Below are 214,132 nucleotides of genomic sequence, written 5' to 3'. Positions count from 1 at the left end.
AAAAAACCTCTTGATCTCAAGTTCACTTGAGAAAGTAGTTTGTAATCATGAACAATGAAAGGAATAAATTGTGTCAGAAAATCAAGCTACTTTAGAGCACGTAAATTTTACTGTTCCCGATGCGAATGAAACCGCTGCGATGCTGTGTAAATTGTTTGGCTGGAAAATCAGGTGGCAGGGGCCGGCGCTGAATGGCGGTTTGAGTATTCATGTCGGCGGTGACGACAATTATCTGGCTGTTTACTCGCCAGCCGAAGGCGCGGGTGTTGCGGACATCAATAAGATGCGGGCGGGTCACCTCAACCATGTCGGTATTGTCGTCATTGATCTGGCCGCTGTTGAAAAGAAAGTGAAGGCACTGGGATATGAGCCGTACAACCATGCTGATTACGAACCGGGCCAGCGTTTTTATTTCGATGATGAAAATGGCATCGAGTTCGAGGTTGTGAGCTATGATTAAAGCCATCGGTGAATGGCTGTATCTGCCTATGATCAAGTAAGAGGGGACCATCTATGGTGAGCGAACTTTGGCAGGAGATGTCATTGTTGCCAATTTGTCGCACTTTCACATTTGTATCCTTTTGTCATCATCTTGTGACTTGAGAAAGTAAAAAGAGGGGAGTATCAGACATGCACCGTAACGCGAGCCAAAAGGAGGGTTCTATGAATATCACTATCATCCATACGCCCACCTCATCTGGCGATTTTCCTCACGCAGCACATCGTCGCTGCGATCATGTGGTTTTTCTTTAACGCGCGGTTTTAGCTCTTCAATTTGATGTTTGACCGCCGGTTTGTTTCCAAACGGATTTACGGTCATGTCTATTGTTCAAGATTTAGTGTTTCTACACGTCCCTTCTGAGAAGAAGCTTCCTTCACCCCAGTTTTCGTTTGAAAGTGGTGGCTCAGGTCAATTTAAAACGTTCTTAGCTTTACTGATGCTGCTTACCGCGCTTGGTGTCAGTATCTATTACTCAATTCCCGAGCCGGAAGCGCGCAAGAGCTTTCAGGCAGATATGTTAAAGCGCACAGCCGAACCGGATTTGTGCTTGTTGGAAAGGCAGCATTTTTTTGAAAAAGTGGAAAAGGGCCTTGTGCCTACGCCTTTTCGACCATGCTTGTATTATTAAGGTGCCCAAATGAACACTCTATTTAACTGGTTTGAAAAGCGGGTCGATCCGTTTCCGAAAGATGCACCTCAGCAGCCGCCAAACCGTTTGCTGGCCTTTTGTTTGCATTACACGCAAGGGGTTTGGCCGTGGCTGATTCTCATCTCGATTTTGACAGCGGTTATCGCCGTCATGCAGGTCGTTATATTCGGCTTTCTCGGTGAAATTGTTGACTGGCTGGCCAGCGCCAACCGGGAGACATTTTTCCGCGATGAGTTCTGGCCGCTTTTCTGGATGGGCGCCATTGTCGTTGTTGTCATACCCGTGCTTGGCGCGCTCCATACAATGCTTATGCATCAAACGATTTTCGGTAATTTTCCGATGCGGATACGCTGGCGGGCACATCGTTATATGCTGGGCCAAAGCTTCGGCTTTTATCAGGATGAATTTGCAGGGCGTGTGGCAACTAAAGTCATGCAAACTGCATTGGGTGTGCGTGAGACTGTTGCAAAGATAATTGATGTCTTTGTGTATGTTGTTGTCTATTTTGGCGGCACGCTGGTGCTTGTCGGCAGTCTCGACCTTGCGATGATGTTGCCATTCATCGGATGGCTTTGTTTTTATGTCGTGCTGCTGGCTTATTTCCTGCCGAAAATGCGTCATATTTCAGAGCTGCAATCCAATGCGCGTTCTACAATGACGGGCCGCATCGTGGACAGCTACACAAACATTATGACGGTCAAGCTGTTTGCCCATAATAGTGGAGAGCAGGACTATGCCAAAGCGTCCATGAACGAATTTCTGGGCACGGTTCATCCGCAGATGCGATTGGCATCAAAGTTGAACATCAGTCTGGATCTTTCCAACTCACTGCTGCTTTTTGCGGTTGGTGCTGTCGGGCTGTTCTCTTGGCAGGCAGGCAATGCAACTGTCGGCGCAATTGCTGTTGGTGTCGGTCTGGTGATGCGGCTTGAAGGCCTCTCGCATTGGGTGATGTGGGAACTTGCAGGGCTGTTTGAGAATATCGGTATGGCAGAGGACGGCATGAAAATGCTGTCCAAACCTATCGACGTTAATGACAAACCTAACGCCAAAGCTCTGACTGTCACCGGTGGTGCGATTGAATTTGACAAGATCAAGTTCAACTACGGCAAGGATGGCGGCGTGATTGATGCACTGAGCCTTTCGGTTGCATCGGGTGAAAAGATCGGTCTTGTCGGCCGGTCAGGTGCCGGTAAATCAACGCTGATGAATGTGCTGCTGCGCCTCTATGACCTTGAAGGCGGCGCTGTGCGCATTGACGGTCAGAACATTGCTGATGTCAGTCAGGAAAGTCTGCGCAAGCAGATCGGTGTGGTGACGCAGGACACCTCACTTCTGCACCGTTCAATTCGTGACAACATTGCCTATGGCCGGCCTGATGCGACGGAAGATGAAATTATCGAGGCGGCAAAACGTGCCAATGCGCATGACTACATTCTCGATCTTGTCGATCTTCAGGGACGCACTGGCTATGATGCGCATGTGGGTGAACGCGGTGTGAAACTGTCCGGCGGTCAGCGCCAACGTATCGCGATTGCCCGTGTGTTTGTGAAAAACGCCCCGATTCTGGTGTTGGATGAAGCAACGTCAGCGCTCGATTCGGAAGTGGAATCAGCCATTCAGGAAAGTCTGAATGCATTGATGGAAGGCAAAACGGTGATTGCGATTGCCCACCGGCTTTCAACGATTGCCAGCCTTGACCGGCTTGTCGTTCTGGATGAAGGCGCTGTGATTGAAGAAGGTACGCATGATGAGCTTTCTGTTGCCGATGGTTTGTATGCGCAACTTTGGGCCCGTCAGTCAGGCGGCTTTCTTGGGCTGGACGAAAGCGTTGCAGCGGAGTAATCCGCGATAAGAATACTCGTCCCGGGTTTTCGGGGCGAGACTTTCAAATTTTGACAAGGTTATAATTTGCCCCGCCACACCAGAACCGAGCCGGACCCCAAATTCCACAATGCGGATCATCCGGTGTGGAACCGTTTCGAGCGCTTCATCGAGCCGTTCGAAGATACGGACCGGAAAGTTCTGCCGCAAACGGCATGGGGGTTTATCGGTTATTTTGCGGGTCAGGCAAAGGGACCGTTTGTTCTTTTGCTTATCGTAGGTGCTCTGGTTGGCGCTGTTGAAACCGCGCTTTACTGGGGCGTCGGTTATCTGATCGATATTCTGGATAATTCCTCGCCTGCACAATTGCTGGAGGATCACGGGTTTGAGCTGGCGGCGATGCTCGTTCTGGTATTGGTTGTCAGGGCGGCGGTGATGATTGTCGCGGCGATTATCGAGCAGCAGGTTATTGTACCGCGGTTTTATACCATGGTGCGCTGGCAGTCATTCCGGCGCGTGATCCAGCAGCCATACGCATTTTACCAAGATGATTTTGCCGGACGTATTGCGACTAAAATTTTGCAAGCGGGTCAGTCTGTCGGTGATTTTATTGTTACCACACTGCAAAGCCTCTGGTCCTTTATCACATTCATTCTTTTGACGACGGCGGTTTTGTCGACGCTTGATGCGCGTATGGGCCTTGTTGTTGCGGTCTGGTTTGCCGGATATGTGCTTATCGTGCGCTATCTGCTGCCCCGTCTGCGTGCGGCAGGCAAAAACAACGCCAATGAAAACGCTGTTCTTAACGGGCGTTTGGTTGATATTTTTACCAATATTCTGACGGTCAAACTGTTTGATACCGGTGACCGCGAACATTCAGATGTTAAAAATGCCATCGGTAACTATCTCGGGGCCGTGACACATTTAACCCGCGTTATCACTCTTGTGCGCATGGCGGTGGCGATACTCAACGGCTTCATGATGAGTGCTGTCGGCGTGATTGCCGTTACCGGCTGGATGAACGGTGCTATTACCACTGGCGCCATTGCTGCGACGATGGGGCTGGTATTCCGGCTCAACCAGATGTCGGGTTGGATGATGTTTAATATCAACGGTCTTATCCGCGCATATTCGACGGTTCAGGACGCTGTTGAAACCATTTCTGTCGAGCCGAAAATTACGGACAAACCCAATGCGTTGGTTTTGCCGCCGGTTAAAGGGCGCATCCGCTTTGAAGATGTGAACTTCAACTATGATAAATCCGGCACGACTTTGTTCCGCACGCTTGATCTTGAAATCAAGGCCGGTGAAAAAGTTGGCATCGTCGGGCCGTCAGGGGCCGGTAAATCAACGCTCATTTCGCTTTTGCTGCGGCTGTTCGAGCCTGAATCAGGGCGCATACTGATTGACGATCATGACATACAGGATGTCACGCAGGCCAGTTTGCGTTCGCAGTTCGGAGTTGTCAGTCAGGATCCGGCGCTGCTTCACCGCTCGCTCGCCGATAACATTGCTTATGGTCATGATGGTGCCACACGCGGACAAATCGAAGAGGCGGCGCACCGCGCTAAAGCCTATGAATTTATTCTGGATGCCCGCGATCCAAAAGGGCGAAAAGGCTTTAACGCCCATGTGGGAGAGCGCGGCATCAAGCTTTCCGGCGGTCAGCGGCAGCGAATCGCTATTGCGCGTGTCATGCTGAAAGATGCGCCCGTTCTGATTTTGGATGAAGCAACTTCTGCGCTTGATTCTGAAATCGAGGCCGTCATTCAGGAAAATTTGGGCAGGCTCATGCAGGGCAAAACTGTTTTGGCAATCGCGCACAGGCTGTCCACTATTTCACAAATGGACCGCCTTATCGTGCTTGATGCGGGGCAAATTGTCCAAAGGGGCACGCATGACGCGCTTTTAAGAGAAGAAGAGGGGCTATATGCCCGTCTTTGGGCGCGTCAATCCGGCGGATTGATTGCTGTTGATGAAACAGCAGGCTAAACCTTGTTAATAGTACTAAAAACTACCGCGACATAGTGCCATCATATGGGGGTCGGCTCTGGACAATCGCCCGATTTAGCCATAATGAAGCCACAAATTGACCCGCCACAAGTGTGTCTTGCGGAGGTCAGCGAATTTTTTTGCAGGAAAGGACGTCTGACGTGAGTGACACGACGACAACCGAACACGAAGAACTGCCAACACGGCGCGACTTTATTTATGTTGCAACCGGTATGTTGGGTGTAATAGGCGCGGCTTCTGTTGCTTGGCCATTTATTGACCAAATGAGACCGGATGCTGCCGTCTTGGCCGCCGGCCAGCCGATTGATGTCAACCTTGAAGCAGTTGAGCCGGGTCAGGCGATCACTGTTACGTGGCGTGGCAAGCCTTACTTTGTGCGTCGCCTTACCGAAGATGAAATCGCTGCTGCCGATGCACTTGGCGAAGGCGACATGAAAGAATTTGCACCTATCGACACGCGCCTTGGCGGTGAAGAAGTCAAAGACTGGGTTATTGTTTCTGCTAACTGTACACACCTTGGCTGTGTGCCGAAGGTTGTCGATACAAAGCCGGAAGGCTGGTACTGCCCATGTCACGGCTCTGTGTTTGATATGACCGGCCGCATCTTGCGCGGTCCTGCAGCGACAAACCTTCCACTTCCACCATATGTCTTCACGAGCGCGACGAACCTCGTGATCGGCACAGACCAGGCGTAGGAGCAAGAGCACATGAGCACTATAGAACATCATGGTACTTACCAGCCTACAACGGGCCTTGGAAAATGGATGGACGCGCGTCTGCCTTTGCCGCGCCTTATGTATGATTCATTCGTTGCCTATCCTGTTCCGCGCAATCTGAACTATGCCTACACATTTGGCGGTATGCTTTCGATTATGCTGGTTTTGCAGATTTTGACCGGCGTTGTGCTGGCTATGCATTATAACGGTTCAACGGCTGGCGCGTTTACATCGGTCGAGCATATCATGCGCGACGTGAATAATGGTTGGCTCTTGCGCTATATGCACGCTAACGGCGCATCATTCTTCTTTGCCGCTGTGTTTTTACACATTTTCCGCGGTATGTATTACGGCTCATATAAAGAGCCACGCGAATTGCTCTGGATTTTGGGCTGTATCATCTTCCTGCTGATGATGGCGACAGCATTTATGGGTTACGTTCTTCCTTGGGGACAGATGTCTTTCTGGGGTGCGACTGTGATCACCGGCTTCTTTACAGCTTTCCCTGTTGTGGGTGAGCCGATCCAGCAACTTCTTTTGGGTGGTTTTGCCGTTGATAACCCGACTTTGAACCGCTTCTTTTCACTGCATTATCTATTGCCATTCATGATTGCAGGTGTTGTGGTTCTCCACGTTTGGGCGCTTCACGTTACCGGTCAGACAAACCCGACAGGTGTTGAAATCAAGTCCAAGACTGACTCGGTTCCGTTCACACCGTTTGCGACCATCAAAGATGCGTTCGCACTGATCGTGTTCTTCCTGTTCTTTGCTTATTTCGTTTTCTACATGCCGAATTTCCTTGGCCATGCGGATAACTACATTGAAGCAAACTCACTGGTGACACCGGCTTACATTGTTCCTGAGTGGTACTTCCTGCCGTTCTATGCGATCTTGCGTGCGGTCACATTCGACATTGGTCCTTTGACATCCAAACTTCTCGGTGTTCTGGCGATGTTCGGCTCAATCGCGGTTTTGTTCGTGATGCCTTGGCTGGACACATCGAAAGTACGCTCTGCTGTTTACCGTCCTTGGTACAAAGTGTTCTTCTGGATTTTCGTGGTCAACGCAATCTTCTTGGGATGGCTTGGTGCGAAACCTGCGGAAGGCATCTATACTTTCCTTGCTCAGATTTCGACGCTCTACTACTTCGGTTTCTTCCTTGTGATTTTGCCGCTGCTCGGTCTTATTGAAACACCGCGCCGTGTGCCAAACTCGATTACAGAAGCTGTACTTGCGAAGTCATCGAAGAAAAATGGCGGTGTAACTCAAGTTTCCGGTGCCACTGCATCACCTGACAACAAAGCCTGAAGCAAAGAGAAACTGGAATAGAAATATGAAAACTATGTTTGCAAAAATCAGTGCTATCGTTGTGGCTGCAACGCTCGGCCTGTCAGTTGCGGCGACCGGTGCCTTTGCTGCCGAATACCCGATTAAGAAACCACGTGAACAGGATTGGTCATTTGCCGGCCCTTTCGGCACATATGACAAGGGCCAGCTACAGCGCGGCTTCAAAGTTTATCGTGAGGTTTGCGCGGCCTGTCATTCAATGAACCGCGTTGCTTTCCGTTCATTGGAAGATTTGGGCTATTCGGAAGGCCAGATCAAAACGATCGCTTCTGAATATGACATTACCGACGGTCCAAATGCGGACGGCGAAATGTTCACACGTCCGGGGACACCGGCAGACTATTTCACCGGTCCTTATCCGAACCGTGAAGCATCGATTGCCGCCAATGGCGGTGCTTACCCGCCGGACTTCTCGCTTTTGGCAAAAGCACGTGCGGTTGAGCGCGGTTTTCCGACATTCGTTTTTGACGTCTTTACGCAATATGCCGAAAACGGTCCGGATTACATCTACTCACTGCTGACAGGTTATCCTGAAGACGGTGAAGCACCGGAAGGTGTCGAGGTTCCTGAGGGCACACATTACAACCCTTACTTCATTGCCGGTAAATCTCTTGCGATGGCACCACCATTGTCAGAAGATATTATTTCCTATGACGACGGCACACCGGCAACTGTTGAGCAGATGTCTAAAGACGTTACTGCCTTTATGATGTGGGCAGCAGAGCCAAAGATGGAAGAGCGCAAGTCACTTGGTTTTAAAGTGATTATTTTCCTTCTTATCTTTGCAGTGTTCCTGTATCTGACAAAGAAGCAGATTTATGCCAAGCTAGAGCACTAAGCTTTTATAGACGGTATTATGAGGGCGCTGCGGCGCCCTTTTCTTTGTCATTGATTTGGCCCACAAAAGCGGGACTTGATTGGGAACTGTTATGAATTTGATTGAAATCCTCAAAGACTCCATTCGCGATATTCCTGATTACCCGAAGCCGGGCATCATGTTTCGTGACATCACAACAATGCTGGGTGATGCCAAAGCTTTTCGTCTGGCGGTCGACGCGCTTGTTCATCCCTATGTCGGTACAAAGATGGACCAGATCGCCGGTATCGAAGCCCGCGGCTTTATACTGGGCGGTGCTATGGCGCACCAATTGTCCGCCGGTTTCATTCCGATCCGCAAAAAGGGCAAGTTGCCTTACGATAAAGTGCAGATTGCCTATAGCCTTGAATATGGCGTTGACGAGATGGAAATGCACCGCGATGCGGTCAAACCCGGTCAGAAGGTCATTCTGGTCGATGATCTGATTGCAACAGGCGGTACTGCCGAAGCTGCGACAAAGCTTTTGCAGCAAATGGGCGCAGACGTGGTTGCGGCATGTTTCGTGATCGATTTGCCGGAACTTGGCGGGCGCAAGAAAATCGAGGCACTGGGTGTGCCGGTGCGGACATTGATTGAGTATGAAGGCCACTGAGCAGATCGCTTTGATTTCGCGTTCCCGCGCTTATTGGCGCCGAAAAAGGTATAATACGATCTGTCCAGAGGTGCAAAAATCTGTCAATAAATATTGATGATGTTCTCGCTCTCACAAATGGACTGGATTGCGTTTGGCTTTTTCGCTTTTGCCTGGCTGTTTTTTGAAGTTGTGAATGACCATTCATTCCTGCGCAATCACTCTCTGTCCATGCTTATGGCACGGAGGCGGCGCGAGTGGATGCTGGAAATGGCCAGCCGTGATTTGCGGATGATAGACACGCAAATTATGCAGAGTTTGCAAAATGGTGCGGCCTATTTCGGATCGGCGAGTATTCTGGCCATCGGCGGCTGTTTTGCGCTTTTAGGTGCCACCGATCAGGTATTGCAGATTTACCGTGATTTACCGGTCGGCAGTGAAATCTCGCGGCAGCTTTTTGAACTTAAAGTGTTCGGCCTGACAGTTATATTTGTTTATTCGTTTTTCAAATTTGGCTGGGCGCATAGACTTTTCAACTATTGCTCTATCCTGATTGGCAGCGTGCCGATGGTGGAACATGCGTCGCTTGACGTCAGGAAAAAGGCAGCGCTGGAAGCTGCTGAAATGAACATTATTGCCAGCCGTCATTTTACCGCCGGGCTGCGCGGCATCTTTTTCGCGCTGGCTTATCTTGGCTGGTTTATCAATCCATGGATGCTGTTTGGCTCCACATTGTTTGTGATTGCCGTTTTGACGCGCCGCAACTATTTTTCAGCCGCGCGGCGCGTTCTTAAAGACAGTGAGTAATAGCTGGCGCTGGCTATTAAACGTTGAACTTGAACAACATGACATCGCCATCGTGGACGACATATTCCTTACCTTCGTCGCGTGCCTTGCCTGCTTCCTTGGCGGCCGTTTCACCGCCCAGTGAGATATAATCGTCAAAGGCGATTGTTTGCGCACGGATAAAGCCTTTTTCGAAATCGGTATGGATTTCACCTGCTGCCTGCGGTGCTTTGGACCCTTTTTTCACTGTCCATGCACGGGCTTCTTTAGGGCCGGCAGTAAAGAAAGTAATCAGGTTCAAAAGGGTGTAGCCCTCACGAATAAGCCGGTCGAGACCGGGTTCTTCAAGGCCCATCGTTTCCATATATTCTTTGGCTTCTTCGTCGTCCAATTGTGCGATTTCCGCTTCGATGGCGGCAGAAATCAGCACGCTACGCGCACCTTGCTCGGCTGCCATTTTCTCAACGGCAGCACTATGCTCGTTGCCTTCAGCGGCGTGATCCTCAGCCACATTGCACACATAAAGAACCGGTTTTGAGGTCAATAGATTCAGTGATTTGAGGATTTTCAGATCTTCGGCTGCAATGCCGTCCAGCAGAAGGCGGACCGGCTTTGAATCTTGCAGCAATTTAAGCGCATCTTCCATCATCGGAAGCAGCAATTTGGCTTCCTTGTCGTTGCCGGTTGCGCGCTTGCGCATTTGCGTGATGCGGCGCTCCAGACTTTCAAGGTCGGAAAGCATAAGCTCGGTTTCCACTGTTTCAGCATCTGAAACAGGGTCGATCTTTCCTTCGACATGGGTGATGTCATCGTCTTCAAAGCAGCGCAGCACATGCACGATTGCATCGACTTCACGGATATTGGCAAGAAACTGGTTGCCCAAGCCTTCGCCTTGAGAGGCGCCGCGCACGAGACCGGCAATATCGACGAAATTGATGCGCGTTGGCACAATTTCTTTTGACGTTGCAATTTTTGCAATATCGAACAGACGCGCATCAGGGACTGCAACTTCACCGGTATTGGGTTCGATTGTGCAAAACGGGTAGTTGGCCGCCTGTGCTGCCGCTGTTTTGGTCAGTGCGTTGAAAAGCGTGGATTTGCCAACATTTGGCAATCCAACGATGCCGCATTTAAAGCCCATGATCGGACATCCTTCAATAAAATTTGTTGTGCAGGCTTTGCATGAAACGACCCTGCCACGTCAAGGATTTATGCGTTTAAACGGCGTTGCTTTGCCAAGACGGATTATTTGTACCCTGCCTCATTGGGAACTCAATGGTGTGCCATACGTTTAGGCCGCGAAGGGACTCGCGTGACCTATCACGCTCACTGCCTTTAAGTCTGCAAAAAAACGGGCTTAGGGCCGAATAAGAAAGTGTGAATTATGATTTTAAGAAAAACATTGATGGCCACAACGGCCCTTATGATCTCATTTCAACCCGCTATGGCCTCTATGGCCGCGCCGCAAAATCAGGAAGTGGCAATTAATGTCGCTCAAGGCGCTGAAGCCGCGCAAATTCTAAATGATGCGATTGCGCAGCTTAATGAAGCGACTGCGGCTCTTGCGGCTGCAAAAGAATCCGGCGAAGGCGTTGAAGCTGCACAGGCAGCCTTTGACGCCGCCCAAGCGCGTGTCGATCAAGCGCAAGCAGACTTTGACGCCGCCAAGGCCGCACAAACACCGGTCCCCGAGCCGGAAGTTGAAGCACCAGCGCCTGAAGCTGAGGCACCTCCAGCATCTCAATCACAGGAACCGGCCGCAGAAGAAGCTGCACCTGAGCCAGAGGCAGCTGTAGAACAAGAAACGGACGCTGAGGTAACTGTCGAAGAACAAGCGCCTGCTGAAGAACAAGCAGAAGAGCCAGCCGCTGAAGCTGATGCTGCGCAAGAACCTGCACCTGAAGCTGAAACACAAGAGCAAGAACAAGAAGCCGAAGTGGAAAGTGAAGCTGAGGTAGAGGCAGAAGCAGAAGCGGAAGTTGAGACTCAGGAAGAGGCACCTGCTGAAACTGAGGCTGAGACAGAAGAAGCTGCGCCTAGTGAACCTGCAATGGAAGAAGGTGAAGCAGAGCAGCAGCCTGCTGAAGAAGCGCCAGCAGAGCAAACGGACGAGCAGCCAGCAGCCACTGAGCAGACGCAAGAGGCTCAGCCAGCAGCTCCTTCAAGCGAAGAGCCACCAGCAAGCGAAGAACAATCAACAAGTGAAGAAAAGCCTGCTGCAGAGCAATCAACAGAAGCTGAAGCATCAGCGGAAGCCGAGGGCAAGGTTGAGGTAAAAGAACCTGCCGCCGAAGCCGAACCTGTCGAGCAAATCATTCAGGAGGCGAAAGAAGCGCCTGCAACCGTGCTGCCTGAAGATGTTTCCGAGCAAGAAAAGGCAGCGCTTGAGCAAGCCGAGCAGCAGCGCCGCGACGATGCCCGCAAGCGCCGTAACGAGTTAATCGGTGCAGCCGCTGTCGGCGTCGCAGTCGGTGCGCTTGTGCCGCTTCTTGGCGGTAAACTGGTTGAAGACCAAGGCGACCGCGTGATCATCGAGCGCAATGGCGAGTATTTCGTGCGCAAAGATGAAAACGCATTGCTGCGCCGCGATGGCGTTCGGGTTGACTATGAAGAACTCGATAATGGCTTGAGCCGCGAAACAATGACACGTCCGAATGGCGTTCAGATCATTACGACACGTGCGCCAAACGGTGATATTCTGCGCCGTGAGCGTGTTCGCCGTGACGGTAGTGTCGTTGTTCTGATTGACAGCCTTGACCGCCGCAATGTCGAATATGTCGACTATGAGAGTGAATTACCGCCTCTTAACGTGACGATCGACCAGGGGCTGTATGTTGTCGCCGCAGAGGATGCGAACCGTGAGCGTTTGCGTGAGACATTCTTCGCGCCGCCTGTCGATGAGGTTCGCCAGCGCTATACATTGCGCGAAGTTCGCTCATCCGAGCGCCTGCGCGATATTGTCCGCCGCGTTGATCTGGACAACATCCAGTTTGATACCGGCAGTGCGACTGTCCGTCAGAGTCAGGTTCCTCTGCTGGAAAAGGCCGCATTGGCAATCGCCGATGTTATCAATGAAGACCCGACAGCTGTGTTCCTGATTGAAGGCCACACAGATGCGGTTGGCGGTGAGGTGTATAACCTTGCGCTGTCTGACCGCCGCGCGGAAACCGTTGCCCGTATTCTGACAACAAATTACGGCCTGCCGCCGGAAAACTTTGTTGTTGAGGGCTATGGTGAGTCTGACTTGAAGATCGACTCTCAAGGTGATGAGCCACGCAACCGCCGTGTTGCAATCCGCAACATTACACCGTTGCTGACTGCTTCAAAATAAGCAGGAAATAACAGCAAGAAATTGGCCGGGCGCTTCTGCGTCCGGCTTTTTATTTTCCGTGCCGGTAATTATTTGCCCAGAAGCTTTTTAAGCATATCAGCCATAGGGCCGGTTGCGGGTGCTTCGGGCTTTTTAGTGCCGTTCCGCGCCTGTCGAATATGACTTTGCGGTTTGGGCGTCTGTTTTTCAGTCTTTGGCTTTTTCGGCTGGTTTGGTGCCGCGTCACCAACGGCCAATGCAATCTTGTTCATAAAGCCGGAATTATCACCCTTTACCAGTAATTCGATATTGTCGCCGATTGCTGCAAGCAATGGTTCAAGCCATTGCTGGTCTGCTTTGGCAAAATCGCCCAGCACATGGCCTGTGACACGGTCCTTGTGGCCCGGATGATCAATGCCGAGGCGCACGCGCTGGTAGTTGACGCCGCAATGCTGGTCCATGGAACGAATGCCATTATGCCCGCCAGCACCGCCGCCGCGCTTGATGCGCACTTTACCGGCTGCCAGATCCAGTTCGTCATAAAAGACAGTAATGTCTTGCTCTGTAAGCTTATAGAACCGCATGGCTTCGCCGATAGCCTGACCGGACTTGTTCATAAATGTCTGCGGCTTTATAAGAAGTATTTTTTCGGAACCGATACGCCCCTCGGATATTTCGGCTGAGAATTTTTTCTGCCAAGGGGAGAAAGAAGAATGGCGGCGGACTATTTCATCCACCGCCATAAAACCGATATTGTGGCGCTGGCCTGCGTGTTGACTGCCGGGATTTCCCAAACCTGCAATAATTTGCATCAGTCACACTCCTGTTCGTCAGGCGGCCAGTTGCCTTTGTGGTAGAGGATTACTCCTCGTCACCTTCTTCAGATTGCGACGTTGCAGGAACTTCATCTGCTTCCGGCGCATCTTCCTCTTCCGCATCGTCTTCAACACCGCCACCAGGCGCCTGAATTGTTGCGATAGTAAAGTCACGGTCGGTAATTGTCGGTGTAACACCTTCAGGCAATGTAACATCAGAAATGTTAAGCGTATCGCCGATGACAGACTTGCTGATATCCACTGTAAAGAATTCAGGGATAGCAGATGCCGGGCAATGTACTTCGACTTCGTGGCGAACAATGTTCAACACGCCGCCAGCTGTCAGACCTGGGCAGTCGTCTTCACCTTCGATGTGAACCGGGATGTTCACGGTCACTGTTGTTTTGCTTGAAATACGCAAAAGATCAACGTGCATCATGAAGTCTTTTACCGGATCAAGCTGATAGTCTTTCGGCAGCACTTTGTGCTTTTTGCCGTCAACTTCGATGTCGATAAGCTTTGTCAAAAAGCCGCCTGCATGAAGCATCAGTGTTACTTCCTTTGCAGGAAGAACAATAGAAATTGGGTCTTTGTTGTCGCCGTAAATGACGGCTGGAACTTTACCTTGACGGCGAATAGCCCGGGAGGACCCCTTACCAACCCGGTCGCGCGCCTCGGCTTTGAGTACGACTGTGTCGCTCATAGCTTTTCCTTTCGAGGACAATATGGAGTGGCTAAAACCTTCGTTTTCGCCGATATCGCAAGGATATCCACCGCGCTGCCTCCAAGGGTGTCTGCGCGGATGCGCGCTCATAACCGACAATGTCTGTGTTTGCAAGACTTTGCCGGTATTTCACCGGTATAAATACGCAGTATTCGGTCAGGCTTAGTCGAACAGGCTTGAGACAGACTGCTCGTGCGCTGTGCGTGCAATTGCTTCGCCGATCAAATCAGTAATCGAAACGACCCGCACTTTCTTTGCAGCGGTCACTTCGGCAGTTGGCTGAATTGAGTCGGTGATGACCAGTTCTTTGAGCTTTGACGATTCAATACGGTCCACCGCCGCACCGGACAAAACACCATGGGTAATATAGGCTGTCACGCTTTTCGCGCCGTCTTTCAGAAGTGCTTCGGCCGCATTGCACAATGTGCCGCCTGAATCGATGATGTCGTCAATCAGGAAACAATCCTTGCCGGAAACATCACCGATAACGTTCATCACTTCGGATTCGCCGGGACGATCACGACGCTTGTCGACGATTGCCAGCATTGTATCGTCAAGACGTTTGGCCAATGAACGGGCGCGCACAACGCCGCCGACATCGGGAGAAACGATCATAACATCGTTCAGATTCTTGTATTTGGCTTTGATATCGCGTGCCATAACCGGCACCGCATAAAGGTTATCGGTCGGGATATCGAAAAAGCCCTGAATCTGTCCGGCGTGCAAATCAAGTGTCAAAACACGGTCGGCGCCGGCTTCGGTAATCAGGTTGGCAACCAGCTTTGCAGAGATCGGTGTGCGGCCCTGTGCGCGGCGGTCCTGACGGGCGTAACCGAAATAGGGAAGGACGGCCGTTATGCGGCGTGCTGACGAACGACGGAACGCATCAATCAGGATGAGAAGTTCCATCAAATGGTCGTTTGCGGGGCGCGATGTGGACTGAAGAATAAAAATATCTTCGCCGCGGACATTTTCCTGAATCTCGACGAAAATCTCATCATCGGCAAAGCGGCGTACATTGGCACGCCCGACGCTGACGCCCAAATATTTTGCAACAGATTCGGCAAGCTGCCGGTTGGAATTTCCAGCAAATAATTTCATGCCTGATCGCCTCGCTAAGCGCTATTGTGTGTGGTTTTGGGGGCCTTTTAGCGTTCGCACGCAAAGATGCAACCCAAAGCCGTTAAAACAATCCCGAATCCGCAAAATAATTGTGATTCATTTATGACAAACAATCGCGCGCATCACGATGTTGATCGCCAGCTCGCATATTGCCTCAAAACACTGTCTGCTATCTGGTCCATTGTGGCTGTCGGCACCACCGACCACGGCTCAGTGCCTGTACCGCTGACTTTTTCCTGTCCCTGGATGCGGTGAACACGCTGGCCTTGCGGTGTAAACACATCCCATACATGGATGACTGTTGTTTGGCCGCTTTCGGAAAATGCTGAAAAATAGCCTCGGATCTCGTGGTCGATCGAATTGGAGGTTGATGCCTGCAATTTAATTGAATTGAGCGGGGCTGCAGTCGATAGGCGCTTTGAAAGCGCTGTAATCTTGGAAACAGGCGCGCCTACAATCGGGGCAAAATACACATTTCCAATTGCGGCATTGGCTTGAATGCCGGTTGGCTGAACGCCGCTATCTGTGGTTGGAATGGCGACTGACGGTGTTGATAATTGCGCTGATGTATCCACCCCAAGGCTGGAATCTGTTGAACTACATGCACCAAGCGTCAGCGCAACTATAACAGTTGCCAAGGCGCGAAACCCGATCGTCGTTTGTTTCTGTGTCATTTTTGACCTCATACCCGATATGACCATACCCGCGCAGGTTCTGGTGATGCAGGTTTACCGCATGGTGCGTTCAAATCAAGGCCGAGTTGTTTTTCTATCCGGCGCTGTGAACATTTTTAACGTCTAAATGAGCGCTATTGCGGACATTTGACGCCCGTAGTCAGGTTCATTTCTATGTGTTGTGCGCCTGTATGAAAAGAAGCGTTTTTCATCTTCATAGGTGCATTCGCCGGTTTTACCCGCCTTCACACCACTTGCCTGCAATCGGTCAATGATGAACTTTTGCATGTCGAACATGTAGTGGTCCGGTTTCTCCGAAGGGGAGAAATAGATACTGAAGGCTTCATCTTTCTCGGCGAAGCGCGCTTTGAACTCCGGTCCGACTTCATAGTTTTTTTGACTGATACAGGGACCAAGCACTGCACAGATATCCGCACGGTTAGCGCCCAGTTTTATCATCGCATCGATCGTATTTTCGGCGATACCTGTGAATGCGCCTTTCCAGCCTGCATGACAGGCACCGATAATTTTCGCATTGTTGTCAGCAAACAGGATCGGCCCGCAATCGGCGGTCAGTATGCCCAGCGCCATACCACGCTGGTTTGTCACCATGCCGTCGGCATCCGGACGGTTTGGTCCTATCGGTTCTTTCACTGTCACTACGTCGGCTGAGTGAACCTGAAAACATCCGGCCAAATGCGTATCGGCGACGCCTAAATCAGCGGCGATGCGGCTGCGGTTTTGTTTTACAAGCGCTGGATCATCCTTCGAGCCAAGGCCGGTGTTCAGGCTTTCATATATGCCGGACGATAGCCCACCTATACGGGTATAAAAGCCATGCCGGATCCCGCTTTCATCAAATGCCCTCAATGTTTCTGATTTGACAGATGGTAAGCTCATCAAAATATCCTTTTCGAGTGGCGGGAACATGATTGCATTTATTGGCTGTTACCTGTTGCCTCAGGCTGGCCAAAAGGGGCAGGGGGCGCAATGCCGCTTGATGTGATGCACATTGCTTTGAATAGATCACCCATCTGTCCGTTGCCGTTTCCTGCCAGACGGTTGACCGCAGCGCTTATGGCCTGCTGTGTGGCCTGATCTTTTCCTGCTCCAAGCGCGCCGGCGCGTTCAATCAAGCCGAGTTCAAGCAAAAAATCGGCTTGTGTTATGACTGGAAAAACAGTGCTGCCACCGGTTTTTGCCGCTATGTTGAGCGCCTCAAAATCGACATGGCTGGTCAAGTCAGCTTCGCCCGGATTAGCGAAAAAATTTTCCTGTTTGTGCGCGCGCACCGCTTGCAGCGTATCGCCAAGATCGGACTGTTTATGGCCGTAATCGATGAACAAAGCCGCACCTTTATGGGCCGCGATATGGCTGGCGATTTGCTGTGCCAGAGCTTCACGCGCCGAGGCATATTCAAACACCGTGCCTTCTTCAGCGCCGTTGGCGCTCAGTGGCAGCGTATTGGTATCTATAGTGCCGGTGCCAACGCCGAAAATCAGTTCGTTATCCTGCGCCGATATCACGCGTTCGACCCACTTGCCGCCGGTATTGACATATTGCCTTGTCGGCAGCGCATCAAACAATTCATTGGCGATGAGCAATGTTGGCAGCGAAGGCAAGCCGTCAATATCCGCAACCCATTGAACCTTGTCTGTATAATCTGAGAGCGCTGCCTTCTGGATATCGATGAGCCGGGGGCTTTTTTCGATAAGGTGTATCTTTGCAGCGTTCACAAATTCAGGAGAAGCTTTTTGCGCCGTGCGCAGAATGTCCTGCATCCATGTCGCGCGGCCCGGGCCAATTTCGCACAGGCAAAACGGATCAGGCTTGCCTGCCGCTTTCCATGCCTGAACCAGCCAAAGCGCCGTCAACTCGCCAAACATCTGACTGATATCGGGCGCGGTGATGAAGTCACCCTGTGCACCGAATGGATTTTTCCGGTTGTAATAGCCATGTTCGGGATGAAACAGGCATTCCGCCATATAGTCGGCGACACTCAACGGCCCTGACGTGCGGATACGCTTAAGGAGTTTTTGTTTAAGCGGGTTCATGATCGCTTTCTGGTGCCAGATATTCAACTTTACGAGCGGAGACGATCAGTGCGACGCCGATGATAACCATCGGTAATGAAAGCAGCATACCCATGGTGAACCAGTCGCCTAAAAGATAGCCGATATGTGCGTCCGGCTCTCTGAAAAACTCGACGATTGTGCGCGCAATGCCATACCCGCCAACGAAGATGCCCGTCGCAAGGCGCGGACGATGCAGCGCTTTAAAGCCATAAACCGCAATGAAAAGCACTGTGAGAAGCAGCACGCCCTCCAATGCTGCCTCATAGAGCTGGCTTGGATGGCGCGGCTCAGGGCCGCCGGTTGGAAAGACCATTGCCCATGGCACATCAGAAACACGTCCCCATAATTCGCCATTGATAAAATTGGCGATGCGCCCGAGACCGATGCCAATGGGCACAACTGTTGCGATGACATCAAACAGGCACCAGACAGGAATTTTACGGGTGCGCGCAAACAGGATCATCGCCAATGTGACGCCAAGAAAGCCGCCATGGAATGACATGCCGCCCTGCCAAATTTGGAATATGGTCACCGGATTGTCGATAAAACCGGCAAAGTCATAAAAGAAGACATAGCCGAGCCGACCACCAAGCACGGTGCCGATGGTTGCCCAGAGCATGAAATCATCCATGTCCGTTTCAGTGATCGGTGATTGTCCGTTCCACAAACGGTTATTGCGGACAATCGATCTGGCATACAGCCAACCCAGAACGATACCGACAATGTAGCTTAGCGAATACCAGCGGATTGCAATCGGACCTATCTGAAAAAGAACAGGGTCAAGATTGGGAAAGGTTAGTGCGAGTTGTGGCAGTGCGATAGGAAACATCAGGGCACTCATTGTTCAGGTTTAACTCAGATGACCTACTAAATCACCTATGACGCGTCATTATGGCGGTCTGCCTTGTCTTGCAAACTATTTGCCGCGACCATAGATAGTTTATAACACAAGGAAACAACACCATGACCAATGGACCCAATAGAATTTTTGATGATTTCGCCCGGTTGATGACGGATGCGGCAGGGGCTGCGCAAGGTATGAAGCGTGAGGCGGAAACCATTTTTCAGGCACAGGCCGACCGCTTTCTATCGTCGATGGATCTGGTCCAGCGCGAAGAGTTTGACGCGGTCAAAGAAATGGCGGTGAAAGCGCGCGACGTTAATGATGCGCTTGAGGCAAAAGTTGCTGATTTGGAAGCGCGGCTTGCAAAGCTTGAGTCCAAAAAGTGAACGCTTGAGCCTGCCGCTGAGTCAGGCTGCGGCAGTTCACAATTTTATTTAAATTTTTTTGGCCTGTGGATTCTTTTTAAAAAACGCAACGCGTTGAATCCCTTAGGGCCTGTTGCTGCGTCAACAATGCAGTGCAATCCACAGCTCATTTGCTTTTGTCACCTGTGATGGGGTTTTAACTGCGAGTCCTATCAATATGCTGAATCTATTGATTGATTCGCGATGAAGTAACGGCGGCAACTTAAAAACCGTCACGCTTTATCGATCACTGGAACCTTGATGAATGCAGGACCAAATGAGCCTTTTGGATTTCGAAGTTGAACGTGTTGCCCATCCGGTGGATGTGATCGAACACATTGCTTATGCGCGAGAGTGGAACTTCGAGCGCACCGGCGATGACGAGATCGCCATCGCTGTTGCGGGACACTGGACCAACTACCATGTGTCCTATGCGTGGATGCCGGATTTTGAATCACTGCATTTCGCATGTGCATTCGATATCACAGTCAGCAAAGCGCGCACGGTGGAGCTTTTAAAGCTGCTCTCGCTTATCAATGAACAATTGCTCATGGGACATTTTGACTTCTGGGAAAAAGAGGGCGCGATCATGTTCCGCCATTCGCTTCTTCTGGCTGGCGGCGCCGAGCCGACGCAGGGGCAGATTGAAGTGATGCTGACAAGCGCGCTTGAAAGCTGTGAGAGCTATTTCCAAGCCTTCCAAACCGTTGTCTGGTCTGGCGCATCAGCGCGCAACGCGCTTGATCATGCGATGTTTGAAACACAAGGCGAAGCCTGAGAAAGCCGGTTATGACTGAGCAGATTACCTTTGACGATTACATGAAGGTGGATATTCGCACCGGTACAATCATTGAGGCCGAACCTTTTCCAGAAGCGCGTAAACCCGCCATCAAAATGCGTATTGATTTTGGCGATGAGATCGGTGTGAAAAAATCATCGGCGCAGATTACTGTCCACTACACGCCTGAAGATCTTGTCGGTCGCCAGGTGATGGCTGTTGTCAATTTCCCGCCGCGTCAGATTGGCCCGCTTATGTCGGAAGTTTTGACGCTCGGCTTTGAAGACGAGCAGGGCGCGATTGTGCTGGCATCGACTGACAAGAATGTGCCTAACGGGCGACGGCTGATTTAGAGCATCCGCACTGGATATGCTCCTATCTCACGTGCATCCGTATCTTCCTTATACCGGAATATCGACAATCACCTGAAGCCCGCCAAGCGTGCTGTCTTCAAGTGTGATATTACCACCATGCCTGCGGGCAATATCGCGGGCAATGGCTAGTCCCAGTCCCGTGCCTGATTCATCAAGATTGCGTGCTTCATCCAGACGGTAGAACGGCTTGAACACTTCCTCGCGTTTATCCTTGGGAATGCCCGGGCCGTTATCATCGACAAAAAGCGTCAAGCGCCCTTTTGCATTACGGGCAACGATCTCGGTGCGGGTCGCATAGCGGAATGAGTTAGAAATAACGTTTTCCAGCAGCCGTCGAAAAGCAACGGGCCGCACAACGATGTCTTTGCGGCCAACAATATTTGCTTTCATTCGGTGCTTGCGAATTCTGGCTTCTTCTTCAAATGAAGCGATCATAACCGCCAGATCAACCTCGCCGGTTTCTTCCTCAACTTCACCTTTGGCAAAATCCATATAGCCTTCGAGCATGGACTGCATATCGGCGATGTCTTTTTCCAGCGCTTCCATTTCTTTCGAAGGTTCTTGCAATGCCAGTTGCAGTTTGAAGCGGGTGAGGATGGTGCGTAAATCGTGACTGACGCCGGTAAGCATCTCGGTGCGCTGTTCTATCTGCTTTTCAATTCGCTCACGCATTTTGATAAATGCCAGACCGGCGCGCCGCACTTCTATGGCGCCGCGCGGCCTGAAGTCCGCCGGCAGTGCACGGCCCTTGCCAAAATCGTCAGCCGCATCGGCAAGACGCTGTATGGGGCGGATCTGGTTACGCAAAAACAAAATCGCAATGAACAGGAGTACCAAGGAGGTGCCTACCATCCATAACAGGAAAATATGCGTATTGGACGCATAGGCCTGACTTCGTTTGGCAAATACGCGCAGTACCTTGTCTTCAAGCTGAATACGGATTTCAACCAAATTGGAATTGCCCACCGTATCAATCCAGAACGGTTTACCGATCTGGTTTGTTATTTCTTGGCTAAGAATACTATCAAGGATGGAAAAGAACGGCTTGGGGGCCGGGCCCGGTAAAGGGTCAGGGGGCAGAATAGCAATGTTAAGAGCCAGCTTCTCACGCGCCAGGGTGATGACGTTGAGATAATCTTCGTCCTGTGGATAGGTATCCAGAATTTCAATAATGGCTGCAATATCGCGCGTAACGGCGGTTGAAAGGCGCTGGGTTACCGTTTGCCAGTGCCTTTCCATGAACACAAAGGCGATAACCGATTGAAGCAGAACCATCGGTGCTATGATAATAATCAACGAACGGGCATATAGGCCGCGCGGCAGCGACAATGTCAGCCTTGATGACCATTGGCGCAAGCGTATCATGCTATAGCGGGTGAAACGTTTTAAGCGCACCATAAGGGGACGGCGTTTGCGCGGCGCGGTGGGTGGTGTCGCTATGTCGTTCATCGCGCCTTTTTGATCCAGTTCTTTGTTCGCTACTGTGCTTTACTCAATGCAAAGACGGTAGCCTATTCCACGCACAGTTTGAAGGTAGCGCGGGTTGGCCGGATCATCTTCGACCTTTCTGCGCAGGCGGTTGATCTGCACGTCGATCGTGCGTTCGCCAATTTCGGTTGCATCTTCAACCAGTTCGTGACGCGGGATCGTATCGCCGGGCGTGTTGGCAAAACGCACCATAATATTGCGCTCGCGGTCTGTCAGTTTGACCGGCTCTCCGTTCTTTTTTAATTCGCGTTTGCTGATGAAAAAAGAATAGGGGCCGAAAACGACCTGTTCAATCGCAGGCAATTCGGTTGCCGCGGTGCGGCGTACAATATTGGAAACCCGTAACAGAAGTTCGCGCGGATCAAACGGTTTTGATAAATAATCGTCGGCACCAGCCTCGAGACCTTCAATGCGCTCTTCTGTTTCCGAGCGTGCCGTCAGCATCAATATTGGCACATCACGCAGTTCTTCGCGCATGGCGCGGGCAAATGATACGCCATCTTCTCCCGGCATCATCACATCCAGAATAAGAAGATCGAATTCAAGTCCTACCATTTTTCGGCGCGCATCCGCCGCGCTTTCGGCTGCGGTAACGCGGTAATTATTGCGCGACAGGAATTCGGTGAGCAATTCGCGAATGCGGGTATCGTCGTCAACGACGAGAATATGGTGGGCTTCATCATGAATTGCATTGGTCATTGCTGTTTCTGCCATCAGATCATCTTTCTTTTGGAATAGCCCTATTCCAGTGTTTCTATTTGATGCTTTGCGTGCGGTCCTATCATGGACGACAGGAACCTTATAGCATCATCCTCCCCGTGACCCGAATTTGCCAATGCTTCGCATATGCGGCGAGACTGTGGCCTTCTTAAATCTTCGATCAGTATACTGCCAGTATTTGTTAAATAGAGTTCACGTTGTCTGCGGTCATTAGGCCCTTCACGCTGCTCTATATAGTTTCCGTCGACCAATTGCTTGAGGACACGCGCCAAGCTTTGTTTTGTGATGCCCAAAAGATCAAGCAGTTCGGCAACTGTTAGTCCCTGCTTGCGATCAACGAAATGTAGTACGCGGTGGTGCGCGCGGCCAAAGCCCAACGCGCTGAGTATTTCGTCCGGATCCGCTGTGAAATCGCGATAGGCGAAGAACAACAATTCTATTATCGTGTTGATTTTTGAGGTATCTCTGGCATCTTTATCTGAATTAGTCGGCATAATGACTCAACACTGTCTTTAATAATTTAAATTATGTCAGCCATATTGACATAATTTCGATGCGGTGTAACCGTCATTTCCAATGACTCACAAATATTGACGGGAAAAGACAAATGGCAAGTGTTCCATTCGATAAATTAGACGGCCACATCTGGATGAATGGCGAATATGTCAAATGGGCTGACGCCAATGTTCATGTCCTGACGCATGGTTTGCACTATGCCAGCTCGGTTTTTGAAGGTGAGCGCGCCTATGGCGGCAAAATCTTTAAGATGACCGAACATAACGAACGTCTGCACCGTTCTGCGGAAATTCTCGGATTTGAAATTCCTTATTCTGTTCAGGAAATCGATGATGCGTGTATGGGCCTCCTGCAAAAGCAGGGCTTGAAAGACGCTTATGTCCGGCCGGTCGCCTGGCGCGGCTCCGAGATGATGGGTATTTCGGCTCAATCGAACAAGATCAACCTTGCTATCGCGATTTGGGAATGGCCAAGCTATTTCTCTCCGGCAGAAAAACTGAAAGGCATCCGCCTTGATGTTGCTGAATATCGCCGTCCTGATCCGGCAACCGCGCCGAGCAAGTCCAAAGCTGCGGGCGTTTACATGATCTGTACGATCTCTAAACATGCTGCCGAAGCCAAAGGTTATGCGGATGCGATGATGCTTGACTGGCGCGGTCATGTTGCAGAGGCGACCGGCGCCAATATTTTCTTTATCAAAGACGGTGAAATTCACACACCAACGCCGGACTGCTTTCTTGACGGCATCACACGGCGCACGGTCATCGGCTTGGCAAAAGACCGCGGTATCAATGTCATCGAACGCACGATCATGCCGGAAGAGCTTGCGGGCTTTGAGCAGTGTTTCCTGACGGGAACGGCTGCCGAAATCACACCGGTTTCCGAGATCGGCGCGGACCGTTTTGTCCCCGGTGAAATAACAGAAACATTGATGAATGACTTTACTGCGCTGGTAAATCCTGCTGCTGCAAAAGCTGCCGAATAACATCATTATACTTGCCCATATTTGCAATAAGAACCGTTTCTACTGTGGGCAGGCTGTTGCTAGTCTCATTTTTCGTTGACAATTGTTGAACATAAAGGCGGTCTTCGGGCCGCCTTTTTTGTTGCGTGCAGTTTACCTGACGCCGAGAGCTGTTGCATAAGAATAAAAAATCAGGAGCAGAATATGAGCGGCCAATTGCAAGGCATTATCGTCCCCGTCACGTCCTTTCAGCAGAATTGTACCATTTTGTTTGACAGTGAAACCAAGCGCGGGGTGGTGATTGATCCGGGCGGCGATGTTGAAAAAATTCAGAGCGCGATCAAAGAGCAAGGCTTGCAAATCGATGCGATCTGGCTGACCCACGGCCATATCGATCATGCGGGCGGGGCGATGGATCTGAAAGACGCGCTGGGTGTCGAGATTATCGGACCGCATAAGGATGATGCGCCGCTTTTGGAAGCATTGGAAAAACAGGCGCAGATGTTCGGCGTGGCGACGGTTCGCAATGTGGTGCCGGACCGCTGGCTGGATGAAGGCGAAACTGTATCCTTTGAGGGCCATGAATTTGCCGTCTATCATTGTCCGGGCCACGCGCCGGGCCATGTGATTTTCTACAATGAAGCGGCGGCGTTCGCCCATGTCGGCGATGTTCTGTTTTCCGGATCGATCGGCCGTACCGATTTGCCGGGCGGCGACCACGAAGCGCTGATCAACTCGATCAAAACCAAAGTCCTGCCGCTTGGCGATGATGTCGGTTTTATCTGCGGCCACGGACCGGGCGGTAAGATCGGCGAAGAGCGGCGCAATAATCCTTTCCTGACATAGCAAAAAAAAGACCCGAGGCCTTCGCCCCGGGTCACCCTAGCACCCACACAGACGTGGTGGATAAGTTATTTTGCTACGCAGAAATGATCCTTACCGTCATAACCGCGATATGTGCCTGTTTTGGCGTTGAACGAACGGTAGCGGTCGTCGCAATATTCGTACCAGCCGGCTGTCCACGGCTCCAATGAGCGGTAGCCGTTGTCATATTGAACAACGCGCGGCTGTGATTTGCGCGGGGCAGGCGGATACACATTGCTGTTATTATAGCTTGGCGCGCGATATTGCGGCTGCGGACGCACATAGGTCGGCTGCTGGCTGCCGCGCACAACTTCGTTCAGGATGACGCCGCCAACGATACCCAGAATAACACCGGCTGCAACATCGCCATCGCGGTTGCGCTGTTTTTTGCGCACGACTTTGCGTTTGTAATGGCGGTCACGGTCGCGATAGAAGTCGCGGCAGTAACGGTCACGCGGTGCGCAGCGATAGCCGCTGTCGCCATGATAATGCGAATAGCCGCGGTCATGGGCGCTGGCAGGTGTCGCAACGGGCAAAATGCTTGTCGATGCAACGGCAAGCGCGGCGATGGATGTTTTTAAAGCTTTCATCTTCATTCTCCTTGGGCGATGGCAGCAACGCCTCTTTGATGATCCCACTTTATAAAACCCAGTCTGAACGCAATCTGAACGGATTGCGGCGGTCGTGTGTCGCATATTAAAAGTCGATATCGATAATCTTTTTGTAGTATTTCTTATCTAGGTTCCAGGTCACGCTTTCTTTTCTCTCTGATACGTCGATTTTGACGGAATTTGGTCGGCAAGCCGGGTACGCAGATGTTGCAACATCACGATAGCGTTCAAGGATCTTTCGGACTTCGGCTTTTTCGTTAGCAGTGAAACCGGCGCCATATTCTGATTTGCGCATTTGTCCGCCACGTTTGTAGTCTAGCAACAAGCTGGACCTTCCGGCGGTACCGCATCCTTCGAAATCCAACGGCTGCTTGAGAGCGGCATTGATATAGATGCCATTGATCAGGGTTCCATTATTTCGGATGTTTTCAAAGTTGTTGCAGTACGTACTCAGTACTGCGTGGCACACACCACCACCGGCTTTGGAATTATTGGGGGCTTCGAAAACGACATTTACTGGCGCTTCCATGCGGGTATTACAGCTCCAGCTTGTCGAGCGGCAAACTTTGTTATCATTTCGCTTTGTGCATTCTTCAGACGCGCGGCTAGTTGCTGCGCCTTGATCCGTAGAAAAGCCCCAGCCATAAACATTACTATCGGGGTCAGAGTGATAAGCGATGCAGGCGGGGCCAGAAAGCACAAGCTTTGTATCGCAATTATCGCCGCCATGTTGCTGGCATTCGTTGCTCGCTTTTGCCACCGCTTGCTCGCGCGTTTCATGATCGAAGGAGTAACCGAATGTACCGTCACTGTTTTGAACGGCAAGCGCAGCATATTTAATTGGCTTGTCCAAACCAAGATCAGCTAGCGCTGCGGCGATCCCTTTGCCTAGAAAAAGAAACGATTTGTCGGAAAGGCCGGAACGTCCCGGTTCCTGAACAGCATAAGCGACACCCATTATATTGCCGTCGTAACTTTGCAACGTCGCGATATCGGATGCGGTCAGACCCAGAACGATCGTTCCGCCGGTCCCGTCCGGATCAGGCGTAATGGTAGCCGGTGCTCTGAGCCGAACACGTTTCGACGAACTGGTTTTCGGACCGTCATAAATGAATACATAGGAATATTGTTCGGAAAGTCGCGCATTGCTGTTCAATTCAAATCGCAGAAAACCGCCGCCAGTTGCTTCATCCTTGATAACCGAGAGCACATCGTCATCGACTTTTGTACTTGCATGACGTCCGGAGACAGTTTTACCTTCAAAGCGCCCGTTATCGCTGCCGCTGCGCATGGTCCACGGTTCGGCGTTGGCTGCATAAGCCGCCGGAACAGCAAAATGACTGGCAGCAAGACAAGAAAGAACAAGCGACGCAAATGCAGCGCGGCGATTAGACGATTTCATATTTAATCCCTCAAACTATAGCCCCGATAAAAACTAACGCGGTGCTGTTTGCAGAGGCAAGGGCAGGGAGTTGATAAGCTGTGCCGTGTGGGCATGTTTTCTTTTCAATTTAATGGAAATGACACAAAGTCACGCCTGAACGCCTGCAAAAACGGGTAATTGCCTTCAGGTAACTGACTCACGGTCCAATCATGTCTGTTGCTTATCCCTCCCCCTTGAAAAGTGAGAGGGAGGGCACGCGCCTGAACCGCCAGCGCGTGACATTCGCGCAAGATGAAATCAATTTCATGGGTAGGGCGCTTTTTATGAGCGGGTGGGTAGCCGGGCCGCAAAGGGCCAACGCGCCGTGGTCCGGCGGGCAGTGCCGCGCGCCTTGCCTGATGACGCGCCAAGCGCCGCGCCTGTTTGGGCATGTCGGCCAATGCGTTTTGTAATGCTTTGATGCGTAGTACCAGCCGCGCATCGTCCGGTGTTTTGCGCGGATTTTTAAGCGCTGGCAGCGCGGCCGCTGTGGCCGTAAATGTCAGACGCGGCACGCCTTTGACGGGCAATTCGGATGCTCGTTTTTCGGCAAAACTCTTGCGGCGGTCAAACAGCGCGAAGCTTGCGGGCCTGTTTTTATGCTGTGGCAGACGGGAGAAATCCGGCACGGGGCGGTTTTGCAGCGATGGTTTGATGCCGCGCGCGGCAATCACAATCAGGCGGCGCAGGGCGGATTCAGCGGGGCGGACCACACGCAGAATTTCAAGCCGTACGGCGCGGGGCAGGGTTTTGGCATCGGGCGCCAGCCCCGCCAGCGCCGCAAAAGCGGCCAGAACGCGCTGCAGTGCCGCACAATTGATCGCGATTGCCTTTTGCCAGTCCATGCCCGTTCCCGTTGTTTCACTGGCGGGCATTATGCGGGCGGGTTCCGCGGAGTTGGATAAGTTTTTTGTTTTGCCTCCTCCCGTTTACGGGGGAGGCACGAGAAGCAAGCGCAGCGCGGCTGATCGGGTGGGGGCGGAATAAGGTTTGTTTGAGCAACCCCCACCCTCTATCCCTCCCCCTTGAAAAGTGGGAGGGAGGTCGCTGGCATCAGTCAGACGGGTGAGAAGTTTTATCGAATGAATAGGAGAAAAGATTTGCCTTTGATCAAATTTCTCATTTTAGTTTCTGGTTTCTAAGGCATCGAAGAATGCCGGATTTAGGCAGTATACGACGGTCTGCTCATTTTTAGATATCCAAGCATTCATCAATTTTGTATTGTAACTAAAATCATAGATATAGCGAGGCTCTGCATAAGGATTCTTTACTCCAAAGAAACCGAAATAGAGCAGGTATGACAATACCCTCTTGCACAAGTCATCGCTTTGATCTGCAAAATGTGCACTGAGGTGTGCTATTAAATTTTCGTAGGAAAAAAACTGGTTTTCCCCGATGAAATTATAAAGAATGCCCCTAGCTTGTGGCTCTATATCAGAGATTTCTTCGTCTGCTTCTTCAAGTACATCAATTGAATACGACTTAAGAGATTTCAAAACATCAGATTCAGTAATTTTGCTATTGCGTCTATTAACAGCGTAACTGCGCGCTGAATGTAAGATTTTGATAACATTTCTAGGACGCATAAGACTGCGGTGAATAATGTAATCGAAGCTATATTCTCCCTGAACTAAACGATCAAAATGAGTTTCCCAAGCGGCTTCAAATGGAATCTTTTCTCTATGGGTTATACGCTTTCTTATGAGTTCTTTCAGTAAGTCTTCATCAGACCAATCTAACTGTGCTTTGATCTCTTTGCCGAAGTCAGAACTGCTCTCAATCAAAATTTCATAAACATCATTTCTTACAAATACGATTGAATGGGCCTCTATGTCGTTTTTATTCAGGTCTCGTTTGATTTTTTTAGTAGCGTCTATGAGCGAACGAAGAATTACCGCATCCGTCTGATCAATACCTTGGATTGGCCATCCTTTATCGATATTATCAAACAATATCCAAAGTGAGTCTTTTTGCTTTAGATAGTTTATTACACTTTTTTTAAGTTCAGGGAGGTGATTACGGTGAATTATCTCCGTAATATTAGCTGTTTGAATTCGATTGCTATCACCTCGAAGTTTTAATTTTTTGATCGACTGTGATACTTCGTTGACTAAAGCATATAGTCTTTCAGAGAAGTCTCCTTCTTCTGCGAGCGCGGATTTTGATTTAATAGTGAGTAATTCGTCAAATTGGTCGCGAATTGAATGGTCAAATCGTGCCTTTTGCTCATCTTTCTCAATTAGTTTGTTGGCAATCTCTGTATAAAGTAGATACTCCCAAAAAGCTACTATAAGGTGCTCGACTGATGCGTCAGAAAGGATATCAAAAACATCTTCACGGAGTTTTTTGAGCTGATAGCCCTCTGGCTTTAAATCTAACACTATATTCCGCGTGTCTTTTCTTGTCTTATCTCTCAGCCTGATGAATAACGCAGTTTTTCCCATTCCCTTTCGACCTACAACTACATTGGCCTCGCCGCGAGAAACCCGCAGGAATTCATCGGTTACAAGATAATAATTTCCAAGCGTTGTCATCTCGTTTTCAGCCATTGGATCACCAAAAAAAAGGTCAGCTAATGGCGGATGCTCTTCATCACTAATAGGCGCATCTGTTTGCATCGCTGCAACTACTTGGTTTGCAAAATTTGCAACAAGCGGATTTATATCATCTAATTCCCTGAAAGTTGATACAACATCTCTTATGTCTAGGGGCGTTGTAGAAGTAAGCTCTGTAATGAGCAGTAACGGCTTATTCATTGAATAAGCTAAACCGGCAACAAAGGCTGCTCGGATATTGTGAATCATCGGATCCTTATAGTGGTCGGCTGCTATTGGGACCACCACACCGCAGGCTTTTGCGACATTTTCGATTGCAGAAAGCGCTGAAAGTCTAACATGTTCTGTCTGGTTGAAACTTCGATATCTAAGTCTTGCAGCTTTGATTCGTGACACAATTCGTGTTTGACAATCTACCTTTGTCGGAAGCTCCACCATATAGACAGGGTTGCTGGTGTCTTGTTTAAAATCTGTATAGAGCGGCTTAGTATCTTTTACGCTTTCAATTATAGCATTTAACTCGTGTGTGTTCTGATACGAAGAATAACCAAGGGTATCAAATAACCCAATATGTTTGAATTTTTCGCTGTCATTTGAGGTTCCCGAATTCAATACACATGCTATTCTCTTGTTCTTCCCCACTGCATATCCTGCTTCAAAGACTACGTTGAAGTTAAGCCTTGTTAAATCGCAAACTACAAATTCAGTGTTATCGATGTGGTCTAGAATGGGTTCGAGCAACGGTCGGCCAATTACATCATTTTCTGGCCAAATATGGAGGCTTCTTCCTGTAGAACTGCGTTCTTTATTAACGTTCTGGAATATATCGCCTACAGTGGATATAGAAGAAGCATAGGCACAGAATATTGTCATGATGAAATTCCAAGCGAAGAATCACTAAATGTTTTGTGAATACTACACAATATAAAGTCCGTAGTCTTCTACCGCCCCGGTCTTCCCGTCTTGCCCGGTCGGCGTTTGGCTTTGCGGGCATCGCTAGGGTCTTCATAAGAACCCGCGCCAATGCGGTGGCGTTTGATCGGCTTTGCCTCGTTTTCTGTATTGCTCGGCGTGGCCTCGCTCCGGCGGGAAGCCGCCGACGCATGGTCATGCTTTTGGGAGTCGGTGCCGTGAGCAGCACCGTCAGATGAGAAGCCCGCTTTTGCATCTTCCGTCCACGTCTTGCGCGGCTGAGACCACCCCTCCGGCGTGGCGGGTTTTTCCGTGCGGCCAACGGTCATTTCGTCGAGGGTGTTTTTTCTGAACCCACCGGATTGCCCGTCGTTCTCAGGAATGGGTCCTCGGGTCGAGCCCGAGGATGACGGTGCTTGATTGATGGGCGCAGCGCCCTTTGAAGGTTTAGGCGGCTGTCCGCGCGCAGCTCTCTTCCGGCTGTCTTTCGTATTTTCAATGCCCGTGTCACGGGCCAGCGGGTCGTCCATGACCGCCAGTTCGGTTTCCTTCAGGCAATTGATTTCATCGCGCAGGCGCGCGGCTTTTTCAAAGTCGAGATCGGCGGCGGCATCGCGCATGTCTTTCTCCAGCGCATCAAGATGCGCCTTGAGATTATTGCCGACCAGCGCGCCGGAATCTTTCGCCGCGCCCTTGTCGCCCTTGATTTCGGCCATCACATGATCGCGCTCGTAAACGCTGTCCAGAATGTCGGAAATATTGGCTTTGACCGATTGCGGCGTGATGCCATGCTCTTCATTATAGGCAAGCTGCTTTTCGCGGCGGCGGGTGGTTTCGTCAATCGCGCGCTGCATCGAGCCGGTGATCTGGTCCGCATAGAGGATGACCTTGCCGTCCACATTGCGCGCGGCGCGGCCGATGGTCTGCACCAGCGAGGTTTCGGAGCGCAAAAAGCCCTCTTTGTCGGCATCCAGAATGGCGACGAAGCCGCATTCGGGAATATCGAGGCCCTCACGCAACAGATTGATGCCGACCAGCACGTCAAACGCGCCAAGGCGCAGATCGCGGATGATCTCGATGCGCTCCAGCGTGTCGATGTCGGAGTGCATATAGCGCACGCGGATGCCTTGCTCATGCAGATATTCGGTCAGATCCTCGGCCATGCGCTTGGTCAGCACGGTGCAGAGCGTGCGGTAACCGGCCTCGGCCGTCGCGCGGATTTCGCCGACCACATCGTCCACCTGATCCTTCGCAGGGCGGATCTCCACGGGCGGGTCGATCAGGCCGGTCGGGCGGATGACCTGCTCGGCAAACACACCGCCGGATTGTTCCAGTTCCCACGCGGCGGGGGTGGCGGACACGGCGATGGTCTGCGGGCGCATCGCGTCCCATTCCTCAAAGCGCAACGGGCGGTTATCGAGACAGGACGGCAGGCGGAAGCCATATTCGGCGAGCGTGGCCTTGCGGCGGAAGTCGCCCTTATACATCGCGCCGATCTGCGGAATTGTCACGTGGCTCTCGTCGCAGAACACCAGCGCATTATCCGGGATATACTCGAAAAGCGTTGGCGGCGGCTCGCCCGGCGCGCGTCCGGTCAGATAGCGCGAATAGTTCTCAATGCCTTGACAGGAACCCGTCGCAGCGAGCATCTCAAGGTCGTATTGCGTGCGCTGTTCCAGACGTTGCGCTTCGAGCAGGCGGCCCGCGGCATTCAGTTCTTCCAAGCGGTGCTTGAGCTCGGCCTTGATCTTCTCCTGCGCCTGATTGAGCGTCGGGCGCGGTGTAACATAGTGCGAATTGGCGTAAATCTTGACGCTTTTCAGATCGCCGGTCTTTTTGCCCGTCAGCGGGTCGAACTCGGTGATCGCGTCGATCTCGTCGCCAAACATGGAGATGCGCCAGGCGGCATCTTCCAAGTGCGCGGGGAAAATCTCGATCGTATCGCCGCGCACACGGAACGAGCCGCGCACAAAGTTAATATCCTGCCGCTTATATTGCTGCGCCACCAGATCGGCGAGCAATTCGCGCTGGTTTATGCGGTCGCCGACCGACATCTGGAATGTCATCGCGGTATAGGTTTCCACCGAGCCGATACCGTAAATACACGACACCGACGCGACGATGATACAATCATCGCGTTCCAGCAGGGCGCGGGTCGCGGCATGGCGCATCCGGTCGATCTGCTCGTTGATTGAGCTTTCCTTCTCGATGAACGTGTCGGTGCGCGGCACATAGGCTTCCGGCTGATAATAGTCGTAATAAGAGACGAAATATTCGACCGCATTGTTGGGGAAGAAGTTCTTCATCTCGCCGTAAAGCTGCGCGGCGAGCGTCTTGTTGGGGGCAAGGATCAGCGCGGGACGCTGCGTTTCCTCGATGACTTTCGCCATGGTGAAGGTCTTGCCCGAACCGGTGACGCCGAGCAGCGTCTGCGTGCGGTCATCATCATTCAGACCGGACACAAGATCCTTGATCGCGGTCGGCTGATCACCTGCGGGCTTATAGTCCGTCACCATCTCGATTTTGATGCCGCCTTCGGATTTCTCCGGACGGGCAGGGCGGTGCGGCACCCATTGCTGGCCGTTCTTGAACAGCGGATTGCCGCTGTCGATCAGGTTTTTAAGCGCTTCCACGGTTGCTGTGACACCGGATGTTGATGCCAGTTGTCCGGCTTCCTCCAGCGAAACATCAAGACCGGCAACGGGGTTGAGGCCGGCTGCGGCGCGTTGTTTGGGATCATTGGTGCCGCCGATGGATGTGCCGCCACCGGTACGCTTGTCGCCAACGATATTCTTATCGTTCGCGGTGCGCTCACTCCGGCGGGAAGCCGCCGACGGGCGGTCGCCCTTTAAAGTATCACCCTTTTGTTTTTCTTTAGCGGCTTTTTGTTCAACCTTACGGCGGTGCTTGCCGGCTTTGGAGCGGATTTCGCGGGTTTCCTCGCGGCGCTGTTCGCGCGCGGCTTCTTCTTCCAACTGGTTTACCCAATCGGAAATGGACGAGCCGGAAATTTCCGCGCCGTTGAAATCAGCTTGCGGCATTTCGCCGAAGCCCTCAGCCTGTTCCGGCGCGTTTTTCATGAAAGAGTTTTCGCGCTCTTTCTCGGTCGTTGCGCGCGCATCTGCCGCTTCATCGATTTTCGACGGATTGCCGGTTTTTTTAGGAGGTCGCTTAGCCATAACCACAATATGGGAAAATGGTGCTGCTAAAGAAAGGGGGCATTTCAAATAATCGGCGTGTTACTGACAAGACGTTGTCAGGAGGAAGGGAACCGGCAACGCATTTATGCGTTATGCGTTTTTGAAGGGAGACATGACCATGTCATTTGTGAAAACGATTATCGTAACTTTGTTTGTTGTTTCGCTTGCTGGCTGCGCAAATACAATCAGAGGCGTTGGCGCGGACACGGCCAATGCGGTTGATGCAACCGTCGATGCAACCAATAACGTGGCGAATTCGGCAAACTAAGTTGTTGGATTTTGTATCGAAGAACCGGCGTGATGACCGCGGGTTTTTAGTGCTTAAACACATTTTCTCTGTGCCAATTTAGGTAGTGAGGGTGTGGTTGAAAGCGCGTATCCATAGGGACTTTTGCTTTCTTGTTGGCGTTTAGAAGGTGCGATACATCGTGATTGAGATGGCGTGATTCCATAATAGTGAAATCATCTGCTAGTGATAGTAAACCACGATCGAACATCCAGTGAACTGTACCTGAAAGAGCAATGCCGTTTCGAATGGAGTCATTTCCGCCATTTTTAACAGGGCGGATATGGGCGGCTTCTACTTCTGGGCACCCTAAGCCGTTGATCAATCTGAGGCTCGTGAAAGCACAAGTTCTATCGTACGCGATTCTAATATTTTGCTGAAATTTGCGATCGCGCCATTTTCGCCTTGTTAAACTCTCGACTATTACGCGCTCGAACGGCTCGTTAGAAAAACCTGCCTGCGGGTTATCGCTGAAACCAGAAGGAGTTTCTAGATCACCAACCTTTTCGGAGTCTGTTTCATCAATTCGATCTGGCCATTCGTCTTCTTGTGATAAACCTGCTGCTACAATTGCTGCGAATTCAGCCTCCTCAAGTTTCCTTACTGCCTGAACCTTCATTCCGTTGCTTATTGTTCCATCTTCTAGGACTAACCTTTTCTCAAAGCCCCCATTTTCCTTATATTCAACGGCGCGATCAAAATCGATGTAATCAATTAGGTCTGCATAGTAATGATTTTCGTGGTTTGGATCCGCGCGAATAGATCTGACTTTTGCGATACCCGTATAATAACGGCCCTTTTGCTTAAGCAGTGGACCGTAATAAACTATCCAGTCTCCAATGATTGGCTCTACGCGTGATAAGTAAATATGAGGAAAGTGATAGCGTTCACCAGTGTAGTCGTCATAACTGCTGTCAGGCTTATGATAGAAAACGGCTTTCATAACTCTTAGATGCTATGTTCAAATGAACTTTGTCTAGTCGGTTTATCAGAATTATTTAGTATTTTTGTTCAAGCTGATGATTCAAAGATGCTAAATCTCATGACCACTTATGGTTATGCATGTAATTACCCGCGTGCAGCCCCCATGGTTAGCAGTCTGTTAAAAGCTGACAGCAGGAAATAGCCTGTCAAATTTCACTTCCCACAACTGTCTGCGCGGTTCGAACTTCGATTTAATACGGAGGGGATAGATTGTGTTTCATAAGATGCTTCGTAGAAAGCAATTTGAGTGAAGTGAGTGAGTTCGGTTTTATGGTTAAGAGCATAAAACCTGTGAGTAAGAGGCTGGTGTTATTGCACTGTCCGCGCTGCTGAAGATGGCTGAAAACCATAGTCAGCGTGTGCGGAAAACATGATGAAGTGCATTTACATCAAATTTTATTGATTAATGAAACGGTTCGTGCGATTCTGCATGAGCCGCATTTGTCATTTTCTTAATTTTTTTCATGTAGAACGATTCTGGTGCGGCCTGCCGCGCTTTGAGTGAATTTGTCCTGGGTTGTTCTATGGTTTCGATAAAACAAACAAATCCTGTGCTAACGCCAGAAGGAACCAACTTCCTTCCGCTGATCGCCGAATGTCAGACGTCTTATGATGTGTTCCGGCTCTTGCGATCGATCTGCGTACAATATGATTTCTCACATTTCTCATCAATCAACATACCCACTGATGCGCAGGAAAATCTTTCCGAACTGTCTGTTGTCTCCAATTGGCCGCCGGAGCTCGTTAATGCTTATGACGCTTTGGGCCTGTTGAAGAAAAGTCCGATCATCGCACGACTGAAATCCAGCGTGGAGCCCATTGTTTGGGAGCTTGAAGCACTGAATTCCGTCCGTAGTGATGGCAATCAGGCTAATGCCGCGGTTGAACTGTTCAGGGATTTCGGCTTCGAAATGGGAGTTTATTTCTCCGTTCACACTGCGGCAGGGGAATTGGGTGCAGTGTCATTTTCAGGCAAACGTGAAGCGCCTTCTATGGACGAGTTGGTCACGCTCAATTTTCTTTCGCAGTCTATATTTGCCAAACTAAAGCAGTTTGAGATTAAAAAGACTTCATCCGATATGGCGTTGTCGCCGCGCGAAGAAGAATGTCTAATATGGACAGCGGCAGGCAAAACCAGCGCCGAAATTTCTACTATTCTTGACATCTCCGAGCACACAATTAACCACTACCTCGGTTCAATCTGTCAGAAACTCAACGCGCAGAATCGCGCACATGCGGTTAGTAAAGCTATGCGTATGGGGTTGCTTAAATAAGGAGGGCATCAGTGGCACTTACAATGCAAATTGGTGAAACAGAGAAGTCCTCACAGGACCTCAGTGAAATCGGCCTTGAAGGTATCTCGCTTCTTGATCCTTTAAGTAGTTTTGATCCCTATGGCGCCTGGCGTCTGGATATTGCGAGCGGTCTGACTTACTGGACCCACGATGTCTATCTGATCCATGGCATGTCACCGTCTGTCGGCCCTGTGGATTTGGTCTCTGCCATCAATGCCTATCATCCGGAAGACCGTGAACTGGTCATGCAATGCGTGGAAGAGGCGATTGCCAAGAAGTCCGGCTTCCGGTTTGTGTTGCGTTTACTGCCGAAAGATGGTCCTCAGGTTCTGGTGAAGTCGACGGGGCTATTCCGTACAACCGCCAATGGCGATGAACTTTACGGTACCTTTTCGCAGTTTCAGGCACCCGTGCGCAGCGTTGCTATTGAGTAATTGCGTCTTGCGGGGACAGCAGATTTCACGCTGAAACTGGAGATCGTTCCCGAATTTAAATCCGATATGCCGGCTATGGCGTAATATTGCCATGGGTGCATGATTCATTGCGCTTTATGCTCAGTTGTTCAATTGGTAAGACTTGGGTAAAGTCTGCAACATTGTTACGTTGGCACTGCTTACCAAATCACCGGAAGGAACTATGATTTGTCCGACGATATTGGAAATTTAATCTCTCAGTGTGCGTTGAATAACCGCGCTGCCTTTACGAAACTCTATAGTTTGACTTCTGCGAAACTTTTTGGCGTCGTGCTGCGTATTTTAAATAATAGGGCCGAAGCGGAAGATGCATTGCAAGAGATATATGTCAAAATCTGGAATAATGCTGACAAGTTTGCCGTCAATCAATACAGCCCGATGTCATGGCTTGTCGTGGTTGCTCGAAACCACGCAATCGATGTCATCAGAGCGCGCAAGCCGATTGCGGTTGATATTGATGATGCGTTTGATGTGTCTGACGACAGCAAAACGCCCGAACAGGAGGCGATCAACACCTCCGAAGGCAAGCGGATAGATAATTGCTTGCAGGAATTGGATGAGCAAAAGGCTCAGGCTGTGCGGGGCGCATATGTCGAAGGATATAGTTATGAAGAATTGGCAGAGCGTTTTAGCGTGCCGATTAATACGATGCGGACCTGGCTGCGCCGGAGTCTCATCAGCTTAAAGGAATGTTTGGAACAATGAGTTCGCAATTGACCATAGATAAGAAGGACGAGATGCTGGCCGCAGAGTATGCGCTTGGCACGCTTCCTCATGGCGAGCGCATTTCATTGGAAAAGCGTATCGTCGCCGAAGCCGGTTTGCGCAATCGTGTTGCGTGGTGGAACTCGCAATTTGTGACCTTGGTTGACGAAGTCGAGCCTGTTGAAGCGCCTGCCTCGGTATTGCGTAAGGTTGAAGAGCGTTTGTTCACCTCATCCAGCAGCAATGCAAGCATATGGAGCTCGCTTGGTTTCTGGCGGGGCCTGTCAATCGCATCGCTTGCGGGTCTTATCGTTGTCGGCGGACTTTATGCCAACAATGTTATCGCGCCGCAGCAACCTGCTTCTGGCAATGTATTTGTGGCACAAATGGCCGGTGAAGATTCGGATCTGCGCCTTGTTGCCTACTATGATGATGACGCAAAGAAACTACGCTTGAAACGGACGGCCGGTGAAGCGGCTCAAAACCGTGATTTCGAGCTGTGGATCATTGCCGGATCAGAAGACCCTGTGTCTATGGGCGTTTTGCCGACAGATGATATTTATGAAGTGGACGTGCCTGAAGAGCTGCAAGCGGCAATGTCTTCTGAGGCCGTATTAGCAATCACTGATGAGCCGGAGGGTGGTTCGCCGTCAGGCAAGCCGACAGGCGCTGTTCTGGCTGCCGGACCGGTCCAACAAATTTAATTGTAAAAAAGTGAAACTTATTGTCGTGTGCTCCCGTGATTAGACCATCACTCAAAAAGGGAGATTCTAATGACGAAATTTACAACACTGATTACTGCGACAATCGCATCCGCTACGATTGCTACAGGTGCATTTGCTGCTGCTCATGCTTCACTAGGCGTAAAAGCTGAAGACCAGGATGTGTCCGGCGGTACAGTCACAGCATCAGAAATCACAGCCGGTGAAAACGGCTGGCTTGTTGTTCACCGTACAGACGACACCATGAAGCCTGGTCCGGTTGTTGGTCATGCGCCTATTAAAGAAGGCATGAACATGGATGTGACCGCTATTTTAACAGAGGAAGTGGCATCCGGCGACAAACTGATGCTAATGGTTCACTCTGAACAAGGCGGCATGAAAACCGGTGTTTTTGAATATACACTCGGCGCTAAAGAAGACGGCCCGATCAAGGTTGACGACAAGTTGGTTATGACTGTTGTGAGCGCCAAATAACTGAATTTCATTCGTAAATTCAATATATTGAGGCCGCCGGAAACTTTCCGGCGGTTTTTTTGTGTTTTGCTGAAACTAATTGTGATGGCGCCGCGTAACTACTCCTGAACATGCATGAAGCATGATTTTGGAGGAGCTAGAAATGACATTCACAACAGTAAAAACAACCCTTGCGGCTCTCGTTGTCGCAGCATCCGCCTCAACTGCAATGGCGATGAACCCTGAAGTTGGCGGTGCGCCGATGTTCGAAGACAAGAACATTGTTGAAAATGCCGTAAACTCAAAAGATCACACAACATTGGTCGCAGCCGTAAAAGCTGCCGGACTTGTTGAAACTCTGCAATCCCCTGGTCCATTCACCGTGTTTGCACCTGTTAATGCCGGCTTTGAGGAATTGCCAGCAGGCACTGTCGACACACTTCTAAAGCCTGAAAACAAAGACACTTTGACAAAAGTTCTGACGGCACATGTTGTTTCCGGCAAACTGTCCGGCGCGGACTTGATGGCCAAAGCACAGGCAAATGGCGGCCGTTATAATATGGTTGCAGTGTCAGGCGATGCGCTGACTGCAGTAATCAAAGGCAGCAATCTTTACATCTTTGACGAAAGCGGCGGTGCTTCAAAAGTAACAATCGCTGACGTTAATCAATCAAATGGTGTGATCCACGTGGTTGATGACGTTCTGTTGCCGAAATAATAAAGGCGACTTTACACTGCTAAAAGGCCAATTTCGGTCCCGCTCTTCATCCCTTCTGAGCGAGGCCGAGGGGGCGTCCCTCTGTCAGAAATGGCAGAGGGATTTTTTATATAAGATATTGAAATAATTTGCTTATTTTGAAACTTATTGGGCGGGATTTCGTTACATAGGTGCTGGATGGAGGAGACGGATTTACCAATTTCCGACCAGCGTTTTTTAACAAGGAGATTATCCCATGAACATCAAGAAATTTCTTACAGCATCCGTAGTTACTGCAATGACAGCCGGCACAGCATTCGCGATGAACCCGGAAGTTGGCGGCGCGCCAATGTTCGAAGACAAAAACATCATTGAAAATGCTGTTAACTCAAAAGACCACACAACACTGGTTGCTGCTGTTAAAGCTGCCGATCTTGTTGAAACACTGTCCGGCGAAGGCCCGTTCACAGTGTTTGCCCCTACAAATGATGCATTTGCTGCGCTTCCAGAAGGTACGGTTGAGACTTTGCTCAAGCCTGAAAACAAAGACCAGCTTGCCAAAATTCTGACATGCCATGTGGTTGCTGCTGATGCGATGTCAAAAGATATTACGAAAATGGTTGATGATGACGGCGGTGCACACCCTGTCAAAACCGTTGGCGGATGTGAATTTACAGCCAAATACGAAGGCGACAAAATCATGATTGAAGACGGTAAAGGCAATGTTGCCACTGTCACAATCGCTGATGTTGATCAGTCAAACGGCGTTATTCATGTGATCGACAAAGTGCTTCTGCCTGCGGGCTAACTGCACTTTAAACATGCCGTCTGAAATGATTTCTCGCGGCATTGAAGAAAGCCCTCGGCCGTCAAGGCTGGGGGCTTTTTGGGTTTGAGCGAAACTTTAGGTCAGTCGCAAACGTTATAAAGATAGATAAATGAGGAGACCGATATGCAACGCAGAAGCTTTCTAAAATATAGCTCTATTTTTGGTGCCAATATTGCCTTGCTCGGCGCGGGAGTTGCTCCGACACGGGCTGCAAAAGGGCCTTATCCGCCAGAGGCTGGCGATATGACGTACGAAATCACCAAAACGCCGGAAGAATGGCGCGCAATACTATCAGACGCCGAATTTGCGGTGCTTCGTGAGGAAGATACAGAACGCGCATTCACGAGTCCGCTTAATGACGAGAAGCGTGACGGCACATTCCACTGCCGTGGCTGTGACTTACCTGTTTATGCGTCCGAGACGAAGTTTAAAAGCGGGACGGGGTGGCCGAGCTTTTATGACAATATTGACGATGCCGTGCGCACCAAGGAGGACAATACCTTCTTCTCTACACGCACCGAAGTGCATTGCCGCCGCTGTGGCGGTCATTTGGGGCACATTTTTGAGGATGGGCCGGAGCCGACAGGTTTGCGCCATTGTTTAAACGGTCTGGCGCTTACATTTAAGCCTGCCTGATTACCGTAAAAGCCTGATCCATCGGGCTAGGTTCAACAGGCTCATTAATGCACCGGCAACATAAGTCAGGGCAGCCGCTTTTAATACAGAGCGAGCGGCTGCCAGATCATTTTCCTGCAAATAACCGCCTTCCTTTAAAATTGGCAGCGCCTTGTTAAAGCTGGCATCATATTCGACCGGCAAGGTGAAGAAATGAACCAGAACCCGCACCGCCAAAAGCATGATGCCGAGCGCGATCATGGCATAAATTGCGGCAGGCGAACGCACTATGACAAAGAGTACCGGCGCAGCCAGAAAGAAAATCCCCGCAATTTTATCGGTGACCATCGCCACGCTGACAAGCATGTGCCGGGTTTTCAGCCCGCGTTCGTCGCGATGGTGTTGAATAGCATGACCCACTTCATGCGCCGCTACAGCGACCGCTGTCAGGCTTGGTTCATGAAAATTGTTTGCTGACAGGCGCACAACACGGTTTTCGGGATCGTAGTGGTCACCGCTATCGGTTTCTTCAACGCCTACACCTTCGATCTTGAATGTTTCAAGCAGATGGCGGGCCAGTTCACCGCCGGTGCCGGGGAAGTCGGGGCGCGGTTGGCTGTGTTTTTCCATTGTGTGCCTGACCCAGTATTGGGGCGCGTAAACCGCTGCTAACACAAGCAAAAAGCCGATTCCGGCAATCAAAACCATTGCACCACCTTAAATCTTAACGGGTTGTTATGGAACCAATATGGGGGTTCGCGCGCTTATATATCAAGAAAGCGGCGGTAGCCGTGAACAAATTCAGCAAGCTCAACGCAGAAGTGAGCGAACAAGAATTGGATAAGAGGATGTTTACAGACCTTAAAATCGCTAAAATCGCAAATCCTGCAACAGGCATGGTCGCACTGCTCAAGGCGGCATTGGTATCAAGCGTATTTGTCGCCGGATCCATCAGCCTTGCAAATGCGGACGATTTATCCAACGCTTATGCTGTGGAAGGCGAAAGTGCTTATTCTGAAAGCTTCGATGAAGCCATGATCGAAGAGCATCCGCTCAACGATGCTTGGATGGGCATGACTGTTAAAACAGCCGACAACCAAATTGCCGGTTATGTTTCTGATGCCGTTATGGCCCCGAATGGCGAGATTGAAACACTGTTTGTCACGCCGGGCGGTGAAGGTCGTCTGAACGAGGAAATTGTCATCGATGCCCGTAATGTCCAGCTTAATGACTGGAATGTCACGACAAGCTACACATTGCGCGCTCTAGCCAGCCTGCAGACACCGGATGAATATCTACAGACAGCTTCGCTGGTCGAATAAACCATATTTGACACCCGCAAGTATTGTAACGGCCGCATTGAATGCACTGACTGCTTGAATTAGCAAGCCAGCAGCATTTTAACGCGGCCGGACACTTCGTTCTGCATCTTTTCCTTATCAACACCGACACGGCCGCGGAACATGTAGCCTTGCCTAATATCAAACAACAATGATGCACGTTCTTTTGCGGGAAAATGCTTTGGCAGGTTTCCCTTGTCTATTTCAGCCTGAAAGCGTGCTTCTATTTTCTCTTCCGCGTGAACAACGGCTGCCTGAACGCGGCTATCAACACCGTCGACCTGCCCAATCGATGTTGCAACGCTGGATGCCAAAAAACATCCCTTGGCGCCGCTTTCGTGGTCAGTTGCAGAGTGAATAACCTCTAGAAGGAAGGCTTGAAGCGCTTCTTCAATGTTTTCTGCTTCTTCCAAAGCAACGAGCGGAGCGCAAGCATCAGCTTCGCAATAGTGATCAATCGCTTTTAAATAGAGTTCGCGCTTGTCTCCATAGGTCGCATAAAGGCTTGGTCCAGTTATGCCCATAGCCCCTGTTAAATCGCGCAGGGAAGCGCCTTCATACCCTTTTGCCCAAAAGACGGACATGGCTTTGATTAAAGCAGTGCCATAATCAAATTTTCTTGGGCGACCAATTTTTTTTGTATCGATCAATATATATCTCTTGACGGCTAGTGTTTTTCTTATTTATGTAACGATCCATACATAAAGCAGAAAGATTAAAATGACTAGTAGAAAACTTGCAGCCGGGGCGGTGTTTCCGGCTATCGAAATTCCTATGCTTAACGGCGGGCGCCGCGCGCTGCCGACACCATCTGGCAATTATGACTGGATGCTTGTGGTTGTTTATCGGGGCAAGCACTGTCCTTTGTGCACAAAATATCTTCAGGAACTAAACAGTGTTTTGCCCGCATTAAACGAACTGGGTGTTGATGTTGTTGCTGTCAGTGCAGACAGCGAAGATAGGGCCTCCGCTCAAATGCGTGAAGTCCGTCCGGCGTTTGACGTTGGCTATGGCCTTACAATTCCGCAAATTGAAGAAATGGGCCTGTATATTTCCGGCCCCCGCAATGGCGTTGACGTTGAAAAGCCATTTGCCGAGCCTGGACTATTCGTCATCGACCAGGATGGCATTGTGCAGATCATTGATATTTCGAATGTCCCTTTTTCGCGACCGGATCTTGAATGGATTGCGAAAGGAATTGGTTTCCGCCGTGGACCAATGAAAGAAGCCCCGATCAACGGCACTTACGTTTAATCTAACAGGGAAAGACTATGACAGATAAGACAGAAGCAGCATTGCGCGCGCGAATTGAAGAATTGATGCAGGCCGGCGTGAGCGCGAACATGGATAAGCTCGATGAAATTTACCACGATGATATTGTCGTTATGGACCTCAGTATTGACGGGCAATTAATGACACTGGAAAAGCTGGGCTTTATGGAACTGCTCCAAGAAACATTCAAAGACAAAAATCCGGAAGATCATTTGTGGGCCAAGATTCACAGCCTCACTGTGACGGGTGATCGCGGTCACGTTCTCATTTCCAGAAAGATACCTGTCGGCGGGCCAAAAAGAATGATTGATCTCAGCATAGATTTTGTATTCGAAGACGGTCGCTGGCAGGTCACACGTGAGGTCAATTTCAGCCGACCGGATCTTGAGGCTGCATAGCTGGCCTAATAATTATTACAAAGATTTTGTTGCAAAGGGGCCTTATGGCCCCTTTTTGGATTCATAAGATTTTATTTACCACGTTTGCTCACGGGCCGTTCACCAACAGACCATACAATTCCATTCGGGGACTCACATTAGGCAGATTGCCTAAAACCGAATGGATGAAGCAATTATGCCTTTGCCACGCAAAAAAAGTGTGACTTTCTTCACTTTGATTATCACGTCAGGAATTATCGCTGCCTGCGGGACCGGTGCAAGTTGGGTGGACGGTGTTCCAACACCAAGCTCCGGCATTGACCAGTCAACAAAGACCAGCTCAGTGTTTTCCTTTCCGCGTCTGGGGATTCCGGGTTTCGGCAACAGGCAGGATGCCGGTTTACCGGCTGAAGAACGGCAGTGCCGTGCCACGCTGAAGCGCATGGGTGTGACGTTTATTGATATTCCGGAAATTTACGACAGCCCGAGTTGCGGCATTAAATATCCTGTTGAGGTGAGCGGTCTTGCGCGCGGTGTTGCGCTGAAACCCGCCGCGAAACTGAACTGTCAGGCAGCGCTTTCGATGGCCCAGTGGCTTCAGCGTGATGCGGGACCAGCCGCGCGGGCGCGCTATCTTTCAGGCATTGCTGAGATCAGGCAGATGTCGTCTTACTCATGCCGGCAGATCGCCCGCACAGACAAATGGTCCGAACATTCCAAAGGCAATGCGGTGGATATCGGTGCGTTCAAGCTGAAAAACGGCCGTGTGATTAAAGTAGCCAAGCCTGCCTTTTTCGCATGGCGGGAGAAAAGCTTCCTGAAGTCTGTCCGCGGACAGGCGTGTCACCGTTTTGGTACGGTGCTTGGACCGGGAGACCGCGACCACCACGATCATTTCCACTTTGATATTCGCCAACGCAAAAAGGCCTATTGCAGTATGTAATTGTTGGGGCTGGCTGCGCCCCCGCGATTATTCTACATCCAGTAGGGGCGGGATTTTGGTTGGTTTGCCGTAGGCATCGATGGCGACCATCGTAAAGCGCGCGAAAGTAACCCGTTCGCTCCTGTCGGTCAGGTAGCGCTGGGCCCATGCTTCGATATAGAGCACCATTGAGGTATTGCCGATTTTTTCAATGTCGGAATAGATGGAAAGCGTGTCGCCAACTTTAACAGGGCTGGTAAAGGACATCTCATTGACGGCGGCTGTGACAATGCGGCCGCCCGCCCGTTCCGCACCGCGGATGCCGCAGGCCAAATCCATCTGAGCCATAACCCATCCACCGAAAATGTCACCGGCTGCATTGGTGTCGCCGGGCATGGCCAGTGTGCGTATCGTCAATTCGCCGCGTGGCTTATCGGTCTTGGTCGCTGGCATTGTGTTCCTCCGTTTTTTTACATCGTAGGTAACAGCTGTGCGAAGTCCAGACTTTTGTGGTGGTGTGACTTAATCAATCAACATGATGTCAGTTGCGGTTCCGTCATCATCCGTGTTGAGGATGACATTGGCGCCTTCGGCAAGTAAATCCAAGGGTATGTCCTGCGACACCTTGTATTCATTGCCATCGGCAAGCGTGATCATCATATTGTCGAGATCCACGCTCTCGACAGTGCCTTGAATTTCTGCTGAATAAGCAGCGTTGATGGTCGTTGCGCTAATAACAATTAATGCAAGAACAAGTTTTTTCATCGGTCATTTCCACTCGGTTGTGCCGGATACATAAAGCTTACCATTAAGCTCTGCCGGGCAGGATGATGTCAGGCTAGGGAAGGATGCCAGTGAGCTGCATTAAGCAATGTATTAATGGCCGAAAGACGGCAGGCAGCCATTGCTGCCCACCGCCGAATTTGTCGTTTTACATCTTTTCAACAGATGTCAGCACTGTTGTGCCGTCTTCATATGTCACCTTGATTGAATCACCGACAGCGAGCGCTGATACATCAACATCTGCTCCCACTGTCCACGCTGTACCATCTTCCAGCATAATTGTGCCTGTTGCCGGCTCGATGGCGGCTACGACGCCTTCGCCTTCACCGGCAAAGCCCGGCACTGTTGCGCCAAGTACGGATGCACTTACAAGAGCTGCGGATAGTAGTTTTTTCATCGTTGTGTTCCTTTTCAGTTGAACATTTAAAGTTGCGGCCCGTCTGAACTATTAGGGTTGGGGGTCGAGACATTCATCCGTTCCGCTCAGTGAAAATGGACTGCGCGTGGACGAATTTCAAATCACTAAATGTAAAAAAGAATAGCAAAAACAACGACATAATTCCGCCTTATTCGGCGGAAGATTGCCGCATTTACTGATTTCCCGCTGCGTTTTCGGGCAAGTGAAAAGGGCCTATGCAGCCACAATTCCAGCCTTGCCGGTTTTCGCGGCAAGTCTGAGCGATCACAAACTTTCTGCAGATTACGGAGTTGACCGGCTGTTACGAAATTTGAGGGCGGGCACGCAGCCGCAGCATGGGGATAATTTCAACGGCCAGCATGGCTGTGAAGATCAACAGGCATCCGATATAGCCGGAAAAGCCGATGCGCTCTCCCAAAATGATTGCGCCGAACAGCGCCGCAAACAATGCTTCTGATGACATGAAGATCGCGGCTTGAGGCGCGGTTGTATATTGCTGGGCTACCGCCTGCAGGGTAAAGGCGACCCCGCCGGACATCACACCGGCAAACAGGATTTCCGGCGCGGCAGCAACAACGCTTGCCCATGAGACATTTTCAAAGAAAGCTGCCAGCACCAGGCCGAGTACAGCGCAGGTGAAAAATTGTATTGTTGCCAAAGTGAAAGGCGCTTTCGCGTCGTCTTTCTGACTCAGAACACGTCCAAGAAAAAGAACATGGCAGGCCCATAAGACGGCACAAATAATGGTCCAGTAATCGCCGGTTGTCAGTCCGGTCAAACTGCCGCCGGACAGCAGGAAGATGCCCGTCAAAGTCAGTGCGGATGCAGGCCAGATGATCGCATGTGGCACCTGGCGTAATACAAGCAAACCAAGCACGGGGACCATAACGACATACACGCCGGTCAGGAAGCCGGAATTGGTGACGGAAGTTGTCAAAAGGCCAATTTGCTGCGTTCCCAAAGCACTGAACAGGATCGCACCCAAAATGATATAATTGACAAGATTCTTGCGCGTTAAAATCGGCCCGTTTTCAGGTGCTTTGCGCGCGCGGCGTTTCTGCTCCCAAATCGCAAAGGGAAGGACCGCAATTGCTGCCGCCAGAAAACGTATGCCGGTGAAAAATACCGGTTCAATAGCGTCCATCGCGGTTGATTGCGCCACAAATCCCATGCCCCAGACAGCACCGACAAGCAGTAATAAGAGATTGGCGTAGATACGGCGCATTTTGTGATAATCCTGTCCGAGTAAGCTTAATTGAGCGAATATAAAACTTGTTGGTCTTTTGCACGCTTGCCTCTTGTTCTCAAGCGCATTTCTGCCCACGATGGTAGTCAGGTTTACGGGACTTCAAGTCGCACTGGAAGTTTGACTATGACTTTCCCAAATAAACTGATGAGATCAACAGGTGCCATTCAGCATGACCCAAATGACAAGTCTAAACAGAAGTGCGACGCTAGCGCTGTGGGCGGTGACCTTTTGCGCAATGTTGCTTATCGGGTTGGGGCAAAACAGCGCCCATGCCAACCAGTTCAAGCGTGTGCGCGATGTCAATGTGTCATGTAACAATGCGTTGCTTTGCAATATCTATATTGCAAACCGCAGTGTGTCGCTTTCAAGCTTCGGTTTCCGGCGGTCCGCTGCGCCTGATGCGCAGGTGCAGATGGTTATCAGTGTGCGTCCTGCTTTGCGCGGCGGCAGCGATGTACGCTTTCTCGTTGACGGGCAAATGGTGCTGGAACTTGATGTGTCGATGCTCAGCTATCGTGCGGCAACCTATGAATATCTTTATAGCGATCAGGAAAATGTCACCAAACTGATGAAGGCTGTGCGCCAAGGCAAACAGATTCAAATCAGCTACACGACACGATCCGGGCGCACGACAGCACCGTTCTCGCTTTCCGGAATTACGGCCGGGTTTATCTTTGCTGATGAAGTGCAGGGCAGAATTGGTGCAGACAATGCTTTTATGGCTTTAAGTGCGAATGTGCCTACAGAAGCGGGGGCTGTTGCTGATGAGGCCAATGTCGCGAACTATAAAAGCTGGTCAGATGTACCCGCCGCGTTGTCTTCTTATTTCGGGAAGGAAACCGGACGTTGCAGCAATCAAACCAACGATAAAGTACGTGGAATTAATGGCGGCTTTTCAGCAAGCCTTGATGAGACTTCTGCCCTGATCGCACTGCCATGTGGTTATGCGGGCGCATATAATTTCCCTTATGCTTTTTGGTTGCAAAACGGTGATAATTTCACACCGTTGGCACTGCCGGTGATGACGGAAGAGGGCCCTAGTGTGAGCCAGCTTGCATGGAATATTGTCTGGGATGGTGAAGTGCGCGAGCTTTACGCCTTTTTCAAGGGGCGGGGTCTTGGAGATTGCGGATCAAGCAACCGTTGGAAGCTGACGGATGATGCCGGAACCTACCGGTTTGTGCTTGTCGAAGCGCTCGAAAAAGACGCCTGTGACGGCATTTATAAAGAAGATCTGTCTGATTACGAAAAGCTTTGGCCAATAAACTGATGAACGCTGATGTGGAGCGCCTGAGACGATCGCTTGAATTTCTGCGTGAAGCAGAACGCTTGAAGGATGTCTTGCGCAGCGGAGTCACAAGCCAAGGACGGCGTGAAAGCACCGCAGAACATACATGGCGTTTATGCCTGATGGTTATGGTGTTCAGTGATCTAGTTCCGGAAGTCGATCATCTCAAACTCCTGAAAATGTGCCTCATTCATGATCTGGGTGAAGCATATGCGGGTGATGTACCGGCAACTGAACAGTCACCTGGTTCCGACCGGCGCGATATTGAATATCGCGATGTGCAAAAACTGGGCGATATTCACGGTGGTGAGGTCGGTCAGGAGATTGTCGCGCTATGGCTGGAATATGATGCCGGCGAAACCAACGAAGCGCGTCTGGCCAAAGGTTTCGACAAGCTGGAAACCATTTTGCAGCACACGCAGGGCGATAATGCGTCTGATTTCGATTATGCGTTTAATCTGACATATGGCGTTGAGAGAACCGGCGGGCACGATTTGCTCAAGGCGATCCGCGCGATTATCGATACGGAAACGCAAGAACGAAGCGAAGGGCGGGCCGCCTGGCGCGATGCTTAATTCGGTAAATTGCCAATAATTGATTTTAGGCGTTTCAGATTTGCGCCTGCATCCGAATAGCCAATTTGCGCGCTGGCATAGGCTATCAGGCTGCTCGTGCCATCAGCATTATCAATGGCGAAAAACTGGTTCGTATCAGGAAAACGCATCAAGGAAGAGCGGGTTACATAGCGCGCATAAGCCGGGTCTGAACCGTCATCCACACGCTCGTAAAGCAAGCTGCTATTCTGAAATGCTTTGTCAATCATTGTGATAAGTTCTTCAGCATTGGCACTGTATGTCGGCAAGCTGTCATCGATTTTCGCGCCGGACTGACACGTCTCTGTACTGCACAATAGTGCATCATGCGGTTTTTTCGTGCGTTTAATATTGGCAAGGTCAATCTTACCCAAATCCGCATTGCCGAAAAAGAGTTGCCAGCTTTTTTCGCGGCCATAGCCGACAAAGGCGAGGGCAATCAAAAACAGAACCAGAGCGATAATAAGAAGTATTTTCATGCCGCCTATATAAGGAGTTTAGAAGCAATTCAAAGCCCCATATAAAAACGCCGGCTGTTACACCGGCGTTTTTTCCAAGCCCGCATTGGTGGGGGCGAAATGTCGGGCCAGGACACAGCCACAGGGTGTGGCTAGTATCGCGAATTCTCAGGTTCGCTCAAATCACGCACCAGATTTTTAGTCATGGCGACCAAGCCGGCGGCCATCACCAAAAGGCCGGTACCCATGGCACCAAACACCATAAGATTGCTACCGCTGAGGGAAAAATCCGGGGTCACATCAGGGGCAGCCAGCATTTTGGCGAGGTGCATTACGGAGGCGGTGCTGTCCAGCGCCTGAGCATGTGCGGAGGTTGTAAAGCCGATAAAGAGAACCAGATTTGCGACAACAAAGGTGGCTGCAACAATTGCGAGAGAGCGGAAATATCCCTGCTCAATTTCCTGTTCGTTTTTTAAAATACGCATGATCTGCCTCTGAAGCTCTTATCTCATTGGATAAAATTTGCATCAAATTGGGGCATCATGAGGCGCGTATTTGGGCAAAGTCGGGGTAAGTTTGTGGCTGTTATGTGGCGGGAAGCCAATTGAGGCTCACGTAATCTTTTTGTTCGCTAATCTTCTTTAACCATTTGTTAATAAATGGAAAACGATCCATATCGAATTTACCGATTTCACCCGCTGTATGGGTGTAAGCGTAAAGCGCAATATCGGCGACGGTGTAGCTGTCTCCGGCGATAAACGGTGTCTTTTCCAATTGGGCTTCCATTACGCCCAGTGCACGGTGACCGGAAACGAGCAGCGGATCAAGATGCTCAGGTGTACGCAAGTGCGCGCGGTTCTCATATTTAAATATGGCCTGCCGCGTTGCGATTGTGCCTTCGTGAAAATTCTGCTCAAAGAACAACCATTCATGCACTTTGGCGCAGGCGTATCGCTCCGTAGGCAGATAGGCGCTGTCATGCGCCAGATAAAGCAAAATTGCATTGGATTCAGCAATCAGGCGTCCGTCTTCTAGTTCCAGAAGCGGTACTTTTCCATTCGGATTTTTTGCGCGAAACCAATCACTTGTCGTAACACCGGAGCCGACTTCACAATCAATATGTTCAAAAGAGATGCCAAGCTGGTGAAGCAGCAGGCGCACCTTATAGGAATTGCCCGAAGATGGCATGGAATAGAGTTTTAGCACGTTCGCGCCTCCAGCATTGCGATCATCTGCTTTGATCCAAACTTTGGTGATCAGGCAATGGATTTTATTTGATGCGGGCTATCAGGAAAATTGAATTCAGCGCGCTGCCGGACGGCCAAACGAAGGCATCGGGAAGCCTTTGGTTCCCTGAAACCATTCACTGAAATCTGCCGGCGCGATACGCGGTATTGCCGCGGCAAAACCCTGCACCATCTGCGCACCGGCGCTTTCGGCCATCTCGATTTGCCAGCTTGCTTCCAGACCTTCGGCAACGACCTGAATACGCAGCTCTTTAAAACGCGCAATAAGCTCTTTGAGCTGCTTGTAACCGTCCGGGCTGTCCATCAGTGCTTTGACCATCGGGCCATCAAGTTTGACGATATCCGGCGTCAGATCTTCGATGCGCTCCATATTGGAAGATTGAGCGCCAAAATCATCCACTGCGATATGATATCCGCGCGCGCGCAGCGTATAGACAAAATAGCGCAGATCGTCTTTGTTCTTCGCCGCACTCTCGATGATCTCGCACACGCATGCATTCGGCATGATGTCGGATGCGCGCAATTCTGTGCCAAGATCATCAACCATTTTCTCAAATGTTGATTTCGAGGCAAGGGCGGCCGGATCAAAATTCAAAAACAACTGACGCGCCTGAACGGGCAGGGATGCGGCGTTGCGTACATGGAGCGTGCGCGAGATCGCTTCGACCAAGCTGATTTCGTCAGCGTCGAGCTGGTTGAAAAAAGCGCCTGGCAACATCAGCGTGTCGTCCTTTTGCGGGCGCAGCAAGCCTTCAAATGCGATGGGGCGTAATTTGCCGCCGATAAATCTGAAGATTGGCTGAAAGGCGGTTTTCAGCACGAAACCGCGATAATTGCCGACCCACGCGCCATCGTCTGCGCGCATGAGACAAGCAGATACTTCTTCTTTTTCGACCGGTTTGTTGACAGCTTCTTGCAAAATTTCCATCCGACTCGTTTGAATGACGAGTCATATTCTCCCAATCCTTTAAATTTATGGTTAACGATTGGTGAATTCGCTGGCTACAGAAAATTTCGATTTTTGCGGCAATTCGCGCTCGTTTACATGTACAAGGCGCATCGGCGCTTGCACCTTTCCCAGAATTGGCGCATAGCGACGGCGCCCGAATTGGAGGCAGCCTGCCTCCGGCTTTAAACTCTATGGAGACTAAAAATGGCATTCCTGGCTGACATTCTTTCCCGTGTAAAACCATCAGCGACAATCGCTGTCACGCAAAAGGCACGCGAATTGAAGGCCACGGGTAAGGACGTCATTTCACTTTCCGTCGGCGAGCCTGATTTTGATACGCCGCAAAATATCAAAGACGCAGCGATCGAGGCGATCAATCGCGGCGAAACAAAATATACGCCTGTATCCGGTATCGTGCCTTTGCGCGAGGCGATTGTTGCCAAGTTCAAGCGCGAAAACGATCTTGAATATACCGCCGCGCAAACCATTGTCGGCACCGGCGGCAAGCAGATCCTGTTCAATGCATTTATGGCAACGCTGAACCCTGGCGATGAGGTTATCATTCCTGCGCCTTATTGGGTTAGCTATCCGGAAATGGTGGCGATTTGCGGCGGAACAAGCGTTGTTGTCGAAACCAAAATGGAAGACAGTTTCAAACTGACGCCGGAGGCATTGGAAGCGGCAATCACGCCGAAAACCAAATGGCTGATGTTTAACTCTCCGTCCAACCCGTCCGGTGCGGCTTATACCTTCGATGAGCTTAAAGCGATCACCGATGTACTGCTGCGCCATCCGCATGTGTGGGTTTTGACAGACGATATTTACGAGCATCTTTGCTACGGCAATTTCAAATACCACTCTGTCGCTCAGGTGGAGCCGAAGCTACACGACCGTACACTCACCATGAATGGTGTCTCAAAAGCCTATTCAATGACCGGCTGGCGTATTGGTTATGCGGCAGGACCGCTTGAACTCATCAAAGCGATGGATATGATTCAGGGACAGCAGACTTCCGGTGCGTGTTCGATTGCGCAGTGGGCCGCTGTTGAAGCGCTTAATGGTCCGCAGGATTATATCGAGGAAGCGCGCGGCAAATTCGAAGAACGCCGCGACCTTGTTGTCTCCATGCTCAATCAGGCGTCCGGTCTTGAATGCCCGAAGCCGGAAGGTGCGTTTTATGTTTACCCGTCATGCAAGGCACTGATTGGCAAAACAGCACCGTCAGGCAAAGTCATTGAAACGGACGAAGATTTCGTAATGGAACTGCTTGCCGAAGAAGGCGTGGCGGCTGTTCATGGCTCGGCGTTTGGTCTTGGACCAAACTTCCGCGTTTCCTATGCGACATCAACCGAAACACTCGAAGTGGCTTGTGAACGCATCCAGCGCTTCTGCGCTGCTTGTAAATAAGTTTACTTGAAATAGTTGTATTGAACGGGGGCCGGTGATTACCGGCCCTTTTTTGTTGTGTTTGTTTATAGGCTTTGCATTGCTTAACAGGCCTTCTGACCTGTCCTGGCGTGAGCGAATTTCGCCATTAAGTTTTTTCGCGGTATATTGGCTGACCGGTTGGGATATCGGACTGCTCATACCGCTACATTATTCATGAATTTTCTTTTTAGGAGTCCGGCTTTAGCAATCTACAGGAGGAGCCTATGTCAAAAGCGCCAAAGAAACTTAAAAGCGATAAATCCAACGAGGGCACAATTCCATTCCTGCACTTAACAGGATTGGTGCCGACTTGGGTCGATTTAAAGATCATGACTGATAAAAAGGGCAAGCTCAAACGCACGAAAGTGACTTGGCCAAATGGTGACTGGATGTGGACCAATTATGATAAGGACGGAAAACCTGCAACCGGCACTGGAGGAGGAAAAGGCTGGGACATGGAGTGGGAGATCACTTACGATAAAAAAGGCCGTAAAAAATCTGCGAAAACCATTACCACAAGAGGCAGAAAGGTAACGGTTATGACACAAAAGTTCGATCCAAAAACGGGCGAAATGATAGACCAGCGCACTAAAGTCTATCTCGACGGTTTACACTAATTACATCAATGTGAAGGGAACGACCTGGCGCAATTTTCATCAGCTCAATCTCGTGCGTAAAGCCTGATAAATCACGGCGGTCGCGGTGTTTGCCAAATTAAGCGAGCGCACGACCGGATTGAGCATCGGCAAGTTAAAAACGCGGTCTTCCATGCCGTCCAATATGGCGGGCGGCAGACCCTTGGTTTCGCACCCGAATACCAGATAGCCGTCCTGATTATAGTCGGCATCATAGACGGTCTGGGCACCGTGCTCTTCGAAAAAGTAGAGGTTTTCGCGCGGTGGATTGCGCGTTTCTATAAAGTCATCCCAGCTTTCATATTGTGTAAGCTGGACATGTTTCCAGTAATCCATGCCGGCACGCCGGACGGCCTTCTCTTCGATCGAAAAGCCATAGGGCTTGATAAGGATGAGTTCTAAGTTCAACGCCACGCATGTGCGCCCGATGGCACCTGTATTGTAGGGAATTTCTGGGGTTACCAGAACGATTTTCAGACGCGGTTCAGACATTGCGTTTTTAGGCTTTCTCACAATTTGCGTGGCTTTGCGCATGTCGGGCTCTGTTAACGCGATGCGGAAAAGTTAGCAATGTTGGTTTTACGGACTTGAGACCGGCAGGCTCCATTGTGGGTGGATGCAAGAAGCGCAGCGCGTACTAGCTCTACGGCTCCGTAAAATAGCGCATCTTTTCGAATACCTGCACCGCAACTAAACGGTTGCGCGCGGTGCGAACAAAATAATGGCCGCCGCGATGAATGCCAATGCGACGCCAATCATATCCCATTCGTCAGGTGTCTGTCCTTCAACCCACCAAAGCCAGAACAGGGAAGCAGAGATGTAAACGCCGCCATAGGCCGCATAGGCGCGTCCGGCATAGCTGCTGGGGGCGAGTGTCAGGAGCCATGCAAAAGCAATAAGTGCGCCGATGCCGGGCACAATCCACCAAATGGATTTTCCCATTTTCAGCCATGCCCAGAAAGCAAAACAGCCCGCAATTTCAGCAATTGCTGCGGCCAGATAGATCGCTGAACTGCTTAAAAACTGTTTCATCAAAGGCGCGCCTGACTGCAAAACTGTCGTTCAGCTACTGTTGTCCGTGTCACCACAATCTCGAACAACCGCTTAACAATGAAGCTTGTTTTAAGTGCCGAATAGCACATTGATAGGCTCTCAACTTTCGCCATTATCCGCCACAGGCCTCGGCATTACTTCCCGCTAAATTTGTTCAGCCGTGCCAAGAGCGATGACGTATCCCAGCGGTTGCCTCCCATTTTTTGCACATCGGCATAATATTGGTCGATAAGGGCTGTGCCGGGCAGGGAGGCACCATTATTGTTTGCCTCTGCCAGACAGATCGCCAAATCTTTACGCATCCAGTCGACAGCAAAGCCGTGATTATATTCACCGTCCATCATGGTTTTATGGCGGTTTTCCATCTGCCATGAACCGGCTGCGCCTTTGGAAATGACATCAATAACAGCCTCAATATCCAGCCTTGCGTTTTGGGCAAAATGGATGCCTTCCGACAGGCCCTGAACCAGTCCGGCGATGCAGATCTGATTGACCATTTTGGTGAGCTGTCCGGCGCCGATGTCACCCATTCTGCCGATCATTTTCGCATAGCACTCAATGACCGGTTTTGCCGTGTTAAAAACCTCTTCATCACCGCCGATCATCACAGTCAGCACGCCGTTTTCAGCGCCAGCCTGACCGCCTGAAACAGGCGCGTCCAAAAAGCCGAATCCGGCCTCAGATGCTGCTTTGCCGAGTTCACGTGCCACATCGGCTGATGCTGTGGTGTTGTCGATAAAGACCGCGGCTTTTTTCATCGTGCCAAAAGCGCCGTCCGGCCCCGTTGTGACGGACCGCAGATCATCATCATTGCCCACACAGGAAAATACAAAGTCGCAGTCTTCTGCGGCTTTTGCCGGTGTGGATGCGGCTTTGCCGCCAAATTCACCAGCCCATTTTTCAGCTTTGGCTGCGGTGCGGTTATAGACGGTGACATCATGTCCGGCTTTGGCGATGTGGCCCGCCATTGGGTAGCCCATAACGCCCAGACCGATGAATGCAACTTTTGCCATTGGTAAAATCCTGATTTGTGACTGCTCTTTTCCCAAGGGATAGCAGCCTCACATCAGAAACAAAACCGCTCTATTTTTGAATTAGGGCCATGCATTCAATTTTTTTCGCTTCCATCAGCGAGCAGGCGTCAAAAGCATCCTGCATGCTGGAAAAACCGATAATGCGGGCACGGTAAACCATGCCACGGCTTGTCTCCAGCGGAACAGTATATTGGCGCAGCGCATTGGCCGTACTGGCAAGTGCGGGACGTGCAAGGGTGAGCCGTTCCATGGCGCGCTCTTGACTTGGCAATGCGCCGACCTGAATAGCATAGCGTGAAATGGGATCGTCGGCCGGTTCAGACGTGGCAGGCGGAGTATCAGCCATCGCTTTGGCTATCGCTTGCGGTTCGCTCGCCAAGGCAGGGGCGGCATCGGCAAGAGCGAGTTCCTGTATTTCATCGGCTTGTTTTTCCACAGATGCTGTAATGTCAGCCGGTTCGCGGGTGGCCTGATCCTTGGTCTCGACAGCAGCGATAACAAGGGCCGTGCTAATTTTATCGGCAATCTTTTGCGCGGCTTCCTGCTCGGCAGCTTTTGCTTTTGCCGCTGCAATCTGCTCTTTTTTGTCAGCGGCATTGCGCGCGATAAGCTGGTCTTTTGAAAGCTGATAGATCGGCTTGCGGCCTTCCAGGATATCCATCGCGATCTGGTCGCGCTCCTTGGCAGAGCGTCCGCCCATAACGACGACAATTTTGTCGCCTGATATCTCTTCAGAATAAGTCACAACATTAAAACCGGAGGCGTTGATAAAGCCTGTTTTGATGCCGGTCACGGTTTTGACTTTTCCAAGCAGATTATTGTGGGTTTCCCATGTGCGGTCTTTGTAAGAAACGCTCGGAATGGAAAAACGCGGGAAGTGCGTTGGAAAATCGCGCTTTAAAGCAATGCCCAATATTGCCTGATCGCGTGCGGTTGTGACCTGCTCTTTATCGGGCAGCCCTGATGCGTTTTTGTAAACCGTATCTTTCATGCCGAGTTCACGGGCCTTTGCAGTCATTTTGGCGGCAAAAGCTTCTTCACTTCCGGCGAGCATTTCTGCAATAGCGGCGGCGACATCATTGGCGGAGCGTACTACGAGCGCATCAATCGCCAGATCAACCGGAATAACTTCGCCCATGCTGTGGCCAAGGCGGGAAGGAGGGCGGTCGGCAGAATGACGTGATGCGACAACGCCTGTGTCCAGCTTGATTTTACCGCTCTCCAGCGCTTCAAACACCAGATAAAGCGTCATCATTTTGGTCAAAGATGCAGGGTGACGTATTGCCGAAGCGCTATCTTCGAACAGGGTTTGGTTTTTGCCGACATCTATCACCAGTGCGGAACGCGGCGGTTCATAGGCTGCAAAAGCAGCTATTGAAGCCATAAAATACGCAAGTGTTGGAATGATCAGTGCTAAAATAGCGCGGCGCGAAGTCAACATGGTGTCCTGTGGAGCTGGTATGAGTTTGATCGCATAAATCAAAGATCAGTCCACTAAAATGGTAAGCACGGCGTTAATATGGCAGACATGCCAATTGCAAAAAACAAGCCTGATTTTATCCGATAGCAGATAGTATCTATGATACCACTTGCAGTCGCCGTGCTTCGCTCCGGCCCGTCACGGTTGCAGGTTTGCGGTTCAGCTTTGCGACATTATTTTCTTTTGCTGCCTGGTCGTCCAGAATTTTGACAAGGTTCGAGTTCGGCATTGGCTTGCCGAACAGATAGCCCTGAACTTCCTGACAGCCTTGCTTTGACAGAAATTGCAAATGCTCTTCGGTTTCAACGCCCTCTGCAAGAATTGGAATGTCGAGACTGTCACCAAGGATCAATGTTGATTGGACAATCGCAGATGATTGCTTGTTCGTGTTGATTTCTTTGATGAATTCCCTGTCGATTTTGATTTTGTCGAATGGGAAATTCTGCAAGGTAAACAGCGATGAATAGCCGGTGCCGTAGTCGTCCATTGCCAGTTTCACGCCGAGTGCTTTGAGCTGCCTTATGCTGTGGAGTGCAAGGGCGGTATCTGCGATGATGCCGCTTTCGGTGATTTCGATTTCCAGACGGCTTGGTGACAGGCCGGTTTCAAGCAAAATTGCGTGAACCTTTTTAGGCAGATCACGATCAGTCAATTGACGTGGAGCGACATTAACGGCGACTTTAATCGGTACAGACCACTGCGACGCCTGTTTACATGCCTGTTTTAAAACCCAATCGCCAATTTCGCAGATAAATCCGTTCTCTTCTGCAATCGGAATAAAGATGGCCGGCGATACAATGCCACGGGTAGGGTGGTTCCATCGCAGCAAGGCCTCTACACCGGTTATGGCACGTGTATGCGTGTCATTTTGAAGCTGGTAGTAAACTTCGAGTTCACCGTTCTTGATTGACTGTGAAAGCTCAAGCGCGAGCGTGTTGCGCTCCTTATTGGCTTCGCCCATGCTTTTTTCGTAAGCTGAAATACCATTTTTTCCATTCGATTTGGAATGGTACATGGCAAGCTTTGCCTTCTCAATCAGCTGAGCTGATGTGTCGCCATGATGCGGGAAGAAAGAAAACCCAATGCTTGCACTGGTTGAAATATCCAGATCGCCTTTAAGGAGCGGTTTTGAAACAGCCTTGGAAATGCGCTTTGCAAACTCCTTGGCTTCACGCTCGGTGTAAATCGATGATTTAATGGCGATAAATTCGTCCGCGCCAAAGCGCGCCAATGTTTCATTGTTTCCAAGAACGTTGCTTATTCTTTCATTGATAGCACACAATAAATGATCGCCGGTTGTGTGGCCGTGAACTTCGTTGATTTCCTTGAAGTCATCCAGATCGACCGCCAAAACTGCTATGCCCGCGGTATCATCGGTTCCAACTGCTATGATCTTATCAAGAAACTGCTCGCAGCCACGGCGGTTCAAAGATCCGGTAAGCGGATCGTGAAGCGCCAAGTGTTCATAATGCTTTGAAGTGACCTCGGTTGTTTTCATATCAATGAGATTGGTAATGAAGCTGACTGCAAGCAACAGCGCCATAACTGTGAAGGCACCAATGCCTAAAAACTCTTTAGAGATGAGATTTGGCGTTTCCAATTGGATATTGGACGGCAGAATGGTCATGCCGGACATGCTGACAAAGTGCATCGAAGCAACCGCAAGCACGAAGCTAAGCGCGCCGCCATATTTACAAAAGCGGGTGATTGGACGGGCAATACGGTTGACTGTGATAGCACCAAAAAAACATCCCGTTATTAGCGAGATTATCACCGGAACGGTTGACCATTCTAGAGCGCCATGAACCTTCATTGCCATCATGCCGGTATAATGCATGGCGGAAATGCCAAGGCCGAGAACAATACCGCCAAATTCTATGACGTAAGATTGTTTGGTCACTGAAGCGATTAGAAATCCGAGTGTGGTTGCTGTAATCGCGATAATGAGGGACATGAAAGTCAGTACCGGTTCATAGCCAAGAATAAAATCGCTTTCATAGGCGATCATGGCAACAAAATGCGTGCTCCAGATCGTTCCGCCGCCAATCAGTCCTGCCAGTGCCAGCCATAAAATGCGAATGTCATTTTCAGTACGGCGTACGCGCGCAAACAAACGAAGTGTAACCACTGCACCACAAACCAAGGTGATGACCGATAATGCAAGAAAAACCGGATCGTGCATATATGCGATGCAGTTAAATAGAATGTTCATGATTGCCCCTATCATCCATCAGGGCACTCTCACTTGATGTGGTAAAGCGAAACCTAATAGGCGGGGCAGTATCTTGCGGGTTGAAAGAAATAGTGAGTTAAACTTACCGGCATGATGAATAAACACTTACCAAATTAGTGCTTTTGTTAGCTACGCTTTGAGAAACAGAAAGAATTTGTACACAAACCGCACGACACCAAGCTGTGAGCAGTGTAAATGTCGGGAGTATTATCCGCTTTAAAAATTATTGGCGGATTGCCAACACTGCTTTTAGTGCGCTGCTCATATGCTGGCGCAACGCCTCCTGAACGCCGGATTTATTGCCTGTTTTTAGCAGGCTGACGATCATGGCATGATCTTCATTTGATTTAACGAGGCGTTCTTTGGCACCGATTTGCGTTTTGCGGAAAGGGGCAAGCTTCAGCCGTATATCGTGAGCGAGAATTTTAATATCGTCGTTGTGAGCACCATCAAAAATTACGGAATGAAAGGCAGTGTTGCGCTCCTCATATTGATCAAATGAATCCTGGCTGACCAGAAGCTCCATTTGTTTATGGTGTCCTTCCAGTGAGGCAAGTTCGGCTTCGGTCATGCGTTCGGCGGCAAAACCGCCGCATATGGCCTCCATTTCAGCCATCGCTTCGAACATGGATTTTATCCGCTCCACGCTGACATCTGTGACCACGACACCGCGATAGGGTTGACGCTCTGCAAGCGAACGCGAACAGATTATCTGTAATGCTTCACGAATGGGGGTGCGTGATACGTTAAAGCGCTGTGTCAGAGATTTTTCATCGAGCTTAGTGCCAGGCGTCAAAAGGCCTGCGACGATTTCCGCTTCGAGTTTCTCGGCTACTGTCGCACTGTGTACATTTTTCGATTTAGTCTTCTGCATATTTCTGGCTTACTTTGAGTAAACCAATCTAGGTCCTGCCAAATCAGTTTGGCAAGGCGTGGGATTGAGAAAAGTGGCTTTGCATCACCGGAAACGATTTCATTTCAAGGTGTCGGTTTGTAGTGATTGTATTTTATGCCCTCTTAAACCGTTGCCTGCATCAAAGATATTTGTTGTAGTCAGAGACGAGCAAATGTGTAGGTGTTTCATCTTCTTCCACATTTGCAAACCGGCCAATTTTCATTTCAAAATCATTGTCCAGACGGTCATCGTTTACGGTTGAAACCTCTCCGATAAGAACGTCGTCCCCTTCGCCCCAAAATGCGTGCCAGACGCCGGGCATAAGCGTGACGCTCTCGCCGGGGGCAAGTTTAAGCAAGCCGCCGGCGGGAAGGGTTTTTAAGCGGCCGTCGACCGGTACAACCACATCAGAGGTGCGATCAATCGAGCCGTCTTCCGCGCCCGCAAACAATTCCAGCACAAGCGTGCCGCCGCCGCGATTGATGATGTCTTCCGCTTTCAAAAAATGGCGGTGCATGGGTGAGAGCTGATCTTTACGGCTGATCATGATCTTTTCAGCATAAAGCATACCGGAGCCGTTTTTGATGTCGTCCACCAAACCGTTTCTGACGGTGAAGAGAAACAGGCCCAGCTCATCATATTTGCCCTGGCCATAGTCTGTGATATCCCAGCCCATGCCCCGTTCTTTGATCATCGCATGGTCACTTGTCTTTAACTCTTCAGGGGACTGATAGGCAAAGGGCGGCAAAACATAGCCGAATGATCGGATGAAAGCGTCACCCTCTTTTAGAATGTCGTTGATTTGCGAGCGCTTCATTTCTAGGTCTCCGAAAGGCCGAACGAGCGGCATGAAATTTGGTATGATGTTGTCCAAACCTGACCGGCATTTAGATGAATGCCAAAATGGTTTGGGGCATTTTGATGAAGGGGAAAGTGATCATTGGCACGATCGTTTTTGTCGAAAAACGAGTGGGTGGGCTCTACGCCAAGACCGGTAAAACCGTTGCCGAGACCTTGGGTGCGCAGCCCCGGATTGGCGAGCCAGAACAGGCAGTGTGGCAGGTGATTTTGATTCCAGTTCAGGCTGACACTCGAATGTTCTGAAGGGTAGTGCACCGTCATGCTACCCTTTACATTCCAGATTTGCAGCAATTCACTGCGGGCTGATCCAATATTTTCCCAAAACGGTGAGTGCTGGCTGACCAATGCACCTTCGGGCAGCTGCCGTCGGTCATTTTCATCGATCGCCCAAGGTGCGCTCGCACCCCGATCAAAGTCCGGAAGACTGATTTGCATATCGTCGGCAATTTTGAAAATCGGATGTATCCCAACCGGCAAAGTACCGCTTTTGCGCGCAACGATTTCCAGCGTAAAATCCAGCGCACCGGATTGCGGGTTCAGTTTGACAGACCGTTTCAGGCTGCGAACAATATGGCTTTCAGGATAATCAATTTCAAAGGTTGCGGCGTTATCGCTCTGCTCGGTCAGGCGCCAGTCATGGTCCACGCAGTAGCCATGATGTGCAGTGTCGAGCATTGTTGTGCCAAATGGTACGCAAGGAAATTCGCCACCAAGTAGCTGCAAGTGCCGAGGCGCTTTTGTCTCTTGCGAGTTACGGTATTGATCAAGCCAGGGCGCTTCTGCGAACGGTTTGAATATCTGCCCGTCTTCCTGCTTTACTGCATAGTTGTGAACGCTCGCACCGCAGGCAAATATATCCACGCTTGCATGGCCGGTTGATAGCGTGATGCAGTCCGTATCGTACTGGTGTTGAAGAATTGCGGACATTGAACTTTACTGTTTTATCGAATGCGCTGTGTGGTTTCAGGATCAAAGAACACGGCTTTTGACATGTTAAATGCCAGGCTTGCATGCTCGCCCGCTACAATTTTCGCATCTGCGCGCAGCCGTGCAATTGCCTCTTTGCCACCCAGATTGACGACCGCAAAAGTGTCTGAACCGGCCGGTTCAACAACTTCGATCATGCAATCATGATGAGCTATCTGCTTAGACGTTCTGTCGGCGCCCTCGCGGTCCGTCAGCGCTTCGGGACGAATGCCGAACAGGACTTTCTTGCCAATATAATCTTTAAGCGATGCTATATTTTTAACCGGCAATTCAATCTTGCCGGCATCTGTTGACGCGATTTCAATAACAAGATTTTTGCCTTTGTCTGCAACCGTTGCTTCGATGAGGTTCATGGATGGTGAACCCATAAAGGTTGCGACGAATACGTTTTTGGGATCGTTATAGACTTCGTCAGGTGTGCCGAATTGCTGCAAAATGCCGTCTTTTAAAACAGCAATTTTAGTTGCCAATGTCAGCGCTTCGATCTGGTCATGGGTGACATAGACAATCGTTGTGCCCATTCGCGCGTGCAGGCGTTTGATTTCGGTACGCATATCGACGCGCAGCTTGGCATCAAGATTGGACAGAGGTTCGTCGAACAGAAAGACCTGCGGATCGCGCACCAGAGCGCGGCCCATGGCAACCCTTTGACGCTGGCCACCGGAAAGCTGGCTTGGTTTGCGGTCAAGCAGTTCGCCGATTTGCAGAATTGAAGACACATTGTCGATGGCCTTTTTCTGCTCTGCCTTATCAATGCCGCGAATATCCATGCCAAAGCTGATGTTTTGGGCAACAGTCATATTTGGATACAGGGCGTAGGATTGGAATACCATCGCAATATCGCGTTTGGACGGGTGCAATCCGGCAACTGAGTTTCCGCCGATCAGTATCTCGCCGGAGGTGATGTCCTCCAAACCGGCAATAGTGTTCAACAGCGTTGACTTGCCGCAGCCGGAAGGGCCGACGAGAACCAGAAAGCCACCATCTTCGATTTCAAGATCAATACCCTTTAGAACCTCAACGGAGCTGTAGGATTTATGTAGATTTTTGATTTTTAACGAGGCCACTATTTTATCCTTTGACAGCGCCGGCCATAAGACCGCGTACGAAATATTTTCCTGCAACGATGTAGACAAGAAGCGTGGGCAGGGCGGCTAGAATAGCGCCTGCGAAATGCACATTATATTCTTTCACACCGGTGGAAGAGTTGACGAGATTGTTGAGTGCAACGGTCATTGGTGTTGAACCAAAACCGGAAAATGATGCACCGAAGAGGAAGTCATTCCATTGGTTCGTAAACTGCCAGATCACAGTCACCACAATGATTGGAGCCGAACTTGGCAGCAAGATACGCCAGAAAATCTGGAAAAATGTTGCGCCGTCAATTTGCGCGGCTTTGACCAATTCTGTTGGAAAGGCCGCATAATAATTGCGGAAAAACAAAGTTGAAAAACCGATGCCGGCGGCAAAATGTATAAGAACCAACCCTTCGATTGTTCCGGCCAAACCCAAAAAGCCAAGTACTTTGGCACCCGGAATAAGAACGATTTGAAAGGGGATGAAGCATGAAAGAAGCATCATGCCGAAGACGAGTCCGTCACCTTTAAAACGCCATTTGGTGAGAACATATCCGTTAAGGGCACCAAAAATAGTGGACAGTGTAACCGCAGGTACAACGATCAGGATAGAGTTGATGAAATAGGGTTTAAGGCCGGTTGGCTCCACACCGATTTGAGCCGATGACCAAGCCGACGCCCATGGCGCGATTGTCCAGTCCTTAGGCAGAGCCATCAGGTCTCCGCCGCGAATTTCATCCAGCGGTTTGAATGAGTTTGCCACCATGACGTAAAGCGGAAGCAGGTAATAGAAGATGAAAACAAGCAGCACAGCATAGATGAGTGCACGTGTCATGCGGCTGCTGCTGACGGCATTGTCTTGAGAGATGGCGCGGGTCATTGGTTATCTCCGCTTTTAAGTTCGCTGTACAAATATGGAATGATAATCGAGAAAACCATGATCATCATGATGATGGCCGATGATGCACCCACGCCCATTTGATTGCGGGTAAATGTGTAGGAGTACATAAAGGTCGCGGGGACTTCTGTTGCGCGGCCAGGGCCGCCGCCGGTCAGCGCAATGACAAGGTCATAGGCTTTAATCGCAAGGTGTGCGAGCACGACGAATGCCGACAGAAAGACAGGGCGCATCATGGGAATGATAATTTTACGGTAAATACGGACCGGTGAGGCGCCGTCAATCTGGGCCGCTTTAATAATCTCATTATCAACGCCGCGCAGACCAGCCAGAAACATCGCCATCACGAAGCCTGATGATTGCCAGACGGCGGCGATCACAACGGTGTAAATCGCGTAATTTCGGTCTTTAATCCAGTCGAAATGAAAGCTTGTCCATCCCAGATTATGGAAGGTGTTTTCAATGCCGATGCCCGGATCGAGAAACCATTTCCAGGCTGTGCCGGTCACAATAAATGACAGCGCCATCGGGTAGAGATAAATCGGGCGTATGAAACCTTCGCCGCGGATTTTCTGATCCAGCAATATGGCCAAAAGCAATCCCAATGCCGAACATATGACGATGTATAACACGCCAAAGATCGCCAGATTGACGAGGGCGGTGTTCCAGTGGCGCAAGCTGAATAATTTTGTGTAGTTTTCAAAGCCAACCCAGCCGTAGGACGGCAACATTCTGGAATCCGTGAATGACAGATAGCCTGTGTACAATATGAAAGCGTACACAAACACAAGTATAACGAAAAAGCTTGGTGCCAGCACGAGGCGCGGCAACCATTGTTGCAAATGGTTCATGTTTCGATATCCAAAATTGGGAGGCTAACAGATATGGCAGTCTGAGAGCCTCCCGGGCAAGCCGCCGGGAGGCTAAGCGGCCAATGTTTCAGTTATTTGGCGCCTTCAACAGCAGCAACGAGTTCTTCGGCTGCCGTCTGACTGTCATATTCGCCATTGAAATGCGCTGTGACGACATCATAGATCGCATTTTTAACGCCGGCAGGGTTCGCATGGCCATGCGCCATAGAGCCGTAAAGTCCGCCGGATGCGTTGGCTTCGGCAAAGTCAGCCATCCCTTTTTTACCGCAATCATCAAAGTCTGTGTCCGGAACATCGGTACGTGCCGGTACAGAGCCTTTAACAACGTTAAATGCAGACTGGAATGCCGGGCTCATAACCGCTGATGCCATGGCCAGTTGGGCCTCAGATGCGCCGCCCTGATCGAACATGACAAACTGGTCCGAGTTGAATGTGACTTTGCCTTGTGTGCCCGGAAAGCGGATGCAAACAAAATCTTCGCCCGGGACCTGATCGGCTTTCAGAAACTCGCCCTTGGCCCAGTCACCCATCATCTGCATGCCGGCTTTGCCTTCGATCACCATTGCGGATGCAAGGTTCCAGTCACGGCCGGAGAAGTTATCGTCAACATAGGTGCGAAGCTTGGCCATGCGGTCAAACGCTTCGACCATTTGTTCGCCGCCCAAAGCTTCTCCATCCAGATCAATAAAGGCTGCTTTGTAAAGCTCGGGGCTGATGCCCAAAACAACTGCGTCGAAAATGGTTGCGTCCTGCCAAGCCTGTCCACCATGCGCCAATGGCGTAATGCCATTTTCCTTCATCGCGTCCAGAACAGCAATCAGCTCTTCCCATGTTTCAGGCTCTTTGCCGCCTGCGGCATCCAGCGCTTCTTTATTGATCCAAACCCAGTTGGTTGAATGGACATTCACAGGCGCGGCAATCCAGTGGCCGTCATGTTTGGAAAATTCCTGCAATGCAGCCGGTACAACGTCGCTCCAGCCTTCTTTTTCCGCAACAGAATCCAGATTGCCGAGATTGCCGGTCGTGCCTGCCCAGTCTTTAATGTCAAAGCCGAGCATCTGTGCGGCTGTCGGCGCGTTGCCGCCTGTCACACGTGCGCGCAAAACAGTCATCGCGTCATTGCCGCCGCCGCCTGCGATCGGCATGTCTTTCCAGCCAACATTCTGGCTGGCCAAGTCTTCCTTCAAAACGTTCAAGGCAGCAGCTTCACCGCCGGCTGTCCACCAGTGCAGAACTTCAACATCTTCGGCTGATGCGATGCTGACAGACGAGGCGATAATTGTCGCGGCTGATGCGCTGAGTGCTAAATTACGCATTTTCATAGAATTTTCCTCCAAAATTCGGAGGCTTTAATGCCTCCTGCCAAATTTATAACGTTATAAATTTGTGAGAGTCAACCGATGACTTTGACGCCTTTTTATCAAAAACACTTTAAAATTAGTCCCAACGGTAAAGCTGATTGATCAATTGCTGCTTTGTATCTATGTTAGACGTTCGTGTTAATACAACGTTATAAATAGGCGCGGTAATGAAGCTTGGCACCGGAACTGTTACAAAGCGACCCACTCTCAAGACAGTGGCGGAAAAAACAGGTCTGGCTGTGACGACTGTTTCCAAAGCGCTCAACGGTGCGCCGGAGATTGCAGCCAAAACAAGATTGCTAGTGGAAAATGCCGCGCGTGAAATCGGCTATGTGCCTGATCGTGCCGCTCAAAGATTGCGCACCGGAAAAACCAATGTCATCAGTCTTGTCCTAAGTCCGCATGACGAGATTTTGGGTTTCTCAAATTCTTTGACACTTGGCTTGAGCAGGGCATTGAGAGGCACGAATTATAATCTGCTTGTCACACCGAGCTTTGAAGAGAGCACTGAAATTAAAACCATCGAGAAGATCGTGCGCAACAAAATGGCGGACGGCATTATATTTTCACGCACGGAGCCGTTTGACGAGCGTGTCCGGTTTTTGATCGAAAACGGTTTTCCATTCGTGTGTCATGGCCGTACCGAATTATCGTCCAAACATTCGTTTGTTGATTATGACAATGAAGAATTTGCGCGTCTTGCTGTTTCGCAACTCGCCGCAAAAGGTCGAAAGCGCCTTTTTGCCGTTATGCCGGACCGCAAATTCACCTTCTATGGGCATCTGAAATATGGCTTCACATCAGCAGCGGCTGATGTTGGTGTTTCATATGCAGTGCCGGAGGAGGTCAATCTCGACAGCGCGCCGGACGAAATTTATGCCTGTATCGCAAAGCATATTGAAGAAGGCAGAAGCCCTGACGGCTATGTTTGTGCCGGTGAGGTTGCTGCCATGACGATTATGGCGTGTCTAAGCGATCATAATATGATGGTCGGACGCGATGTTGATATTGTTGCCAAACAAACATCGCGGGTCTTTGACCATATTCGTCCGCGCGTGGATACGATTATTGAAAATATTGCCGAGGCCGGAGCTTTGATGGGTGAAATGCTGCTAGACGATATCAGCAATCCAAACGCTATCCGTGAAGGGTTTGTTCAGCGTCCAGAAAAGGAGTTTCCTGATTTAAATCCGGCCGGTTAGAATTGTGTTGTCGCCGGCTTTTCAAATTAGCCTTTCTTCGCGTTTGACACCTTCCATTTTGCAACCGTGCCGGTGCCTATTTTTTTCAACAGATGGATGAGCTCAGCGACATTGTTTTCTGATAAGTCTGAAAGGTGAGGGCGTGTTGCCGCAGCAATCAAAGCCGGGGCTTTATTGCATGCTTCAATGCCCAATGGTGTCGGTCTCACACTGTGTCCGCGGCCATCTTCATCATTGGGCTGTCTGGTCACAAACCCTTTCTTCTCCAGTTGCGTGATAAGCCTTGATGCGGTGGTACGTTCCAGGCCGACAAATTCGGCAATCTTGCTTGGAGATTCGACGCCATCAAAGCGAATGCAGGCCAGAACTGTCCATGACAGACGGTTCAGTTCTATCTCTATCAATGCTTCATCGACAGCGGTTTGCATGATCAGCGCAGCGCGGCTTAAGCAGTATCCCAAATTGTCCTGAGCACTATAAGTTGTTACTTCTTCATTGAAGGGCATACGAACCTCGAAAAGCGTGTCTTGTGAACATAAATCGTTACACCATTGCTGTCTGAATACAAGAATTTACTTGAAAATATGGATTTCGCGTGCACTATGAGAAAATATATATGTGCATTATGCACGTATATTGAGCCAGAAAGCTGGCGGAATCTTGGGAGGGATTTATGAGGATCATTCGTATTGCGGCGCTCTTCTGCGCTATGGTTACAGGCGCTTCGGCTTTTGCGGGAGAGTTGAAAATGGCGCATTTTATGCCGCCAACACATCCCATGGATCGACATGTTATGACACCGATGGCCGAAGCGTTCAATGAGGCTGTGGGCGGTTCGTCCGAAATTAAAATTTATCCTGCCGGTGAGCTAGGGCCGGGCCCGAAAGCCCAATATAAACGCGTTGCAACCGGTGTGGCAGAGCTTGCATTTATTTTGCCGGATTTTACACCCGATCTGTTTCCAGTTTTGACCGGCTATGAGAAACCCGGCCTTTTTTCCGACGGTGTGACGGCGACCGAAGCGATGTGGGATAATGAAGATGCCATCAAGGCCGAGGTCAGCCGCGCTGTACCGCTTGCTTTTTGGGCCAACAACACAACAATCCTTATCACCCGCGACAAGATCGTGCGTAATCCTGCGGATATGGCCGGCCTGAAAATCCGTATTGCCAGCGATAATATGGCGCAAATTATCACAGCATGGGGCGGGGTTCCTGTAAGCATGTCACCGGCTGATGCCTATCAGGCGATCAGCACCGGCGTGGTGGACGGCGTTTACATCGACCCGACTGCATTTACAGCCTACAAGCTCTATGAGGTCACGAAATATGCGACCGTCAATATTCCCGGTTCGATTTCCAGCTTTCTGCTCGCGATGAACCAAGACGCATATGACGGTTTGAGCGAAGAAGAGCAGGCAGCGCTTCATGCAGCATCCGGCAAGGAACTGAGCGTAAAAGGTGCGGCAGCTTTTGCCGAAGCAGGCAAGAAAGCGCTGGTGAGCGCTGAGGAAAACGGCGTTGAGATGATTACGCTCACCGCCGAGGAAGTTGATGTTTTTACAGAACTTTCTCCCTTCAAGGCTAACTGAGAAAGCATAATGGGCAAAAGGGCAGCTCTCATGCCCTTTTGGCCCGTTGTCAGGAAACGATTATGATGTCTCGAATTTTGGGCGGTGCATTGTTGTGCATTGGCGGGGCTGGCCTGCTCGGCTTGATGGTTGTTTCGGTTGGCGATGCGATCATGCGCACATTTGGCGCGCCGTTTATCGGTGCTCATGAAATCAGCCAGACATTTCTGGCCATATGTGTGGCGATAGCCGTGCCGGTTAGCATCTATCGCGGCAAGGCGGTGAGTATTGACGGGGTCGTCGGATTCTTACCGCCCGCCGCCGCGCGTATCTTGACCATTTGCGGCGAACTTCTCGCGGCAGGTTTTTGCGCGTTGCTTGCCTTTAATATGGTTCAGGCCGGTTTTGATGCACGCGACTTTGCCGAACAGACCGCACTTTTGAGAATTCCCTATTTTTATATGTATCAGGATTTAAGTGCCGGTTTCGCGCTGAGCGCTCTGGCTTTTATTGCCCGCGCTTGGATTTCCTATAAGGCGGAGAGCGCGCTATGAGCCCGGAAATTATTGGCGTCATCGGGTTTGGTGCGCTGCTGCTGCTTATTTTTCTGCGTGTGCCTGTGGGCATTGCCATGTTGAGTGTCGGATTTGTCGGCACCGCCAGTTTGAATTCACCGGCAACGGCATTGAATTTTATGACGGGTCAGACCTTCTCCATCAGCACGCTTTATTCGCTCTCTGTTCTGCCGCTGTTTATTCTCATGGGTAATATCGCTTCGAAAGCAGGGTTGAGCCGCGATCTATATGATGCGGCCTATGCGCTTGTCGGGCATTTAAAAGGCGGTCTTGCCAGTGCAACGATTGTCGGCTGCGCCGGATTTGCAGCGCTGTCAGGCTCGTCAATCGCTTCAGCGGTAACAATGGGGCAGGTGGCCTATCCTGAAATGCGCCGCCGCGCCTATAGTGACCGGCTATCGACCGGTGTTATTGCCGCCGGCGGTACATTGGGCATTTTGCTGCCGCCATCCACCGGCTTTGTTCTTTATGCCATTTTGACCGAGCAGAGTATCGGGCGGCTGTTTATGGCGGGCATATTGCCGGGCTTGCTGTTGACAGCTCTGTTTGTCGTGACAGTGACTTTAATCGTGCTGTTTAACCCTGCGGCGGGCGGCGATATGGCTGAAGAGGACACCAGAAGCAGGCGTGCCGCGCTTGCCGGTGCGCTGCCGGTGTTGAGCATCATTATCATAACGATCGGCGGCATTTACTTAGGCATTTTCACACCGGTTGAGGCGGCCGGTGTCGGCGCGACACTGGCGCTTGTTATGGCTCTTTTACGCCGCCAGCTTCAATGGACAGGGTTTGTTGATGCCGTCAAAGGTACGCTGGAAACAACGGGACTATGCTTTCTGATTCTGATTGGCGCGATGGTTTTTTCGCCCTTTGTCTCCCTGTCGGGACTGCCGAAATTACTGTCAGAAACAATTCTGGGCTACAGCACATCGCCTTATATCGTGCTGGGCTTGATACTGGTGCTGTATTTGTTTTTAGGCATGGTCATTGAAGGGCTATCGCTGATGGTCATCACCCTGCCGATCGTGTTTCCAGTGGTTATCGGGCTTGGTTTCGATCCGATCTGGTTTGGCGTGATTATGGTTCTGGTTCTGGAAATGGGGCTGATTAGCCCGCCTGTCGGCGTCAATTGTTTCGTCGTCAAAAGCGTTGCGCCCGATGTGCCATTGTCTGAAATTTTTAGAGGGATCATGCCGTTCTGGCTGGCAATGATCCTATGCATCCTGCTGCTTGTGGCTGTGCCGGGCATCGCGCTGATGCTGCCCAATGCAATGTTCTAGTTCAAAGATTGTGACGCAATGACAAGGTTCTTTTCCAGCAAGACTCGTCCCGTGCATATGGGGCCTTATCCGGTGGAACTATTGGAACGTATGCCAAAGGCGGATCTAAGTTCGGTTCCGGCGATGGAAGCCTTGCGATTTGAAAATGAAAGCGCGCCGTACTCTATCATCAATGCCATGCGTGAACATCAGGCCATGCTTGATGTTATCCGTAGCGGGCTGATCAATGGAGCGGTCGCGCAAGCGCCGACCGATCCGCAGGAGCGGGCAGAGCACCTCAAATCATTTGGTTATTTTGCCGATGCGGCATTGGTCGGAACATGCCTTCTACCGGATGAGGCGATACTCAATAAACCGATCATCAATCCGGATATTGACCGGCTTGCCGAAGATTTAAAGACGGTTCAAATCAAATCATTGGCGGCCGGTATCGATATGATTATGGCCGATCTTAAAGAGTCCATGGAGGCTGAAAAACCAAGTATAGAACCGCATAGTCATGCACTTGTGTTTCTTTATGAAAATCCGCGCGATATTGAGCCTGATGAACCGGGGACCGCATGGATTGAAGGGGCCTATGCCCATCGCGCGGGTCTGTTGGCATCGGAAACCTCTGTGGTTCTTGCCAATTATTTGCGCCTGTTAGGCTATGATGCGCGGGCGCACACGGTCAGTAGCTCGGATGTTGATCTGAACAAACTTGCGGTGGCTGCGGGTTTGGCGACCGTTGAAGACGGCAAGCTGCACCATCCTTATATTGGTTCCCGTTTTGGCTTGTCGGCGGTGACAACAACATTCGAGATCGCGCCTGACCAGCCGTTACTGCCGTTAAATCAGCAGCCCCGATCAGCCTTTGGTCCTGCGTGGCGGTTTGGCACAAAGTCAGCCAAGAATGCGGGCAATGCGGTGCCTTATGCCAAGCGTCGTTTTGTTGACGGCGCGCATCCGTTTGAAAAACTTAAACGCGTCGAGACACCGACCACCTATATTGACGAGCTCAATGTTGCGCGTGTTCCCAAACGCACCGACATGTTCGCGCGTGCCCAGTTTGGCGATATGGGCAAAAAACTGCAACAGACATCCAAGGGCGGGCACTATGTGCGAAAAGCTGCGCCGTCCATGGCACAGCGCCGCGCGCTGGGTGCCTTTGTTTTGTTGCAGGAAGGCATAGCGGCGCCAGAAAAGAAGCATTACACACCGCAGGAAGCTGCCGATCTGGTTAAGGCGACCAGCTATTTTCTGGGCGTGGATGCGGTCGGCATTTCGCGTTGTCCCACATGGGCGTGGTACAGCCATGATGCCCGCGGCGACGAGATTGTGCCGACACATGATCAGGCCATCAGCATGGTCATTGATCAGGGCTATGAAACAATGGACGGTTCGTCCGGTGATGACTGGATTGCGGTGGCGCAATCGATGCGGGCCTATTTGCGGTTTTCCCTGCTTGGCGGGGTGATGGCCAAGCAAATTGCAAGCCTTGGCTATTCTGCCAAAGCACATACGGTGATGGACGGTGAAGTGTTGCAGCCGCCCTTGCTTCTGCTTTCAGGGCTCGGTGAAGTCAGCCGCATAGGTGAGGTCATTTTAAATCCGTATCTGGGGCCGAGGCTCAAGTCAGGTGTTGTGACAACCGACTTGCCTCTGGCGCATGACAAGCCGATTGATTTCGGGCTGCAAACATTTTGTGAAAGCTGCAACAAATGCGCGCGCGAATGTCCTTCCGGCGCAATCACCGCTGGTCCCAAATTAATGTTCAACGGCTATGAAATATGGAAGTCGGACAGCCAGAAATGCACCACTTACCGCGTTACGACACCGGGCGGAGCGATGTGCGGACGTTGTATGAAAACCTGCCCTTGGAATTTGGAAGGGGTGTTTAAAGAAAAGCCATTCCGCTGGGCTGCGATGAATATGCCGAAGCTGGCACCGGCTCTGGCCAAACTTGACGATTTTGCGGGAAATGGCGGGTTAAATCCGGTTAAAAAATGGTGGTGGGATCTGGAAATTGCAGAAGATGGCGGGTACCGGCCAACTGTGGAGCCGGTCAACAAACGCGATCTGCAAAAAGATCTGAAATTACGTTTCGAAGAACAGACTTTGGCGGTTTATCCTGCGCCGCTTGCGCCGCATCCCTATCCTTATCCATTCCCCATGGACCGCGAGGCAGGGATTGAAGCCTATCAGGCGATGATCACCGCCGAAGAATATAAATCACGGTTGGCGCGCGGTGATGAAAGCGCCATTCACCGATACACCGCAGAAGGTGACAGTCCGGTGATACAGGTTCAAATCACCAAAGCGGAAATGATTGCCGATGCTGTGATGAAATATGAGTTCAGTGCTGTCGATGGCAGTGATTTGCTTGAATGGACAGCGGGCGCGCATCTTGATCTGGTGGTGGCACCGGAATTTTTGCGCCAATACTCGATGTGCGGTGATCCTGCGGACCGTTCAAAATACCAGATCGCTGTTTTGCGCGAAGATTTGGGGCGCGGCGGATCCAAGCTGATGCACCGTATTTTCAATGTCGGACGCAAGCTGTTTGTCTCGCGCCCCATCAACCATTTTGCTCTTGATCCAACTGCAACCAAATCAGTTTTGATGGGCGGCGGCATCGGTATCACGCCGATGATTGCCATGGCGCATGAATTACATGCACAGGGGCGTGATTTTGTTTTGCATTATTCCGGCCGCAGTAGAGCCAGTATGGGGTTCCTTGATGAACTTCCGCGCTTTGGCTGGGCGGATAAAGTACATCTGCATATTACCGATGAGGGAACACGCGCTGACATTAACAAATTATTGTCCGGCTATCAGCCGGGCTGGCATGTTTATACCTGCGGTGCAGAGCGGTATATGTCGTCTGTTCTTGAGGCAGCGCAGAGGGCCGGTTATCCCGACAAAGCGCGGCATCTGGAATATTTCTCTGTGCCGGAACTGCCGGACTATGAAAATTTCGATTTCACGATCAAGCTTGTAAAATCAGGGAGGAGCTTTCTGGTTCCTGCTGATCAAACGGCGGCTGATGTGCTCAATGACAATGGTATTGCCGTCGATGTGAAATGCTCGGACGGGATATGCGGTGTTTGTAAATGCGGGCTGGTTTCTGGCGATGTTGAGCATCGGGATTTCGTTTTGTCGAAGTCACAGCGCGAAACGGGCATCATTTTATGTCAGTCACGTGCGGCAAAGAAAGACGGTGTTATTGAGATCGATCTTTAAAGAGTTGTGCGCGCCCCGATCTCCTTGTGCAAGCATAGCTATTAAAGTCCGTCTGATTCCAACGGGCTAGAACACTGCAACATTTCCAGCCTTTGCACGTTGTCATTGGACCGAATCCAAATTTAGTGAAGGAGACTTTAATGCCTGCAAAATCCAAGTCACAACAAAAAGCCGCGGGTGCGGCGCTTTCTGCAAAACGCGGCGAAACAAAAGTCAGCGAATTGCAGGGGGCTTCGAAAGAAATGTACGATTCCATGAGTGAGGACGAGTTGGAAGACATTGCTTCAACGGATCATGATGACCTGCCTGAAACGGTAGAAGACGAGGAGAAGTGAGATGGAAACGCCTCAACGACAGCCCGGTCTGGAGCATGAAATGTCACCGGAGCCGGAATACATGCCGCGCTTTCCGGGGGCTGGCCGCTTGAAAGATAAAGTTGCTTTAATCACCGGCGGCGATTCCGGTATTGGGCGCGCCACCGCCATCCTTTATGCGCGCGAAGGTGCCTCCATAGCTATCGTATACCGTGATGAAACCGAAGACGCTGAAAAAACGGCTGCTTTGGTTGAAGAGGAAGGTGGCCGCTGCCTATTGATTAAAGGCGATGTGGCGGACAAGGATTTTTGCGAAAAGGCCGTCAGCCAATCAGTCGAAAAGCTTGGCAAGCTTGATGTTGTGGTGGCCAATGCCGCCGAGCAGCACGCCGTTGAAGAGTTTGAAAATATATCCGAAGAACAGTTAAAACGAACCTTCCAAACCAATATTTTTGGCTATTTTTTCATCTTGCAGGCAGCGATGCCGTATCTGAATTCAGACGCTGCAATTGTGTGTACCACATCGGTCACCGCTTATAGAGGTCAAGATTTGTTACTCGATTATTCATCGACAAAAGGAGCGATCTTGGCTCTCGTCCGTGCGTTGGCATCAAAATTGGCTGATAAAAATATAAGGGTGAACGGTGTCGCGCCGGGTCCGATTTGGACGCCGCTTATCCCAGCCTCTTTTCCGGCCGATAAGGTTGAGCGCTTTGGCAAAGATTCGCCACTAGGTCGCCCCGGCCAACCCAATGAGGTCGCGCCTTGCTTTCTGTTCTTAGCCTGTCAGGATTCAAGCTATATGACAGGTCAGGTTCTTCATCCAAATGGCGGCGAACCCATTTCGGGATAGTTGCCAAAAGGCAATGGTGAAAATCTAGTATTTCGGGAGCCGTTCAGCGATGCGTAGCGACAATGCCGCCAGCCAAGAGGGCAGCCTTAGCAAGATTGTAGATAAGATCCGCTCAGGCTGCAAAGGAACTGATGCCAAAGTGCAGGTGTCGGATTTGCTTTCGACAATTGGCGACAAGAGCATGTTGCCTGCCATTCTAGTGCCTGCCTTAATCGTCGCAACTCCGCTTTCGGGCGTCCCTGGTGTGTCGGTTGTTGGAGGCTTGTTGATTGCTCTTTTTTCTTTCGAACTGGTCTTTAACTTCCGGCGCGTTTATCTGCCCGCCAAACTGCGTTCGCAATCTATCGACGTAAACAAACTCGATAGCGCGATGAAGAAAATTGCGCCGGTGATTAAGTGGATCGATAGGCATTCCCGATCGCGCTTGCGATTTCTATTTCGTCGCCCCTTAATTTGGGTGCCGCAATTATTGTGCTTGTTTACCGGTCTTATGATGCCGTTTCTGGAGTTTATCCCATTTTCTTCCTCAATTGCGGCGATTGGTGTCGCGCTGCTTGTCATGTCCATGTTGACCGAGGACGGGATGTTTTTTCTGCTAGCAATGCTGCCTTATGCTCTGGCAATTTACCTCATACTTGGATTGTAACGTGCCGAGCGCTGAGGGCGAACAAGATAATACAGGTTCGCCTTTTCCAATTGTGATGACCAAAATAATTTCAGCAACTTTTTGCCTGCCAGCGCATTGATTTTACAACAGCGAAGGAGATGAAAATGACAAAACCCGACCGCTCTAATACAAATATCAAAGAAGCTGATTTGGCCCAAGATAAAATGGGCGACAATGACCTTCAGGCAAATGATCAGCGCAACGTACGCAATCAACGTCAAGCCGTGCCGGATGTGAAGAAAGAAACGGACGGCGTTGTTGAAAGCTTTGAAAAGCTGGACAAAGATGTGCGCGCTGAGCGCGACTTGGGAAAAAAGAAATAAAACAAAAGCCGTAGCTCTTCAGCTACGGCTTTTTTCAATATTTATGGCCACTGGTATTCAGCCTGCAAGCGCTTTGGCGCCCATCCACAAACCCATGACAATCATCATCAAGTTTTCGGTTAAGGAAACAAAGCCGAGTGGGACGTTTGACCCGCCGCCGACACACGCACATTTCAATTCGCGTTTGTCTATATAGACAGCCTTAAAGACTGATACAGCGCCAATTGTGCCGATGAAAAGTGCGATGGGCGCCGATATGAAGGACAGGATACCGCCGACCATCAAAATGCCTGCCAAGGCCTCGCCAAACGGGTAGATTCTACCGTAAGGCACCCATTTTCGGGCGAGTAAGTCATAGTTGAGAAACATAGTCGAAAAGCGTTCTACATCCTGTAGCTTCTGAACGGCGAGAAAGCACATTGATATGGCGATGAACCATTCGAAGACTCGGATATGGGCCAGTGTGCCTAAAACACCAATCCCCATTGCAACAGCCATAAGCGCGGCAACAGAAAATATGGCGATGACCGGTATGTAGCTCGTCTCTCCCTTTTCGGGAACGTGATAGCCGAAGTGCTTTTTCAATGCTTCAAAGCCACCTATGCGCTCGCCATTGATAAAAGTTTGCGGGGTGGTTTTAACCTGATGCTCCTCTTTAAAAGCATCAGTCTGCTCACGTGTTGTCAGGTGATGGTCCTCAACCTCATAGCCTTTACGCTCCAACAAATCTTTTGATTTCAATCCATAGGGACAGAGATGGTCTTCCATCACCATGCGATATAATTTTGCTGATTTAGTCATGTTCATTTTCCATCAATTTCAGGTGTGGCGGGCGGACCACCATTGAGGTCGACAATCAAAGCCTTCATCTCTTCAATTTCTTTCTTCTGTGCCTCAATAATGTCGTCGGCAAGTTTTCGCACGCGCGGATCAGAAATGTTAGCGCGGGTACTGGTGAGAATTGCGATAGAATGGTGCGGGATCATCGCTTTCATCCATGCGACATCATCAATGGTGTCCTGGCTGCGGACCAAATAAAGCGAAGTTGCAAATAATACTGCCGCGCCGGCAAAAATAGCGATATTGGCTTTCCGGTTGCTATACATGCCAAGCATAAAAGCGAGCATGATAATGGCCATCACCGCACCCATATACAGAGCCATATAAAGGCGTGTTTCACTGAAAAACACGTGATCCAGTGCCCATGTATTAAGATACATAAGGCCGAACATCACGATTGTGGATGTCACAATCATGGCAAAGAATCTTGAATATTTCATACTACTCTCCCTTCTTGTTACCTTTTAAACGGTAACAACCTTCCAGCGCTGGAAGGTTCCGGATTAATTTGCATCAGCTCTGCTTGAGGTTGCTCATATCATCGTGAGAGACGTCTTCGCCTTTGCTTTTCATGTAAACAAGGGTGCCTGCCCAAAGGACAATGCCGGCGGCGAGCAGCGCCCCGGCAATCAGATATTCAATGCTGTCTCGTCCGGTCCAGGGGCCGACAAAAAACGCACAGCTTATCGCACCAATATAGGGAAGGAAGGCCGGACTGGTGAAGTGATCGTGGTCGACCTTATCCTTGCGCAGAACAAGAACAGCGACATTGACGATGGCAAATACAGCCAGCAAGAGCAGGGCGGTTGTGCCGCCCAATGCAGGCACAGCGCCCACAAAAGTAATCAGGCAGGCTGCGAGAATAGTTGTAAATATAATCGCGACATAGGGCGTTCTGCGGTTGGGCAGAATTTTACCCAGAATAGACGGAAGTACATTTTCTTCGCTCATACCGTAAAGCAGGCGGCTTGCCATCAGCATATTGATCAGGGCCGAGTTGGCGACAGCGCACATGGTAATCAGACCAAATACACTTACCGGAAACCAAGGCGCACCCGCTTCAACAACTTTCAGCAGCGGCGTGGAGCCTTCGCTAATCTCATCGATAGGCACAAGGGCAACAGCAGTGATCGACACCAGCAAATAGATGATGCCGGTAATAGTCAGACCAGCCAAAAGGACCTTCGGAAATATGCGTGAAGGGTTCTTGGATTCTTCGGCCATATTGACCGAGTCCTCAAAACCAACCATTGCAAAAAACGCCAGCGTTGTAGCTCCGATGACTGGCCACCACAGACCTTCGCCGTCAGTTGTTTTAAACTCAAACGCTTTTGCAAAATCGCCTTGGCCACCGGAAAGTGCATAAGCGCCAATGCAAATTATAATGACGAGTCCGGAAAGTTCGATACACGTTAAAACCACGTTCATTTTAACGCTTTCTGCAACACCTCTGATATTGATGGCAGCGACAAGCGTAATAAATGCCAGCCCGATAAGCGTTATAAGAAAAGGTGCATTGCCGGCGGTAAAGCTCTCCACAAAATTTTCAGCAAATGCGCGTGAGGCAGTGGAGGCCGATGTGATGCCTGAAGACATGACTGCAAATGCAACGATGAATGTCAAAAAGTGGATACCAAATGCCTTATGCGTATAGAGCGCGGCGCCTGCTGCTTTGGGATATTTTGTTACCAGTTCGAGATAGCTGCATGCTGTTACAGAGGCCAGAAGGAACGCGATCAGGAAAGGCAGCCAAGCTATACCGCCCACTTTGCCTGCAACTTCACCGGTAAGAGCATAAATGCCCGTGCCCAGAACATCGCCAACAATAAACAATAGCAATAGCCAAGGCCCCATGACCCGTTTCAGTTTCTTCTTTTCGGTAGGAGATCCGTCGCCGGAGGCAGTTTGAGCAGATGCATCGGCCATAAATATCTCCTTATGATCTGATGCGGGTGGGCTGTTTCATGACAAAACGTCGCACCTTGTTTTTCGTTCCCTGACAACATCGCTTTATGGCGAATAGCGGAACCTTACGGGGCAAGCAGAGTTTGTTTTCCAACTTCAACAGGTGAAATGAAATGCTCGAGCAACTGAAAAGCGAATTCGAATTTATTAGCGATCCGTCCATCGTCATCATTGCAATACGTTTGGCGGGAGCAGCTCTTCTTTGCGGCCTTATCGGCTATGAACGTGAAATTCATAAGAATACTGCTGGATTGCGCACCAACATGCTGGTTGGTGCCGCCTCTGCCTGCTTTGCGATTATTACCTTGACGATGCTCAATTCACCGCTGGCAGGTGAAGATGTGCAAGCCGACCCTATCCGTCTGGTGGAAGCTGTGACAAACGGTGTTGCGTTTCTGGCTGCCGGTATCGTCGTCTTCACACAGGGCAAAGTGAAGGGACTGACGACCGGCGCAAGCATGTGGATCAGTGCTGCCATTGGACTGGCGGTGGGGCTAGGCTATTGGCCGATTGCGCTGGCAACAACCTTACTTGGCGTCCTCATTCTTGCCGTCCTTAGACGTGTGCAGTTTGCCATGGGCATGAAAGAAAAGGACGAATGATGTTCGGTTTGGAAGGCATCATCAGTGTTAATTATCGGATGTCGGATTAAGGCTCGAATAATAGGCTGCCAGTGCGGATATGTCGTCGGGATTTAAACCGTCAACAGATTGATGCATTAGATTTTGACGTTGTGTGCCACCGCGCTTTTCCTCTTTGAAAAGCTTTAGTTGCTGTTCAATATAAGTTCGGCTTTGTCCGGCAAGTTGTGGATAATATGGCGATTTCTTTGCTGCTTTCGGCCCGTGACAGGATGAGCAGGCGGGAACGCCGCTTTTAATCTCACCCCGGCTGGCAAGCTCTTTACCGCGGTCAACATTTTCGCCCGTTTTCGCTGTGGTTTGTTGTGCATCCATACTGCTGATGAAATCAGCGAAGTCGTCAATCTGTTGGTCGGTAAGCTGTGATGCCGCTTCCTGCATAATTCCGCTTTGTCGCGCGCCATTGCGGTAGGCTTTAAGGCTTGCTTCGACATACTCCCTTGAAAGTATATCCAGACGTGGAATGTGTTTGTTGGCGAAGGCCAGTCCGTCTGCTGCATGACATGTGGCGCATTTTTGTTCAAAATCGAATGGCGCGGATGTAGGCGTTGGTGCCTGACTGATCGGCTTTGTACCAGCATCGGTGTTCTCTTTGACAGATTGCAGGAACGCGACCACAGCCCAAACATCATCATCGCGCTTATCGGATGGCCAAGCAGGCATACCGCTCATTTTAACACCGTTCTTGACAATCCAGAACAAATGGTTCGGCTCCCAGTCCTTGACCGCGTCATCCATGCGCGGCGGCACCGGTAACATTGAAAGAGCGGTTTGCGAACGGGTTTCGGTTGGACGGGCATGGCAAAACGCACATGCTCTTTCATAGTGCTCGCGGCCGAGCGTAATCAGGCCGGTATCGCTCAAATCCGGTACTTGGGATGGATCGGGCGCGCGCAGTCGAACAGCATTGCGGTAAGTGGTGTGTAAAACCCACGAGACACCCGGCAAATGGTCCTGCCGGGCAGAAACATTATACAAGCCCAAGCTGACAACTGCCACGGCTATGACGGAACCAATAGCTGCCCATATGAGCGTTGCTTTAACAAACCACCTCATTGGCCAGCCCCTTCATTACCGGTGAGACGGAGCGCTTTCGACAATATGAAGAGACCGGCAATAAGATAAACGGGCGTTCCGATACCAAGCATAATCATGCCGCCTAATTGTTGATCTTCCACACCGCCCAGACGGCAAAGCTCTGCCTGATATAAAAGGCGCGGACTGAGGATGAGCAAAGCGCCAAGCAGGGTCATGTGCATGGTTGTTAGAAACAGCCCGCCAGCCCCTGCCAGCGCGTCACCTGAACGCAGCACCGAATGCCACAACAACACGCCAGCCACAAAGAATGATAATTGTTCCAGCAAGGCTACCGACCAGAAAGCGCGTGCCAGATCGTGCAATTGCGGTACATGCCAGCCCCAAACCACAATGAATTCAATCAATGAGGCTATGAGCGGCGACACAGCAAAAAGGTTTCGACTGCTATTGCTGAGACCAAATACAACCATGGGGCAAATGATTGTAATCAGCAGCATATGCCTTAGCATATGTTCGGAAAAATAACCCCCAGTCAGTTCTGCCAGCGGCAACACCCATATGGTGCTGAGTAAAAGCACGCCAACTGTTATGCTTAGCCATCTACTCATTGGCAGGTCTCCAGAAAGAGAATCGGCAGACTGACATAAATGACACCGATGAAAGAGATGACCGACAATAAGAAGGAAGCATGTCCTAAAAATTCGTGGCGGTGCTCTTCTTTGGCCAGATCATGTTCGTAATCATAATCGTCAAGAAAGTCCCACTGAACCCATGACCGCCAGCCAATGTAAGAAACCGCGCACAGTGCGAGAACGCTGATGATACCCAGTCCAACTCTCATATTGGTAATCACAGCCGGATTGGATGACCATTTTGCGCAGACAAAGGCTGCCGCGCCGTAGCAAACGACAAAATGGATCGCCCAGATAGAACAAGCAAATGTAATCAGCCAAAGACTGTCTGCCTCTTCAGCAAAGGTGCGTACTTCCTCATTTTCCCTGTTTTTAGCCATTAGAGTAACCTCGGCAATAATCCGATGACCAAGCTGGCAACGACAACGGTAATTATGATGAAATGCCAGTACAATGTGACATTGCAAAGGTCCGCATCATGTTCGGGAGTTAACTTGCCGAATGTCGCTCCGGCGATACAATAACCCAGCATGATCAAGCCGACGGCGGTGTGGACAACTGTCCAGACCATGATTGCCCATATGATTGCCGGATAAACATGGCTTGTCGGCTCAAGCCCGCTATTGACGACTGACAGACAAAACAGTGCAGTGCCTGCAATAGTAAAGAGCGCAGAAACAAGCAGCAAATTGCGCGCTGTTTTTGTACTTCCCCGCCGGTTTAATGCACGCGCGCCAACCAGCGTTGCCCAGGTTACCGCAAATGAAAGAACGCCAAGGACCAGATAGCTGGCAAGGACGAAGTCGCTTCCTGACGGCACAAAGTTTTCCTTAGCGGTCCAGTAAAAGAAAAAGCCGAATATCAAGCTGGCGAAAGCTGTTGAATCGCCGAGCATGGTTATCCATACGCCCCACCAACCGGCAGAGGCCGGACCTGATGCGTAAATCGGCAGATTGAGGCCAAGTCCGGCATCTTTTGTTTTCTGTTCCGGTATCGGCGCTGTGGATGTCCATAGCCAGTATAGAACACAGGCGATTGCCAAGATGCCAGAGACGATGGCTGGCGGATACCAATGAAATGTAGGAAAGATAAACGCACCGCCGGTGAATATGGCAGCGCAGATTGTAATCCAAGCAGGACCGGTAACCCGCATAACCTGAATGGGTTTTGCGTCCAGTACAGTTGTTATCAGCGTTTCGCGTTTGCCTTCCGGTGCATCGGCCAGATAATACCGGCCTGCATCCATCCGCTCGACAATTTTTTCTTGGTCCCAAAGTGGATACCGGCTGGTAATGTAAGGGATTGATCGTGAGCCCCAAGCTTCATCGGGAATGTTATGAGACCATTCCAATGTTCCCGCATTATAGGGGTTGCGCGGCGTATAGGGCTGCTTACCTTTCGGGCGCAGCAAATCATAGGTGAAAACAAGAAATCCGACGGCAACGATGAAAGCGCCTACGGTTGAAATCATGTTCAGCCAATCCCAGCCGAGAGTGGACGGATAGGTGTAAACGCGGCGTGGCATACCCATCAGTCCTGTCAGATGCATCGGCAGGAAGGCGATGTGAAAACCGGTGAACAACAGCCAGAATGCAATCTTTCCAAGACGTACGGACATCTGCTTCTTGGTAAAGAAGGGATAGAAATAATAGATGCCGGCAATCAGCGGAAAGACCATCCCGCCGAATAATGTGTAATGTAGATGCGCGACGACAAAATAGGTGTCATGTACCTGCCAGTCGAAAGGCGCAAGCGCAAGCATGACGCCCGTCAGGCCACCTGCTGTGAATATTGCGAGTGCGCCAGCGATATAAAGCATCGGCAAGTTCAGCTTGACGCGGCCAACCATAAGCGTCGCCACAAAGGCAAACAGCTGAATGCCGGTCGGTATTACCACCGCTTCGGATGCCGCTGTGAAAAAGCCGAGCGATATTGAGGGCAGGCCGGTCGTAAACATGTGATGCACCCAAAGGCCGAACGATAGAAAGCCGGTTCCGACAGCGGACAGGACAATCCATGAGTAGCCCACAATCGGGCGCTGGGCGACCGTTGGTACAACCATGGCGGCGATAGCAATGGATGGCAGAAAGACAATATAGACCTCCGGATGGCCGAATATCCAGAATAGATGTTGCCAGAGCATCGGATCCCCACCGCGCTCGGGGTCAAAGAACGGCCAGTCAAAGCTGCGCTCGAGTTCAAACAGGAAGTCACCGGCAATCAGCGGTGGGAAGGCAAACAATATCATACCGCCCACAACCAGAACGTACCATCCATAAAGCGGCATCAAATTGATACGCATGCCCGGCGGACGGCATTTTAAAACACCAACGATGAGTTCAACCGCAGCAGCTATCGACGCCACCTCAATGAAGGAAAGGCCAAGCAGCCATATATCCGAGCCGACACCCTCTGCTTTTGTGGCCAGCGGCGGATACATGAACCAGCCTGAATTGGGCGCCACTCCAAACAGGATCGACCCCATGACAAAAATTCCGCCGATCAGAAAGCACCAATAACCGTAAGCGGAAAGGCGGGGGAAGGGCATATCGCGCGCGCCAAGAAGCGCAGGTAAAACCAGAATTGATATCGCCTCGAACATGGGAACGGCAAAAAGAAACATCATTGCCGAGCCGTGCATGGTAAAAAACTGGTTGAATGTATCGGCAGACAGAAAGTCATTTTCCGGCACAGCGAGCTGTACGCGCATCAAGAGTGCGAGTACGCCTGCACACATCATAAAGAAAAAGGCTGTAAGCGAATACCAGACACCGACTTCCGAGTTGTTGACGGCTGACCAATAGCGCCAACCTTTGGGGGTCTCCCATGCCTTTCTTAGCCGGTCTGCCGTCTTTTCCTGAGTGCGCTTGTCGATTTTTTCTTCCAGCATCTGCTCTGTTGGCGGATATGTAGCGACGCCGGAACTGCTGGATTCTCTGTTTTGTGTTGACTGGGTCACTTGAGAGCCTCCAGATATTGCCCGAGCGCCTCAATCTGGCGGTCTGATAAATGTGCGAAGGACGGCATTTTTACGCCCGGCTTGATTGCGCCTGTATGGCGCGTCCAATTGGAGAATGCCTCAGCGGTAGGCGGTAAAATACCCGCACCTAGAGATTTGCGGCTGCCAACATGGGTCAGGTCCGGCCCGAGATTACCCTGCGCTTCAGTGCCGCGAATGGTGTGGCATGCACCGCAGCCTTCCGAAACAAAGAGCTGTTCGCCTTGCCGGGGGACAGCTTCTGTGGGCTGGACCGCATCTTGGCGTTCGCGCTCCAGCCATTGTTCGAATTCATCTTGTTCCAGAACAACCGTTTGAAAGGCCATGAGTGCGTGGGATTCGCCGCAAAATTCCGCGCACTGCCCGCGAAAGATACCTGTCTTTTCCGGCTCTACAGCCATGCGGGTTTCACGTCCCGGAAACATATCCATTTTACCGGCAAGGGCAGGGACCCAGAATGAGTGGATCACCTTATTGGCACCAAGTTTAATTTCTGTGCGGTGGTCGACGGGAAGGCGGATTTCGTTTGCAGAGACTATAGGCGCTGAACCATCACCTAAATCATATTCCACCCGCCACCACCACTGTTCGCCCGTAACGCGCACAACCACGCCATCGCCCGCAGCTCTTTGATCCGGCATGATCGACAATGCATAAGCAATCAGTCCAGCCAGAAGAATAAAGGGGAAAACAATGCCGCCGCCGATAACCAGCGCTTCTGCAGCGCGTCTTGAAAGTTCACGCGGCTCAATGCGCGTTACATAGAAGAAAAGACCGTTCATCAAAAGCCAGAGCACAATTGCTCCAACAAGTAAAACCCAAAACAGATGAGCAAGAACCGAAGCGTCCTTGCCCGCTGTATCCAGAACGGACTGCACACCGCTGCAACTGCTTAAAAGCAAACAGCTTAAACTGATGAGCGCAACGTTTTTCATTTAGCTATCAATTGTCGGGAAGCGCATAGGCAGTAATAAAATCACCAATTTTGGTTTCCATAAAGTGATGCCCTCCAGGCGCAATAACCAGATATTGTTTCCCGCCGGCTTCATAGGTCATTGGCGTGGTCTGGCCACCCGCCGGTAATACAACTTCCCAAAGCACCTCGCCGGTTTCAATATCAATGGCCCGCAGCAGGTCATCGGTTGTTGCAGCAACAAAAGCGATGCCGCCAGCGGTGATGAGCGGGCCGCCATTGTTCGGTGTGCCGATGCGTAGAGGTAACATGGACGGAATGCCGAACGGTCCGTTGTTTCGCGCTGTGCCCAATGGTTGGTCCCAAAGGGTTTTGCCTGTTTTCAGATCAATCGCGCGAATGCCACCATAAGGGGGCTGTTTACAAAGTAGACCGGTTGGCAAACGCCAACCTGCGTTGACATCAATTGCATAAGGTGAACCGGCTTGTGCGCCTGCCTCACCACCGCCGCCCTGACCGCCTTCATTGATTGCCTTGATACCACGCGCATCTGCTTCCTCGCGCGGGATAAGGCGGTTGTAGTTTGGCATATCGTTGTAATTGGCAATAATGATGCCGCGTTCAACATCCACCGCAATGCCGCCCCAGTCTGAACCGCCATTGTAGCCGGGATATTGTATCCATCTTTTTTCAGTGGTTGGTGGCGTATATTCACCAGCATAAGCGGCGCGGCGGAACTGGATACGGCACCACAATTGATCAATCGGGCTCATGCCCCACATGTCCTTTTCTGTCAGAGGCGGTTTATTTAAAGCCGCATAGGTCGAATAGGGTTGGGTGGGCGAAAGGTTCTCCGGTTCAACGCCGCCCGTTGGTACTTCGCGCTCTTCGACGGGAAAGATCGGTTCGCCGGTTTCACGGTTCAAGACATAAATCTGGCCCTGTTTGCTTGGAATGATAATCGCTGGCACCGGTCCATCATCCGCAGGGAACTCGACCAATGTCGGCTGTGAACCTAAATCGTAATCCCATACGTCGTAGTGGACAGTTTGAAACTTCCAAGCGACATCGCCGGTAGTTACATCAATGGCAACCAATGCTGTTGAAAACTCGTTTTCGGCGTCGGAGCGATTGGCGCCATAATAGTCTACAGAGGAGTTGCCCATTGGCAGGTAGACAAGCCCGAGTTCTTCGTCACCTGCCGCAAGCGTCCACATATTTGGAGTGCCACGCGTGTAAACCGCGTCGCCTTCCGGCGCATCTTTCTGGTCGGGATTACCCATATCCCACGCCCACGCGAGTTCGCCCGTCACAGCATCATAACCGCGGATCACACCTGACGGCGCGTCTTCGGCCTGACCATCTTTTACCTGCGCCCCTGTGACGGCAATACCGCGCACAATCGTCGGCGGCCCTGAGACTGCATACCAACCAGGGACTGTGTCACCGATACCAACATTAAGATCGACCATGCCGGCATTGCCGAACTGTGTGCACAATTGCCCTGTCTTTGCATCGACAGCGATCATTCTTGCGTCCAGTGTGGTCTCGATAATGCGTTCGGCGCATAAATCTTCCGGATTTAGGTCCGGCGCTTGGTAATAGGCGACACCACGGCAAGTGGCACCATAAGGAATAGCATCATCGGAAACGACAGGATCATAGCGCCATTCTTCTTTGCCGGTGCGGGCGTCAAGCGCGATCATGATATTCTTGGCTGTACATGTGAAAAGGCTGTCGCCAACTTTTAGCGGCGTGTTTTCAGGAGAATATTTGCCTTCTGCCTTTTCACTGGGCATGTCACCGGTTCGAATTTCCCAAACCTTTTCAAGCTGACCGACATTTTCCTTGGTGATCTCGCTAAGCGGTGAGTAACGCCGCCCTGCATAGGTGCCGCCGTAAGCCGGCCAGTTCTGTCCCACTTCGAGTTGCGGTTCGGGCTGCGGTCCCGCCAGTTCCGTGTCGGGCTCGGCTTGTTGAAGTGCAGACGGTTGATCCTGCTCGGATTGAGCTTCAGTCTCCGAAGGTGCGCTTTGTGCATGCGCATGATTGCTGCTCATCAGAGCGACGGCAATCAATGGAGCCGCTAAAATAAATGCGACAGTCCGACCATGTTTGGTGATCGAAACTTTGTTTGTCGATAAAGCGGGGATGACGAACAATACAAGGATCAGAATAACGGTCGGGGCAACTGTTCTGGGAACAAGAGGCCAGAGATCCAACCCGACTTCCCATAATGCCCACATAATTGTGCCAACCCACGTCAACAAATACAGGCCGACACCAAGCAGGTTACGCTTGATCAACAACAAGCCGCTTAGCAGTAAGCCAATCGCGGCAATTGCGTAGTACCATGAGCCGCCGAGCGTGATGAGCCAGACGCCGCCCACACCTAGAATCAAACCGATGAGTGCATTAAGAGCGCCGATGCAAACGCTGTAATATTGACCGAAAGACAAGTGCTGATTCTTGCTATCGTGAGCGTGTTGTTCCGATAATTGCATCGCGATCTCCCCAATAATGTCTTTATTTTCAACTCAATAAAGTTGATATGGTTCCATATTTTCTCAATACTTCTTGCTGATCGCGAAATAGTGTGTATGTCGTGCGTATCAACTAAGTGCAACAGACTGAACAACAACCGTTTTTCCGGTTGCTTTGAGGGATGACAATGAAACGATTCTCAATATCTGTCTGGCTTACAGCGCTGTTGATTTTGCTGTTTCTGCCGTTGTTTATCTTTTTTCTGTTTTTGATCGGACAGTTGAAAATTTCTGAAGATGAAGCGATGGAGCGGCGCACTTTACGCACCGCAGCGACTGTTTCCCAGGGCGTGCATTCAATTATCGAAAATATGTCGTTGACGCTCAATCTGGTTTCGTCCGCGCAGGAACTGGTTGTCGGTGATCTTGAGGCGTTTCATTCCAAGACGCAGTTTGCGCTTAAGGAAAGTCCCAATTTCATCATTGTTGTTGAAGAAAACGGGCAACAATTACTGAATACGCGTGTGCCCTATGGCACAAAATTGGGCGCAACGTCCGATCTTAAAAGTTTGAATGCCGCTTTGTCAAAAGCCGAAATACATGTTTCCGGCGCATTCAAAGGCAAGACGAGCGGGCGTTGGGTTTTCAATGTTATCAAATCATTGCCGCCCACTTACGCATCGGCGGCACGCGCAGTCATTACAACGCGCAATGCCGAAGAACTTGAGACGGTTTTTCATTCATTAATGTTGCCGGATGAATGGGTTGCATCTGTCGTCGATGGAGCTGGAAATGTTGTGGTTTCTTCTGACCGCCTTAAACAGGCGTCAGGCGATAAAATTGAAGATGTCGCATTCGCGAACCCTGACGAAAATTTCACCTCGATACAGCAAAGCAAATTCATGCGTGATGATGGAATGGTTACCGCCATTGCCAAGGTGAGTGGTACGGACTGGACGGTGCTGGTTCAGGGGCCTGCAAGCACAGCCCAGGATTCGGTATATGAAACATGGCAGATCGTGATTATCGGCAGCGTTGTGCTTGCTCTGGTTTCCGTCTTTGTCTTTTACCTCTTCTCGATATATTTGCGAAAATCAATTCGCGATATTGCGCGCATGGCAAAGCATCTTGCTACCGGAGAAATTGTATCACCGGTAAGTTCGCGCATTACTGAAATTGACCTCGTCGCAAAAGCTATCTCTGATGCCTCTTTTGACCGTAGCCAGCGCGAAGACAAAATCACCATGGTTATGCGGGAGTTGGCTCACCGCACGAAGAATTTGATTGCGGTTGTCATCTCGATGGTGCGCCAGACGTCGCGACGCACCAGTTCGAGAGAAGCCATGACAAAATCATTGATCGACCGTGTTATGGGGCTTGGTTTTTCGATTGACTTGCTCACCGACACACAATGGGGCGGCGTGTCGCTTGATGAATTGCTGACCAAGCAATTATCCAATTTCGGTACGATCGGCCAAAACATTATCACCAGAGGGCCGGGAGTAAAATTGCGGGCGGAAGCTGTTCAACATCTTGGTATGGCGATCCACGAGCTTGCCACCAACGCAGCAAAACACGGCAGCCTTGCGGTCACAAAAGGTGTGGTCAATGTGACGTGGGAAATAAATGGCATGGGCGATGAGAAAACTTTCAAATTCGTTTGGCAAGAAGTTGGCGGAAAGAAAGTCCGCGCGCCGGAAGAAACCGGTTTCGGTCTGCAAATTTTAGAACGCTACGCAGCTTCCACACTAAGTGGCAAAAGCACGCTCGATTTTGCGTCATCGGGTCTTGTATGGACATTGGAAGCGCCTGCGAAAGAAGTGGAAGATGACAAAGCTGCCGGCTAATCGCTGTTTGCCTCTGAATAGGTCCGCGCTTTGATCATCTTGTAGAAAAGTGCAATTTTGTTTCCATGCATGCAACCGTTTTGTGCCTGACCGAGTTTGTGTTTCGGGAGTTTTTCAATAAGAAACAGTTATATGTTCGATAAAATGTTGCGTCTATCGCACTACCCAATTATAAAATGGGCATAGCTGGAAGGGATCATAATTGATGATTTGGGCAATCGGCGGCATTGCCGTTTTCTGTATCATGGCCAGTGTCTTGCCATTTCTGCCAATACCGCATGGCATGATCAGAGCTTTTGATTTCCCGAGGTTGCAGGTCGCCATTTTATCGTTTCTGGCGCTGTTGGCTGCTTTGGCAATGTTAGAGCTGGACATCTATTCAACGATAGTGATTTTGCTTCTGGTCGTTTCACTCGGCTTGCAACTCACGAAAATTGTCCGTTTCAGCCGCTTGGGCAAACGCATCGTGCCTCAATACAAGGGCGGCGGCGAGAATATTTCAAAGATCAAATTGCTTGTTTCGAATGTGAAAATGGGAAACCGCGATTATGACAAACTCATCAATCTGATTGAAGAAAAAGACCCCGACATTGCTTTGCTCATCGAGGTCGACGCCAAATGGTGCGAGGCCTTGGGTCCGACGATCGAGAAATTCGAGCATCGACTTTTATGTCCGAAGGAAACCAGCTACGGGCTTTTGCTGCTTTCAAAATACCCAATGGTCAACAAGCAGATCAACTATCTTTTGAAAAGCGAAGTGCCGTCTTTTGACATTCTGTTCCAGCACGACAGCGGCGAGACTTTCCGCCTGATTGCCTTGCATCCCGAACCGCCCGTGCCCAGCAAGTATACTGTCGGTCGCGATGGCGAGTTATCCTTGGTGGCTAAAAATGTGCGCGACTATGACAAACCCATTATTGTCGCCGGTGATTTGAACGATGTGGCCTGGTCACGCACGACGCGGCGCTTCATGCGTGTGTCACGGCTGTTGGATCCGCGTGAAGGGCGCGGCATGTATAACAGTTTTGATGCGCGTTACTTTTTCATCCGCTGGCCGCTGGACCATATTTTCCATTCAAACCATTTCGAGATTTCACAGATTAAGCGCCTTCCTTCCGTAGGTTCAGACCATTTTCCAATGTTCTACGAGGTCGTGTTGATTCATTCCAATGATGCGCAAAGCGAAATTGACGAGGCTGACAGACAAGACCTTCAAGAGGCTGAAGAAGTCGTCCAGCAAGCTGAAAAAGACGATGATAAAGCTGTTGGCACTGATTGGGAGAAATAAAGTGCAAAATTGCTTCGCAATAACCGGAGAGTAGAGCGCGGGAAGAAGCAAATAGATTTGGAACTTTGACGGCGTGGACTGCGTTGATGACTTGGAGGTTCAAAGTCATGAATGATTTTCGCGCAAAATATATCACCAAGCCGATTCACAAATGGGCAAAAAAAGCCTTGCCCGCTTTGTCTCAGACCGAAAGCGAAGCGCTTACGGCGGGCGAAGTTTGGTGGGAAGCTGAATTGTTTTCTGGTAATCCGGATTGGTCAAAATTACTAGATGTTAAAGCGCCTAAATTAAGCGAGGAAGAGCAGGCCTTTTTCGATGGCCCGTGCCAAGAACTTTGCGGCATGATTGATGACTGGAAAATCAATCAGATAGACGGTGATCTGCCGGAGGAAGTCTGGCAATTTATGCGCGAAAACAAATTCTTTGGCATGATCATTCCCAAATCCTATGGCGGATTGGGTTTCTCGGCATTCGCCCATTCTGAAATAGTGCGCTTTATCTCCACCCGCTCTGTCGCCGTTGCGGTGACAGTCATGGTGCCGAACTCACTTGGACCGGGCGAATTGCTGCATCTATTCGGTACGGACGAGCAAAAAGACTATTGGCTTCCGCTTCTTGCCGATGGACGCGAATTGCCTGCCTTTGGCCTGACAAGTGCTGAAGCCGGCTCGGACGCCTCGGCCATGGTTGACGAAGGTGTGATCTGCAAAGGGCAGTGGGAAGGCGAAGAAGTGCTCGGCATTCGTCTTAATTGGAAAAAGCGTTACATTACGCTTTCGCCGGTTTGTACCGTACTTGGCCTTGCCTTCAAACTCCGCGATCCGGACGCTCTGCTTGGCAGCGAGAAAGATTTGGGTATCACCTGCGCTCTGGTTCCAACCGACCTTGACGGCGTTGATACCGGAAGTCGCCATTTGCCGTCGTCGACCATGTTTATGAATGGTCCGACCACCGGCGAAGATGTGTTTATCCCGATTGATTATATTATTGGCGGTCCTGAATATGCAGGAAAAGGCTGGATGATGCTAATGAGCGCGCTTGCGGCAGGTCGCGGCATTTCGCTTCCGTCTATGGGATGTGCGGCTATCGCTTACAGCGCGCACACGACAGGAGCTTATGCGCGTATCCGCGAGCAGTTCAATCTTCCGATTGGTAAATTCGGCGGCGTGCAGGCGCGTATGGGCAGGCTTGCGGCTGATGCCTATGCGATGGATGCCGCACGCCATCTGACCTGTGCCGGACTTGATGAGGGCCGCGCATTATCCGTCATTTCAGCGATTATGAAAGCGCACGCAACGTTCAAAATGCGTGAAGCGATCAATGACGCCATGGATGTCCATTCCGGCAAGGCTGTTATTGACGGACCATCAAACTATCTTCTGCCGCTTTACCGCGCGGTGCCGATTGGTATCACGGTGGAGGGCGCCAATATTGTTACGCGCAGTTTGATCATCTTCGGGCAGGGGTCCATTCGCGCGCACCCGCATATGCTTGATAACATCATGGCATTACAGGAAGAAGATCAGGACAAATCGCTCGAGAAATTCGATAAATCGTTCTGGGCGCATGTCGGCCACACAAGCATGACCGTGTTCCGCGCCTGGAGCCGCGCTTTGACAGGCGGCAGGTTTGCGCCTGCACCGGATGCGGGAAAAGCCACACACATATATAGGCAGTTGGCCCGATGGTCTGCCGCATACGCACTGACAGCTGATTTTGCATTTCTAACCCTTGGCGGCGAACTGAAGCGCAAGGAAATGATTTCCGGCCGGATGGGCGATATCCTATCAGAAATGTATATTTTGTCAGCCGCACTCAAAAGATGGGAAGATGAAGGACGCCAGGATGCGGACTTTCCGGTTCTCGAATATGCGGCCGCGGCAGGGTTGAAGCGTATTCAATCATCTTTGGACGAAGTCATCGACAATCTTCCGGCGCGATGGGCCGCATGGGTCTTGAGATTTTTCACATTGCCGGGCGCAAAAGTTTCAGGGCCTGACGATCGACTCACAGCAACATGCAGTGATTTGATTTTTGAACCTTCTGAAACGCGCAGCCGCATAACAGGTAATTTGTATCCGGGAGCCAGCGGCGATGCTCTGGATGTGCTTAATCAATGTTACGCCAAAGTCATCGAGATGGCACCGGTGATGAAGCGCTTGCGCGAAGAGAAGAAGACGCCAGAAGAAGCGCTTGAAGCCGGACTGTTGGACGATGCGGAATGGGCAAATCTCAATGAGATGAAAGCGCTTGTCGATAAGGTTATTGCTGTCGACGATTATTCGCCTGACGAATTTGCGGCCTTATTCGGCAATGAAGATAATAAAGATCACCAGAGCCTAAACAAGCAGGCGAAAGTAGCGACAGAATGATAAAACTTCCAAAACAACGTGTGTATCTCGTTGATGGCGCACGGACACCTTTTTTAAAAGCACGCAGCGGACCGGGACCATTCACCCCCGTGGACCTTTCCGTGCAGTGCGGACGTCCACTGCTTGCACGGCAAAAATTTGACCGCAAGGCGCTTGATCTGGTTATTCTTGGCTGTGTCAACGTGATTGCGGATGAAATGAACCCCGCGCGTGTCGCCGCGCTGCGCCTTGGGCTTGGCGAGCAGATGGTGGCATTTACGATGCAGATCAATTGCGGTTCGGGAATGCAAAGCATTGATACCGCTTATCGCTATATCCGTGATGGATCGCACCAAATGATTTTGGCGGGCGGTGCTGAAGCACTCAGTCATTCGCCGCTCGTGCTGCGTAATTCCGCTGTAGAATGGTTCGGTAAAATGAACGCTGCTAAAGGACCACTCGATCAGGCGCGCGCGATGGCCGGTATCAAGCCGGAATTCTTCAAACCGGTTATCGGCCTTGAACGCGGCCTGACAGATCCGATTACGGAATTGAACATGGGTCAGACGGCCGAAGTGCTTGCACATCGCTTCAACATTGATCGTGAAATGGCGGATACTTACGCCATGCAAAGTCACCACCGGCTTGCCAGTGCGCAAAAGGACGGCACTCTGGATGATGAGGTACTGCCTGCCTTTGACCGTGACGGCACGGTTTATGATCATGATGATGGTGTGCGCCCCGACAGCGATATGGAAGGGTTGGCAAAACTAAAGCCGGTGTTTGAAAAGCCCTACGGTAAGGTAACAGCCGGAAATTCGAGCCAGATCACGGACGGTGCAAGCTGGGTCATACTGGCATCGCAGCAGGCGGTCGACGAGCATGGTTTGGAGCCAATTGCCGAGATCAAAGATAGCGAATGGGCGGCGTTGGACCCGTCCATTATGGGGCTAGGCCCTGTCATGTCTGCCTCGCCCATCGTGCAGAGACATGGGCTAACGCTTGACGATATTAATCTTTGGGAATTGAACGAGGCTTTTGCCGCGCAATTGTTGGCCTGCCTAGCGGCGTGGGAAGATGATGATTTCTGCCGCGAATTACTGGGAATGGACAAAGCTTTCGGCCGCATAGACCGTGAGCGGCTAAATGTTGATGGCGGTGCGATTTCGCTGGGTCACCCCGTTGGCACCAGCGGCAACAGAATTGTGTTGCATCTGGCCAATGCCATGAAAAAGCGTGGCGCAAAACGCGGTATTGCAACAGAATGTATCGGCGGCGGCCTTGGCGGTGCAATGCTATTGGAGGCGGTATAATGACGGGCAATGTCCTGACATTTTTAGGTGAAACGAAACTGGAATTGGGTGCGGCTGGAGAGCGTACGGGCAACTGGCGCACGGGCCGTGATGAAGCCGGAATATTATGGCTGGTGCTCGACAAGGCCGACACCAATACCAATACGATTTCAGAAGATGTTATCCGTGAACTGGATGAGCATATAAGGTCCGCGGAAACCGATCTGCCCAAAGCGCTGGTCATCCGCTCGGCTAAAAAGTCGGGTTTTGCAGCAGGGGCGGATATTACGAGTTTTGAAGCCATGTCTGACAGCGGCGCAGCCGAACTGCTCAAGCAGGGCCATGACGTACTGGATCGGATTGAGGCATTGAAATGCCCGACAATCTGCGTTGTCCATGGTGCCGCGCTGGGTGCAGGTTTCGAACTGGCGCTTGCCTGTGATTACCGCGTTGCGGTTGACGGTGCCACTTTCGCATTTCCTGAGGTTCAATTGGGGCTGCATCCGGGACTTGGCGGTACTTTCCGTTTGCCATCGCTCATTGATCCCACCGAGGCATTGACCATGATGCTGACTGGAAAAACGGCCTATACCAAGCGCGCCAAGAAGCTGGGAATAGCCGAACTTGTGGTCGAAGAGCGCCATGTAGCCAAAGCCGTCCGCGATATTGCCGATGGCAATGTTGAAAAAAACAAGCCGGGACTAAAAGCCCGTGCGCTTGAATTTGATCAGGCGCGCAGTCTGGTGGCGCGCAAGATGCGCAGCGAAACTGAAAAAAAGGCATCCAAAGAACATTATCCGGCGCCTTATGCGCTCATTGATCTTTGGGAAGAACATGGCAGCGACGAAAAGGAAATGCAGGCGGCGGAAATCCGCTCCTTTGCAGATTTGCTGAAGACAGACACATCCAAGAATTTAAGGCGTGTCTTTTTCCTGCGCCAATCTTTGAAGGATGCTGCGCGCGGTGATGACGACATTTCGCATGTTCATATTATCGGCGCAGGCGCGATGGGCGTTGAAATTGCGACTGTCTGCGCGATCAAAGGCAAACAAGTCACAATAAGCGATCTGGAAACAGAGGCGCTGGGCAAAGCGGTCAAACTGGCTGACAATATCTGCAAAGATAAACATTTAAGCGGTATCGAAAGCCGTGACGCGCTGGACCGGCTTATGCCGGACCCGCATGGATATGGTATTGCGCACGCTGATTTGATTATTGAAGCCGCTTCTGAAGAAGTGGACGTAAAGAAAAAGATTTATGCCGGCCTGAAAGGCAAAATGAAAAAAGATGCAATTTTGGCATCCAACACATCAAGTATTTCTGTTGATTTGCTTGCCGGTCATGCGCCGCTGAAGACGACATTTGCAGGTCTTCATTTTTTCAATCCGGTGTCGAAAATCGATCTGGTTGAAGTCATCAAAGGGAAGTCAACAAACGCAAAAACGGTAAACCGTCTTGCTGCATTTTGCGGCGCGATCGGCAAATTACCGGCGCAGCTGCGCGATTATCCGGGGTTCCTTGTTAACCGTGTGCTGACGCCGTATCTTATGGAAGCAATGGTGCTGATGGAAGAAGGGGTTTCAAAGGAAGCAATCGACACCGCCGCGCTTCGTTTCGGAATGCCGATGGGGCCTGTCACACTCGCGGATCAGGTTGGCCTTGATATCGGCTTGCACGTAGCGGAATCGCTTTCAGATAATCTTGATAAAACAATGCCGAAAATCTCCGATGCTTTACGCCGTAAGGTTGAAAACGGAGAACTGGGCAAAAAATCCGGCAAAGGATTTTATGACTGGTCTGACGGGACACCGCACCCGAAATATGATGATGAAATACCAAAAGATGTAACCGACCGCTTGATTTTGCCCATGCTTGATGCCTGTGTTGAACTGCTGCGCAAGGGCATTGCTGAAAGCGAAAATCAGGTGGATGGCGCGATGATTTTTGCAACCGGATGGGCGCCGTTCCGTGGCGGCCCTATGCATTATGCCCATAGTCGCGGCATATCTGAGATTGTTGCAAAATTAAAAGAGCTTGAAGTCGCTCACGGTCCGCGTTTTGCACCAGATGATGGTTGGAGTACGGTTGGCTGATCGGACATATATTTATACGGACCCTGACGCCCTGGCCGGGGCGTTGTTTAAGCGTTTGGACGGCCATATACGCCTTGCATTGCCTCTGGGTTTGGGAAAACCCGTAACGCTGGTAAATGCTTTAACAAGGCTTGCTGCTGCCGATCCAAATCTCAAACTGTCGATATTCACCGCGCTCACGCTGCAAAAGCCAAAGGCGGGGTCGGATATAGAAAAGCGCTTTCTTGAACCAGCAACGGACCGCCTGTTTGGCCGGTACCCTTCTTTGCATTACGCCGATATGATTGCCGAGAAGCGCTTGCCGGACAACATCGAGGTCTCGGAGTTTTTCTTTCAGGCCGGTTCCTGGCTTGGGAACAGTTACGCCCAACGTCACTACATTTCTGCCAATTACACCCATGCGCGTGATGTGCTGATTGCGCAAAAGCCCAATTTGCTTGTCCAGCTTGTGCCCCGTGAAGAGGGGAAAATCAGCCTTTCCTGCAATACCGATATTTCTGCGGATCTGTTCGATTTTCGCCATCAGGGCAAGATGGATTTTATTGCGGTAGGCGAATTATGTGACGCCTTGCCGTTTATGGGTGGGGCTGCGATGCTGCCTGAAAATGAATTTGAGATGATGCTGGAGCCCAAAGAGCAGATCGATTTGTTCTCCGCAGTGCGGCGGCCTGTCTCAGCGGCGCAATATGCGATAGGGCTGCATGTAACGCGTTTGATCGCCGATGGCGGCACCTTGCAGATTGGTATTGGCGGCATTGGCGATGCGGTTGCCCACACGCTCATGCTGCGCGACAAATCGGCTCTCGATGATGTTTGGCAAACGTCGCCTTTTGCTTTGAGCGGCGATGAGACCGCACCTTTTAAAACCGGACTTTATGCTATCAGCGAAATGCTGGTTGGCGGGCTGCTGGCTTTGTTTGAAAACGGTATAATCCGCCGTGAGGTTGACGGTGTTTGCATCCATGCGGGCTTTTTTGTCGAAGCGCGCGATATGTATGAGCGTTTGCGCGCGCTTGACCCTGCCAAACGCGCGAAGATTGCGATGATGCCGGTCAGCTTTACCAATGCGCTCTATGGTCAAGAAGAGAAAAAACGCACTGCCCGTGTCCGCGCACGGTTTGTGAATAGCGCAATGAAAGTGAGCCTCTTAGGCGATGCGATGTCCGATGCGGCTGAAACCGGCGCGGTCGTCAGCGGCATTGGCGGGCAATTTAACTTTTTTGAACAGGCATTTGCGCTTGAAGATGGCCGTGCCATTCTGACTTTGCCTGCAACACGCATGAGCGATGGCAAAACCACCTCCAATATTGTGTGGCAATTGCCTGTCACATCCGTACCGCGTCACATGCGCGATATTGTAATCACGGAATACGGGACAGCCGATTTGCGCGGGCAGACTGATGAAGATGTCATCAAACGGATGATCGCGATCGCAGATAGCCGGTTTCAAAATGACCTTGTGAAAGAGGCGAAAAAGGCGGGTAAGCTTTCTGGAAATTATCAGGTGCCTGAGGCGCACAGGAACAATACACCGCAGGCACTTGAAAAGTGGCTTACGCCTTATCGCGATGAATTGTTGCCGGACTTTCCGCTGGGGACTGATTTTAACGAGATTGAGCGCGTCTTGCTGCCCGCGTTAAAGCGGCTTTCGCAGGCATCCTCTAGCAAGATGGAACTGGCATCACTGATATGGGCGTCCGTTTTTGCTGCTGCCCACCCGCGTGAAGAAGAAGCAATGGAAAGAATGGGTTATGAGCCCAAGGCGCAATTGCTTGAAAGTGGGCAGGCGCGGGCGCTGCGCGGTGCATTGCGCCAAGTTGCCAAGAATAAATTTCAATCGTGAACTGTCACGACTTACTTCGCATTTGCTTGGATAGTCTGATTTTCACTAAATCTATTACCGCAGGAGTGTTTCAATTATGGCCTTAAATGAAATCCAGTCAAAGCAATGCGATGATAACACAACCGATTTCTCGGATTTGAAGGCGGTTATTTTCAACACCAGTTTAAAACGCGAAGAAGAAAAATCGCATACACGATTGCTGCTTTCTGTGGCCGGTGAAATCATGTCGCGTAATGGCGTTGAGGTTGATCATATTCACGCCGCTTCGCATCAGATCGCCTATGGTGTCTATCCGGATATGACCGAACACGGTTGGGACCGCGATGACTGGCCGACGCTTTGGGAGAAGGTCTCGGCCGCTGATATTTTGATTATCGGCACACCGATTTGGCTTGGTGAAGAAAGCTCGCTCTGCCGTGTGCTGATCGAGCGGCTCTACGGGATGTCCGGCATGTTGAACGATAAAGGGCAAAGCATATTTTACGGTAAGACGGGCGGTGCGGTTATTACCGGCAATGAGGACGGGATTAAACATTGCGCGATGACCATTTTATATGCGCTCGGCCATCTTGGTTATATGATACCGCCGCAGGCTGACTGCGGCTGGATCGGTGAGGCGGGGCCGGGGCCATCCTATGGCGATGATGTTGAAGGCGAACCGGCAGGGTTTGACAATGATTTTACCCAGCGCAATGCGACGATAATGACATGGAACCTCATGCATACGGCCCGGATGCTCAAAGATGCCGGCGGCTTGCCTAATCATGGCAATGACCGCAATGCGTGGAAAGCAGGCTGCCGGTTTGACTATGAAAATCCTGAACACCGGCAGTAAAGGCGGACGTAATAAGCTTCTGCTCCAAATGGCGATGTGATTTCTTGAAGCGTTTAGAGAAATGGTGCTGCGGAAGAGATTTGAACTCTCGACCTCTCCCTTACCAAGGGAGTGCTCTACCCCTGAGCTACCGCAGCACGGCAGGCGATATCATCGCGGGTGCGGGGCTAATGCCACAAGGCAAACCCTGTTGCAAGATGGTTTTGAACTCTCTTGCACATAGTTGAGCGGCTTTGCAAAGAAAGGCTTTTATTTGGCCCTCGAATACCATATTTGAGACCAGTTATGAGTGACCAAAAGAAAAAAGAAGAAAAAGCCAAACGGCTGGCAGAACAATTGCGTGCCAATCTAGCGCGGCGCAAGAGTCAGGCACGCGCGCGGCGTGCCGGTGAGGGTGATGCGCGCCGCGACGGCATCAAAGCAGCAAAAGCAGAGGATAAAAAGTAATTCCAAGTGTCACGAAGACTTGATTAAGTTTATCGTGCTTTGCTTGTAATGACATTATTGATCTTTGCTTTGCCTTGAACCAACCTATTTGTTGGTCTAAAGCCACGCGCTAGGACAAATAGATGTGGTTTATGGTGACCACTGCAATTTTGGGGCCGCATTTCTTGCGGAAATAAATTATGGACAGCATTCGAGTTGTTGGCGGCAATAAGCTGAACGGAATTATTCCGATTTCCGGCGCTAAGAACGCAGCGTTACCGCTGATGATCGCATCCTTGTTGACGGATGATACACTGACACTGGAAAATGTGCCGGACCTTGCTGATGTTCAGCAGTTGATCCGCATTTTGAGCAATCATGGCGTTGATTATGCCGTGACAGGTCGTCGCCGCGCTGAAGGGCAAAATTATGCCCGTACGGTGCATTTTACAGCGCGTGATATTGTCGATGTTAAAGCGCCTTATGAACTTGTGTCCAAAATGCGTGCGAGCTTTTGGGTTTTGGGTCCATTGCTTGCCCGCACGGGCGAGGCGATTGTATCGCTTCCCGGCGGCTGCGCCATCGGCACACGGCCCGTCGATCTGTTCCTCGAATCGCTCAAAGCTCTTGGCGCGGAGATCGACGTTGAAAACGGTTATGCCCATGCGACCGCCAAGAACGGTCTTGTCGGCACACATTACAAGTTCCCGAAAGTGTCGGTTGGTGCCACCCATGTCATGTTGATGGCCGCCTCACTGGCCAAGGGTGAGACAATCATCGAAAATGCGGCATGTGAGCCGGAAGTCGTCAATCTGGCTGATTGTTTGAATGCCATGGGCGCTAAAATCAGCGGTCAGGGCACAACAACGATCACTGTTCAGGGGGTGACATCGCTTTCGGGTGCGCGTCACCGTGTTATTTCCGACCGGATTGAAACAGGCACCTATGCCATGGCGGTTGGCATGACGGGCGGCGATGTTCTGCTTGCCGGTGCTGATGGATCATTGCTTGAAGCGGCGCTTGAAACATTGCGCCACAGCGGCATGGAAATCACGCAGGAAGATGCCGGTCTGCGCGTGCGCCGAAACGGCAATGGTTTGCTGCCGGTCGATGTGAAGACGGAGGTTTTCCCGGGTTTTCCAACCGATTTGCAAGCGCAATTTATGGGCTTGATGACAAAAGCGGACGGCGTTTCACATATTACGGAAACGATTTTTGAAAACCGCTTCATGCATGTCGCCGAGCTGGCGCGTCTTGGCGCGAATATTTCCCTTTCCGGCCAGACGGCAACCGTAACCGGTGTGCCAGTGCTGAAAGGCGCACAAGTTATGGCGACAGATCTTCGCGCGTCATCAACCATGATTATTGCGGGCCTTGCCGCCGAAGGTGTGACCGAAGTCAGCCGTGTTTATCACCTTGATCGCGGTTTTGAACGTCTGGAAGAAAAATTGCAGGCTTGCGGCGCCGAAGTTGAACGTATGTCGCACTAAGACAGGCTTGCAGATTATGCGGAAATATGACTGTATGTTGCAATGCAGCATTTGCCGTATTAGGGCATAGTTTGAAATAATTATATAAAGGCTCGGGGATGGCCGATCTAAAACTCATAGCTATGGATGGTGCGGACCTCGCGGTCATTTCCGCACATGTGCAGGACGCTGTCTGCAAGCCCGCTATGTTCGATTATTCACCGGCAAAGCGCCAGTTTTCATTGGTATTAAACCGCTTTTCTTGGGATGCCGCGCATAGTGAGCGTAAAGGTACCTACCAGCGCCATGGCTCTGTGCTAACCTTTGCCGGTGTCAATGCTGTACGCACCCGCGACATACAGCGCGGCAGCGACAAGCAGGTTTTGTCTTTGCTTAGCGTGCAGTTTGCTGCTGATAATCCACCGGCTGGCATTATCGAGATTGTTTTCTCGGACGGACCTGTTCTTCAGCTTGATGTTGAATGTATCGAAGTTCGCTTAAATGATCTTGGCTCTGCGTGGGAAACGAAATTCAAGCCGCGTCATCCTTTGGCATAAATTTTAAACCGGAGTGCCGTGTGCCTATTTTTCTGAACGCCAGTAATGCCGAATTCGAGACCCGCTTTAAATCCTTTTTGGGGATGAAGCGTGAGGTTTCTGCTGATGTTGACGCAACCGTGAGCGAAATCATTGATGATGTGCGCGAAAATGGTGATGCGGCACTTAAAAAATATACGCTGAAATTTGACAAGCTGGACTATGATGAAACGCCTATGCGTGTGCCGCAGCAAGAACTTGCGGAGGCGCTTAAAGGCGTTGATGACGAGACAATTGAAGCGCTGACACTGGCGCGTGATCGCATCCGCTCGCACCATGAGCGGCAATTGCCGAAAGACGATCTTTATACAGATCCAATCGGGGTGGAGCTGGGCTCCCGCTGGACAGCGGTTGAGGCCGTGGGACTTTATGTTCCAGGTGGTACGGCATCCTATCCAAGCTCTGTTTTAATGAATGCTGTGCCTGCTGTCGTGGCAGGGGTTGAACGCATTGTCATGGTTGTGCCCTCACTCGGCGGCGCGCTGAACCCGCTGGTTCTTGCGGCAGCGCATTTGGCTGGTGTAACGGAAGTTTATCGGGTGGGCGGCGCGCAAGCTGTGGCTGCGCTTGCCTATGGCACTGAAACAATCGAACCTGTGGCCAAAGTCGTTGGTCCGGGAAATGCCTATGTCGCGGCGGCCAAGCGGCAAGTTTTCGGAACAATCGGCATCGATATGATTGCCGGTCCGTCAGAGGTTCTCGTTGTTGCCGATAAGGATAATGACCCTGATTGGGTGGCGGCCGATCTTTTGGCGCAGGCCGAACATGACAGCGGTGCGCAATCTATTTTGATTACTGATAATGCCGCTTTTGGCGAGGCTGTTAGTGCCGCTGTCGAACGGCAGCTAAAAGCGCTTGACCGTAGTGAAATCGCCACTGCCAGCTGGCAGGACTTTGGCGCCATTATCAATGTGGACGATATTTATTCAGATCAGACATTGAAGCTCATCAACCGGATTGCGGCAGAGCATCTTGAACTTGCCTGTGAAAATGCCGATACATTGGCGGCAAAAGTGCGCAATGCGGGCGCGATTTTTATCGGGCGTCACACACCGGAAGTGATCGGTGATTATGTGGGCGGTTCAAACCATGTTTTGCCTACGGCACGCTCAGCGCGGTTCTCGTCCGGCCTTGGTGTTCTTGATTTCATGAAGCGCACGTCATTGCTGAAGCTTGGGCCGGATCAATTGCGTGAACTTGGTCCTGCTGCTATTCGCTTGGCTGAGGCCGAGGGGCTGGACGCGCACGGACGTTCGGTTTCCATAAGATTGAATCTCTAGAAAGCGCGGGCAATATGTCTTCGGGTGAAATAGAATTTGGTACCAATGATCGTCTGACCGACTTAACGTTCGGCCAGTCTATTGGCCGTTCTACGCCTGATGTCGAGCATGAACGGGCCGTTGCGATTTTCGATGTGCTTGAGAAAAACAATTTCCGGCCGGTTGGCGATGATGTTGTCGAAGGGCCTTACAAGCTGAAACTGTCTGTCATCGACAACAAGCTGGTGCTTGATATTACGCTGGACAAGGATGACAGTGAAGTTGCAACGCATATTTTGTCGCTTGGGCCGTTCCGCCGTATTGTCCGCGATTACTTCATGATTTGCGAAAGTTATTATGAAGCGATCAAGACCGCCTCAACAGCGCAGATCGAGACTATTGATATGGCGCGGCGCGGGGTCCATAATGAGGGTTCTGAAACCCTGATGCAGCGTTTGAATGGCAAAGTGGCTGTTGATTTTGATACAGCGCGGCGTTTATTTACGCTTGTATGCGTTCTGCATTGGAAAGGCTAACGGGGAACCGATTGGCCTTATTGATCATTTTATCTGTTCAAAACGTGTTTCATGTTATAGATGAACGTGAAACACGGACAAATACGTCCAAACTGAAATATTTAAAGGGTGCTGACTAAAGCATGGCAAAAGAAGAACTTTTGGAATTTCCCGGCGTTGTGTCGGAATTATTGCCGAACGCGACATTTCGCGTGAAGCTTGAAAATGATCATGAGATCATTGCGCATACTGCCGGCAAGATGCGTAAAAACCGTATTCGTGTACTCACAGGCGATAAGGTGCTTGTTGAGATGACTCCGTATGATCTGACCAAAGGTCGTATCACTTATCGCTTCAAATAATTTTTCGGGCGAACACACTGAATGAGTGTTTTTCAAAAACTTGTCCTTGCCTCAGGTTCGCCCCGCCGCGTCGAATTGCTGGCGCAGGCCGGTATTGAGCCGGACAGATTGCTTCCCGCTAATGTTGATGAAATGCCGCAACGCGCTGAACATCCGCGTTCGCTGGCGCGCCGTCTGGCCTATGATAAGGCGCACCGTTCGCTTGAAATTATGCGCGAAGACGGTGAAACACTCGAAAACACTTACATTCTGGCCGCTGATACGGTGGTGTCGGTCAGCCGCAATATTTTACCAAAAGCAGAACTGCTGGACGAAGCCTCGCAATCATTGCGGATGCTCTCCGGCCGCGCGCACAAGGTTCATACCGGCATTTGCCTGATAACGCCGAAAGGCAAGTCGCGCTCCAATGTTGTTGAGACGAAAGTGCGCTTCAAGCGTATTCCGCGCGATGAAATGGACGCCTATCTTGCGTCGGGCGAATGGCGCGGCAAGGCTGGCGGTTATGCGATTCAGGGTTTGGCGGGCACATTTGTGGTCAAACTGGTCGGCTCTTACAGCAATGTTGTTGGTTTGCCGCTTTATCAGACAACCAAGCTGCTGAAAGATGAAGGGTTCGACGTGCATTTTAACTGGCTAAGCGGAGCAAACTGATGTCTTCGAAAGTCGAACCGCTGCGTCCAACAGTCAAATGTCCGGAATGTTCGCGTGACAGTGCGCGCGCAACCTATCCGTTTTGCTCTGCCCGTTGCAAAGATGTTGATTTGAACCGTTGGCTTTCCGGTTCTTACGTCATTCCCGGTCCGCAATTATCGGATGAAGATGATTATGAGGCCGTGGATTTTAATCCCGACCTGAAAGATTAATCGCCTACGACTTGATAACGCCATCTCAACGCTTTTCCTGTAGCGTTCCGCAAAACAGGAGTTTTCAATGCGGTTTGCCATTATCGGCACGGGGTTCGTTGCTGATTATTACATGAAAACGCTCGCGCATATGGATGTGCTTGAGCTTGCCGGTGTTTTCGACATTGATCAGGCCCGGCTTTCGCAGTTCTGTGATTATTATTCGGTCAAACCCTATGCGTCGCTGGATGCGGTTTTGCAAGACGAAACTGTTGAATTGATTGCAGTGCTGACAACACCGGAGACGCATTACGATATCGTCTCAGCCGCGCTGGCTGCGGGCAAGCATGTTTATTGCGAAAAACCGCTGGCAATGAATCTTGATGATGCGCGCAAATTAGTTGCGCAGGCTCAGTCAGCGGGGCTGGTTCTAGCGGGCGCGCCAGCCAACGCATATTCAGACGCATTTAAAGCAACCAGTAAGGCGCTTCAGGAAAATAAAATCGGCAAACCCAAGCTTGTCTATGCGGAAATGGAAGACGGAGCGGTTTTCCGTGAAAAATGGCAGGAATGGCGCAGCTGGAGCGGTGCGCCATGGCCCGGCAAACATGAGTTCGAGATCGGTTGCACGCTGGAACATGCAGGTTACAGCCTGTCCTGGCTGATTAGCTTGTTCGGGTCAATCAAACGTATCACAGGCATGTCCGCGACCTTGTTTATGGATAAGGGCGTTGAGATTGCCGCCGCCGACATGGCGCCCGATTTTTCGACGGCAGTTCTGGAGTTTGAAAATGGCGTCATTGCGCGGCTGACATGCGGGCTTTGTGCGCCGAAAGACCGCTCTTTGACCATTATGGGTGAGGACGGCACCTTGACCGTTGCCGATTTGTGGGACCATTCATCGGCAATATTTGTGGAGCGTAAGGATCAACCGCTTTCCTTTATATTCAGGCTTTTCAGGCGGCTTGAAGCGCTGCGTGGCCGCTTTATGGCGGCAAAACCTCACGCGGGTTCCCGATTGAAATATAAGGCGGGCAAAGATGATCACCTGCCTGCCTATCCGTCACGCATTGATTTTGCGGCAGGTATTGATGCGGTCAGGCTTGCTGCGCGAGGCGAGGGGAAGTCACCGGACCAACTGGCCCGCGAGGCGCTTCATATTACCGAAGCTGCCTTGGTACTGAATCGCATTGCCGATCATAATGGCCGCTACGAGATGGTTTCATCGCTTTCACAATAAGTGCCGGTACCAAGTCCGGCTTGCGTCCGCTTGGCACTGCGTTTACAGACCCTTTGTGTCAGTTGGCCGGGCGGCCGCGCCGTATCAATGCCGAAAGGCGTGCGGTGAGGAAAGTCCGGGCTCCACAGAGAACGGTGCCGGATAACGTCCGGCGAGGGTGACCTTAGGGAAAGTGCCACAGAAAGCAAACCGCCTTCAAAGATGTTCGCATCAGGAGGGTAAGGGTGAAAGGGTGCGGTAAGAGCGCACCGCATGGCTGGTAACAGTCATGGCAGGGTAAACCCCACCGGGAGCAAGACCGAATAGGGATGGCGTCAACTTCGGTTGCGCGGCTCTTCGCGAGTCATCCGGGTAGGTTGCACGAGGCGTATAGCAATATGCGTCCCAGATGAATGGTCGCCACGTGCTGATTTCAGCGCCATACAGAACCCGGCTTACAGGCCAACTGACACACTTACCGCAGACAGGTCCGCAAAATTGCGGACCGGCCAGACGTTTAGTGCAGTGGATTTAATGTAGCGCTGCGGTTCTTGTTTTGCCGCGGATCGTCAGCCAGTTATTGGCGTTATTGGAAGCCTGCATACTCAAAAAGCGGTAACGCACCTTGCTCACCGGCTGGACGCGGTTGCTCAAATTATCAAGCATATAGTCGCCCTGATTGGTGCGCACGACCAACACAATATGCGCTTGGCCGTTCGGCAGGCGAACCTTTGTCAGAGGCAATTGCGAGCCTTTAAAGCCGGCCGCCATCATTCTTGAACGTTTCAGGAGTGCGTAATCCTCACAATCGCCCTGACTTTTCGGGATTTCCCAATATTCATTGACGCCGCGACTGTTGATATCAAGCACCGGTTTGATCTGTTTGTTGACCGCAGTATTGATGCGGCGGACTTTGGCCCAACGGCTTTCGGACATTTTTGCGGGCGCAACGGCGCTTTGAGAGCCGCAATGACGGCCGCCGCGTTTGCAATATTCATAATGACCGAAAGGTGTTTTTGATACGCCGCCTGTTTTAAGCCATGTCTTGCCTGATGCAGGCACAGATGCAGCTATGACCGCAACAATTGCTGCTGCCGCAATACGCATTTCAAATTTCAACTTTTGAACCCCCACGTTAGTCCCCACCAACGACATTACAAAGCGTAACAGAAATGTGAGCGGATGCAATATTGTCATAATGGCTAAGATATCCGGCGATTTTCGCCTCATGGTTAACCAATAATAAATGGATTTCGCGCAATTCTAGTGATTCGTTTGGACGTCGATTGGAGTGCCTAAAACACGCTATTCCCGTTGACGCCCATGATCGCCCATGTTACCCCAAGAGGCAGCTTGATTTGCCCGGTTTTCAGTCATGTGCTTCTCAGTTTTTGGTACGGAACGCGCCAGTCGCGAGCCAGCCGCAAAGCGGTTTTTTGCCCGAGCTGAACGCAGTGCCGCAAGGGTTTAGGCTGTTTGTTGCAGGCGTTGCCAGTTTTTGGAAATTTCTCAATTGGTGCCGGCTGTGTGGGGAAGGTTGTTTGCCTGCGTTTCTAACGGACGCTTTGCGGGCGGCAAGTGTGGCAAGTGGAACTGATGGAGCGATTTCTTTCAAATGCGGTCAACCGGATCGATGCCAAGGGACGCGTTTCCGTTCCGGCGCAATTTCGCTCCGTGCTGCAATTGAAGGGTTTGAGCGATCTTTACGCTCTGCAATCCATCGATATGCCCGCAATCGATGCGGGCGGTATGGACCTGCTGGAAAAATACGAAGAAAAAATAGCGCTGGACGATCCGTTTTTGCGCTCGTCAGACGATATGTCGATCTTTTGCCATGGCGATGGCGCATTTTTCAAAGTGGATGGGTCGGGGCGTCTGCAAGTGACGGATTTCATACGCGAGCATACGGGCATCAAGGACCAGATCGCATTTGTGGGACGCGGACAGTTTTTCCAGATGTGGGATCCAGAGCAGTTTGCCGATCATCGCGCACAGGTGCGCGCACGGTTGCTGGAAAAACGCAATCAGGATGCGGGGAAACAAGCATCATGACCGGTAAAACCGATAATCCGTCAAGCGCGGAAGCGCCCCATATTCCTGTTATGTTGCCAGAAGTGCTGGAAGCGCTTGAACCCAATGATGGCAAACATATAATCGATGGCACTTTTGGTGCGGGCGGTTATTCAAAAGCGATTATGGATTGCGGTGCGCGTGTCACCGGTTTTGACCAGGACCCGAATGCGATTGCCGATGCACAGGCTCTGCTATCGGAGCGCGGAGAACAATTGTCTCTTATTCAAGCGCCGTTTTCTTCCATGGACACGCATTTCGAGCCCGGATCCGTTGATGGCGTTGTTCTGGATATCGGTGTTTCATCCATGCAGTTCGATCAGGCCGAGCGCGGCTTTTCGTTCCGCTTTGACGGACCGCTTGATATGCGCATGGCGCAATCAGGTATCAGTGCGGCTGATGTCGTCAATACGTTTGCGGTCAACGACCTTATCCGCATTATTGGTATTTTAGGCGAGGAGCGTCAGGCCAGCCGGATCGCAAAGTCGATTGTTGATGTACGCAAAGACACACCATTTGAAACGACATTGCAACTAGCCAAGCATATTGAAAAAGTGATGCCGCGAAAACACGGCGACAAAATCCACCCTGCAACGCGGACATTTCAGGGTTTGCGCATATTCGTCAATGATGAACTCAATGAGCTGGCGCATGCGCTTTATGCTGCTGAAAAGGTCTTGGCGGTCGGGGGCAAGCTCGTCGTCGTCACATTCCACTCACTCGAAGACAGAATTGTGAAACGCTATTTTCAGGACCGGACCGGCAATGCTGGCGGTTCGCGCTTTTTGCCTGCGTCAGCGCCTTCGCAATCGCTTTACGCGATTGAGGGCAAAGCCATGGTGAGTGCAAGCGAGGGTGAAGCCAGCGTTAACCCGCGTGCGCGGTCGGCAAAATTGCGCCATGGCACGCGCACAGGTGGCCAGCGCGACGATCTCGATTTTTCGATTTTCAAACTTCCTAATCTGCCTTGGCCGCGTTTCAAAGACGCCGGTTCAAATAATTCATTGCGACGGAGACGCTGAAATGATGCGCTGGATAAATCTCTTGTTTCTGGGGCTGGTGATTGCGGCTGCAACATGGACCTATCAGGTTAAACATGAAGCCGAGGAGAAGCTTGCTGAAATTCGCGAGTTGGAGAAAAAGATCGCTCTTGAGCGCGAGACGATCGACCTTTTGAAAGCCGACTGGGCATTTTTGAGCCATCCGTCACGCCTTGAGCGGCTTGTGAAGCGCTACGAGCAGGAACTGGGATTGCGGGTGACAGATTCGAACCAGCTTATTCTTGCTGACGAGTTGCCGGGCGTACCTGTTTTTACACCGGGTGACGGTATCGGAGACATTATCGCAGGCGAAGCGATTGATGATTTGCAAACCGGTTCTATTGAAGAGGGGCAAGGCAATTAAGATGCGATTTCCCTTTATCAAACCGCGATTAAAGTCTGTTGAACAGCACCGAAAACCGGCAATTTCTGCTGCGTCGAGCAGAAACCGCGTCATTATCGCCATGGGCTGCTTTATCGCGGTTTATAGCGTTATTGGCGGGCGGCTTGTTCAATATGGCCTAACCGACATTGATCAAGGGCGCAGTTATGGGTCGGTTGACCGCAATATGGCCGCGCGGCCAGATTTGGTTGACCGCAATGGTGTCATTATGGCGTCCGATATTCGTGTCGCGTCGCTTTATGGAGAGCCGCGCCGCATTATTGATCCGGATGAAGCCGTTGAGGCGCTATCGACCGTTTTACCGGATGTGGACTATAAGGAATGGCATCGAAAGCTGTCATCGGGCGCCGGTTTTGTTTGGCTGCGCCGGGAAATTACACCCAAGCAGCAGGCACAGGTTCTGGCGCTGGGTATTCCCGGCATCGGCTTTCGAAACGAAACCCGCAGATTCTATCCTGGCGGGCCGAATACCGCTCACATTCTCGGCCTTGTTGATATTGATAATGCCGGTATTTCCGGCATTGAAAAATATATCGACAATCAGGGCGTCGGCACATTGCAGGAATTGGGGCTTGATGTCTCTGCCGAACTGCCGCCGGTAAAATTGTCCATCGATGCGGGTGTTCAGCACATTGTGCGTGACGAACTGGTGCGTGCGATGGAAAAATACAGAGCCATTGCCGCCGGTGCCGTGATTTTAAATGCGAATACCGGTGAAGTTGTCGCCATGTCTTCGGTCCCTGATTATGATCCGAACAATCCGTTTAACGCCAATGACAAGGACCGGCTGAACCGTATGGCGGCCGGTACCTATGAAATGGGATCGACGTTCAAAGCGTTTACAACCGCCATGGCGCTCGACAGCGGCAAAGTCACGTTAAACAGCCGTTTCGACGCAAGTAAACCGATCAAGATCGCGCGATTTACGATCAATGATTTCCACGGCAAAAAGCGCGTGCTGACTGTACCGGAAGTGTTCATCTATTCTTCCAACATCGGCACAGCGAAAATGGCTGATGTTGTTGGGATTGACGGGCATCGCGCGTTTTTGAAAAAGCTTGGCCTTCTGGACATGCTGAAAACCGAATTGCCGGAAACCGCACGGCCGCTTGAGCCTAAAGAGTGGAAGAAGCTGAACTCTATCACGATCTCTTTCGGTCACGGTGTCACGACAACACCGCTGCAGACAGCGATGGCGGCTGCCGCACTTGTTAATGGCGGCAAGCTGATCAATCCGACCTTCCTGCCGCGCACGAAAGAGCAGGCCGATGCAATCAGCGAGCAGGTGATTTCGGCCAAAACAAGTGCCGAAATGCGCTATCTTTTCCGCTTGAATGTGGAGCAGGGATCGGGCCGCAATGCTGAGGTTGAAGGTTTTTATATGGGCGGCAAAACAGGAACGGCTGAAAAGGTTGTCAATGGACGATATTCCAATGATGTGCGCTTCAATGCCTTTCTGGCGGCATTTCCGATCGATGACCCTGAATATGTGATTTTAACGATTATTGATGAGCCGAAACCCGAAGAAGGCAATTATAGTGCGACAGCCGGTTTGAACGCTGCGCCGATGGTTGAGGCGATTATTCGCCGGTCAGCTTCTTTGCTTGGTATACAGCCAAAATTTTATACGGACCGAGAGGCCTTACAAGTGTCGTATTAAGCAGCGTATAAGCCGAACAGATTTCACTGATTCCGAGACAAAGATGTTCTTAACCCAATTATCTCCTATCCTTAATAATGCACTGGAACTGAAGTCAGGTGCCGTATTGCCTGAAATTGAAGCCAATGGCGTGAGTGCGGATTCACGCGAGATTTCAGCCGGTGAAATTTTTGTTGCTTTATCCGGTGTAAAAACAAACGGCGCGCAATTTGCTTTGGACGCAGTTGAAAAAGGGGCGCTGATTGTTGTGTGCGGCCCGAATGATGATTTGGGTGATATTGGTGTGCCGGTTCTGCATGTTCCGGACCCGCACCGCACTCTGGCGCTTCTGGCGGCAGCTTTTTACGGTCCGCAACCTGAAACTGTGGTTGCTGTTACAGGAACAGCGGGCAAGACTTCTGTGGCGGCATTTGTGCGACAGATTTATACATTTGCAGGTGTGCAAGCGGCCAGTATCGGGACAACAGGCATTGAACGGCCGAGCGGCGTTATTGAAGGTTCGCTGACGACGCCTGATCCCGTTGTTCTACACATAGAAATGCGTAACCTGGCTGCTGAGGGTGTAACCCATGTTGCTATGGAAGCTTCCAGCCACGGGCTGACACAGCGCCGCCTTGACGGTGTGAAACTGGCTGCTGCCGCCTTTACCAATCTTGGCCGTGACCATATGGATTATCATCCAACGGTTGATGATTATCTGGCCGCGAAGATGCGTCTGTTCGATACGCTGATGGCGCCAAAGTCTCCGGCTGTTATTTTTGCTGATGATGCCTATTCGGAAAAAGCAGTCAATGCCGCAGCGAAAGCCGGTTTGTCTGTCATGACTGTGGGCCGCAAGGGTGATTACATTACGCTCAAGCGCGTTGAGCATGAACGGCACCGCCAAATCGCTGAAGTTGCGCATGATGGCAAAATCTATCGTATTGAGTTGCCGCTTGCCGGAGATTTTCAGATCGCCAATGCATTGGTCGCCGCCGGACTGTGTATCGCAACCGGCGTTGACGCTGCCACCGCATTTAAGGCGCTGGAAGAATTAAAAGGCGCACCGGGCCGGTTGGAACATGTCGACACCACCAATAATGGTGCTTTGGTTTATGTGGACTATGCGCATAAACCCGAAGCGTTGGAGCAGGTTTTACTCTCTGTTCGTCCTTTCACAACAGGCAAGGTTGCCGTTGTTTTCGGGTGTGGCGGGGACCGCGACACAGGCAAGCGTCCGATTATGGGTGAAATCGCAACACGGCTGGCCGATGTTGTTTATGTGACCGATGATAATCCGCGAACTGAAGATGCTGCGCTCATACGCAAAGCTATTATGGATGTGAGCGAAGGCGCGATGGAGATCGGCGACCGCCGTGAAGCAATCCGTACAGCCATTTCAAACCTTGGCAAAGGCGATACACTTGTTATTGCAGGCAAGGGACACGAAACAGGCCAGACGATCAATGGCGTGAAGCATCCGTTTTCTGATCATGAAGAAGCGCGTATTGCCATTGAGGAAGTTGGTCCGGTTGGTGACATGCCATTGTGGACCGGCAAAGCAATGGTCGATGCCATGAACGCACGTCCGGTGCATGGCGTTCCTGAGGAAATTACAGGCATCTCAATTGATACGCGCACATTGCAAAAAGGTGAGGCCTTTTTTGCTATCAAAGGCGACCGTGTTGACGGGCATGATTATGCCACTGCTGCAGCGGCAGCCGGTGCAGCCGTATTGGTGGTTGACGAGAAAAAACTGCCCGCGCTTGGCCGGATCCAAACGCCGCTCATGGTTGTTGACGATGTTCTTTATGCGATGGAGCTTTTGGGCAGAGCCGCGCGGGCGCGTTCAAAAGCCAAAATCATCGCGGTGACCGGTTCTGCCGGTAAAACCACGACAAAGGACGCGCTTGCCCATGCGCTTGAAGGTTGCGGAAAAGTCCATGCCTCGGCAGCGTCATTTAACAATCATTGGGGCGTACCGCTGACTTTGGCCCGTATGCCGCAGGAAACCGATTTTGGTGTTTTTGAAATCGGGATGAACCATGCCGGTGAAATAACGCCGCTTTCAAAAATGGTGCAGCCACATATTGCCATTGTCACGCTGGTTGCGGCAGCGCATATGGGACATTTTAAAACCCTTGATGAAATTGCCCACGCCAAGGGCGAAATCTTTAGCGGCCTTGTGCGTGGCGGTACGGCTGTCATCAATCGGGATGACAAGCGCTTTAAACTGTTGAGCGAAATCGCAGAGCAGTCCGGCGTGAAAAATATTGTCGGATACGGTTCAAACCGGCGCAGCGATGTTGTGCTTAAAAATGCGGAATATCTGGAAGATTGCTCGACCGCGATTGCCAAGGTTTTCGGGCAGGAAGTTGCTTTCAAAGTTAGCGTGCCGGGCAAACATGTGGTTCAGAACATGCTGGCCGTGCTCGCCACCGCTCATTTGATTGATGCGGATATGAGCAAAGTCAGCCATTCTCTGGCACGTCTGACCGCATCAAGCGGGCGTGGCCGCCATTATGAATTGAAGGTTGGTGACGGGACGTTCACGCTGATTGACGAGAGCTACAATGCCAACCCTGCCTCTATGGAGGCGGCGCTTGAAACATTGGCGTCGATGAACCCGAAAGGGCGCGGCCGCCGCATCGCTGTTCTGGGTGACATGCTCGAAATGGGCAAATTCTCGCAGAAGCTCCATGCGGCCCTTGCCGATCCGCTAACAAGGCTGGGCATTAAAGATGTCTATCTTGCCGGTTCAGAAATGAACGCGCTTGAAGCGGCTCTTGGCGATGAATTCAACACGCGCTATTTCGATGATGCCGATATGCTGGCCGAAGAGTTTGCCACCGTTCCGTCTGCCGGAGATGTGATCATGATTAAGTCGTCCAACGGCATCAGGTTTTCAAAAATTGTTAAATCGCTTTTGAAAGCGTATAGCGCTGCGTAACATGAGGGTAACGCTGCGTCGCAGCGGTTTAGGGGAATTCAATAATGCTATACTGGTTGACGCAATTTGCTGATCAGTTTCAAGTTCTTAACTTGTTTCGATACATCACCTTCCGCACCGGTGGCGCACTGATTACGTCCGCCTTTATTGTGTTTCTGTTTGGCCCGCGCATTATCGCGGCGCTTAAATTGCGGCAGGGCAAAGGTCAGCCTATTCGCGCTGACGGACCGCAAACCCATTTGAAAAAAGCAGGCACGCCGACAATGGGCGGCCTGATGATACTTGTCGGCATCATTGTGGCGACATTGCTTTGGGGCAATCTCAGCAACACTTATGTGCAAGTTGTCATGATGGTGATGATCGGTTTCGGCGCAATCGGCTTTTATGATGATTATCTCAAAGTGACCAAACAGTCCGACAAAGGATTTTCCGGCAAAATGCGCCTCGGCCTTGAGTTTATCATAGCCGGTATTGCTGCCTATGTGATTATGCGTGCCGGCGGCGAGCCGTTTTCTTCAAGTCTCGCATTTCCGTTTTTCAAAGACTTCCTGATTAATCTGGGAATCTTTTTCATTCCTGTGGCTGCATTCGTTATTGTTGGTGCGGGTAATGCGGTGAATTTGACCGATGGCCTTGATGGCTTGGCGATTGTGCCAATCATGATCGCGGCGGGTGCATTCGGTATTATTGCCTATTTGTGCGGTAACGCGATTTTTGCCGATTATCTTCAAATTCATTTTGTGCCGGGCACAGGTGATCTGGCCGTTGTCATGGGTGCCCTGATGGGCGCGGGGCTTGGCTTTTTATGGTTCAATGCACCACCGGCAGCGATTTTTATGGGGGATACCGGTTCGCTGGCCTTTGGCGGATTGATCGGCACTGTTGCTGTTGCCACCAAGCACGAGATCGTCATGGCTATTATTGGCGGTCTGTTCGTCATGGAAGCGCTCAGCGTTATCATTCAGGTCGGCTATTTTAAGATAACCGGCAAGCGCGTGTTCTTGATGGCACCTATTCACCACCATTTTGAAAAGAAGGGCTGGACGGAAAGCCAAGTTGTTATCCGTTTCTGGATCATAGCGCTCATTCTGGCGCTGATCGGTCTTTCCACACTCAAACTGCGTTAGGTCACCACGATGATCAAACTTACAGTCATGGCCGCTAAAAAAGTCGCTCTTTTTGGTTTGGGCGGCTCTGGCATCATGACTGCCGAGGCTCTTGTTGCCGGCGGCGCGGAAATTTATGCTTGGGATGATAATCCGGATAGTGTGGCGCGCGCACGGGCCAAAGGCATTAATTGTGTCGATTTGCATGAGTTGAACTGGGGGAAGATAGACAGTTTTGTACTCTCGCCCGGTGTGCCGCTCACCCATCCCAAGCCGCATTGGTCGGTTGATCTGGCGCGCGGCGCTGATGTGGAAATCATAGGCGATGTCGAGCTGTTTTGCCGTCAGCGCCGAGAAGCGCAGACCACCGCGAAATTCATCGCCATTACAGGTACGAACGGCAAATCAACAACAACAGCACTGGTTGCCCATTTGTTTAGACAATCAGGACGCGATGTTCAGATGGGCGGCAATATCGGTGTTCCCGTTCTTGCACTGGAAGAGCCGCAAGACGGCCGTGTCTATGTGATTGAATGTTCATCCTACCAGATTGATCTGGCACCATCTCTTGACCCCGATGTCGGCATATTGCTCAATTTATCGCCGGACCATTTGGACCGTCACGGCTCAATGGAAAATTATGCCGCGATTAAAGAACAGCTTGTTGCCAAATCGGTGCAGGCTGTCATTGGCGTTGGCGATCAATGGTCGGCTGCGATTGCCGCACGTATTGAAAACGCGATGCTTGTTGATGTCGAACAATATGGTGCCATGCTTGATCTGAGCGATGCGCCATCACTGCGCGGCGCGCATAATATGCAGAACGCATTGGCCGCGACCGCAGCGGGGCGAATTCTGGGCCTTGAGCCGGAAGAGATGATGGCGGCGCTCAAATCCTTTCCGGGACTTGCGCACCGCATGCAAATTATTGCCGAACGCGGAAAAACCAAGTTCGTCAATGACAGTAAAGCGACCAATGCCGATGCGGCGGAAAAATCGCTTTCAAGTTTTGTTTCTATTCACTGGATCGCGGGCGGACTTGCAAAAGAAGGCGGTATTGAACCGCTGCGTCCTTTGTTCGGCAATATTGTAAAAGCATATCTCATCGGTGAAGCGGCCCCTGCGTTTGCGGCGACACTGGGCGAAGATGTGGCTTATGAGATTTCCGCAACGCTTGACGTGGCCGTAAAACATGCGGCAGCGGATGCGGCGCAAAGTTCGCACCATGAACCTGTGGTACTCTTGGCACCGGCGGCAGCAAGTTTTGACCAGTTTTCAAATTTTGAAAAACGTGGCGAAGCTTTTGTCGCAGCGGTTGAAAAACTGCCACTTGAAGGCAAAGTGGAAGGGGAAAGCTAATGTATGGACGCAGTGACCGTAGTGCAGGCGCAGAATGGTGGCGGACCGTTGACAGGTGGTTGCTGGTCGCATTTCTAGCACTTATCGGCTTTGGCATGGTTCTGTCCTTTGCCGCCAGCCCGAACGTGGCCGAGCGTATCGGCCTTGACAGCTTCCACTTTGTTAAACGTCATGCTGTGTTTTTGCTGCCTACGATTGCTGTCATGATCGCCGTCTCTTTTCTTGATGAGCGACAGGTCAGGCGGCTTGCACTGGTCGTGCTTGCAGGATCGATTGTATTTATGGTTATGGCGCTGTTTTTCGGCGTTGAAATTAAAGGTTCACGGCGCTGGGTCAGCATTCTCGGTTTTCAGCTTCAGCCCTCGGAATTCATGAAACCTGCCTTTGTGGTTATTTGCGCATGGATGTTTGCGGAACGCCAGCGGCGACCGGACATTCCGGGCAATCTGTTTGCGGGAATTTTGTTCATCGCCATTGTCGGGCTTTTGGTGGCGCAGCCGGATCTGGGACAGACGATTTTGCTGGCCGGTACATGGGGCGCAATGTTCTTTATGGCCGGCATGTCATGGTTATGGATTGCTGTGCTTGGCGGCATCGGCGCAGTGGGTCTTGTGTTTGCCTATTACGCGCTGCCGCATGTGGCAGGCCGTATTGACCGCTTCCTGACCGGCGAAGGCGATACCTTTCAGGTGGATATGGGCCGCGAGGCGATTGTGCGTGGCGGCTGGTTTGGGCAGGGGCCAGGCGAGGGCACCGTAAAGCGTGTTCTGCCGGACAGCCACACAGACTTTATTTTCTCTGTTCTTGGCGAAGAATATGGCATCATCCTGTGCATGGTTTTGGTGGCGGTTTTCGCCTTTATCGTGTTGCACGGTTTAAAACGCTCTTTTGGCGAAACAGACCATTTCCGGCGCTTTGCCGTTTCCGGCCTTGTTATCCTGATCGGGTTTCAATCGATGATCAATATTTCGGTTAATCTGCAACTAATGCCGGCAAAAGGCATGACATTGCCATTTGTTTCCTATGGCGGCTCGTCGATGATCGCTGTTGCGCTGACAGCCGGATTTCTGCTGGCTCTGACACGAAAACGCCCAGAATCGCGCGCAGGGAAAGTGCGCTTCCATTCGTCTATGGAAGGCGGTTTGGAAGCAGCGGAGTAAGCGATGACAAAAGGTGTAATTCTTCTTTCGGCAGGTGGTACTGGTGGCCATTTGTTTCCTGCCGAAGCCCTTGCTCATGAACTGAATAAACGCGGATGGACAATTCATCTGGCAACAGACAAACGTGCGCAGCAATATACGGCCAATTTTCCCGCTTTACAGACACATGTGATTGATGCGGCATCGCCATCGGGCGTCAACCCGATCAAGATCGTCAAGGCGGTGCTGACCCTGATGAAAGGGATGGTCACGTCAAAACGGTTGATCGGAGACTTGAAACCCAGAGCCGTTATTGGCTTTGGCGGTTATCCGACAGTGCCGCCGCTTATAGCTGCCAGCGGCAAAATGCCAACGATGATCCACGAGCAAAACGCTGTTGCAGGCCGCGCCAACAAAATGCTGGCCAAGCGTGTCACTCTGATTGCGGGCGGGTTCCTGAAGGCAAAAGGTGAATTTGCCGACAAGATTGTTGAAACGGGTAATCCGGTCCGCCCGGCGGTGAAAGAGGCGAGCGAAAAAGCCTATGCTCCTATCGGCAAAACCGGTCCTATAAATCTTGTGATTTTTGGCGGTAGCCAAGGCGCCCAGTTCTTTTCCAAAACAATTCCCGCCGCATTGGCCAAGATGCCAGAGAGCTTGCGCAAGCGGATCCATTTGACACAGCAGGCACGGCCGGAAGACGAAGATGAAGCACGCGCCGCCTATGCGACGCTTGGTGTGAAAGCCGATGTCTCGCCGTTCTTTTCCGATTTGCCGCGCCGTATCAGCGATGCACATCTGGTTATGGCGCGTTCGGGCGCATCAACGGTGTCAGAAATCGCAGCGATCGGCCGTCCTGCGATTTTTGTCCCTTATCCGCATGCGCTCGATCATGATCAGGCAGCCAATGCCGCAGCGCTGGAAGCGGTTGGCGGTGCCAAGGTGATGCGGCAGGGAGATCTTGATGCCGATATCATTGCACGCGAATTCGAACAATTGATTCAATCTCCTGATGTGCTCGCCAAAATGGCGGCGGCCGCAAAAGCGGCTGGCAAACCACGGGCCGACATCTTGCTTGCAGACCTGACAGAGGCTATTGCGTCAGGAAAGACAGTTGCAGAGCTTAAAACGACGCAACCGTAAATATTCAACGCCTCAAAATTTCGGAACGACATAATATGAAAATGCCGCAAAATATCGGACTGGTCCATTTTGTTGGAATTGGCGGGATTGGTATGAGCGGCATTGCCGAAGTGCTGCATAATCTTGGCCATAAGGTTCAGGGTTCTGATCAGGCAGATGGCCCGAATGTTCAGCGTTTGCGCGAAAAAGGCATTGAAGTCTTTGTCGGCCACTCCTCAGCCAATATCGGCGACGCGCAGGTTGTGGTCGTGTCGACCGCGATTAAAAAAGATAATCCGGAGCTGATCGCCGCGCGTGAAAAATTGCTGCCTATCGTTCGCCGTGCGGAAATGCTGGCGGAAATTATGCGGTTTCGAAATGCGATCGCGATTGGCGGAACGCACGGCAAGACCACAACCACCTCAATGGTGGCAACCCTTTTGGATGCGGGCGATCTTGACCCGACTGTGATCAATGGCGGCATTATCAACGCTTACGGTACCAATGCCCGCATGGGCGAGGGCGAGTGGATGGTTGTCGAAGCTGATGAAAGCGATGGCACATTTTTGAAACTGCCAGCGGATGTGGCCGTAATCACCAATATCGATCCGGAGCATCTTGATCATTACGGCTCATTTGACAATGTACGCAAAGCGTTCCTTCAGTTTGTAGAGAATGTCCCGTTTTACGGCTTTGGCGTCTGCTGCATTGATCACCCTGAAGTGCAATCACTGGTCTCGAAAATTTCGGACCGGCGCGTTATCACTTACGGTACAAACCCGCAGGCCGATGTACGCTATACGCATAAGGGCATGGACGGTGCGACCTCCATTTTCGATGTTGAAATCCGCAACCGCAAAGGCGGTGAAACCGTGTCGCTGACCGGTTTGCGCCTGCCAATGCCAGGAGCGCACAATGTGTCGAATGCAACGGCTGCGATTGCTGTTGCGCACGAGCTTGGCATGTCTGCGGAAAACATCACCAAAGGGCTCTCTGCCTTCGGCGGTGTAAAGCGCCGCTTTACCCATACCGGCGACTGGAACGGCGTTTCTGTTTTTGACGATTACGCGCATCATCCGGTTGAAATCAAAGCGGTGCTGCAAGCGGCACGCGCGGCGGCCGGTGACAAACGTGTCATCGCCGTCATGCAGCCGCACCGCTATACGCGTTTGCATGATTTGTTTGATGATTTTGCCGCCTGTTTTAACGATGCCGATATCGCGCTTGTTGCTCCTGTTTACGAAGCAGGGGAGGACCCGATCGAAGGGGCGAGCCACACTAGCTTGGTCAGCCGCATGAAATCGGGCGGACACCGTGACGCGCGGGCTATTTCAGGGCCTGCCGATGTGGCTTCAATTGTCCGTTCGGAAGCATCTGAAGGCGACTATGTTTTGTATTTGGGTGCAGGTTCTATCACCCAGTGGGCTTATGCACTGCCACGTGAACTGGCGGGTGGTGAGGCCTGATGTCTATCAATAGTGAAGCTTTACTGGAACGGTTGCGTCCTCTTGTGCCTGATTTGCGCGGAAGGCTAACGCCCGATGCACCCATGAGTGCTGTAACCTGGTTTCGTACTGGCGGACGCGCGGAAGTTCTCTATCAGCCTGCCGATGAAGACGATCTGGCGATGTTTATGGCCGCCCTGCCGGATGATGTGCCGGTTCTTGTTGTTGGTGTCGGGTCCAATTTGCTGGTACGCGACGGTGGCTTGAAAGGCGTTGTTATACGCTTGTCCGCGCGCGGGTTCGGCAATATCGAGACTGTCGGTGACACACAGATCAAATGCGGGACTGCGGTGCCGGATAAAATGCTTGCCAGTGCGGCGCGTGATGCCGGCTTAGGCGGTTTTCACTTCTACCATGGTATTCCAGGCGCAATTGGCGGCGCGCTACGCATGAATGCAGGTGCCAATGGCACAGAAACACGCGAACGCGTTGTTGAGGTTTATGCCGTTGATCGCAATGGTAAAAAACACACGCTTTCAAATGCTGATATGGGCTATTCCTACCGCCACTCGGAAGCTGCCAAAGAATTGATTTTTACCGGCGCGCTGTTTGAAGGTTACAGCGAAGATAAAGCCATCATCCAGAAACAGATGGATGAGGTTCAGCATCACCGTGAAACGGTTCAGCCAGTAAAGGAAAAAACCGGCGGCTCTACTTTCAAAAATCCGGAAGGTCATTCAGCGTGGAAGCTGGTTGACGAAGCGGGTTGCCGCGGCTTGATGGTGGGCCAAGCGCAAATGTCGCCGATGCATTGTAATTTCATGATCAATACGGGCGGCGCAACCAGCCATAATCTTGAGTCGCTTGGCGAAACCGTGCGTACGCGCGTGCTTGATAATGCCGGTATTCGCCTTGAGTGGGAAATCAAAAGGCTTGGTGAATTTGCAAGTGATCAGGAGCCGGTGCAGGAATTCCTCGGCCGTATGCTTTAAAGCATTCTGTTTCATTCAAATCTCTTAAATTTAACCGTCAGTTTTTTTGTCTGATGCGGTGAAAATACCTATTGGCCTTTGTTTGAATCGGGGCTAATGGGTCCGGATGACAGATATTGTGCAAACTGATGAAAAATTAGTCAGGCCGGGTTTGAATACGTGGTCCGAGCACATGCGCGCGACGTTCAAGCTTGGTATTCCGCTTGTCGGCTCACAGCTTGGTTTGATGCTGATGAATACCACCGACACTGTCATGCTCGGCTGGTACGGTGTTGAGGAGCTGGCTGCCAGCGTGCTGGCGACGCAATTATTCTTTGTCATCATGATCTTTGGTGCGGGCATCGGTCAGGCCGTTATGCCAATGGCTGCGCAAGCCGAGGGCGAGGGTGACAAGCGCACCGTGCGCCGCGTTGTTCGCATGGGTTTCTGGGTTGCAATTGTTTATTCCAGCCTCGTTCTACCGATCTTCTTCTTCGGGGAAGAAATATTGCTTATGCTGGGGCAAAAACCGCTGCTTGCTCTGCTGGCAAGTCAATATCTGGCTATTGCCGCTATTGCGATGTTCCCGACCCTGATGAGCTTTGCTTTGCGTTCGTTTTTGTCTGCCATTGAGCGGGCGGAAATTATTTTCTGGTCAACATTGCTGGCCGCGCTTGCCAATGTCGTCATCAATTACATGCTTATTTTCGGCAATTGGGGTGCGCCGGAACTGGGTGTGCGCGGCGCTGCCTATGCGACTTTGCTTGTGAACATCATTATGTTTCTGGCGATGGCGCTTTATGCCGCCTACCAAAAAGATTCACGGAAATATGAGGTGTTTGTCCGCTTTTGGCGTCCAGACTGGCAGGCATTTTTCGATGTCCTGAAAATCGGAATTCCGATTGCGATCACAATCCTTGCGGAAGTCGGCATGTTCATCTTCGCGTCCATCATCGTGGGGTGGTTGGGGGTCGTGCCATTGGCCGCGCACGGTATTGCGCTGCAACTGGCTTCGATTGCCTTCATGATACCGCTTGGCATGAGCCAGGTCGCAACGATTAGAATTTCAAACGCTTACGGGCGCAGTGACCCCGATAATCTTCACCGGGCGGCCAATGCTGTTATGGCGATTGCTATTTTGGTGGCCGTTGCCAGCGCCAGCTTGTTTTTCATCATGCCCGACCAGTTGATCAGCCTGTTTCTGGATGAGGGCAAGGAAGATGTTGCCGCGGTGGCAGCCTATGCGGTGCCGCTGCTATTCGTGGCTGCGGTTTTCCAATTATTTGACAGCGCGCAGGCTGTGGCCGTTGCGCAATTGCGCGGTCTTAAAGATACGCGAATTCCGATGGCATTCGCCGTTTTCTCATATTGGTGTGTCGGACTTTCGACATCCTATTATCTGGGGATCGTCGCAGATTGGGGCGGTGTTGGTGTTTGGACCGGCCTTGCGCTGGGGCTGGCTTTTGCATCGGTTTTGCTTAATGCGCGCTTCCAGCTTATTCGCCCGCGCAACTAGGCTCTTTTTTTTCGTAATCATGCAAAGTGTGCGGCTTGGGTCATGAAAACCCGTGCCGCTGCAATCAATTTTCGTGACAAATAGCCTTCTCGTTTGATGATTTTCAGCAAAGTACTTTTGCAGTTTTTCCGATTTTTACTTGTCAGCGAATCGCCACTCTGATTCATATAGGTTGTTCCGTTTTGGTTTGAGTCGGGCGGGTGTTTGCTGCCATGATTTGCGGTGCGCGTTTTGCGCCGTGATCGGACTCTCGCTTTATCTGGCGGACATTGATGAAACGAGGGGAAGCGCTTTGGTCAGTCGAGATAAGCATGTTGCGGTGTTAATGGGTGGTTTTTCATCGGAAAGACCAGTCAGTCTGAGTTCCGGAAAAGCCTGTGCCGATGAGCTTGAGCGCTTTGGATATCGGGTGACACGCATTGATGTGACACATGATGTTGCCAATCAGCTTGCCGAGGTAAAGCCGGATGTTGCTTTCAACGCGCTGCATGGCCCTTACGGCGAAGATGGCACCATTCAAGGCGTACTGGAATTTATGCAAATTCCTTATACGCATTCCGGTGTGCTGGCGACTGCCGTTGCTATGGATAAAGAGCTTTCCAAGCGATTGGCGAAAACGCACGGTATTGCCGTTGCCGAGTCGAAGGTTATGGACCGCTTCGATATTACGTCGGCGCATCCCATGAAGCCTCCCTATGTGGTGAAGCCTGTGGCGGAAGGGTCGAGCTTCGGCGTTGTCATCGTGAAGGAAGGGCAAAGCCATCCGCCGCAAGTCATTACCTCCGATGAGTGGAAATATGGCGACCGTGTCATGGTCGAGCGGTATATTCATGGCCGTGAACTGACTTGTGCCGTCATGGGCGATGTGGCGCTCGGCGTAACCGAGATCATTCCGCAAGGCCAAGAGTTCTACGATTTTGATTCAAAATATGCCGCCGGTGGATCAAATCACGAATGCCCTGCAAAAATTTCACCTTTTGTTTACCAAAAGATTACGAATATGGCGTTAAAAGCTCACAAGGCATTTGGTTGTCGCGGCGTGACCCGTTCCGACTTCCGGTATGATGATCGGTTCTCAGAGGAAGGTGAAGTGATCTGGTTGGAAATCAATACGCAACCCGGCATGACCGCAACATCCCTAGTGCCCGAGCTTGCAGCTTATGCCGGACATAGTTTCGGCGAGCTTTTACATTGGATGGTGGAGGACGCTTCTTGTTTGCGTTGAAGTCAAAATTGCCAGAGTTTGATCGGATTGTGCTTCCGGGCACAAGTTTCGCAAACCTGCGCGTTTTGCCGCGTTTGCTGCGCTGGCCAGTCCGTTTCATGAAACGGCTGATGGACGGACACATCATTTTTCCAAAACACACCGAAGGTTTCGGTATTGCCGCCATTCTGGGCGGAGCAATTATTTATGGTTCTGTTATTGGCGGACAATTCGGTTCTGTTGTTGATACAGTTACCGCGAAAGCCGGTTTCGCCGTTGCGGAAATCGAGATTTCCGGCAACACGCACACGACAGCTAATGACGTGTTTGCAGCATTGCGTCTGGGTGATCAGCGTTCTCTGGTTTCTATCGATGCGGGTGCCTCGCGTGCCGCTTTGAAACAGTTGCCATGGGTTGGCGGCGCAAGAATCGCGAAAGTTTACCCTGATAAGCTTCAGATAGAAATTGAAGAGCGTGATGCTTTTGCTGTCTGGCAGCAGGGTGAAGCACTGACCGTTGTTCAAGAGGATGGTTCGGTTATCGGCGGCTATGCAGCGGATGCACGTTTGTCGGCTTTGCCATTCCTTGTTGGAAAAGGCGCAGCAGAAGGCGGTAAGGCTTTTGTGGAAACAGTAGCAAAATTTGACGATCTGGCAGGACGTGTCCGTGCTTTTATCCGCATTGGTACACGCCGCTGGAACTTGCGTCTTGATAATGGCATGACCATACGCTTGCCGGATGAAGGGCTGGAAGATGCGCTTGTTCGTCTGACAGAGCTACAGGCCGAGCTTGGCGTACTTGACCGTGATCTTGCGGCGATTGACCTTCGCCTGAAGGATCGCACTATTTTTGCGTTGACTGAAAATGCGCAGGCAAGCCGCGAAGAGTTTGTCAAAGCGCGCGCAGAAGCTGCGAAAAAAGCGCGTAAAGAGCGCGGGAGCCGTATCTGATGGCCAAGATCCGCAGCTCAATCGTTACTGTTCTTGATATCGGTTCCACCAAGACCGTTTGTGTGATTGCAAAATTGATGCCGGTTGATGGCGGACGCTATCTGCATGGCCGCACCCATGCGCCAGAAGTTATCGGCATTGGTCATACAAAATCGATTGGTATGAAATCCGGTATGATCGTCGATCTGGACGGTGTTGAGCGCACCGTGCGCCACGCGGTTGAAGCTGCCGAACGCATGGCCGGTCTGACCGTCGAATCAATTATCACAAATATCAGTGCCGGCCGTATGGCCAGTACAAAATGTTCCGCATCAATCACGCTGGATGACCGGCCGATTGCTGCAAAGGATATTCAGAAAGTTTTAAAAGCCGCCGTGGCGCGGGCCGCACGTATTGATCGTCAGGTGGTTCATCTTATGCCTGTTGATCATGTGCTTGACGGCGAGCGCGGTATTCTTGATCCGCGCGGCATGATCGGCGAAGAGCTTTCACTTAATATGCACCTGCTGAGTGTTGATGCCGCGCCAATGCGCAATATGGAACTGGCAATCAACCGTTCGCATCTGAGCGTCGAGCAAATGGTTGCAACACCTTATGCGTCAGGTCTTTCAACGCTTGTTGATGACGAATTGGAGCTTGGTTGCGCCTGTATTGATATGGGCGGCGGCACGACTTCTATCTCGGTGTTTTCAGAGCGCAGATTTATTCATGCCGACTGTATTCCTGTGGGCGGTCACCATGTGACCATGGATATCGCGCGTGGATTTTCTTGCGGTATTGAAACGGCCGAACGCATGAAAGTGATGCAGGGCTCGGTAATGGCAGCGACGGTTGATGACCGCGAAATGATTTCCGTTCCGGGTCTGGGTGAAGACGGACTGGATAATCCGCATCAGGTGCCGCGTAGCTTGCTCAACCGGATTATTGCGGCCCGCGTGGAAGAAACGCTGGAAATGCTGCGTGAGCGTCTGAACAAATCTGGACATTCCAGTGTTATTGGCAAACGCGTTGTTCTAACCGGCGGCGCTGCGCAGATGACGGGTCTGCCGGATCTGGCAAGGCGGGTGCTTGGCCGTAACATCCGTATTGGCCGTCCGCTTGGCATTAAAGGTTTGCCGACATCGGCCAAAACGCCTGCTTTTGCTGCAACTGTGGGTCTGATGATCTACCCGCAGACAGCACATAACGACCAGAGTTTGACGAATTTTCGCGGCGCGGTGCGCCATCAACGCAACGGAACCGAGGGTCCATTGGGTCGCATGACACAATGGATCAAAGATAGTTTTTGATTTCACACGAGAGTGTGACCACCGGCAGCAAGGCAATGCTACCGAAACCAAATGGGGAATGAGCCATGACCATCAATTTACAAAAGCCTGACATCACAGAGCTTAAGCCACGTATCACTGTGTTCGGTGTCGGCGGCGGCGGCGGAAACGCGGTCAATAACATGATCGCCGGTGGTCTTGATGGCGTTGATTTTGTTGTTGCAAACACAGACGCGCAAGCATTGTCGATGAACAAGGCTGAACGTATTATTCAGCTTGGTACTGTTGTGACCGAAGGTCTTGGTGCCGGATCAATGCCTGATATTGGCCGCGCTGCTGCCGAAGAGTGCATTGACGAGATCAATGATCATCTCAACGGAACCCATATGTGCTTCGTGACTGCCGGTATGGGCGGCGGAACCGGTACCGGTGCAGCGCCTGTGGTGGCACGTGCGGCCCGTGAACGCGGTATACTGACTGTGGGTGTGGTCACAAAACCATTCCATTTTGAAGGTCAGCGCCGCATGAAAACTGCCGATGCGGGTATTGAAGAGCTTCAGGCAAGTGTTGATACGCTTATCGTTATTCCAAACCAGAACCTTTTCCGCATTGCCAATGACAAAACAACATTTGCCGATGCGTTCGGTATGGCCGACCAAGTTCTTTACTCCGGTGTTGCCTGCATCACTGATCTGATGGTCAAGGAAGGTCTTATCAACCTCGACTTTGCTGATGTGCGCTCTGTGATGCGCGATATGGGCAAAGCAATGATGGGTACAGGCGAAGCATCCGGCGAAGGCCGTGCAATGACAGCTGCTGAAGCGGCTATTGCCAACCCGCTGCTTGACGAAACATCCATGAAAGGCGCACGCGGCCTGTTGATCTCGATCACTGGCGGCCGTGACATGACCTTGTTTGAAGTTGACGAGGCAGCAACACGTATCCGCGAAGAAGTTGATCAGGACGCCAACATCATTCTTGGTGCAACCTTTGATGAAACGCTTGAAGGCATCATCCGTGTCTCTGTGGTTGCAACGGGCATTGAGGCGATGGAGGCAGCTGGAACGGTGGATAACCGTACACCCAGCCGCGCTGTAACAGGCGCTGCTTCAACGCAGCAAGCGCCGCGCCCTCAGCCAAGTGCACCGCTACAGGCAAAACCTGCCACTGTTGAAGCTGCAAAGCCTGCGCTTGATCCGGTTGCTGAAGCACAAAAGGAAATGGAAGCGCTTTCGAATGCGCGCAAAGCTGAAGAAGCCAAGCGTGAAGAGAATTTCGTGCCGCAGAGCCGTCTGTTCTCAAACGCAACACCGCAAGCCAAGCCTGCACCGAGTGCTGCGCCTTCTGAGCCGGTTCGTGAAGCCACAGCAGAAGCCAAGCCGCAACCGGTACCGCAGCAACAGCCATCTGTTGTGCCTATGCCAGCCGCCGCTTCCCAGCCTGCGCCAGCGCCGGCAGAGCCAAGAATGCCGCAAGTGGAAGATTTTCCGCCAATGGTACAGGCTGAACTGGAAACGAAAGCCAGCCGTGCCGGTGAGCGTGTTGCAGAAGATGATGACCGCGGACCGCTTGGTCTGCTCAAGCGTCTGACAACCGGTTTGTCGCGCCGTGAAGAGCATGATGTACCGGCGGAGCCGCGTCTTCGCCCGATGAATACAGGCAACAACGAGCAGCGTTCTTCCGAAACACGCCGTCCGCTGAGTCAGGAAGCATCTATGTATGCTCCATCAAGAGGGCAGCATGACAGCCAGGGCAGAACACAGCCTTCTGCTGTTAATCAGGATGATGACCAGTTGGAAATTCCGGCATTTCTGCGCCGCCAAGCCAATTAGGTTTTGTAACATAATGTAATCTCAGGTAACGGGCTTCGCATGCGGGGCCCGTTACAACTTTATTAACGCTATGATTTTATTGTGCTTTATCGATAATGCACATGTTTTGCCGATGGTAACAATTGGTAAGAAAGCGTGATTTGGAAAGCGAGCCGACTCGCGGATATGTTGTGCGCGGGGTATGAGCGCGTAGTGTCCTTTGCGGTAGGTAGGGTTCCGCATTGAGCGCCTAGTAAGGAAGTGTCTATGGGGACCGATTTGAGGGCTTATCAAACCTCTCTTAGCGAAATTGTGAATCTTTCAGGTATTGGTGTTCACAGCGGTGATAGTGTCTCTATCTCTATGCTGCCCGCCGATCCGAACACCGGCATTATATTCCGACGTATTATGCCTGACGGTACGATGCACGATTTTCCAGCTGTCGTCAGTCAGGTCGGCGCCACCGACCTTTGTACAATGCTTGGCGACCCTTCAAAAGTTCATGTATCGACAATTGAACATATGATGGCTGCATTTTCAGCTATCGGGCTCGATAATGTAATCGTTGAAGTTGATAGCCATGAAGTGCCGATCATGGACGGTAGTTCACGCATCTTCATTGATGCGATTGATGAAGCCGGCCTGACGCATTTTGCTGCCAAGCGCCGCTACATCCGCGTTAAGAAAACAGTACGCGCCGAAATCGGTGGTTCATGGGCTGAATTCAGTCCTTACGAAGGCACACGGTTCGAGGTTGTGATCGACTTTGAAAGCGCCGCTATCGGGCGTCAGGAATTCAAGTCAGAAGTTGATGGCGATGTGTTCCGTAACGAGCTTTCCAGTGCCCGCACCTTCGGCTTTATGAAGGATGTCGAGCGCTTGTGGGCTTCCGGTCATGCACTTGGTTCTTCGCTTGATAACTCGGTTGTTATTGGCGATGATAATGCGGTTATCAACCGCGAAGGGTTGCGTTTTGCCGATGAGTTTGTGCGTCACAAAACACTGGACGCTGTGGGCGATCTGGCATTGGCCGGTGCGCAGTTTATCGGTACTTTCCGCTCTTATCGCGGTGGTCATCGTTTAAATGCAACCGTTCTGAAAGAGTTGTTGGCTGACCGTACCGCTTTTGAGATCGTTGAAACGCCAGAGCCGCGTGAACGCGCTTATGCACGTGAGTTTGTGGCAATTGCCGCTCAAGCCTATGCACCATGGGATGTGTAGAAGTCGCGTTTGGCTTTAAAAATACTGACAAAGCTTGATCAAGTCACAAAATTGCGGCATTTGGTGTGCATCGCTGCGCGGGAGTTTATTCTGCGCAGTATTGTGGTATTGTCAGGACATTATTTGTCCTGCGTTTTAAGAAGCCGGTAGTTGATATGACATCTGAAATTCGTTCATCGCGTTTGAAATACCGCGCATTTGCAATTGGCCGCGGTTTGCTTGTGGCCGGACTGGCTATCGGTGTTGTTTCGGGCTGTGCCAAAGACAATGACGACATTGATCTGAATGCGTATGTCGATACAATTGAACCGGCTGATGAGCTTTATAATCAGGGCCTTGCCAATATGAACCAGGGCCGGTTGCGCGAAGCATCCAAGAAGTTTGATGCGCTTGACCGTCAGCACCCTTATTCAGAGTTTGCGCGCAAGGCCAATGTTCTCGCTGCCTACACGCAATACAAGCAGGGTAATTTTGACGAAGCGATTTCATCTGCACGCCGGTTTGTGAACCTTTATCCGACGCATGAAGATGCGGCCTATGCGCAGTATATCATCGGTATTTCCTATTTCAGCCAAATGCCGGTTGTGACCCGCGACCAGCGCGATACGCGCCTTGCAATCCAAAACTTCAACGAGCTTCTGGAGCGCTATCCCGATTCTATTTATGTGGAAGACGCTAAAAGCAAAATCCGCATCGGTACTGACCAGTTGGCCGGTAAAGAAATGCAGATCGGGCGTTACTATCTGGAACGCCGCGAATATGCCGCTTCCTTGTCACGGTTCAGAAATGTGGTCGAAGAATATTCGAACACACGCCACATTGAAGAAGCGCTGGCGCGTTTGACAGAGACCTATATGGCAATGGGCCTGGTGAATGAAGCGCAAACGGCGACTGCTATTTTGGGCAATAACTTCCCGGACAGCGAGTGGTACGCAAGTTCTTACAAGCTTTTGCAGTCCGGCGGCTTGGAACCACGACAAAATTCAGGTTCATGGTTGTCACGCGCGTTTCGTCGTTCTTAATAGGTGATCAGACACACACGTCCGATTCGCTGTTTCAGGAACCTTTAAAAAATGCTGGCTGAGCTTTCGATCCGCGACATTGTTCTGATCGAAGCGCTAACAATACGCTTTGATGACGGACTTTCTGTACTGACCGGCGAGACCGGTGCGGGAAAATCTATCCTGCTCGATTCACTGGCGTTGGCGCTGGGTGCGCGCGGTGATGCAGGTTTGGTGCGTCAGGGTGTCAATCAGGGCCAAGTGACAGCCATATTCGAGCTTCCTGCCGTACATCCGCTGCGCACAGAAATTCAGGAAGCGGGCATACAGATTGATACCGGTGAACCGCTCATTTTTCGCCGTGTACAATCAAGTGATGGCCGCACCCGTGCCTTCATTAATGATCAATCAGTCAGCGCCGGACTGCTGCAAAAAATCGGTAAGCATCTGGTCGAAATTCACGGTCAGCATGATGATCGCGCACTGGTTGAAACAGATACGCACCGCGATCTCCTCGATGCGTTTGGGCAGCTATCCGTTGAGGCAGCACATGTTGCAACGCTTTACCGTGACTGGCGCGGCGCAGCTAAAGCGCTTTTAACGCATAAAGCGCGGGTGGCTGAGGCTGCCAAAGAAGCTGATTATCTTAAAGCTTCATCTGAAGAGCTTGAAGCGCTGGCACCGGAAGAGGGTGAGGAAACCGAGCTTGCCGAAAAGCGTCAGGGCATGATGCAGGCGGAAAAAATTGCAGCCGATTTAAACGACGCGCATGAAATACTGTCCGGTCCAAAGTCACCGGTGCCGGATATCGCAAGCCTGCTGCGCCGTCTTGAGCGCAAAACAGAAGAAGCGCCAGGCCTGCTTGAAGAAGCCAATGAAAATTTAGGCAGAGCGCTTGATCATTTGGCCGAAGCACAAACGCTTATCGAGAAAGCAATCAATATCTCCGATTTTGACAACCGTGTGCTTGAGCAGACGGAAGAACGTTTGTTTGCGCTGCGTGCCGCATCACGTAAGTTCAACGTTCCGGTTGAAAATCTTGCCGAGCTTGCCGTTCAAATGGCCGATCAGCTGGCCGAGCTAGATGCGGGCGAAGCACGTTTGATGGAACTTGAAAAAGCCGAAGCCGAGGCATTGGCGGTCTATGACCGCGCGGCATTGCAATTATCTGAATCCCGCAAAGCTGCCGCCGATCAATTGGTGGCAGCGGTAATGGCAGAATTGCCCGCTTTGAAGCTTGAAAAAGCGGCGTTCATTATCAATCAGACATCGGATGCCGATAACCGTTCTGAAACCGGCATTGATACAATCGAATTCTGGGTTCAGACCAACCCGGGAACACGGCCGGGGCCGATGATGAAGGTTGCATCGGGCGGCGAGCTTTCACGCTTTCTACTTGCGCTCAAAGTTGCGCTTGCAGACAGGGGCTCGGCGCCAACATTGGTCTTTGATGAAATTGATACAGGTGTAGGCGGTGCGGTGGCAGATGCAATCGGTTCGCGTTTGTCGCGCCTTTCGTCCAAGGTGCAAGTACTGTCTGTCACCCATGCGCCGCAGGTCGCCGCGCGGGCAGGGCATCATTTTTTAATCTCTAAAAAGACAAAAGATGCGGACAAGCTGGCGACATCGATCGTTGAAATTGATATGGATAAGCGGCGCGAAGAACTTGCGCGTATGCTTTCAGGTGCAACGGTCACTGATGAAGCGCGCGCAGCAGCAGCACAGCTCTTGAATGCAGGTTGAAGCCCATGCCGGATAAATTGCGCCTGATAAAGGTTTCTGACCTTACAGAAGCAGAAGCAAAGGCCGAACTTGCGGCAATTGCCGCTGAAATGGCCGAGTATGATCTGGCCTATCACACGCAAGATGCGCCGCTCGTTTCTGACGCGGAATATGATGCCCTGAAGCTGCGCAATGAGGAGATCGAGGCTCGGTTTCCTGAACTGAAAAGGACTGATAGCCCTTCTGAAAAAGTGGGCGCGACCGTTTCTGAAAAATTTGAAAAAGTGCGCCATGTGGTGCCGATGCTCTCGCTGGACAATGCGTTCTCTGACAGTGATGTCGCGGATTTTGCCAAGCGGATAAAGCGCTTTTTGAAATTGTCTGAGGCCGCACCTCTGCGCCTGACTGCCGAGCCGAAAATAGACGGGTTGTCGCTCTCGCTGCGCTATGAAAACCGCAAACTTGTCTATGCGGCTACGCGCGGCGACGGCTCGGTCGGCGAGAATGTTACGGCCAATGCGCGCACGATTTCAGACATACCGGAAACCTTGCCGGATGCTGCGCCGGATGTTTTTGAAGTGCGCGGCGAGGTCTATATGACCAAGGCGGATTTTGTTGCCTTGAACGAAAAGCAGGCAGCGGCGGGTAAACAAACCTATGTAAATCCGCGTAATACTGCCGCCGGTTCGCTGCGTCAGCTTGATGCATCCATCACCAAGGAGCGACCGCTCAAGTTTTTCGCCTATGCGTGGGGCGATGTGAGCGACATGCCTTCAGATACGCAAAGCGGCATGGTGGGAAAGCTTGAAAGCTATGGTTTTTCAATCAATCCGCTGATAACCGTCTTTGACGATATTGATGCGCTTATCGCACACTACCATAAGATTGAACTGGGCCGCGCCGAGCTTGATTATGATATTGACGGGGTCGTTTACAAAGTTGACGACCTTGCCTTGCAGCAACGTCTTGGCTTTGTGTCACGTTCGCCGCGCTGGGCGATAGCGCATAAATTTCCGGCTGAGAAAGCGGTCACGATACTCAATGCGATTGATATTCAGGTCGGCCGCACGGGCGCGCATACGCCGGTGGCACGGCTCGATCCTGTAACGGTTGGCGGCGTGGTTGTTACCAATGCAACGCTGCACAATGCCGAGGAAATAGAGCGCCTTGGCATTATGATCGGTGACACGGTAACGGTTCAGCGCGCGGGCGATGTGATACCGCAGATATTGGGGTATGTGCCGGAGAAGCGTTCCAATAGTGTGGAGCCGTTCGTGTTCCCGACCCACTGTTTATGCCCGCTGAAAACTGAGCTTGTTCAAGAGGATAAAGCATCGGGCGAGGCGGGCGTTATCCGCCGCTGTACAGGCGAGTTTGCCTGTCCGTTCCAGCGCAAAGAGCATTTGAAACTGTTTGTCGGGCGCAAAGCGTTTGACATTGATGGGCTTGGCGACAAACAGATTGAGTATTTTTATGAATTGCCGGACGATGATCCGCTGACAATCCGCACGCCTGCCGATATTTTCAAATTGCAGGAAAATGACCAAAAAGACACCCTGCGCAAGCTGAAGAACCGTGAAGGTTTCGGCGAGACCTCGGCGGGCAAACTCTTTGCTGCTATTGAGGACAAACGCACCATTCCGCTTGACCGTCTGATCTTTGGACTTGGTATCCGCCATGTCGGGCAGACGACGGCCAAAACACTGGCGAAGGGGTATGAAAGCTGGAGCGCTTTTGAAAAGGCGGCGCTATCCATTGCCGATGGTGATATGTCGGCGCGGTCAGAAATGGAAGCGCTTGATGATATCGGGCCAGCGGTGCTTGAGGCCGTTGCACGATTCTTTGGCGAGCAAAAAAATCTGGATATGGTCGATGCGCTTGTCGATCAGTTGAATGTTCAAGATGCCGAGAAGCCTAAAGCAGATAGCATTTATGCCGGAAAAACCATCGTGTTTACAGGCTCTCTGGAGCGGATGAGCCGCGATGAGGCAAAAGCGATGGCAGAACGGCTTGGCGCGAAAGCATCAGGCTCAGTGTCATCCAAGACAGACCTTCTGGTTGCGGGGCCGGGCGCTGGCTCCAAGCTGAAAAAGGCGCAGGAGCTTGGTATTGAAGTTATCGACGAAGATGAATGGTTCAAGCGTGTTGGCGACACTTAAACCTTTTTGCGCTTGCGGGTGAACGTCATTTTATGAGCGGCAAGATCCTGCGGCTCGGCAGTCCATGCATAGGCCAATAGCACCGGCTCTGTGGACGATGTGCGAATCGTGTGGGTTGCGCCTGCCGCATTGAAAATCATCGACGGTGAGCGGAATACACCGATATCATTTTGAGAGCAGGCACCGGAAAGGACGATATAGCTTTCGGTTATGCCGTCATGCTTATGGGTTGGATAAACACTGCCGGGCGCGAACAAAACAAAGCCCAATGCGAGATCGTCAGCTTTCACAAAGCCGGATGGCCCCAAAATATCAGCATAACCGTATTTCTTTGCCAGTGTTGGCGAAATTTTATCGTAGCCGAATTGCCAAAATAGGCGGTCTGCTATTTTCTTGGTGGCACGCACAAAGCTTTCTGATGAATCCTGAAAGCCATTGTCCAAGGCACGCGCTAAATGCGCTGTGACTGGCACTGAGGCAGGTGCAATTGTTTCGACTAGGGGATTGTCTTTCATGCTGCGACTGATGCGGTCGCGCACACGGCGCATATGTGTGCGGATAGCGGCGCTGCCGCCATAAGGGGCAAGCCGATAGGCGCGGTCAAATTCTCGTAGTAGATAGAGAAGATCAATATCATCAAACAGATTCATCTATCCGGCCGCCTCTCTCGTCTATTTCATTTCAGTGAAACTGGCCGAGCCATTGCGGCCGGTTCACTACATTTGATTGTCATGATCACAAAAATTCAAGTGAAATCTCCTGACGGCTGGACTAGAGTTTTGTGATTGGAGAGAAACATTGCAATTCACTAAACTCGAGTTCAAGTCCGGTGCTGTCATGGCTATTCCCATGGTATTGGCGGCAGCGCCTTTCGGTGCGCTTTTTGGCGCGTTGGCCGTTAAAAACGGCATGTCTGTTTTCGAAAGCTTTTTAACAAGCGCGGTGATTTTTGCCGGTGCCAGCCAGATGGTGGGTATTGAACTTTTCGGTGCCAATGTCGCGCCGTGGTTGATCGTTTTGTCTATTTTTGCCGTGAACTTTCGCCACATTCTCTATTCGGCGGTGACCGGCCGCTACATGACGCATATGACTTTTGCCGAACGCTATACGGCGTTTTTCTTTCTCGTCGATCCGCTATATGCGATGATGGAAGAAAAGCACGATAGCGGCAGGCAAATCAGCTTCGCCTGGATGATGGGCGCGGGGGTAAGCTTTTGGGTTGTTTGGCAAATCGCAACACTTATCGGCGCAATTTTCGGCAATTTGATTGGTAATCCGGAAGCGGTCGGCATTGATTTCCTTTTGCCAATTTATTTCCTGTCGATTGTGATGGGCTTTCGTAAACGCAATAACTGGGCTGTGATTGTTATAACAAGCGGCGCGGCAGCGATCATAGCCTATCACTACATCGGTACCCCTTGGCATGTTACAATCGGTGCTTTGGCAGGCATATTTGTCGCTGCGATCATAGGATTGCCTAAAGACGCAAAACTGGTGGCAGAATAATGTCTACGACTATCTGGATCATACTTGCCGGCGCTCTTGCGACCTATCTAACCCGTATTGGCGGACATGTCGTTTTATCGCGGTTTGAAAAGATACACCCGCGTGTCGACGCTGGTTTGCGGGCTGTTCCTGCTGCCGTGTTGACGGCAATTGTTGCGCCCTACGCAGCGTTTTTTGGCGTGGCAGAAACGCTCACATTGGCGATTGTTGCCGTTCTTGCCCTGTTTTTGCCGGCCCTGCCGGTGTTTGCACTCGGCTGGGCCTGCATTTTAGGGCTTCGCTATTTGATTGGCTAAATTTAAACGCGCTTGATACGGCGCGTTGCCTTTTCCAGCCAATGAAGCGTGTTTTCATCCTCGATCAGTTTTGAAAGCTCGGTCCGCACCTTGCTGTGATAGCTGTTGACCCAGCGCTTTTCAGCGACTGTGAGCATGGAGATATCAATCAGGCGGCGGTCAATCGGACATAGCGTCAACGTTGTGAAACTTAGCATTTCGATATCGCCGCCTTCAGGCACTTTGGGCGGGTTGACGACAAGTGTGTTCTCGATGCGAATACCGTGGCTGCCTTCTTTGTAATAGCCCGGTTCGTTGGACACGATCATACCCGGCTCAAATTCAACCATAGCGCGGCGGTGGATGCCCTGTGGTCCTTCATGCACACCAAGATAGGATCCCACGCCATGACCGGTGCCATGTGCATAGTCAAAGCCTTCTGCCCACAATGCCTGACGCGCGAAGCCGTCAATATCGATGCCGCGTGTGCCGACCGGAAACTTGGCTTCTGAAATCGCAATCATGCCTTTCAGAACAAGAGTAAAATGACGGCGCTTGTCGTCTGCCGGTTCGCCAATTGGAATAACGCGCGTGATGTCAGTCGTGCCGTCCTCATACTGTCCGCCGGAATCAACCAACACCAAATCACCATCGCTTACCTGACGATTGCTCTCGGTATTTACGCGGTAATGGGGCAGGGCCGCATGCGGTCCCGCTGCGGAAATCGTATCGAATGAAATCTCTTTCAGCGGAACACCTAGCCGCTTACCGGTGTCGATACGGATTTGCTCCAGCTTTTGCGCAATTTTTATTTCGTTGAGATCTTCTGCCTTCTGGCTGTCCATCCAGCATAAAAACGCGACCATCGCCGCGCCATCGCGCTTTTGCGCTTCCATGGCACCTTTGCGCTCAATGCGGTTCTTGCAAGCCCGTGGCAGGCGGCAGGGATCATCCCCCTTAATAATTGTCGCGCCTGAGAATTCCAGCGTTTCAGCGATTTTTGCCGCAACGAGTGACGGATCAAGCAGAACGTTCAGTTCCGCGTCGCCCAATGATGCCAGCGCTGCTTCAAGCTCTTCCATCGGCGCCAAGCGGGCAAGCTGGGTAAGATAAGCCTCCTCAGTCGTATCGAGCTTGCTCTCATCTAAAAACAGCATCGGTTCGCCCTGTTTTTGAATAATTGCAAAGCTCAAGACGAGAGGCATATGCGACAGGTCTTCGCCCCTGATGTTAAATGCCCAGCAAATAGATGTGGGATCTGTCAGGACTGTGACGTCCGCACCTGCTTCACGAACGCTCTTGGCTACTTCATTCAGCTTTTGTTTTGACTGAACACCGGCATATTGCATGTCATGGATTGTAACCTTGCCTTTTGGTGGCTCCGGCTGATCGGACCAGATTGCATCGAGCGGATTTTCATCCAGTTTAACAAGTGTCGCGCCTGTTTCTTTGGCAGCTTCTTCAAACGCGGCAATGCCTGACATTGTGTGAAGCCAAGGGTCGATGCCGATGCGCATATCTTTTTCGGCCCATTCTTTCAAATTGAGTGAGGGGCCTGCTTTGGGCAGGTCGTGGCGATGAAAAATGTTTTCATCGGTTTGCTCACGCAATTGCACCGTATAACGGCCATCAGAAAAAACATGGGCGCTGTCGGCCAAAATTACTGCTGCGCCCGCAGAACCGGTAAAGCCGGTGATCCAGGCGAGGCGCTCTGCACGTTTTGGAAGATATTCGTTTTGATGCTCATCGCTGTGGGGCACAATAAATGCGTCAATGCCAAGCTCTGACATGCGTTCGCGCAAAGCTGTAACACGTGCAGGGCTTTCGGATTTTTCGGAAGTGACGTCAAAAGATTGGAACATGAGGGTATCCGTTTTGTTTTTCAGCAAGCTATCTGAGCCGTATACTGCCTTCAAGGTGAAGGTTGATGTTGCGCTGCAATAAATTCTTTCGCACATGCAAAAATGCATAGCCGTATTGCTGAATTATGCGTGGTAGAATGGACCTTCATAGCCCATATTATTGTTATCGCAACAATGCGGAAACAATTATTTGGAGAATAGTCATGGCAAACCGCAAAGGTTTCTTCGAGGCAATGATGGATGCACGTTCACGCCAGGCCAAGGCATATGTAAACGGCGCACTTTTGATGCTCGACGACAAAACACTTAAAGCACACGGTTACGACCGTAATGAATTGTCCAAGAACAAATCATCATACTACCCGTTCTAAGAAACGGATTTAGTGATCAAAAAAGCGGCCTCTGGCCGCTTTTTTATTGTGATTTATAGATTTCCCTGACGCAGGTGAAGCGTTACCCAGCCCTCACGCTCAATCGTGCGGCGATGCGTCAGTCCCATATTGCGGAAAGCGGCAAGGACCATCCTGCGCTGATGGGTCAGAATACCAGACAGAATAAGATCGCCGCCATAGGCAAGATGTTTTTCAATGTCGAGTGCCATCGCCATAAGCGGCCAAGGCAATATATTGGCCACGATCAGATCAAAAGGCGCTTTATGTTTAAACGCCAAATGATTGAAACCGATTGAGGTTTCGCATTGGATCTGCGCAGTTTGACCGTTAAGGGCAACATTTTCCCGCGCGACCTTTACAGCAATCGGATCAATGTCGGTAGCAAGCACTTTTGCCGATGTAAGTTTTGCGATAGCGATTGCGAGTACGGCGCTGCCGGCGCCCAGATCAAGCGCGTTAAACGGTTCGCGTTTGTTGATAATATTTTCAAGCATGATGAGGCAGCCGCTGGTTGTGCCATGATGACCGGTACCAAAAGCCTGTCCGGCATCGATTTCAATAGCAATATCGCTTGACCGAACAGCGTCGCGGTCATGGGCTCCATGAATGAGAAAACGGCCCGCGCGAACGGGTTTCAAACCCTCCAGTGATTTTGCCACCCAATCAATATCCGGCAGGTCTTCGCGGCTGACCGGCGCGCCAAAGCCGTCGGAACCCAGACTTTGTTTGATGCGGGCGATGACGTCTGCGATTAGTTCCTCGTCAGTGTCGACATAAAGCGATACCATGTGAATATCGGCATCTTCATCAATTTCGGTAATCGCAATGGCATAGCCGTCATCTTCGAAAACATTTTCGAGCAACGAGAATATGCGTTCTGCCTCGGCTTTTCCGGCTTGCAGACTAATCAGGCTTTGGGACATGTGTGTTTCTTTATTCCGGCAATTTGGGATCGGGTAGTTTCTTTTCCGTTTGTACCTTTACCGCTTCTTTTTCCGGTTTGGCCATCGCAAAACTCAAAATCACATCTTTTGGCTGTGGTTGATGGTCATCAATCGCTTTGCCGGGAATCAGTTTTCCATCGGGTTTGCGCCACAGAACGATATGTGTGCCGTCGGGACGGGAGTTTTGGAATTTTTCAAATGTGAATTCATCGGTGATGCGCGTGGACTGGAATGTCCAGCCCTCATGCGTTTTTTGCTCAAGCTCGCTATAGCTGATGCCCGGTGACATTAGCTGCCTGCCGCCCAGCGTGAAGCTTAAAGCTTTGCGTTCGGATTTTTCTTTATACGCGCCGATTTGGAAAACGTGGCTGCGTCCCATCTCCGGACCGAAATCTGTACATACCAGCGCATTGTAAGCGTCATTATCCGTCACTGCGATCAGTGTGGAGAATTTGTTGAGCGCAAGATGATGATGGGAATGTTCCGACAGAACATCACCGAAGTGAACGGGGATATCATTGAGGCGCGCTTCGGAAAGATGGTTCCAGTTTGCATCGGCAATGGTCACCGGAATTTCCATCGCTTGAAGGCGTCTGGCAAGCGAAGTTGACCATTTTGACCCGCCGACGAGCAGGACGCCCGGTTTATTTGTGGTTTTCAAACCCAATATGCGGGAAAGCGGAGAGAGTGAAAAGCCATGCAGTAATATGGAGCCGACCACGACGGCAAAGGTCAGTGCAATCATGCGCTGGCCATCGTCGACACCTGCACCGACAAGCGAGGCGCCGAATAGACCAGCTATGGCGACGGCAACAATGCCGCGCGGCGCAATCCAGCCAACCAAAAGGCGCTCCTGCCATGTAAGACCCGCGCCGATGGTTGCGACCGTTACGGCTACAGGCCTGATGACGAATAAAAGCAAGAGCACAAAGCCTAGTGCGTGCCAGTCCAGTGACTGTATGGTTTCCCAGTCAAGTGCTGCGGTAAGCAAAATGAAAACGCCTGAGACCAGAAGCACCGTCACTGTCTCTTTAAAGCGGCGCATTTCTGTCAATGAAGCAATGCGCGTATTGGCCAGTGTGATGCCCATGACAGTGACTGTTAAAAGGCCGGATTCTTCTAAGATCATGTTTGACACGGCAAACAGTAACAGCACTGTTGTAAACAGTACCGGCGCTTTCAAATAATCAGGAATGTGACCTTTGATAAATGCGCGTGAAAGCAGGTAGCCAGCCGCGTAGCCGATGACGATTGCAAAGGCGAATGCTGATATAACATTGAGGAAAATCTCGCCGGGGCCATGACCATTGGCGCTTTGGGTGGCCAGAAAGACCTCAAATGCAATGACTGCAAAAAGCGCGCCGATCGGATCATTGACGATTGCTTCCCAGCGCAGCATAGCGGCGGGGCGCTGCTTTAGTTGCGCCGATCTTAATAGCGGCATGATAACCGTCGGGCCGGTTACAACCAATATTGCGCCTAAAACGATAGCGGCGGGCCAAACCAGACCACCGACATAGTGCGCCGCCAAAAGCGCACCGAGCCAGGTCAAAGGCCCGGCAATCAGGATCATCCGGCGCACGCCTTTGGATGTCTCTGAAATTTCTTTGAAATTGAGTGTCAGGCCGCCTTCAAACAGAATGATTGCCACGGCCAATCCGACAACGGGTTTATAAATCTCGCCAAAGTCAGTGCTGGGTTCCAGAAAGCCGGTCAGCGGGCCGGCAATAAAACCGGCCAAAAGCAGGAGTACAATCGCGGGCAATTTTAAACGCCATGCCAGCCATTGTGCACCGATGCCAGCAACGCCTATGGCTGCCAGTTTGAGTGCGACATCTTCCATTTCAACTCACTTTTTTGGTTCGACTAATGCACTCATATGAGCCAGTCGATCAAAAATGCAAGCACTTAGCTTCCCGCAAGGTTACGAAGCTTTTCAATCGCCGTCTCGGAATTTTCTCCCCAGGCGATGGTGGAGCGGAAATCACCATTGGAATCAAGCAGGAAAACAGAGGCTGTGTGATCCATTGTGTAGTCGCCGTCTTCGAGTTCCTGACGTTTATAATAAATGCCGTAGCCTGACGCCATGGCGCGTACTTTGTCAGGGTCGCCGGTAATGGCCGTTACCCGATCTGTAACGCTGGACACATAATCATTCAATAATTCCGGCGTGTCACGTTCAGGATCAACGGTGATGAAAAATGCTTCAATCTCTTCGCCATCTTCACCTAGCGCTTCGAGCCAGCCGTTCATTTCATAAAGCGTTGTCGGGCAGATTTCCGGACAGTTTGTAAATCCGAAAAACAATGCTGATGGGTGTCCTTGAAACGCTTCTTGCGTGATTTTTTCACCCTTGCCGTCGACCAGTTCAAAAGGAACGCCGTAAGCTTCAGCGCTGTTTTGCGTTTGCTGCCATTGATAAAATACAACACCCAGCGATGCGATAAGAACGACGATGAGAACCGAAAAGAGAATACGCATGGTAAATGTCCCGTCATTGAATGGTGGGTGCTGTATAGTTTGAAATAGGCAGACTGCCTATGCGCGGATTAGCGCAGCTTGTGATCTTAAAAACACCACGCCAGTCCGGATTGTATGAGTGAAGCCATCATCTGTTTTCCGGACCCGAGCCAGCCTGCGAAAGCGAGTAAGGCAACAATAATTATCAGACTGCCTGCGGCGGTCATCTGGTTTTTTGTCGTCCGGTTTTGTGGCTCTTTGTTTCGCATCATTCGAGTATAAAGCCATATTGGTCTTTGCGCCATATATGTTTTGCCGTGCGGCTCTCTGATAATTTTCAAATTGGGAACTATATATGGCTTTGACCGTTTGAATTTCCATGGAGAACAAAATGTTACGCACGCTTACCGCCACCGCCCTTATTGCAATGATGGGGGTATCAACGAGCCTTGCCGAAGAGGTGGGTGAAGTTGGTGTCGACTGGCTTGGTAATGACATTGTCATTGAGGCGGTCAGCGATCCGGATGTCGAGGGCGTAACATGCCATATCAGCTATTTTGACCGTGGTTTGATCGACCGTTTGCAAAAAGGCAATTGGTTTGAAGACCCGTCGAACTCTTCCATCGCGTGCCGTCAGACCGGCCCGATCAAGATCGGCAAGATCGAACTGGATGAAGACGGCGAAGAGGTGTTTAAACAGCGCCGCTCCATCATTTGGAAGCAACTCGTGGTCAAACGCATTTACGACCGGACAAACGACACCCTGATTTACTTGTCACATTCGCGGCAAGTGCAGGACGGTTCCGCAAAGATGAGCATGTCGACCGTGCCGCTGTTTGGTGCCGAGGTTGAATGGGCGGAAGGCAAGCCGGAGGAATAGGCTTAAACCTTCTCAACAAATCCGTCCAACACCTTCTTTTCCCCCGCTTTATCAAAAGAGACGGTGAGTTTGTTGCCATCAATCTGGACAATATTGCCGTTGCCGAATTTGATATGAAATACGCGGTCGCCAACGGTAAAGTCAGATGGCTTGTCGGCGACAGATTTGGCCACAAGTTCGCCTTCGATCATGGTGCCTTTAATCGATCCGCGACCAGCGCCGCGACGGCTGTCTGTTTCGCCATAGCCGATGCGCTCGACATTGGCGCCGGAGCGTGAACCCCAATTGTTGCGGGTTGCATCGGTTTTATTGGCCTGCGCGCGTGCCCAGCCGGGTGTCGAATAGGTGTTCTGAAACGGTTCGGCTTTGTCAAAACGGGACTGGCCATAGCCACCATTGCCGCCGCCATAACCGGAAGGCGGGTCGGCAACATCAACGTGGGTTGTCGGCAATTCGTCCAAAAAGCGCGACGGGATTGTTGATTGCCACAGACCATGGATACGGCGGTTGGACACGAACCAGATATGACAGTTTATTTTGGCGCGGGTCAGTCCGACATAGGCGAGGCGGCGCTCTTCTTCCAAACCATTGCGCCCGCCTTCATCCAGCGAACGCTGGTGCGGGAAGAGACCTTCCTCAAAACCGGGTAAAAATACTGTCTTGAACTCCAGACCTTTTGCCGCGTGCAGCGTCATGATCGAGACTTTATCATCGTCCGGATTTTGCTCGACATCCATAACCAGAGACACATGTTCCAGAAATGAGCGAAGGCTTTCGAATTCACTCATCGAAGTGATGAGTTCTTTCAAGTTCTCCAACCGGCCGGGCGCTTCGGCGCTGCGGTCTGCCTGCCACATGCCGGTATAGCCGCTTTCTTCCAGAATGGTTTCGGCAAGCTCGGTATGTTCGGTATTTTCAAGCGCATTGGCCCAGCGTTCGAAATTAAGAACGACTTCGCGCAGGGCGGCGCGGGGTTTTGGCTTTAATTCCGTCGATTCAATCAGTTCAGCAGAAGCCGCCAGCATTGGAATGTCCTTGCGCCGCGCATAATCATGGATGAGCCGCACGGAAGCATCGCCAAGGCCGCGCTTTGGCACATTGATAATGCGCTCGAAGGCCAGATCATCGGCCGGTTGGCAAACCACACGGAAAAACGCCATCGCATCGCGAATTTCCAAGCGTTCGTAGAAGCGCGGGCCGCCGATCACACGGTAATTGATGCCGCTTTTAATAAAGCGTTCCTCGAACTCCCGCATCTGGAACGAGGCGCGCACCAAAATGGCCATTTCGTTGAGGTCGTTCTGGTCGCTGTACAGGCGTTCAATGACTTCGCCTATCGCGCGGGCTTCTTCTTCTGAATCCCAAGCGGCATGGACCTGCACCTTCGGATCATCAATGTCTGCCTCATCGGTGAACAGTGTTTTGCCGAGCCGGTCCTCATTGTGGCTGATCAGATGGGCCGCAGCGCCCAGAATATGCGCTGTTGAGCGGTAATTGCGCTCCAGCTTGATCACAGCCGCGCCGGGAAAATCTTTCTCAAAGCGCAGAATATTATCCACTTCCGCGCCGCGCCAGCCGTAAATGGATTGATCATCATCACCCACGCAGCAGATATTGGCGGGTCTGCCTTTTGGCCGCTGTGATAACAGCCGCAGCCACATATATTGCGCTATGTTGGTATCCTGATACTCGTCAACCAATATGTACTTAAATTTGGCGTGGTACTCGGCGAGCACATCAGGATGGTTTTTCAATATGCGGATCGGGTGGCAAAGCAGGTCGCCAAAGTCGGCGGCGTTTAGCGTGCGCAGACGGTCCTGATAGGCGGTAAAGAGCTCTCGGCCCTTGCCGTTAGCAAAAGCGCGCGCATCGCCTTCGGGAATATCGCCCGGACCCCAGCCTTTATTTTTCCAGCTATCCATCAAATGCGCAAAGGTACGCGCCGGCCAGCGCTTGTCGTCAATGCCTTCGGCCTGAATAAGCTGTTTGATCAGACGTATCTGGTCGTCGGTATCAAGGATTGTGAAATCCGATTTCAGGCCCACAAGCTCGGCATGTTTGCGCAGAATTTTCACGCCAATGGAGTGAAATGTGCCAAGCCACGGCATGCCTTCGACGGCTCCGCCAACCAGAACGCCGATACGCTCTTTCATTTCGCGGGCAGCCTTATTGGTAAAGGTAACGGCAAGCACCTGGCTTGGCCATGCCAATCCCTGACCTAAAATATGCGCGATGCGGGTTGTCAAAACGCGGGTTTTACCGGTTCCCGCACCGGCCAGCACCAATACGGGGCCTTCAACGGTTTCCACCGCGCGGCTCTGTTCAGGGTTTAAACCTTCCAGATAGCGCGGGGCGCTACGCGCTGCCATAGCGCGCGCGGCAATGCCGGACCCGCCTGCGTGTTTGGGGGCAGGTGAGGTGTTATTTCGAGATGGTGCTGGACCATCATCGAATGGTATGTCATCGAACGGGTTGCTCATTTGTTCGCAATGTAATGATTCGGCGGGCAATTGCGAGTTTTTTAGTGGAAAATAGAAAGCAATGTTAACGGTTTGGTAGCATGTTTTACGTTATTCTTACCAGATGATGACAGTATTTAATAAAATTTTTGTCGGATACGCTCTAATCTTGGCTGGTATCACAGTTGCAGGCGCTGCAACGCTGTCCAGCGATACGAAGATTATCAACGCAGCTTTCACTCAGCCCAGTTCGCTAGATTTTATCGTCACCGGTGGTGCCAAAAGCGATACGCAAAAAGGTGTTTTGCGCCATTTGGATGCGTGTGATGCAGATTGCCAGGCCGAGCGCCTTGGCCTCACATTCGATAAGTAATTATCCTGACTAGCGGTGTTCTTCGACGCTGGCGTCAATCAATGCCTTATTGAAGTATCGCAGCGCGTTAACCTGCAATGCCCAAGCAATAATCTTAGTCTCGTCGCGTTCGTCGACAACGGGCAGGCGCTGGTGTCCGCCTGCATCAAAGGTCCGCAATGCGTAATCGATTGAGTCTGTTGGCTTGAGCGTGGGCGTGTCTTTTTCCGTATCGATCCTTTCCGGCTCCAGGCCGGGTTCGACAACATCCATAAAATCCATCACCTTTTTGGTACGCATGATTGAGCGGTGCGGCCCCAAATGATCGAACAGGCCGCGCATTTCCAATTGCCAGTGGAAATAGGAGTGTCCGTGTACGGCCTGATTAACGCCGTGTGCAATTGCAACACACAACAAGAGCGCGATCGAAAGACCGTAGCCACCGGTCAACTCGAACACGATCATCGTGGTGGAAATCGGCGCGCCAAGCACCGCTCCGGCCACAGCGCCCATGCCTAAAATGGCGTAAAGCCCGCCGCTGGATGCAAGGTCAGGAAAAATATTTCCCGCTATCAGGCCAAACGCACCGCCGGTCGCCGCGCCAAGAAACAAGGCAGGCGAAAAAATACCGCCGCCAAAGCGCGAGGCAAGAGTGATGGCGGTTGCCAGTGTTTTTGCGATGATAAGCGTAAACAGAAGCCAGAGCGGTAATTGGTTCCACAGCATTTTGTCGGTCACTTCATAACCAACACCCAGAATGTGAGGGAGGAAGAGGGCCATGATGCCGATGGCGATACCGCCAACAATCGGGCGCATCCAGATACGCATTTTAATACCGCGCGCGACATAATCCGCTGAAAACAGCGTGAACTGGAAAAGGACGGCGACAATGGCGCAGACCATACCGAGCAAAGCAAATGCAGGAAACTCCCAATAGGAGGTGATTTGATAGACCGGAATGAGGAATGTGGTCGCTTCGTCAAACCACAGCCGTGATAAAACCGTGCCAACGGTTGAGGCAATAACAATCGGCACAAAGGAGCGCATGGCGTAATGCTGGAGAATAACTTCATGGGCGAAAAGAACACCGGCAATCGGCGCATTAAACGAGGCTGAAATCGCGCTGGCCACACCGGCCGCGAGCAATGTTTTGGAACACCATTCGGGCAATCTACGCCTATGCGTAATGAAACCGGCAAGTGTTGCGCCTAAATGGACAACCGGCCCTTCGCGTCCGGCACTGGCGCCGGAACCGAGTGAAATTGCGCTGATGACAGCCGACCAGATGCCCTGTCCGAGCGAAAGATTGCGCCCGGATGTTGTTCGCGCCTCAATGACGTCGGAAACATTGCCGGTCCGGCGTGCGTTGAGAAATTGCAGTAGCTGGCCGACGATGATGCCGCCAATAACAGGTGCGATAAACAGCCAGATGCGGGATACGTTTTGAGCCGCTGTCAGCGTATCTTCGCTCCGGTTGCCCAGCCAAGGCAGTTGGACAAGTCCTATCAATTCACGAAAGAGAATGGCGGCAACACCAACCGCCGCGCCGATGATCAGGGACAATATCCAAATGGTCAGCGCTTTCGAGTGTTTAAACGTATCAAGATTTGGCTTGATCCAGTTTATCAGCGCTGTAGGAAGCCTTTTTAAGACGGACCAATTCATGATGGTTTGTCGGCTCTCGAACGGATGCCGATTGACTGACCGGCCTTTTCGGGGCGCGGCAGCTTTAAATGGCTTTCGCTTATGGTCTCGATATTATGCAAGATATCAGGCGGGAAGGGCGTCACTTTCGGGCCGGTTGCATCGATATGCAGTGTGACTGTTTCACAGGTTGCGGCGACCGTACCATCTTTGAACCGAAGCTCCTGCCATGTGTGAAGGCGCTTTTCATCATAATTTAATATCTGGCATATCGCGGTCAGATCAGCGCCTTTATGTACTTCGCGAAGGTAATCAATCTTGGTTTGGCCCGTATAGGTCGTCATTTTGCGGGCTTTGACATATTCCTCAGTTATGCCCAACGCATAATGGAAATCGTCAAATGCCTTTTCAAACATGACAAGGTAATAGGCCATGTTGAGATGTCCGTTATAATCTATCCAGCTGTTCTCAATATCGACCGCTTTGGATGTAAAAGGTGCGGAGCTGTGAACATCATCGGACATTATGCTTTAGTTCGCCTTTTGGTGGTGGACACATGCGCGTTGTAACGGCACATTACGAAACATAAGACAACCGGCAAGTCAAATTGCCGACAAATTGAAATTCTTGAAATATATCAATGAATTTTGTCCGTGGAGGAACGTCGTTGGCGCTCAAAGATATCGCGAAAATGAAACGCAATGATGCCGGAATTTCCACAGCTCTCGGAATTCTGAAGCAAACATTCGGCGAAGCATTTCAGACCGGTGAAGCTTTACGTGAGCAGCACGCGCACACAACAACTTATATTCCGGCACAATTGCCGGACGGGGTGCTGTTTGCCAAGTCGTCAGATGATGTGCAGGCGGCAGTGGAAATCTGCGCCGAGCACAAGGTGCCGATTATCCCGTTTGGTACGGGAACGTCGCTAGAAGGCGGGGTCAATGCGCCGGCTGGCGGTATTTCGATCGATGTGAGCCAGATGAACAGGATTATTTCGGTCAATGACAGTGATTTGGACTGTGTTGTCGAACCGGGTGTGACACGTGAAGATCTGAACACCTATTTGCGCGATTCCGGCCTATTCTTTCCCATCGATCCGGGCGCCAATGCCAGTCTCGGCGGTATGACAGCAACACGTGCATCCGGCACCAATGCCGTGCGCTACGGTACGATGAAGGACAATGTGCTGTCTGTTGAGGCGGTGCTGCCAAACGGGCGCAAAATCACCACCGCACAACGGGCGCGCAAAAGCTCGGCGGGCTATGATCTCACGCGCTTGATGGTCGGCTCGGAAGGTACACTTGGAATTATCACCCAAATCACGTTGAAATTGCAAGGCATTCCGCAGGCTATAACAGGCGGTGTATGTCCGTTCCCAACGCTTGATGCGGCAGTTGAGGCGGTCATTTATACGATACAAATGGGACTGCCGGTTGCGCGCATTGAACTGGTCAATGCTTTGCAAATGAAAGCGATGATTGAATATTCAGGGCTTAATTTCGAGCCAACGCCTTGTCTGTTCCTTGAGTTTCACGGCACGGATAACGGCGTTGCTGAACAGGCCGATTTGTTTAACGAAATTGCCACCGAGCTTGGCGGCGGGCCATTTAAGTGGTCGGCTGTTCAGGAAGAGCGTACGAAATTATGGAAGGCGCGTCATGATGCCTATTGGGCATCTCTGGGCCTGCGCCCCGGCGCAAAAGGAATTTCAACCGATGTTTGCGTACCGATTTCCCGTCTGGCCGACTGTATCAGGGAAACTGAAGCTGACATTGAGGAATTCGGATTGATTGCGCCGATTGTCGGCCATGCAGGCGATGGCAATTTTCATGTTCTGCTTCTGATTGATGAGGAAAAGCCGGAAGAAATCACCATGGCGGAAAGCTTTGTCGAACGGTTGAACAACCGTGCATTGGCGATGGGTGGAACATGCACCGGCGAGCACGGTATCGGGCAGGGGAAAATGAAGTTTCTGGAGATGGAACTGGGCGGGGCTGTTGATGTAATGCGGGCGATCAAGCGTTCGATTGATCCTGATAACATTATGAATCCGGGAAAAATATTTACACTATGATTTATAAAGATTTTTCTCTGTCCTTAAATCGTCAACTTAGTCGGTCACGTTTAGGGAAAATCAGGGGCTAATTTGCGTTTATTTGTTCTCATTGGCGGTATGATCGTACTGGTGCTGCTTGCGGCACTGGTTGGGCCTTATTTTGTCGATTGGGGCGGTTATCGTGACCGTTTCGAGGCCGAAGCATCGCGTATTCTGGGTCAGGAAGTGCGTGTTGAAGGCAGCGCCTCGGCCCGTCTCGTCCCGTTTCCCTCCGTGACGTTTTCCGATGTGCGTGTCGGGCCCAAAAACGCGCCCAATATAACGGTCGAGCAGTTTTCCATGGATGTGGAGCTTGCACCGTTTCTGCGCGGCGAAATTCTTATTTTTGATATGAATTTCGTATCACCGGTTGTTCGCCTTGATCTGGATGAAGAAGGTATTCCGCAATGGGATTTTCCTCTTGAAGCACCGGTCGATCCTGCCCAAGTCACTTTAGAGCAGGCCAGTTTCAGTGACGGAACAATTGTGCTGCGCGATCAAAAGACCGGGCGCCAGTGGGACTTTCTCTCACTGAATGGCACCGCAGCGGCTCAGAGCCTGTTTGGGCCGTGGCGGGTGGAAACGAATGGGTTCGTGCGCGGCGAGGCTTTTGAAGCAAAAATTTCAACCGGCAATCTGAACCGTGAAGGCTTTTCAACGCGTATCCAAGCGCTACTGCCTGAAAGTGATTTTGAAATGATCAGTGAGGGGCGCATTGCCGCGCCATCCGCTGAACGGACAAGCTGGTATTCGGGAACTTTCTCGATAAAGCCTACAGAACAGCTTGCGCAGAATTATTTGATTGAGGGCCTTTTTGAAGCCGATGCGCGCACGCTGAAAGTTGAGCAGTTCCGCGGTGATTTCGGTGCGCTTGATGACCCTTACACAATCAATGGTTCGGCGGAAATTCTCGGCGGTCAAACGCCAACGTTCAATTTCCAGGCAAAAGGCAATCAGGTCAGCTTGAATGAGAATGTGGATGGCGAAGGCGAGCCTGTTTCGCTGTCAGCCCGTCTGTCGGAAATTCAAACTATTCTTGCCGCGCTGCCGATACCGCCCATGTCAGGCACCATTGATTTGGATTTGCCGACAATTGTTGCGGGCAATACCACCGTTCGGGATCTCAAATTGCAGGCAAAACCGATACGCGATGCTGATGGGCGTGTTTGGGATATAAATCATATTGAGGCGAAGCTGCCGGGGCGTACAGTACTGGAAGGGGCCGGAACATTGATGCTCGGTAAGGGCGAGACAGCCGCCGCCGATACATCCTTTAAGGGCAATCTGGTCGTCGCCTCACGCCAACCTTCAGGCCTGGCTGCATGGCTTACCAATGATATAGATGACACAATCCGGCTGATGGCCAATGCAGGATTTTCCGCTCAAGTCGAGCTGACAGCAGAAGAGCAGATTTTTAGCGATCTCGAACTTGTGCTTGGTGATGCACAGCTTAGTGGCCGGATTGAGCGAAAGGAAAACGCATCATCGCTGCCATATATTTCGGTTGATCTTGCGGGCGAAAATGCACGCTACGAAACTTTGGACGCATTATCACGTGTATTGTTCGGCGCAGGCAGCGGCACCTCTATTTCAGGGCATGATATTGATGCGACATTTGATCTGACGACGCCGCGCATTAAAAATATCGAAATGGGCGGGCTGGAAGCAGCTTTGCGGGTGCGCGGTGAACGTGTCGAGATCGACAAGCTATCCGTGCGTGATATTTTTGGCGCATCCATTTCCGCAACCGGTACAATGTCGGCAATTGAAGACAAAGCCGGTTACAATGCCAGTTTTGACGCCAGCCTTATTGCCGCGCAGGGCGCACCTTTTGTACGCGGATTTGCAGAAATTTATCCCGATATCGCATTACTGGACAGATTGGAAAGTGTTGCCGCGCGCGATGCGGGCGCGTTGCAGGATACCCGCCTCAATCTGGTTGGCACTGTTATGCTGCCTGCCGGTGAAGACGCAGAAGCCTCGGTCAGTCTATCAGGTGAAACCGGTGGCTCTGACCTTTCCTTGACGACGACTGTCGCTGGTCAATTGCTTGATCCGGCTCAAGCGGAACTCTCTGTTAGCGGAACGGTCACAAACGCCGAGGCAGCCGTCTTGTTGTCTCAAGCCGGTTTCGACGTTTTGCCGCTACGCCTGTTGGGCGACGGGCAACTCACGGTCAATGCCATGGGCAATATGACAGAAGGCTTGAGCACGCGGGTCAGTCTTCAAACGCCTGACAGTTTTGGCAGTGCGGAAGGTGTTCTAAAGCGCAGTCTTACGGAGTCGGAATATATCGGTTCGGCGCGGATTCAAACCGAAGATGCTGAGCCGTGGATGGATATTTTCGGTTATATTTTCCCCGCTACCGGCCTTGGTACACCGCTTGCCGGTGAAGCACGCATTGCCGTGCAAGATGGTTCGCTTGCCCTTTCGGACCTCTCCGGCCAGGTCGCTGACAATGGCTTTGAGGGCAACTTGACTGTGGCGACCGACCGTTCGAACCGAATTTTTGAAGGCACGTTGAAGCTTGCTCAACTCGACCTTGGATTTCTGGCTGGTATATTGACCGGACGCTATGATTTGTCTGACGAAACAAGTCTGTTCAGCAAGCCGCTTTATACCGAAAACGAATTTGATCTGCGTGTGGAAGCTGAAACACTTTCAACTTTGGAAAATAGCGCTTCAAATGCCCAATTGCGTGTGATTTACCGCGATAACGCGTTGTCTTTGCAAAGCATCCAAGCGTCGATATTTGGCGGTGAAATTGCCGGTTCTCTTGATGCGCAAAATGATGATGGTGCCCTGCTGCTCAACAGCAATCTTCGAATGAAAAATGTCGATCTGAAAAATTTTGCAACTGCGCCTCTTGCCGGTGTTGAGGCCAACGGAGATGTGACACTTTCGCTGACGGGGTCGGGCAATAGCACAAAGGCGGTTGTCAACTCGCTTGCAGGTTCCGGTGTTGTGGCAACAGATAGTCTGAAACTGACAGGGCTTAACGGTAATGCGCTGCCACCAATTCTAAAAGCAGCGGACGAGATCGGCTACGAGATTACGGATGCGCAAATAAAAAATATTGCGAACATGCATATTCCGGTGGGCGAAGTTTCCCTGCCGCCGCTTGAATTGCCGGTGTCTGTCAATAATGGACGCCTGACAATCGACAATATAGCTATCCAGCTTGAGCAGGCGGCATTGAGCGGTTTCATGTCATTGTCGCTCAATGACCAAACAATGGCAGGTGAGGCACGTGTGACCTATGATGCCGGTGACGAAATTATCGCCGGTTCCCAACCGGAGTTGACCGTATCGATGCAACAAGCCGGTGCTGGCGACCCCATTGCCATTGAACGGGATTATGCATTGCTGACCTCGTTTTTGAGGCAACGTGCGCTGGAACGCGAACAGGCACGTGTTGAGGCTTTGCAGGCGCGGCTATTGGAGAAGCAACGGCTTCGCCGTCAGGTGCGCTATCTTAAATATCTGCAACGTGAGAATTTTATACGCGGTGAAGAAGAGAGGCTGCGAGGATTTGCTGCAGAGCGGCGCGCGGCGATTATCAAACGTCAAGAAGAACAGCAACGCATTTTGGAAGCCCAGCGCATTATGGAAGAGCAAAAACGTCTTGCTGAAGAACAGGCCGAGCAAGAGCGCATTGAGGAAGAGCGCAGACAGGCTGAAGAGCAAAGGCTGGCCGAAGAAGCAGCGCGCGCTCTTGAAGAACAAGAAGTAGATGAAGCCGATACGGATGACGATACACCGGCCAATGACCCCTTTGGCTCAATTATCGGCCCATCGAATCCATTTCAGAACCTTCAATTTGATTCCAACTGATATCGCTTAGGTTGATGATTACAGGGCTTGGAAATGGCCTTTTTTGGCGGCATTCAGCACATACAATCTAAGCGCTGAAGACAGATTACTGTCACGCGGGCGCTCATTGTCTATTTTGGTGACAAGCGCCGCAATGGAAAGGCCGTCTTGCTTGGCCAGATGGCACAAATCATCAAAGAAAATATCTTCAAGCGAAAAGCTGGTTCGATGACCGGAGATGGAAATTGATCGCTTGCGCGCCAGCATTATTTCTTCTTGCGGAACGAATCGAGTGAAACGACATCCGCAGAACCGTCACCGTCCTCATTTGAAGATTGGTCATCTTCGTCCGGCGTTTCCTTGTTCTCTGCTTTGTCGCTTGCTGAATCATCCTGCAGGACTGACGTTGCCGCGCCGATTGTCGCCACGTCGCCGCTCGTCTCTTCCTGATCCTCTGACTGTTCGACATCAAATTCGAGTTCGAAATTGACCGAAGGATCATAGAATCCGCGAATAGCAGCGTAAGGAATATAGAGTTTTTCAGGGATGTCGGAAAATGAAAGCCCGATACCAAAGCCTGTTTCGTTGACTTCAAGTTCCCAATATTGGTGTTGAAGAACAATCGTCATCTGCTCAGGATATTGTTCCTTGATGCGGTTTGACACTTTAACGCCTTGAGCGCCTGTCAAAAACGTAATGAAGAAGTGATGATTGCCCGGAAGGCCGGTTTTGTCGACTTCAGACAGCACTTTGCGAATAACGCCGCGCAGGGCATTTTGTACCAGAATGTCATATCGCAGAATGTCTTCTGTCATCTTTTACGTACTTTCCTCTTCATTGCTATAAATGCAGATGTGCGCCGAACACGGGTTAAGGTCAAGAGGCAGGTAAGACACTTGCTCATATAAATATCTGGAAATGTGCAGAAATTAAAGTGCAGGCTTCTGTTGCCAGGTGCCTGCGAACCCCGCCTAACAGTGCGAACCGTTAGGAGTTAATGTGAAGCTGTCGCACCGCATTAAGCAGCGAGACGTGCTTCCGCGTAGTTGTCGTTTGCAACTATACAAATGACCCGATAACGGCGGTATCATGCCGAGTGAAAGTACGCTCTTTACGCCCTCGTCGATCCTATTTCGCCCCCATCATCAAAAGTTCCCGTGCTTTGAACACGATGCGAACCGTTGGTGGTGGAGGCGCCGGGTACCGCCCCCGGGTCCGAATGGTTTATTTCAACGCCAATTTATCACCATAGCTGGCAAGCCAGCAAAGCTTATATAGGTGCTATCTTTATGAAATTAAAGCCCCAAATTAGGCCGTGCGCTTGACTTTACGTAGCTGTTAAAGAACATTTGCCGGTAACGTTAGTTAATGCCGGACGATTCAGTCCAAAACCGGTCCATTCAAGAGGGGAAATCTATGAGTGACTATCTAGGTGATGTGCAACGTTATGATTCGGGCGCAAGTGAGGAAGTTGTAGACAAGATTGTTAAACATCTGGGAATCGCGTTGCGCAGCCGTGATGCTTCTCTGGTTTCATGTTCTGACCAATCAGAACTTGACCGCGTTGTTGAAAAATGGTGCGGCAAAAAGCTTGGTATGGATGAAGCGGCTGGCGGTGAACTTGTTTCTAAGGTTTGCGAAGAAATGGCCGGTGACCGCAATAAAGCGCGCGTGACGTTCTATTATCTTGTGGCAAAACACGCAGGCAAGCTCGGCGATCTTTAATGGTTGTCAAATTGCACTAGATCAAGCCCCCGTTAATCGGGGGCTTTTTTGTGCGTATCTTTATTTGGGCGACAGTCATTTGTGGATTTTTATTCAGGAATCGTAGAAGGCTCTTTGCATGCAACAATATCTCGATCTTATGTCTCGTGTGATGGAAAACGGTGCTGATAAAGGCGATCGTACCGGCACGGGTACGCGCTCCGTTTTCGGCCACCAAATGCGTTTTGATTTGAGTGAGGGTTTTCCGCTCGTCACGACGAAAAAGCTTCATTTGCGCTCCATCATAATCGAGCTGCTATGGTTTTTGCGCGGTGATACCAATATCGGGTGGCTCAAAGACAATGGCGTGTCAATTTGGGATGAGTGGGCCGATGAAAACGGCGATCTCGGCCCTGTTTACGGCTACCAGTGGCGTTCATGGCCGGCGCCTGACGGCACAAGTATCGACCAGATCGAGAAACTGGTTGAAGGCATTAAAAACAATCCGAATTCACGCCGCCATATTGTGAGCGCCTGGAATCCGGTTTTGGTTGATGAAATGGCGCTGCCGCCATGCCACTGCCTGTTCCAGTTCTATGTCGCGGACGGAAAATTATCCTGCCAGCTTTACCAGCGTTCTGCGGATATCTTCTTAGGCGTTCCGTTTAATATCGCATCCTATGCACTGCTTACGCACATGATCGCGCAGGTTTGTGACTTAGAGGTGGGTGATTTTGTGCATACGCTTGGCGATGCGCATTTATATTCCAACCATTTCGAGCAGGTTAAAACACAGCTTGGGCGCGCGCCAAAAGCGTTGCCACAGTTGAAAATCAATCCCGATGTGAAGACGCTGACCGATTTCAAGTTCGAGGATTTTGAAATTATTGATTATGACCCGCATCCGCATATTAAAGCGCCGGTGGCAGTGTGAAAAACATAGAGCCGCATATCGAGATTGTTGTTGCTGTTTCGCAAAACGGTGTGATTGGCCGTGAGGGCGATATGCCTTGGCGTCTTTCAACCGACCTTAAACGCTTCAAGGCACTGACAATCGGTAAGCCGGTTGTGATGGGACGTAAAACGTTCGAAAGTATCGGTAAAGCACTGCCAAACCGGCTGAATATTGTGATTACGCGCGATACTGACTGGCAGGTCGACGGTGTGATGCGTGTCGGCTCGATCGGCGCAGCGCTGGATCTGGCGCTCGCACATCTTGAAAGTGCCGAGCCTGATCCGGATGATCCGGACGCACCTATGCCCGATGAAATATGTGTTATCGGCGGCGGGCAGATTTATGCGCAAGCCATTGATATGGCGCATACACTCTATGTGACGCACGTGTTGGCTGAGATTGACGGCGATACGTATTTTCCGGAAATTGACAAAGATGTTTGGCAGGAAGTCTCACACGAAAATGTGCCCAAAGGCGAAAAGGACAGTGTCGAAACACGTTTCGCTATCTATGAGCGCAAAAGCGAGACTCAGCTATAAAGACAGGCTTGATGCATTAATTTTTAACTGATGCGTCAAATTTGCTCTTCAAAGGCAACGAAAAACGCGCCGAATGCGTTGAAACTGGTTAAGCTGCGTCCTAATATGTATGCTATGGCTCTGCATCTGCGGAGCTTTGTTTATTCGTTTGAGAGGATTTTGATGCCCTGGAGCAATCAGAACGGTAATGGCGGCGGAGGCCCTTGGGGCGGCGGCGGTAATAATAATGGTGGAAACGGCGATAATGGCGGCCCATGGGGCAATGGCCCAAAACGCCCGAATAATGGAGGTGGCGGTAACCAACCGCCCGATCTTGAAGACATCATCAGGCAAGGACAGGACCGTTTAAGGAAAGCTATTCCGGGCGGCGGTGGCCGTGGTTCGAACGGTGTATTTATCGTGTTGCTGGTTTTGGGCGCTCTTGTGCTTTACGGCATGCAGGCATTTTATCAGGTTGATACCGATGAACGCGCAGTCGAACTCTTGTTCGGTAAGCCGAAAGAAGAATTGTCACAGCCGGGCCTACATTTCCACTTCTGGCCGGTCGAGAGCGTTGAAAAAGTCAAAATCGTTGAAAAACAGGTGGCAATTGGTGCCGGCACAAGCCGCACCGGTTCAACCGGCCTGATGCTTTCGGGTGACCAGAACATTGTGGATGTGCAGTTTGCGGTTCTATACTCCGTGATCAACCCGCAGGATTATCTGTTTAATGTATCGCGTCCGGATGACGTTGTCCGTCAGGTTTCGGAAAGCGCGATGCGCGAAATCGTTGGACGCCGTCCGGCGCAGGACGTGTTCCGTGATAACCGTGCTGCGATTGCTGAAGACGTGCGCAATTCAATGCAGGCGACTTTGGACAGCTATGGTGCCGGTATTCAGGTCAACACTGTCTCTATCGAGGACGCTGCTCCGCCACGCGAAGTGGCTGATGCCTTTGAAGAAGTTCAGCGTGCCGAGCAGGACGAAGACCGCTTCCGCGAAGAGGCCAACCAGTATTCAAACCAGCAGCTAGGTGCTGCCCGTGGTGAAGCTGCGCAAATCCGCGAAGAAGCGTCTGCGTATGCAACACGCGTTGTACAGGAAGCAGAAGGTGAGGCGGCCCGCTTTATCTCGATCTATGACCAGTACAGGCTGGCTCCTGAAGTAACGCGTAAACGTCTCTTCCTTGAAACCATGGAAGGCGTACTGCGTGATTCAAACAAAATTATCCTCGACAAAGATGGTGGCGGCGTTGTCCCGTATCTGCCATTGCCAGAGGTTCAAAACCGCCGCAATGACGGAGGAAACAACTAATGAACAGCAATAAATTACCTATTATTGGCGCACTTCTCATTGCGGTTCTCATCGCGATCTATGCGTCCGTGTTCGTTGTTAACGAACGTCAGCAGGCTGTTGTTTTGCGGTTTGGTGAAATTCAGCGTGTTCACACAGAGCCGGGCCTTTATTTCAAGGCACCGTTTGCTTTTGCCGGTTTCGACACAGTTCAGCTGATTGACGACCGTCTGCTGCGTCTTGATTTGGCAGATACCCCGCCGGTCCAGGTTTCCGGTGGCCGCTTTTATGAAGTGAATGCGTTTCTGACATATAAAATCACAGACGCACGCCGTTTCCGCTCTGTTGTTTCCGGTGATCTTGCTGCGGCTGAAGCGCGTTTGAGAACACGTTTTGATGCGGCACTTCGCCGGGTCTACGGTTTGCGTGGTTTTGAGGCTGCGCTATCAGAAGAACGTACCCAGATGATGAGCGAAGTACGCAGCTTGCTTACAGCAGACGCAACCTCGCTGGGCCTTGATATCAAGGACGTGCGCATTGTGCGTACCGATTTGACGTCAGAAGTTTCCCAGCAGACTTATGACCGAATGAAAGCGGAACGTCTTGCCGAAGCGGAACGTCTGCGTGCGCGCGGTCGCGAAAACGCGCAGGCAATTCGTGCGATTGCAGATCGTCAGGTTGTTGAAACGGTTTCAGAAGCCAAGCGCGAATCTGAAATCATTCGCGGTGAAGGCGATGCCGAGCGTAACCGTGTGTTTGCCGATGCGTTCAACCGTGACCCTGAGTTCTTTGAATTCTATCGCTCAATGGCAGCCTATGCTTCATCATTGCAGCAGTCAGGCACAACACTTGTGCTTTCGCCTGATTCAGAATTCTTCCGCTATTTTGAAAATGCGGGTGGTACAGCTCCTGCAGCCTCCAATTCTGGTACAGCGCCTTCCAGCGCTCCTAACCAAGCGCCTAGCGCAAGCAATTGATGCTTAGCACTCTGATTACCGCCGTAGGGCTTGTTCTCGTTATTGAGGGCTTGCTCTACGGCGTTTTTCCATCTTTGGCCAAGAAGCTTGGCGAGTTTCTCATTGCAACACCACGAAACGATATTCAGATCGCGGGTATTGCGCTGGCTCTTGTCGGGCTCGTGATCGTGTGGTTTGCGCGCGGGTAATCGAAGGCTCGGCTCATGAACTTTTTAGAAATGACACGGGCATGTTTTTTCACTTTGTCGTTATCTGCCCTTTGCGGGAACGAAGTTCGGCCTTATTTCTTTTAAACAATAGTATTCAATCAGGGCACCGGCCAAAAGGTCAAAGCTTCTATGGAGGATTATATGAGAATTTCTGAGCTTGGTGCGCAACTGCGCAACGGTATTACACGCACGGGCATAGCGGCCTTGTCGGTTGCGACGATTGCCGCCACCGCGCCTGCACTTGTACCGCAGGCATCTTTTGTCACGCCAGCTTATGCTCAAAACGGACCGGTATCGTTAGCAGATTTGTCTGAGCGTTTGATCGATTCTGTGGTGAATATTTCAACTTCGCAAACAGTTGAATCCTCTCCCGGCGACCGCAATGTACCGCGGCCTCAATTGCCGGACGGCTCTCCGTTTCAGGAATTTTTTGACGAGTTTTTCAATAACCAGCCAAACCGTGGTCCTTCCGGCCCGCGTAAAGTCCAGTCTCTTGGATCAGGTTTTGTGCTTGATGCCGAAGAAGGCATCATCATCACGAACAATCACGTGATTGCCGACGCTGATGAGGTCGTTGCAAACTTCAACGACGGTTCGCGCGTTGACGCGGAAATTATTGGCCGTGATCCGAAAACGGATATTGCCGTGCTTAAGGTTGATCCTAAAGCGCATCCTTTAAAGGCGGTGTCGTTCGGTGATTCCGATGCGATGCGTGTTGGCGACTGGGTGCTGGCAATCGGTAACCCGTTTGGCCTTGGCGGTACGGTGACAACCGGTATCGTTTCGGCGATTGGCCGCGACATTCAATCCGGCCCGTATGATAATTTCATCCAGACAGATGCGGCGATTAACCGGGGTAATTCAGGCGGACCGTTGTTTAATATGGACGGCGAAGTGATTGGTATTAATACGGCGATCATTTCACCTTCTGGCGGTTCAATCGGTATCGGTTTTTCAATTCCGTCAGAGCTGGCAATGAATGTTATCGATCAGTTACGTGAATTTGGTGAAACCCGCCGCGGCTGGCTCGGTGTTCGTATCCAGCCGGTCACAGATGATATTGCTGAAAGCCTTGCTATGGACGAAGCAAAAGGCGCGCTTGTTGCCGGGGTTATCGAAGGTGGCCCGGTTGACGATGGAACAATCCAGCCCGGCGATGTGATTGTCGCATTCGACGGTAAGGAAATCGATGAAATGCGTGATCTGCCACGCATTGTCGCTGAATCGCCTGTTGGTAAAGCTGTCGATGTTGACGTTATCCGCAAAGGCAAAAAAGAAACGCTGAAAGTAACGCTTGGCCGTCTTGAAGATGGTGAGAAGCTTGCTTCGGCTGGAGGTGACAGCGACGAGTCAGAAAGCGCCGAAGAAAGCAGTTCTGTTGAATTGTTCGGCATGACACTCAGTGCGCTGGACGATGCGGCGCGTGAGACCTTTGAAATTGGCGATGATGTCACTGGCGGCGTGGTTATCACCAATGTGGAAGACGGGTCTGCTGCTGCGAGCAAAGGCGTGAGCGCCGGTCAGGTGATTGTTGAAATTGCGCAGGAAGCGGTAAAATCTCCAGAGGATATTTCCGCTGCGATTGATAATCTGAAAGATGAAGATCGTAAAAATGCGCTTTTGATGATTGCCGACAAAGACGGTAATTTGCGCTTTGTGACAATCCGCATTGATGGCTAAGGCCTATTAAATCATAACTTAAAGAAACGGCGGTTTAACCCGCCGTTTTTTGTTTGAGCCACTCATCGCGCGTAATGACATAAGTGTCGTGGCGAAGAAGATCATCCCGATCGGCCGGAATATTGGGATGATCGAAGCTAAGGCCCTTTTTCAACCTCATGCCGATACGCTCCATAACCGCAAAGGATTTCGCGTTTGTTTGAACGGCAAAAGCCATAATTTCCTTTAGACCTAACACTTCAAAACCATAGTCCAGAAAAGCACTGGCTGATTCTGTCGCATAACCCTGATGCCAGAATTCCGGCAAAAAGCGCCAGCCGATTTCTGTGCCCGGACCGTTGGGAAAATCGCCGCGAACAGGGGCGATACCGGCCATGCCGATGACCTGTCCGGTACTTTTCAAAGCTACCGCAGTCCACCCATAACCGTGCTCAGTGATCATATTGGCAATGACACCCAACATCTGGTCTGCTTCTTCACGGGTGCGCCGATGCGGGAAAAACTCCATGATTTGGGCATCATTACTTAACCGATGAAATACATCACCGTCTTTGGTTTTATCCCAATGGCGTAGAATTAGGCGCGCGGTTGTAACTTTATCGCCCGGTTTCATCGACCGATCTCGTCTGCATGATAGCCTTGCACATAAAGCAGTGCACTTAGATCGCCATGATCAATGCGAATATCTGCTGCCGCAGCAACTGCCGGTTTCGCATGAAGGGCAACACCGGTTCCTGCCAGATCCAGCATGCCTAAGTCGTTCGCGCCGTCACCAACAGCGATGGCATCTTCCGGTGTTAATCCCAAACGGTTTGCAATGTCATTGAGCGCATCAACCTTGGCTTGCTTGCCAAGGATTGGTTCGCCAACGGTACCTGTCAGTTTCCCGTCGGCATGGAGCAGCGTGTTGGCCCGGTTTTCCTGAAAGCCGATCATCTGCGCGATGCGGCTGGTAAATTCTGTGAACCCGCCTGATACGAGCGCACAATAAGCGCCTTGTTTGCGCATCGTGCGAACAAGTTCAACGCCGCCGGGCATTAGTTCAATACGGGTTGCGATAACCTGATCGATCACGCTAACCGGTAGGTCTTTTAGCAATGCGACGCGCTCTTTCAGCGCGGCGTTGAATTCTATTTCGCCATTCATCGCGCGGGCTGTGATTTCGGAGACCTGCTCTTTGATACCTGCTTCTGCGGCAAGCTCATCGATGCACTCCTGCCGGATCATCGTTGAATCCATGTCGGCAATGAGGATATTCTTCTTCCGGTTTTTACCGGCCGGCTGGACGACGATATCAATCGGTTTCTCACCGATGATTTCTAGAGCCGTTCTCCGGATAACGGATTTTTCTGCGCCATCGCATGTTAAATCGAGAACTTCACCATCCTTGAGCCAATTGAAGTTTTCGCAATTGAGCGCCGCCGAACAGCGCAAGGCAATCTCCTGCGTGATCAATTTGCTGTTTTGGGGCGCGATGAGCGTGACGAAGAATGACATTTACAATTGCCTTTAAGCTTGCGGGTAGGCTGGTCCTATGCCAACTCAATTAGCATCGCAATAGGATCAGCGTTGAACGAGGTTAGGGTGAACGCCGACAGCAACAAAAAAACCACGATGCCATGGCGCAACGCGACCCTGCTGGCAGGGCCGACAGCGAGCGGCAAGTCCTCGCTTGCGCTTGATATAGCCCAAAAGAAAAACGGTGTGATTATCAATACCGATTCCATGCAGGTCTATGCATTGCTGCGTGTGTTGACGGCGAGACCGGCTGTTGAGGACGAAAAAATCGTGCCGCATTATTTGTACGGGCACATCCATCCTTCCGAGCCTTATTCGACCGGCAATTGGCTGCGGGATGTTGAGGCTTTATTGGCAGCGCTGACATCTGACCGACATGTCATATTTGTTGGTGGAACAGGACTTTATTTTCGTGCGCTTCTGGGCGGATTGTCGCCCATGCCGGAAGTTTCCGATGATGTGCGTCAATATTGGCGCGAGCGTCTTAACAATGAGGGAGCGGTCAGCTTGCATCAGGTTCTGACCGAAAAGGATGCTGCGGTTGCTAAAACGCTGAACCCATCAGACGGGCAACGTATTGCCCGTGCTTTGGAGGTTATTGATGCTACAGGCAAATCTATCGGCTGGTGGCAGAACCAGAAGGGCTTTCCTCTCGTTGATCCGGGCCAAGCCGAGCGCCTTGTTATCGCACCTGGCCGCAACATTCTAAAACAGAGAATTGCAACCCGTTTCGATCAGATGATTGATGAAGGCGCTCTTGCAGAGGTTGAGGCTCTGAATTCCCTTGGACTGAGCGATAGCATGCCCGCGATGAAAGCGATCGGGGTTCAGCAACTCAGCGATTATATAAAGGGCGAAAAGACACTTGATGAGGCAATCGAGCTTTCGAAGATTGCAACGCGGCAATATGCCAAACGCCAAATGACATGGTTTCGAAACCAGCTTGATGATACTTGGCAGCGTTTGGAGTAGTTGCCAGTAAAAGTGCTAAATATATTGCATGTGTACTAGTTGCTTAATATTCTTGCAAGAATACTCGTCTATCTTAGCTGTGCAAGTAGGTAGAGTTAAGTATGCGTCTTCACAGAGCTGAGATTTTCTTTCTAGGTTACGCCGCCTTGACGGCGGCGGCTACCTATTTGATTTTCTTGCTGAAACGCTATTTAGATGGCCGGATTGATGACGGTTATGCGGATATAAATGCTTTATCCGACTTCAACACATTATTGCTCGGTACACTGGGGATCATGATTTGCGGTTTATTGATCGCAATGCTCGGTATTTACCCTGCGCTTCGATCCGCATTGAAGGAACACGGCCGTTTGTCAGAGGTTACGCAAGATCTTACCAAAAAGAGCGCGACCTATCAGCATGCGGCTCTGACTGATCCTCTAACCGGACTTCACAACCGCCGCTATTTTGACGATGCTTTAGAACAATATCAGCAGGAATTCAGTGCTATCGGTCATCCGCTGGGCGTGATTCTGCTTGATCTTGATCACTTCAAAAGCATCAACGACACCTATGGTCACGATATCGGTGATGATGTTTTAAAAACGATTGCGAAATGCCTTCTCGATTATACACGTTTTCACGATGTGGTTGCGCGTGTGGGTGGAGAAGAATTTGCTATATTGGCACCGAATTTGGATTCAACGGCGCTTAACAAGCTTTCCAACCGCATACGCAATGCCATATCTGAAATCACTCTTAAGTCAGATGAAAACTGTTTCCGTGTGACTTGCTCTATGGGCATTACGATCTGGGACGGAAAAGAAACTCCGGCCGCATTTATCAAACGTGCTGATAAGAATCTTTATGCCGCAAAAAGCGGTGGACGCAACCGCGTCGTATCCTGAGTTTTTCCCACGCAAAAATATTCCATATATCAATGACGTATCTATGGCTTCCTAAAGCGGCTGATAATGCTGTTTGCGCTTCTTTGTGGTTCTTCTGAACTTTGAGCCGCGGGCGATGATTCTTTTTGGCGGATCGGGCTGCTGCTGGCACCCGATGAGGGTGACGGGCGACGAAGCGGGGTCGTTTCAGAAAAAAGGCTTTGTCTGACAGTGTCGAACCGGTCGGACGTCGGCTGCTGCGGAATTGAAGCCGGTTGCTCATCCACATAAGTGCCACCCAGAGGAGCGATGTCGGTCATAGAATCGCTTGCGGATCCGCCGCCAGGGAAGCGGATTTTGTGCAGGACGGTCCCGATATCGATAGGAATTTCCACATTATCGTCCCTGCTGCCTGCTTCTTCCATAAGATGGTTTGCGGGAAGCTCGTGCTGAGGAATATTGACAAAGCGCATACGCATCGGCGTATTCACACCCTGGCCAAACATGATTGCTTCGCGGTTTGCCAGTGAAGGCAGGAAGTTCAAATAGGAACGCGACGCGCCGGAAATTGCCTTGCGCACGATGCTCTGGTCAATATCGTTGCCAAGGCGCATAGCCACAAATGTGTTGCACTGGGAAAGGATCGTTTCATCCAGTTCGCCGGGGCGCTGTGTCACAACGCCAAGGCTAACGCCGTATTTACGACCTTCCTTTGCAATTCGTGCAATCGCCTGACGTGTCGGGGCAAAACCGTCTGCCTTATTAGCCGGAATATAGCGGTGAGCCTCTTCACAAAGCACCAGTGTCTTGATTTTTGAATTACTCCAGACCGCAAGATCAAACGCAAGGCGGCAGAGAACGGAGACCACGGCGTTGACGACTTCTGACGGGATACCGTTCAACTGGAAAACCGTGATCGGTTTGCCGTTGGCCGGCACGCGGAATATGGTCGACAATACGCCATCCAAATTGTCCTCAATCGTTGTTTTGGAGAACATGAAGCGGAAATTGGGATCGCTGGTCAATGCATTGATGCGGGCGAGCAATGACTTCAAATGGCTGCGCTGTTCGCCATTGCCCAGTTTGCCCAAAGCATCGTCTATCAACCGCACAAGATCGGACATCCGGTAGGGAAGCGGCGTATCTGCTGTGATACCCGTGCCGTCTTTTTGAGCGCGGCGAATGGTTGTTCGCTCGTCACCTTTAAAGAGCTGCTTGGCGCGCGGTATCATGTCACGCAGAATATCGACTTCAGCGGGAATATGATCGTTGCCGCGGAACAAGACCTCGACAAATTCTTCCAACCTGAACGCCCAGAATGGCAGATCCAGATTGGAGTCCGATACGACAATGGATTTGTCCGGAAATGCTGAGGAAAATTCGTTGTGCGGGTCAAGAATGAGGATCCGCATGTCGGGGCGTGCCTCAATAATCTTGCGCATAAGAAGCGTTACGGTTGACGACTTGCCAACGCCGGTCGTGCCTACCACGGCAAAATGGCGCGATATCATCGCGTCAATCGCAATCAAGGCGGGGATGTCGGAATTCTGCGAAAGAGTGCCGATCTTTACCGCCGATGCGTCGCTATTTTCAAAAACAGCCGAAAGGTCGGCACTGCGAATCCGGTGCGCAATCGCGCCTAGGTGCGGGTAGGCGGAAATACCGCCGTTGAAGCGCGGCTTGCCGGCAGCATCATTGGTGATTTCGCCAACCAGCTCCACATGAATTTTCATGTGGTTATCGCCTTCGGTGTCCCAAACGTCATTATCAGATTCGATTTTGTGCAGCATGCCGATGGTCCGCACACCATCGCCGACAGAGATAGAAATGAGCATGCCGACAGACCAGTAATCTTCACTGGCTGTTTCATTTTTGCGCATGCTTGCTGATATGACGGCATGCATACCGTCACATTCGATAACATGTCCCTCGGTCCGGTTCCTGATTATCGAACCGTCAGGTGCTCTGTTAACGCGGCTCTGGTCTCTGGAACCGACCGCCTTATAACCTAATTGATCGTAGCTATTCATGTATTCTGCCCCGCATGGGGTCGTTTTAGCATGTTTATCGTTAACGAGACGCTATCATCGTGACAAATCTAATTATGACATTGCATATTTCGTGGACAATTTCGGGCTTGACTGGACGTCATCGCGTGATAACTTTCGATTTATGACCAATATTATTCTAATCGTGGTGGGACGGCGCATGGGCAAGATGGTGTAACCATCTGGCGAAAGCTCCCATGCGCGGTAAACAACAGGCTCCTAAAGGGAGCCTTTTTTATTGCCTTTTGATGGTCAAATGCTCAAAAGGATTTCAGAGAACCAAATTTAGACGGAAAAAAGAAGATGAACGCTAAGAAACGCGACTTTGATGGCTCAGAGATGACAGGTGCCGCGATGGTTCTGCAGGCACTGCGTGATAACGGCGTAGAGCATATTTTTGGATATCCGGGCGGGGCGGTGCTGCCGATTTATGACGAGATATTCCAACAGGATGATATTGAGCATGTGCTTGTAAGGCACGAGCAGGGTGCCGGACATGCGGCTGAAGGCTATGCCCGTTCCACCGGCAAGGCCGGTGTTGTGCTGGTTACTTCCGGTCCAGGCGCAACCAATACGGTTACAGCGCTTCAGGACGCGCTGATGGATTCCATTCCGCTTGTCTGCATAACAGGGCAGGTGCCCACGTCGCTCATTGGTTCTGACGCGTTTCAGGAGTGCGACACCGTTGGCATTACACGGCCTTGCACAAAACATAACTGGCTTGTGAAATCGGTTGAAGAATTGCCGCGCGTTCTGCACGAAGCATTCCGTATTGCAACCACCGGACGTCCGGGGCCTGTTGTTGTTGATGTTCCAAAAGACGTTCAGTTTGCTCTTGGTACATATTGCGGGCCGCAAGTTGCTGAAGCGCGCATAAGCTACAAACCGAAAATGGAGGCCGATTCCGCACGCATCAAAAAAGCTGTTGCGTTGATGGCCAAAGCCAAGAAACCTATTATTTATTCAGGTGGCGGCGTTATCAATTCTGGCGATAAAGCCAGCAAGTTGCTGCGTGAACTCGTCAAGGAAACCGATTTTCCAATCACATCGACGCTTATGGGGTTGGGCGCCTATCCGGCATCTGGAAAGCGCTGGCTTGGCATGTTGGGCATGCACGGCACCTATGAAGCGAACATGGCGATGCATGACTGTGATGTCATGATCAATATAGGTGCGCGCTTTGATGACCGTATTACGGGCCGTATTGATGCGTTTTCGCCGAACTCAAAGAAAATCCATGTCGATATCGACCCAAGCTCAATCAACAAAATCGTGCATGTTGATATTGGTGTTATTGGCGATGTGGCACACGTTCTTGAGCAGATGCTGGCGCATTGGAAGAAAGAAAAGAAAAAAGAACAAGCCAAGGAACTCAAAGACTGGCATGCGCAAATTGTCACTTGGAAGGCACGTAACTCGCTGGCTTATCACAGCACGTCAGAAGTGATTATGCCGCAACATGCCATTGAGCGCCTTTATGAAGCGTCGCTGCGCTCAGGCAAGGAAACATTTGTGACAACCGAAGTTGGCCAGCACCAGATGTGGGCGGCTCAGTATTTCGGGTTTGAAGAACCTAACCACTGGATGACATCAGGCGGTCTGGGTACGATGGGTTATGGTTTTCCTGCTGCTGTTGGCGTTCAGGTTGCGCACCGCGATGCGCTTGTCATTGATATTGCCGGCGATGCGTCTATTCAAATGATGATGCAGGAGATGTCGACTGCTGTTCAATACAATCTGCCGGTGAAAATCTTTATCCTGAACAATCAATATATGGGCATGGTCCGCCAGTGGCAGCAATTGCTGCATGGAAACCGTTTGTCGAGCTCCTATTCGGAAGCGGTGCCGGACTTTGTCAAACTGGCCGAGGCTTACGGGGCAACGGGCATGTATTGCGATGACCCTGCCAAGCTTGATGACGCGCTTGATGAAATGATCAATACGGAAGGACCGGTTATTTTTGATTGCCGCGTTGCCAATCTGGCGAATTGTTTCCCAATGATCCCATCTGGTAAGGCGCATAATGAAATGTTGCTGCCGGATGAAGCCAGCGATGATGCGATTGCGACTGCAATTGATAACAAAGGCAAGGCTCTGGTTTGATTATGAAGCGTCAGAATACAGGCTTTTACGAGTATCGGTGCGGCACATGTCAGGCTGACATCGCACTAATGGCAAATTTCAATAAGGAGCTTTCGCTATGAACGAAGCTGTTGCATCACCGGCTTCTGCCTATTTTATCGTTAAAGATAACGGGACTCCGGAAAACCATACTTTATCAGTTCTGGTCGATAACGAGCCGGGTGTTCTGGCGCGTGTTATCGGCCTGTTTTCTGGGCGCGGTTATAACATCGAAAGTTTGACTGTTACCGAGACAGAGCATGAAAAGCATCTGTCCCGTATCACGATTGTCACCAATGGTACCCATTCGGTTCTGGAACAAATCCGACATCAGCTGGAGCGGATTGTGCCGGTGCATTCCGTCACAGATCTGACCGTTGTGGCGCATGCAAAAGGCTATGAAAAACCGCTGGAGCGTGAACTTGCCATGTTGAAAGTTGTTGCGACAGGCGAGAAACGACTTGAAGCGCTGCGTTTGGCCGATGCGTTCAAAGCGCAGGTGATTGATGCGAACGTCACCCATTTCATTTTTGAGGTGACGGGCAGAACTTCAAAAATCGAACAGTTTATCGCGATCATGGCCCCGCTCGGACTGGTTGAAGTGTGCCGTACCGGCGTGGCAGCCATGGCACGCGGTCCGGAAATTGAATGACCAACACCGGTGAACTGCCTGATCTTGAGAAAGGCAATATTCATCTGACAGGATATATTGATGTTCCCGCCGAGCGCTTAGACGCCGTGCTTTGCGCAATGAATGCCCATATTAATCTGACGCACGCGGAACCAGGCTGTGTTTATTTCGTTATCAAGCGGGATAAATCGAATCGGTGCCGTTTGAATGTGGAAGAGGTTTTCACTGATCGCGCTGCATTTGAATATCATCAACGTCGGGGAGCCGCATCTCACTGGGCAGATGTAACTAAAGGTATTGAACGTCATTTCGAGATCAGGGAAATCTGATTAGTGAGTGGTAGCAACAATGAAATTTTCTCTTCTCTTGAATGACCATAGCGGCACAGTTCGAGATATTGGCGCCGATGTCATTGAGGACAAATTTGTCAATTCATTTAAAGTTGCCGGTCACGAAGCCACAATCCACCATTTCAGTTCCGGTGATTTGATTGAAGCACTAAAAAGCTGCGCTTCTTCAGGATGCGACGGTATTGTTATGTGCGGGGGAGACGGTTCGGTATCAGCGGCCGCTTCTGTTCTTGCCGAAACTGATGTCGCGCTTGGTGTTTTGCCGGGCGGTACGATGAATCTTTACGCCCGCTCGCTGGGTATGCCGCTTGATGTTATCGAGGCAATAGAGGCATTGGCAACGGCAAAAATCCACAAAGCGGATGTCGGCTGTGCGGATGGACGCATTTTTGTGCATCAATTTGCGACAGGATTTCAGACCCGCGCGGTTCGGTTGCGCGAGAAAATGAAGTTCGGTTCCAAGTTCTCCAAAATACTGGCCAGTACAAAGGCGATTTTAAGCGTCACCACCAATCCGCCGGTTTACAAGCTGGAAATGAGTCTCGATGACGGTGAATTTCAGCCGGTAAAATCGTCATTGTTTGGCGTTACAAACAATGTCTTTGGTGTCGGTCATTTGCCCTATGCTGATGAAATTGATGGCGGCAAGCTGGGCATCTATTTTTCTAAGCCGCTTTCCCGATCAGGGGCGTTGAAGATTATTCGTGATTCTATTCTTGGCACATTGCATGACAATGAATTTGTATCGACGGGAGAGGCCGAGCGTGTCGTGCTGCGTTTTCCCAAGCTTAAGAAATCTGATCAGGCTGTGATCGACGGGGAACTGATCAAACTGAAAAAGCAGGTCGAGATCAAAATCATGAAGAAAGCTCTGCGCGTCATGGTGCCGGGTAAAAGTTGATTAAGCCCACCTGACGCATCATTTTCATATTTGCCTTGCGCGGCGAATCCCGTAAGCGTCTTTCATGCAGTTTTCACCTCAACAAGAAGATGCGCTCAAAGCGGTTGCCGACTGGCTCAAACGTGGCGACAGCCAGTTGTTCAGGCTGTTTGGCTATGCCGGTACCGGCAAAACAACTTTGGCACGACATTTTGCCGAAGGCGTTGACGGTGATGTTCAGTTTGCGGCCTTCACAGGAAAAGCTGCACAGGTGATGCGCGGCAAAGGCGCATCGAATGCCAAAACCATCCATTCGCTGATATACCGTCCGCGCGGTGAAGAAGAGCGCGAAGATGTTGTGACCGGAAAAATGGGCATGGCACCGGCCTTTGCACTCAACCGATCATCAGACATTGCCAAAGCCAAGCTCGTTATCGTTGATGAATGTTCAATGGTTGATGAAGACCTTGGCCGGGACCTTTTAAGCTTCGGCACACCGGTTCTGGTTCTGGGTGATCCTGGGCAGTTGCCGCCCATTTCCGGCGGCGGTTTTTTCACTGATGCGGAACCCGATTTTTTGCTGACCGAAATTCACAGACAAGCGGCGGAAAATCCAATTATCAAACTGGCAATGGATGTGCGCAGCGGCACTGAAATTATGTATGGTGATTACGGGCCATCGGCAAAAATCATCTCCAAGTCACAGGTCGATACCGATGAGGTTTTGGCCGCAGATCAGGTGTTGTTAGGTATCAATAAAACGCGGCGGCGCTATAATCAGCGACTGCGCGAACTTAAAGGATTTTCCGCGCAATATCCGCAGGCCGGCGACAAGCTTGTCTGTCTTCGCAATGATCCGAATAAAGGGCTTTTGAACGGATCGCTGTGGAAGGTGATGACATCCTCCAAGGAAACGACCAAGCCCGGCATCAACCTTCTGGTTTCACCTGATGACGGTGATCATGATCGCGGTGCCGCAAAAATCAAATTGTTGAAATCGGCGTTCGACAATCCGGACGAAGATGTGGCTTGGCAACTCAAAAAACGCTTTGACGATTTTGATTATGGCTATGCGCTGACGGTGCATAAGGCGCAGGGTTCGCAGTGGGACAATGTGGTGCTGTTTGACGAGAGCTATGCGTTTCGTGACATGCGTTCGCGCTGGCTTTACACCGCCATTACACGTGCGGCTGAAAAGATCACAATTGTCAAATAGTCCGGTGCGTATTTAACCATCTCTGCTTTTATACCTTTCGCTCGTTCAGTATTAACATTACGATTGTTGAAAAGAACGCTGCAGTGTTGAATGATTGCGGCAAATGTTCGGGCGAGGGATGTACGTTATGGCGAGCGAACGCTTTGTTGAGCCGAAAAGGCTGAAGGAACTTCAGCAGTTAAAGCCTTGGAAAACGGTAGCTGTGATTGCTTTTGATTGGGTCATCATAGGTCTTTCGATTGCAGCGTCACAAGCAGTCGGTACATGGTGGGCATGGCTTATCGCTACATTTGTGATTGCGGGAAGAATGCACGCACTGGCCTCAATTGTGCATGAAGTCGCGCACTACCGCTTGCATAGAAACAAGGTTCTCAATGATTGGATCGGCGATATATTTGTCGCTTGGCCGCTCTTGCTGACAATCAATTCCTACCGGCAAAACCATCTGATGCATCATCAGCATGCCAATACCGAGCTTGACCCGGATTATATGGTCAAATTCAACCAGGGCCGATTTATCTTCCCGCGCAAATTCTTCGGGTTCCTTAGCTCTCTGGCGGGATATCTCGTTGGCTATCATGGCTATCAGGACATGCGGACCGGATTGAACCGGTTAAACCGTAAACTGAGCCATTCGAAGACATATATCGCTCTACGCATATCGTTTTACGTAATTGTTTTGAGCAGTATAATTTTTGCAGGCTATGCGTATGAGTTTCTCATTTACTGGCTTATCCCTTACCCGACCATATTCTTTGGAATCATGTATATCCGCAGTGTTGCGGAACACTTTGCCATTGAGAATATTGATGAAAAGCTTGAGGGCACGCGCACGGTGATTCCGCATTTCTGGGAACGCGCTTTCTTTGGTCCGCACAATGTTTCCTATCATTTGGAACATCATATCTATGCAGGGGTGCCGTTCTATAATTTGCCCGCTTTGCACAAAGAGATGATGAAGCATCCGCAATTCGCTGCCAAGGCCCATATCACTTATGGCTACACAACCGGTCTTATACGCGAAATTCTTTCACATGCCGGCCGGCAAAATATGTCGATGGTGCCTGCTGCAACCAAGCATTTATATTCATCAGGAAATGCTGCCAAATAGGTCAGCTTTAGGTATTGCTTATTCTGGTCCGATGCCGATCGTTCAGTCTCATCATTGTGGTCGGGATGGACGCTTGCGCTGGTTTTATGCTTCTACCTGTACGACAGTTAGATCGACAGCGTAAAATGATACAGTGACAATTATTTGGTGGAAGCTGCAGGGGCGCTCTCATATGCTTTGGCCAATGAAGTGGAGTGCCTGTGATGCCCGTTAAGCTGTCGGTCAATGTGAATGCCGTTGCCATGTTGCGCAACCGCCGCGATTTGCCTTGGCCGAATCTCGTGGATCTGTCACGGCAGGCGCTGGAAGCCGGTGCCCATGGCATCACTGTCCATCCGCGTCCCGATCAACGTCACATCCGGTTTTCTGATCTTGCGCCGCTGCGCGCTTTGATTGACGACGAGTTTCCCGATGCAGAATTTAACATTGAGGGATATCCGACTGACGAATTTCTTGAACTGGTTATAAAACATGAACCGGAACAAGTAACGCTTGTGCCGGATGATCCGTCACAGGCCACGTCCGATCATGGGTGGGATTTCACCGGCAAAGGCAACTATCTTTATGACCGTGTCTGGCGCCTGAAAGATCGCGGATTCCGCGTCTCATTGTTCTGTGATCCCGATGCCGGTGAGGACATGATTGCCCGCGCCAAAGAAACTGGTGCTGACAGGGTGGAGCTATATACTGGCCCCTATGGTGCATGTTTTGACGATAATAAAGAAGCCGCCCATCAGGTGAATATGCTGGGCACAACGGCAGATTTTGCCAAGAGTGCAGGGCTTGGCGTTAATGCCGGTCATGATCTGACCGTCGCCAATTTACCGGCGCTTGTTGAGCGCGTTCCCCATCTGGCGGAAGTATCTATCGGGCATGGTCTGACAGCTGATGCACTTGAGCATGGCTATAAGGTTGCAGTAAAACGGTTCCTTGCCGCCTGCGGCCACTAAACTCGCTTATGAAATCACAAAATAATTGACTGACTGCAATTTTCCCGCTTGACATGGTACCGAACGGTACGGTACTAAGTTGCTCATGAACACACATGCTGATCCATATATTGAAACTGACTTCACAGACCGGCAGGGTGCGGTGCTGGAAGCTGCACTTGGACTGTTGGTTGAGGGCGGCGAAAAGGCAATTACGACCGCCGGAATTGCCCGTGCTGCCAACTGTTCCAAAGAGAGCCTTTACAAATGGTTTGGTGACCGTGACGGCATTCTCGCCGCCATGATAACGTATCAGGCTTCGAAGGTTCGCGTGTCCGCGCGTCTTGGCGGCCCATCGCAGTCGCCGGAGGCTTTTCGTGCCGAGCTTGAAGTTTTTGCCAATGACCTTCTGACTGTTCTGTCAGGCGAGACATCGCTGGCACTTAACCGTCTGGCTATCGGGCAGGGCAGCCGCGAAGGCTCGGTGCTCGGTAATCTTTTGATCGAACGCGGACGCAAAACAGTGCGGGAACGCGCATTGGTGCTTTTGCAATCAGGGCAACTGGCAGGGGTATTGCGCTTTAATGACCGCGCCGCTGCATTTGATACACTTTACAGCCTCGTTGTCGGTGATTTTCATGTGCGTATGCTGCTGGGTGAAAGCGTTCCGGCCTTGCGCGATGAGCTGGCCCGCAAAGAACATGTCGAGCAGGCAATCGACCGATTCCATCTGTTATATTCAAAAGACCAGATGAACTAATATTCAAACAATAACTTACTAACTGGAGACGACAATGCGCGTATATTACGACCGTGATGCAGACTTGAATTTGATTAAAGGCAAAAACGTACTGATTATCGGTTATGGTTCACAGGGTCGCGCCCATGCCATGAACCTGAAAGATTCCGGCGCGGAAAATGTACGCATTGCACTGCGTGAAGGCTCAACAACGGCGCTTAAAGCTGAAGCAGACGGTTTCACAGTGATGAATGTTGCTGACGGTGCCGCATGGGCTGACCTAATGATGATGGCAACGCCTGACGAATTGCAGGCTGGCATCTACAAAGAACATGTGGAAGCCAACATCAAAGACGGCGCGGCGATTGCATTTGCCCATGGTTTGAACGTTCACTTCGGTCTTATCGAGCCGTCAAAAAACATTGACGTTGTGATGATTGCGCCCAAAGGGCCTGGCCACACGGTCCGCGGTGAATACCAAAAAGGTGGCGGCGTTCCATGTCTGATCGCGATCCATCAGGATTCATCCGGCAACGCGCATGATCTCGCATTGTCTTATGCATGCGGTGTTGGCGGTGGCCGTTCAGGTATTATCGAAACAACATTTCAGGAAGAGTGTGAAACAGACCTCTTCGGTGAACAGGCTGTTCTTTGCGGCGGTTTGGTCGAGCTTATCCGTGCTGGCTATGAAGTTCTTACAGAAGCCGGTTATGCACCGGAAATGGCTTATTTCGAGTGTCTGCATGAAGTGAAGCTGATCGTTGACCTGATCTATGAAGGCGGTATCGCCAACATGAACTACTCAATCTCCAACACTGCCGAATGGGGTGAGTATGTAACAGGTCCGCGCATCATCACAGAAGAAACAAAAGCTGAAATGAAGCGCGTGCTACACGACATTCAGACCGGTAAATTTACATCCGAGTGGATGCAGGAATGGCATTCAGGTGCAGCCAAGTTTAAAGGCACACGCCGCATGAACGATTCTCACCCGATTGAAGAAACAGGCGAAAAGCTTCGCGCTATGATGCCTTGGATCAAATCCAACGCACTTGTGGACAAAGAAAAGAACTAAAAATCCTCCCGGATTTAAACCTGAAAGCCGCGATCATAGCATCGCGGCTTTTTTGTTGGCTGCGGGTATGAATTATCGCTTTCCATGATCGGGGTTCATGTTAAACGCGACGCATGATCCATCTGATTACCGACTGCAAGCTGACTGTCTCGCGCGAGCCGCTTCCCTATGAAGAGGCACATAAATCGCTCATTGATGTTTTTTGGGAGCAGGCATATGCGCTCAATCCCCGCTTATGGAACGGCACTTTCTATATGTTTTCTGATGTGCGCATTGAGAACGGCTGTTTGTATGCACAGGCACACCGGACCGATTTTGCGACATTTCTTTATTGGCGCGAGAACGGTAGCGATGGCGCGACACGACATATGACGGCGACAACATTTCCGGCGCTTAATGATGGTTCGTTGCTGGCTGTTCGTATGTCGCAACATACGGCAAATGCCGGACGAGTTTATTTTCCCGCCGGTTCCTTTGATCAGGATGACGTAATCGAAAACCAGCTTGATCCAATCGGTTCCATGAAACGGGAAATGAGCGAGGAAACCGGAATTTCAGTCGATGATAGATGGTTTGAAGGACCGCTTTTAGCGGTAGAACAAGACAACTCGATTTTCATTACGCGGAAAACCAATATTCCCTATGGGTTTGATGAGGTTGAGAAAATCTGGCAGCGGCATCAAAAGAACGGCGGTGATGATGAAATATGCGGCCTTGTGCAGATTGAAACGACAAGGCACATTCCGGATGTAATGCCGCGCTATGCTGTGGAGTTATGTGCCTATCATTTTGGACATGAAGTATTATGACAAGAAATAACGCCATCAAACGCCATTATGCCATTTATGATGTGTTCACGCATGAGGTGTTGAGCGGCAATCCTTTGGCTGTTGTTTTTGACAGTGAGGGACTAAGCCAAAGCGCAATGCAGGCCATCGCTGCCGAATTCAATCTGTCTGAAACGGTGTTCATCGGTAAGGCGGAAAACAAAGCGCATACCGCCAAGCTTAAAATCTTTATGCCGCGCGGTGAGCTGCCATTTGCCGGTCACCCGACTGTGGGGGCGACTGTTGCCATTTGTGAGGCGCAAAACACCGATGTCTCGCGCATTTTGATGCTTGAAGAAAATGTTGGCGTTATACGCAGTGCCTATTCCAAAAAAGATGTCGGCTATGGTGAGTTTGACTTGCCTCAGCTGCCCGCCCGCGAGGTACCGGCACTTGAAAAAGAAATGGTGGCGGCAGCACTCAGTATCAGCGAAAATGATATCGGGTTTGAAAATCATCTTATCAGCCAGTTCAATGCTGGTGTGCCATATCTGTGCGTGCCGGTAAAAAACTTAAGCGTGATGGAGCGGCTGGTCTTTGATGAGACGCGCTGGCTTTCTTATTTCCCCGCGCTTAGACCGCTTCAAGTGCTATGTCCCTATGTCTATTGCCGCGAAACGATCAATCATGATGCCTCTTTGCATACACGTCTGTTTGCGCCGCATCACGGTATTCCGGAAGATCCGGCAACGGGCTCGGCAGCCGCAGCGCTTGCCGGTGCGCTGTTTTATTTTGACGGACCGGGAGATGGCGCGCACGATTATCTAATCGAGCAAGGAATTGAAATGGGTCGTCCGTCCTTTATCCGACTTGAGGTCGATTGTCATAACGGGGTTATGAATTCGGCGCGAATTGGCGGACATGCAATAAAAATCGCAGAAGGTACATTGTTGGTATGAGTGCAGCGCACCAGATTATTCGCGGAAGATTGTTATCCTTTTCCGATGAGCCGATGGGGCCGGATGAGCTTGATAAGTATGAATATATCGAGGATGGCGCGCTCGTTTGCGAGGCCGGAAAAATAATCTGGACAGGGGCTTGGAATGATCTTCCCGAGAAATTTTCAAACGAAGATTTTACCGATCACAGACCTCATTTGATCGTTCCAGGCTTTATTGACTGCCATATACACTTTCCTCAACTTCAAGTCGTCGGCTCTTATGCAGGTTCTCTGCTTGAATGGCTCAACACATACACATTTGTTGAAGAGCAGCGATATAGTGATGTAGCGCTTGCCGAAGCAATGGCTTCAAGATTTTTAGACCAGCTTGCAGCGCATGGTACGACAACTGCAGTGGCCTTCGGCTCGGTGCATAAAACATCATGCGATGCGCTTCTAGTGGAAGCGGAAAAGCGTGATATGCGGATGATCGCCGGTAAGGTGATGATGGACCGCAACGCGCCTGAAGCGCTGCTTGATACAGCGCAATCAGGCTATGACGATACTAAGGCGCTGCTTGAATACTGGACAGGCAAGGAGCGCTGCGAAGTGGCGATTACGCCGCGTTTTGCTTTGACTTCTACCGAAGCGCAGATGGAAGCTTCAGGCACTTTGGTGCGTGAGTATCCGAACGCTTTGATGCAAACGCATTTGTCAGAAAATCATGATGAAATCTCTACGGTGATGGCGCTCTACCCGAAATGTAAAGATTACACCGATGTTTATGACACATACGGGCTGCTGACTGATAAAGCGCTGTTTGGCCATACAATCCATGTCAGTGAGCGTGAAGCGGCGCGGCTAGCCGAGACAGGCGCGGTGGCGGTGTTCTGTCCGACATCGAATTTGTTTCTCGGAAGCGGTTCTTATGACCACGCACGTTTAAGTGCGGCCGGTATGCGGCACGCTATCGCGACAGATATTGGCGGGGGAACGTCTTGGTCCATGCTGCGCACGCTCGATGAAGGGTATAAAATTCAAAATTGCCTAGGCTACCGCTATCATCCGCTGCGCTCGTTCTATCAAGCGACATTGGGTAATGCGCGGGCCATCAACCATGCGGATAAAATCGGCACGCTGGACGTTGGAACCGAGGCTGATTTTATTGTGCTCAATGTCAATGCAACCCCGGCAATGGCGCTGCGCGCTGAAAGAATTGAAAACCTGTCCGAAGAGCTTTTTGTTTTGCAAACGATGGGCGATGATCGGGCTGTGGAAGCGACCTATATCGCGGGCAACAAAACAAAATAAGGTCAATTATTGTGTTAAGTATGCTTCCATCGCACAGACTTGCCATATGTTTCGGCTAATCTATGCGCCGTGAGAGTTGTGCTTTGGAGCATTCATGCATCTTTTTCGACACCTAATTTCAGCAGTTTTACTTGTTTTTCTGGCAACAATTGCGACCGCCCAAGAGGTGGGAGAAGAGCAAGTTCAAGCGGTCGAGGCAATCACCCAAAAAATTGAACAGTTTGCCAAAGAGGTTGAGGCTGCACGTGACTCAGATCAGCGCTTGGTGGAGCTTAGTGTCGAGATTGACGCGCTTGAGAAACAGCTGATCGAGCGTGGCGTTGAGCTGTCTCCGCGTTTGCCTCAGGTTAAATTGCGGCTTGATCAGCTTGGTCCTGCGCCGGCTGAAGGTGAGGGACGCGAACCAAAGAGTATCGAGGACGAGCGGCAACAACTTGTCGAAGAACGTGGCCGAATAAACCAGCTTTTGGGCATGCTGGAAGAGCAGTCCATTCGGGCAAACCAGTTAACCGATGAAATTTCCGAAGCACGCCGACAATTGTTCACGGATGCGCTGTCACGGCGCTATAACATTATCGAAGCTTTTAGTTCTGATCTTTTCAAAGATGTTGAGGACCGTGTTAATTCGCTTAGCAATCGCGTTAATTCATGGTGGAACTTTACCTGGCGCTTTAAATTCAGGAATGCCCTTTTAGGAATTGGCGGCGTCCTGGCGCTCACGCTTGTAGCCCTGCTGGGATCAAGAAAAATATTCTCCGGATGGGTTTACCGTGATCCTGCGGTGCCTGACCCTTCTTATCTTACGCGCCTTACGACAGCGTCCTGGTACACAATTTTACCAACCGCCCTCGCGTGGCTGTTTCTACTCTTGACTTTCCTTGTCATGAGTTTGCTGGGCGTCCTGCGTGACGATATTGGGTTGATTTTAGGCACAATTTTTGTTTGCGCCGCTATTATCATTTTGGTTTGGCGGCTGACGGAAGCTATTTTTGCGCCGAAATTAAAACAGTGGCGCCTCATTGATATAGCCGATCATGCAGCAGGTCCGTTGAAAAGCTTTGTCGTGCTTATGGTTTTAGTTTCGACAGCCGATGTACTTGTCACCCAAATCAATTCTATCATTGGTACATCAGTACCCGTGACGATTGTAAAAAGCCTGTTTACATCTATTGCCGTTGGCCTGCTGTTGATTTCAATCGCATTCCTTAAGCCATTTGACCAACAAGTCGATGAGGGAACGACCGTCAAAGCGCCTTGGCCACGCACCATAAAACTGTCGCTTTGTCTGGTTGGTGCGTGGCTTATTGTGTCTGCTCTTGTCGGATATATCGGTTTTGCCCGTTTTGCCGCACAGCAGATCGTCGTTACGGGTGCGGTTGTTGCTACCATGTATCTCGGCCTTCGCACTGCGCGCGCGATTTCAGAAGAAAGTGCGTTCGTAGAAACTGCACTCGGCAAGAGGTTTTTGAGCAGTTCTCACTTTACCGAAGCAGGCATTGACCAGTTGGGGTTAGTCTTCGGGTTTGCCGTGACAGCTTTGGTTTTGGCGACCGGTTTGCCGCTTCTTGCACTTCTGTGGGGCTTTCAGTGGCTGGATATCGAGCAATTCGTTGTCGGGCTTTTCACAGAGATTCAGGTTGGTTCGATATCCTTATCGATCAGCAGCATATTGATCGGTGTCTTACTGTTTTCGGTAGGGTTGTTTTTAACGCGCTATTTCAAGTCGTGGCTTGACGGCAAAATCCTATCGCGAAGCCGCATGGATGCCGGTGCACGAAGCTCAATTGTGACAGCTGTGGGTTATGTCGGGGTTGCTATTGCCGGCCTGTTCGGCGTTATGGCTGCCGGCATTGAGTTAAGCCAGCTGGCATTGATCGCGGGTGCGTTGTCACTCGGTATTGGTTTCGGTTTACAGAATATCGTCAGCAATTTTGTTTCGGGCCTCATTTTGCTTGCAGAACGCCCGTTCAAAGCAGGGGATATTGTTGAGGCTGGCGGTTTTACCGGCGTTGTGAAAAACGTGAAAGTTCGGGCAACCGAAATCGAGACCTTCGATAAAAAGACGCTGGTTTTACCGAACTCGGAAATGATCAACTCTGCTGTTATCAACTGGATGCATAAAACAGCACTTGGCCGTGTGAGCGTTGGTGTCGGCGTTTCCTATGATAGCGATGCGCAAGCGGTACATGACCTTTTAATTGAAATAGCCAATGACCACCCGCGTGTACTGGCGAACCCGGAACCTTTTGTTGATTTTCACAATTTCGGCGATTCCGCACTGGAATTCGATTTACGCGCCTATATCGCGGATGTTGGCTTTTCTATCGGTGTCATGACGGAGTTGCGGATTGCTATCCATCAGCGCTTTAAAGAGCGGGGGATTGAAATTCCGTTCCCGCAACGCGATGTAAACTTACGTGTCATCGATGGAAATGTCAGTCAGGTTTTAAAGAACGGTGAGCAGAAAGCGCCGGCGGTGATAAAGACGGGCAAAACGCCTAATTTGGACGATTAATATCGAATATATAGCAATTTCGGCTTTGTTCAGGCAACATTCAGGTTAGCCTGTTATATTGCCCATAAAGAAAGGCTTCTATTGTTAGGAGCATGAAAGGGAGACGAAATATGTCGTCGAAAATGATGAAGATTGCTTTGATTGCGGGTGTCGCGACAAGTCTGACTGCCTTTGCGGCTTCTGCTGCAAGCATCGAAAACAAAGATTCCGAGCCTCATACACTGTTTGTAACCGAGGACGGTGTGAAAAATGAGATTATTATTGGTGCAAATGAGATTGTAACAATCTGCCAAAACGGTTGTTTTATCACAATGCCAAATGGTGACCGTGCGGCGCTGTCCGGCGGCGAGAGTGTCAAAATTGTCGACAGTGCGGCTGTTATTAACTGACACCGATATTTGACCCTAAGTAACCGGCGGTTAACGATACTGCCGGTTTTTGCTTAATTTTCGAGCATTTTCTACTCTGCTTCACTCATCCTTACCAATTGTCTGCCATGTTCGCCCCATCTTGATGATGAGACACTGGGCTAGACGACTAAGATGGATGCAAAAACCGACAATCAATCAATTCCACTCGCTATCGATCTGGACGGCACGCTAATTGCCGCAGATTTGTTGTGGGAGTGCTTGTTTATACTCATTCGCCGCAATGCATTCTTCCTGTTTATGGTTCCCTATTGGGTCGCCATTGGCGGTAAAGTCCGCCTCAAGCAGGAAGTGTTTTCGCGCGTTGATGTTGATCCTAAAGAGCTACCGTATCGCGAAGAAGTGCTTAACTACATTCGCGCGGAAAAAAGCCAAGGGCGCAAGATTGTTCTTGCTACAGCAAGCGCGCAGCATATTGCCGAAAAAATTGCCGAAGAGCTTGGTTTGTTTGATGTCGTCATCGGTTCGACGTCAAAGGTCAACTTGAAGTCGAAGGACAAAACAGCACGCCTCGTCAAAGAGTATGGTGATGGCGGTTTTGATTATATGGGTAATAGCCGCGATGATTTGGCAGTGTTTGACGCTGCGCGCAAATCAATTGTTGTTGCACCTGACAAACATGCGCGCCGCTGGGGAGCAACCAACAGCGCGGAAACATTGGTGGACAGCGGACCGGTCAAGCTTAAAGAATATCTTAAAATGCTGCGGGTTCACCAGTGGGCAAAGAATGTTCTTATTGCGGTTGCGCCAATTCTGGATCACCGGATATTTGATTTAACGATGCTATTATATGTCGTTGGCGCATTCTTTGCGTTTTCGTTCTTGGCTTCGTCTGTTTATATTTTCAATGATCTGTTTGATCTGGCGATCGATAGAACGCACGCTACGAAGCGCAAAAGACCTCTTGCATCCGGACGGATTGATCCTGCGACGGGGATAAAGATAGCGCTCTGTCTGATTGGCCTGTCAATCTTCATCACGGCAATGCTGCCTGCGATGTTTGCGATCGTTCTTGCTGTCTATTTCATTGCGACAACGGCCTATTCGCTAAAGGTGAAACGCTGGCTGCTGCTTGATGTGCTGACGCTTGCCGGCCTTTACACCATTCGTGTGGTTGCCGGTGCCGCTGTCACTTACACGCCTGCATCCTTCTGGTTGCTTGCATTCTCAATCTTCTTCTTCCTGTCTCTGGCTTTGGTCAAACGCTATGTGGAACTTGATCAGGCAAGCATTAAGGAAAAAGAGCGCCTTTCGGGCCGTGGTTACCGGCCGGAAGACAAGTCGATCATTGCTCAAAGCGGCATAGCGTCGGCTTTCGCATCGATCCTCGTTCTGGCGCTTTATATTCAGTCAGATGCGATCTTCGAACTTTATGAATATCCGTTCCTGATCTGGCCTTTATGCCCGCTGGTTCTCTACATCATTATGCGCGTATGGATTTTGGCCAACCGCCGCGAGTTTTATGACGATCCGGTTGTATTCATTATTTCGGACTGGCGCAGCCAGATTATGATCGGGCTTGGCGCATGTCTGATGCTCTTTGCCGGACTGATCAAAACAGGCGGGTTACCTTTTGGATAAGCAGTTCGACAGTTTTGGCAGACTGGATAACCGCAACCGCCACCATGTAAGCAGTGCTGTGGCTGTGCGCGATATTCAAAATGCATCATCTGACCGGTATTTGCCTTTTGGCAACGGGCGATCCTACGGTGACAGCTGCCACAATAATAAAGGCGTTCTCGCTGACATGCGCGGCCAGAACAACATCATTTCCTTTGACAGGAAAACCGGGCTGTTAACAGCGGAGCCGGGCGTGTTCCTGCACGAAATTATTGACTATTGCGCGCCTTCCGGCTGGTTTTTACCGGTGACACCGGGCACGCGATTTGTCACGCTTGGCGGCGCGGTCGCCAATGATGTGCATGGAAAAAACCACCATGTGCGTGGTACTTTTGGCAGCCATGTCGAAGCCCTTACCCTTGTGCGCTCTGACGGCGTTCACCGGCTGACACCGGATGATTTGACGGGCCTGTTTCAGGCGACGATTGGTGGCATGGGGCTCACCGGCATGATTGCGCGTGTCACATTACGCATGATGAAAGTGTCATCACTGGACGTGACGGAAAAGCTGACGCCGTTTCAAACATTGGATGAGTATTTTGCGCAGGCCGAACAAGCTGATGCCGATAATGAATATGCGGTGGCATGGCTGGACCAGCTTTCCGGCGAGCGCGGGATTTTGATGACAGCCAATCATGCCGACAATGGCAATTTTGACACCGGCTCTCATACGGCGAAATTGAAGGTGCCGTTTAACCTGCCTTTCAATGCGCTCAATCATTTAAGTTTGAAGGCATTCAACACTGCTTTTTATCTGGCGAAGAAGCGCAAGAGCGGTCAGGTTTTGACCTCCAACTATCAAGGCTTTTTCTACCCGCTGGATGCGGTTGAAAACTGGAACCGGTTATATGGCCCGCGCGGATTATTCCAGCATCAAAGCGCTATTCCGGCGGACCGCGCTATCGATACAATTCGCCTTATGCTCTATGCCAGTCAACGCGCAGGGCAGGCATCGTTTCTGACAGTGCTCAAAAGGTTCGGTGCGATCAAATCTCCGGGGCTGCTGAGTTTTCCTCAGCCCGGTTACACGTTGACACTTGATTTTCCCAATCGCGGCGAAAAAACGCTGGCGCTGCTTGCCGAACTTGATCGGTTGACCGTTCAGGCGGGCGGACGTGTGAACCCTTATAAAGATGCACGCATGAGCGCAGAAACCTTTGCGGCCTCTTTTCCTAACTGGGAAAGGTTGGAAGCACACCGTGATCCAAAGATTATGTCTGATTTCTGGCGGCGAACAGCACAAAAATTGCCCAAAAACGGGATTGCAAACAATTCTAACGATTTAATTCAACCGTCTGAAACCCCTTCTGTTTAACATCTGACTTAGGGGAATAGGGAAGACAAATGAAATACATTATTTTCATATTATTTACGGTTGCGACAAACGCTGCCGCCCAGTTGATGCTCAAGCAGGGTATGACCACGCTTTCGCCTTCTGTTCTGGCGCAGGAAAACATCATTTTGAAACTCCTGATGGTGGTATTTTCACCTTGGGTTTTCTTTGGGTTGGCAACATTTGTGATCTCAATGGCCAGCCATATGTTTGTGCTGTCCAAGGTCGATTTGTCTTTTGCTTATCCGTTTTTGTCTCTGGCTTATGTGCTGGTGGCAGTGCTTGCCTGGCAATTATTTGGCGAAGAACTTGGCGCCTACAAGATTGCCGGCATTATATTTATCTGTATCGGCACGGTGCTCATTGCGCAGTCGGGATCGCCGGTGCAGGACCCAACAATTTCTCAAACGACAACTGAAGAGTATCACTCATGAAACACGTCATTTTTGGCGGCGACGGCTTTGTCGGTCGCTATCTAGCAAAAGACCTTGTTGAGCGCGGCGAAAAAGTTCTTGTTGCCGATATCAATAAGACCGACCTTGCACATTATAAAAAAGCTGAATTTGTGCATTGCGATGTAACGAACTCCGCGTCTGTTTCGGATGTAAAGATTGCCAAAGGTGACATGGTTTATAACATGTCCGCGATGATGCTTTCACCGATTCAAAAGCGGATTGACCGTTATCCGTTTTTCTATCCGGTCAACACATTCGGTGCTGCCAATATTATGGCGCATACCTATGCGTCCGGCGGGCGTAAACTGGTGCAGTACACAACGGATATGGTGTACGGCAAAACAGTTCAAACGCCTCAGGATGAAAAGCACCCGATTGAGCCGATTGGCCATTATGGCGCATCCAAAGCCGCGACAGAAAAAATTGCCGATAGCTGGCGCGAGAAGGGCATGAATATCACGATCATTCGCCCGCGTTTGATCATTGGCCCTGGACGTCTTGGTATTTTGGGCAAGTTGTTCAAGCTGATTGATATGGGGCTGCCTGTTCCGATGATTGGTTCGGGTAAAAACCCGTATCAGTTTATCTCGGTGTTTGACTGTGCTGACGCTGCGCGTCTGGCTTGGGAGCATGGCGTGCCTAACAAAGCCTATAATATCGGTTCGGATAATCCGCCGCCGGTGAAAGAGCTTCTGGGCGATTTGATCAAGTCCGCCGGTTCAAAATCTATTTTGATCCCGACACCTGGCTTTGCGGTTAAATGGACACTGGCAACGCTTGATTGGCTGAACGTCCCGCTTATGGACCCTGAACAATATATGATCGCGGATGAATATTGTGTGCGTGATACAAGTGCGATCAAGGCCGACTTTGGCTGGACGCCGAAATATCGTGACGAAGACATGCTCAAGGATGCTTACGCGGAATACCGCAGAGCCGTTGATGCAGGTGTTAATGTGGGTAACTCAACCGTTGTTGCTGCGGAATAGGAACGAAAATGCTTGATTTTTTAAAGTCTAAAAAGCCGGTAGAGGCACGTAAAACTGTTGCGGCGCCATCTGTTGTTACACCTGTGCTGGGTCCGGTCTCCAAACCGGATTTGCTTTCGGTGGAAGATGCCAAGGCTATGAGCGTTGAAAAGATGACTGATCTTTTCAAGACGCATTACAATCCGGGTCAATTGCATTTCATGAAGCTTCTGGGCTTTCATAAAATCAAGATCGAGCGCGCTGAAGGCATGTTCTACTATGATCAGAACGGCCGTGCGATATTGGACTTTTTTGGTGGTTTCGGTTCGCTCGCCATGGGCCACAATAATCCGCGCATTATTGCAGCGCGCAAGAAGTTTCAGGACGAACAACGTCATGAAATCGCAATGGCTTTCATGAGCCAATATGCAACTGCGCTGGCACATAATATCGCGGCGGTGTCGCCTGGCGATCTTGATATGGTATTCCTTGGATCATCCGGTTCCGAAGCTATGGAAGCGGCACTGAAAGTGTGTGAACGCGCTGCCGGACCGGACCGCTCGATGGTTCTCTTTGCGGAAAACTCTTTCCACGGCAAAACCAAAGGCGTTTTGTCCTATACGGACGGCCCGCTTTATAAGGGCGAGTTCAAGCTGCTGGAAAATGGTGTCAAAGTACCGTTTGGCGACATTGATGCGATTGAAGCGGCATTTAAAGCGCACCCTGAAATCGGAACCGTGTGCCTGGAGACAATTCAGGGCGGCGGCGGCATCAACACGGCACCTGCCGAATTCTGGCAGAAGCTTCGCGCATTATGCGACAAATATGACGTGCTTTGGCTTGCCGATGAAGTGCAGTGCGGTGTTGGCCGAACAGGGCGCTTCTATGCCTTTGAACATTATGGTGTTGTGCCGGATGTAACAGCAATCGCGAAATCGCTTGGTGGCGGCAAATGCGCGATGGCGGCTATGATTGCACGCACTGAAATCTACATGAAAGCTTACGGTACGCCGAAAACCGCACTCATCCATGCGGCGGCGACATTCGGCGGGATTGGCGAAGGCTGTATCACCGCGATGGAAACCATCAATGCGCTTTATGAGGATAACCTTATCAACAATGCGGCTGAAACCGGCGCATATCTTAAATCCGAGCTTGAGCGCTTGCAGGCAAAATATCCCGACATCATCAAAGATGTGCGCGGGCAGGGACTTATGGTTGGTCTTGAATTCCAGGATTTTAGCCAGACATTGCCTGCGGTGATGCGTCCGGCGGTTGCAATGCTCGATGACAAGCTGAAAGGATCGCTATCCGGATTTATGGGCGCATTGTTACTGCGTGATCATGATGTGTTGGTCGCCTTTACCGAGTACAACCGCAATGTGGTGCGTCTGTTACCACCGCTTGTGTGTACGAAAGAGAATGTCGATCAGCTTATTGGCGCGATGGACAAAATGATGAGCAAGGGCGTTGTGATGATCGTCAAAGACTTCATAGCCGCGCAAGTCATCGAAAAGAAAGCCAAAGGCAATAAAGCTGCCTAAGGCTTTTCAAACAGCACTACCAGTCGGCTTGTAGTCGGGGATGAATAAGGGCGGTATGACACTGTGATAGCGCCACTTCTTTATGATCGACGAGAGCCGGCCCGTAAATATCTGACAGCATTCTAATATTCGACGTGTAAGGGCATTGTGGCACCAGAATGATGTCTGTGTCTGCAAGTGCTTCCGCTTCACCCTCCCGCAGTTTTGTCACAATACGGGTCGGGTCTGCGCCGATTGCAACATGTTTGGGTGCTTCCTTATCTAGCAGATAGGCAAATGGATTGGTGAAATCCATGTTCATGATTGTTTTATATTCGAGACCCTCGGCTTCTTTTTTCAGTAAGGCAGTGACAGCCATATCCGCATTTCTTGCCCAAGCCGCCTGAAAGGCAAAGTCTTGGAAAAGGACAAATTCGGGTAGCTGGCCCAGTTCGACATAATGCATCATCGCTTCGGGATAGTTTTGCCAGTGCTGCCTGATTTCGGTTTCGCGCTCTACCAAAAAATCACGAACAAGTACGTCGCCCATTGATTTCAGGTTCTCATGTTCGAGGGGTGCTTGCTTTAGGGCGGTAACGGTTGCACGGGCCGCGTGCTGTGTTGTTTGAACAATTGGCGGTAACGCTGCTGCCGCGCCCAGAAGCAATAATACGCCAACCATTGGTGGTGCAATTGTGCTCTTTAAAACGATAAACATCGCGTACACAATTACCGGAATGACGAAGATCAATTCTTGGCCGCCTGTGTTCTGACTTTCAAAGAAAACACCGGCAGCAAGCGCAACAAAAATCCAGATTGCCGGATGATCAAGCCGCTGCCATTTTGCGGCAAACAGCAATAGCAGTCCGGCAAGGGCCGCAGGCGCACATACGCCGAATGTTCTGGCCCCGCCCTGCAACAGGCGGCCGATAAGTCCGCCCTCATTGCTTGTGACGAGTTCAAAAATATCACGCAGATAGGCGGAAATTATCCCGGTTGTCAGTTCTGTAATTGCCAAGATGATCGCGGAAATAATAATGGCAATAATTGTCGAGCGAATTGAAATTTTACCGCAGAGCAAAGCATAAGCGCAGAACAGACCAGCTGCGAGAAAGGCTGTGATTTTTATGGAGAATAAAGCGGTCATCGCCAGACCAATGACAACGCCTTGCAGCCATGTTTGACGCATGAACAAAAGTGCTGCTGCCACCACGTAAATTAATTGACTGCCCTGACGGTTGTAGATGGCAAAGCCGTCATAACCTGGATACGAGTAATATTCAGTCGTGTTGAATGGCACGATTGTAAAAAAGGCAAAACCCAGAACCACCAATAATGTTGTGACGGCATTGGTTTTCAAACTGTCCCAAGTGACAACTGCCATTAAGGGAACTGTCACAAATATCAGTGCCCAGGAAGCCGCGAGCATGGGCTGGCTCTCAGGGAGTACCAATCGCAGCCAGTAAAATAAATAATATCCCAGAGCGCCGACAGGCGGGAAAAAGTCGACATTGGGAAGCTGTCCCGTCGCAATCCGGTTTTGTGCATCAAGGTATAAATAGCTATCCCAATAAAACGCTCCAATCGGAATTTTGACCGGCAACGAAAAGACCAAGATGGGGAATAAAACGCATAGCGCAAGCAATGCCCAACTCGCGATTACGTAATATTTGCTTTGTTCAGAAGTTGCCAATTTGATCACAGATTTATACCGGTTATTTCACAAGCCATGACAGCCGCCAGTTGTAACTGGCGGCTTTACCTGCAGGTGATCATATTATGGTTAATAAATCTGAAAATTCGCCGTTGTTTAGCTGCGGGGTTTGAGGTTTTCAGGATCGTAAAGCGGCTCGTAACCAACGCCTGCAACAGACATCGGAAATTCTTCGCCCATATAATCAATCAGCAGCTCGGTACCTTTTTGCGCATAATCATGCGGCAGGTAAGCAAGAGCAATGTTTTTGCCAATTGTAGGACCGAAAGCCATTGAGGTTGTAAAAGAGCGACGCCCCAGTTCATCAACCAAGGTTTGCTTGGTATCCTTGTCTAGAACCGGACATATGCCAACCGGATATCGTGCCACGCCGTGACTGTCCGTATTGTCATCGACAATTAGTGTGCAAAGCGTTGCAGGCTGATGGTCACGGGCGCGGATATCAAGATAGGCCTGCTTGCCGCGGAAATCTGCTTCCTTAACCTTCGGGCGGGCAAGATCAGCTTCAATCAAATTGTATTCGGTCAGCAGATCGGCATTTTGCAAACGCAGCGATTTTTCCATGCGGCGTGTATTGGCATAGGTTTCCACACCGAAGGGCATAACATCAGCGGCACGGATGGCATCCCACACGGCCAAACCGTCCTCATATTTCATATGCAGTTCCCAACCTTGTTCTCCGACATAGGAAAGGCGCAGGGCAGTGACAGATTTTCCGGCAATCTCAATCTGGCGCAGCGAAGCAAATGGTGCATTTTCCTCACTGAGCGCATCAGGATCACTGATGATTTTTTGTAATGTTTCGCGCGCATTCGGTCCCCAAACACCTATGGTGGTATATTGTTCGGACACGTCTTCAATTGTCACATCAAAGCCCTTGTCTTCGGCCAACCTGCGCAAATAATGATAGTCGCGGGGACCAGCATCGGCGCCGTCGATCACGCGGCAGCGGTCAGCCATGCGGATAACGGTAAGGTCTGCAGCAACACCGCCAAGATCATCAAGAAAATGCGTGTAAATGCCTTTGCCGATCATGTTGTCGCCACCGATTTTGGCAACGCAGGCATATTCCATCAATGCAACACGGTCCGGACCTGAAACATCAAACATGGCAAAATGAGATAGATTGACCATGCCCACATTGTCACTCATCTCAAGATGTTCGGCGTTGGAAACGCGCCAGAAGTGGCGGTTGTCCCACTCATTCTCACGCACGGGCACTTTATCTGCCCATTTATCAAGCAAATGTTCATTTGACGCATAGCCATGCGCACGCTCCCAGCCGCCAAGCTCCATGAAATAGCCGCCAAGCTCGACTTCGCGTTCATAAAACGGTGATCGGCGGATACCGCGGCCGCCTGCAAAAGGCTCACGCGGATGAACCGCAGGATTGTAGATTTTCATCGCTGTTTCTGTGCAGCGCGCTTCAATGTACTCTTCTGTTGTCTGGAACGGATAGAAACGGGCGTAATCAATGGCGTTGTGATCGATTACCGTGCGTCCATCGGTCATCCAGTCAACAAGCAGTTTGGCCATGCCCGGACCGTCTTTTACCCAAATGGCAACCGCGTACCATAGGCCGCGCACTTTCTGGCTTTCGCCCATAGAAGGGCCGCCATCGGTGGTTACCTGCAAAAGCCCGTTAAAGGAGTGGTTTTCATTATAGCCAAGCTCGCCCAGAATAGGGGTCAACTCCATTGCCCGCTCCAAAGGCTCCATGATTTGTTCAATCGGCAGATCACGCTGTGAGGGCGACAGACGCGCTTCATGCTTTTCAAGAATATCACGCGGATGGCAAAGACGGGGTTCTTTTTCCTCGTAGTAACCCCATTCAATCTGGCCGCCTTCAGGCGTTTTTGGATCGCCGGTATCGCGCATATAGGCTGAATTGCCCTGATCGCGAAGAAGCGGGTAGCCAATGTCTTTTCCGGTGCCTTCAAATTCCGTATATGGACCAAAGAAGGTGAGGGGGTGATCAACCGGCATGACCGGCAAGTCTTCACCGACCATATTGGCGATCAGGCGCCCCCATAGACCTGCGCAGACAATAACCTTGTCAGCCATGATTGTGCCGCGCTCGGTCTTGACGCCTTTGATGTGACCATTTTCAACAATTAGATCAAGCGCTGACGTATTGGCAAAGCTCTTTAGCTTTCCGGTTGCGACAGCTTCGTCGACGAGTTCACCGGCTACAGTTTGCGAGCGCGGCGCGACAAGGCCCGCATCAGGATCCCATAGGGCACCTTGAATCTGATCTTCTTCCAGTAGTGGAAATTTCTCTTTGGCTTCAGCGGCGGAAATCATTGTTGCACGGGTGCCGAAGGCTTTGCCGGATGCGACCTTTCTTTTCAGTTCCATCATGCGGTCATCATCACCGACACGTGCAACCTCCAGACCGCCAACCTTTTCGTAACGGCCACGCTTTGAAAAGAAATCAATGGAATAAAGCGTTGTCCAGCAGGTTAAAAAGTCGTGCGCTGTCGCATAACAAAAGTCGGATGCGTGGGACGTCGAGCCGATATCTGTCGGAATGGCGGATTTATCGATACCGACAATATCATCCCAGCCGCGTTCGATCAGATGGTGGGCAATGGACGCGCCGACTATGCCGCCCAAACCGACGATCACTACTTTTGCCTGTGCCGGAAATGCAGCCATGACAGCCTCCCCAATGTTTGTTGTCCGCATTGCGTGCCGCGCCGGCCATGATAAACAAAGCCATAAAAACACGCGGTTTATTCCAATTTGATTTATCCCTAAATCTTTCCGGAATTCCTGTTCTTAATGCGACAAGTTTTTGCGTGAACTATGAAGCGCAATCAGCTAGATCAACGTCATGCATATTTCTGCCGAGATTATTGATATTTTATTTTTGTCGTTGCGGGTCAGTATTTTAGCCTCGCTGATCGGCCTTGCCATTGGTGCGCCGATGGGCGCCTATATATCTACGCTGAACGGAAAAGTTCAAACGGTCTGGCTAACGGTTTTCAGCGCGCTTCTTGCGGTTCCCACTGTGGTTGTGGGCTTGGTCGTTTATCTGCTGCTATCGCGTTCAGGTCCGCTGGGCTGGCTGAATATTTTGTTCACGCCGACTGCCATCGTGATCGCGCAGGTTTTAATCACCGTGCCGGTGATCACCGTTTTTGTTCACCGCGCCTGTACTGCCGCCTGGAATGAGGTTGGCGATGCTTTGCGCCTTGATATTGCGCGGCGGTGGCGGCGCATGTGGGAAATTGGCAAGATTGCCAAAGCGGGCCTTGTGACCGCATTTCTTGTCGCGTTCGGCCGCGCTATTTCAGAGGTTGGCGCGGTGATGATCGTTGGCGGCAATATTCGCGGCGAAACACGGGTGATGACAACCGCGATTACTTTAGAGACAAGGCAGGGCAATTTCTCCATTGCCGTATGGCTTGGTATCATTCTGGTTTTATTGTCTTTTTCGGTAACCGTCATTACGTTTCTGGTCACGCGTGAGCGCAATAAATCCAAAATTTAATCGCCATCGATAAAGAACATTTGCTTGCCGTCTATATCAAACGCGCGGATGGCTTGCTTGCCTTCCTCACTCGTCAACCATTCATGCCAGGACTGGGCAAAACGGGCTTCTGCTTCCGGTATCAATGTGTTTGTGACAAGGATGCTTGAATAGGGATTGTACAATGGGGGATCGCGCTCGAACACAATCACATGGTCTGCCTTGCTGGCAAATTTTGTCCAAGTTGCCCGATCCGCCAATGTGTAGCCGCCAATTTGCGTCGTGGTGATAATTGTCTGGCCCATACCGCTGCCGGCTTCGCGGTACCATGGGCCGAAGTCCGCAACGGTAAAGCCTGCATTTTTCCATTCGCGCAGTTCTTTGCGGTGGGTGCCGCTGTCATCGCCGCGTGAGATAAAGGTCGCACCGTTTTCAACAATCGCGCTAAGCGCTTCTTTGGTTGTTTTAGCCTCTTTGAGTTTGGCAGGGTCGCTGCTCGGACCGATAAGTATGAAATCGTTATACATAACATCGCGGCGGTCTTTGCCGTGGCCTTCACTGACAAATTTATCTTCGCCAATCCGATCGTGGGTTAAAAGTGCGGCGGCATCTCCGCGTCGACCCATGGCAAGAGCCTGGCCGGTACCGATGGCAACAACTTTGACATTAATACCTGTTTTTGCTGTGAATTTTGGAATTATGGTATCAAGCAAACCAGAATTTTCAGTTGACGTTGTTGTTGCCAAAACGAAGGATTTTTCGGCGCTTTGCGCTGGAGAAATGGCAAGGAAAAGCCCCAGTAGACCCGCTATAAAGTGTCTTCTGTTCATATTTATCTTTCAAGCTACGAGTAGTTGTTTGCGTTCAGCGCGTTCCTGCTGTGGTGATTTGGCATAAAGTTCGCGGTAACATTTGGAAAAGTGCGAGGCTGAAACAAAGCCGCATGCGATCGCAATTTCAACAACGGGCAGGCCGGATTGCAGAAGCAAGTGGCGCGCTCTATCAAGCCTGATTTCCAAATAATAGCGTGCCGGAGAGCGGCCCATTTCATGACGGAAAAGACGCTCGATCTGCCTGCGTGACAGGCCGACATGATCGGCAATTTCCAGCAATGACAATGGCTCGGAAAGGTTGGCTTCCATCAATTCGATAATGGCCAGAACGCGGGCGTTTTGCACGCCAAGGCGCGCGCGAAGCGGTAGCCGTTGGCGGTCGCTGGCCGCGCGAACGCGGTCCGTCAGCATTTGTTCGCAAATGCGGTTGACCAGATCATCACCGAAATCTTCAAGAATTAACGACAACATCATATCCAGCGCCGCCGTACCGCCTGCGCAGGTGTAAATGTTTGAATCGACTTCAAACAGATCGGCGTAAACATCAGCTTTTGGAAACTTTTCTTGAAATCCCGGTAGATTTTCCCAATGAATGGCGCATCTTTTGCCGCTTAAAAGACCTGCTGCTGCAATGACATAGGCAGCCGTGCACAAACCACCAATTGCGATGCCCCGCGCATATTCTTCACGCACGAGACCCATGACCGATTTTGTCGCATATTTTTCAACATTGGTGCCGCCACAGATCAGAAAAAGGGTCGGCCTGCTGGAAGCGCTCAAGAGTTTGCGTTCTTCTTCAATTGACGTTTTCGTGGTAATTTCGACGCCATTGGAAGCCGCAATTGTGCCGCCTAACTCACACGAAAGTCGCCAGCTATAGGCATCATAGCCCAGCATACGGTTGGCAGAGCGCAAGGCTTCAACCGCTGATGTGAAGGCAATCATTGTAAATTCGGGCAACAGATAAAACACGACATTGCGCCGGTATGCTACCGAATTTGATTGGGCCTCGCTCATGGCCATCATCCCTCAATTAATACCCAATTCTGGGGCGTTAACTCCACCCTCAAAGCAAATCATCAAACATGCTGTTTTAGCAAGAGAAATTTGATTTGCAGGTCATAATTTCCAGCGGCAAATTTCAATTTTGCCAAAGATGGTTTTAGTGTTTGCGCGCTCTTAAGCCGGACGATACCAGTTCCTGAGGTGGCTGCAAAATGCGTGAGCGCAAATAGCAAGGATGTAACTCAGGCAGGCGATGGTCAGCATGCCACTTTGATCGAATGTGCCGATTGCAGCGGCAAGGATGGGTGTGCCAAACAAATTGCCAAGATTGCCTGTCTGGACAAGCAAGCCATTGGCTTTCGAACGGTCTTCAATCGTCTCATTTAGCTGCGGAACAGCGGCAAAAGTTGCGCCTTGGACGAGGCCCAGTCCGATATATATTAATATCGCCATTGAAGCGTTGATGCCGGTGAAAAACATCGCGATTGAGACGGCGAAAGCGAATGCGAAGCCGACCATAACAACGCTCACCGCACTCATTATACGCAAAAGGAATGTGCCGAGTGTAAGAGAGGCGATAATACTGGTTATGGGCATTGCGCCGATGACGAACAGTTTTTGATCATCGGGAATGAATTGCGGAAGCAGCGTCATCATTGCTACGAATGTCAGCGTATAAAATGCCCAGCCAATGGCAGGGGCAGCAATAAAGGGCGAGCGATAAGCCTCAATATGCGCGGTCAAAAAGTTGGTGTCCGGCGCGGGTTTTTCTTTGACTGGTAAATTTGCACGCGGGTTGGGCATGCAAACGAAAAGCACAGCGCCCATCACCAGCATATATATGCCGTGATAAAGGAATAATTGATCAAAACCGCCATTGCTGAGTATGGCAGGCGAGATAACAGACATCGCGGCAAATGCGACACCGAAAAAAGTGCCCCAAAGGGTCATCGCATAGGTGCGAAGATTGTCAGACGCATAGCTTGCGATGAGGGTCGGCGCTGCAACAGTGATCGCCAGATGCGATATGCCCTCAATGGCGCGCAGGGCTATCATACCCCAGAACGGCAGCAGAAAAACCTGCAAAAAAGACGTTATCGCACCGAGAAAAAGGCCGAAAATCAAGAGTTTTCGATTGCCGTATTTGGCACCCATGACGCCGGCATAAAGTCCGAAAACAACACCAAGCAAACTAACGGTCGACAACAGGAAGCCGGAGCGGACATCATTTTCAGCATAATAGGTGCTGATTTCGGAAAAGATGATCGTGATCTTGGCGAACTGTGCTGCCGCGCCGAGGCCCGCGAACCAGATTGCAAGAATCAAAATGACCGGATTGATGCGTTTGAATAACATGAATTCAGCTTTAGCCTATCTGCCGGTTCATGAAAGATACAAAATCAAGCGCGGCGTCTTCTTCCACCAGATCTACGCGGTCGTGTCTGCTCGTTGTTGTCGTCGGCCCCTTTTTTGCGCTCGGGCAGATTGACAACTTTGCCAAGCTTTTCGAAACGGTCGACCTTGTTAGGCAAAGCCATTGCATTGATGAAATGCTCTTGGAATTTGGGCTCCAAAGCTGTTTCGACTTTTTCGATCTCGCGGACGGTTTTTTCAATTTCACGCCGGTAATCGCGATTGACGAGCGCCATTCGCGCACCGGTACCGGCGGCATTGCCCACGGCTTTTACATTTTCGATTTCGCAGTCGGGAATGAGGCCCAAAACCATTGCGTATTTAGGGTCGATAAATGAACCGAATGCACCGGCAAAGCGAATCTGATTAACTTGTGTGATGTTTTGCTTATCCATTAAAAGCTTGATGCCTGCATAAAGCGCGGCTTTTGCCAATTGGATAGCGCGTACATCGTTTTGCGAGATAATAATTTTCTGCGCGCCATCATGCAGCATGTAAGAAAATGTGCGCCCGTTTTCCTGTACGCGGCTGGAGCGTCCGGCAAGCGATCCGTCAACAACACCATCTTCCGAAATAATGCCTGCCAAAAACATCTCAGCAACAACTTCAATAATACCGGAACCACAAATACCGGTGATGCCTGTTTTTTCAACGCTTTTGGTAAAGCCTTCTTCATCAGACCATAATTCCGAGCCAATAACGCGGAACTTGGGTTCCAGCGTTGCAGGGTCGATACGGACACGTTCAATCGCCCCCGGTGCCGCGCGTTGACCGCCTGAAATTTCAGCCCCTTCAAATGCAGGACCGGTAGGCGAGGAGGCTGCAACCGTCTGTTCTTTATTGCCCAGCACGATTTCCGCATTGGTGCCGACATCCACCATTAGCATGATATCATCAGAGCGGTGAGGGCCTTCTGCCAATGTCGCGGCTGCGGCATCGGCGCCAACATGTCCGGCAATGCACGGGATCATATAAACGCGCGCACCTTCATTGGCTTCAAGATCGAGCTCTTTTGCGGACGTATGAACGGCACCGGAAACGGCAAGTGCAAAAGGCGCACCGCCAAGCTCAGTTGGATCAATCCCCAAGAACAGATGATGCATAACAGGATTGCCAACAAACACCATGTCGAGAATATCTTCGCGGTGAATGCTGGCCGTGTCACAAACTTCGCCGATCAGCTCATTGAGCGTTTTGCGTACTGCATCTGTCATCGCGCCGCGCCCTTCCGGATTCATCATCACATAGGAGACGCGGCTCATGAGATCTTCACCGAAACGGATTTGCGGGTTTGACGCGCCGGCTGACGCGATTACCGCACCGGAAAGCAAAGATACCAGATGCAGGGCAATCGTGGTTGAGCCAATATCACAGGCGATGCCGTAAGCTTCATTTTTAAGTTCCGGCCAAAGTGCGATCAGGGTCGGCGCTGATGTTTCGGCATCCTTATGTATGGCAGCGGTGGCTGTCCAATTGCCTTGGCGCAATGTCTTTTGCACATGCGGCAGGATGTGGTGGGCGACCTCGATACTCTCATATTGCCAGTCTTTTTCCAGCGATACTTTGAGGCGATCAAGGTCACCAAGCGGTTTGTGCATGTCCGGTTCTTCAACCTCAACATAGCAAAGTTGAACAGCAGGTTTGCGGTCGAAAATCTTATTGTCAGCAGCTTTGCGCACAACTTGCGCGTTGACCTGCACATCAAGCGGAATGTCGACGACAAGATCGCCCTCAATCGTTGAAGAACAGGAGAGGCGGCGACCTTCCTTCAGGTCCCGTTTTTCTGCGTAACGCTTTTCCTTTGCACCGAATTCAGAAATGTTTTCTGCTTTGGATTCGATGCCGTGTTTGGAAAAATGTCCTGTCTGAACTTCCACCTGACAGCGGCCGCAAATTCCGCGTCCGCCGCAAACCGATTCCACATAAACGCCAAGCTCGCGCGCAGCTTCCAGCACGTTTGTGCCTTTGGCAAAGCGTCCGCGTCTGCCCGATGGTGTGAAAACGACGAGGTGGTCAGTCAAAATGTGTCCTATGCTGAAACTGATTCATTAAATTTCGCAACAGAAACCAAAATAGTTGCGCCGACATAAACAATTATTGACGTCGCTAAGGCCAATAATGGAATATTCATTTGTCTGGCATTTCTTGCTTGTTTGAGCAAATCAGCGCCGCGAGCGGCGGCCCTCACGGCGACCACGTCCACCAGCAGCTGCAGCATCAGGATCTTTGTTAAAGTTAATCCATGCAGCGCCGCCATCATCCTGATTAAGCAGGAAATTCGCAGCACGAATGGCCTCCATTTCTTTACCCGGGCGCGGTTTTGTCGATCCCATGCCAAACATTTTCACAAATGTTTCGTCGTCCATTTCCGGCAAAATGATGCCAGCCGCTTCAACAAGCGCGCGTTTTTCTGCAATCTTCTTGGGGCCGACTGGAAGTGCAACGGGGTTCATGATCGCTGATGTCATGCCAGCAGCATATGCCATAGGCAGGAACGCATTGTTGATACCATGGCGGTTCGGCAGGCCAAATGATATGTTGGATGCACCACAGGTCGTGTTAACGCCAAGCTCTTCACGTAAGCGGCGCACGAGCGTGAATACTTGGTGTCCTGCTGTCGCCATAGCGCCGATTGGCATAACAAGGGGATCGACCACAATGTCATGCGCGGGAATGCCAAAGTCTGCAGCGCGTTCAACAATTTTCTTTGCAACAGCAAAGCGCACTTCAGGATCCTCTGATATGCCCGTGTCATCATTTGAGATTGCGACAACCGGCACATCATATTTCTTCACCAGAGGCAAAACCATTTCCAGGCGTTCTTCTTCGCCGGTCACAGAGTTTAGCAATGGGCGACCTTTTGCGGTCTTCAATCCGTTTTCCAGTGCGCCCGGAACAGATGAATCAATGCACAATGGGCAGTCTGTTACCGCCTGCACATGCTCAATCAACTGCTGCATTAGAATCGGTTCAACAAAATTGTTGTCGGCATAACGCGCATCAGTCGCCATTTTGCCGGAAAATACGGCACCGGAATTGACGTCGAGAATAGTTGCGCCAGCAGCAACTTGCGCAATTGCGTCTGCTTCAACGCGACTAAAGTCACCATCTTCAAGCTCTTGATTCAGGATTTTGCGGCCAGTCGGATTAATCCGTTCGCCGATAACGCAGAAGGGCTGATCAAATCCAATGATTGTTTCTTTTGTTGCAGATGCGACGATCGTGCGTGTCATTATAGTCTCCCAAAGATATAAAGAATTGTTTATATCGTTATGTGGTTGTGATCAAGTGTTGCTGGCGGCATTTTCAGCCATCTCAGCGGGAATTTGTTTTTGCTCGTCGACGAGTTCTTCCATGCGTTCAGCAACGATTGCTGAATCTGCCAGCGGTTCGCGTTTCCACGGCTGTCGTCCTTTTAGAACGCCTGAATCATGAACAATTTCAGCCACGAATTCTTCTTGCCGGTAAGCCATAACATGAACGCCCGATACACCTTCAATCTCTTTTATCTCCTGCATGATTTCAATGCACAGGCGTTTGCCCTCGGCTTTTTGTTTTTCGGCTCCTTCAAGGCGTTTGATAATGTGATCGGGAATATGAACGCCGGGCACATTGGAACGCATCCAGCGCGCTGTTTTTGCTGACGCAAGCGGGCCGACACCCGCCATAATGAAACATTGCTCATTGAGGCCCATATCAACAACGCGCTTCATATATTCGCGGAACATGGGCACATCATAGCAATATTGGCTTTGGACGAATTGCGCGCCAGCTTCAATTTTCTTCTTGAGGCGCATCGGGCGGAAATCATAAGGCGGTGCGAAAGGATTGATCGCCGCGCCCAAAAATACATTGGGCGGATAGGTGATCTTGCGGCCAGACAAGAAGCGCTCGTCATCGCGCATGGAACGTGCGGTTTCGAGCAATGACATACAGTCTAAATCAAAAACAGGTTTTGCACCGGGCTGGTCGCCTGCCTGCACACCGTCGCCGGTCAGGCACAGGATATTTTGAACGCCCATTGCCGACGCGCCCAGAATGTCGCCTTGAATGGCAATGCGGTTTTTATCGCGGCAGGCAATTTGTAGGATAGGCGCGTATCCCATGCGGGTCAGCAGGGCGCATATGGCAACAGAGGACATATGGCAGTTTGCGCCGGAGGCATCGACAGCATTGATACCGTCTACCCAACCTTCAAAAATAGATGCACGTTCATAGACTTCGTTAGGATCGGCGCTGTCAGGCGGGTTTAGTTCCGATGTGACGGCAAATTCGCCGCGCCGAAGCACACGTTCCAGCCGTCCGCGTGAAGAATGTCCCGGTAGCGGATCAAGTGGTGCGCCAGCATCAAGCGGGTTAGTATCGACCGGATTCATGATTTGACGCTTTCTTTTTCCTGCGCTGCTTCAGCGGTGACCCGAAGCCATGACGATGTTTCGCGAAGTGACTGGTCGACCGGCTTTTGCACGGCCATTATCTTGTCGGTGCCCGTTTGCATTTTGCTGGCACCGCTCCACGCCTGAACCCACACACAGGGCATGTCCGGTTCGACTTCGCAATTGCCATTGGCGCGAACGCCGCCACACGGGCCGTTACGCAATTGTTTAGGGCAGTTCATGGGGCAGGACATGCCGGTGGACGACAAAGCACACTGGCCGCACATGCGGCAGTCAAACAAAAGTCCTTTTACCTGCCGCTCGACAAAGGTGACCGGCTTTTCCGCTCGGTGATAGCCAACGGCTTTCCAAAAAGGATGGAGAAACAGAAACAGATTGGCGAATTTTTCATAAAACCATTCAAAGAAACGGGCATGACGCACAACCCAAAGGCGGATTGTGAAGCTGCGCTGTTTGCGCCTGTGCGGGCTGACATTGGCGGGCTGAAAATCGGACTTGGCATTCGTCCGTCGCAGTTTTGAAGTCCACGTTTCCAGTCTCGCCATATTGCCTCAGCTTTCTTTGCCTTCACCTTTGACCAGAGCCACAAGGCGATCCTTATCATATGCTGTCTCGATCTCGGTGGCAGCAGCCTCGGCTTCTGCTTCCAGATCATCGCCAACAGGGACAGGGTCCGACTTTCGCCATTCAGCCAGATATGCATCGGAATCCTTGGCGCCAACGCGCATTGCGCACATGTCAATCGCTTCGGTAAAACGTAGCGATAGTTCGCGCTTTGCGACATTGCGACGGCCTGCTTTCACAATTACCTGTGCAGGAATATCACGCCAATATACGATGATCTTGTCGGCCAAAATCAGTACCTCCAGTTGAAATTTGAATGAATGTATCGGTGTCAGCTTGTTGCATGACGACGAGCGAAGATCAAAAAACGACAGTGCTTCTTTTGAATGATCACCAGATATTTACGGGTTGCCGGAGGTATTTGGCCTTCTAGCCGCCGATTATCCATGTCACGCCGAAATGGATCGCTATGACCATGGCGATAAGCACCGCGATTGATATTGTCCCCAGTGCCACACCAACGAACAATAGACGACCGTCACGCTCGGAAAGGGCTGCACCGCAGATGGCGCAGGCAAATGCAGGAAACCAATTGCCAAGCGGCACGGGCAGAACAACAGCGATACCCAATATCAATGCCCAAACGCCGATAATTTTTTCGGCGCTTTTCACATCCGGAAACGGCCAGGCGCGGGGTTTTACAAAGCCCTCAAGCTTTTCAAGCGCGGGTATTATCTTTGTAGAGAGCTTTTCAAAGGCTTTCTTGCTCAATGATTGCTTGAGGAAAAACTCCGGAAGCCAGACGGTTTTGCGTCCCAAAACCATTTGCATGGCTACGATAACAATCGGTATGCCCAATACAATTGTCGAGCCGGGCGGGAAGGGCAGCATATTGATAAGGCAGGTAATGATGAGGAATGCGGCGAATGACCTGCCTGCAAGCGCTTCGCGGATGCAGCGGATTGTCACTTTTGAGTCGCCTTCACGGGCGGCAAGAGCACGCAAAACGGCAGATAGTGGACGTGGATGATACTCATCACTTACCGACTCTACCGTACTCATTGTTTCATCCGTTTGCTGTAACATAACTGCCCGCACTACATCGCCATTAGGCGCATTCATGTGTCGCTTTTATGAATACACGTAATTTGCAACTAAATTATTTACGAAATGCCGTTACCTGAAATTTGGGTATTGGCAAGTGCTGGTGCAAGGTCTCCGTAACTGGTAAACTTGCGTTCGTATTTTAAGCCCAAGATTGCGGCAATTTCTTGTGCCTTTTTATCCAATTCAGGATCATTTGTTTGCGCCAGATAAAGCGCCGTCGTGTAATTGCCGAAATACATTTCCAGCAGCTCAGGATGTTTGAGCAGTCCAAGTGGCTTTAGCAGGAAATTTTCATAATGACGTGCAAGAAAATCAGTGATGAAGAAGGTCGTTATGTAGTCGCCGCCCTTTTCATTAAATGATTGATTTCCAATGTAAAATGAGAAGCAGTGCGGGCCTTCTATGCGCTCCACACCGTGTTTTTGACAGACTATATCCAACTGTCCGCCGGTGCCGCAATCCGCATAGCCGATGAATATGTTTTCATAGCCATCATTGCGCGCTTTGATTATTGCCTCGTCAACGGCTGGCGCAATGAGCTGTGGTTTATGATGGTACTCAGCAGGCAAGCAGGTCAGCGAGATGTGTTGCAGATCGTTCATCTCACAAATATCCAACACCTCTCGCGCAATCATGCCGCAGGCGATGACCCGGGTTTTTGCCGTGTCCGGCACATTTGTGATTGAGCTTTTGTTGGCCATTCCTTCACCTTTGAGCGCGTAATAGCTCTTTGATGGGTGTTTTGGCCAGTGTATTGCGTCGTAAAGATGTCGCACAATGTTCAATTTTAAAGGGATGATATGCAAGCTCCGGAACTTACGATTGTTCTACCGGCATATAATGAGTCGAAGAACATAAAGCCGCTTGTGGACAAGATTGCGCAGGCGATGGGGTCTATCACACATGAAGTGATTGTGGTCGATGACAACAGTCCGGATGATACGGCCGGTATAACGCGCAATCTGGTGTCGGAGTATCCGCATATACGGTGCATTCGCCGTATCGGCCGACGTGGTTTGTCCGGTGCCTGCCTTGAGGGCATGATGGCGGCAAACGCGCCTGTTGTGGCTGTTATGGATGCCGACATGCAGCATGATGAAACACGCCTGCCTGTGATGCTTGATGAAATCAAGAACGGCGCCGATCTTGTTATCGGTTCGCGCTATGTTGACGGCGGTGATCATAAGGCCGGTTTTCAGCAAAAAAGCCGGGCCAAGGGCAGCGAAATCGCAACCTCAATGGCGAACTACATTACCGGCAATTATACAAGCGATCCGATGAGCGGATTTTTTATGCTGACACGCCAAACAGCGGATAAAGCGGCTGAAACGGTCTCAAAAGACGGATTTAAAATACTCTTTGATATCGTCAGCCGCTTTGGTGAAAATCTGACGATCAAGGAAGTTCCTTTTCAGTTCCGCGAACGCGCGGAAGGTGAAAGCAAGCTGGGCTTTTTGGTCACTCTGCAATTTTTCGGCTTGCTGGTGTCGCGCTTTACGGGCGGCCTTATCCCAATGCGCTTTATGCTGTATGCGCTGGTCGGCTTTTCAGGGCTCTTTGTTCATATGGCCACATTGTTTGCGCTGTTTTATGGTGCTGGCGTTGATTTTGCCGTGGCTCAATTCGCCGGTGCATTTGCAGCTATGACCTCGAACTTTGCTCTCAATAATAGTGTGACCTATGCCCACCGAAAGCTGAAGGGTAACCAATTTTGGGTTGGTCTTTTCACATTTTATGCTGTGTGCAGCATTGGTGCTCTTGCCAATGTTTCAATCGCGCAAAGTTTGTTTGAGCTCAGACAATCAACATGGTTCGCAGGCTTGGCCGGTGCGTTGATGAATACTGTATTTAATTACGCTGTCACCAAACTGGTGACCTGGCGCGATACCTAAAAGGCGATCAATATGAAAAAGGGCCGCTGATGCGACCCTTTAATACCATGTAAGTTTGATGTTACGCTGAAGCCTGATTGTGCTTTCGCTTCATGAAATCTTTTGCGGTTTCCACAGCAACCGCAGCGTCGCGGCAATAAGCGTCGGCGCCAATGGCCTTGCCAAATTCTTCGTTTAGTGGCGCGCCGCCGACAAGAACGATGAAATCATCGCGCATGCCTTTTTCTTTCAGCGTGTCGATCACGACTTTCATATAAGGCATGGTTGTTGTGAGTAGCGCTGACATGCCCAAAATATCGGGCTGTTCTCTTTCCAGCGCTTCCAGATATTCTTCAACCGGCGTGTTGATGCCCAGATCGACAACGTCGAAACCGGCACCTTCCATCATCATGCCCACAAGGTTTTTGCCAATGTCATGAATGTCGCCCTTCACCGTGCCGACAACCATTTTGCCAAGTTTCGGTGCGCCTGTTTCAATCAGCAATGGGCGCAAAATGCCCATACCGGCTTTCATGGCATTCGCAGAAAGCAAAACTTCGGGTACAAACAAAATACCATCGCGGAAGTCTTCACCAACAATCCGCATGCCTTCAACCAGCGCTTTTGTCAGAACCTCGTAAGGCTCCCATCCCCGCTCAAGAAGGATTTCTGTGCCCTCGACGATCTCTTCTTTAAGACCATCATAAAGGTCGTCATGCATCTGCTGCACAAGTTCGTCGTCTGACAATTCACTAAGGATGATTTCTTCTTCGTCGGACATCGTCAACTCCCAGGCTGTGCGCGATAATTATGCAATTCTAACGCGGTTTTTATTAACAAGTTGAATCTGGTGCGACCTTACTTGATATGAAAACGACACGGCAGGACTGTCAGCAATACATAAAGGCATCCTTATGTGATTATATCAATGCGATCAAGTGCTTCTTACCAATCAAATGAATTTTGCGTGTCGTCTTAAAGCAAGGCGAAGGCGCACATGGAAGCGCGAAAAAACACTGTCGGCAGAATATGAAGTCAAAATATGTAGCTTCCTGTTGCGGAGATAGGCAAATGAATGAAACTGAGAGCTTTGACGACATTATTCCAACACCGGAAGGTGCCGGGCTTGAAGTTCATGTTCCGGCGCGGGCGCGTTCGCGAAAAGCGGGCCGGGGTGCTGCCGGTCGCAGGGCAGCACGTACAGGCGGCGGGCCGGGTGAAAGTCACACCTACATAAAGCGCAATATTCCTGTTTATGAAGTCCTGAACGAGGAAGCGCTTTCGACCATCGAAGCCAATGCTGACAAGGTTTTGGAAGAAATCGGCATTGAATTTCGCGAGGATGAAGAAGCACTGCAAATGTGGCGTGATGCAGGAGCTATTGTTGAAGGCGAGCGTGTTCGTTTTCCAAAAGGGCTTTGCCGCGAACTTTTAAAAACCGCACCACCTGTTTTTACGCAGCATGCGCGTAATCCCGAGCGATCCGTACAAATCGGCGGCGATGCGACTGTCTTTGCGCCTGTTTATGGACCACCCTTTGTGCGTGATCTTGAAGGAGAGCGCCGCTATGCAACAATTGAGGATTTCCGCAATTTTGTGAAACTGGCCTATATGGCGCCCGCGATGCACCATTCAGGCGGCACTGTTTGCGAGCCGGTTGATGTGCCGGTCAACAAGCGCCATCTCGACATGGTTTATAGCCATATCAAATATTCCGATAAGCCGTTTATGGGATCGGTTACTGCGCCTGAGCGTGCAGAGGATACGATTTCAATGGCGAAAATTGTTTTCGGCGAAGAGTTTGTCGATAATAATTGTGTTGTGATCAATTTGATCAACGCCAACTCTCCGATGACCTTTGATGGCACTATGCTTGGCGCGGCAAAAGTTTATGCCCGTGCGGGGCAGGGCTGTATCATTTCGCCGTTTATTCTTGCCGGTGCGATGAGCCCTGTCACAGTTGCAGGAACATTGACGCAAGTTTTGGCAGAAGTGTTGGCCGGCGCAGCATTTACGCAGTTATGCCGTCCGGGCGCGCCTGTTTTGTTTGGCACATTTGCCGCTTCCATTTCCATGCAGTCCGGCGCGCCGACTTTTGGAACGCCGGAACCATCATTGGTGTCTTACGGGGCAGCGCAATTAGCACGCCGTTTGGGATTGCCGTTTCGAACCGGCGGTTCTTTGTGCGGGTCAAAAGTTCCCGACGCACAGGCAGCGCATGAAAGCGCGAATACAATCAACATGACGCTTCTGGCCGGTACCAATTTTGCCTTGCATTCCGCTGGCTGGCTGGAAGGCGGGTTGGTCTCTTCCTATGAGAAATTCATGATTGATGTTGATCAGTTGGGCATGTTGCAGGCTATGAGCAAAGGAGTCGACCTTTCCGAGAACGGGCAGGCTCTTGATGCTATTTCGGAAGTTGGGCCGGGTTCCCACTATCTGGGATGCGCGCATACGCAGGCGAACTTCCAAACAGCCTTCTATCGTTCAACGGTTGCTGACAATAATTCTTATGAGCAGTGGCTTGCAGAGGGCGAAACCCGCGTTGAAAGCCGTGCCAACAAGCTTTGCCGGCAGTGGCTCGATCAATATGAGGCACCTGAGCTTGATGCGGAAATTGACGCAAAGCTGCTTGCCTTTATTGAGGATAAAAAGAACTCAATGCCGGATGCATTCACCTGAGCAAAACCCGTTCACGCCAGGGAGACAGGCGGTATGCGCCTCATGGCCCGTCTGATACAAGACGAAGTTTGGCGTGTTGTGGAAGAGTAAACATGTTAAAGGCGACGCGTTCGGATGAACGTGCCGCCTTTCGCTTCTTGTAACCGCGTGGTGATACGGATCAGTCTTCCATTTCGCCGCCGGCTTCTTTCCAGTCGCCAATACCGCCAATATTGGTGACGCTTTGATAGCCCATATCTTTTAGGGTCTTGCCAGCCAGAGCGGCCTGACCGCCGGCACCGCAGACCAGATAAATATCGGCATCTTTTTGCAATGCTTCATTGTGGAACTGCATCTCGCTGTCCGCCGCAAATTCCATAAAGCCGCGCGGGATGCGGTGGGCGTTTTTGATTGTGCCGCTTTTTGCGATGTCGCTGGAATCGCGCACATCAATGAATGTACCGTTTCCTGATTCATATACCGCGATTGCTTCCTTAACGGTAATACGCGGCACTTCGGCATTGGCTTCAGCCAGATAATCCTTGGCAGATTTCATCGTTTTCTCCTGTAAACTGTTCGCCCTACAGGTAGGAATGATGTGCCGTTAAAACGAGGTGCGCAGACAGATTATTTTAGCTTTCGGCCGGTTTATCCGCAAACCAGATTTTGTAGGTGTTTGCGTGCGTGCAATGGGCCAGTTTTTCGCGTTTATCACGAAAATCTATGCTAAGCGCTGTCAGCCGTTCCTTTGTCTCTGCTGGCAGTGTTTTGAGTTCGTCAGGCAGCGCTGTGTAAAAGCTGCTTGCAACATGCGCGCGAATGTCGGCGATTTCTTCTTGTTTTTCATTGGCTTGAAGGCCGTATTGATTAACAATGTCGTAGTCTGTTGCGATGTTAAGTGCAAAAAAGCGTCGATGCGCAGATGGCAGTTCCACCTGATACATCCGTGCCGCACAAATGGCGACACCCTCTTCGACAGCACGTTCAAAGCCATCTTTATCAGCCTTATAGGCTTTTGCATTATGAAGGATGTAATTGCGGATCTGTTCGTGCGCCGAGGTAAGCCGGTCATACTCGCTATAGGCCGCACCACCGATGCCGCCAAACAAAGCCATACCTGCAATAAGAACGAGTGGTTTCATCGATATTCCTTCCGCAGGGACACTATCCCACCAAATTGGTAAAAAATGCTAAACAGTCTGCAATTTCCTAAGCTTGTCTGCCGTGATGGCTTGCATCACCGCTTTATGCGCGCCAATGTTTGCCAAAGCTTAAACGGGAGAATGCCATGAAAACGCGCGCCGCTGTTGCCTTTGAAGCAGGCAAGCCACTGGAAGTTGTCGAAGTTGATCTTGAAGGTCCAAAATCCGGCGAAGTGCTGGTTGAAATGAAGGCAACCGGTATATGCCATACCGATGAATTCACGCTCTCCGGCGCTGATCCTGAAGGTGCATTTCCGGCAATTCTTGGCCATGAGGGCGCAGGTGTTGTCGTCGAGGTAGGGCCGGATGTAAAAGATTTGAAAGTGGGCGATCATGTTATTCCGCTTTACACACCGGAATGCCGTGAGTGTGAATATTGCCTCAACCCGAAAACCAATCTCTGTCAAAAGATCCGTTCAACCCAAGGGCAGGGTGTTATGCCTGACGGCACAAGCCGCTTTTCCTATAAGGGTGAAAAGCTGCTTCATTATATGGGCTGTTCCACGTTCTCGAACTATTCTGTTTTGCCTGAAATCTCCTTGGCAAAGGTGCGCTCCGATGCACCGTTCGACAAAATTTGTTACATTGGTTGCGGTGTGACAACGGGGCTTGGTGCCGTAATGTTTACAGCCAAAGTGGAGCCAAACTCTACGGCGGTGGTTTTTGGTTTGGGTGGCATTGGCCTGAACGTGGTGCAAGGGCTGCGAATGGTTGGCGCGCGCCAAATCGTTGGCGTTGATATGAACCCTGCAAAAGAAGCAATGGCGCGTCAGTTCGGTATGACCGACTTTGTTAATCCCAATGACATCAAAGGCGATCTAACCGGACATTTGGTTGAATTGACAGGTGGCGGTGCCGACTATTCTTTTGAATGTATTGGCAACACAAATGTCATGCGCACCGCGCTTGAATGTTGTCACAAAGGCTGGGGCGAAAGCATCATTATCGGTGTTGCACCGGCGGGAGCAGAAATTGCGACCCGGCCATTTCAGCTTGTGACCGGCCGTTCTTGGCGCGGTTCAGCTTTTGGCGGTGCCAGAGGGCGCACAGACGTGCCGAAAATCGTGGATATGTATATGGATGGGCGTATCGATATCGATAGTTTGATAACCCACACAATGCCTTTGGATGATATCAATAAAGGCTTTGATTTGATGCATGCCGGGGAAAGTATCCGCTCCGTCGTTCTTTACTAAAGTTAAACACGTAAAAGAAAAGCCACCTCCCAGGGAAGGTGGCTTTATAGTCGCTAAAGTAAGTCAGCTTATTGTGCTGGAACTTCTTCTTTAGGTTCTTCCATTGTCTCAGCATCTGAGGCATCCGGAGTGGCAACATCTTCGGCTGTTGTGTCAGCCATCGGCTCGGTTGCTACCGGCTCTTCTGTTGTCATAGCTTCTGACTCAGAGGCCTGCTCTTCTTTGGTTGTAAACTCTGGCGCGGCTTCCAGCTCTTCTTTTGTACTGTCGAGTATCAGAAGCGTTTCACCTGAGTCTGGGCTCGTTTCGAATGTGATGGCTTCAAAGTTGATTGCAACGCTTTTCTCACCGATACCGAGGAAACCACCGACACCAACGATAACACCAGCTAGTTCACCATCTGTAGACACGATAATCTGTTCGACATCACCGAGCGATTCACCGGCAGCGTTTTTGATATCGGAACCGAGCAGATCATCAGAAGTCATCTGGTTTGCAGCCTCATAGACGAAGAATTTTTCGCCGCTTTGTGAAGCCATATCAGTTGCCGGAGCGGCTTCAGTGTCTGTTGCCGGTGCAGCTTCTTCCATCTCAGTTGCGGGTTCGGTCATTGTGTCCGCAGCGGGATCGTTTTCCATCGTTGTTGCATCATCTGCTGGCGCTGCACTGTTGGCAGGAGCTGCGTCATCTGCAGGGGCTGTATCAGCAGGTGTTTGCGTCTCTTCCTGCGTCGTTGCGGGCTGTGTTGCATCCTGTGCAATAGCAAGAGGTGCGGCGATGGTCATTGCACTAATTGCGACTGTAGCGAGGGCTGTAGAAAGGTTTAATTGCTTTTTCATTTTTCTCTCCAATCTTGCCGTTGAGGCTGTTATGCTGCAACAACGTCAGGTTGATGTTTCGGTTCCTCGCGCTGTTTGAGTATTTGCGTAAAGTCAATCTAAGATGTTGAAAAGTTTTTGAATTTTAGTTTGTGACCATTGTGTGTCCAAGGGTTTTGGAGTGTGTTTTGGAGCTTGTTGAACAAAAAAAGGCTTTCGGTGGGATGCTGGAAGTATTCGATCACCAAAGTGAAACATGCCACTGTGTGATGCGGTTTGCAGTATTTACACCGCAACAAGCAAAGACTTCTAAAGTACCGGTCATCTGGTACCTGTCCGGACTGACATGCAACTGGTCAAATGTGATGGAAAAAAGCGGTATTATGCGCTTGGCCGCCGAGCATGGATTTATGGTTATCGCGCCGGACACCTCACCACGCGGTGATGATGTGGCCAATGACGATGGTTATGATTTGGGGCAGGGTGCTGGCTTTTACATCAATGCAACGCAAGCGCCTTGGGCAAAGCATTTCCATATGGAAACATATATTGCGGAAGAACTGCCTGCTTTAATCAAGAAGGAGTTCGCAAACGCTGATCTGGAGCGCCAAGGCATTACAGGCCACTCAATGGGCGGACATGGTGCTTTAACGCTGCATCTTAAAAATCCCGGTCGTTATAAATCTGTTTCTGCATTTGCGCCTATCGTTGCGCCATCTAAAGTGCCGTGGGGGGAAAAAGCTTTTTCAGCCTATATCGGTGAGGACCGTACGGATTGGCTAAAGCACGATGCTTGCGCGCTGGTTACGGCCACACCAAGTGATGTGCCGATATTGATTGATCAGGGCACGGCGGACAATTTTCTGGAAGAGCAGCTACAGACACATTTGTTTGACGAAGCGTGTGACGCTGGAGGGCAAAAAGTGGAGATTAATATGCGTGAAGGGTATGATCACTCATATTATTTTATCGCGACTTTTCTGCCCGACCATTTTGAGTGGCATGCAAAGGCACTGAAAGACTAAAGCAATCCCGAGCGGAATTGCTCGGGCTTTTATCGGCGGCGACGACCACCTGTGCGGCGTTCTCTTTGCGGGCCTTCACCTGAAGCTGCCGCTTTGGAATTGCGCATCGGGCCAATCTGCTCGCAAATAAATTCGACCGTCGGACGCTCCGCTTTAACATGATTGTCAAGCGCAACGCGCATAGCACGCAAATGGTCGCATGATGTGCCGCAGCAACCGCCGATAATTGCCGCACCGCCATCAACGGCAAGTTCGACATATCTTGCCATTAATTCCGGTGTGCCGGAATAAACGATTTTCTCGCCTTGGAATTCCGGAATACCGCAATTGCCTTTGATGACAATTTTTGCGTCCGGTGCAGCGTCTTTCATATCGAGTAATGACGACAGGATATCCGACGCGCCAACACCGCAATTGGCACCATAGGCTGTTGGCATCTCTGGGGATTTTTTAAAGATCTTACCCATGTCGGCCGGATGAATGCCCATCATGGTCTTGCCGGCAGTGTCGAAAGAAGCGGTGCAAACATATTCCATGTCTTCGGCAACCGCTGCTTCGGCCGCTGCCTGCATCTCGCCGCTCGCGGACATGGTTTCAATCCAGATAACGTCCACGCCGCCAGCTTTCAGGCCTTTGATTTGTTCGCGAAATGATTCAACCGCAAATTCATATGTCAGTTCGCCAAGCGGAACGAGAAGCTCACCGGTAGGGCCAACCGAACCGGCGACAATAATTTTGCGATCCGCTTTATCAGCAACGCTGCGCGCGATTTCTCCGGCTTTTTTATTGAGTTCGAATACGCGATCTTCCGCGTTGTGCAGTTTCAGGCGTTGCCGCGTTCCGCCAAATGAGTTGGTTAGAAAAATATCAGCGCCGGCATCTACAAAATCCTGATGCAGTTTGACGATTTTTTCCGGCGCACTCTCATTCCAAAGCTCCGGCGCCTCGCCAGATTCAAGCCCCATTGCAAACAGGTTTGTACCTGTTGCGCCATCGGCAAGAAGAACGCCTTTTTCAGCGATGAAATCGGCAAGAGGTGTCGCAGTTGTCATTAGATGCTCCAAAATTCAAAATCCTATATAAAGAAATAAAGAAATCTTTATGTCTTTGCAACGCTTGAATTTTGTGGTGCAGGTTCAATCTAGACGATTGAGGACTTTTTAATGACAGCGAACTGGGCGTAACCGCGATATAGAGTCCCGAATTCGGCGGTTCCATTAATGTTTCTGGCGGCCTTTCGTGCAATTGCTTCAAGATTTTGCCGCGGCTGAACGTGGAATTTACGAAGCCATCCGTATAGCGCAGATTTGAACCATTTAGGCAATCTTGCCTGATCGCCAAAATCAACAATCCAGAGTTCACCCCCCGGTTTTAGCTGATTTACCGCATGTTCAATTGTGGCTTCCCAAGGCGGAATCATCGACAATGAATAGGAAAGTAATATTCGGTCGAATTTTTGTACGCCCCAAAGTGCATTGGCATCAAAATCGGTCGCATCGCCTTGCGCCAAATGGACTTTGTCGTGGAGGCCAGCCTTTTGCAAATTGCTATTTGCGGATTTGAGCATTTCGGCAGAAATATCCAAGCCATATAGTTTTGCAGAAGGGTAAAGCTTTGCAGCAAGGCATAAATTTCGCCCCGTGCCACAGGCAATTTCGAGCATTGTGCCGTTTTGCGGTATTGTCAGGCGTTGCAGGATCAGGTCGCGGCCAAGAAGATAAAACTTGCGGGTCGCGTCATAAAAATGCCGCTGCTTGCTATAGATGGTATCCATCAGGGAAGCATGTGCATGATCGGTTTGCGTGTTACTCACAAGCTTGCCTATTTGCGTGTGTAAATATGGAAGCCGCCATAGATGGCAGAGCGGTCTTCCACGTTTAATGTTTGCGAACGCGGCAGGTCATAATGCCAATTGCCGAGTATCCGTCCATCCACGCGGCCTTGCAAAATGTCATCCACACCAGCAGTGCGATATATGACCCTTGCTCCTTTTTGCGCGGTCCGGTCAATTTGCGCCCACATGTCATTGAGCTGCTGGTCCGTCATCCAGTCCTGTGCATCAAGCAGCACAAAACAGTTTTTCGTGTCGGCGGGCGTTTCTTCCAGCAAATCTGTCAGGTTGCGGTTATGAATTTCCGCTTTGTGGGCATTATCCCGCACTGTCTCATAATTGTTCCTTTGCAGATAAGGGGGCAGCGGCCCTGTGCCGTCCTGTTTATAGGCGCGGTTGAATGCCTGCCACGCAAAGTAATTCTCGCTGAGCGGAAAATCACACATCAGTTTGCGGGTGCGCTCGACTAGCACAGCGTGGATATCTCCATTTGCCGCGCCTGCCAGCGCTTCATATTGTTGCGGCGGTATACCAAGGCCAAAAAGCGAGGCCCGATTTGTTGTGATGAACCTGATCAACCAAGCATTGAGGGCAGGGCGCATTTTTTCATAGAAAAACGCCATTTGTGCTTCCTGTGTTTCGCAGGATAAGAATTCTTTGTAATCGACGCCGAGCAGGCGTGATGCAAAATGCGCACTGCCAATAAATTTGCCAAGCGCGCCATAACGGTAAAAGCCGTTTTCAAACATATTAATCCGGCGTGCGCGCAAACCGGTGCGCTTGTTCCAGTAAGCCAGTGATTGCTCGTCCAGATAGGGGGCAATGTAGTGATCAAATAATGCCGCATTTCCCTTTGTGTTTGCATTGCCAAAAAACTGATAGAAGGCATCGTAGTCAGGCAAGTGACGCGCGGCGGTATATTTCAAGCGGTTCAGCGCGATATGGGCCGGTGACAAATCGACAGCCGTAACGGATGCTGGTTGAGCTGTTAGATAGCTCATAATATTGCACCCACCAGAGGCTATCGTGACGACGTGGTCTGTGGGCTGGATGTTCAGCGCCCTCATATCCTGTTCCGGATCTTCCCAGATTTGCGGATAGACCAGTCCGGTAAAGGTTTTGGCAAAGACCCGCTCCAAAAAGCCGTCTATGCTGAATGCTTTGTTGCGCTGGACGGCTGCATCAAGCTGTGCGCGTGCAGTGTTCTGAATTGCTGGCATCTATGATTACGCCCTTCAAGCGGCTGTTTGTTCGTTTTTGGTGTCAGTTTGTTGCGGTACGCTGGCCGCCAATAAGCGCAGATTTCTCAGGCGCATTTCATCGGCCCAGTCTACGAGGTGGAGTTTGCCGTTTTCATCTTCGAAAATTGCCGTGCAGCTTTCCACCCAGTCGCCTGTGTTGACGTAGCGAACGCCATTCAAATCATGCAGCGCTGCGTGGTGAATATGGCCGCAAATGACACCATCCACACGGGATTTTTTTGCTTCTGTTGCAAGCGCATCTTCAAAATCGCCAATAAAATTGACCGCCTGTTTGACCCTCAGTTTCGCCCATTTTGACAGCGACCAATATTGACCGCCCCATAGACGGCGCACACGGTTGAACCAGCCGTTAAACCAGAGCAGAAAGTCATAGGCCCAGTCGCCGGCATGGGCGAGCCATTTCGCGCCCATCACGACCATATCAAACTGGTCGCCATGAATAACCAGATATTTTGTGCCGTCCGCCGATATGTGGATATCGCGGTCGCGCACCTCTATACCGCCGAAATGCGTGCCTAGGAAACCGCGCAACATTTCATCATGGTTGCCTGGTATATAGATAATCTCGGTGCCTTTGCGGGCTTTACGTAAAAGCTTTTGAACAATGTCATTATGTGTCTGCGGCCAGTAAAAAGCCTTCTTCATTCGCCAGCCATCAAAGATATCGCCGACCAAATAAATTTTGTCAGCATCGTTATGGCGCAGGAAATCCAGAAGCATTTCGGCCTGACAGCCGCGTGTGCCCAAATGGACATCGGAAATAAAAATCGTCTTGTGATGCTTGGCTTTAATCATAGCAGAACCGTTTTAATTTCAGTCCGCTAAACCAGATTCATATGTCAGTCATATGAACGGGTTTGTATGCAATGTCATACAGTGTTCAACTTTCGAACTATCGTGGTGCCAATGAATATGTTTGGGTGGTCGGGGATCACTGTGGGGCAAACGTCGTATAAATTTAAAGACGACGCGATGACGGCGCATTGGGAAAAGTCTCTTAGTCTGTCTGCTATAGTGTAAGGTAACAATAATAACCGGATGTTTTCTGATGAATGAGTTGACGCCTATGCGCAAAGGTCGAAAAAGCAGTCTTACAAAAGGACGGCAGCTCGAAGACGCGGCATTGGACGAAGTCAAACTTGCCTTGGC

202 protein-coding genes, 1 tRNA gene, 2 other RNA genes and 1 pseudogene (1 of these 206 running past the window's edge) are annotated in these 214,132 nt (G+C 50.8%); 121 read left to right on the top strand and 85 right to left on the bottom strand.

Annotated elements, in window-relative coordinates:
* The first annotated feature begins 70 nt into the window (after window positions 1–70).
* From SU32_RS01530 to SU32_RS01490, 9 genes are all read left to right on the top strand, one after another.
* Window positions 71–460, top strand: coding sequence for a VOC family protein (locus tag SU32_RS01530; RefSeq protein ID WP_082376306.1), 390 nt, complete (start codon window positions 71–73; stop codon window positions 458–460).
* Window positions 461–818: 358 nt separating this feature from the next.
* Window positions 819–1,130 carry a hypothetical protein gene (locus SU32_RS01525; protein WP_053997539.1) on the top strand — a complete coding sequence of 104 codons (312 nt, stop codon included), beginning with the start codon at window positions 819–821 and terminating at the stop codon, window positions 1,128–1,130.
* A gap of 9 nt (window positions 1,131–1,139) precedes the next feature.
* Window positions 1,140–2,996 (top strand): ABC transporter ATP-binding protein, encoded by a 1,857-nt coding sequence (locus tag SU32_RS01520; protein ID WP_053997538.1) that lies wholly within the window; start codon window positions 1,140–1,142, stop codon window positions 2,994–2,996.
* 66 nt (window positions 2,997–3,062) lie between these two features.
* Window positions 3,063–4,967 (top strand): ABC transporter ATP-binding protein, encoded by a 1,905-nt coding sequence (locus SU32_RS01515; protein ID WP_082376302.1) that lies wholly within the window; start codon window positions 3,063–3,065, stop codon window positions 4,965–4,967.
* 161 nt (window positions 4,968–5,128) lie between these two features.
* The gene (gene petA / locus SU32_RS01510; protein ID WP_053997537.1) at window positions 5,129–5,683 is read left to right on the top strand and encodes a ubiquinol-cytochrome c reductase iron-sulfur subunit; all 555 of its coding nucleotides are present in this window, start codon (window positions 5,129–5,131) and stop codon (window positions 5,681–5,683) included.
* Window positions 5,684–5,695: 12 nt separating this feature from the next.
* Entirely contained in the window at window positions 5,696–7,012 is a 1,317-nt protein-coding gene (locus tag SU32_RS01505; protein ID WP_053997536.1) for a cytochrome b, read from the top strand.
* Between the two features lie 25 nt (window positions 7,013–7,037).
* Window positions 7,038–7,889, top strand: a complete 852-nt coding sequence (locus tag SU32_RS01500; protein WP_053997535.1) for a cytochrome c1 — start codon at window positions 7,038–7,040, stop codon at window positions 7,887–7,889.
* A 91-nt stretch (window positions 7,890–7,980) separates the two neighbouring features.
* Complete coding sequence (locus tag SU32_RS01495) at window positions 7,981–8,520, top strand: adenine phosphoribosyltransferase (protein ID WP_053997534.1); 540 nt, start codon at window positions 7,981–7,983, stop codon at window positions 8,518–8,520.
* 96 nt (window positions 8,521–8,616) lie between these two features.
* Window positions 8,617–9,306, top strand: a complete 690-nt coding sequence (locus SU32_RS01490; RefSeq protein ID WP_053997533.1) for a DUF599 domain-containing protein — start codon at window positions 8,617–8,619, stop codon at window positions 9,304–9,306.
* A gap of 16 nt (window positions 9,307–9,322) precedes the next feature.
* Here SU32_RS01490 and ychF read toward each other — a convergent pair whose 3' ends face one another.
* Window positions 9,323–10,426, bottom strand: a complete 1,104-nt coding sequence (gene ychF, locus SU32_RS01485) for a redox-regulated ATPase YchF (RefSeq protein ID WP_053997532.1) — start codon at window positions 10,424–10,426, stop codon at window positions 9,323–9,325.
* 243 nt (window positions 10,427–10,669) lie between these two features.
* Here ychF and SU32_RS01480 point away from each other — a divergent pair, with 243 nt between their 5' ends.
* A complete protein-coding gene (locus SU32_RS01480; protein WP_053997531.1) occupies window positions 10,670–12,616 on the top strand; it encodes an OmpA family protein in 1,947 nt (648 codons plus the stop codon).
* Between the two features lie 68 nt (window positions 12,617–12,684).
* Here SU32_RS01480 and pth read toward each other — a convergent pair whose 3' ends face one another.
* From pth to lgt, 7 genes are all read right to left on the bottom strand, one after another.
* A complete protein-coding gene (gene pth / locus SU32_RS01475; RefSeq protein WP_053997530.1) occupies window positions 12,685–13,407 on the bottom strand; it encodes an aminoacyl-tRNA hydrolase in 723 nt (240 codons plus the stop codon).
* 49 nt (window positions 13,408–13,456) lie between these two features.
* Complete coding sequence (locus SU32_RS01470; RefSeq protein WP_053997529.1) at window positions 13,457–14,113, bottom strand: 50S ribosomal protein L25/general stress protein Ctc; 657 nt, start codon at window positions 14,111–14,113, stop codon at window positions 13,457–13,459.
* A gap of 183 nt (window positions 14,114–14,296) precedes the next feature.
* Window positions 14,297–15,235: a ribose-phosphate pyrophosphokinase gene (locus tag SU32_RS01465; protein ID WP_053997528.1), complete on the bottom strand. Its 939-nt coding sequence runs from the start codon at window positions 15,233–15,235 to the stop codon at window positions 14,297–14,299.
* A 143-nt stretch (window positions 15,236–15,378) separates the two neighbouring features.
* On the bottom strand, window positions 15,379–15,930 hold the full coding sequence (locus tag SU32_RS01460; protein ID WP_053997527.1) for a hypothetical protein: 552 nt from the start codon (window positions 15,928–15,930) through the stop codon (window positions 15,379–15,381).
* A 123-nt stretch (window positions 15,931–16,053) separates the two neighbouring features.
* Entirely contained in the window at window positions 16,054–16,830 is a 777-nt protein-coding gene (pgeF, locus tag SU32_RS01455; RefSeq protein ID WP_053997570.1) for a peptidoglycan editing factor PgeF, read from the bottom strand.
* Between the two features lie 38 nt (window positions 16,831–16,868).
* Window positions 16,869–17,984 (bottom strand): class I SAM-dependent methyltransferase, encoded by a 1,116-nt coding sequence (locus SU32_RS01450; RefSeq protein WP_053997526.1) that lies wholly within the window; start codon window positions 17,982–17,984, stop codon window positions 16,869–16,871.
* Entirely contained in the window at window positions 17,971–18,834 is an 864-nt protein-coding gene (gene lgt / locus SU32_RS01445) for a prolipoprotein diacylglyceryl transferase (RefSeq protein WP_053997525.1), read from the bottom strand. The genes SU32_RS01450 and lgt overlap by 14 nt, the downstream gene beginning before the upstream one ends.
* Before the next feature lie 134 nt (window positions 18,835–18,968).
* On the opposite strand from lgt, the gene SU32_RS01440 reads away from it, so the two are divergent.
* The 3 genes from SU32_RS01440 (at window position 18,969) to SU32_RS01430 (ending at window position 20,384) form a co-directional block, all read left to right on the top strand.
* Window positions 18,969–19,235 (top strand): accessory factor UbiK family protein, encoded by a 267-nt coding sequence (locus SU32_RS01440; RefSeq protein WP_053997524.1) that lies wholly within the window; start codon window positions 18,969–18,971, stop codon window positions 19,233–19,235.
* A 295-nt stretch (window positions 19,236–19,530) separates the two neighbouring features.
* Window positions 19,531–20,031 carry a type III secretion system chaperone family protein gene (locus SU32_RS01435; protein ID WP_053997569.1) on the top strand — a complete coding sequence of 167 codons (501 nt, stop codon included), beginning with the start codon at window positions 19,531–19,533 and terminating at the stop codon, window positions 20,029–20,031.
* 11 nt (window positions 20,032–20,042) lie between these two features.
* Window positions 20,043–20,384, top strand: a complete 342-nt coding sequence (locus tag SU32_RS01430) for a tRNA-binding protein (RefSeq protein WP_053997523.1) — start codon at window positions 20,043–20,045, stop codon at window positions 20,382–20,384.
* 48 nt (window positions 20,385–20,432) lie between these two features.
* Here the strand turns inward: SU32_RS01430 and SU32_RS01425 are convergent, their stop codons facing one another.
* The 3 genes from SU32_RS01425 to SU32_RS01415 form a co-directional block, all read right to left on the bottom strand.
* A complete protein-coding gene (locus tag SU32_RS01425; protein WP_053997568.1) occupies window positions 20,433–21,770 on the bottom strand; it encodes an ATP-binding protein in 1,338 nt (445 codons plus the stop codon).
* Between the two features lie 123 nt (window positions 21,771–21,893).
* Window positions 21,894–22,607 (bottom strand): response regulator, encoded by a 714-nt coding sequence (locus SU32_RS01420; protein ID WP_053997522.1) that lies wholly within the window; start codon window positions 22,605–22,607, stop codon window positions 21,894–21,896.
* Window positions 22,608–22,633: 26 nt separating this feature from the next.
* The gene (locus SU32_RS01415; protein ID WP_053997521.1) at window positions 22,634–23,107 is read right to left on the bottom strand and encodes a MarR family winged helix-turn-helix transcriptional regulator; all 474 of its coding nucleotides are present in this window, start codon (window positions 23,105–23,107) and stop codon (window positions 22,634–22,636) included.
* A gap of 113 nt (window positions 23,108–23,220) precedes the next feature.
* On the opposite strand from SU32_RS01415, the gene SU32_RS01410 reads away from it, so the two are divergent.
* Window positions 23,221–24,114, top strand: coding sequence for a branched-chain amino acid aminotransferase (locus SU32_RS01410; protein ID WP_053997520.1), 894 nt, complete (start codon window positions 23,221–23,223; stop codon window positions 24,112–24,114).
* A 183-nt stretch (window positions 24,115–24,297) separates the two neighbouring features.
* Window positions 24,298–24,939, top strand: coding sequence for an MBL fold metallo-hydrolase (locus SU32_RS01405; RefSeq protein WP_053997519.1), 642 nt, complete (start codon window positions 24,298–24,300; stop codon window positions 24,937–24,939).
* A 65-nt stretch (window positions 24,940–25,004) separates the two neighbouring features.
* Here the strand turns inward: SU32_RS01405 and SU32_RS01400 are convergent, their stop codons facing one another.
* The 5 genes from SU32_RS01400 to uvrB all read right to left on the bottom strand — a co-directional run bounded on the left by SU32_RS01400 (window position 25,005) and on the right by uvrB (window position 33,538).
* Window positions 25,005–25,547, bottom strand: coding sequence for a BA14K family protein (locus SU32_RS01400; protein ID WP_053997518.1), 543 nt, complete (start codon window positions 25,545–25,547; stop codon window positions 25,005–25,007).
* A 106-nt stretch (window positions 25,548–25,653) separates the two neighbouring features.
* Window positions 25,654–26,970 (bottom strand): DUF4189 domain-containing protein, encoded by a 1,317-nt coding sequence (locus tag SU32_RS01395; protein ID WP_053997517.1) that lies wholly within the window; start codon window positions 26,968–26,970, stop codon window positions 25,654–25,656.
* A 104-nt stretch (window positions 26,971–27,074) separates the two neighbouring features.
* On the bottom strand, window positions 27,075–27,866 hold the full coding sequence (locus tag SU32_RS01390) for a hypothetical protein (protein WP_053997516.1): 792 nt from the start codon (window positions 27,864–27,866) through the stop codon (window positions 27,075–27,077).
* Between the two features lie 249 nt (window positions 27,867–28,115).
* Window positions 28,116–30,419 (bottom strand): P-loop ATPase, Sll1717 family, encoded by a 2,304-nt coding sequence (locus SU32_RS01385; RefSeq protein ID WP_053997515.1) that lies wholly within the window; start codon window positions 30,417–30,419, stop codon window positions 28,116–28,118.
* Window positions 30,420–30,487: 68 nt separating this feature from the next.
* The gene (gene uvrB, locus SU32_RS01380; protein ID WP_053997567.1) at window positions 30,488–33,538 is read right to left on the bottom strand and encodes an excinuclease ABC subunit UvrB; all 3,051 of its coding nucleotides are present in this window, start codon (window positions 33,536–33,538) and stop codon (window positions 30,488–30,490) included.
* A gap of 232 nt (window positions 33,539–33,770) precedes the next feature.
* Between uvrB and SU32_RS01375 the strand changes: the two genes are divergently transcribed.
* Window positions 33,771–33,926 (top strand): entericidin domain-containing protein, encoded by a 156-nt coding sequence (locus SU32_RS01375; protein WP_053997566.1) that lies wholly within the window; start codon window positions 33,771–33,773, stop codon window positions 33,924–33,926.
* Between the two features lie 46 nt (window positions 33,927–33,972).
* On the opposite strand, the gene SU32_RS01370 is transcribed toward SU32_RS01375, so the two are convergent.
* Window positions 33,973–34,887, bottom strand: a complete 915-nt coding sequence (locus SU32_RS01370; protein ID WP_053997514.1) for an HNH endonuclease — start codon at window positions 34,885–34,887, stop codon at window positions 33,973–33,975.
* Window positions 34,888–35,452: 565 nt separating this feature from the next.
* Here SU32_RS01370 and SU32_RS01365 point away from each other — a divergent pair.
* The 8 genes from SU32_RS01365 to msrB all read left to right on the top strand — a co-directional run bounded on the left by SU32_RS01365 (window position 35,453) and on the right by msrB (window position 40,738).
* The gene (locus SU32_RS01365; protein WP_053997513.1) at window positions 35,453–36,202 is read left to right on the top strand and encodes a helix-turn-helix transcriptional regulator; all 750 of its coding nucleotides are present in this window, start codon (window positions 35,453–35,455) and stop codon (window positions 36,200–36,202) included.
* Window positions 36,203–36,213: 11 nt separating this feature from the next.
* Window positions 36,214–36,657, top strand: a complete 444-nt coding sequence (locus tag SU32_RS01360; RefSeq protein ID WP_144420989.1) for a PAS domain-containing protein — start codon at window positions 36,214–36,216, stop codon at window positions 36,655–36,657.
* Window positions 36,658–36,864: 207 nt separating this feature from the next.
* Window positions 36,865–37,401: a sigma-70 family RNA polymerase sigma factor gene (locus tag SU32_RS01355; protein ID WP_053997511.1), complete on the top strand. Its 537-nt coding sequence runs from the start codon at window positions 36,865–36,867 to the stop codon at window positions 37,399–37,401.
* Entirely contained in the window at window positions 37,398–38,105 is a 708-nt protein-coding gene (locus tag SU32_RS01350) for an anti-sigma factor (protein WP_053997510.1), read from the top strand. Before SU32_RS01355 ends, SU32_RS01350 begins: the two co-directional genes overlap by 4 nt.
* A gap of 69 nt (window positions 38,106–38,174) precedes the next feature.
* The gene (locus tag SU32_RS01345; RefSeq protein WP_053997509.1) at window positions 38,175–38,597 is read left to right on the top strand and encodes a DUF7282 domain-containing protein; all 423 of its coding nucleotides are present in this window, start codon (window positions 38,175–38,177) and stop codon (window positions 38,595–38,597) included.
* A gap of 142 nt (window positions 38,598–38,739) precedes the next feature.
* Window positions 38,740–39,294: a fasciclin domain-containing protein gene (locus SU32_RS01340; RefSeq protein WP_053997565.1), complete on the top strand. Its 555-nt coding sequence runs from the start codon at window positions 38,740–38,742 to the stop codon at window positions 39,292–39,294.
* 235 nt (window positions 39,295–39,529) lie between these two features.
* Window positions 39,530–40,081, top strand: coding sequence for a fasciclin domain-containing protein (locus SU32_RS01335; protein ID WP_053997508.1), 552 nt, complete (start codon window positions 39,530–39,532; stop codon window positions 40,079–40,081).
* A 144-nt stretch (window positions 40,082–40,225) separates the two neighbouring features.
* Window positions 40,226–40,738, top strand: a complete 513-nt coding sequence (gene msrB, locus SU32_RS01330; protein ID WP_053997507.1) for a peptide-methionine (R)-S-oxide reductase MsrB — start codon at window positions 40,226–40,228, stop codon at window positions 40,736–40,738.
* Here msrB and SU32_RS01325 read toward each other — a convergent pair whose 3' ends face one another.
* Window positions 40,739–41,425 carry a zinc metallopeptidase gene (locus SU32_RS01325; RefSeq protein ID WP_053997506.1) on the bottom strand — a complete coding sequence of 229 codons (687 nt, stop codon included), beginning with the start codon at window positions 41,423–41,425 and terminating at the stop codon, window positions 40,739–40,741.
* An 83-nt stretch (window positions 41,426–41,508) separates the two neighbouring features.
* Between SU32_RS01325 and SU32_RS01320 the strand changes: the two genes are divergently transcribed.
* Window positions 41,509–42,039, top strand: a complete 531-nt coding sequence (locus SU32_RS01320; RefSeq protein ID WP_144420988.1) for a hypothetical protein — start codon at window positions 41,509–41,511, stop codon at window positions 42,037–42,039.
* Window positions 42,040–42,098: 59 nt separating this feature from the next.
* Here the strand turns inward: SU32_RS01320 and SU32_RS01315 are convergent, their stop codons facing one another.
* A complete protein-coding gene (locus SU32_RS01315; RefSeq protein ID WP_245625468.1) occupies window positions 42,099–42,707 on the bottom strand; it encodes a TetR/AcrR family transcriptional regulator in 609 nt (202 codons plus the stop codon).
* 70 nt (window positions 42,708–42,777) lie between these two features.
* Between SU32_RS01315 and SU32_RS01310 the strand changes: the two genes are divergently transcribed.
* The 3 genes from SU32_RS01310 (at window position 42,778) to SU32_RS01300 (ending at window position 44,649) form a co-directional block, all read left to right on the top strand.
* Window positions 42,778–43,311, top strand: a complete 534-nt coding sequence (locus SU32_RS01310; protein WP_053997504.1) for a peroxiredoxin-like family protein — start codon at window positions 42,778–42,780, stop codon at window positions 43,309–43,311.
* A 17-nt stretch (window positions 43,312–43,328) separates the two neighbouring features.
* Window positions 43,329–43,727, top strand: a complete 399-nt coding sequence (locus SU32_RS01305) for a Cif family virulence factor (RefSeq protein WP_053997503.1) — start codon at window positions 43,329–43,331, stop codon at window positions 43,725–43,727.
* Between the two features lie 175 nt (window positions 43,728–43,902).
* The gene (locus SU32_RS01300; protein ID WP_160316278.1) at window positions 43,903–44,649 is read left to right on the top strand and encodes an extensin-like domain-containing protein; all 747 of its coding nucleotides are present in this window, start codon (window positions 43,903–43,905) and stop codon (window positions 44,647–44,649) included.
* Window positions 44,650–44,676: 27 nt separating this feature from the next.
* On the opposite strand, the gene SU32_RS01295 is transcribed toward SU32_RS01300, so the two are convergent.
* The 4 genes from SU32_RS01295 to SU32_RS01280 form a co-directional block, all read right to left on the bottom strand.
* Entirely contained in the window at window positions 44,677–45,081 is a 405-nt protein-coding gene (locus tag SU32_RS01295; RefSeq protein ID WP_053997501.1) for an acyl-CoA thioesterase, read from the bottom strand.
* A 69-nt stretch (window positions 45,082–45,150) separates the two neighbouring features.
* Window positions 45,151–45,393: a DUF1344 domain-containing protein gene (locus SU32_RS01290; RefSeq protein WP_053997500.1), complete on the bottom strand. Its 243-nt coding sequence runs from the start codon at window positions 45,391–45,393 to the stop codon at window positions 45,151–45,153.
* Window positions 45,394–45,559: 166 nt separating this feature from the next.
* Window positions 45,560–45,808 (bottom strand): DUF1344 domain-containing protein, encoded by a 249-nt coding sequence (locus SU32_RS01285; RefSeq protein ID WP_053997499.1) that lies wholly within the window; start codon window positions 45,806–45,808, stop codon window positions 45,560–45,562.
* 322 nt (window positions 45,809–46,130) lie between these two features.
* Window positions 46,131–47,054, bottom strand: coding sequence for a DMT family transporter (locus SU32_RS01280; protein ID WP_053997498.1), 924 nt, complete (start codon window positions 47,052–47,054; stop codon window positions 46,131–46,133).
* Window positions 47,055–47,247: 193 nt separating this feature from the next.
* On the opposite strand from SU32_RS01280, the gene SU32_RS01275 reads away from it, so the two are divergent.
* Together SU32_RS01275 and SU32_RS01270 are read left to right on the top strand one after the other, a co-directional pair.
* Window positions 47,248–48,348: a DUF1176 domain-containing protein gene (locus SU32_RS01275; RefSeq protein WP_082376296.1), complete on the top strand. Its 1,101-nt coding sequence runs from the start codon at window positions 47,248–47,250 to the stop codon at window positions 48,346–48,348.
* A complete protein-coding gene (locus tag SU32_RS01270; RefSeq protein ID WP_053997496.1) occupies window positions 48,348–48,941 on the top strand; it encodes an HD domain-containing protein in 594 nt (197 codons plus the stop codon). Before SU32_RS01275 ends, SU32_RS01270 begins: the two co-directional genes overlap by 1 nt.
* Here the strand turns inward: SU32_RS01270 and SU32_RS01265 are convergent.
* The 4 genes from SU32_RS01265 to SU32_RS01250 all read right to left on the bottom strand — a co-directional run bounded on the left by SU32_RS01265 (window position 48,938) and on the right by SU32_RS01250 (window position 51,592).
* Window positions 48,938–49,438: a DUF1499 domain-containing protein gene (locus SU32_RS01265; protein WP_053997495.1), complete on the bottom strand. Its 501-nt coding sequence runs from the start codon at window positions 49,436–49,438 to the stop codon at window positions 48,938–48,940. The genes SU32_RS01270 and SU32_RS01265 overlap by 4 nt on opposite strands.
* A gap of 131 nt (window positions 49,439–49,569) precedes the next feature.
* Window positions 49,570–49,902, bottom strand: a complete 333-nt coding sequence (locus SU32_RS01260; RefSeq protein WP_053997494.1) for a hypothetical protein — start codon at window positions 49,900–49,902, stop codon at window positions 49,570–49,572.
* Between the two features lie 100 nt (window positions 49,903–50,002).
* Window positions 50,003–50,623, bottom strand: coding sequence for a glutathione S-transferase family protein (locus tag SU32_RS01255; RefSeq protein WP_053997493.1), 621 nt, complete (start codon window positions 50,621–50,623; stop codon window positions 50,003–50,005).
* 96 nt (window positions 50,624–50,719) lie between these two features.
* Window positions 50,720–51,592 carry an EAL domain-containing protein gene (locus SU32_RS01250; protein WP_053997492.1) on the bottom strand — a complete coding sequence of 291 codons (873 nt, stop codon included), beginning with the start codon at window positions 51,590–51,592 and terminating at the stop codon, window positions 50,720–50,722.
* A gap of 225 nt (window positions 51,593–51,817) precedes the next feature.
* Between SU32_RS01250 and SU32_RS01245 the strand changes: the two genes are divergently transcribed.
* Together SU32_RS01245 and SU32_RS01240 are read left to right on the top strand one after the other, a co-directional pair.
* Complete coding sequence (locus tag SU32_RS01245) at window positions 51,818–53,020, top strand: pyridoxal phosphate-dependent aminotransferase (RefSeq protein ID WP_053997491.1); 1,203 nt, start codon at window positions 51,818–51,820, stop codon at window positions 53,018–53,020.
* A gap of 245 nt (window positions 53,021–53,265) precedes the next feature.
* The gene (locus SU32_RS01240; protein WP_053997490.1) at window positions 53,266–53,658 is read left to right on the top strand and encodes a hypothetical protein; all 393 of its coding nucleotides are present in this window, start codon (window positions 53,266–53,268) and stop codon (window positions 53,656–53,658) included.
* A gap of 39 nt (window positions 53,659–53,697) precedes the next feature.
* Here the strand turns inward: SU32_RS01240 and SU32_RS01235 are convergent, their stop codons facing one another.
* The 12 genes from SU32_RS01235 to SU32_RS01180 all read right to left on the bottom strand — a co-directional run bounded on the left by SU32_RS01235 (window position 53,698) and on the right by SU32_RS01180 (window position 66,387).
* The gene (locus tag SU32_RS01235; RefSeq protein WP_211097648.1) at window positions 53,698–54,210 is read right to left on the bottom strand and encodes a tRNA (cytidine(34)-2'-O)-methyltransferase; all 513 of its coding nucleotides are present in this window, start codon (window positions 54,208–54,210) and stop codon (window positions 53,698–53,700) included.
* A gap of 156 nt (window positions 54,211–54,366) precedes the next feature.
* On the bottom strand, window positions 54,367–54,708 hold the full coding sequence (locus tag SU32_RS01230) for a YnfA family protein (RefSeq protein WP_053997489.1): 342 nt from the start codon (window positions 54,706–54,708) through the stop codon (window positions 54,367–54,369).
* A gap of 155 nt (window positions 54,709–54,863) precedes the next feature.
* Window positions 54,864–55,742 carry an NAD(P)-dependent oxidoreductase gene (locus tag SU32_RS01225; protein WP_053997488.1) on the bottom strand — a complete coding sequence of 293 codons (879 nt, stop codon included), beginning with the start codon at window positions 55,740–55,742 and terminating at the stop codon, window positions 54,864–54,866.
* Between the two features lie 70 nt (window positions 55,743–55,812).
* Window positions 55,813–57,204, bottom strand: coding sequence for a D-alanyl-D-alanine carboxypeptidase family protein (locus SU32_RS01220; RefSeq protein WP_053997487.1), 1,392 nt, complete (start codon window positions 57,202–57,204; stop codon window positions 55,813–55,815).
* A 136-nt stretch (window positions 57,205–57,340) separates the two neighbouring features.
* On the bottom strand, window positions 57,341–59,455 hold the full coding sequence (locus SU32_RS01215; protein WP_053997486.1) for a putative bifunctional diguanylate cyclase/phosphodiesterase: 2,115 nt from the start codon (window positions 59,453–59,455) through the stop codon (window positions 57,341–57,343).
* Window positions 59,456–59,699: 244 nt separating this feature from the next.
* Window positions 59,700–60,350 carry a GntR family transcriptional regulator gene (locus tag SU32_RS01210; protein ID WP_053997485.1) on the bottom strand — a complete coding sequence of 217 codons (651 nt, stop codon included), beginning with the start codon at window positions 60,348–60,350 and terminating at the stop codon, window positions 59,700–59,702.
* 160 nt (window positions 60,351–60,510) lie between these two features.
* Window positions 60,511–61,188 carry a D-lyxose/D-mannose family sugar isomerase gene (locus SU32_RS01205; RefSeq protein ID WP_053997484.1) on the bottom strand — a complete coding sequence of 226 codons (678 nt, stop codon included), beginning with the start codon at window positions 61,186–61,188 and terminating at the stop codon, window positions 60,511–60,513.
* 2 nt (window positions 61,189–61,190) lie between these two features.
* The gene (locus tag SU32_RS01200) at window positions 61,191–62,159 is read right to left on the bottom strand and encodes an aldose epimerase family protein (RefSeq protein WP_053997483.1); all 969 of its coding nucleotides are present in this window, start codon (window positions 62,157–62,159) and stop codon (window positions 61,191–61,193) included.
* A 14-nt stretch (window positions 62,160–62,173) separates the two neighbouring features.
* Entirely contained in the window at window positions 62,174–63,286 is a 1,113-nt protein-coding gene (locus SU32_RS01195; protein ID WP_053997482.1) for an ABC transporter ATP-binding protein, read from the bottom strand.
* 4 nt (window positions 63,287–63,290) lie between these two features.
* Window positions 63,291–64,175 (bottom strand): carbohydrate ABC transporter permease, encoded by an 885-nt coding sequence (locus SU32_RS01190; RefSeq protein WP_053997481.1) that lies wholly within the window; start codon window positions 64,173–64,175, stop codon window positions 63,291–63,293.
* Window positions 64,172–65,044 carry a carbohydrate ABC transporter permease gene (locus SU32_RS01185; protein WP_053997480.1) on the bottom strand — a complete coding sequence of 291 codons (873 nt, stop codon included), beginning with the start codon at window positions 65,042–65,044 and terminating at the stop codon, window positions 64,172–64,174. Before SU32_RS01185 ends, SU32_RS01190 begins: the two co-directional genes overlap by 4 nt.
* Before the next feature lie 92 nt (window positions 65,045–65,136).
* Entirely contained in the window at window positions 65,137–66,387 is a 1,251-nt protein-coding gene (locus SU32_RS01180) for an ABC transporter substrate-binding protein (protein WP_053997479.1), read from the bottom strand.
* A gap of 206 nt (window positions 66,388–66,593) precedes the next feature.
* Here SU32_RS01180 and SU32_RS01175 point away from each other — a divergent pair, with 206 nt between their 5' ends.
* Complete coding sequence (locus SU32_RS01175; protein WP_053997478.1) at window positions 66,594–67,628, top strand: LacI family transcriptional regulator; 1,035 nt, start codon at window positions 66,594–66,596, stop codon at window positions 67,626–67,628.
* Between the two features lie 26 nt (window positions 67,629–67,654).
* Here SU32_RS01175 and SU32_RS01170 read toward each other — a convergent pair whose 3' ends face one another.
* Window positions 67,655–68,134, bottom strand: coding sequence for a MarR family winged helix-turn-helix transcriptional regulator (locus tag SU32_RS01170; RefSeq protein ID WP_053997477.1), 480 nt, complete (start codon window positions 68,132–68,134; stop codon window positions 67,655–67,657).
* Between the two features lie 167 nt (window positions 68,135–68,301).
* Here SU32_RS01170 and SU32_RS01165 point away from each other — a divergent pair, with 167 nt between their 5' ends.
* From SU32_RS01165 to SU32_RS01130, 8 genes are all read left to right on the top strand, one after another.
* Window positions 68,302–69,219, top strand: coding sequence for a TRAP transporter substrate-binding protein (locus SU32_RS01165; RefSeq protein ID WP_053997476.1), 918 nt, complete (start codon window positions 68,302–68,304; stop codon window positions 69,217–69,219).
* A gap of 62 nt (window positions 69,220–69,281) precedes the next feature.
* Window positions 69,282–69,752 carry a TRAP transporter small permease gene (locus tag SU32_RS01160; protein ID WP_053997475.1) on the top strand — a complete coding sequence of 157 codons (471 nt, stop codon included), beginning with the start codon at window positions 69,282–69,284 and terminating at the stop codon, window positions 69,750–69,752.
* The gene (locus SU32_RS01155; RefSeq protein ID WP_053997474.1) at window positions 69,749–71,050 is read left to right on the top strand and encodes a TRAP transporter large permease; all 1,302 of its coding nucleotides are present in this window, start codon (window positions 69,749–69,751) and stop codon (window positions 71,048–71,050) included. Before SU32_RS01160 ends, SU32_RS01155 begins: the two co-directional genes overlap by 4 nt.
* Window positions 71,051–71,068: 18 nt before the next feature.
* On the top strand, window positions 71,069–74,272 hold the full coding sequence (locus SU32_RS01150; RefSeq protein ID WP_053997473.1) for a 2Fe-2S iron-sulfur cluster-binding protein: 3,204 nt from the start codon (window positions 71,069–71,071) through the stop codon (window positions 74,270–74,272).
* Window positions 74,273–74,412: 140 nt separating this feature from the next.
* Window positions 74,413–74,607, top strand: coding sequence for a DUF3008 family protein (locus tag SU32_RS01145; RefSeq protein WP_053997472.1), 195 nt, complete (start codon window positions 74,413–74,415; stop codon window positions 74,605–74,607).
* Between the two features lies 1 nt (window position 74,608).
* Window positions 74,609–75,439, top strand: coding sequence for an SDR family oxidoreductase (locus tag SU32_RS01140; RefSeq protein WP_053997471.1), 831 nt, complete (start codon window positions 74,609–74,611; stop codon window positions 75,437–75,439).
* Between the two features lie 49 nt (window positions 75,440–75,488).
* A complete protein-coding gene (locus SU32_RS01135) occupies window positions 75,489–76,085 on the top strand; it encodes an exopolysaccharide biosynthesis protein (protein WP_053997470.1) in 597 nt (198 codons plus the stop codon).
* A 125-nt stretch (window positions 76,086–76,210) separates the two neighbouring features.
* A complete protein-coding gene (locus SU32_RS01130; protein ID WP_053997469.1) occupies window positions 76,211–76,429 on the top strand; it encodes a hypothetical protein in 219 nt (72 codons plus the stop codon).
* Window positions 76,430–76,486: 57 nt separating this feature from the next.
* On the opposite strand, the gene SU32_RS01125 is transcribed toward SU32_RS01130, so the two are convergent.
* The 3 genes from SU32_RS01125 to SU32_RS01115 all read right to left on the bottom strand — a co-directional run bounded on the left by SU32_RS01125 (window position 76,487) and on the right by SU32_RS01115 (window position 79,195).
* A complete protein-coding gene (locus tag SU32_RS01125) occupies window positions 76,487–77,230 on the bottom strand; it encodes a MauE/DoxX family redox-associated membrane protein (RefSeq protein ID WP_245625467.1) in 744 nt (247 codons plus the stop codon).
* Between the two features lie 2 nt (window positions 77,231–77,232).
* Window positions 77,233–77,709 (bottom strand): DUF305 domain-containing protein, encoded by a 477-nt coding sequence (locus SU32_RS01120; protein ID WP_053997467.1) that lies wholly within the window; start codon window positions 77,707–77,709, stop codon window positions 77,233–77,235.
* 73 nt (window positions 77,710–77,782) lie between these two features.
* Window positions 77,783–79,195, bottom strand: coding sequence for an APC family permease (locus tag SU32_RS01115; RefSeq protein WP_053997466.1), 1,413 nt, complete (start codon window positions 79,193–79,195; stop codon window positions 77,783–77,785).
* A gap of 152 nt (window positions 79,196–79,347) precedes the next feature.
* On the opposite strand from SU32_RS01115, the gene SU32_RS01110 reads away from it, so the two are divergent.
* The gene (locus SU32_RS01110) at window positions 79,348–79,836 is read left to right on the top strand and encodes an MgtC/SapB family protein (RefSeq protein WP_053997465.1); all 489 of its coding nucleotides are present in this window, start codon (window positions 79,348–79,350) and stop codon (window positions 79,834–79,836) included.
* 27 nt (window positions 79,837–79,863) lie between these two features.
* Here the strand turns inward: SU32_RS01110 and SU32_RS01105 are convergent, their stop codons facing one another.
* The 6 genes from SU32_RS01105 to SU32_RS01080 all read right to left on the bottom strand — a co-directional run bounded on the left by SU32_RS01105 (window position 79,864) and on the right by SU32_RS01080 (window position 87,960).
* Window positions 79,864–80,931: a c-type cytochrome gene (locus SU32_RS01105; protein WP_053997464.1), complete on the bottom strand. Its 1,068-nt coding sequence runs from the start codon at window positions 80,929–80,931 to the stop codon at window positions 79,864–79,866.
* Window positions 80,928–81,521: a cytochrome c oxidase assembly protein gene (locus tag SU32_RS01100; protein ID WP_053997463.1), complete on the bottom strand. Its 594-nt coding sequence runs from the start codon at window positions 81,519–81,521 to the stop codon at window positions 80,928–80,930. Before SU32_RS01100 ends, SU32_RS01105 begins: the two co-directional genes overlap by 4 nt.
* The gene (locus SU32_RS01095) at window positions 81,518–81,925 is read right to left on the bottom strand and encodes a hypothetical protein (RefSeq protein WP_053997462.1); all 408 of its coding nucleotides are present in this window, start codon (window positions 81,923–81,925) and stop codon (window positions 81,518–81,520) included. Before SU32_RS01095 ends, SU32_RS01100 begins: the two co-directional genes overlap by 4 nt.
* Window positions 81,925–84,435: a cytochrome c oxidase subunit I gene (gene ctaD / locus SU32_RS01090; RefSeq protein ID WP_053997562.1), complete on the bottom strand. Its 2,511-nt coding sequence runs from the start codon at window positions 84,433–84,435 to the stop codon at window positions 81,925–81,927. Before ctaD ends, SU32_RS01095 begins: the two co-directional genes overlap by 1 nt.
* A gap of 65 nt (window positions 84,436–84,500) precedes the next feature.
* A complete protein-coding gene (gene coxB / locus SU32_RS01085) occupies window positions 84,501–85,478 on the bottom strand; it encodes a cytochrome c oxidase subunit II (RefSeq protein WP_053997461.1) in 978 nt (325 codons plus the stop codon).
* A 7-nt stretch (window positions 85,479–85,485) separates the two neighbouring features.
* Window positions 85,486–87,960, bottom strand: coding sequence for a membrane-bound PQQ-dependent dehydrogenase, glucose/quinate/shikimate family (locus tag SU32_RS01080; RefSeq protein ID WP_053997460.1), 2,475 nt, complete (start codon window positions 87,958–87,960; stop codon window positions 85,486–85,488).
* A 167-nt stretch (window positions 87,961–88,127) separates the two neighbouring features.
* Here SU32_RS01080 and SU32_RS01075 point away from each other — a divergent pair, with 167 nt between their 5' ends.
* From SU32_RS01075 to SU32_RS01045, 7 genes are all read left to right on the top strand, one after another.
* Window positions 88,128–89,786, top strand: a complete 1,659-nt coding sequence (locus SU32_RS01075) for a sensor histidine kinase (RefSeq protein WP_160316277.1) — start codon at window positions 88,128–88,130, stop codon at window positions 89,784–89,786.
* A 205-nt stretch (window positions 89,787–89,991) separates the two neighbouring features.
* On the top strand, window positions 89,992–91,074 hold the full coding sequence (locus tag SU32_RS01070; RefSeq protein ID WP_053997458.1) for an endonuclease/exonuclease/phosphatase family protein: 1,083 nt from the start codon (window positions 89,992–89,994) through the stop codon (window positions 91,072–91,074).
* A 107-nt stretch (window positions 91,075–91,181) separates the two neighbouring features.
* Window positions 91,182–93,446 (top strand): acyl-CoA dehydrogenase, encoded by a 2,265-nt coding sequence (locus tag SU32_RS01065; protein ID WP_201454844.1) that lies wholly within the window; start codon window positions 91,182–91,184, stop codon window positions 93,444–93,446.
* Complete coding sequence (locus tag SU32_RS01060) at window positions 93,443–94,738, top strand: acetyl-CoA C-acetyltransferase (protein ID WP_053997456.1); 1,296 nt, start codon at window positions 93,443–93,445, stop codon at window positions 94,736–94,738. Before SU32_RS01065 ends, SU32_RS01060 begins: the two co-directional genes overlap by 4 nt.
* Window positions 94,738–96,810, top strand: coding sequence for a 3-hydroxyacyl-CoA dehydrogenase NAD-binding domain-containing protein (locus SU32_RS01055; protein ID WP_053997455.1), 2,073 nt, complete (start codon window positions 94,738–94,740; stop codon window positions 96,808–96,810). Before SU32_RS01060 ends, SU32_RS01055 begins: the two co-directional genes overlap by 1 nt.
* Window positions 96,803–98,653: an acetyl-CoA hydrolase/transferase C-terminal domain-containing protein gene (locus tag SU32_RS01050; RefSeq protein ID WP_211097647.1), complete on the top strand. Its 1,851-nt coding sequence runs from the start codon at window positions 96,803–96,805 to the stop codon at window positions 98,651–98,653. Before SU32_RS01055 ends, SU32_RS01050 begins: the two co-directional genes overlap by 8 nt.
* Before the next feature lie 76 nt (window positions 98,654–98,729).
* Window positions 98,730–99,488, top strand: a complete 759-nt coding sequence (locus SU32_RS01045; protein ID WP_053997453.1) for a flavodoxin family protein — start codon at window positions 98,730–98,732, stop codon at window positions 99,486–99,488.
* Window positions 99,489–99,550: 62 nt separating this feature from the next.
* On the opposite strand, the gene SU32_RS01040 is transcribed toward SU32_RS01045, so the two are convergent.
* A tRNA-Thr gene (locus tag SU32_RS01040) sits at window positions 99,551–99,625 on the bottom strand.
* A gap of 148 nt (window positions 99,626–99,773) precedes the next feature.
* Between SU32_RS01040 and SU32_RS17375 the strand changes: the two genes are divergently transcribed.
* The 10 genes from SU32_RS17375 to rnpB all read left to right on the top strand — a co-directional run bounded on the left by SU32_RS17375 (window position 99,774) and on the right by rnpB (window position 106,650).
* Window positions 99,774–99,935: a hypothetical protein gene (locus tag SU32_RS17375; RefSeq protein WP_211097646.1), complete on the top strand. Its 162-nt coding sequence runs from the start codon at window positions 99,774–99,776 to the stop codon at window positions 99,933–99,935.
* A gap of 179 nt (window positions 99,936–100,114) precedes the next feature.
* Window positions 100,115–101,404 (top strand): UDP-N-acetylglucosamine 1-carboxyvinyltransferase, encoded by a 1,290-nt coding sequence (gene murA, locus SU32_RS01035; RefSeq protein ID WP_053997452.1) that lies wholly within the window; start codon window positions 100,115–100,117, stop codon window positions 101,402–101,404.
* 98 nt (window positions 101,405–101,502) lie between these two features.
* The gene (locus SU32_RS01030) at window positions 101,503–101,940 is read left to right on the top strand and encodes a DUF2948 family protein (protein ID WP_053997451.1); all 438 of its coding nucleotides are present in this window, start codon (window positions 101,503–101,505) and stop codon (window positions 101,938–101,940) included.
* Window positions 101,941–101,960: 20 nt separating this feature from the next.
* Entirely contained in the window at window positions 101,961–103,259 is a 1,299-nt protein-coding gene (gene hisD, locus SU32_RS01025) for a histidinol dehydrogenase (protein ID WP_053997450.1), read from the top strand.
* Window positions 103,260–103,288: 29 nt separating this feature from the next.
* Entirely contained in the window at window positions 103,289–103,774 is a 486-nt protein-coding gene (locus SU32_RS01020; protein WP_211097651.1) for a UPF0262 family protein, read from the top strand.
* 122 nt (window positions 103,775–103,896) lie between these two features.
* Window positions 103,897–104,115 (top strand): translation initiation factor IF-1, encoded by a 219-nt coding sequence (gene infA, locus SU32_RS01015; RefSeq protein WP_018688439.1) that lies wholly within the window; start codon window positions 103,897–103,899, stop codon window positions 104,113–104,115.
* Window positions 104,116–104,136: 21 nt separating this feature from the next.
* The gene (locus SU32_RS01010; protein ID WP_053997448.1) at window positions 104,137–104,766 is read left to right on the top strand and encodes a Maf-like protein; all 630 of its coding nucleotides are present in this window, start codon (window positions 104,137–104,139) and stop codon (window positions 104,764–104,766) included.
* The gene (gene yacG, locus SU32_RS01005; RefSeq protein ID WP_053997447.1) at window positions 104,766–104,978 is read left to right on the top strand and encodes a DNA gyrase inhibitor YacG; all 213 of its coding nucleotides are present in this window, start codon (window positions 104,766–104,768) and stop codon (window positions 104,976–104,978) included. The genes SU32_RS01010 and yacG overlap by 1 nt, the downstream gene beginning before the upstream one ends.
* 67 nt (window positions 104,979–105,045) lie before the next feature.
* A complete protein-coding gene (locus tag SU32_RS01000; protein WP_053997446.1) occupies window positions 105,046–106,197 on the top strand; it encodes a Gfo/Idh/MocA family protein in 1,152 nt (383 codons plus the stop codon).
* Window positions 106,198–106,255: 58 nt separating this feature from the next.
* An RNA gene (rnpB, locus tag SU32_RS01535) (RNase P RNA component class A) lies at window positions 106,256–106,650 on the top strand.
* Window positions 106,651–106,707: 57 nt separating this feature from the next.
* On the opposite strand, the gene SU32_RS00995 is transcribed toward rnpB, so the two are convergent.
* Window positions 106,708–107,295 (bottom strand): transglutaminase-like cysteine peptidase, encoded by a 588-nt coding sequence (locus SU32_RS00995; RefSeq protein ID WP_160316276.1) that lies wholly within the window; start codon window positions 107,293–107,295, stop codon window positions 106,708–106,710.
* Between the two features lie 477 nt (window positions 107,296–107,772).
* Here SU32_RS00995 and mraZ point away from each other — a divergent pair, with 477 nt between their 5' ends.
* The 21 genes and pseudogenes from mraZ to ligA all read left to right on the top strand — a co-directional run bounded on the left by mraZ (window position 107,773) and on the right by ligA (window position 134,272).
* On the top strand, window positions 107,773–108,228 hold the full coding sequence (gene mraZ / locus SU32_RS00990; protein WP_053997444.1) for a division/cell wall cluster transcriptional repressor MraZ: 456 nt from the start codon (window positions 107,773–107,775) through the stop codon (window positions 108,226–108,228).
* Entirely contained in the window at window positions 108,225–109,268 is a 1,044-nt protein-coding gene (gene rsmH, locus SU32_RS00985) for a 16S rRNA (cytosine(1402)-N(4))-methyltransferase RsmH (RefSeq protein ID WP_053997443.1), read from the top strand. Before mraZ ends, rsmH begins: the two co-directional genes overlap by 4 nt.
* A 1-nt stretch (window position 109,269) precedes the next feature.
* Window positions 109,270–109,650 carry a cell division protein FtsL gene (ftsL, locus tag SU32_RS00980; RefSeq protein WP_053997442.1) on the top strand — a complete coding sequence of 127 codons (381 nt, stop codon included), beginning with the start codon at window positions 109,270–109,272 and terminating at the stop codon, window positions 109,648–109,650.
* 1 nt (window position 109,651) lies between these two features.
* Window positions 109,652–111,349 carry a peptidoglycan D,D-transpeptidase FtsI family protein gene (locus SU32_RS00975; RefSeq protein ID WP_245625466.1) on the top strand — a complete coding sequence of 566 codons (1,698 nt, stop codon included), beginning with the start codon at window positions 109,652–109,654 and terminating at the stop codon, window positions 111,347–111,349.
* Between the two features lie 43 nt (window positions 111,350–111,392).
* A pseudogene (locus tag SU32_RS17480) lies at window positions 111,393–112,847 on the top strand (UDP-N-acetylmuramoyl-L-alanyl-D-glutamate--2,6-diaminopimelate ligase); the annotation flags it as partial.
* Window positions 112,848–112,868: 21 nt separating this feature from the next.
* Entirely contained in the window at window positions 112,869–114,278 is a 1,410-nt protein-coding gene (locus tag SU32_RS17475; protein ID WP_201454849.1) for a UDP-N-acetylmuramoylalanyl-D-glutamyl-2,6-diaminopimelate--D-alanyl-D-alanine ligase, read from the top strand.
* A 44-nt stretch (window positions 114,279–114,322) separates the two neighbouring features.
* Window positions 114,323–115,405 carry a phospho-N-acetylmuramoyl-pentapeptide-transferase gene (gene mraY / locus SU32_RS00965; protein WP_053997439.1) on the top strand — a complete coding sequence of 361 codons (1,083 nt, stop codon included), beginning with the start codon at window positions 114,323–114,325 and terminating at the stop codon, window positions 115,403–115,405.
* A gap of 9 nt (window positions 115,406–115,414) precedes the next feature.
* Window positions 115,415–116,743: a UDP-N-acetylmuramoyl-L-alanine--D-glutamate ligase gene (gene murD / locus SU32_RS00960; RefSeq protein ID WP_053997438.1), complete on the top strand. Its 1,329-nt coding sequence runs from the start codon at window positions 115,415–115,417 to the stop codon at window positions 116,741–116,743.
* Window positions 116,743–117,903, top strand: coding sequence for a putative lipid II flippase FtsW (gene ftsW / locus SU32_RS00955; RefSeq protein ID WP_053997437.1), 1,161 nt, complete (start codon window positions 116,743–116,745; stop codon window positions 117,901–117,903). Before murD ends, ftsW begins: the two co-directional genes overlap by 1 nt.
* 3 nt (window positions 117,904–117,906) lie before the next feature.
* A complete protein-coding gene (murG, locus tag SU32_RS00950; RefSeq protein ID WP_053997436.1) occupies window positions 117,907–119,025 on the top strand; it encodes an undecaprenyldiphospho-muramoylpentapeptide beta-N-acetylglucosaminyltransferase in 1,119 nt (372 codons plus the stop codon).
* 35 nt (window positions 119,026–119,060) lie between these two features.
* Window positions 119,061–120,470, top strand: coding sequence for a UDP-N-acetylmuramate--L-alanine ligase (murC, locus tag SU32_RS00945; protein WP_053997435.1), 1,410 nt, complete (start codon window positions 119,061–119,063; stop codon window positions 120,468–120,470).
* The gene (gene murB / locus SU32_RS00940) at window positions 120,470–121,441 is read left to right on the top strand and encodes a UDP-N-acetylmuramate dehydrogenase (protein ID WP_053997434.1); all 972 of its coding nucleotides are present in this window, start codon (window positions 120,470–120,472) and stop codon (window positions 121,439–121,441) included. Before murC ends, murB begins: the two co-directional genes overlap by 1 nt.
* A gap of 106 nt (window positions 121,442–121,547) precedes the next feature.
* Complete coding sequence (locus tag SU32_RS00935; protein ID WP_053997433.1) at window positions 121,548–122,936, top strand: MATE family efflux transporter; 1,389 nt, start codon at window positions 121,548–121,550, stop codon at window positions 122,934–122,936.
* 292 nt (window positions 122,937–123,228) lie between these two features.
* On the top strand, window positions 123,229–124,161 hold the full coding sequence (locus tag SU32_RS00930; RefSeq protein WP_281175855.1) for a D-alanine--D-alanine ligase: 933 nt from the start codon (window positions 123,229–123,231) through the stop codon (window positions 124,159–124,161).
* Window positions 124,149–125,090, top strand: coding sequence for a cell division protein FtsQ/DivIB (locus tag SU32_RS00925; RefSeq protein ID WP_053997431.1), 942 nt, complete (start codon window positions 124,149–124,151; stop codon window positions 125,088–125,090). The genes SU32_RS00930 and SU32_RS00925 overlap by 13 nt, the downstream gene beginning before the upstream one ends.
* The gene (gene ftsA, locus SU32_RS00920) at window positions 125,090–126,379 is read left to right on the top strand and encodes a cell division protein FtsA (protein WP_053997430.1); all 1,290 of its coding nucleotides are present in this window, start codon (window positions 125,090–125,092) and stop codon (window positions 126,377–126,379) included. Before SU32_RS00925 ends, ftsA begins: the two co-directional genes overlap by 1 nt.
* 65 nt (window positions 126,380–126,444) lie before the next feature.
* On the top strand, window positions 126,445–128,190 hold the full coding sequence (ftsZ, locus tag SU32_RS00915) for a cell division protein FtsZ (RefSeq protein WP_053997429.1): 1,746 nt from the start codon (window positions 126,445–126,447) through the stop codon (window positions 128,188–128,190).
* Between the two features lie 246 nt (window positions 128,191–128,436).
* Window positions 128,437–129,390, top strand: a complete 954-nt coding sequence (gene lpxC / locus SU32_RS00910) for a UDP-3-O-acyl-N-acetylglucosamine deacetylase (protein ID WP_053997428.1) — start codon at window positions 128,437–128,439, stop codon at window positions 129,388–129,390.
* 155 nt (window positions 129,391–129,545) lie between these two features.
* Window positions 129,546–130,412: an outer membrane protein assembly factor BamD gene (locus SU32_RS00905; RefSeq protein ID WP_053997427.1), complete on the top strand. Its 867-nt coding sequence runs from the start codon at window positions 129,546–129,548 to the stop codon at window positions 130,410–130,412.
* Between the two features lie 51 nt (window positions 130,413–130,463).
* Entirely contained in the window at window positions 130,464–132,134 is a 1,671-nt protein-coding gene (recN, locus tag SU32_RS00900) for a DNA repair protein RecN (RefSeq protein ID WP_053997426.1), read from the top strand.
* Window positions 132,135–132,139: 5 nt separating this feature from the next.
* A complete protein-coding gene (gene ligA, locus SU32_RS00895; protein ID WP_053997425.1) occupies window positions 132,140–134,272 on the top strand; it encodes an NAD-dependent DNA ligase LigA in 2,133 nt (710 codons plus the stop codon).
* On the opposite strand, the gene SU32_RS00890 is transcribed toward ligA, so the two are convergent.
* Window positions 134,269–134,922 carry a dimethylsulfonioproprionate lyase family protein gene (locus SU32_RS00890; RefSeq protein WP_053997424.1) on the bottom strand — a complete coding sequence of 218 codons (654 nt, stop codon included), beginning with the start codon at window positions 134,920–134,922 and terminating at the stop codon, window positions 134,269–134,271. The two genes, ligA and SU32_RS00890, sit on opposite strands and share 4 nt — an antisense overlap.
* Before the next feature lie 187 nt (window positions 134,923–135,109).
* Between SU32_RS00890 and SU32_RS00885 the strand changes: the two genes are divergently transcribed.
* Together SU32_RS00885 and SU32_RS00880 are read left to right on the top strand one after the other, a co-directional pair.
* The gene (locus tag SU32_RS00885) at window positions 135,110–135,778 is read left to right on the top strand and encodes an AzlC family ABC transporter permease (RefSeq protein ID WP_053997561.1); all 669 of its coding nucleotides are present in this window, start codon (window positions 135,110–135,112) and stop codon (window positions 135,776–135,778) included.
* Entirely contained in the window at window positions 135,778–136,074 is a 297-nt protein-coding gene (locus tag SU32_RS00880; protein ID WP_053997423.1) for an AzlD family protein, read from the top strand. Before SU32_RS00885 ends, SU32_RS00880 begins: the two co-directional genes overlap by 1 nt.
* A gap of 2 nt (window positions 136,075–136,076) precedes the next feature.
* Here the strand turns inward: SU32_RS00880 and SU32_RS00875 are convergent, their stop codons facing one another.
* Entirely contained in the window at window positions 136,077–137,915 is a 1,839-nt protein-coding gene (locus SU32_RS00875; RefSeq protein WP_053997560.1) for an aminopeptidase P family protein, read from the bottom strand.
* A 203-nt stretch (window positions 137,916–138,118) separates the two neighbouring features.
* Here SU32_RS00875 and SU32_RS17360 point away from each other — a divergent pair, with 203 nt between their 5' ends.
* Window positions 138,119–138,286 (top strand): hypothetical protein, encoded by a 168-nt coding sequence (locus SU32_RS17360; protein WP_053997422.1) that lies wholly within the window; start codon window positions 138,119–138,121, stop codon window positions 138,284–138,286.
* 53 nt (window positions 138,287–138,339) lie between these two features.
* Here the strand turns inward: SU32_RS17360 and SU32_RS00865 are convergent, their stop codons facing one another.
* From SU32_RS00865 to SU32_RS00855, 3 genes are all read right to left on the bottom strand, one after another.
* Window positions 138,340–139,230 carry a 50S ribosomal protein L11 methyltransferase gene (locus tag SU32_RS00865; protein ID WP_053997421.1) on the bottom strand — a complete coding sequence of 297 codons (891 nt, stop codon included), beginning with the start codon at window positions 139,228–139,230 and terminating at the stop codon, window positions 138,340–138,342.
* 10 nt (window positions 139,231–139,240) lie between these two features.
* Window positions 139,241–141,094 carry a cation:proton antiporter gene (locus SU32_RS00860; RefSeq protein ID WP_053997420.1) on the bottom strand — a complete coding sequence of 618 codons (1,854 nt, stop codon included), beginning with the start codon at window positions 141,092–141,094 and terminating at the stop codon, window positions 139,241–139,243.
* Between the two features lie 65 nt (window positions 141,095–141,159).
* Window positions 141,160–141,732: an SCO family protein gene (locus SU32_RS00855; protein WP_053997419.1), complete on the bottom strand. Its 573-nt coding sequence runs from the start codon at window positions 141,730–141,732 to the stop codon at window positions 141,160–141,162.
* Between the two features lie 370 nt (window positions 141,733–142,102).
* Here SU32_RS00855 and SU32_RS00845 point away from each other — a divergent pair, with 370 nt between their 5' ends.
* The gene (locus SU32_RS00845; RefSeq protein ID WP_053997417.1) at window positions 142,103–142,591 is read left to right on the top strand and encodes a CreA family protein; all 489 of its coding nucleotides are present in this window, start codon (window positions 142,103–142,105) and stop codon (window positions 142,589–142,591) included.
* A gap of 2 nt (window positions 142,592–142,593) precedes the next feature.
* Here the strand turns inward: SU32_RS00845 and SU32_RS00840 are convergent, their stop codons facing one another.
* A complete protein-coding gene (locus SU32_RS00840; protein WP_053997416.1) occupies window positions 142,594–145,071 on the bottom strand; it encodes an ATP-dependent helicase in 2,478 nt (825 codons plus the stop codon).
* Between the two features lie 148 nt (window positions 145,072–145,219).
* Here SU32_RS00840 and SU32_RS00835 point away from each other — a divergent pair, with 148 nt between their 5' ends.
* Window positions 145,220–145,423 (top strand): hypothetical protein, encoded by a 204-nt coding sequence (locus SU32_RS00835; RefSeq protein ID WP_144420986.1) that lies wholly within the window; start codon window positions 145,220–145,222, stop codon window positions 145,421–145,423.
* Between the two features lie 9 nt (window positions 145,424–145,432).
* Here the strand turns inward: SU32_RS00835 and SU32_RS00830 are convergent, their stop codons facing one another.
* Entirely contained in the window at window positions 145,433–147,067 is a 1,635-nt protein-coding gene (locus tag SU32_RS00830) for a chloride channel protein (RefSeq protein ID WP_053997414.1), read from the bottom strand.
* The gene (locus SU32_RS00825) at window positions 147,064–147,570 is read right to left on the bottom strand and encodes a thioesterase family protein (protein WP_053997413.1); all 507 of its coding nucleotides are present in this window, start codon (window positions 147,568–147,570) and stop codon (window positions 147,064–147,066) included. The genes SU32_RS00830 and SU32_RS00825 overlap by 4 nt, the downstream gene beginning before the upstream one ends.
* 143 nt (window positions 147,571–147,713) lie before the next feature.
* Between SU32_RS00825 and SU32_RS00820 the strand changes: the two genes are divergently transcribed.
* Window positions 147,714–149,123 (top strand): FAD-binding oxidoreductase, encoded by a 1,410-nt coding sequence (locus SU32_RS00820; RefSeq protein ID WP_053997412.1) that lies wholly within the window; start codon window positions 147,714–147,716, stop codon window positions 149,121–149,123.
* A 72-nt stretch (window positions 149,124–149,195) separates the two neighbouring features.
* Window positions 149,196–152,978 carry an AsmA family protein gene (locus SU32_RS00815; RefSeq protein ID WP_053997411.1) on the top strand — a complete coding sequence of 1,261 codons (3,783 nt, stop codon included), beginning with the start codon at window positions 149,196–149,198 and terminating at the stop codon, window positions 152,976–152,978.
* Window positions 152,979–152,996: 18 nt separating this feature from the next.
* Here the strand turns inward: SU32_RS00815 and SU32_RS00810 are convergent, their stop codons facing one another.
* From SU32_RS00810 to ssrA, 3 genes are all read right to left on the bottom strand, one after another.
* Entirely contained in the window at window positions 152,997–153,224 is a 228-nt protein-coding gene (locus tag SU32_RS00810) for a ribbon-helix-helix domain-containing protein (protein ID WP_144420985.1), read from the bottom strand.
* A complete protein-coding gene (locus tag SU32_RS00805; RefSeq protein WP_053997410.1) occupies window positions 153,224–153,772 on the bottom strand; it encodes an SspB family protein in 549 nt (182 codons plus the stop codon). Before SU32_RS00805 ends, SU32_RS00810 begins: the two co-directional genes overlap by 1 nt.
* Window positions 153,773–153,890: 118 nt before the next feature.
* Window positions 153,891–154,261: a transfer-messenger RNA gene (ssrA, locus tag SU32_RS17045) on the bottom strand.
* A gap of 112 nt (window positions 154,262–154,373) precedes the next feature.
* Between ssrA and SU32_RS00800 the strand changes: the two genes are divergently transcribed.
* From SU32_RS00800 to SU32_RS00770, 7 genes are all read left to right on the top strand, one after another.
* Window positions 154,374–154,682 carry a DUF2853 family protein gene (locus SU32_RS00800; RefSeq protein ID WP_053997409.1) on the top strand — a complete coding sequence of 103 codons (309 nt, stop codon included), beginning with the start codon at window positions 154,374–154,376 and terminating at the stop codon, window positions 154,680–154,682.
* Between the two features lie 118 nt (window positions 154,683–154,800).
* Window positions 154,801–155,595 carry a thymidylate synthase gene (locus SU32_RS00795; RefSeq protein WP_053997408.1) on the top strand — a complete coding sequence of 265 codons (795 nt, stop codon included), beginning with the start codon at window positions 154,801–154,803 and terminating at the stop codon, window positions 155,593–155,595.
* The gene (locus SU32_RS00790) at window positions 155,592–156,155 is read left to right on the top strand and encodes a dihydrofolate reductase (protein ID WP_053997407.1); all 564 of its coding nucleotides are present in this window, start codon (window positions 155,592–155,594) and stop codon (window positions 156,153–156,155) included. Before SU32_RS00795 ends, SU32_RS00790 begins: the two co-directional genes overlap by 4 nt.
* A 162-nt stretch (window positions 156,156–156,317) precedes the next feature.
* Window positions 156,318–157,448 (top strand): FtsH protease activity modulator HflK, encoded by a 1,131-nt coding sequence (gene hflK / locus SU32_RS00785; RefSeq protein WP_053997558.1) that lies wholly within the window; start codon window positions 156,318–156,320, stop codon window positions 157,446–157,448.
* A complete protein-coding gene (gene hflC / locus SU32_RS00780) occupies window positions 157,448–158,404 on the top strand; it encodes a protease modulator HflC (RefSeq protein WP_053997406.1) in 957 nt (318 codons plus the stop codon). Before hflK ends, hflC begins: the two co-directional genes overlap by 1 nt.
* Window positions 158,404–158,592 carry a DUF2065 domain-containing protein gene (locus tag SU32_RS00775; protein WP_053997405.1) on the top strand — a complete coding sequence of 63 codons (189 nt, stop codon included), beginning with the start codon at window positions 158,404–158,406 and terminating at the stop codon, window positions 158,590–158,592. Before hflC ends, SU32_RS00775 begins: the two co-directional genes overlap by 1 nt.
* Window positions 158,593–158,754: 162 nt before the next feature.
* Complete coding sequence (locus SU32_RS00770; RefSeq protein WP_082376290.1) at window positions 158,755–160,293, top strand: DegQ family serine endoprotease; 1,539 nt, start codon at window positions 158,755–158,757, stop codon at window positions 160,291–160,293.
* A gap of 34 nt (window positions 160,294–160,327) precedes the next feature.
* On the opposite strand, the gene SU32_RS00765 is transcribed toward SU32_RS00770, so the two are convergent.
* Together SU32_RS00765 and serB are read right to left on the bottom strand one after the other, a co-directional pair.
* Window positions 160,328–160,906 (bottom strand): GNAT family N-acetyltransferase, encoded by a 579-nt coding sequence (locus tag SU32_RS00765; protein WP_053997404.1) that lies wholly within the window; start codon window positions 160,904–160,906, stop codon window positions 160,328–160,330.
* On the bottom strand, window positions 160,903–161,790 hold the full coding sequence (gene serB / locus SU32_RS00760) for a phosphoserine phosphatase SerB (protein WP_053997403.1): 888 nt from the start codon (window positions 161,788–161,790) through the stop codon (window positions 160,903–160,905). Before serB ends, SU32_RS00765 begins: the two co-directional genes overlap by 4 nt.
* A 117-nt stretch (window positions 161,791–161,907) precedes the next feature.
* On the opposite strand from serB, the gene miaA reads away from it, so the two are divergent.
* Both miaA and SU32_RS00750 read left to right on the top strand, forming a co-directional pair.
* Window positions 161,908–162,783 carry a tRNA (adenosine(37)-N6)-dimethylallyltransferase MiaA gene (gene miaA / locus SU32_RS00755; protein ID WP_053997556.1) on the top strand — a complete coding sequence of 292 codons (876 nt, stop codon included), beginning with the start codon at window positions 161,908–161,910 and terminating at the stop codon, window positions 162,781–162,783.
* A gap of 101 nt (window positions 162,784–162,884) precedes the next feature.
* Complete coding sequence (locus SU32_RS00750) at window positions 162,885–163,670, top strand: GGDEF domain-containing protein (RefSeq protein ID WP_053997402.1); 786 nt, start codon at window positions 162,885–162,887, stop codon at window positions 163,668–163,670.
* A 41-nt stretch (window positions 163,671–163,711) separates the two neighbouring features.
* On the opposite strand, the gene SU32_RS00745 is transcribed toward SU32_RS00750, so the two are convergent.
* Window positions 163,712–165,679, bottom strand: a complete 1,968-nt coding sequence (locus tag SU32_RS00745; protein ID WP_053997401.1) for an ATP-binding protein — start codon at window positions 165,677–165,679, stop codon at window positions 163,712–163,714.
* 357 nt (window positions 165,680–166,036) lie between these two features.
* Here SU32_RS00745 and SU32_RS00740 point away from each other — a divergent pair, with 357 nt between their 5' ends.
* From SU32_RS00740 to SU32_RS00650, 19 genes are all read left to right on the top strand, one after another.
* The gene (locus SU32_RS00740) at window positions 166,037–167,800 is read left to right on the top strand and encodes an acetolactate synthase 3 large subunit (protein ID WP_053997555.1); all 1,764 of its coding nucleotides are present in this window, start codon (window positions 166,037–166,039) and stop codon (window positions 167,798–167,800) included.
* Between the two features lie 97 nt (window positions 167,801–167,897).
* Entirely contained in the window at window positions 167,898–168,470 is a 573-nt protein-coding gene (gene ilvN / locus SU32_RS00735) for an acetolactate synthase small subunit (RefSeq protein WP_053997400.1), read from the top strand.
* Entirely contained in the window at window positions 168,467–168,778 is a 312-nt protein-coding gene (locus SU32_RS00730) for a putative quinol monooxygenase (RefSeq protein ID WP_053997399.1), read from the top strand. The genes ilvN and SU32_RS00730 overlap by 4 nt, the downstream gene beginning before the upstream one ends.
* A gap of 19 nt (window positions 168,779–168,797) precedes the next feature.
* On the top strand, window positions 168,798–169,700 hold the full coding sequence (locus tag SU32_RS00725) for a diacylglycerol/lipid kinase family protein (protein ID WP_053997398.1): 903 nt from the start codon (window positions 168,798–168,800) through the stop codon (window positions 169,698–169,700).
* Between the two features lie 64 nt (window positions 169,701–169,764).
* Window positions 169,765–170,895 (top strand): ATP-dependent DNA helicase, encoded by a 1,131-nt coding sequence (locus SU32_RS00720; RefSeq protein ID WP_053997397.1) that lies wholly within the window; start codon window positions 169,765–169,767, stop codon window positions 170,893–170,895.
* Between the two features lie 127 nt (window positions 170,896–171,022).
* A complete protein-coding gene (locus SU32_RS00715) occupies window positions 171,023–172,006 on the top strand; it encodes a fatty acid desaturase family protein (protein ID WP_053997396.1) in 984 nt (327 codons plus the stop codon).
* Window positions 172,007–172,209: 203 nt separating this feature from the next.
* Entirely contained in the window at window positions 172,210–172,956 is a 747-nt protein-coding gene (locus SU32_RS00710; RefSeq protein ID WP_053997395.1) for a pyridoxine 5'-phosphate synthase, read from the top strand.
* A gap of 85 nt (window positions 172,957–173,041) precedes the next feature.
* Complete coding sequence (locus SU32_RS00705) at window positions 173,042–173,695, top strand: TetR/AcrR family transcriptional regulator (RefSeq protein WP_053997394.1); 654 nt, start codon at window positions 173,042–173,044, stop codon at window positions 173,693–173,695.
* Between the two features lie 34 nt (window positions 173,696–173,729).
* Window positions 173,730–174,749, top strand: coding sequence for a ketol-acid reductoisomerase (gene ilvC / locus SU32_RS00700; protein ID WP_053997393.1), 1,020 nt, complete (start codon window positions 173,730–173,732; stop codon window positions 174,747–174,749).
* 113 nt (window positions 174,750–174,862) lie between these two features.
* Window positions 174,863–175,558, top strand: a complete 696-nt coding sequence (locus SU32_RS00695; protein WP_053997392.1) for an NUDIX hydrolase — start codon at window positions 174,863–174,865, stop codon at window positions 175,556–175,558.
* Window positions 175,559–175,572: 14 nt separating this feature from the next.
* The gene (locus tag SU32_RS00690) at window positions 175,573–176,475 is read left to right on the top strand and encodes a PhzF family phenazine biosynthesis protein (protein ID WP_053997554.1); all 903 of its coding nucleotides are present in this window, start codon (window positions 175,573–175,575) and stop codon (window positions 176,473–176,475) included.
* Window positions 176,472–177,767 (top strand): guanine deaminase, encoded by a 1,296-nt coding sequence (gene guaD / locus SU32_RS00685; RefSeq protein ID WP_053997391.1) that lies wholly within the window; start codon window positions 176,472–176,474, stop codon window positions 177,765–177,767. Before SU32_RS00690 ends, guaD begins: the two co-directional genes overlap by 4 nt.
* 94 nt (window positions 177,768–177,861) lie before the next feature.
* Window positions 177,862–180,282 carry a mechanosensitive ion channel domain-containing protein gene (locus SU32_RS00680; RefSeq protein ID WP_053997390.1) on the top strand — a complete coding sequence of 807 codons (2,421 nt, stop codon included), beginning with the start codon at window positions 177,862–177,864 and terminating at the stop codon, window positions 180,280–180,282.
* Between the two features lie 110 nt (window positions 180,283–180,392).
* Window positions 180,393–180,671: a hypothetical protein gene (locus tag SU32_RS00675; protein WP_201454842.1), complete on the top strand. Its 279-nt coding sequence runs from the start codon at window positions 180,393–180,395 to the stop codon at window positions 180,669–180,671.
* Window positions 180,672–180,824: 153 nt separating this feature from the next.
* A complete protein-coding gene (locus SU32_RS00670; protein WP_053997389.1) occupies window positions 180,825–182,291 on the top strand; it encodes a UbiA family prenyltransferase in 1,467 nt (488 codons plus the stop codon).
* Window positions 182,284–183,645 carry an FAD-binding oxidoreductase gene (locus SU32_RS00665; protein WP_053997388.1) on the top strand — a complete coding sequence of 454 codons (1,362 nt, stop codon included), beginning with the start codon at window positions 182,284–182,286 and terminating at the stop codon, window positions 183,643–183,645. Before SU32_RS00670 ends, SU32_RS00665 begins: the two co-directional genes overlap by 8 nt.
* Window positions 183,646–183,674: 29 nt before the next feature.
* Window positions 183,675–184,097 carry a DMT family transporter gene (locus SU32_RS00660; protein ID WP_053997387.1) on the top strand — a complete coding sequence of 141 codons (423 nt, stop codon included), beginning with the start codon at window positions 183,675–183,677 and terminating at the stop codon, window positions 184,095–184,097.
* Window positions 184,094–185,107: an NAD-dependent epimerase/dehydratase family protein gene (locus tag SU32_RS00655; protein ID WP_053997386.1), complete on the top strand. Its 1,014-nt coding sequence runs from the start codon at window positions 184,094–184,096 to the stop codon at window positions 185,105–185,107. Before SU32_RS00660 ends, SU32_RS00655 begins: the two co-directional genes overlap by 4 nt.
* An 8-nt stretch (window positions 185,108–185,115) precedes the next feature.
* Entirely contained in the window at window positions 185,116–186,630 is a 1,515-nt protein-coding gene (locus SU32_RS00650; protein ID WP_053997385.1) for an aspartate aminotransferase family protein, read from the top strand.
* Window positions 186,631–186,646: 16 nt separating this feature from the next.
* On the opposite strand, the gene SU32_RS00645 is transcribed toward SU32_RS00650, so the two are convergent.
* Both SU32_RS00645 and SU32_RS00640 read right to left on the bottom strand, forming a co-directional pair.
* Window positions 186,647–188,302, bottom strand: a complete 1,656-nt coding sequence (locus SU32_RS00645) for a hypothetical protein (protein WP_144420984.1) — start codon at window positions 188,300–188,302, stop codon at window positions 186,647–186,649.
* Window positions 188,303–188,419: 117 nt separating this feature from the next.
* The gene (locus SU32_RS00640; RefSeq protein WP_053997383.1) at window positions 188,420–190,981 is read right to left on the bottom strand and encodes a GcvT family protein; all 2,562 of its coding nucleotides are present in this window, start codon (window positions 190,979–190,981) and stop codon (window positions 188,420–188,422) included.
* A 178-nt stretch (window positions 190,982–191,159) separates the two neighbouring features.
* Here SU32_RS00640 and SU32_RS00635 point away from each other — a divergent pair, with 178 nt between their 5' ends.
* Window positions 191,160–191,819: an ABC transporter permease gene (locus SU32_RS00635; protein WP_053997382.1), complete on the top strand. Its 660-nt coding sequence runs from the start codon at window positions 191,160–191,162 to the stop codon at window positions 191,817–191,819.
* Here the strand turns inward: SU32_RS00635 and SU32_RS00630 are convergent.
* The 10 genes from SU32_RS00630 to SU32_RS00585 all read right to left on the bottom strand — a co-directional run bounded on the left by SU32_RS00630 (window position 191,816) and on the right by SU32_RS00585 (window position 201,818).
* Window positions 191,816–192,628: an ABC transporter substrate-binding protein gene (locus SU32_RS00630; protein WP_053997381.1), complete on the bottom strand. Its 813-nt coding sequence runs from the start codon at window positions 192,626–192,628 to the stop codon at window positions 191,816–191,818. The two genes, SU32_RS00635 and SU32_RS00630, sit on opposite strands and share 4 nt — an antisense overlap.
* Window positions 192,629–192,637: 9 nt before the next feature.
* Window positions 192,638–193,654 (bottom strand): GlxA family transcriptional regulator, encoded by a 1,017-nt coding sequence (locus tag SU32_RS00625; RefSeq protein WP_082376285.1) that lies wholly within the window; start codon window positions 193,652–193,654, stop codon window positions 192,638–192,640.
* A 156-nt stretch (window positions 193,655–193,810) separates the two neighbouring features.
* Window positions 193,811–194,992: an MFS transporter gene (locus tag SU32_RS00620; RefSeq protein ID WP_053997380.1), complete on the bottom strand. Its 1,182-nt coding sequence runs from the start codon at window positions 194,990–194,992 to the stop codon at window positions 193,811–193,813.
* A 44-nt stretch (window positions 194,993–195,036) separates the two neighbouring features.
* Window positions 195,037–197,070, bottom strand: coding sequence for an ASKHA domain-containing protein (locus tag SU32_RS00615; RefSeq protein WP_053997379.1), 2,034 nt, complete (start codon window positions 197,068–197,070; stop codon window positions 195,037–195,039).
* A 141-nt stretch (window positions 197,071–197,211) separates the two neighbouring features.
* Window positions 197,212–198,282: a methyltetrahydrofolate cobalamin methyltransferase gene (locus tag SU32_RS00610; protein WP_053997378.1), complete on the bottom strand. Its 1,071-nt coding sequence runs from the start codon at window positions 198,280–198,282 to the stop codon at window positions 197,212–197,214.
* Between the two features lie 51 nt (window positions 198,283–198,333).
* A complete protein-coding gene (locus tag SU32_RS00605) occupies window positions 198,334–199,425 on the bottom strand; it encodes a methylenetetrahydrofolate reductase (protein ID WP_053997377.1) in 1,092 nt (363 codons plus the stop codon).
* Window positions 199,422–199,991: a methylenetetrahydrofolate reductase C-terminal domain-containing protein gene (locus tag SU32_RS00600; protein ID WP_053997376.1), complete on the bottom strand. Its 570-nt coding sequence runs from the start codon at window positions 199,989–199,991 to the stop codon at window positions 199,422–199,424. Before SU32_RS00600 ends, SU32_RS00605 begins: the two co-directional genes overlap by 4 nt.
* A gap of 6 nt (window positions 199,992–199,997) precedes the next feature.
* Window positions 199,998–200,300, bottom strand: coding sequence for a virulence factor (locus tag SU32_RS00595; protein ID WP_053997375.1), 303 nt, complete (start codon window positions 200,298–200,300; stop codon window positions 199,998–200,000).
* Window positions 200,301–200,439: 139 nt separating this feature from the next.
* On the bottom strand, window positions 200,440–201,072 hold the full coding sequence (locus tag SU32_RS00590; protein WP_211097645.1) for an exopolysaccharide biosynthesis protein: 633 nt from the start codon (window positions 201,070–201,072) through the stop codon (window positions 200,440–200,442).
* A 101-nt stretch (window positions 201,073–201,173) separates the two neighbouring features.
* Entirely contained in the window at window positions 201,174–201,818 is a 645-nt protein-coding gene (locus tag SU32_RS00585; RefSeq protein ID WP_053997374.1) for a DUF1638 domain-containing protein, read from the bottom strand.
* Between the two features lie 99 nt (window positions 201,819–201,917).
* On the opposite strand from SU32_RS00585, the gene SU32_RS00580 reads away from it, so the two are divergent.
* Window positions 201,918–203,009 carry a glycosyltransferase gene (locus tag SU32_RS00580; protein WP_053997373.1) on the top strand — a complete coding sequence of 364 codons (1,092 nt, stop codon included), beginning with the start codon at window positions 201,918–201,920 and terminating at the stop codon, window positions 203,007–203,009.
* A 61-nt stretch (window positions 203,010–203,070) separates the two neighbouring features.
* On the opposite strand, the gene SU32_RS00575 is transcribed toward SU32_RS00580, so the two are convergent.
* Window positions 203,071–203,769, bottom strand: a complete 699-nt coding sequence (locus SU32_RS00575; RefSeq protein WP_053997372.1) for a corrinoid protein — start codon at window positions 203,767–203,769, stop codon at window positions 203,071–203,073.
* Window positions 203,770–204,059: 290 nt separating this feature from the next.
* Here SU32_RS00575 and SU32_RS00570 point away from each other — a divergent pair, with 290 nt between their 5' ends.
* Window positions 204,060–205,670, top strand: coding sequence for a trimethylamine methyltransferase family protein (locus SU32_RS00570; protein WP_201454841.1), 1,611 nt, complete (start codon window positions 204,060–204,062; stop codon window positions 205,668–205,670).
* A gap of 160 nt (window positions 205,671–205,830) precedes the next feature.
* Here the strand turns inward: SU32_RS00570 and SU32_RS00565 are convergent, their stop codons facing one another.
* On the bottom strand, window positions 205,831–206,205 hold the full coding sequence (locus SU32_RS00565; RefSeq protein ID WP_053997371.1) for a rhodanese-like domain-containing protein: 375 nt from the start codon (window positions 206,203–206,205) through the stop codon (window positions 205,831–205,833).
* A 76-nt stretch (window positions 206,206–206,281) separates the two neighbouring features.
* Window positions 206,282–206,791 carry a hypothetical protein gene (locus SU32_RS00560; RefSeq protein WP_053997370.1) on the bottom strand — a complete coding sequence of 170 codons (510 nt, stop codon included), beginning with the start codon at window positions 206,789–206,791 and terminating at the stop codon, window positions 206,282–206,284.
* Between the two features lie 146 nt (window positions 206,792–206,937).
* Here SU32_RS00560 and SU32_RS00555 point away from each other — a divergent pair, with 146 nt between their 5' ends.
* Window positions 206,938–208,047 (top strand): S-(hydroxymethyl)glutathione dehydrogenase/class III alcohol dehydrogenase, encoded by a 1,110-nt coding sequence (locus SU32_RS00555; RefSeq protein ID WP_053997369.1) that lies wholly within the window; start codon window positions 206,938–206,940, stop codon window positions 208,045–208,047.
* 68 nt (window positions 208,048–208,115) lie between these two features.
* On the opposite strand, the gene SU32_RS00550 is transcribed toward SU32_RS00555, so the two are convergent.
* The gene (locus SU32_RS00550) at window positions 208,116–208,886 is read right to left on the bottom strand and encodes a PRC-barrel domain-containing protein (protein WP_053997368.1); all 771 of its coding nucleotides are present in this window, start codon (window positions 208,884–208,886) and stop codon (window positions 208,116–208,118) included.
* Window positions 208,887–209,053: 167 nt separating this feature from the next.
* On the opposite strand from SU32_RS00550, the gene fghA reads away from it, so the two are divergent.
* Window positions 209,054–209,890 (top strand): S-formylglutathione hydrolase, encoded by an 837-nt coding sequence (gene fghA, locus SU32_RS00545; protein ID WP_053997367.1) that lies wholly within the window; start codon window positions 209,054–209,056, stop codon window positions 209,888–209,890.
* Window positions 209,891–209,919: 29 nt separating this feature from the next.
* Here fghA and bmt read toward each other — a convergent pair whose 3' ends face one another.
* The 4 genes from bmt to SU32_RS00525 form a co-directional block, all read right to left on the bottom strand.
* Entirely contained in the window at window positions 209,920–210,942 is a 1,023-nt protein-coding gene (gene bmt / locus SU32_RS00540) for a betaine--homocysteine S-methyltransferase (RefSeq protein ID WP_053997366.1), read from the bottom strand.
* An 89-nt stretch (window positions 210,943–211,031) separates the two neighbouring features.
* Window positions 211,032–211,703 (bottom strand): class I SAM-dependent methyltransferase, encoded by a 672-nt coding sequence (locus SU32_RS00535; protein WP_342670068.1) that lies wholly within the window; start codon window positions 211,701–211,703, stop codon window positions 211,032–211,034.
* An 8-nt stretch (window positions 211,704–211,711) separates the two neighbouring features.
* Window positions 211,712–212,941: a BtaA family protein gene (locus tag SU32_RS00530; protein WP_053997364.1), complete on the bottom strand. Its 1,230-nt coding sequence runs from the start codon at window positions 212,939–212,941 to the stop codon at window positions 211,712–211,714.
* Between the two features lie 15 nt (window positions 212,942–212,956).
* Window positions 212,957–213,778, bottom strand: coding sequence for a UDP-2,3-diacylglucosamine diphosphatase (locus SU32_RS00525; RefSeq protein WP_053997363.1), 822 nt, complete (start codon window positions 213,776–213,778; stop codon window positions 212,957–212,959).
* A 253-nt stretch (window positions 213,779–214,031) separates the two neighbouring features.
* On the opposite strand from SU32_RS00525, the gene SU32_RS00520 reads away from it, so the two are divergent.
* A protein-coding gene (locus SU32_RS00520) for an NADH-ubiquinone oxidoreductase-F iron-sulfur binding region domain-containing protein (protein WP_053997362.1) crosses the window boundary here: on the top strand, window positions 214,032–214,132 show its beginning. Its footprint extends 1,582 nt past the window's final position; 101 of the gene's 1,683 nt are visible here — the first part of the coding sequence; the start codon lies at window positions 214,032–214,034; its stop codon lies off the right edge, out of view.

This window comes from Ahrensia marina, from assembly GCF_001293565.1.
In the GTDB taxonomy this organism is placed as follows: Bacteria; Pseudomonadota; Alphaproteobacteria; order Rhizobiales; family Rhizobiaceae; genus Ahrensia; species Ahrensia marina.
The sequence above is the reverse complement of the archived record's forward strand: the minus strand, read 5'-3'. Positions and strand labels throughout refer to the sequence as shown.

What these genes read in the sequence shown, in the direction of transcription:
- SU32_RS00975 (WP_245625466.1), top strand. Translation starts at nt 109,652, where the DNA reads ATGCGATTTCCCTTTATCAAACCGCGATTAAAGTCTGTTGAACAGCAC.
- SU32_RS00880 (WP_053997423.1), top strand. Translation starts at nt 135,778, where the DNA reads ATGTCTACGACTATCTGGATCATACTTGCCGGCGCTCTTGCGACCTAT.
- coxB (WP_053997461.1), bottom strand. Translation starts at nt 85,478, where the DNA reads ATGAAAAACGTTGCGCTCATCAGTTTAAGCTGTTTGCTTTTAAGCAGT.
- SU32_RS01325 (WP_053997506.1), bottom strand. Translation starts at nt 41,425, where the DNA reads ATGGTTTTGATTGCCGGAATCGGCTTTTTGCTTGTGTTAGCAGCGGTT.
- SU32_RS00565 (WP_053997371.1), bottom strand. Translation starts at nt 206,205, where the DNA reads ATGAAATCTGCCAAGGATTATCTGGCTGAAGCCAATGCCGAAGTGCCG.
- hflC (WP_053997406.1), top strand. Translation starts at nt 157,448, where the DNA reads ATGAACAGCAATAAATTACCTATTATTGGCGCACTTCTCATTGCGGTT.
- SU32_RS00590 (WP_211097645.1), bottom strand. Translation starts at nt 201,072, where the DNA reads ATGAGTACGGTAGAGTCGGTAAGTGATGAGTATCATCCACGTCCACTA.
- SU32_RS00800 (WP_053997409.1), top strand. Translation starts at nt 154,374, where the DNA reads ATGAGTGACTATCTAGGTGATGTGCAACGTTATGATTCGGGCGCAAGT.
- SU32_RS01100 (WP_053997463.1), bottom strand. Translation starts at nt 81,521, where the DNA reads ATGAGTAGATGGCTAAGCATAACAGTTGGCGTGCTTTTACTCAGCACC.
- SU32_RS00715 (WP_053997396.1), top strand. Translation starts at nt 171,023, where the DNA reads ATGGCGAGCGAACGCTTTGTTGAGCCGAAAAGGCTGAAGGAACTTCAG.
- SU32_RS01120 (WP_053997467.1), bottom strand. Translation starts at nt 77,709, where the DNA reads ATGAAATATTCAAGATTCTTTGCCATGATTGTGACATCCACAATCGTG.
- SU32_RS00775 (WP_053997405.1), top strand. Translation starts at nt 158,404, where the DNA reads ATGCTTAGCACTCTGATTACCGCCGTAGGGCTTGTTCTCGTTATTGAG.
- SU32_RS00660 (WP_053997387.1), top strand. Translation starts at nt 183,675, where the DNA reads ATGAAATACATTATTTTCATATTATTTACGGTTGCGACAAACGCTGCC.
- ilvC (WP_053997393.1), top strand. Translation starts at nt 173,730, where the DNA reads ATGCGCGTATATTACGACCGTGATGCAGACTTGAATTTGATTAAAGGC.
- SU32_RS01465 (WP_053997528.1), bottom strand. Translation starts at nt 15,235, where the DNA reads ATGAAATTATTTGCTGGAAATTCCAACCGGCAGCTTGCCGAATCTGTT.
- SU32_RS01395 (WP_053997517.1), bottom strand. Translation starts at nt 26,970, where the DNA reads ATGAAATCGTCTAATCGCCGCGCTGCATTTGCGTCGCTTGTTCTTTCT.
- SU32_RS01275 (WP_082376296.1), top strand. Translation starts at nt 47,248, where the DNA reads ATGACCCAAATGACAAGTCTAAACAGAAGTGCGACGCTAGCGCTGTGG.
- hflK (WP_053997558.1), top strand. Translation starts at nt 156,318, where the DNA reads ATGCCCTGGAGCAATCAGAACGGTAATGGCGGCGGAGGCCCTTGGGGC.
- SU32_RS00570 (WP_201454841.1), top strand. Translation starts at nt 204,060, where the DNA reads ATGAATGAAACTGAGAGCTTTGACGACATTATTCCAACACCGGAAGGT.
- SU32_RS01130 (WP_053997469.1), top strand. Translation starts at nt 76,211, where the DNA reads ATGACAAAACCCGACCGCTCTAATACAAATATCAAAGAAGCTGATTTG.
- SU32_RS00550 (WP_053997368.1), bottom strand. Translation starts at nt 208,886, where the DNA reads ATGAAAAAGCAATTAAACCTTTCTACAGCCCTCGCTACAGTCGCAATT.
- SU32_RS17360 (WP_053997422.1), top strand. Translation starts at nt 138,119, where the DNA reads ATGGCAAACCGCAAAGGTTTCTTCGAGGCAATGATGGATGCACGTTCA.
- SU32_RS01065 (WP_201454844.1), top strand. Translation starts at nt 91,182, where the DNA reads ATGAATGATTTTCGCGCAAAATATATCACCAAGCCGATTCACAAATGG.
- SU32_RS00730 (WP_053997399.1), top strand. Translation starts at nt 168,467, where the DNA reads ATGACCAACACCGGTGAACTGCCTGATCTTGAGAAAGGCAATATTCAT.
- SU32_RS01000 (WP_053997446.1), top strand. Translation starts at nt 105,046, where the DNA reads ATGCGGTTTGCCATTATCGGCACGGGGTTCGTTGCTGATTATTACATG.
- SU32_RS01080 (WP_053997460.1), bottom strand. Translation starts at nt 87,960, where the DNA reads ATGCAATTATCGGAACAACACGCTCACGATAGCAAGAATCAGCACTTG.
- SU32_RS01390 (WP_053997516.1), bottom strand. Translation starts at nt 27,866, where the DNA reads ATGCCCGCCAGTGAAACAACGGGAACGGGCATGGACTGGCAAAAGGCA.
- SU32_RS00810 (WP_144420985.1), bottom strand. Translation starts at nt 153,224, where the DNA reads ATGCTGGCGCGCAAGCGATCAATTTCCATCTCCGGTCATCGAACCAGC.
- bmt (WP_053997366.1), bottom strand. Translation starts at nt 210,942, where the DNA reads ATGACAACTGCGACACCTCTTGCCGATTTCATCGCTGAAAAAGGCGTT.
- SU32_RS00830 (WP_053997414.1), bottom strand. Translation starts at nt 147,067, where the DNA reads ATGAATTGGTCCGTCTTAAAAAGGCTTCCTACAGCGCTGATAAACTGG.
- SU32_RS00610 (WP_053997378.1), bottom strand. Translation starts at nt 198,282, where the DNA reads ATGACACGCACGATCGTCGCATCTGCAACAAAAGAAACAATCATTGGA.
- SU32_RS00555 (WP_053997369.1), top strand. Translation starts at nt 206,938, where the DNA reads ATGAAAACGCGCGCCGCTGTTGCCTTTGAAGCAGGCAAGCCACTGGAA.
- ligA (WP_053997425.1), top strand. Translation starts at nt 132,140, where the DNA reads ATGCCGGATAAATTGCGCCTGATAAAGGTTTCTGACCTTACAGAAGCA.
- SU32_RS01210 (WP_053997485.1), bottom strand. Translation starts at nt 60,350, where the DNA reads ATGCAGAAGACTAAATCGAAAAATGTACACAGTGCGACAGTAGCCGAG.
- SU32_RS01280 (WP_053997498.1), bottom strand. Translation starts at nt 47,054, where the DNA reads ATGCGCCGTATCTACGCCAATCTCTTATTACTGCTTGTCGGTGCTGTC.
- infA (WP_018688439.1), top strand. Translation starts at nt 103,897, where the DNA reads ATGGCAAAAGAAGAACTTTTGGAATTTCCCGGCGTTGTGTCGGAATTA.
- SU32_RS01440 (WP_053997524.1), top strand. Translation starts at nt 18,969, where the DNA reads ATGACCAATGGACCCAATAGAATTTTTGATGATTTCGCCCGGTTGATG.
- SU32_RS00860 (WP_053997420.1), bottom strand. Translation starts at nt 141,094, where the DNA reads ATGGAAGATGTCGCACTCAAACTGGCAGCCATAGGCGTTGCTGGCATC.
- SU32_RS00725 (WP_053997398.1), top strand. Translation starts at nt 168,798, where the DNA reads ATGAAATTTTCTCTTCTCTTGAATGACCATAGCGGCACAGTTCGAGAT.
- SU32_RS00625 (WP_082376285.1), bottom strand. Translation starts at nt 193,654, where the DNA reads ATGGCCATGAGCGAGGCCCAATCAAATTCGGTAGCATACCGGCGCAAT.
- SU32_RS00770 (WP_082376290.1), top strand. Translation starts at nt 158,755, where the DNA reads ATGAGAATTTCTGAGCTTGGTGCGCAACTGCGCAACGGTATTACACGC.
- SU32_RS17375 (WP_211097646.1), top strand. Translation starts at nt 99,774, where the DNA reads ATGAGTGACCAAAAGAAAAAAGAAGAAAAAGCCAAACGGCTGGCAGAA.
- SU32_RS01140 (WP_053997471.1), top strand. Translation starts at nt 74,609, where the DNA reads ATGGAAACGCCTCAACGACAGCCCGGTCTGGAGCATGAAATGTCACCG.
- SU32_RS00845 (WP_053997417.1), top strand. Translation starts at nt 142,103, where the DNA reads ATGTTACGCACGCTTACCGCCACCGCCCTTATTGCAATGATGGGGGTA.
- SU32_RS01240 (WP_053997490.1), top strand. Translation starts at nt 53,266, where the DNA reads ATGTCAAAAGCGCCAAAGAAACTTAAAAGCGATAAATCCAACGAGGGC.
- SU32_RS00620 (WP_053997380.1), bottom strand. Translation starts at nt 194,992, where the DNA reads ATGTTATTCAAACGCATCAATCCGGTCATTTTGATTCTTGCAATCTGG.
- SU32_RS01520 (WP_053997538.1), top strand. Translation starts at nt 1,140, where the DNA reads ATGAACACTCTATTTAACTGGTTTGAAAAGCGGGTCGATCCGTTTCCG.
- guaD (WP_053997391.1), top strand. Translation starts at nt 176,472, where the DNA reads ATGAGTGCAGCGCACCAGATTATTCGCGGAAGATTGTTATCCTTTTCC.
- SU32_RS01405 (WP_053997519.1), top strand. Translation starts at nt 24,298, where the DNA reads ATGAGCGGCCAATTGCAAGGCATTATCGTCCCCGTCACGTCCTTTCAG.
- msrB (WP_053997507.1), top strand. Translation starts at nt 40,226, where the DNA reads ATGCAACGCAGAAGCTTTCTAAAATATAGCTCTATTTTTGGTGCCAAT.
- SU32_RS00745 (WP_053997401.1), bottom strand. Translation starts at nt 165,679, where the DNA reads ATGAATAGCTACGATCAATTAGGTTATAAGGCGGTCGGTTCCAGAGAC.
- pth (WP_053997530.1), bottom strand. Translation starts at nt 13,407, where the DNA reads ATGCAAATTATTGCAGGTTTGGGAAATCCCGGCAGTCAACACGCAGGC.
- murD (WP_053997438.1), top strand. Translation starts at nt 115,415, where the DNA reads ATGATCAAACTTACAGTCATGGCCGCTAAAAAAGTCGCTCTTTTTGGT.
- SU32_RS00720 (WP_053997397.1), top strand. Translation starts at nt 169,765, where the DNA reads ATGCAGTTTTCACCTCAACAAGAAGATGCGCTCAAAGCGGTTGCCGAC.
- SU32_RS01410 (WP_053997520.1), top strand. Translation starts at nt 23,221, where the DNA reads ATGGCAAGTGTTCCATTCGATAAATTAGACGGCCACATCTGGATGAAT.
- SU32_RS00580 (WP_053997373.1), top strand. Translation starts at nt 201,918, where the DNA reads ATGCAAGCTCCGGAACTTACGATTGTTCTACCGGCATATAATGAGTCG.
- SU32_RS01220 (WP_053997487.1), bottom strand. Translation starts at nt 57,204, where the DNA reads ATGTTGACTTCGCGCCGCGCTATTTTAGCACTGATCATTCCAACACTT.
- SU32_RS00890 (WP_053997424.1), bottom strand. Translation starts at nt 134,922, where the DNA reads ATGAATCTGTTTGATGATATTGATCTTCTCTATCTACTACGAGAATTT.
- SU32_RS01350 (WP_053997510.1), top strand. Translation starts at nt 37,398, where the DNA reads ATGAGTTCGCAATTGACCATAGATAAGAAGGACGAGATGCTGGCCGCA.
- SU32_RS01170 (WP_053997477.1), bottom strand. Translation starts at nt 68,134, where the DNA reads ATGCCCTTCAATGAAGAAGTAACAACTTATAGTGCTCAGGACAATTTG.
- SU32_RS00740 (WP_053997555.1), top strand. Translation starts at nt 166,037, where the DNA reads ATGACAGGTGCCGCGATGGTTCTGCAGGCACTGCGTGATAACGGCGTA.
- serB (WP_053997403.1), bottom strand. Translation starts at nt 161,790, where the DNA reads ATGTCATTCTTCGTCACGCTCATCGCGCCCCAAAACAGCAAATTGATC.
- SU32_RS01115 (WP_053997466.1), bottom strand. Translation starts at nt 79,195, where the DNA reads ATGGCCGATGCATCTGCTCAAACTGCCTCCGGCGACGGATCTCCTACC.
- lgt (WP_053997525.1), bottom strand. Translation starts at nt 18,834, where the DNA reads ATGTTTCCTATCGCACTGCCACAACTCGCACTAACCTTTCCCAATCTT.
- SU32_RS01285 (WP_053997499.1), bottom strand. Translation starts at nt 45,808, where the DNA reads ATGAAAAAACTACTATCCGCAGCTCTTGTAAGTGCATCCGTACTTGGC.
- SU32_RS00635 (WP_053997382.1), top strand. Translation starts at nt 191,160, where the DNA reads ATGCATATTTCTGCCGAGATTATTGATATTTTATTTTTGTCGTTGCGG.
- rsmH (WP_053997443.1), top strand. Translation starts at nt 108,225, where the DNA reads ATGACCGGTAAAACCGATAATCCGTCAAGCGCGGAAGCGCCCCATATT.
- recN (WP_053997426.1), top strand. Translation starts at nt 130,464, where the DNA reads ATGCTGGCTGAGCTTTCGATCCGCGACATTGTTCTGATCGAAGCGCTA.
- SU32_RS01365 (WP_053997513.1), top strand. Translation starts at nt 35,453, where the DNA reads ATGGTTTCGATAAAACAAACAAATCCTGTGCTAACGCCAGAAGGAACC.
- lpxC (WP_053997428.1), top strand. Translation starts at nt 128,437, where the DNA reads ATGGGGACCGATTTGAGGGCTTATCAAACCTCTCTTAGCGAAATTGTG.
- ilvN (WP_053997400.1), top strand. Translation starts at nt 167,898, where the DNA reads ATGAACGAAGCTGTTGCATCACCGGCTTCTGCCTATTTTATCGTTAAA.
- murA (WP_053997452.1), top strand. Translation starts at nt 100,115, where the DNA reads ATGGACAGCATTCGAGTTGTTGGCGGCAATAAGCTGAACGGAATTATT.
- SU32_RS00705 (WP_053997394.1), top strand. Translation starts at nt 173,042, where the DNA reads ATGAACACACATGCTGATCCATATATTGAAACTGACTTCACAGACCGG.
- SU32_RS00885 (WP_053997561.1), top strand. Translation starts at nt 135,110, where the DNA reads ATGGCTATTCCCATGGTATTGGCGGCAGCGCCTTTCGGTGCGCTTTTT.
- SU32_RS00630 (WP_053997381.1), bottom strand. Translation starts at nt 192,628, where the DNA reads ATGAACAGAAGACACTTTATAGCGGGTCTACTGGGGCTTTTCCTTGCC.
- SU32_RS00530 (WP_053997364.1), bottom strand. Translation starts at nt 212,941, where the DNA reads ATGCCAGCAATTCAGAACACTGCACGCGCACAGCTTGATGCAGCCGTC.
- SU32_RS00675 (WP_201454842.1), top strand. Translation starts at nt 180,393, where the DNA reads ATGTCGTCGAAAATGATGAAGATTGCTTTGATTGCGGGTGTCGCGACA.
- SU32_RS01155 (WP_053997474.1), top strand. Translation starts at nt 69,749, where the DNA reads ATGAGCCCGGAAATTATTGGCGTCATCGGGTTTGGTGCGCTGCTGCTG.
- SU32_RS01340 (WP_053997565.1), top strand. Translation starts at nt 38,740, where the DNA reads ATGACATTCACAACAGTAAAAACAACCCTTGCGGCTCTCGTTGTCGCA.
- SU32_RS01480 (WP_053997531.1), top strand. Translation starts at nt 10,670, where the DNA reads ATGATTTTAAGAAAAACATTGATGGCCACAACGGCCCTTATGATCTCA.
- SU32_RS01215 (WP_053997486.1), bottom strand. Translation starts at nt 59,455, where the DNA reads ATGAACATTCTATTTAACTGCATCGCATATATGCACGATCCGGTTTTT.
- SU32_RS00670 (WP_053997389.1), top strand. Translation starts at nt 180,825, where the DNA reads ATGGATGCAAAAACCGACAATCAATCAATTCCACTCGCTATCGATCTG.
- SU32_RS01415 (WP_053997521.1), bottom strand. Translation starts at nt 23,107, where the DNA reads ATGCCGACTAATTCAGATAAAGATGCCAGAGATACCTCAAAAATCAAC.
- SU32_RS00750 (WP_053997402.1), top strand. Translation starts at nt 162,885, where the DNA reads ATGCGTCTTCACAGAGCTGAGATTTTCTTTCTAGGTTACGCCGCCTTG.
- SU32_RS01260 (WP_053997494.1), bottom strand. Translation starts at nt 49,902, where the DNA reads ATGCGTATTTTAAAAAACGAACAGGAAATTGAGCAGGGATATTTCCGC.
- SU32_RS01175 (WP_053997478.1), top strand. Translation starts at nt 66,594, where the DNA reads ATGAAGCTTGGCACCGGAACTGTTACAAAGCGACCCACTCTCAAGACA.
- ftsZ (WP_053997429.1), top strand. Translation starts at nt 126,445, where the DNA reads ATGACCATCAATTTACAAAAGCCTGACATCACAGAGCTTAAGCCACGT.
- SU32_RS01125 (WP_245625467.1), bottom strand. Translation starts at nt 77,230, where the DNA reads ATGACTAAATCAGCAAAATTATATCGCATGGTGATGGAAGACCATCTC.
- SU32_RS01460 (WP_053997527.1), bottom strand. Translation starts at nt 15,930, where the DNA reads ATGACACAGAAACAAACGACGATCGGGTTTCGCGCCTTGGCAACTGTT.
- ftsA (WP_053997430.1), top strand. Translation starts at nt 125,090, where the DNA reads ATGGCCAAGATCCGCAGCTCAATCGTTACTGTTCTTGATATCGGTTCC.
- SU32_RS01110 (WP_053997465.1), top strand. Translation starts at nt 79,348, where the DNA reads ATGCTCGAGCAACTGAAAAGCGAATTCGAATTTATTAGCGATCCGTCC.
- SU32_RS01200 (WP_053997483.1), bottom strand. Translation starts at nt 62,159, where the DNA reads ATGTCCGCAATTCTTCAACACCAGTACGATACGGACTGCATCACGCTA.
- SU32_RS01055 (WP_053997455.1), top strand. Translation starts at nt 94,738, where the DNA reads ATGACGGGCAATGTCCTGACATTTTTAGGTGAAACGAAACTGGAATTG.
- SU32_RS01235 (WP_211097648.1), bottom strand. Translation starts at nt 54,210, where the DNA reads ATGCGCAAAGCCACGCAAATTGTGAGAAAGCCTAAAAACGCAATGTCT.
- SU32_RS01505 (WP_053997536.1), top strand. Translation starts at nt 5,696, where the DNA reads ATGAGCACTATAGAACATCATGGTACTTACCAGCCTACAACGGGCCTT.
- SU32_RS01335 (WP_053997508.1), top strand. Translation starts at nt 39,530, where the DNA reads ATGAACATCAAGAAATTTCTTACAGCATCCGTAGTTACTGCAATGACA.
- SU32_RS00855 (WP_053997419.1), bottom strand. Translation starts at nt 141,732, where the DNA reads ATGCGTATTCTCTTTTCGGTTCTCATCGTCGTTCTTATCGCATCGCTG.
- SU32_RS01400 (WP_053997518.1), bottom strand. Translation starts at nt 25,547, where the DNA reads ATGAAAGCTTTAAAAACATCCATCGCCGCGCTTGCCGTTGCATCGACA.
- SU32_RS01495 (WP_053997534.1), top strand. Translation starts at nt 7,981, where the DNA reads ATGAATTTGATTGAAATCCTCAAAGACTCCATTCGCGATATTCCTGAT.
- SU32_RS01150 (WP_053997473.1), top strand. Translation starts at nt 71,069, where the DNA reads ATGACAAGGTTCTTTTCCAGCAAGACTCGTCCCGTGCATATGGGGCCT.
- SU32_RS01370 (WP_053997514.1), bottom strand. Translation starts at nt 34,887, where the DNA reads ATGAAAGCCGTTTTCTATCATAAGCCTGACAGCAGTTATGACGACTAC.
- SU32_RS01270 (WP_053997496.1), top strand. Translation starts at nt 48,348, where the DNA reads ATGAACGCTGATGTGGAGCGCCTGAGACGATCGCTTGAATTTCTGCGT.
- SU32_RS01305 (WP_053997503.1), top strand. Translation starts at nt 43,329, where the DNA reads ATGACAGATAAGACAGAAGCAGCATTGCGCGCGCGAATTGAAGAATTG.
- mraZ (WP_053997444.1), top strand. Translation starts at nt 107,773, where the DNA reads ATGGAGCGATTTCTTTCAAATGCGGTCAACCGGATCGATGCCAAGGGA.
- SU32_RS01265 (WP_053997495.1), bottom strand. Translation starts at nt 49,438, where the DNA reads ATGAAAATACTTCTTATTATCGCTCTGGTTCTGTTTTTGATTGCCCTC.
- SU32_RS01030 (WP_053997451.1), top strand. Translation starts at nt 101,503, where the DNA reads ATGGCCGATCTAAAACTCATAGCTATGGATGGTGCGGACCTCGCGGTC.
- SU32_RS00795 (WP_053997408.1), top strand. Translation starts at nt 154,801, where the DNA reads ATGCAACAATATCTCGATCTTATGTCTCGTGTGATGGAAAACGGTGCT.
- SU32_RS00650 (WP_053997385.1), top strand. Translation starts at nt 185,116, where the DNA reads ATGCTTGATTTTTTAAAGTCTAAAAAGCCGGTAGAGGCACGTAAAACT.
- SU32_RS01165 (WP_053997476.1), top strand. Translation starts at nt 68,302, where the DNA reads ATGAGGATCATTCGTATTGCGGCGCTCTTCTGCGCTATGGTTACAGGC.
- SU32_RS00865 (WP_053997421.1), bottom strand. Translation starts at nt 139,230, where the DNA reads ATGTCCCAAAGCCTGATTAGTCTGCAAGCCGGAAAAGCCGAGGCAGAA.
- SU32_RS00935 (WP_053997433.1), top strand. Translation starts at nt 121,548, where the DNA reads ATGACAGATATTGTGCAAACTGATGAAAAATTAGTCAGGCCGGGTTTG.
- murB (WP_053997434.1), top strand. Translation starts at nt 120,470, where the DNA reads ATGTCTATCAATAGTGAAGCTTTACTGGAACGGTTGCGTCCTCTTGTG.
- murG (WP_053997436.1), top strand. Translation starts at nt 117,907, where the DNA reads ATGACAAAAGGTGTAATTCTTCTTTCGGCAGGTGGTACTGGTGGCCAT.
- SU32_RS01010 (WP_053997448.1), top strand. Translation starts at nt 104,137, where the DNA reads ATGAGTGTTTTTCAAAAACTTGTCCTTGCCTCAGGTTCGCCCCGCCGC.
- SU32_RS01225 (WP_053997488.1), bottom strand. Translation starts at nt 55,742, where the DNA reads ATGGCAAAAGTTGCATTCATCGGTCTGGGCGTTATGGGCTACCCAATG.
- ctaD (WP_053997562.1), bottom strand. Translation starts at nt 84,435, where the DNA reads ATGCTGGAAGAAAAAATCGACAAGCGCACTCAGGAAAAGACGGCAGAC.
- SU32_RS01420 (WP_053997522.1), bottom strand. Translation starts at nt 22,607, where the DNA reads ATGGCAGAAACAGCAATGACCAATGCAATTCATGATGAAGCCCACCAT.
- ychF (WP_053997532.1), bottom strand. Translation starts at nt 10,426, where the DNA reads ATGGGCTTTAAATGCGGCATCGTTGGATTGCCAAATGTTGGCAAATCC.
- SU32_RS01145 (WP_053997472.1), top strand. Translation starts at nt 74,413, where the DNA reads ATGCCTGCAAAATCCAAGTCACAACAAAAAGCCGCGGGTGCGGCGCTT.
- SU32_RS00905 (WP_053997427.1), top strand. Translation starts at nt 129,546, where the DNA reads ATGACATCTGAAATTCGTTCATCGCGTTTGAAATACCGCGCATTTGCA.
- SU32_RS01185 (WP_053997480.1), bottom strand. Translation starts at nt 65,044, where the DNA reads ATGAACCATTTGCAACAATGGTTGCCGCGCCTCGTGCTGGCACCAAGC.
- yacG (WP_053997447.1), top strand. Translation starts at nt 104,766, where the DNA reads ATGTCTTCGAAAGTCGAACCGCTGCGTCCAACAGTCAAATGTCCGGAA.
- SU32_RS00710 (WP_053997395.1), top strand. Translation starts at nt 172,210, where the DNA reads ATGCCCGTTAAGCTGTCGGTCAATGTGAATGCCGTTGCCATGTTGCGC.
- SU32_RS01290 (WP_053997500.1), bottom strand. Translation starts at nt 45,393, where the DNA reads ATGAAAAAACTTGTTCTTGCATTAATTGTTATTAGCGCAACGACCATC.
- SU32_RS00765 (WP_053997404.1), bottom strand. Translation starts at nt 160,906, where the DNA reads ATGAAACCGGGCGATAAAGTTACAACCGCGCGCCTAATTCTACGCCAT.
- SU32_RS01095 (WP_053997462.1), bottom strand. Translation starts at nt 81,925, where the DNA reads ATGGCTAAAAACAGGGAAAATGAGGAAGTACGCACCTTTGCTGAAGAG.
- SU32_RS00695 (WP_053997392.1), top strand. Translation starts at nt 174,863, where the DNA reads ATGATCCATCTGATTACCGACTGCAAGCTGACTGTCTCGCGCGAGCCG.
- SU32_RS01205 (WP_053997484.1), bottom strand. Translation starts at nt 61,188, where the DNA reads ATGAAGCGCTCGCAAATCAACGACATTCTAAAAGAGGGTGACGCTTTC.
- SU32_RS00825 (WP_053997413.1), bottom strand. Translation starts at nt 147,570, where the DNA reads ATGTCCGATGATGTTCACAGCTCCGCACCTTTTACATCCAAAGCGGTC.
- SU32_RS00805 (WP_053997410.1), bottom strand. Translation starts at nt 153,772, where the DNA reads ATGACAGAAGACATTCTGCGATATGACATTCTGGTACAAAATGCCCTG.
- SU32_RS01525 (WP_053997539.1), top strand. Translation starts at nt 819, where the DNA reads ATGTCTATTGTTCAAGATTTAGTGTTTCTACACGTCCCTTCTGAGAAG.
- SU32_RS17475 (WP_201454849.1), top strand. Translation starts at nt 112,869, where the DNA reads ATGCCATTGTGGACCGGCAAAGCAATGGTCGATGCCATGAACGCACGT.
- SU32_RS00640 (WP_053997383.1), bottom strand. Translation starts at nt 190,981, where the DNA reads ATGGCTGCATTTCCGGCACAGGCAAAAGTAGTGATCGTCGGTTTGGGC.
- SU32_RS01180 (WP_053997479.1), bottom strand. Translation starts at nt 66,387, where the DNA reads ATGAAAATGCGTAATTTAGCACTCAGCGCATCAGCCGCGACAATTATC.
- murC (WP_053997435.1), top strand. Translation starts at nt 119,061, where the DNA reads ATGAAAATGCCGCAAAATATCGGACTGGTCCATTTTGTTGGAATTGGC.
- SU32_RS01490 (WP_053997533.1), top strand. Translation starts at nt 8,617, where the DNA reads ATGATGTTCTCGCTCTCACAAATGGACTGGATTGCGTTTGGCTTTTTC.
- SU32_RS00560 (WP_053997370.1), bottom strand. Translation starts at nt 206,791, where the DNA reads ATGAAACCACTCGTTCTTATTGCAGGTATGGCTTTGTTTGGCGGCATC.
- SU32_RS01385 (WP_053997515.1), bottom strand. Translation starts at nt 30,419, where the DNA reads ATGACAATATTCTGTGCCTATGCTTCTTCTATATCCACTGTAGGCGAT.
- SU32_RS01190 (WP_053997481.1), bottom strand. Translation starts at nt 64,175, where the DNA reads ATGACCCGCGCCATCTCTCAAGACAATGCCGTCAGCAGCAGCCGCATG.
- SU32_RS01425 (WP_053997568.1), bottom strand. Translation starts at nt 21,770, where the DNA reads ATGATACGCTTGCGCCAATGGTCATCAAGGCTGACATTGTCGCTGCCG.
- SU32_RS01430 (WP_053997523.1), top strand. Translation starts at nt 20,043, where the DNA reads ATGACTGAGCAGATTACCTTTGACGATTACATGAAGGTGGATATTCGC.
- SU32_RS01160 (WP_053997475.1), top strand. Translation starts at nt 69,282, where the DNA reads ATGATGTCTCGAATTTTGGGCGGTGCATTGTTGTGCATTGGCGGGGCT.
- SU32_RS01105 (WP_053997464.1), bottom strand. Translation starts at nt 80,931, where the DNA reads ATGAGGTGGTTTGTTAAAGCAACGCTCATATGGGCAGCTATTGGTTCC.
- SU32_RS01300 (WP_160316278.1), top strand. Translation starts at nt 43,903, where the DNA reads ATGCCTTTGCCACGCAAAAAAAGTGTGACTTTCTTCACTTTGATTATC.
- mraY (WP_053997439.1), top strand. Translation starts at nt 114,323, where the DNA reads ATGCTATACTGGTTGACGCAATTTGCTGATCAGTTTCAAGTTCTTAAC.
- SU32_RS01230 (WP_053997489.1), bottom strand. Translation starts at nt 54,708, where the DNA reads ATGAAACAGTTTTTAAGCAGTTCAGCGATCTATCTGGCCGCAGCAATT.
- SU32_RS01345 (WP_053997509.1), top strand. Translation starts at nt 38,175, where the DNA reads ATGACGAAATTTACAACACTGATTACTGCGACAATCGCATCCGCTACG.
- SU32_RS00875 (WP_053997560.1), bottom strand. Translation starts at nt 137,915, where the DNA reads ATGTTCCAATCTTTTGACGTCACTTCCGAAAAATCCGAAAGCCCTGCA.
- SU32_RS00525 (WP_053997363.1), bottom strand. Translation starts at nt 213,778, where the DNA reads ATGATTAAAGCCAAGCATCACAAGACGATTTTTATTTCCGATGTCCAT.
- SU32_RS00605 (WP_053997377.1), bottom strand. Translation starts at nt 199,425, where the DNA reads ATGAATCCGGTCGATACTAACCCGCTTGATGCTGGCGCACCACTTGAT.
- SU32_RS01295 (WP_053997501.1), bottom strand. Translation starts at nt 45,081, where the DNA reads ATGCCAGCGACCAAGACCGATAAGCCACGCGGCGAATTGACGATACGC.
- SU32_RS00680 (WP_053997390.1), top strand. Translation starts at nt 177,862, where the DNA reads ATGCATCTTTTTCGACACCTAATTTCAGCAGTTTTACTTGTTTTTCTG.
- SU32_RS00575 (WP_053997372.1), bottom strand. Translation starts at nt 203,769, where the DNA reads ATGTCCGACGAAGAAGAAATCATCCTTAGTGAATTGTCAGACGACGAA.
- pgeF (WP_053997570.1), bottom strand. Translation starts at nt 16,830, where the DNA reads ATGAGCTTACCATCTGTCAAATCAGAAACATTGAGGGCATTTGATGAA.
- SU32_RS01435 (WP_053997569.1), top strand. Translation starts at nt 19,531, where the DNA reads ATGAGCCTTTTGGATTTCGAAGTTGAACGTGTTGCCCATCCGGTGGAT.
- SU32_RS01070 (WP_053997458.1), top strand. Translation starts at nt 89,992, where the DNA reads ATGATTTGGGCAATCGGCGGCATTGCCGTTTTCTGTATCATGGCCAGT.
- SU32_RS00655 (WP_053997386.1), top strand. Translation starts at nt 184,094, where the DNA reads ATGAAACACGTCATTTTTGGCGGCGACGGCTTTGTCGGTCGCTATCTA.
- SU32_RS01470 (WP_053997529.1), bottom strand. Translation starts at nt 14,113, where the DNA reads ATGAGCGACACAGTCGTACTCAAAGCCGAGGCGCGCGACCGGGTTGGT.
- ftsW (WP_053997437.1), top strand. Translation starts at nt 116,743, where the DNA reads ATGTATGGACGCAGTGACCGTAGTGCAGGCGCAGAATGGTGGCGGACC.
- SU32_RS01250 (WP_053997492.1), bottom strand. Translation starts at nt 51,592, where the DNA reads ATGGAAATTTTGCAAGAAGCTGTCAACAAACCGGTCGAAAAAGAAGAA.
- SU32_RS01500 (WP_053997535.1), top strand. Translation starts at nt 7,038, where the DNA reads ATGAAAACTATGTTTGCAAAAATCAGTGCTATCGTTGTGGCTGCAACG.
- SU32_RS00585 (WP_053997374.1), bottom strand. Translation starts at nt 201,818, where the DNA reads ATGGCCAACAAAAGCTCAATCACAAATGTGCCGGACACGGCAAAAACC.
- miaA (WP_053997556.1), top strand. Translation starts at nt 161,908, where the DNA reads ATGCCATGGCGCAACGCGACCCTGCTGGCAGGGCCGACAGCGAGCGGC.
- uvrB (WP_053997567.1), bottom strand. Translation starts at nt 33,538, where the DNA reads ATGAAAAACGCGCCGGAACAGGCTGAGGGCTTCGGCGAAATGCCGCAA.
- SU32_RS01245 (WP_053997491.1), top strand. Translation starts at nt 51,818, where the DNA reads ATGGCATTCCTGGCTGACATTCTTTCCCGTGTAAAACCATCAGCGACA.
- SU32_RS01045 (WP_053997453.1), top strand. Translation starts at nt 98,730, where the DNA reads ATGGCCTTAAATGAAATCCAGTCAAAGCAATGCGATGATAACACAACC.
- SU32_RS01450 (WP_053997526.1), bottom strand. Translation starts at nt 17,984, where the DNA reads ATGAACCCGCTTAAACAAAAACTCCTTAAGCGTATCCGCACGTCAGGG.
- SU32_RS01135 (WP_053997470.1), top strand. Translation starts at nt 75,489, where the DNA reads ATGCGTAGCGACAATGCCGCCAGCCAAGAGGGCAGCCTTAGCAAGATT.
- SU32_RS00840 (WP_053997416.1), bottom strand. Translation starts at nt 145,071, where the DNA reads ATGAGCAACCCGTTCGATGACATACCATTCGATGATGGTCCAGCACCA.
- SU32_RS01310 (WP_053997504.1), top strand. Translation starts at nt 42,778, where the DNA reads ATGACTAGTAGAAAACTTGCAGCCGGGGCGGTGTTTCCGGCTATCGAA.
- SU32_RS01375 (WP_053997566.1), top strand. Translation starts at nt 33,771, where the DNA reads ATGACCATGTCATTTGTGAAAACGATTATCGTAACTTTGTTTGTTGTT.
- SU32_RS01060 (WP_053997456.1), top strand. Translation starts at nt 93,443, where the DNA reads ATGATAAAACTTCCAAAACAACGTGTGTATCTCGTTGATGGCGCACGG.
- SU32_RS00600 (WP_053997376.1), bottom strand. Translation starts at nt 199,991, where the DNA reads ATGGCGAGACTGGAAACGTGGACTTCAAAACTGCGACGGACGAATGCC.
- ftsL (WP_053997442.1), top strand. Translation starts at nt 109,270, where the DNA reads ATGATGCGCTGGATAAATCTCTTGTTTCTGGGGCTGGTGATTGCGGCT.
- SU32_RS01075 (WP_160316277.1), top strand. Translation starts at nt 88,128, where the DNA reads ATGAAACGATTCTCAATATCTGTCTGGCTTACAGCGCTGTTGATTTTG.